The organism is Kroppenstedtia guangzhouensis (genome assembly GCF_014637345.1).
In the GTDB taxonomy this organism is placed as follows: domain Bacteria; phylum Bacillota; class Bacilli; order Thermoactinomycetales; family DSM-45169; genus Kroppenstedtia; species Kroppenstedtia guangzhouensis.
Genome location: NZ_BMEX01000002.1, coordinates 229,466 through 425,291 on the forward strand (window position 1 = coordinate 229,466; position 195,826 = coordinate 425,291).

152 protein-coding genes, 1 other RNA gene, 4 pseudogenes and 1 riboswitch are annotated in these 195,826 nt (G+C 52.0%); of the genes and pseudogenes, 44 read left to right on the forward strand and 113 right to left on the reverse strand.

The window, feature by feature from the left end; all coding sequences use genetic code 11:
• Positions 1-217: 217 nt before the first annotated feature.
• The 4 genes from odhB to IEV46_RS18310 all read right to left on the reverse strand — a co-directional run bounded on the left by odhB (position 218) and on the right by IEV46_RS18310 (position 6,352).
• Positions 218-1,480 carry a 2-oxoglutarate dehydrogenase complex dihydrolipoyllysine-residue succinyltransferase gene (odhB, locus tag IEV46_RS03685; RefSeq protein ID WP_188430024.1) on the reverse strand — a complete coding sequence of 421 codons (1,263 nt, stop codon included), beginning with the start codon at positions 1,478-1,480 and terminating at the stop codon, positions 218-220.
• A gap of 2 nt (positions 1,481-1,482) precedes the next feature.
• A complete protein-coding gene (locus IEV46_RS03690) occupies positions 1,483-4,359 on the reverse strand; it encodes a 2-oxoglutarate dehydrogenase E1 component (protein ID WP_188430026.1) in 2,877 nt (958 codons plus the stop codon).
• Between the two features lie 520 nt (positions 4,360-4,879).
• Positions 4,880-5,803 (reverse strand): S66 peptidase family protein, encoded by a 924-nt coding sequence (locus tag IEV46_RS03695; RefSeq protein WP_188430028.1) that lies wholly within the window; start codon positions 5,801-5,803, stop codon positions 4,880-4,882.
• Between the two features lie 228 nt (positions 5,804-6,031).
• Complete coding sequence (locus IEV46_RS18310; RefSeq protein WP_188430030.1) at positions 6,032-6,352, reverse strand: OmpA family protein; 321 nt, start codon at positions 6,350-6,352, stop codon at positions 6,032-6,034.
• Positions 6,353-6,465: 113 nt separating this feature from the next.
• Here IEV46_RS18310 and IEV46_RS03705 point away from each other — a divergent pair, with 113 nt between their 5' ends.
• The 6 genes from IEV46_RS03705 to IEV46_RS03730 all read left to right on the forward strand — a co-directional run bounded on the left by IEV46_RS03705 (position 6,466) and on the right by IEV46_RS03730 (position 11,265).
• On the forward strand, positions 6,466-7,080 hold the full coding sequence (locus IEV46_RS03705; RefSeq protein ID WP_229735883.1) for a CDP-alcohol phosphatidyltransferase family protein: 615 nt from the start codon (positions 6,466-6,468) through the stop codon (positions 7,078-7,080).
• Positions 7,081-7,083: 3 nt separating this feature from the next.
• Complete coding sequence (locus IEV46_RS03710; RefSeq protein ID WP_188430034.1) at positions 7,084-8,022, forward strand: phosphatidate cytidylyltransferase; 939 nt, start codon at positions 7,084-7,086, stop codon at positions 8,020-8,022.
• A gap of 15 nt (positions 8,023-8,037) precedes the next feature.
• Positions 8,038-8,676, forward strand: a complete 639-nt coding sequence (locus IEV46_RS03715) for a lysophospholipid acyltransferase family protein (RefSeq protein ID WP_188430036.1) — start codon at positions 8,038-8,040, stop codon at positions 8,674-8,676.
• Positions 8,677-9,380: 704 nt separating this feature from the next.
• Complete coding sequence (locus IEV46_RS03720) at positions 9,381-10,187, forward strand: squalene/phytoene synthase family protein (RefSeq protein WP_188430038.1); 807 nt, start codon at positions 9,381-9,383, stop codon at positions 10,185-10,187.
• Positions 10,188-10,370: 183 nt separating this feature from the next.
• Positions 10,371-10,829: a thiol-disulfide oxidoreductase DCC family protein gene (locus IEV46_RS03725; protein WP_188430039.1), complete on the forward strand. Its 459-nt coding sequence runs from the start codon at positions 10,371-10,373 to the stop codon at positions 10,827-10,829.
• Complete coding sequence (locus tag IEV46_RS03730; RefSeq protein WP_188430041.1) at positions 10,816-11,265, forward strand: hypothetical protein; 450 nt, start codon at positions 10,816-10,818, stop codon at positions 11,263-11,265. Before IEV46_RS03725 ends, IEV46_RS03730 begins: the two co-directional genes overlap by 14 nt.
• A 169-nt stretch (positions 11,266-11,434) precedes the next feature.
• Here IEV46_RS03730 and IEV46_RS03735 read toward each other — a convergent pair whose 3' ends face one another.
• From IEV46_RS03735 to IEV46_RS03785, 11 genes and pseudogenes are all read right to left on the reverse strand, one after another.
• Positions 11,435-12,928 carry a Na+/H+ antiporter NhaC family protein gene (locus tag IEV46_RS03735; RefSeq protein WP_188430043.1) on the reverse strand — a complete coding sequence of 498 codons (1,494 nt, stop codon included), beginning with the start codon at positions 12,926-12,928 and terminating at the stop codon, positions 11,435-11,437.
• Positions 12,929-13,395: 467 nt separating this feature from the next.
• Positions 13,396-13,692 carry a hypothetical protein gene (locus tag IEV46_RS03740; RefSeq protein WP_188430045.1) on the reverse strand — a complete coding sequence of 99 codons (297 nt, stop codon included), beginning with the start codon at positions 13,690-13,692 and terminating at the stop codon, positions 13,396-13,398.
• A complete protein-coding gene (locus IEV46_RS03745) occupies positions 13,689-14,591 on the reverse strand; it encodes a PqqD family protein (RefSeq protein WP_188430047.1) in 903 nt (300 codons plus the stop codon). Before IEV46_RS03745 ends, IEV46_RS03740 begins: the two co-directional genes overlap by 4 nt.
• Positions 14,588-16,096 carry a hypothetical protein gene (locus IEV46_RS03750; RefSeq protein WP_188430049.1) on the reverse strand — a complete coding sequence of 503 codons (1,509 nt, stop codon included), beginning with the start codon at positions 16,094-16,096 and terminating at the stop codon, positions 14,588-14,590. The genes IEV46_RS03745 and IEV46_RS03750 overlap by 4 nt, the downstream gene beginning before the upstream one ends.
• Entirely contained in the window at positions 16,074-16,847 is a 774-nt protein-coding gene (locus IEV46_RS03755; RefSeq protein ID WP_188430051.1) for an ABC transporter ATP-binding protein, read from the reverse strand. Before IEV46_RS03755 ends, IEV46_RS03750 begins: the two co-directional genes overlap by 23 nt.
• 113 nt (positions 16,848-16,960) lie before the next feature.
• The gene (locus tag IEV46_RS03760) at positions 16,961-17,155 is read right to left on the reverse strand and encodes a hypothetical protein (protein WP_188430053.1); all 195 of its coding nucleotides are present in this window, start codon (positions 17,153-17,155) and stop codon (positions 16,961-16,963) included.
• 722 nt (positions 17,156-17,877) lie between these two features.
• Positions 17,878-18,033 carry a hypothetical protein gene (locus IEV46_RS03765; RefSeq protein WP_188430055.1) on the reverse strand — a complete coding sequence of 52 codons (156 nt, stop codon included), beginning with the start codon at positions 18,031-18,033 and terminating at the stop codon, positions 17,878-17,880.
• Between the two features lie 245 nt (positions 18,034-18,278).
• Positions 18,279-18,917, reverse strand: coding sequence for an SDR family oxidoreductase (locus IEV46_RS03770; RefSeq protein ID WP_188430057.1), 639 nt, complete (start codon positions 18,915-18,917; stop codon positions 18,279-18,281).
• A gap of 210 nt (positions 18,918-19,127) precedes the next feature.
• Positions 19,128-19,860 (reverse strand): annotated as a pseudogene (locus IEV46_RS03775) (fumarylacetoacetate hydrolase family protein).
• Positions 19,860-20,531 carry a fumarylacetoacetate hydrolase family protein gene (locus IEV46_RS03780; RefSeq protein ID WP_308420262.1) on the reverse strand — a complete coding sequence of 224 codons (672 nt, stop codon included), beginning with the start codon at positions 20,529-20,531 and terminating at the stop codon, positions 19,860-19,862. Before IEV46_RS03780 ends, IEV46_RS03775 begins: the two are co-directional and overlap by 1 nt.
• A gap of 140 nt (positions 20,532-20,671) precedes the next feature.
• A complete protein-coding gene (locus IEV46_RS03785; RefSeq protein ID WP_268235868.1) occupies positions 20,672-21,085 on the reverse strand; it encodes a flavin reductase family protein in 414 nt (137 codons plus the stop codon).
• A 302-nt stretch (positions 21,086-21,387) separates the two neighbouring features.
• On the opposite strand from IEV46_RS03785, the pseudogene IEV46_RS03790 reads away from it, so the two are divergent.
• Positions 21,388-21,528, forward strand: a pseudogene (locus IEV46_RS03790) (LysR family transcriptional regulator); the annotation flags it as partial.
• A gap of 90 nt (positions 21,529-21,618) precedes the next feature.
• On the opposite strand, the gene IEV46_RS03795 reads toward IEV46_RS03790, so the two are convergent.
• The 4 genes from IEV46_RS03795 to IEV46_RS17985 all read right to left on the reverse strand — a co-directional run bounded on the left by IEV46_RS03795 (position 21,619) and on the right by IEV46_RS17985 (position 23,874).
• Positions 21,619-21,870: a hypothetical protein gene (locus tag IEV46_RS03795; RefSeq protein WP_188430061.1), complete on the reverse strand. Its 252-nt coding sequence runs from the start codon at positions 21,868-21,870 to the stop codon at positions 21,619-21,621.
• 763 nt (positions 21,871-22,633) lie between these two features.
• Positions 22,634-23,506 (reverse strand): hypothetical protein, encoded by an 873-nt coding sequence (locus IEV46_RS03800; RefSeq protein ID WP_188430063.1) that lies wholly within the window; start codon positions 23,504-23,506, stop codon positions 22,634-22,636.
• Positions 23,499-23,675 (reverse strand): hypothetical protein, encoded by a 177-nt coding sequence (locus tag IEV46_RS03805; RefSeq protein WP_188430065.1) that lies wholly within the window; start codon positions 23,673-23,675, stop codon positions 23,499-23,501. The genes IEV46_RS03800 and IEV46_RS03805 overlap by 8 nt, the downstream gene beginning before the upstream one ends.
• Positions 23,676-23,757: 82 nt before the next feature.
• On the reverse strand, positions 23,758-23,874 hold the full coding sequence (locus IEV46_RS17985; protein WP_229735884.1) for a BREX-1 system adenine-specific DNA-methyltransferase PglX: 117 nt from the start codon (positions 23,872-23,874) through the stop codon (positions 23,758-23,760).
• Positions 23,875-23,899: 25 nt separating this feature from the next.
• Between IEV46_RS17985 and IEV46_RS03810 the strand changes: the two genes are divergently transcribed.
• A complete protein-coding gene (locus IEV46_RS03810) occupies positions 23,900-24,112 on the forward strand; it encodes a hypothetical protein (RefSeq protein ID WP_188430067.1) in 213 nt (70 codons plus the stop codon).
• A 214-nt stretch (positions 24,113-24,326) separates the two neighbouring features.
• Here the strand turns inward: IEV46_RS03810 and IEV46_RS03815 are convergent, their stop codons facing one another.
• The 5 genes from IEV46_RS03815 to IEV46_RS03835 form a co-directional block, all read right to left on the reverse strand.
• A complete protein-coding gene (locus IEV46_RS03815) occupies positions 24,327-24,821 on the reverse strand; it encodes a hypothetical protein (protein ID WP_188430070.1) in 495 nt (164 codons plus the stop codon).
• 114 nt (positions 24,822-24,935) lie between these two features.
• The gene (locus IEV46_RS03820; protein ID WP_188430340.1) at positions 24,936-25,928 is read right to left on the reverse strand and encodes an LLM class flavin-dependent oxidoreductase; all 993 of its coding nucleotides are present in this window, start codon (positions 25,926-25,928) and stop codon (positions 24,936-24,938) included.
• A 435-nt stretch (positions 25,929-26,363) separates the two neighbouring features.
• On the reverse strand, positions 26,364-26,597 hold the full coding sequence (locus IEV46_RS03825; protein ID WP_229735886.1) for a sigma-70 family RNA polymerase sigma factor: 234 nt from the start codon (positions 26,595-26,597) through the stop codon (positions 26,364-26,366).
• Between the two features lie 46 nt (positions 26,598-26,643).
• Positions 26,644-27,012: a hypothetical protein gene (locus IEV46_RS03830; RefSeq protein WP_188430071.1), complete on the reverse strand. Its 369-nt coding sequence runs from the start codon at positions 27,010-27,012 to the stop codon at positions 26,644-26,646.
• 125 nt (positions 27,013-27,137) lie between these two features.
• Positions 27,138-27,572, reverse strand: a complete 435-nt coding sequence (locus tag IEV46_RS03835) for a hypothetical protein (RefSeq protein ID WP_188430073.1) — start codon at positions 27,570-27,572, stop codon at positions 27,138-27,140.
• 490 nt (positions 27,573-28,062) lie between these two features.
• Here IEV46_RS03835 and IEV46_RS03840 point away from each other — a divergent pair, with 490 nt between their 5' ends.
• The 3 genes from IEV46_RS03840 to IEV46_RS03850 all read left to right on the forward strand — a co-directional run bounded on the left by IEV46_RS03840 (position 28,063) and on the right by IEV46_RS03850 (position 28,808).
• Positions 28,063-28,188 (forward strand): helix-turn-helix domain-containing protein, encoded by a 126-nt coding sequence (locus IEV46_RS03840; RefSeq protein WP_229735888.1) that lies wholly within the window; start codon positions 28,063-28,065, stop codon positions 28,186-28,188.
• Between the two features lie 87 nt (positions 28,189-28,275).
• On the forward strand, positions 28,276-28,416 hold the full coding sequence (locus IEV46_RS03845) for a hypothetical protein (protein WP_188430075.1): 141 nt from the start codon (positions 28,276-28,278) through the stop codon (positions 28,414-28,416).
• Positions 28,413-28,808, forward strand: a complete 396-nt coding sequence (locus IEV46_RS03850) for a hypothetical protein (protein WP_188430077.1) — start codon at positions 28,413-28,415, stop codon at positions 28,806-28,808. Before IEV46_RS03845 ends, IEV46_RS03850 begins: the two co-directional genes overlap by 4 nt.
• 266 nt (positions 28,809-29,074) lie before the next feature.
• On the opposite strand, the gene IEV46_RS03855 is transcribed toward IEV46_RS03850, so the two are convergent.
• On the reverse strand, positions 29,075-29,230 hold the full coding sequence (locus tag IEV46_RS03855; RefSeq protein WP_188430079.1) for a hypothetical protein: 156 nt from the start codon (positions 29,228-29,230) through the stop codon (positions 29,075-29,077).
• Between the two features lie 73 nt (positions 29,231-29,303).
• Here IEV46_RS03855 and IEV46_RS03860 point away from each other — a divergent pair, with 73 nt between their 5' ends.
• Complete coding sequence (locus tag IEV46_RS03860; protein WP_188430081.1) at positions 29,304-30,848, forward strand: recombinase family protein; 1,545 nt, start codon at positions 29,304-29,306, stop codon at positions 30,846-30,848.
• 45 nt (positions 30,849-30,893) lie between these two features.
• Here the strand turns inward: IEV46_RS03860 and IEV46_RS03865 are convergent.
• The 29 genes and pseudogenes from IEV46_RS03865 to IEV46_RS04005 all read right to left on the reverse strand — a co-directional run.
• Positions 30,894-31,226, reverse strand: a pseudogene (locus IEV46_RS03865) (sigma-70 family RNA polymerase sigma factor); the annotation flags it as partial.
• A gap of 434 nt (positions 31,227-31,660) precedes the next feature.
• Positions 31,661-36,142 (reverse strand): non-ribosomal peptide synthetase, encoded by a 4,482-nt coding sequence (locus IEV46_RS03870; RefSeq protein WP_188430085.1) that lies wholly within the window; start codon positions 36,140-36,142, stop codon positions 31,661-31,663.
• 19 nt (positions 36,143-36,161) lie between these two features.
• Positions 36,162-37,211 carry an HAD-IIIC family phosphatase gene (locus IEV46_RS03875; protein WP_188430087.1) on the reverse strand — a complete coding sequence of 350 codons (1,050 nt, stop codon included), beginning with the start codon at positions 37,209-37,211 and terminating at the stop codon, positions 36,162-36,164.
• Complete coding sequence (locus tag IEV46_RS03880; RefSeq protein WP_188430089.1) at positions 37,208-40,288, reverse strand: cyclic peptide export ABC transporter; 3,081 nt, start codon at positions 40,286-40,288, stop codon at positions 37,208-37,210. Before IEV46_RS03880 ends, IEV46_RS03875 begins: the two co-directional genes overlap by 4 nt.
• A gap of 544 nt (positions 40,289-40,832) precedes the next feature.
• The gene (locus tag IEV46_RS03885) at positions 40,833-41,870 is read right to left on the reverse strand and encodes an LLM class flavin-dependent oxidoreductase (protein ID WP_188430091.1); all 1,038 of its coding nucleotides are present in this window, start codon (positions 41,868-41,870) and stop codon (positions 40,833-40,835) included.
• Positions 41,870-47,563: a non-ribosomal peptide synthetase gene (locus IEV46_RS03890; protein ID WP_188430093.1), complete on the reverse strand. Its 5,694-nt coding sequence runs from the start codon at positions 47,561-47,563 to the stop codon at positions 41,870-41,872. The genes IEV46_RS03885 and IEV46_RS03890 overlap by 1 nt, the downstream gene beginning before the upstream one ends.
• A 27-nt stretch (positions 47,564-47,590) precedes the next feature.
• Positions 47,591-57,718, reverse strand: a complete 10,128-nt coding sequence (locus IEV46_RS03895; RefSeq protein ID WP_188430095.1) for a type I polyketide synthase — start codon at positions 57,716-57,718, stop codon at positions 47,591-47,593.
• 145 nt (positions 57,719-57,863) lie between these two features.
• Positions 57,864-65,570 carry a non-ribosomal peptide synthetase/type I polyketide synthase gene (locus IEV46_RS03900; protein WP_188430097.1) on the reverse strand — a complete coding sequence of 2,569 codons (7,707 nt, stop codon included), beginning with the start codon at positions 65,568-65,570 and terminating at the stop codon, positions 57,864-57,866.
• Positions 65,570-67,114, reverse strand: coding sequence for a non-ribosomal peptide synthetase (locus IEV46_RS03905; RefSeq protein ID WP_188430099.1), 1,545 nt, complete (start codon positions 67,112-67,114; stop codon positions 65,570-65,572). Before IEV46_RS03905 ends, IEV46_RS03900 begins: the two co-directional genes overlap by 1 nt.
• Positions 67,111-68,304 (reverse strand): acyl-CoA dehydrogenase family protein, encoded by a 1,194-nt coding sequence (locus IEV46_RS03910; protein ID WP_188430345.1) that lies wholly within the window; start codon positions 68,302-68,304, stop codon positions 67,111-67,113. Before IEV46_RS03910 ends, IEV46_RS03905 begins: the two co-directional genes overlap by 4 nt.
• Positions 68,301-68,546, reverse strand: coding sequence for an acyl carrier protein (locus IEV46_RS03915; protein WP_188430101.1), 246 nt, complete (start codon positions 68,544-68,546; stop codon positions 68,301-68,303). The genes IEV46_RS03910 and IEV46_RS03915 overlap by 4 nt, the downstream gene beginning before the upstream one ends.
• 229 nt (positions 68,547-68,775) lie before the next feature.
• The gene (locus IEV46_RS03920; protein WP_188430104.1) at positions 68,776-69,630 is read right to left on the reverse strand and encodes a 3-hydroxyacyl-CoA dehydrogenase family protein; all 855 of its coding nucleotides are present in this window, start codon (positions 69,628-69,630) and stop codon (positions 68,776-68,778) included.
• A 23-nt stretch (positions 69,631-69,653) separates the two neighbouring features.
• Positions 69,654-70,886: an ACP S-malonyltransferase gene (locus tag IEV46_RS03925; RefSeq protein ID WP_188430106.1), complete on the reverse strand. Its 1,233-nt coding sequence runs from the start codon at positions 70,884-70,886 to the stop codon at positions 69,654-69,656.
• 17 nt (positions 70,887-70,903) lie between these two features.
• The gene (locus IEV46_RS03930) at positions 70,904-72,022 is read right to left on the reverse strand and encodes a GNAT family N-acetyltransferase (protein ID WP_188430107.1); all 1,119 of its coding nucleotides are present in this window, start codon (positions 72,020-72,022) and stop codon (positions 70,904-70,906) included.
• Positions 72,019-73,167: an acyl-CoA dehydrogenase family protein gene (locus IEV46_RS03935; RefSeq protein WP_188430109.1), complete on the reverse strand. Its 1,149-nt coding sequence runs from the start codon at positions 73,165-73,167 to the stop codon at positions 72,019-72,021. The genes IEV46_RS03930 and IEV46_RS03935 overlap by 4 nt, the downstream gene beginning before the upstream one ends.
• A complete protein-coding gene (locus tag IEV46_RS03940) occupies positions 73,164-73,427 on the reverse strand; it encodes an acyl carrier protein (RefSeq protein WP_188430112.1) in 264 nt (87 codons plus the stop codon). The genes IEV46_RS03935 and IEV46_RS03940 overlap by 4 nt, the downstream gene beginning before the upstream one ends.
• A gap of 26 nt (positions 73,428-73,453) precedes the next feature.
• A complete protein-coding gene (locus tag IEV46_RS03945; RefSeq protein ID WP_188430114.1) occupies positions 73,454-84,844 on the reverse strand; it encodes a non-ribosomal peptide synthetase in 11,391 nt (3,796 codons plus the stop codon).
• A gap of 114 nt (positions 84,845-84,958) precedes the next feature.
• Positions 84,959-85,159 (reverse strand): hypothetical protein, encoded by a 201-nt coding sequence (locus tag IEV46_RS03950; RefSeq protein WP_188430116.1) that lies wholly within the window; start codon positions 85,157-85,159, stop codon positions 84,959-84,961.
• 16 nt (positions 85,160-85,175) lie between these two features.
• Positions 85,176-86,141 (reverse strand): ornithine carbamoyltransferase, encoded by a 966-nt coding sequence (gene argF, locus IEV46_RS03955; RefSeq protein ID WP_188430118.1) that lies wholly within the window; start codon positions 86,139-86,141, stop codon positions 85,176-85,178.
• 512 nt (positions 86,142-86,653) lie between these two features.
• Positions 86,654-87,850 (reverse strand): ABC transporter permease, encoded by a 1,197-nt coding sequence (locus IEV46_RS03960; RefSeq protein ID WP_188430120.1) that lies wholly within the window; start codon positions 87,848-87,850, stop codon positions 86,654-86,656.
• On the reverse strand, positions 87,847-88,545 hold the full coding sequence (locus IEV46_RS03965; protein ID WP_188430122.1) for an ABC transporter ATP-binding protein: 699 nt from the start codon (positions 88,543-88,545) through the stop codon (positions 87,847-87,849). The genes IEV46_RS03960 and IEV46_RS03965 overlap by 4 nt, the downstream gene beginning before the upstream one ends.
• Positions 88,542-89,408, reverse strand: coding sequence for an efflux RND transporter periplasmic adaptor subunit (locus IEV46_RS03970; RefSeq protein ID WP_188430124.1), 867 nt, complete (start codon positions 89,406-89,408; stop codon positions 88,542-88,544). Before IEV46_RS03970 ends, IEV46_RS03965 begins: the two co-directional genes overlap by 4 nt.
• Positions 89,409-89,432: 24 nt before the next feature.
• The gene (yknW, locus tag IEV46_RS03975; RefSeq protein ID WP_188430126.1) at positions 89,433-90,140 is read right to left on the reverse strand and encodes a YknW family membrane protein; all 708 of its coding nucleotides are present in this window, start codon (positions 90,138-90,140) and stop codon (positions 89,433-89,435) included.
• A gap of 263 nt (positions 90,141-90,403) precedes the next feature.
• Positions 90,404-92,365 (reverse strand): ATP-binding protein, encoded by a 1,962-nt coding sequence (locus IEV46_RS03980; protein ID WP_188430128.1) that lies wholly within the window; start codon positions 92,363-92,365, stop codon positions 90,404-90,406.
• Positions 92,362-93,072: a response regulator transcription factor gene (locus IEV46_RS03985; RefSeq protein WP_268235870.1), complete on the reverse strand. Its 711-nt coding sequence runs from the start codon at positions 93,070-93,072 to the stop codon at positions 92,362-92,364. Before IEV46_RS03985 ends, IEV46_RS03980 begins: the two co-directional genes overlap by 4 nt.
• 170 nt (positions 93,073-93,242) lie before the next feature.
• The gene (locus IEV46_RS03990) at positions 93,243-94,262 is read right to left on the reverse strand and encodes a FecCD family ABC transporter permease (protein ID WP_188430133.1); all 1,020 of its coding nucleotides are present in this window, start codon (positions 94,260-94,262) and stop codon (positions 93,243-93,245) included.
• Positions 94,259-95,260 (reverse strand): FecCD family ABC transporter permease, encoded by a 1,002-nt coding sequence (locus tag IEV46_RS03995; protein ID WP_188430135.1) that lies wholly within the window; start codon positions 95,258-95,260, stop codon positions 94,259-94,261. The genes IEV46_RS03990 and IEV46_RS03995 overlap by 4 nt, the downstream gene beginning before the upstream one ends.
• A 62-nt stretch (positions 95,261-95,322) precedes the next feature.
• Positions 95,323-96,246 (reverse strand): iron-hydroxamate ABC transporter substrate-binding protein, encoded by a 924-nt coding sequence (locus IEV46_RS04000; protein ID WP_188430137.1) that lies wholly within the window; start codon positions 96,244-96,246, stop codon positions 95,323-95,325.
• Positions 96,176-97,045 carry an ABC transporter ATP-binding protein gene (locus IEV46_RS04005; RefSeq protein WP_188430139.1) on the reverse strand — a complete coding sequence of 290 codons (870 nt, stop codon included), beginning with the start codon at positions 97,043-97,045 and terminating at the stop codon, positions 96,176-96,178. Before IEV46_RS04005 ends, IEV46_RS04000 begins: the two co-directional genes overlap by 71 nt.
• Positions 97,046-97,377: 332 nt before the next feature.
• Between IEV46_RS04005 and IEV46_RS04010 the strand changes: the two genes are divergently transcribed.
• Positions 97,378-98,433: an NAD(P)/FAD-dependent oxidoreductase gene (locus IEV46_RS04010; protein WP_188430141.1), complete on the forward strand. Its 1,056-nt coding sequence runs from the start codon at positions 97,378-97,380 to the stop codon at positions 98,431-98,433.
• 170 nt (positions 98,434-98,603) lie between these two features.
• Positions 98,604-99,503, forward strand: a complete 900-nt coding sequence (locus tag IEV46_RS04015; protein WP_188430143.1) for a DUF1002 domain-containing protein — start codon at positions 98,604-98,606, stop codon at positions 99,501-99,503.
• Positions 99,504-99,950: 447 nt separating this feature from the next.
• Here IEV46_RS04015 and IEV46_RS04020 read toward each other — a convergent pair whose 3' ends face one another.
• The 5 genes from IEV46_RS04020 to ehuB form a co-directional block, all read right to left on the reverse strand.
• On the reverse strand, positions 99,951-100,124 hold the full coding sequence (locus IEV46_RS04020; RefSeq protein WP_188430146.1) for a hypothetical protein: 174 nt from the start codon (positions 100,122-100,124) through the stop codon (positions 99,951-99,953).
• 142 nt (positions 100,125-100,266) lie between these two features.
• Entirely contained in the window at positions 100,267-101,103 is an 837-nt protein-coding gene (gene ehuA / locus IEV46_RS04025) for an ectoine/hydroxyectoine ABC transporter ATP-binding protein EhuA (RefSeq protein ID WP_308420263.1), read from the reverse strand.
• A 12-nt stretch (positions 101,104-101,115) separates the two neighbouring features.
• Positions 101,116-101,781 (reverse strand): ectoine/hydroxyectoine ABC transporter permease subunit EhuD, encoded by a 666-nt coding sequence (gene ehuD, locus IEV46_RS04030; protein WP_188430148.1) that lies wholly within the window; start codon positions 101,779-101,781, stop codon positions 101,116-101,118.
• Positions 101,782-101,784: 3 nt separating this feature from the next.
• Positions 101,785-102,441 carry an ectoine/hydroxyectoine ABC transporter permease subunit EhuC gene (gene ehuC / locus IEV46_RS04035; protein ID WP_308420264.1) on the reverse strand — a complete coding sequence of 219 codons (657 nt, stop codon included), beginning with the start codon at positions 102,439-102,441 and terminating at the stop codon, positions 101,785-101,787.
• Positions 102,442-102,489: 48 nt separating this feature from the next.
• Complete coding sequence (ehuB, locus tag IEV46_RS04040; protein ID WP_188430150.1) at positions 102,490-103,359, reverse strand: ectoine/hydroxyectoine ABC transporter substrate-binding protein EhuB; 870 nt, start codon at positions 103,357-103,359, stop codon at positions 102,490-102,492.
• Positions 103,360-105,031: 1,672 nt separating this feature from the next.
• Between ehuB and ectA the strand changes: the two genes are divergently transcribed.
• The 3 genes from ectA to IEV46_RS04055 are packed head-to-tail and all read left to right on the forward strand — an operon-like array spanning position 105,032 to position 107,256.
• Positions 105,032-105,559, forward strand: a complete 528-nt coding sequence (gene ectA, locus IEV46_RS04045) for a diaminobutyrate acetyltransferase (RefSeq protein ID WP_308420265.1) — start codon at positions 105,032-105,034, stop codon at positions 105,557-105,559.
• 4 nt (positions 105,560-105,563) lie between these two features.
• On the forward strand, positions 105,564-106,847 hold the full coding sequence (ectB, locus tag IEV46_RS04050; protein ID WP_188430151.1) for a diaminobutyrate--2-oxoglutarate transaminase: 1,284 nt from the start codon (positions 105,564-105,566) through the stop codon (positions 106,845-106,847).
• A 25-nt stretch (positions 106,848-106,872) separates the two neighbouring features.
• Positions 106,873-107,256 (forward strand): ectoine synthase, encoded by a 384-nt coding sequence (locus IEV46_RS04055; protein WP_188430153.1) that lies wholly within the window; start codon positions 106,873-106,875, stop codon positions 107,254-107,256.
• Between the two features lie 111 nt (positions 107,257-107,367).
• Here IEV46_RS04055 and IEV46_RS04060 read toward each other — a convergent pair whose 3' ends face one another.
• The gene (locus tag IEV46_RS04060) at positions 107,368-108,543 is read right to left on the reverse strand and encodes a M20 family metallopeptidase (RefSeq protein ID WP_188430155.1); all 1,176 of its coding nucleotides are present in this window, start codon (positions 108,541-108,543) and stop codon (positions 107,368-107,370) included.
• 224 nt (positions 108,544-108,767) lie between these two features.
• Between IEV46_RS04060 and IEV46_RS04065 the strand changes: the two genes are divergently transcribed.
• Together IEV46_RS04065 and IEV46_RS04070 are read left to right on the forward strand one after the other, a co-directional pair.
• Entirely contained in the window at positions 108,768-109,562 is a 795-nt protein-coding gene (locus tag IEV46_RS04065) for a thymidylate synthase (RefSeq protein ID WP_188430158.1), read from the forward strand.
• Positions 109,559-110,041, forward strand: a complete 483-nt coding sequence (locus tag IEV46_RS04070) for a dihydrofolate reductase (protein WP_188430159.1) — start codon at positions 109,559-109,561, stop codon at positions 110,039-110,041. The genes IEV46_RS04065 and IEV46_RS04070 overlap by 4 nt, the downstream gene beginning before the upstream one ends.
• A gap of 49 nt (positions 110,042-110,090) precedes the next feature.
• Here the strand turns inward: IEV46_RS04070 and IEV46_RS04075 are convergent, their stop codons facing one another.
• The 16 genes from IEV46_RS04075 to recD2 form a co-directional block, all read right to left on the reverse strand.
• On the reverse strand, positions 110,091-110,282 hold the full coding sequence (locus IEV46_RS04075) for a hypothetical protein (RefSeq protein ID WP_188430162.1): 192 nt from the start codon (positions 110,280-110,282) through the stop codon (positions 110,091-110,093).
• Positions 110,283-110,477: 195 nt separating this feature from the next.
• Entirely contained in the window at positions 110,478-111,053 is a 576-nt protein-coding gene (locus tag IEV46_RS04080; protein WP_188430169.1) for an ECF transporter S component, read from the reverse strand.
• A gap of 157 nt (positions 111,054-111,210) precedes the next feature.
• A riboswitch (FMN riboswitch) is annotated at positions 111,211-111,345 on the reverse strand.
• Between the two features lie 51 nt (positions 111,346-111,396).
• A complete protein-coding gene (locus tag IEV46_RS04085; RefSeq protein ID WP_188430171.1) occupies positions 111,397-113,202 on the reverse strand; it encodes a peptidoglycan D,D-transpeptidase FtsI family protein in 1,806 nt (601 codons plus the stop codon).
• Positions 113,203-113,366: 164 nt separating this feature from the next.
• On the reverse strand, positions 113,367-114,413 hold the full coding sequence (mltG, locus tag IEV46_RS04090) for an endolytic transglycosylase MltG (protein WP_188430173.1): 1,047 nt from the start codon (positions 114,411-114,413) through the stop codon (positions 113,367-113,369).
• A gap of 223 nt (positions 114,414-114,636) precedes the next feature.
• A complete protein-coding gene (gene mltG / locus IEV46_RS04095; protein ID WP_188430175.1) occupies positions 114,637-115,680 on the reverse strand; it encodes an endolytic transglycosylase MltG in 1,044 nt (347 codons plus the stop codon).
• Positions 115,681-115,767: 87 nt separating this feature from the next.
• Positions 115,768-116,073 (reverse strand): DUF1292 domain-containing protein, encoded by a 306-nt coding sequence (locus IEV46_RS04100; RefSeq protein WP_188430177.1) that lies wholly within the window; start codon positions 116,071-116,073, stop codon positions 115,768-115,770.
• Between the two features lie 12 nt (positions 116,074-116,085).
• Positions 116,086-116,397 carry a DUF1292 domain-containing protein gene (locus tag IEV46_RS04105; RefSeq protein ID WP_188430180.1) on the reverse strand — a complete coding sequence of 104 codons (312 nt, stop codon included), beginning with the start codon at positions 116,395-116,397 and terminating at the stop codon, positions 116,086-116,088.
• Positions 116,390-116,803 carry a Holliday junction resolvase RuvX gene (gene ruvX / locus IEV46_RS04110; RefSeq protein ID WP_188430353.1) on the reverse strand — a complete coding sequence of 138 codons (414 nt, stop codon included), beginning with the start codon at positions 116,801-116,803 and terminating at the stop codon, positions 116,390-116,392. Before ruvX ends, IEV46_RS04105 begins: the two co-directional genes overlap by 8 nt.
• 48 nt (positions 116,804-116,851) lie before the next feature.
• A complete protein-coding gene (locus IEV46_RS04115; protein ID WP_009709661.1) occupies positions 116,852-117,112 on the reverse strand; it encodes an IreB family regulatory phosphoprotein in 261 nt (86 codons plus the stop codon).
• 120 nt (positions 117,113-117,232) lie between these two features.
• Positions 117,233-119,866, reverse strand: coding sequence for an alanine--tRNA ligase (gene alaS, locus IEV46_RS04120; protein WP_188430182.1), 2,634 nt, complete (start codon positions 119,864-119,866; stop codon positions 117,233-117,235).
• The gene (locus tag IEV46_RS04125) at positions 119,844-120,101 is read right to left on the reverse strand and encodes a hypothetical protein (RefSeq protein ID WP_188430184.1); all 258 of its coding nucleotides are present in this window, start codon (positions 120,099-120,101) and stop codon (positions 119,844-119,846) included. The genes alaS and IEV46_RS04125 overlap by 23 nt, the downstream gene beginning before the upstream one ends.
• Positions 120,102-120,341: 240 nt before the next feature.
• Positions 120,342-121,412 (reverse strand): AI-2E family transporter, encoded by a 1,071-nt coding sequence (locus IEV46_RS04130; protein WP_188430186.1) that lies wholly within the window; start codon positions 121,410-121,412, stop codon positions 120,342-120,344.
• Positions 121,413-121,600: 188 nt separating this feature from the next.
• Positions 121,601-121,816: a hypothetical protein gene (locus IEV46_RS04135; RefSeq protein WP_188430188.1), complete on the reverse strand. Its 216-nt coding sequence runs from the start codon at positions 121,814-121,816 to the stop codon at positions 121,601-121,603.
• Between the two features lie 17 nt (positions 121,817-121,833).
• On the reverse strand, positions 121,834-122,031 hold the full coding sequence (locus tag IEV46_RS04140) for a YrzR-like zinc ribbon domain (protein WP_188430190.1): 198 nt from the start codon (positions 122,029-122,031) through the stop codon (positions 121,834-121,836).
• Positions 122,032-122,048: 17 nt separating this feature from the next.
• A complete protein-coding gene (locus tag IEV46_RS04145) occupies positions 122,049-122,549 on the reverse strand; it encodes a PRC-barrel domain-containing protein (RefSeq protein ID WP_188430197.1) in 501 nt (166 codons plus the stop codon).
• Between the two features lie 229 nt (positions 122,550-122,778).
• On the reverse strand, positions 122,779-125,040 hold the full coding sequence (gene recD2, locus IEV46_RS04150) for an SF1B family DNA helicase RecD2 (RefSeq protein WP_188430200.1): 2,262 nt from the start codon (positions 125,038-125,040) through the stop codon (positions 122,779-122,781).
• A gap of 175 nt (positions 125,041-125,215) precedes the next feature.
• On the opposite strand from recD2, the gene IEV46_RS04155 reads away from it, so the two are divergent.
• Together IEV46_RS04155 and IEV46_RS04160 are read left to right on the forward strand one after the other, a co-directional pair.
• Positions 125,216-125,815, forward strand: coding sequence for a winged helix-turn-helix domain-containing protein (locus tag IEV46_RS04155; protein WP_188430201.1), 600 nt, complete (start codon positions 125,216-125,218; stop codon positions 125,813-125,815).
• 298 nt (positions 125,816-126,113) lie between these two features.
• Entirely contained in the window at positions 126,114-127,124 is a 1,011-nt protein-coding gene (locus IEV46_RS04160; protein ID WP_229735892.1) for an NAD-dependent epimerase/dehydratase family protein, read from the forward strand.
• Positions 127,125-127,417: 293 nt separating this feature from the next.
• Here the strand turns inward: IEV46_RS04160 and def are convergent, their stop codons facing one another.
• The 5 genes from def to IEV46_RS17990 form a co-directional block, all read right to left on the reverse strand.
• Complete coding sequence (def, locus tag IEV46_RS04165) at positions 127,418-127,939, reverse strand: peptide deformylase (protein WP_188430203.1); 522 nt, start codon at positions 127,937-127,939, stop codon at positions 127,418-127,420.
• Positions 127,932-128,189 carry a helix-turn-helix domain-containing protein gene (locus tag IEV46_RS04170; protein ID WP_009709674.1) on the reverse strand — a complete coding sequence of 86 codons (258 nt, stop codon included), beginning with the start codon at positions 128,187-128,189 and terminating at the stop codon, positions 127,932-127,934. Before IEV46_RS04170 ends, def begins: the two co-directional genes overlap by 8 nt.
• A 199-nt stretch (positions 128,190-128,388) precedes the next feature.
• On the reverse strand, positions 128,389-129,531 hold the full coding sequence (locus IEV46_RS04175) for a cysteine desulfurase family protein (protein ID WP_188430205.1): 1,143 nt from the start codon (positions 129,529-129,531) through the stop codon (positions 128,389-128,391).
• A 19-nt stretch (positions 129,532-129,550) separates the two neighbouring features.
• The gene (gene cymR, locus IEV46_RS04180; protein ID WP_229735906.1) at positions 129,551-129,922 is read right to left on the reverse strand and encodes a cysteine metabolism transcriptional regulator CymR; all 372 of its coding nucleotides are present in this window, start codon (positions 129,920-129,922) and stop codon (positions 129,551-129,553) included.
• On the reverse strand, positions 129,804-130,643 hold the full coding sequence (locus IEV46_RS17990; protein WP_229735893.1) for a YczE/YyaS/YitT family protein: 840 nt from the start codon (positions 130,641-130,643) through the stop codon (positions 129,804-129,806). The genes cymR and IEV46_RS17990 overlap by 119 nt, the downstream gene beginning before the upstream one ends.
• A gap of 241 nt (positions 130,644-130,884) precedes the next feature.
• On the opposite strand from IEV46_RS17990, the gene IEV46_RS04185 reads away from it, so the two are divergent.
• A complete protein-coding gene (locus IEV46_RS04185) occupies positions 130,885-132,219 on the forward strand; it encodes an AAA family ATPase (protein WP_188430209.1) in 1,335 nt (444 codons plus the stop codon).
• 24 nt (positions 132,220-132,243) lie between these two features.
• Here the strand turns inward: IEV46_RS04185 and IEV46_RS04190 are convergent.
• The 5 genes and pseudogenes from IEV46_RS04190 to hisS form a co-directional block, all read right to left on the reverse strand.
• A pseudogene (locus IEV46_RS04190) lies at positions 132,244-132,846 on the reverse strand (M28 family peptidase); the annotation flags it as partial.
• A gap of 584 nt (positions 132,847-133,430) precedes the next feature.
• Positions 133,431-134,015 (reverse strand): 5' nucleotidase, NT5C type, encoded by a 585-nt coding sequence (locus IEV46_RS04195; protein WP_188430211.1) that lies wholly within the window; start codon positions 134,013-134,015, stop codon positions 133,431-133,433.
• An 85-nt stretch (positions 134,016-134,100) separates the two neighbouring features.
• A non-coding RNA gene (gene ssrS / locus IEV46_RS04200) (6S RNA) lies at positions 134,101-134,276 on the reverse strand.
• 73 nt (positions 134,277-134,349) lie between these two features.
• Positions 134,350-136,134 (reverse strand): aspartate--tRNA ligase, encoded by a 1,785-nt coding sequence (gene aspS / locus IEV46_RS04205; protein WP_188430213.1) that lies wholly within the window; start codon positions 136,132-136,134, stop codon positions 134,350-134,352.
• Positions 136,135-136,155: 21 nt separating this feature from the next.
• The gene (gene hisS / locus IEV46_RS04210; protein WP_188430215.1) at positions 136,156-137,418 is read right to left on the reverse strand and encodes a histidine--tRNA ligase; all 1,263 of its coding nucleotides are present in this window, start codon (positions 137,416-137,418) and stop codon (positions 136,156-136,158) included.
• 1,117 nt (positions 137,419-138,535) lie between these two features.
• Between hisS and IEV46_RS04215 the strand changes: the two genes are divergently transcribed.
• From IEV46_RS04215 to IEV46_RS04255, 9 genes are all read left to right on the forward strand, one after another.
• A complete protein-coding gene (locus IEV46_RS04215; protein ID WP_188430217.1) occupies positions 138,536-139,669 on the forward strand; it encodes a KamA family radical SAM protein in 1,134 nt (377 codons plus the stop codon).
• Positions 139,666-141,027 (forward strand): ATP-grasp domain-containing protein, encoded by a 1,362-nt coding sequence (locus IEV46_RS04220; RefSeq protein ID WP_188430219.1) that lies wholly within the window; start codon positions 139,666-139,668, stop codon positions 141,025-141,027. Before IEV46_RS04215 ends, IEV46_RS04220 begins: the two co-directional genes overlap by 4 nt.
• A gap of 44 nt (positions 141,028-141,071) precedes the next feature.
• Positions 141,072-142,343, forward strand: a complete 1,272-nt coding sequence (locus IEV46_RS04225) for an MFS transporter (RefSeq protein ID WP_188430221.1) — start codon at positions 141,072-141,074, stop codon at positions 142,341-142,343.
• Positions 142,344-142,698: 355 nt separating this feature from the next.
• Positions 142,699-143,019 carry a DUF485 domain-containing protein gene (locus IEV46_RS04230; RefSeq protein WP_188430224.1) on the forward strand — a complete coding sequence of 107 codons (321 nt, stop codon included), beginning with the start codon at positions 142,699-142,701 and terminating at the stop codon, positions 143,017-143,019.
• Positions 143,016-144,569 (forward strand): solute symporter family protein, encoded by a 1,554-nt coding sequence (locus IEV46_RS04235; RefSeq protein WP_188430226.1) that lies wholly within the window; start codon positions 143,016-143,018, stop codon positions 144,567-144,569. The genes IEV46_RS04230 and IEV46_RS04235 overlap by 4 nt, the downstream gene beginning before the upstream one ends.
• Entirely contained in the window at positions 144,566-146,326 is a 1,761-nt protein-coding gene (locus IEV46_RS04240; protein WP_188430228.1) for a LytS/YhcK type 5TM receptor domain-containing protein, read from the forward strand. Before IEV46_RS04235 ends, IEV46_RS04240 begins: the two co-directional genes overlap by 4 nt.
• Positions 146,323-147,078 carry a LytR/AlgR family response regulator transcription factor gene (locus IEV46_RS04245; protein ID WP_188430230.1) on the forward strand — a complete coding sequence of 252 codons (756 nt, stop codon included), beginning with the start codon at positions 146,323-146,325 and terminating at the stop codon, positions 147,076-147,078. The genes IEV46_RS04240 and IEV46_RS04245 overlap by 4 nt, the downstream gene beginning before the upstream one ends.
• 227 nt (positions 147,079-147,305) lie before the next feature.
• Positions 147,306-147,614 (forward strand): DUF485 domain-containing protein, encoded by a 309-nt coding sequence (locus IEV46_RS04250; RefSeq protein ID WP_188430232.1) that lies wholly within the window; start codon positions 147,306-147,308, stop codon positions 147,612-147,614.
• Between the two features lie 2 nt (positions 147,615-147,616).
• Complete coding sequence (locus IEV46_RS04255) at positions 147,617-149,149, forward strand: solute symporter family protein (protein ID WP_188430234.1); 1,533 nt, start codon at positions 147,617-147,619, stop codon at positions 149,147-149,149.
• A gap of 89 nt (positions 149,150-149,238) precedes the next feature.
• Here IEV46_RS04255 and IEV46_RS04260 read toward each other — a convergent pair whose 3' ends face one another.
• Together IEV46_RS04260 and IEV46_RS04265 are read right to left on the reverse strand one after the other, a co-directional pair.
• Complete coding sequence (locus IEV46_RS04260) at positions 149,239-150,516, reverse strand: threonine synthase (RefSeq protein ID WP_188430236.1); 1,278 nt, start codon at positions 150,514-150,516, stop codon at positions 149,239-149,241.
• A 50-nt stretch (positions 150,517-150,566) separates the two neighbouring features.
• Positions 150,567-151,313 (reverse strand): YheC/YheD family protein, encoded by a 747-nt coding sequence (locus IEV46_RS04265; protein WP_188430238.1) that lies wholly within the window; start codon positions 151,311-151,313, stop codon positions 150,567-150,569.
• A gap of 494 nt (positions 151,314-151,807) precedes the next feature.
• On the opposite strand from IEV46_RS04265, the gene IEV46_RS04270 reads away from it, so the two are divergent.
• The 5 genes from IEV46_RS04270 to IEV46_RS04285 all read left to right on the forward strand — a co-directional run bounded on the left by IEV46_RS04270 (position 151,808) and on the right by IEV46_RS04285 (position 153,990).
• The gene (locus tag IEV46_RS04270) at positions 151,808-152,689 is read left to right on the forward strand and encodes a glycerophosphodiester phosphodiesterase (RefSeq protein WP_229735894.1); all 882 of its coding nucleotides are present in this window, start codon (positions 151,808-151,810) and stop codon (positions 152,687-152,689) included.
• A 152-nt stretch (positions 152,690-152,841) separates the two neighbouring features.
• On the forward strand, positions 152,842-153,036 hold the full coding sequence (locus IEV46_RS04275) for a hypothetical protein (protein ID WP_188430240.1): 195 nt from the start codon (positions 152,842-152,844) through the stop codon (positions 153,034-153,036).
• A 43-nt stretch (positions 153,037-153,079) separates the two neighbouring features.
• Positions 153,080-153,442 (forward strand): class I SAM-dependent methyltransferase, encoded by a 363-nt coding sequence (locus IEV46_RS04280; RefSeq protein ID WP_188430242.1) that lies wholly within the window; start codon positions 153,080-153,082, stop codon positions 153,440-153,442.
• On the forward strand, positions 153,427-153,558 hold the full coding sequence (locus IEV46_RS18575; RefSeq protein WP_229735907.1) for a cation diffusion facilitator family transporter: 132 nt from the start codon (positions 153,427-153,429) through the stop codon (positions 153,556-153,558). The genes IEV46_RS04280 and IEV46_RS18575 overlap by 16 nt, the downstream gene beginning before the upstream one ends.
• Before the next feature lie 114 nt (positions 153,559-153,672).
• Positions 153,673-153,990 carry a hypothetical protein gene (locus IEV46_RS04285; protein WP_188430244.1) on the forward strand — a complete coding sequence of 106 codons (318 nt, stop codon included), beginning with the start codon at positions 153,673-153,675 and terminating at the stop codon, positions 153,988-153,990.
• A 479-nt stretch (positions 153,991-154,469) separates the two neighbouring features.
• On the opposite strand, the gene IEV46_RS04290 is transcribed toward IEV46_RS04285, so the two are convergent.
• The 3 genes from IEV46_RS04290 to IEV46_RS04300 all read right to left on the reverse strand — a co-directional run bounded on the left by IEV46_RS04290 (position 154,470) and on the right by IEV46_RS04300 (position 157,522).
• A complete protein-coding gene (locus tag IEV46_RS04290) occupies positions 154,470-155,411 on the reverse strand; it encodes a hypothetical protein (RefSeq protein ID WP_188430246.1) in 942 nt (313 codons plus the stop codon).
• A gap of 254 nt (positions 155,412-155,665) precedes the next feature.
• Complete coding sequence (locus IEV46_RS04295; protein WP_188430359.1) at positions 155,666-157,171, reverse strand: coproporphyrinogen III oxidase; 1,506 nt, start codon at positions 157,169-157,171, stop codon at positions 155,666-155,668.
• A gap of 189 nt (positions 157,172-157,360) precedes the next feature.
• Positions 157,361-157,522 (reverse strand): hypothetical protein, encoded by a 162-nt coding sequence (locus IEV46_RS04300; protein WP_188430248.1) that lies wholly within the window; start codon positions 157,520-157,522, stop codon positions 157,361-157,363.
• Between the two features lie 120 nt (positions 157,523-157,642).
• Here IEV46_RS04300 and IEV46_RS18315 point away from each other — a divergent pair, with 120 nt between their 5' ends.
• Positions 157,643-157,768: a hypothetical protein gene (locus IEV46_RS18315; protein WP_268235871.1), complete on the forward strand. Its 126-nt coding sequence runs from the start codon at positions 157,643-157,645 to the stop codon at positions 157,766-157,768.
• Between the two features lie 331 nt (positions 157,769-158,099).
• Positions 158,100-159,452 carry a YjiH family protein gene (locus tag IEV46_RS04305; RefSeq protein WP_188430250.1) on the forward strand — a complete coding sequence of 451 codons (1,353 nt, stop codon included), beginning with the start codon at positions 158,100-158,102 and terminating at the stop codon, positions 159,450-159,452.
• Positions 159,453-159,501: 49 nt separating this feature from the next.
• Here the strand turns inward: IEV46_RS04305 and tkt are convergent, their stop codons facing one another.
• From tkt to IEV46_RS04340, 7 genes are all read right to left on the reverse strand, one after another.
• Positions 159,502-161,517 carry a transketolase gene (tkt, locus tag IEV46_RS04310; RefSeq protein ID WP_188430252.1) on the reverse strand — a complete coding sequence of 672 codons (2,016 nt, stop codon included), beginning with the start codon at positions 161,515-161,517 and terminating at the stop codon, positions 159,502-159,504.
• Positions 161,518-161,630: 113 nt separating this feature from the next.
• A complete protein-coding gene (gene dtd, locus IEV46_RS04315) occupies positions 161,631-162,080 on the reverse strand; it encodes a D-aminoacyl-tRNA deacylase (RefSeq protein ID WP_188430254.1) in 450 nt (149 codons plus the stop codon).
• Positions 162,081-162,101: 21 nt separating this feature from the next.
• Positions 162,102-164,255, reverse strand: a complete 2,154-nt coding sequence (locus tag IEV46_RS04320) for a RelA/SpoT family protein (protein WP_188430257.1) — start codon at positions 164,253-164,255, stop codon at positions 162,102-162,104.
• A 148-nt stretch (positions 164,256-164,403) separates the two neighbouring features.
• The gene (locus tag IEV46_RS04325; RefSeq protein ID WP_188430259.1) at positions 164,404-164,757 is read right to left on the reverse strand and encodes a hypothetical protein; all 354 of its coding nucleotides are present in this window, start codon (positions 164,755-164,757) and stop codon (positions 164,404-164,406) included.
• A gap of 123 nt (positions 164,758-164,880) precedes the next feature.
• Entirely contained in the window at positions 164,881-166,977 is a 2,097-nt protein-coding gene (locus tag IEV46_RS04330) for a transglycosylase domain-containing protein (RefSeq protein WP_188430261.1), read from the reverse strand.
• A 113-nt stretch (positions 166,978-167,090) separates the two neighbouring features.
• Entirely contained in the window at positions 167,091-170,615 is a 3,525-nt protein-coding gene (locus tag IEV46_RS04335; protein ID WP_188430263.1) for a UvrD-helicase domain-containing protein, read from the reverse strand.
• A complete protein-coding gene (locus IEV46_RS04340; protein WP_188430265.1) occupies positions 170,612-173,854 on the reverse strand; it encodes a PD-(D/E)XK nuclease family protein in 3,243 nt (1,080 codons plus the stop codon). The genes IEV46_RS04335 and IEV46_RS04340 overlap by 4 nt, the downstream gene beginning before the upstream one ends.
• A gap of 369 nt (positions 173,855-174,223) precedes the next feature.
• Here IEV46_RS04340 and mnmH point away from each other — a divergent pair, with 369 nt between their 5' ends.
• The gene (mnmH, locus tag IEV46_RS04345) at positions 174,224-175,288 is read left to right on the forward strand and encodes a tRNA 2-selenouridine(34) synthase MnmH (RefSeq protein ID WP_188430267.1); all 1,065 of its coding nucleotides are present in this window, start codon (positions 174,224-174,226) and stop codon (positions 175,286-175,288) included.
• Between the two features lie 65 nt (positions 175,289-175,353).
• Here mnmH and IEV46_RS04350 read toward each other — a convergent pair whose 3' ends face one another.
• Complete coding sequence (locus tag IEV46_RS04350) at positions 175,354-178,266, reverse strand: AAA family ATPase (protein ID WP_188430270.1); 2,913 nt, start codon at positions 178,264-178,266, stop codon at positions 175,354-175,356.
• Positions 178,263-179,402, reverse strand: coding sequence for a metallophosphoesterase family protein (locus IEV46_RS04355; protein WP_188430272.1), 1,140 nt, complete (start codon positions 179,400-179,402; stop codon positions 178,263-178,265). Before IEV46_RS04355 ends, IEV46_RS04350 begins: the two co-directional genes overlap by 4 nt.
• 109 nt (positions 179,403-179,511) lie before the next feature.
• Between IEV46_RS04355 and IEV46_RS04360 the strand changes: the two genes are divergently transcribed.
• Positions 179,512-179,982, forward strand: a complete 471-nt coding sequence (locus IEV46_RS04360) for a hypothetical protein (RefSeq protein ID WP_188430274.1) — start codon at positions 179,512-179,514, stop codon at positions 179,980-179,982.
• A gap of 53 nt (positions 179,983-180,035) precedes the next feature.
• Here IEV46_RS04360 and IEV46_RS04365 read toward each other — a convergent pair whose 3' ends face one another.
• The 6 genes from IEV46_RS04365 to asd form a co-directional block, all read right to left on the reverse strand.
• Complete coding sequence (locus tag IEV46_RS04365; RefSeq protein ID WP_188430275.1) at positions 180,036-180,419, reverse strand: hypothetical protein; 384 nt, start codon at positions 180,417-180,419, stop codon at positions 180,036-180,038.
• A gap of 125 nt (positions 180,420-180,544) precedes the next feature.
• A complete protein-coding gene (greA, locus tag IEV46_RS04370) occupies positions 180,545-181,021 on the reverse strand; it encodes a transcription elongation factor GreA (protein WP_188430277.1) in 477 nt (158 codons plus the stop codon).
• A 535-nt stretch (positions 181,022-181,556) separates the two neighbouring features.
• Entirely contained in the window at positions 181,557-182,540 is a 984-nt protein-coding gene (locus IEV46_RS04375; protein ID WP_188430279.1) for a 2-hydroxyacid dehydrogenase, read from the reverse strand.
• A 62-nt stretch (positions 182,541-182,602) separates the two neighbouring features.
• Positions 182,603-183,820 (reverse strand): MFS transporter, encoded by a 1,218-nt coding sequence (locus IEV46_RS04380; RefSeq protein WP_188430281.1) that lies wholly within the window; start codon positions 183,818-183,820, stop codon positions 182,603-182,605.
• A gap of 73 nt (positions 183,821-183,893) precedes the next feature.
• The gene (locus IEV46_RS04385) at positions 183,894-184,490 is read right to left on the reverse strand and encodes a rhomboid family intramembrane serine protease (protein ID WP_188430283.1); all 597 of its coding nucleotides are present in this window, start codon (positions 184,488-184,490) and stop codon (positions 183,894-183,896) included.
• 27 nt (positions 184,491-184,517) lie between these two features.
• Positions 184,518-185,366, reverse strand: a complete 849-nt coding sequence (gene asd / locus IEV46_RS04390) for an archaetidylserine decarboxylase (protein ID WP_188430285.1) — start codon at positions 185,364-185,366, stop codon at positions 184,518-184,520.
• Positions 185,367-185,453: 87 nt separating this feature from the next.
• Between asd and IEV46_RS04395 the strand changes: the two genes are divergently transcribed.
• The gene (locus tag IEV46_RS04395; RefSeq protein WP_188430287.1) at positions 185,454-185,729 is read left to right on the forward strand and encodes a gamma-type small acid-soluble spore protein; all 276 of its coding nucleotides are present in this window, start codon (positions 185,454-185,456) and stop codon (positions 185,727-185,729) included.
• Between the two features lie 249 nt (positions 185,730-185,978).
• On the opposite strand, the gene IEV46_RS04400 is transcribed toward IEV46_RS04395, so the two are convergent.
• Entirely contained in the window at positions 185,979-187,952 is a 1,974-nt protein-coding gene (locus IEV46_RS04400) for a peptidoglycan D,D-transpeptidase FtsI family protein (protein WP_188430289.1), read from the reverse strand.
• Positions 187,953-188,355: 403 nt separating this feature from the next.
• Here IEV46_RS04400 and IEV46_RS04405 point away from each other — a divergent pair, with 403 nt between their 5' ends.
• Positions 188,356-189,651 carry a S8 family peptidase gene (locus tag IEV46_RS04405; RefSeq protein WP_188430291.1) on the forward strand — a complete coding sequence of 432 codons (1,296 nt, stop codon included), beginning with the start codon at positions 188,356-188,358 and terminating at the stop codon, positions 189,649-189,651.
• On the opposite strand, the gene IEV46_RS04410 is transcribed toward IEV46_RS04405, so the two are convergent.
• Positions 189,641-190,642: a S8 family peptidase gene (locus tag IEV46_RS04410; protein WP_188430292.1), complete on the reverse strand. Its 1,002-nt coding sequence runs from the start codon at positions 190,640-190,642 to the stop codon at positions 189,641-189,643. The genes IEV46_RS04405 and IEV46_RS04410 overlap by 11 nt on opposite strands.
• Before the next feature lie 223 nt (positions 190,643-190,865).
• On the opposite strand from IEV46_RS04410, the gene IEV46_RS04415 reads away from it, so the two are divergent.
• Entirely contained in the window at positions 190,866-191,390 is a 525-nt protein-coding gene (locus tag IEV46_RS04415) for a hypothetical protein (RefSeq protein ID WP_188430294.1), read from the forward strand.
• A gap of 34 nt (positions 191,391-191,424) precedes the next feature.
• On the opposite strand, the gene IEV46_RS04420 is transcribed toward IEV46_RS04415, so the two are convergent.
• The 4 genes from IEV46_RS04420 to IEV46_RS04435 form a co-directional block, all read right to left on the reverse strand.
• Positions 191,425-191,793, reverse strand: a complete 369-nt coding sequence (locus IEV46_RS04420; protein WP_188430296.1) for a hypothetical protein — start codon at positions 191,791-191,793, stop codon at positions 191,425-191,427.
• Between the two features lie 364 nt (positions 191,794-192,157).
• Positions 192,158-192,709, reverse strand: coding sequence for a hypothetical protein (locus IEV46_RS04425; RefSeq protein ID WP_188430298.1), 552 nt, complete (start codon positions 192,707-192,709; stop codon positions 192,158-192,160).
• 54 nt (positions 192,710-192,763) lie between these two features.
• On the reverse strand, positions 192,764-194,341 hold the full coding sequence (locus tag IEV46_RS04430) for an acetate--CoA ligase (protein ID WP_188430300.1): 1,578 nt from the start codon (positions 194,339-194,341) through the stop codon (positions 192,764-192,766).
• 130 nt (positions 194,342-194,471) lie between these two features.
• Positions 194,472-194,690, reverse strand: a complete 219-nt coding sequence (locus IEV46_RS04435) for an alpha/beta-type small acid-soluble spore protein (RefSeq protein WP_188430302.1) — start codon at positions 194,688-194,690, stop codon at positions 194,472-194,474.
• 195 nt (positions 194,691-194,885) lie between these two features.
• Between IEV46_RS04435 and IEV46_RS04440 the strand changes: the two genes are divergently transcribed.
• Positions 194,886-195,101 (forward strand): spore coat protein CotJB, encoded by a 216-nt coding sequence (locus tag IEV46_RS04440; RefSeq protein ID WP_188430304.1) that lies wholly within the window; start codon positions 194,886-194,888, stop codon positions 195,099-195,101.
• An 85-nt stretch (positions 195,102-195,186) separates the two neighbouring features.
• Here IEV46_RS04440 and IEV46_RS04445 read toward each other — a convergent pair whose 3' ends face one another.
• Positions 195,187-195,618, reverse strand: a complete 432-nt coding sequence (locus tag IEV46_RS04445) for a hypothetical protein (protein ID WP_188430306.1) — start codon at positions 195,616-195,618, stop codon at positions 195,187-195,189.
• Positions 195,619-195,826: the final 208 nt, after the last annotated feature.

Consider the following 195,826-nt stretch of genomic DNA (forward strand, 5'->3'; position numbering starts at 1 on the left):
TGGGATTTTCCCATATTCGTTTTCTCATCAGGCCAGTTTTTGACACAATTGGGACAGAAGTTTGCCTCGTTGTTTTTTCTCCGCAGTTGGGACAAATATTGGGCCTCTGCCTGGCAACAGGTCCATATACGAATCACCAGTCAATTGCTTCCATCCGGAAAAAATGTCCAACCGCCAAAAAACAGCCGGTCCCCCATGGGACCGGCTGAATACCCGGTTATCCTTCCAACATCAGCAGTTCCGGATCTTCCAACAGTTTCTTGATGGTGACCAGGAAGCCGACGGCTTCTTTTCCATCGACGAGACGGTGATCGTAGGAGAGGGCGATGTACATCATCGGACGATGTTCCAAGCGATCTCCATCCACAGTGACCGGCCGCTTCTGAATGGTGTGCATCCCCAGAATTCCCACCTGAGGCGCGTTCAGGATCGGGGTGGAGAGCAATGACCCGAAGACACCACCGTTGGTGATGGTGAAAGTGCCACCCTGCAGATCGGAGAGGGCCAGCTTGTTGTTGCGGGCTTTTTGGGCCAAGTTGGCAATTTCCCGCTCAATCTCGGCAAAGGAGCGGCGATCGGCATCCCGGACCACAGGCACGACCAGCCCGTTGTCCGTGGCAACAGCGATTCCGATATCGTAAAACTTCTTGTACAAAACATCGGTGCCATCAATTTCAGCATTCAGAACCGGATACGCCTTCAGAGCGCCGACCACGGCCTTGGTGAAGAAGGACATGAAACCGAGGTTGACATCATGTTGCTCTTTAAAGGCTTCCTTGCGCCGCTTTCGGATCTCTATCACTGCGCTCATATCCACTTCATTAAAGGTGGTCAGCATGGCGGCGGTCTGTTGCGCCTCAACCAGGCGTTTGGCGATGGTCTGCCGGCGACGGGTCATGGGGACCCGCTCCACAGGTTTGGAGAGGTCCTCCCCGGGGGCTGGTGTGGTGGGGGCTGCCGGTTGTTTTTTCTCCACCGGTGCCGCTTTGGCGGGAGGTTGTTCTGTATGAGCCTTCACATCGTCCACGGTGACCCGGCCCATGGGATCCGACGGACGCACCCGACGCAGATCAATCCCTTTTTCACGGGCCAGCTTGCGGGCGGCGGGAGAGGCGGTGATGTCCCCATCTCCGTCGGCGGCCTCCTCCACACTTTCAGCGGCAGGGGTCTCTTGCTTGAGCGGAGCCGCTTCTTTTTGCTCCGGCTGCGGGGCAGGGGCTTGCGGGGCTTGGGGAGCCTTTGCCCCCCCTTCCCCGATCTGGGCGATCACTTCACCTACCTCCACGGTGTCCCCGGCCTTTTTCCGGATGTTTTGCAACATGCCGCTGTGCTCCGCGTGAATCTCCACATTCACCTTATCCGTTTCCAGCTCGAGGAGAACATCCCCCTCGTTGACCTGATCCCCCTCGCTCACCAGCCAGTCGGAGATAGTTCCTTCCGTGATCGATTCGGCCAGCTCGGGAACTTTAACTTCATGCATCTTCAATTACCTCCCGACTTCGTTTCGGTATCCAAGGTTTCCGGATTCAGTGCTTCATTCAATATTTGCTCCTGTTCCTCATCATGGACATCCGGTTGACCGACTGCGGTGCTGGATCGTTCCGGACGCCCGATATAGCGGAGCTCCACCTGTTGGGAAAGGATATCCCGAATCCGAGGTTCCATATAGTTCCAGGAGCCCATGTTTTTCGGTTCTTCTTGCACCCACACCACTTCTTGTAGGTTTTTCATACGGTTAAGGACCGAACGAATCTCATCTTTGGGGAAGGGATAGAGTTGTTCCACCCGCAGGACATGAACCCACTCCGGTTTTTTCTCCATCTCTTCCAGCTGAGTCTCCAGGTCGACGGCCACTTTTCCGCTGGTGAGAATCAGACGCTTCACGGTCTGCGAACGCTTGCCGGTGAGCCGCTCTTCCAACACCGGGCGGAAGCGGCCTTTTTCAAACACAGTCCCGGGGGAGACCGTTCGCTTGTTGCGAAGCAGGCTCTTCGGCGTCATCAGGATCAACGGTCGTGCCTCATCGGTTCCGGTGATGGCCGCCTGGCGGCGAAGGAGGTGGAAATACTGGGCCGCACTGGTCACGTTGGCCACCACCCAGTTGTTTTCCGCCGCCATCTGGAGGAATCGTTCCAGACGGGCGCTGGAGTGTTCCGGTCCTTGGCCTTCATAGGCATGAGGCAGCAACATCACCAGACTGGATCGCTGAGCCCATTTGGCCCGGCCGGCGGACAGAAACTGGTCGATAATCACCTGGGCCGTGTTTGCAAAGTCTCCGAACTGGGCTTCCCAGATCACTAGGGCATCGGGATTGAAAACGTTGTATCCGTATTCAAAACCCAACACCGATGCTTCCGAAAGCGGGCTGTTGTAGATCCCGAAGGCGGCACGGGCCTGCGGGATGGTGTGCAGGGGACAATGAGTCTCCCCCGTCTTGGAGTCGTGTAAGACCAGGTGACGGTGTGCAAAGGTACCTCGTTCCGTATCCTGTCCGGTAAACCGGATTCCTGTCCCATCCTTCAGGATCGTGGCAAAAGCAAGCGTCTCCGCCAAGGACCAGTCCATCTTGTTGTCCTCTTCCAGGATGGCGGCCCGCCGTTGCAACACCTTTTCCAGTTTGGGATAGACCGTAAATCCTTTTGGCCACTTCAGAAGATCCCGGTTGATCTCGCGAAGGGTTTCCACAGAAACTCCGGTGTCCACGTCCGGCAAGGGACCGGGGATTTTTTCGTACTGGGAATCATCCTGTTCTTTTTCCCGAACATCCTTCACTTTTTGGTAAGCTTTGGACAACTCTTCCTGGATCTCTTTTTCCTTGCTCTTGATCTTATCATCCGTGATCACGCCTTCTGCTTTCAGCTGCTCGGCATAGCGGACGCGGAGAGTGGGATGTTGATGGATCTTGTCGTACATCCGGGGTTGGGTGGCCACCGGATCGTCCATCTCATTGTGCCCGAAACGGCGATATCCGATGAGATCGATCAGGAAATCCTTCCCAAACCGGGTCCGATATTCAAAAGCCAGACGAACCGCTGCCAGACAAGCCTCCGGATCATCGGCATTCACATGAACCACCGGGATCTCGAATCCTTTGGCCAAGTCGCTGGCATAGGTGGTGGAGCGGGAATCCGTCGACCTGGTGGTGAAGCCCAACTGGTTGTTGGCAATGATATGGATCGTCCCCCCGGTGTTATACCCGCGCAGACGGCTCAGGTTGAGGGTCTCAGCCACAATCCCTTCCCCCGGGAAGGCAGCATCCCCGTGGATCAGAATCGCCAGAGCTTTGCTCACATCCTGCACCGGGTAACCGGCATGACGGCGGTCATCCTGGGCGGCACGGGCGTATCCTTCGACCACGGGATTGACGAATTCCAGATGGCTCGGGTTGTTGGCCAAGGTCAGACGGGTGGGTTGGGGATCCTCCGGGTCCACTTCCCGATTGCCACCCAGATGGTACTTCACATCCCCGGTCCATCCATAATTCAAACCCATGGACCCTTCTGAGGGAACCAGCTCTTTGTTGGGAGCATGATGGAACTCGGAGAAAATGGCCTCATAGGGTTTGCCCAGCACGTGAGCCAGCACGTTGAGCCGTCCCCGGTGTGCCATTCCGATCATCACGTCTTTTACACCGCCGTGAACGCTGTAATGGATGATTTGATCCAACATCGGCACCATCATGTCCACGCCCTCGATGGAGAAGCGTTTCTGACCGACAAAAGTGCGATGGAGGAATTTTTCAAAGGTGTCCACTTGAATCAGGCGGCCGAGAACTTCCTGTTTCTTTTCTTTGGACAGTTTCGGGAACAACTTTTCGGATTCCACCATATGAAACAGCCACCGTCGCTCTTCGGGGCTGTGGACATGAGTGAATTCAAAGGCGAGGGACTGGGTGTAGAGCTTACGCAACCGGTTGAAGACATCCAGCCCCGTGCGAACTTCCTCCGACTCCTCTGCCCACATCAGATGGGCGGGAATCGATCTTAAATCCTCTTCGGTCAACCCGAACTCAGCCGGATCCAGGTGCGGAGTTTTATCCTTTTCGCGCATCCCGAGGGGATCCAGCTTGGCATCCAGGTGACCGGAGATGCGGATATGCTGTGCAAATCTTTCCGCAGCCACCACTTTTTTCAGATCCAGCCCAAAGACCGGGTCGGTATCAGGAGGTTGCACCCCTGTCGGCCCGGCTCCAGGATCCATGAACGGAGGAGCCCCCCATTGTTCAAACAGCTCTCGGATGGAGGGGTCCACGGACTCCGGATCTTCGCGATAAAGGTCGTATTGATCCAGAAAATAGGCCAGGTTGAGGCTGTGGACTCCCTGCCATGGCGTTTCCCTTCCGGATTTCCCTGTTGACATCCACTATACCTCCAACTGCTTTTATGATTAGTTTCCACCGGCGGCGTCCCAAATAACATCAATTGCCCAAGATGTTTGCTTCAATGCTTCCGTAATCACGCTCAAAAGGCAAGAACCCACCGGTCGTTTCTTGCGGATCCTCGCCTTTATTATATCTCGGTGTAACCATACGGTAAAACCTGCACGGGAGCGCTTTTTGGCCCCCATCATCCCTGTTGTTGCCCGAAACCGGACGAATCCGTTTCCTTTGCGATATTACTCCAGGTTCCGACATTGCCTGTCCCCTCAAAGAATCCTCTGGTTTTGACCCTCTCCCTGTCCCTCCCTTAGCAGACACACTTTGGCTTTTCCGTTGTTACAAGGAACAACCCAAAAGCATCCTTTACCTGTTCAAGCATACTCCTTTGACCCGACCGGGACAAGCCCGTAGATAAAAGAAAATGATTTTGTGTCAAAAAGGTGTGGATGTCGACACCCCAACCTCCCACTGTTGATTACGGCGGGTAATGATTTCTCTGCTTTAACCACTCACCGTCGGCTCCAGCACGGTCAAGGTGTTGTTATAGGTGTTCAGATTGACCCTGGCACCGATGGGAAGGGCGGCTTTGTATGTTCCGTGTGCGGTGGCGAAGTTGGTCATCAATGGCTTTCCGAGGGGAACCAGGAATTCGCTGATCAGATCCTCGTATGATTTCCCGTAAGCCACCTGACAACCTGCACACTCTCCCATAACCACACCGATACAATCATCAAACTTACCGGCCAGCTTCAGATGATTCAGGTACCGATACACCTTGTTGATCGGTTCATGGGCCTCTTCCAGGAACAGAATTTTGTCCCGCACATCGATCTCATAAGGGGTTCCCAGGGTATCGATAAAGGAGGTCAAGTTTCCCCCGACGATGGGCCCGGTCACATTTCCGGGAACCCGGCTCACCAGAGGAACTCCAGGGGGATTTTGTATGGCTCTGGGGGAGATGAGCGTGGACACCGCCGCAAAAAATTGGTCGAAGTTGTATGCCGGTGTCGCCAACTGGAAGTCGATGAGAAGAAGACTATGAAAGGTGATCAGATCCGCAGATTGATAGAGGACATTCAACAGGCTGGTGATGTCACTGTAGCCGGTGACAATTTTGGGGTGGCGCCGGATCGTATCGTAATCCAGATGCGGAAGGATCCCGGCAACGCCCACACCACCCCTGGAGGGTAAAATCATTTTCACCTGTTCATTTTGAAACATGTTCATCAAATCGGAGGCTCGTTCCTGATCCGTGCCCGCCAGAAACCCGTTTTGAGCATAGACGTGTTCACCCAACAGGACTTGAAACCCCATGCTTTGCAAAGTTTGGACCCGCGCATCGATGACACTCGCATCTAACGGACTTCCCAAGGTCACGATTCCAATGGTATCCCCCGGTTGCAAAATGGGCGGTCTGACAGCCATAAGTTCCTCCCCCTTCCTCTCCAGACACTTCTCTTTGCCTAATCATATTGGGAAAGGGTGACACCCATGACTCGGAAAAGAGAGTCCATCAGCCCGGCTCCCGCAGAGGTAAGATCCAAAAGTTCACCGGAAACTAAAAAAGCCCGACCCCGCGGCAAGGGAGTCGGACTTTAGACCTTTGTTCTTTCCCCAATCTGATTCACTCCGGTTCATCACCGAGCCCTTTTATCAGCTACTTACTGTCCACAATGATTTCCACCCGCCGGTTTTTTTGACGGTTGTGATCACTGTTGTTGGGGACCACCGGGTGTTTCTTGCCAAGCCCTTGGTCTTCAAATGTATGCCGGGAATCCCGCACTCTTTCACCAAGTAATCTTTCACCGCTTCAGCCCGTTCCTCGGACAACTTTTGATTGTATGCGGCGCTTCCCCGGTCATCGGTATGGCCGTAGATTCGAACCGTTCCCTTGTAACCTTCCAAACTTTTCCCCAGTTTGTCCAACTCGGGACGGGCTTTGGAGCGAATCTTGCTCTGATCCGTGTCAAACAAGACCAACTAAAGGATAAACGGATACTCTCCGGGAAAATAGACTGAAAGGCCTATCCCATTCCACCCAGAAAACATTATGCTATTCTTAAATATGAAGATGACAGGAATGGGAGGTGAAGGAATTGATCAGTATTTACCAATTGAAGCCCAGGTTTCAAAAGTTGCTGCGGCCCGGGGTGCGACGCCTGGCTGAAGCCGGGGTGACAGCCAATCAGGTGACAACGGCAGCTGCCCTGTTGTCGGTGGCCACCGGAGCGGTGATTGCCTTGAATCCCTTCGTCTCCTCTTTTTTGTTTTTGCTTCCTCCTGTTTTGTTTCTTCGCATGGCGCTAAATGCCGTGGACGGGATGCTGGCCCGGGAACACGGTCTGAAAAGCCCTCTCGGTCAAATACTGAATGAGTTGGGGGATGTGATTTCCGATGCGGCACTTTATCTCCCCTTTGCCCTGATTCCGGGAATCTCTCCGGTTCCTGTCGTGTTGATCACTGTGTTGGCCATCGTCAGCGAGATGGCGGGGGTACTGGGAACCGTGATCGGTGGGAGCCGCCGTTATGACGGTCCGATGGGAAAAAGCGACCGTGCCTTTGTTTTCGGCCTGCTGGCGTTGATCCTCGCATTCGGCATTGAAGCCCATCTCTGGGTCGATGTCATCCTGTCTGTGACGGCACTTTTGATTGCAGTAAATGTGGTGATTCGTGTACGACGAGGGGTGAAGGAGGCGGAGTAATCGATGTATCTAAGCGAGATTCCCCGGGAAATTCTGATGGTCATGGCTGGAATCTTCGGTCTTTTGGTGACGGCCAGCCTGGTCAATCTGTTGTTGGTTCGCCTGAAGCCCGATTCGGATTTTCGGGAGTTGACGTTACGCATCAAGTCCTGGTGGATCATGGCCACGCTGTTCACCCTGGCAATCGTGATCAGCCGGAATATCTCGATCGCCTTTTTCGCATTTTTGAGCTTTTTGGCCTTAAAGGAATATTTCACATTGATCCCGACTCAAAGAGCCCATCGGCATGTCTTGTTTTGGGCATATCTGTCGATTCCCGTCCAGTTTTTTTGGATTTATGTCGGTTGGTACGGTATGTTTATTATTTTTATCCCGGTCTACATGTTTCTTCTCATCCCCTTTGTGATGATCCTGATCGGTGAGAATAAAGGCTTCCTCCGGACAGTGGGCACAGTTCACTGGGGAATGATGATGATGGTGTTCGGTCTGAGCCATATCGCTTACCTGTTGGCATTGCCGGGAGAAAGTCATCAGGCGGGGGGCGCCGGGTTGATTCTCTACCTGGTGATTCTGACCCAGTGCAATGATGTGGCCCAGTATATCTGGGGCAAATCATTCGGCCGGCACCAGGTGGTGCCCAAGGTCAGTCCCAATAAAACAGTGGAAGGATTGCTGGGAGGTGCTCTGAGCACGGTGGCGCTGGCCTTCCTGCTCGCTCCTTTGCTGACCCCCCTTGATACATGGCACACGCTGACCTCCGGTCTGCTGATCGGTTTGGGCGGATTTATCGGAGATGTCAATATCTCAGCCCTGAAACGGGATCTCGGCGTCAAGGACAGTGGCAGCATGATTCCGGGACACGGTGGAATCCTGGATCGTGTGGACAGCCTCACCTACACCGCTCCTTTGTTTTTCCATTTCATCCACTATTATTATTATTGAGCAGAGGGGAGAACGATGGGACTCCTGCGCTGGTTATTTTCACTGTTGATTGTCCGTCCCCTGACCCTGATCGTACTGGGAATCAATATCCGGCATCGGGAGCGATTGCCAAAAAAAGGGCCGGCAATCTTGGTGGCGAACCACAATTCCCACTTGGACACTCTGGTGATGATGACCCTGTTTCCACTTCGGATGCAGAACCGGATCCGCCCGGTGGCGGCAGCGGATTATTTTCTCAAAAACCGATGGATGGCCTGGTTTTCCCTGAATATCATGCACATCATCCCCCTCCAAAGAAAAGGGGGCAAAAAGAACCGGGATCTGTTCCAGGGTATATACACTGCGTTGGATCAAGGGGACCTGGTGATTCTGTACCCGGAAGGCTCCCGAGGAGAGCCGGAACGATTGCAAAGGTACAAATCAGGAATTTATCATCTGGCCCGGAAGCGTCCCGATGTGCCGATTCATCCGATTTTTATGCATGGTCTGGGAAAAGCTTTGCCCAAGGGGGACCCGATCCTGGTGCCATTCTTCTGCGATGTCTTCGTTGGAGAACCCTTCCGGTGGCAAGAGGATAAACAAGCCTTTATGGAGGAATTGAACCTCCGCATGGCTGAACTGGCCGGGGAAGGGGATTTCGCTCCGTGGGAATAATTGTTTACGATGTAGTGGGGAGCGGCAGAGGTAACGTTATTCGTTACCGTCCGGGACGTACTGTAGACCCTCATCAGATGCGCGCTCTTTGTGGGCACATGGCCAAGCACTCCTCGGTGCAGCCTGATGTTCCTTGAGGGACTATATTATCTTTCCGGTCATCCGCTTTGCCGGGGCATCTGTTGACAGGCTGGATCAGTCATTTTCTGTTGAAAACCTGGTCACTGAAGATCAAAAATACACTCTTTGGATGAGGGCGCGATTCCTCTTTTTCGGGATCCATTTCACTTATCATCCATGGTAGGGAGACCTGGCTCAGGTCTCCCCCTTACTTAAAAAAGCAAATTCCACTTTGCAAAACGGGTGATGAATCCCCGGAGAAATGATAAAGTGAAGCATGAATAGGAAGCGATCACAGGAGCAGGGAAAAAACTCTCTGATATCCAAGAGCTTTCACAGGAGTGAACCATCCCTGGAAAGGAGCTTGCCTCAATATATCATGGGACAACCCTGTTTTAAGCTCCTCTGTTGCCGGACCATCGGAGCTTCCCTTGCTCCGGCAATAAGCTTCAGCTCATGGATGACTGTCGGGCTTTTTCCGGGAATTTTGTCATCCTTGTGTGATACTTCCGTAACACGGCTTGTGTAGAATAATGTGGTGTGAGGTCCTGAATAATAAAGATAAATGGAGGTGTCCCCCCATCGTGGACTTACATAAAGATGCAATCGAAGTTCTGCGCAAAACGAGTCGAACCTTCTTCATCCCCATCAGTCGCCTGCCATCTGAATTGAAAGAGGCGGTTGCTGCCTCCTATCTCTGCATGAGAGCGATTGACGAAATTGAAGATCATCCCCGACTTCCTTCCGAACCCAAGGTGAGCCTGTTGCGGTCCATCGGCAGAATCCTTAGAAAACCCTTCAACGACAATGAAATAACGACAATACTTCAACCCTACAAAACTTTCCTTCCGGAAGTCACTCTGCGAATGACGGATTGGATAAAATTGATTCCTTCCACCATCCAACAAAATATCCTTCGTTCCACTGCAACGATGGCTGAAGGCATGGCTGAATGGGTATCTAAAAAATGGAATGTCCGTACAAAGGAAGAATTGGATCAATACACCTATTATGTTGCAGGTCTGGTCGGTGTCCTGCTCAACGACCTTTGGAAATGGTACGACGGCACCGATGCCGATCAGGATCTGGCTGTCGCCTACGGCCGGGGGTTACAAGCGGTCAACATTATCCGCAATCGGGAAGAAGATCTTTCTCGCGGGGTTGATTTCTTTCCCGATGGCTGGGGCTTTGATGAGATGTTTGCCTACGCCCGTCATCACCTGGCCCAGGCGGATATTTATACGGACAGCATCCAATCCCCCCCGGTTCTCGACTTTTGCAAGATCCCGCTGATCCTCGCCCATGGGACCCTTCAGGCCATGGAAGAGGGGGCAGAAAAACTGAGCCGGGCCGAAGTGACTCAATTGGTGAAGAAGGCAACCGGTGAGTAAACCGATCGCAAAAAGAAACCGTACCCAACCGGACGGTTTCTTTTTGGTTTCCGCCAGGGTTCAACCCTTTGGCTCAACACCTGCCGCTTCTTTTAATCACAGTTCAGGAGCTGTTCATGAACTGTTAAGTTTTTAGTACTAGTATTTGAAAAGACACCTGTTAAAAAAGGAGTATCCAGAGAAGTGAGTAAACCCTTCATCCCCACCCAAAAACATTCCATCATCCTATTTGACGGGGTGTGCAATTTCTGCAATGGTTGGGTGAAATTTGTCATCCGGCGTGACAGAAAAGCTCAATTCCGCTTTTCCTCATACCAATCGGAGGTTGCAAAACGTCTCTTTCAAGCCCATCACATCGATCCCACTGGGGTGGATTCCATCATTTTGATGGAGAATGGCCACTGTTATACGGAATCCACGGCAGTGCTCCATATTCTCAGAAAGATGGATGGAATCTGGCCTGGATTGTATGTGTTGATATGGATCCCGAGACCCCTGCGGGATGGAGTCTATCGCTGGTTCGCCAAAAACCGTTACAGATTTTTTGGAAAACAGTCTGCCTGTATGATACCCACCCCGGAAATCCGAGAGCGATTTCTGGATCTACCTGGAAAGGATGAAGCTTCTCATGAAACACAGTAGATTCATTCGGGTGTTGAAACAATCCGTTCCCACCACCTTCCGTCTTTTTCTGGGCATCGTTTTCCTGATTTACGGACTGGTTAAATTGTATCCCGGCCAATTCGGCGTCCCCGGTCCCGATGCCGTTACCACCAACGGAGAAGGGTTTGTGATGGCTTGGACCTTTTTCGGCTATTCCCGTATCTATGAAATCATGATCGGTTTGGGTGAGATCATCTCCGCTCTCTTGATTATGATTCCCAGGACAGCGACATTGGGCGCCATCTGCTATTTTCCCATCGTGATCAATGTCACCATGGTCAACTATGTCTTTGAAATCGGAGTGCAGGATTTAAGCACCGTCATGACGATCATGTGCATGATTTTGTTATGGCTGGACCGGGATCGCTTGTTGCTCTTGTTGGAGAAAAGAGAAAAGGAGGAGACCAGTCTGTGACAAGCTTTATGATCTTACTCCTGGTTGTCATTTTTGCTCTCAGCACAGGTTATTATTGGATTCGGGATCTCCAAAGAAATCCCAAACAGGACAGTCGCTCCCCATCCGACCTCAAACATTGAACGGGTACAAACGGATACAGGGCCGAAAGGAGAATTCCGCAACGCTGTCAAGCTGTTGCGGTTCTCTTTTTTATGAACAGGAGAATAGCCACGATACAAATTGTGGAAGCCGCCAATCCCAGCCACACTTGGTGTGAGAAACCGTAGACTAAATACCCGATCCCGGCACTTCCCGCCGCCAACAAAGCATAAGGCAGCTGTGTACGCACGTGATCGATGTGATCACACTGCGCACCGGCGGAGGAGAGGATCGTCGTGTCGGAAATCGGTGAGCAATGATCGCCAAAGACCGCCCCGGCCAGGACAGCACCGATGAAGGGAAGCACCCAGTCCGGCGAAAATTGACCGGCGACGGCGGCGCCGATGGGAATCATAATGGCAAAGGTACCCCAGGAGGTCCCCGTCGCAAAAGCCATGATCCCGGCGATTACGAACAGCGCCACTGGCATCACTTCCAGCGGCAGACTCGCCGATTTCACCAATCCGGCCAAATACTCACCGGTCCCCAGTTTCTTCACAATATCGCCGATCGACCAAGCAAGAACCAGAATCACCACCGCACCGAGCATACTTTCCATCCCCTTGGAAAAAGTGGGGAGAAAATCTTTTGCCCGAACCCGTTTACGGGGAATGTAAAGAACAGCGGCGAAAATAACGGAGATCACACCGGCATAAAGCAGTGAGATCATCACATTGGCATCTCCCAAGGCCTGGACGACATCTTTATTTTTGCTGAAATAGCCCCCCGTCTGCAATATGAAAAATAGGGTGGCTCCGATCAGTACTGCCAGGGGAAGCACCAGGTCCACGGCACGGTTGCCCGGATCCTCTGTGTCCACCCGATCTTTGCGGACATTATTCATCGCTTGTTGCTCATGCTTTTTCATCGGTCCGAGATCAATCCGGAGCCAAATCGTCAGCAACAGCAACAAAAGCGCCAGGATGGCATAGTAATTGGCAGGAACCAATGCGATAAAAGCAGTTATCGGAGTCAATCCCACATCGTATTGTTCGATGGGTTTTGCGATCTGTGACAGCAAATAGGCACCCCAGCTGGACAGCGGGACCAGAATGCAGATGGGAGCCGCCGTCGAATCCAGGATATAGGCCAGTTTGGCCCGGGACACCCCTTGCCGGTCCGTGATGGGGCGTGCAATTTGCCCCACAGCCAAACAGTTGAAATAATCGTCAATAAAGACGGCACATCCCGAAGCGAAAGGCACCATCTGGGCACCCGAGCGCGACTTCACCTTGGACATGGCCCAGCGACCGAACCCTTCCGCTCCCCCCGATGCGCTCACGAGGGCGGTCAATCCTCCCAATACCAGCAGAAAGATGATGTTGGGGACAGCCCATTCCGGATCGGCAACTTGTGCAAAAACGACTTGAAAAGAATCAGTCAATCCTTGGGTGACCGAAAAGTCAGCCAAGATCAAACTACCGCTGACAATACCGAGAAATAGAGAAAGAATCACTTCTCGGGTCAACAACGCCGCCCCGATGGCAATCAACGGCGGAAGTAAGGATAACCAAGTCTCCACAAACAGCTTCTCTCCTTTCCCTCGACGAAAGATGATGTGTTTTCAATCATACCATTGTCGGGTATACGATCAAATAGAATAAACCTAATGTTATAAATCACCATAAATCATGAATGTAAAGTCCATTCCCGAAAACGGTGATATTGGTTGATAATGAACAACAATCCGACAACATATGGTGCTTTTAAGTATGACCGGGAACATTAATCAGGGATTTCGATGATTGGGATAAAACATTGGGGGCCTCAGTAAAAGCGAAAAAACTGAACATAATTACCTTCTATAAAGAAGGCTCTGACATTGATGACATCAGAGAAGAATGCTACCTATTTCCCAATCTCACTTTTATTTCTACTATAAAAACGACCATTGACAACTTGAGGCCAGCAGTCGTTTTTATAGTAGTGTCGCCACTCACATTTTCGTTTTCAGAGGAAAGAAATTTCATTAATTTCTATGTAGCCTAATTAAACGGAATGACTTTCTTTTCGATTTAATAGCCAAGCCAATCCCATGTTGGTCAGTCCACCTAGTAATCCTATAAAGAGGACACCGGGACCAAAGGTCATCTGATGGGATCCATCCGCCTGTACCTGATAATTAAAGATGAGACCCCCAAATAACGAATGCCGAAAGGAAGACCAACCATTCATATCCGATAATATACCAAAGATGAGATAGCCTAAGGCGGTCAAGAGACTAAATAAAACAAATCCAAACAAAAAGGGACGAAAGAGAGAGATTATCTTAGTTCTTGTCTTCATGATTTTTCCCCCTGTTTGACTAATAATTTACGCGCTCGGATCACTTCCACTAATCGCTTACCATCTTCCGCCGGTGGAATCAGGGATAATGGGTGAATTCCTAATACAATCACTACTGCCCATCCAAATAAATGGGAGCCAGGCCAATAGTCCATCCATACCATCACGGCGATCACCAAAGCCATTGTAAAAGGTAACAAGGGACCTGCTAAGGTTATCTTCCATTCATTCCTTGGGGTAGTGTGGCGACGCACGATCTGCAGCACTAGCCGTTTAACCGCCAAAAAAGAGGGACGCCTACCGTGTTTGCCTTTTTGATAACTCACATGGTGACCCCATTCATGTAATAAGTTGCCTAGCAGATAAAAAAAGCCGACTCCGGTACCCTGCCATAACCATCCATTAATATCTAGCGCAAAGAGCAAAAAGCTTGTTATCGCTACCAAAAGAAATCCCAGTAATCCATGGGCTTTCAAAACAGCGATTCCAATTCGCCATATCGCCGTTTTCCCGATTCCCTCATCCGCCCCCAAATCAATACGGTGCCGCGTTTGCCAATCTGTTCCCTGCAATACTCGCATAAACACCAACACCGTTATCCAGCGCTCCTGTAACCACACTTTTAGTGAAGGCGGTTGACGAACATTTATTAAATAGCGTTCATTTAACTGAAGCACAAGCTGTCTAATATCTGGCAACACTTGTTCGGGTGGCCAACTATGCTGTTCGCATAAGCGATTGCAGATTTCATTGATCGAACGGTGTCCGTCTACTTCTTTTAAGATTTCATAGGTAACTTCATTAATTCCGTGACGGATATCCAATACATGATCTTGAATTGCTTCTTTCGTCAATTCAACATGCTCAGGCCAGACGGGTATCGTGGTGTCACGAATCATGCATGCTCCCTCCCTCGTTCCAACAAAAACGCCACCAGATAGGCGATTAGCACATATGCCAGCACCGCAGCCGCGTATACTCCGGTAGACCAACGGGCTTGCAGCACACCGGTTCCGTAAAACAGTGGTAAACAAACGCTGACAAACACCAAATTAACCATCCATTTCCCCGTGAATTTACTCTCATCGCTAGGCAGTGCTGTACCGACTACAAATGCGGTGGCTAGAAACAACAAAGCATGCATGAGAAAGGAAAGAGATTTGGTTAAACTAGGCAACGGAAGGCCGACTAAGATTTGCAACGCTATAAGCAACAGCCATGCCATCAAAGGTAATGCAGTGAGATAGGGCAGCATTTTTCCGCCTATATAGATGTGAGTTGGTAGGGGTAACAAGCGAAATCCGTCCCTTGCGCTAACATCTCTTCCTCGGGCCATTAGCGGGTAGATGGATAACAAAAACGGCAGTCCAAAAAATAGAATCATCTCATATAGGGGCAGGTACAAGTTCCAATCTCCCAGACGAATTATCCCACCGACCAATGCGAGAAAAAAGAGAGAAACAGTAGTATGGAAATGGGTCTCTGCATCCCGAAATCCTCTTCTCCACTCCAGAGCGGCAACGCTAAACAGTTGTAACCGGGGAAAAGACAGCGAGCTCAACCACACCCGTTCGCTGGCATCATCGGCACGCTGCTTCGAGTCGAAATGAAACAGCAGCCCCACCCACACAAGTAGCCCCGACAACCACCCCAACAACAGCCCCACATCTGCCAACCAGGTCCCCGACTCCGTCGCCCAACTCAAAACCGTTTTTGAAAAGAGGGTACCTGGAAGCGGAGCGGACCAGATATCCCACCCCCGTTGGAGGATCCATCCCCCCCATGATAACCCTACAAATACCGATGACAGAAAGAGTGCACCATGAAAAAGCCGTTGCACCGAAGCTGTACGCCCCTTTGCTGCCCAACTTGCCAACAGGTGAATTGCTTGTTGCCAGACCATTCCGACAAGTATTGCACAACTCAACACCACGGCATACAACAGCGTCGCTCCAAACTGTTGATGGAGCGGTAGGGATAAGCCATTCAATAAAACCAATAACACCGGCAAAAAGACGGCCAGGATGAGCAGCAACATCAAAAATGCAACCGGCAACAATTGCCCTCCGATCCACGCTGATCTGTGAACAGGAAGGGTTTCCAGAAAACGATTCTTCAAACCACTACGAATCCCCCACTGCCAAAACAGCCCCATAGCCATGGCGATCAAAAGAAACGTAACCAGGCTAAGGCGCTGTAAAAGGAGTGTTGCCATCGCCTCATCTGGTTCATTGGCTCCAAAAAAGGTTTCATGGGTAGAGTGATAGACATACCAAGCGGATGCAATTACACCCGGCACTAACAATAGCGGTACAATACCGACCAATGGTGAACGTTTGGTCATCTGCCACCATCGATTTTTCCAAGTGGTAAGAATCATCTTACCAATGATCCAAGATTGCATGAATCTGTCCCCGCTTATCCTGAGATTGGGTCAGTTGAATGTAACTCTCCTCCAAGGAAGTAGCTTGGCACTGTTTTAGCACCCACTTCACCTCTCCTTGGATCAGCTCCATCCCGTTTTGGATCAGACAGACCCGATCACACACTTGCTGTGCAAAAAAAAGATCATGAGTGGACAACAACACTGCTATCTGTTTTTGCTTGATTTCCCGCAATACCTGCTTCAGCAAATAGATCATTTCTGGATCCAGGCCAGTTGTCGGTTCGTCCAAGATGATCAAGCGTGGTTGATGCAGCAAAGTTGCCACTAGTTGGACTTTTTTCCGCATTCCATGAGAAAAGGAGTGGAGCAGGCGCTTTCGGTCTTCCCAAATGCCGAGGAGTCGTAGCCATTCTTCGATTTGTTTATCAGTGTTAGTAGTAGGTAATTGTCGGATAGCTGCAATAAAACGGAGAAACTCCCAGGCTGTCAAATCCTCCATCAACTCATCTACATCTGGCATTACACCGATCATGTGCTTTATCTTCATGGCATGCGCGGCGACATCTAGGCCGTCAATAGTGATTATACCAGCATCCGGTGTCAAGAGACCGGTCATGCTTTTAATCGTAGTGGTTTTTCCAGAGCCGTTGGGACCTAAGAGTCCAAACACTTCCCCTTCAAATAAGGTAACCGAAAGGTTATTCACTACAACATGATCACCATACGCTTTTGTCACACTTTCCATTTCAAGGACTTTTTGCTTTCTCATCAGCATTTCCTCACATAATTGAAATGCCCCGGTCTGGGGTTTTATGTTACAATGCAAGTGACACTGCCTCTGTAACGGGAGTCACAGTGTTACAAAGTTCAGGGGACAAGCGGTTACATTTTGCAACCTACTTCTACAGTTTTATCGTCTATGTCGATTTTTGAATAGAAGTCTCCACCTTTGGAGGCGCAGTACGCGGCATAACCACCAATCGCAATGATGGCTGCAATGGCGACAACGGTCCAATCAATCGCTTCGTTCACCTGGACTTCTTTATTAAATCGAACTTGTGGTTGTACGTAGTTCATTTACATCCACTCCCCATTTTCAGAATTGTCTCCAGACCAGGGCAAGTCCCATGATACAGAATATTGTTACTATTGGTCAAATGCGCTAGGATGCCAAAAACTTTCATATTAATCGCTACCGACGGTATATGAGAGCATAAGCTTCCGAATACTCGTTAAACTCTAAAATATAATATACATTACAAATAATAGGCGTTATTTAAAGCATCTTTATCTCTTATGTGGGAAAGGAAAATAGCTTGTTATCAAAGGAAACTTCAATACACGGCTTGCTTTAAGAAATGGTGAGGTGAGGAAGTGAAGAGCTCTCATGCATGTATAATTTTCTACTATATATTATTGCGGTCGACCCCAACTGTTCCAGACGAAGTATGACCTGGTATTGGACATGCTCAAGGAACTTGAAGCCCGGTTGCTGGCAGCCGAGGTCACGGTCACCCTGGACTCCTGGTATGGGGCCTGTTTGCCGTTTTTGATGCAACTGAGTGAACAGGGATTTCGTTGAGTGACTCAAGGTCGACCGGTGACCCCTGTATCTCCTGATAAAAACACCTGTTTAAAAACCATTCAGGCCCTCTGGCCGAAACAGGTTCGACTGTCGATGTGGGTTAAATCTGTCTAATACAACAAGAAATATTATCCTCGCAATGAGAAAGGCCTGTACATTTCGGTTACTTTTAACAATTCCCAGTTGGTGATGGGCGGCTGTCACCAATTCCAGCTCAGTGATCCCCTCGGGTCAGCTGATCATATAAGTCCTGGGCGGATACGATATCTTTGGTCAAGATGGCGACCGTCTGATGACCGGCTTGCAGAAAGTCCCGGAGCACCTCTTCCATTCGGTCACAGAGATCCCCGTAATTTTCCACCTGCTCCAACAGCGGCGATGCTCGGCGAAGGCCGGTCGCTCAAAGGAGCTGCAATGCCCATCAAGCGCTTGGGCCGTTAACCTTACGCTTAGACCGGGGGTGTACCTTTTCTTCCGGAAATCCTTGAATCACTGGATTTCAAACGGCACTTTTGTAGCGTGGAAACAAGAAGTCGCCCATCTGACGGACGACTTCTTGTTTATTGCATCTGGCTTCCTTTACAGGAGTTGTTTTCGTCTATACTCCCCTTCCAATCAGATGGAGTTCAACGCTTCGGCAATCGGAGTGTTTCCGGTCAGCAGATCGAAGGAGCGCCGATAGGTATGCTCCCTCTGCAGTGATTCCACAATTACAGCAGCTACGTCGGCGCGGGGAATCTCCCCGGATGCTTTCTGATCATCCGGGATCCAAATGGTTCCTTTCCCCGGCTCGTCAGTCAATCTTCCCGGGCGGATGATGGTGTAATTGAGACCGCTTTCCCGCAACCGTTCATCGGCACGGCCCTTGGCAACGAAATAGTGTCTCATTGTATCCGGGCCTTGCTCCGGCCGGTCAGCCATCATCGAGCTGACCATGATAAAGCGGTCCACACCGTGGGTCACGGCGGCATCGATGGTTTTGAAGGCCCCGTCCAGATCGACCAGAAGAGTTTTATCCGCCCCGGTATGGCTGCCAGAACCCGCCGTGAAGACGATCGCCTCACATCCTGCCACAGCCTCGTCAATGGTTTGCTCCAGATCGGCCACCACCACCTCATCGGCCCCCAGCTTTTCCATCTCCGGCCGTTGCTGTTCATTACGGATCACGGCACGTACCCGGTAACCGCTTGTTCCCAACAGATGAACGAGATGTCTTCCAATTTTTCCGTTGGCACCGATCACGGCCACTTTCAAATCAAACAACCCCTTTGAAATCGGATAGGATCAACGGTTTCCCTGAAAGATTTCAGACACGAGTTCGAATGAGCGCAGACGGGCTTGGTGGTCGAAAATCGCGGCATGGATCATAAATTCATCCGCCTGAGTTTCATCTAACAATCGCTGTAATCCTTCTTTGACCGTATCGGGATCTCCGATCACGAAGGAACCATATTAGCGGGGCAATCAATTTATCTTGGTGTTATATCCCCGGTTGCCATCGATCTCGGTCACAACTTCATCCCCGACTGCCGTATCGACGGACCCTTTAGAGTTCCGGTCAAAATCATATCCCCCGGATTCAGCGTCATGAAACTGCTCAGGTATTCAATCAATACGGGAATACTGAATATCATGTCTCCCGTTGTCCCTTCCTGTGTTAATCCCCATTAACATATGTGCGCAAGCTGAGATTCATCGGATCGGCCACATCTTTCGTATCGACCAGCCACGGACTGATCGGCGTACAGGTGTCACGATTTTTCACTCTCAAGTTGGGCCGGTAATAGTTTTCAAGATAATCCCGAATCGCATAATCATTGGCCACCGTATATCCGGCTAAATACTCATAGGCATCTTCTCGTTTCACCTTCCTTGCGGTCCGACCGATGATGGCAACCAATTCACACTCATAGTGCATATAAGTTACATCGACCGGACGGCGGGTCTGGGCACGATGCCCTACCAAAGTGTTGGGCCCCTTCAGAAAGACCAGAGGCTCTTTGGGAGGGTTGAATGAAAGCTCCTCGGCGTGATCCTCATAGTTTAAACCGAGAGCGAATACGGTTTGCGGCTGTACCGGGGGCAACCACACCACATCTTTTTCATCCAGCAGACGGCCATTATTCAATTGAACAAGGCCTTCTGCTTCCACAGCATCATGAATGGCCCCGCCAAATGCCACACGTGCTCTTTTCATCATCTCTCCCCCACCACCCATTCATCCTCGCTGACAACCGTATTTTCCAAGCGACCCACTTGGTCAATCTCGATCCGGAGGCGATCGCCGGCTTCAACCCTTGGAGCTCCTTCCGGCACGCCCACCAACAACACATCACCCCTATTTAAAGTCATAAATTCCGTAACATCTGCAATGAGATGGGCCACAGAACGAATCAGGTTTTCGGTTGTGTTCTCCTGGCGAAGTTGCCCGTTAACGAACACCCGTACACCCAATCCATCGGGATTCGTCACCGCCGGACGGTCGATCACCCATGGGCCGATCGGACAGAAACCGTCACGCGCCTTCTCACGGATGGCGGGCCGATGGAGACTGTCATGTGGAATACTTACATCATTAACCACTGTATACCCTGCCACATGATCCCATGCATCTGACTCATTTACACGCGTGGACCTTCGGCCGATCACAACCCCGAGAGAGGCACCCACCTCCAATTCAGAAACATCATCAGGCAAAGGGATGAGCTGCCCGAATCCTGTAAATGTATTCTGCGGCTTGATATAGAGAACAGGGGCTTTCGGTGGCTCCCGATAAGGGGGCTCATGAACCGCTTCCCCAAGTTCTGCAAGCGTACCCTTATAATTGAGCAGTGTATCGTAAACCGTCCCGGAGATGGGGACATCCAAGGTCAGCCTGTTGATGTCATAGCTTGTGCCCGTCCATCGGGTTCACCTCCACTTCCTTGACTGACGGCATCCCGTGAAGCTTGATTTCCGCTTTACTCATGCAATCCCACCCCTCCTTCATATTTACGGGGAGTATGCTTTTAATTTGTCTGCTTCGCCAGGGTTCCATATTTCCCCTTAAAAAATGTTAACGGGTTACCCTCATTCAAACCGATATCGACCACTTCCCCCACGTATAAGGTATGATCGCCGACATGATGGGAGCTGTGCATGTTGCAGACCATGGTCGTTAATGCATGTTGAATGACAGATACATCCTGAATGAAGTCAAAGTCGATCCCTCTGCCTTCTTTTTTTTGACCGGCAAAATGCATGGAAATGTTCTGTTGTTCTTCCGCCAAGATACTGACAGCAAATTTTCCGGATTCGCCCAATTCACCATACATTTGCGCCTTTTTGTCAACTGAAACTGTGATCAATTTTGGATTCAAGGAGACAGACATAAAAGCATTCGCAGTCATACCGTGAAAGGTGTCGTCTCCGATCTCTTGCAAAAAGCGTAAAGGAGAACCAAAGTCCCACCACCCTCCCCCTTTAGGATTTCCCAGACAAAGTTCGCTGATGGGGCACTCCCTTACCCCGGATTTTGTACCCTCTGATCAAGTGACAAAATCGGGTTTTCTTTGGGCAAGGGTCGCATCTTTCCTCCCGATATTCAGTCATTTCCGAAATCAAGCGCCCCTTTAATTACAAATTTACGTCTTTTTCGTTGCTAATTCGAAGTCTACCATGTGTTATAATGTCTGAAAAATATCTATTATGTCATTTTTCCATGCCCAAATGATATAGAGTGTCTATGAACGAGGGAAGAGCATTGGACTTAAAGCAATTGCGCTACTTTGTGACCATTGCCCAGGAAGGACAGGTTACTCGCGCAGCTAAAAAGCTTCATATGGCTCAACCACCACTCAGTCAATCTCCAAAAATACTTGAAAAGGTAAAATTCCTGGACCACTGTGTCACAACGTAAGTCCCGATTCCAAGGGTGAAGCCGTATCGTTTCCATCCCATCCCCGCCCGGATCAGTTCAATTGTTTCCACGATCACGAACCAGAGCAGGACCCAAACCCAGATGATTACGCTCCAGTCCCGAGGGCGAAACTTTGAATCGGATGCTCCAAATGGCGTGAATAAAAACTCCTTGACTATACGATCGGAGAAAGGATGCCGTGATGAAGACCCACACCAGCAACAAAAACAGAGTCAGATCTTTGCCGAAGCCTTGATCGACGGTAGGAAAACTGTGAATCGCACTGTTGATAAAAATTCCAATCGCCATGACCGTAGCTCCAGATGCAGTAGCCGCTTCCCTAAAGAACGTGTTTACTGATCGTAACCAAGCCCACCAGCACAGACAGCCGCAGCCATTCACAGGCCTTCCCGGAAGGCCCACAGGCTCACCCACACCCCGAAAAGAATAACCATCCACACCCATGACCACCAAGGCAAACGTGTTTGACTCATAGTACCATCCTCCACACAAGGCCTATCTTACTCAAAACAGCAGAAGGAATCCATAATATGGGTCGGGAGGAGGATATCCCACCTTATATGCTTATAAAAAGGGAGAACCCAAAAAAAGCCGCCCCTTGATGGACGACTTCATTTGGGTCACTTCCGCCTCCACAATCCCGGAGCCGGACTGATGTATATGACAAAAAATCCGACGACCTTTCCCAATGCTTTGGAAATATAGACGTTCTTTTTCCATTTTTTGCGAAAATAAGGGTGCTTGTGCTTTTAAGTATGACCGGGAACATTGGTCAGAGCTTCTTCTGATGATTGGGATAAAACATTGGGGGTCTCAGTAAAAGCGAAAAAGCTGAACATAATTACCAAGGCCAGAGAACACCTAATCCATCTCGTCAAAAAAATCACCATCCTTGTCCTTTAGTAGCCTTTTCACTTGATACATATTCAGCATACATTTCTGAAATTCCTTCTCGTCTAACGAATGCCAGCATTCGGCAAGTTTAAACAGAAGCTTGTATTCTCTTCGCTGTAGTGTATGCTTTTGTGCAAAATCGCCTTGTTGCGGTATATCACAAATCGAACATACTGCCGATCCCCGTTATCCTTAAATGCTCCCCATGCGCTGTTAGTGAACTGTATCGCGCCCTCCAGGTCATTTTGCATGTATGCACAAATGCCCAACTCACAAAGGCTGGCGGCTTCAATGTTTTTATCATTGTTGAAAGAGTGCTGATTTGCAAGTTTGATCGCATTGTAATAAGCCCGCTCAGCCCTGTTGCACCAGGGGTTTGAGCACCTTGCGGCCCCGCTCTTCCCGCAACCAATCTTCCAGAAACACATAACAAGTGTTGGACAGCCGCGTCTTCATACCGGGACAGGATCGTTTCCGTCTCCAGTGCGCAGGTGACAACGTGACACCAGACCATGGTGGCGAAAACCTCCTTCAGGGAGGGAGACTTGGTCTCACTCAACCCGAAGTGGGTGTAGATCCATAAATAAAAATCTTCGAGAGGAGCAAATTTCCCGATGCGGATTAAGGCCTGATTGCTCTCTTCCTTCAGCCCTTCCCCGATAATAGCGCGAAACACATCCGTCGGCTGGGCACTGTTGGCCTGGGCCAACACTACAAAGACTGCCGCCTTCCAATCCCCTTCCTTCTCCTGCAGGGGAAACAGCCGTCGGAACTTTTCCTTCCGCCGTTTTTCCCGGAAAAACAGCTTGTACCACTGCAGAAACGAACGGGCCCGGTTGAGGTCCAATCCCAACTCCTCCGCCAGCAGGGCGGTTTCATCGGTTTTAAATTCCGCGGAATACAAAAGGATGTCCAACAACATGTTCCGCTCCGGTTCCGGTCTGGCAAAGGGAGCGTAAAGGAGAAAGGATATCCTCCGTTGCTCCACCTCCAGAAGGTATTTGATTTGAAAAGCGTTGTCTTCACTCAATTCCCTGTCCCTCCAGAGTGTCCCGGATCTCCCCCAGGTCCCGCCCCTCGGCATCTTCGTCATACCAGAACACGATCCCCCGCTTCAGGGGGGAGCGTTGTTTTTCCCGTTCAAACAACTTCAGCAGTTTGTTGACCAGCTCCACACTTCCACCCGCTTTCCCCGTCACTGAACCTTGATCCGATCGAAACTTCCTCGACTGAAAGTATAACAAAAAAGGATGAGCAGCGGCGGCTGCTCATCGGTTGATGTTATTTAATCTTGGCTAGGACCTTCTGCAGCTTTTTATAGTTTTGGACAACGCCATCGTCGAGATCCAGCTCCACTTGGCGGTTGGCCACTTCGGCCAGTTGTTGGTCGTACTTCATCAGCTCTTCCTGGCGGTCCCGGAGGGTGATCAGCTTTTTCTCCAGTGCCCGTTTCTCCCCCTACTGGGAGGGAGGGGTCGGCCAGACACTGGTCGGTGTATTTCTCCTCCTGACGCAACTTCACCTGCAGCTCCTGCACATAGCGGAAGCGGAAGGTGCCCATGGTGTGGGGGTTGTAGCGGTGGAGATAGATGAGGGCGCGCATCCCTTTTTGGGGCCGAAGTCGGCCAGCCAGTAGATGGGCCGCTTCTGATAGATGCGGCAGTGATCCTTATAAAACTCATCGAGGAAGTAGCGGCGGATCCGCTCCTCGGCGCTCTCCCCGGAGCGGATCTTGCCCAGGGACTCCGCCAGCCACTGCAGGTTCCCCGCCAGCTCCCCCTTCCCGTACAGGGTGGTCAGGATCCGGTTGAGCCAGGTGATGATATCATCCTCAAAATAGGCCGCCTCGGTCAGAGGGACGATCCCGTCCTTGTCCGATTGGAGAGTCTGATATTTGGAAGCCTCCCACTCGCCCCGGCATAGGCCAGCCCCTCCGCATCGAGGGAGTAGCGGCCCATGATCAAGCCGAGACAGTAAGAGAGGAAGGACTTGGCATCCCGCTCCCGCTCCGCCCGGCGAACGGTCACTTCCTCCTCCGGAACCTCCGGGGTCAGCTCCTCCTGCAGGTCGTAGAGGTCGATAAAGATCAGCTCCTCCTCATAGGCCTTCAGCTGGTTGAGCTGATCTTCCGCATGCTCTGCCCAGTTGGCATAGGATTGGGCCAGATTTTGCGCCTCTCCCCGGTAGGTGAGGAAGGGGTGCTTTTGGAAGCCCCAAGAGGTTTCGAAGGAATCCCAGTCGGTTTTGGAGACGTCAATACTTGATTTTACAAGATCCGGAATTACCTCTGGCCTATTATTTGAAAGTTGTTCTGACGAGCCAAATTCACTCCATGTAAAACCCAACCCTCCCTCCGATATTTTCACAACGCTACCGGAGCATGTCTTGATTTGGGGCAGACCGGGTGTAACCGACTTTCTCTTTAGATACTTGAATTACCAGACACGCTCCAGTTAGGATCAACGGTTTCCCTGAAAGATTTCAGATACCAGCTCGAAGGAGCGCAGGCGGGCTTGGTGGTCGAAAATCGAGGCATGGATCATAAATTCATCCGCCTGAGTTTCATCTAACAGTCGCTGCAATCCTTCTTTGACCGTCTCGGGATCTCCGATCACAGAGGTGGACAGCTGTCTCATGACAGCCGCTTTCTCGTACTCGTTCCAGAGTTCATCCATATCGTCTACCGGCGGTTGCAATGGAGCCGGCCGATTCCGGACGAGACTGATAAACTGCTGTTGCATCGAAGTACTCAACCGGCGGGCCTCCTCTTCCTCATCCGCTGCGATGACGTTGACCCCGATCATCGTGTAGGGCTGATCCAACACCTCCGACGGACGGAAGTATTCACGGTAGAGGTTGAGAGCCGGCACAGTATATTCAGGTGAAAAGTGACTGGCAAAGGCGAAAGGCAATCCCAATTCAGCGGCAAGTCGGGCGCTGAAATCGCTGGAACCCAACAGCCAGATGGGGATGTTCAACCCCTCGCCGGGAATGGCCCGCACACGGTTTTCTCCAGCAAAGTAACCTCGCAGTTCCGCCAACAGCTCGGGGAAAAATTGACCACTGCTTTTGCCGTCCCGGCGTAAAGCCCGTGCCGTCAGTTGATCCGTTCCCGGCGCCCGGCCGAGGCCGAGATCGATCCGACCGGGAAACAGTGATTCCAAGGTTCCAAACTGTTCGGCAATGATCAAGGGGGCATGATTGGGCAACATGATTCCACCGGAACCGACCCGGATTTTTTTCGTTTCCGCCGCCACCCGCCCGATCACGACAGACGTCGCTGCACTGGCGACCCCCGGCATGTTGTGGTGTTCAGCCAGCCAGTAACGGGTATATCCCCAAGCTTCCGCATAGCGGGCCAGCTCCAGGGTATTCTGTAAAGATTGAGCCGGTGTGCCTCCCTGGATGATCGGAGAAAGGTCGAGTACTGAATAGGGGAGCTCCCTGATCATCTTTCGCTCTTGGGTCAATCGTTTCAACTTCTTTCTGCTGATAATGAAATGGTCCCACAAGTCTTATTATGAATCAATGGACTCTGAAATAAAAGGTGAGATATGAAACCACCTTTTCTCCAAACCTGGAAGCGTTGTGAGAAAGCCAATCGGAGGGTTAGGGTTTCCGCTTTGACTCGTCAGAACATCGAGCGGAAAACCCAATCCTGACCGTCTTAAAACCACTAAAACACAAAACTTCCAGAATATCCTCCAGCATAAGAGAAGCCGGGAATCCCGGCCGGTGACTTCAAAACTTTATTTACATGGATTCTCTTCCCTCAAACACTTGGGCTCTGTCCAGTGGTAGTACACCCCCGACTACCATCCTTTGTTTTGGAACCCGACGATTTCCCAAGGAACCATCCGTCTTTTTTGAATACGCAGATCCATTCCTCACTGGGAACCGACCCGATAAAACTCGTGGAACAACTTGATCAAAGCTCTTTTTTCTATGCGGGAGACATAGGAGCGGGAGATGCCCAGTTCTTTTGCAATTTCCCGCTGGGTCTTCTCCTTGCCTCCGGACAGGCCGAACCGGTTTCGGATCACATCCTGTTCCCGTTCGTCCAGAATGTGCAGATAACTGTAGATTTTACTCTTTTCGATCTTCAGCTGGACCGTCTCCACAATTTCATCCCGATCCGTCCCCAATACATCGATCAGGGTGATTTCATTAACATTTACTCTTTATCTGTGAAGGTGTTTCGAAAATGGCGAGTCTATCAGGGTGGATTGAAACAAGAAATGCAAACAGGCCACCTGCCAATCCATGGCCGAATCTCCCTGACCGTCTTTTTTGTAACTTGTATCGAAAAATGGCGGAGTATTCTTTTTTACTTCCAACAATACAAAGGGAAAATCCCAAAAGGAGAAACTTCCATATGGATTTATTCGACATTGTAACCCCACTTTTGTGGATCTCTCTTTTTATCAGTATTCTCGCTGCAGTATGGGGAGTTCGGAAAAGATCTATTTTTATCTTGGTAATCTGGGCACTCATTTCAGGGATCATATCCCTCTTAGCCATGTTTTCCACAGGCATGCTTCTACTCACTATTCCATTGGCTCCATTGATCATTGCCGGATGGGTTGGATTTAAAAAGTGGTGTTTGCACTGAAAAAGCCGGCAGGGATTCCCTCTCACCCGGATTTTTCTATATAACCCAACTACTGAAATGGTGAAAAGTCGACAAAGTTAAACGTTTCTCTGTATACTCTGTGGTAGAGTTCGTAATATACTTTCACTTTTTTATCAATATCAGGTAGTTGATAAATTCGATAATCGGAATACATATAGTCATCATTCCATACAATTTCACGCTCCACAATATTTTGATTACCGAGAACAAAGGTTGGAGGGTTATCCTCAGTTCCTGTACACGTATGAGAAGGTTCAGGCGTGTATTCGTAATAGCCGCTTCGATACTTTCTCACTCCTTCTTCACAAAACGCCTTCAACTCTTTCGAGGATCCTTCACCATAAAGGAACCGGTATGTCGCTTCATGATTTGCCTCGGTTGCCCCAACCTCCTTGCCATGCAAGGTTACTGTTGCCAATAATACAACACATGTCAATACTACTTTTTTCAATGGAAATTTCAAAGAAATCACCCTTTCTAAGTGCATCAATCTCCTTATATTTTTCTACCAAAATAGGTTGATATCCTTCTTTTAAGGAAAAATAAAACAAAAAGTCGGACAGGGATCACTCCCCCACCTGGATTTTGCTGAGCCTATCGCTTGCGATCCCCCGCCTGGATCGCCTCTTTGAACCAGCCAACCGCGTGGCTTGTGCCTGATATCCCCATCGGAGATCAAAAGGTTGGTGTTTGCATGAGAGATGATGGAGACGAGAAGGATTCACCATACACAGCAGATTTTGAACTGGAGAGAGTAATCTATGGTGTGAGTGTCTGCAAGTTTTTCAACCCCTTTTTGTCCGATTTGTCCAATTCGGTATAATCACTTGGACACAACATGCTAGAATGATATTGGACCATATGTGCACAAATAAATGAACGAGTGGTTTAAAAATAAATGTTGGTAGAGGTAAAAGGGCTGAGGAAAAAGGAAAATCTATTACGTAAAGCATTTGTCTATATCAAAATACGAGACAGGAAACCGCGAACCTGACATTGACACCCTCCAAAAAATCGCTGACTTCTTCGGCGTCACCTTGGACTACCTTACCGGCCGTAATGACGACCCGCTATTCTAAGTCGTGACGACAGCTCGAGAGACTTGCCCGGGAAGAAAGAATCACAGCAGACGTCCAGGCGATCCCACTTCCCCACTCCCGGAGGGGATGAACCGATACATCCTCAAGGGAATTAAGGTTGCCAAGAGGCTACCGGGAGGAACAGGAGAAGGGAAAGAAGAAAAAAGAGGAAAGAGGAAGGAGACAATGAGTGACCCCCGAAAACTGAGGAGGAGAGATATCATATGAGTGATAAATTGGATGTCATCCTCGAGAAATTGAGCGATATGGACAGGCGTTTTGATCAGATCGATAAACGTCTGGACGGAATGGATAAACGCTTGGACAGAGTAGATCAACGCCTCGACGGGATGGACAAACGCCTTGACGACATGGACCAACGCCTCGACGGGATGGACAAACGCCTTGACGACATGGACCAACGTCTTGACGGGATGGACAAACGCCTCTCATCCCTTGAAAGTGAAGTGACGGAAGGATTTAAAACCCTCAACAAAGATGTGAAAGTGATCCGGGATCAAACTGCCCACACCGCTGAATTGCAATCACCGGTGAACTCTTTGCAAAAACAAGTTGATGATCTTCAGATGGACGTTAAGCTTTTGAAAAAGGTTTTGTGAAGCGGACACTAACGTTCGAATGACATGGATAGCCGATAAAACCTGCTTCCAATGTATGGAGCAGGTTTTATCGGCTATCCATGTCAGGGGGAGCTCAGGGAAGGAGGCATCATATGCCTTCTGATCTAGCGAATCGATTAGGGGTCCCGGTTCAACTGGGATCATTCCACGTTATGCGATGAGTGCGGAGTGAAAGTCAATACTCCTACCCTGACTCATTCTATAGAAAATGAGGAAGCTAAAAAATCAACTCACATTGCATAGGATTATTCTTGATGAAGCTCCATCCAAATCCTCCGGATTATACGTTTAATCTCTTCCAGTCTTTTCTCCCGTTCCTCCTCGGTAATGTCAGGGGCCACGATATGGACCGTGGTCTCTCCAATCTGATATGTCGCCGTATATTTGGTTTCTCTTTGCATGGATCCCACCTCGCCCTAACCTATGTAGGTGGGACACGGGGACAACATATCTAATTTGTCAGGAGAGATAGCCATGGAAAGAGTCGCCATTTACCTGCGAAAGAGCCGTGCCGATATGGAAGCCGAGGCCAGGGGTGAAGGTGAGACCCTTGCCAAGCACAAAAAGACCCTGCTGTCTGTAGCCAAACAACAAAACCTCAATATTGTTCGTATCCATCAGGAGATCGCCTCCGGTGAAAGCCTCATTCACCGACCGGAAATGATGGAGCTGCTAAAGGAAGTGGAATCCGGTTTATATGATGCGGTCCTCGTCATGGATATGGACCGATTGGGTCGGGGGAACATGCGGGAACAAGGGATAATTTTAGAAACCTTCCAGAAAAGCGGAACAAAGATCATCACACCCCGGAAAACTTACGACCTGCAGGATGAATGGGATGAGGAATACAGTGAGTTTGAAGCATTTATGGCCCGCAAGGAGTTAAAAGTGATCACCCGACGGTTACAGGGTGGACGGATTCGATCCGTCGAGGAAGGAAACTATATCGGGACCCGGCCTCCTTACGGTTACCAGATCAAAGAGGATGGACAGGGCCGTTACTTGATTCCTGATCCCGACCAAGCTCCCGTCGTCAAAATGATCTTTGAATGGTATGCCAACGACGACTCGAAGGAGCGAATGGGCTCAAACAAGATCGCCAATGAACTGAACCGAATGGGATATCCCACTTATAATGGAGGGAAATGGAAAGGCTCCGCCATCCTGAACATTATCAAAAATGCGGTCTACGCCGGTCGGATTCAGTGGAAGAAAAAAGAGTACAAGAAGCCGTCAGACCCAACGAAACTGCGGGAAGCCAAAACCCGGCCTCAAGACGAATGGATTGATGTAGAGGGAAAGCACAAACCACTTGTCACTATGGAGATCTATCAGAAAGCCCAGGATATTCGCAAGCGCCGGTATCATGTCCCCTATCAATTGGTCAACGGGATCACCAATCCCCTCGCCGGTTTGATCAAATGTGATCTTTGTGGTTCATCGATGATCTACCGTCCCTACACTAAACAGCGGCCACATCTCATGTGCTACAATTCGTTATGTAATAATCGCAGCACCCGGTTTTCCTATGTCGAAGAACGATTGTTGAGGATCCTCCGGGAATGGCTGCATGATTATCAATTAAAATGGGATCAAAACCAACAGCCGCCGGATGACTCCGGACAAATAATCGAAGTCAAAAAAATCGCCATCCAGAATTTAAAGCAAAAACTGGAGAACCTGAAGTCACAAAAAAGCCGTTTGCACGACCTGTTGGAACGCGGGATCTATGATGGAGAAACATACGTTGAACGCTCCAAAAACCTGACCAAACGGATGGAAGAATGCCGAAAATCCTTGGAGGAAACGATTGTTGACTTGGAGAAAGAAGAAGAGAGACAGCGGGCCCGGGTCAATGTCATTCCCAGGGTGAAGCATGTCCTTGAGATCTATCCCAAGTTAGAAAACCCGGAACAAAAAAACCTTCTCCTGAAAAATATCCTGGAGAAGGCCACTTATCGGAAAGAACGATATCAAAAAGGCGATCAATTCACCATGGTTATTTACCCCAAATTGTGAATCTCTCTGTTTTTGAACAGATAAAGAGTTGAGGTTAATTCATTNTTCAATGCAGCGGGCGGCATAGGTGGCTAGCTTGGTTCCTTTGTTGGGTTGGTAGGACTCGATGGCTTTGATTAAGCCGATCGTGCCGATGGAGATCAGATCTTCGTTGTCTTCACTGGTGTTTTCAAACTTTTTCACGATGTGGGCCACTAAGCGAAGGTTATGTTCGATCAGGACATTGCGGGCTTCCTTGTCACCCCCGGCCATCTGTTTGAGATACTTTTCCTCCTCTTTTTCGTTCAGAGGCTGGGGAAAAGCATTGTTCTTGATGTACGCCACTAAGAGGGTCACTTCACGGAACAATAAAGCAAGGGTCGTGAACAAACCGGGCACGCCGCCGTCACCTCCGCTCTTGCGATCACGAAAAACAGGGTGATATCAGCATATGAACAGAGTGGAAAGCAAGTGCCTGTACGGGAGGAAATCATATCAAGGGGAAGAAGAGGTTCTCCCTGAACGGAAGTCCCCGATCTCTGTCAAGCTGTGAAGAGGGAGGAGTTCGATTCAGATCGGATCTGGATAAATCCATTGCTGGGGGACCGGGTATAGCCGGCTCTCCCTGTATCTTACGAAAACTCGGATTGCAGTATCCCTTCAGGCAACTTTGATCTTGTTCAACAAGGTGGGGCGGCTCCAACCTCCGGCAAAGAGCACAAAGGCAAATCAAATCCCTACCTTCCCAGCCCTTCTGTGATTTTCCACACAATGTTTGTTGCGGGAGCATCGTTGTCACGATTCACTTTCAAGCACAGTAAATCACAACGCTTCTAATCCAATAAGAAATCAAGCTCACTGTTGCTGAGGTTGACGGTTTCGAAGTCCGAAGCGGTAAACTCCCGCTCCTCCATTTGACAGCAGTGGCGAATAAAGATCCGCAACCGCTCCAAATAATCGGCAAACAGCCTTTCGATGGAGTTCCGGTCAAACTGATGAGTGCTGAAGGTTACTGCGATTTCCAACTGTTTCGCTTTCACCATCACAACGATATCCAGCAATGTTGTTGCATGGTTGACAGTGGACTGCTCTCTGCCGGTTTCTGCATATTCGATCGCCAGCCATCCCCCCTCCGGATCATTCCCCAGTTCACCTAAATAATTGAAACGAATCGGCTTTCGGCGTGTGTTCCCGACAGGGTTTATCAATTCTTGGAGCAGACCGTAGCCGATCCCCTTATTTGGCACCCTGCGAAAGTCATCCTTGACGGCCTTGATCTGGGAGGAAATATCAGGCATCACGGGCAACACAAGCGGGTACATCGTCGTAAACCATCCGACTGTACGTGAAATATCCAGATCCTCAAACAGCCCTTCGCGGCCATGCCCTTCCAACTCCAACCGGATTCGGTCCCGCCCGGACCAGTCGCCCAAACTTGCTGTCAAAGCAGCTAGGAGCAGTTCGACAGTCTGCGTGTTGTAGGGGGTATTGGCTTCGGTGAGCAATTGTGCCGTCTCTTCCTGATTCAAAGTAAAGGAAAGCGTTTCACAACTGCTCAGATCATGGTCTACCTCCCCGTCGAGAGAAAGATTGTTTGCCACTTCCTCCATTGAACGCCAATAGGCCATTTCATCCTGCACCTGTTTTGCACCGGACTGATTCAACGCTTCCGCCCATGCCTGGAAGGAATGGGACTTCAAAGGCAACGACGGCGTCTGTCCCTGGTGCAGTTGTTCGAGGCAACGGTTGGCATCCTCAATCAGAATCCGCCACGAGACCGCATCCACCACCAGATGGTGAGCTGTCAGCAACAGCCACTGTTTCCCGTCGGCAAGTTGAAACAGCGCCGCCTTGAACAACGGGCCTTCCGCCAAGTTCAAGCTCGCCTTGAGCGCCTCTCCGAGCTTTCGAACCTTGCTTAAAACCGTCTGAGCCGGTTCCTGGGAAAGATCATGCACTTCTGCTTGTATACCATTGACGAACAGGTCTTTGTTGTGATATAAGAGGTTCCTTTTCACGTCGTATTGCAGACGTAACAGATCGTGATGTTGCACCAGGGCGGTCAGCATCCGGTTGACATGTTCCTCTTTGAGAGGTTGACGTGCAGAGAGAAGAACTGACTGATTCCAATGATGAGGATTCTTAAACCGCTGGTTGAAAAACCAACGCATGATCGGAGTGGGTTGAACCACCCCCTCCACCGGAGTTTGCTCCACAGCCACTTGATCCTGCTTCTCCACCACAGCCGCCAGCTCGCGAACCACAGGGTGATTCAGCACGTCTTTGACTCGCAGTTTCCATCCGAACGCTTGCAGGCGGGAAACAACCTGGATCGCTTTGATCGAATCTCCGCCCAGACGGTAAAAGTTGTCCTCCGGTTCAACGTGATCCGTCTGCAAGACTTCCTGCAGAATCTGCCGCACTGTCTGCTCCGCCTCATCATCCACTTTCGGCCATTCGGTATCCGCCGGGCTGTGCGCCCGGGGATCCGGCAATGCACGGCGGTCCACTTTTCCGTTTGGAGTGAGGGGAAGTTGCGATAGACTCACAAAAAAGGCAGGGATCATATAGCTTGGCAATCCCTTGGCCAAGTAGGTGCGCAACTCGAACTCCCGAAAATCCCCCTTCGCAACCACATAGGCAACCAAGTGCTTCGATCCTTCCTCAGTCTGCCAATCGACAACCACTGCATCCTGAACTAAGTCATGCTGCAACAACGCACTTTCGATCTCGCCCGGTTCAATACGATACCCCTTGATCTTCACTTGGGAGTCGATACGGCCCAAGTATTCGATCGTCCCGTCCGATGACATGACCGCCAAATCTCCGCTGCGGTACATCCGCTTCCCGGGAATGAAGGGGTTCTCCAGGAAACGTTCCGCCGTCAATGCCGGACGATTCAAATATCCCTTGGCTACTCCGTCCCCCGAAATGAAGATTTCACCGGGAACCCCTACAGGGACCGGCTGCAGGTACGCATCCAGCAAATAGATTTGAACGTTGTCGACGGGCCGACCGATCGGCACAGAAGCGTGGCAGTCGGCAACCGGATTGTACCGGTGAATCATACAGCCCACCACCGTCTCCGTCGGTCCGTATTCATTCATGATCTTTGCCCGCCCGCCAAAACAGTCGTACACTTCTTGCGCCAACTGAGTCTTCAAATTTTCCCCGCCGACGATCAAGCAGCGAACCCTGGAGTGACGGATGTCACAATTCTTCAGCAGCCCAAGATGCGAAGGAGTCACTTTGAGCACCGTAACTTGTTGATCCTGCAAAATTTTGCAGAGGATGAACTCGTCATCGCTTTCAGGATAGATTACCAACTTCAATCCGCTGATCAAGGGTGTGAAGATCGAGGTCACCGTCAGATCGAAGGAGATTGAGGAGTACAGAGCAAAGACATCGTCATCTCCGCTGATATAGGTTTTTTGGGCCCAACAGGTGTAATTGACCAGCCCCTGTTGCTGGATCACGACACCTTTTGGCTGACCCGTGGATCCGGATGTGTAGATCAGGTACACTGGATCATTTGGCGTATTGACAATGGCCGGATTGGATGCATCGCCTTCGTAATTGTGCTCATCCCGCAGATCAACCGTCTCACCCGCGAAATCCAATTCCGCCGGATCCGGAAGATCTGTCAACAGAAGCGACGTACCGCTGTCTTTTAAAATATAGCGGATGCGGTCGGAGGGATAAGCGGGGTCGATTGGCAAATAAGCTCCGCCCGCCTTGAGCACGCCCCATATGGCGACAATCACTTCGGGGGAATGCGTTGCCAGGATTCCCACCACCTGCCCGGGAGCCACTCCCTTGGCTTGCAGCAAACGGGCCAATTGATTCGAGCGTGCCTCCAATTCGCGATAAGTCATGGAGCGGTCACCACATCGGAGAGCCTCACGTTCAGGGGTTCGTGCCACCTGCTCGGCAAACAATTCTTGAATCGTGCGCCCTTTCGGATACTCCGCTTCGGTTCGGTTTTGTTCCTCCAGTACAAACTTCCGTTCCGCTGCTGTCAGCAAATTCAGGGACTGAATCGGCTGCTCCGGATCAGTCCGTACTTGCTCCAACAATGTCATCAATATCTCGTGCATCCTGTCGATCTGTTCATCGGAAAAATCAGCCGTTTTGTAGTCATACATCAGCTCCAAACGCTCTTGTCTCCACTCCTTGATGACCAATTGCAGCGAATATGCTTGATACCCACTGTAAAATTCTACATTTTCAGTCGGCACTCCGCCCAGATCATTGTTCAGTTTTGTGTTGTAATAGTTTACACAGTATTGGAACAGACCGTCATATCCCTTGGTGGTCAATTCCAGATCTTTGACCAACAGGTTGTATGGGTAGCGCTGGTGAAGGAGACACTTTTTGATCTCACTGTTGACTCGCTTGAACAAAGCAGAGATACTTTCATTTTCCTCTATGTTCAACCGTAGCGGCATCGTACTCGTAAACATGCCCACCATCTTTTTTTCCGCAATGCCGGATCGGTTTAACACCGGCAATCCGATGGTGATATCCGATTGATGATGGACTTTGTGCATGTACACAGCCATCAAGGTCGTAAAAAGTGTGTTCAGAGAGATTTTCCACTGTTTGAGAAAGGACTGAACTGCGATCAATGTCTCTTTTTCCAAAAAAAACCGCTTGCGTTTTCCTTTAAGGGATTCGGATGATGGCAAAAAGGAATCGGGAAGCACCTGATACTTTTCGTTCCAAAATGCTTTGTTTTTCTCAAAGCGCGGAGAGTTCAAATATTTTCGCTCGGATTCCAGATAATTAATATACGAGTATTCCACCGCATCATTTATCGGCTCTTTGGCTTTAAGCCTTTGATAAAATCCGCTGATCTGATCGGTCATGAGCAGAATGGTCCAGCCGTCTGCCACTATGTGATGCAGTTTCACAAAGTAGGCACTCTCATCCTCCTTGATTTTCAGCAATACAAACTTGTACAACGGTCTCTTTTCAAGGGGGGTCGGCTTTTGAAATTCCGCCTCCGCCCACTTATCCGCTTCATCCACGGGATCTTGGGATTCGGAAAAATCCAGAAACTGCAAAGGTGTTGGATCGAAAGGATGCACATATTGCAAGGGCTCTCCTTGCTGTTGAATGATCCGCAAGCGCAGCCCCTCGTTTTTCTTAATGAATAACTGAATCGCTTGTTCAAGGAGCCCATAATCGATTTTTCCCTTGATACGAACCATTCCGCCAATGTTGTAAAGCGAGGTGTTCGGGTGGATCTGTTCGTTATACCAGATCCGTTTTTGCGGATGGGACAGAGAGTAATATCCACGTGTGTCTCCCATGGTCTCCCTCCTGTTCTCATCACTCGGTCTGCTTATGGACTTCATCCGGTGTCTGTACCTCTATATAGGGCGGATACGAATTGAGCTTTTCCAGGTGATGTTCGAGAATTGAGATGTCACCTCTCTGGCCGACCTCCTTCAATCCTGCCAAACGGTAGGTAACAAACATCATGCGATTGCGTTGTGTTTGGCGAAACTCGGCCCGAAAACGTTTTCCGGCCTCCTTCGTTCTTTGCATCAGATACGTCAGAAGCACTGTACCGACACCGCGCGACATGACACGGCAGGACATGAGTAACAGTTTCAGACAGTTCACTTCCTTCTCCATTTGAAGCAGAGCGAGTCCGATCTTTCCGTAGGAACCATATTTATCGGTCAGTTCGCAGACGAGCAGAAGATGATTCGGGTCGGTGCGGTAACAGTTCAGTTCATCGTAATCGTAGGTGATGCCGGTGGAGTTAAGTTGATTGGTGCGCAACGTCAACTCCTCCGCACGCTTCAGATCCTCTTCCCGTGCTTCCGTGATCACAAATTTCATACCCAGGGAAGCCAAAAACTCCTCTTTCGGCCCTTCATAGCCCTCCTCATCCTGCTTGCGTTGCATATCTTCCATATACATCAGCCGTCGACGGCGGGAATCTTCCGTGATCATTTTGGGTTGGAAGCGAGGCATATCAAGCAACCTCTGATACTCCTCCGCATGCAAGCAGAGTACTTGTTCGTGCACGCTCTTCACCTCTTGCAGTTCAAAAGGCTGATCGTCAATGAACGCAAGGGTATCGATCCCGATATTCAGGTTTTTACAAATATTTTCGATAGAGCTTGACTTGGCATTCCAATGAATTTCCGGATATAAGAAATATTCTTCCAGGTTGAATTCCCGTAGCTTGGCCAACGCGTCCTCCCGATTGTTTTTGCTCGCGATGGACTGCAGAATGCCCCGGCTATCCAATTCCCGGATAATTTCAGGAAGGCCCGGTTTCAGGGTGACGTCGGGAGACTCCAGCAACACACCGTCCCAGATCGTGTTGTCAAGGTCCCATACTACACATTTGATCTCTTTGTTCACGATCTTGCCTCCTCAGTTTGTATAAGTTGAATTTGTCCCATGTCCATCTTGATCCGTTTGTCCGCGAGATGAAAATAGTGATCATCGTGGGTGATGGCGATGATACATTTGCCTTTCTCACGCATTTGCGGCAACAGTTCTTGATAGAAAAAGCTGCGGTAGTCAGGGTCCTGATCCGCCGCCCATTCATCAAACAGAAAGATGGGACGGTTCTCCAAAAAGGTAACCAACAGCGCCAGGCGCTTTTTTTGCCCGGTTGAAAGTTGGGTGGTGGTGAAGTAGCCATTCTCGACCCCAACTTTATCACGGAGCCGAAGCAGGTCGAGATATTGGTCAATCTCCGCTTCGTGGCCCTTTGTCTCAATCCCGTAAAGTCGGTCAAAGAGGTGGAAGTCACTGAGGATCGCCGAATAACACTGGTTTAATTCCTCCAGCGTCACTTTGCGACCGTTCAACAAAATCTCTCCGACATCCGGTTTGTATAACCCGGTGATCAGTTTGGCCAATGTGGACTTTCCGCTGCCGTTGCCGCCGGTGATGAACACGATCTCACCTGCGTTAAACTCAAAATCGATCGGCCCGACGCCAAACCCGGTGCTGTCCCCTGCACTGTTTTTATACTCGTAGCCCACACCCTTCAGTTGCAGTCGAACCGGCTCTTCCAAGATTGGGGACATGGCAGCCGTCTCTTCGTCGGTTTCCAAGTCTGCCACACTCCTGATCATCTCCTGAATGCGTTTCCATGAAATCCGGACGAGCACCAGTTGCGGAATGCCGTTCAGAAGTTCATTGACCGGACCGGTCATATACAAGAAGACCAGCACATAATTATGAATCGTCTCTTTGGGGATATTTTTGAAGATCTCCGGGAACACGAAAGCAACCACACCGATGACGATGACAAACAGCAGTTCGCCGACGACGAAGACATTGGCAAACTTCAGATCACCTTCCGTGCGTTTCCCGCGATAGTTGTCACAACTCTCGTTCATGACCTCGCGGAACTCCTGACGCTTGCCCCGATGGAGACGCAGTTCTTTGAATCCATGCCGTAAGTCTTGGATCAACCGGAAATACACGTTCTGAATGTCCCGGGTTTCATTCCACACCTTGTCCGCCTGTCGTCCTATCACCCAATAAAGGCCGACGGTGACCAGAATGATGACCAATGAGATCAAAAAGGCGTACAGGTTCATCACGCCGAGATACAAAAAGCAAAACAACAATGTGAGCAAGCTTGTCCCGGCAGTGACCAGCAAGTTGAGTGAGCGGGAAATCACCTCGGTGTCGTTGTTCAGGGTCGCCTCGATCCGTCCTTGTTCCAGCGATTCCAACTTGTGGTATGGAGTATGAAGCAATTTGTCGGTCAGGTCCATCCGTTTTTCATAAACCAATTCATTGGCATAGGTGACGATGCGGACCCGGATAAATCGTTGCGAGAAAACGTACATCACGATGCCAAGCCCAAAATAGAACAGAAGGCCGTTTTCCAGGTTGTTTGTTCGCACAAAGGTTTCATTGATGACGAAAATCAAAAATGCGTTGCCAAATCCGGATATCAGACCGAGCACAATCAGTGTCAGGTAGGATTTGTCCCGCGGTTTTGGAAACAGCAAGTTCACGAGGGTCCAGAGGGTGTAGATCCCTCCGGCTCCACCGAGCATAAACGCCGCCAGCAAGACGGTCCCGGGAGCCCAAACTTGCAGGAAAGACCAAGGCAGTCCGCCGAACAGGAGATCCGGCAGGCGAACCAGTGCATAAACCATCAGCCCGAACATGGATATCGTCAAAAACATCTGCATCCATGTCTTGCCGGTCGGCACCCGGAACACCCGCTTGCGGCGGAAGATCTGCCAGAGCAGATGACAAAAGAATCCGCATAAGGAAAGGACGAGGATCAAAACGGCACTCACCAGTACAGTGGCGATTTGGTCCACTTTTTTATAGGTGTCAAAGAGAATCGGTTGGATCTCCTTGTCAAGCATCATGTTGAGGAGACTCTCACCAATGTGGAAAGTATAATCGCTGTTGATATTGGCCATCACAGCCACGCCGAGCTGTTCTTCATTGCGAAATCCGATGTAAGAGGAAAAGTTGGGGTTACTGCCCTCGTGCGAGAGCTGACCTCCGCCACTTTGATAAACTTCCCAACCCGATGCGTAGGAAGAGCCCGTCGCACTTGGAGCCACCCTGCGATCCGGTTGATGCGAACGATGGATCAGATCCGCCGGAAACTCCTTCGGCTGCTCAACTCCCAGTTGCAATTTCAACCATTTTTCCATGTCGTTGGAGTTGGTGATAAAATAGCCGGCAGGTGTGTTGCCTTTGAAATCCGGCGCATCATAGGGAGAAGGCTGCAGAAAGTGACGCTTGTAGCCCGTCGCCATATCCGCTTGCGGAGCAAAAGCCCGTCCTGGATACGTATCGAACAACCCCAGTTGCTCAAGTACTTGCTCTTGGACATATGTTTCGAAAGGCTGGCCGCTCACTTTCTCAATCACAAGCCCGAGCAAATCATAGTTGACCGTCGCATATTCATATCTGCTGCCCGGTTCCCGGTTGAGGCCCAGAGGCATCACAGCTTTCACCGTTTTTTCCAGCGCATCCCGACCGGAGGTGACTGGCAGATATCCGATGGATTTTTCCGGTATTCCGCTGGTATGGTGCAACAATTGGTAAAGTGTGATCGAGGCTGATTTCCCCTCGTACTCCATCTCAAACCATGGTATGTATTTTGTTACCGGATCACTCAGCTCGATCTTGCCCTCCTGCTCCAATCGCAACAAAGCAAGGGCTGTAAATGCCTTTGAAGTGGAACCGAGTTCGAAAAGCGTCTTGTCCGTAACCGGATGCCCGGCCTCATCCGCGTGTCCGAAATGGTGTTTATAGATCGTGTTGTTGCCTTGAACAATCACGACAGAGAGACCCGGAATGTCGGCCTGCTCGATCTGTTCTTGGATGAACTCCTGCACTTTCGATCGATCAAAATGAATCTCTTCCTGTGCCGCCGCCTTCTGCATAGGGGACAACATCAACATAAGAACGATTGCCACACAGACCCATGAAGCAAGTCTCATTCTTTCGCTCCTTCATCTGCGATTTGTTTCCGCGATGGATTAATTTTTCTCGTGTAAAGATTCCGAATGATTTCGTTCATCCATCACTGCGACAGTTGGAGGTGATAAACCGGAAGCACCTGTTTGGTAAACTTCTTTCATTGGGCGGCCAATGGGTGGGGGATCCACGCCTGCTTGGATCTGTTCAACACACTAGTCCCTTTTAAATGGCATCCACCTCGTGAACACGCGGTTCACGAGGTGGTGCGGTTTCCCCGTGTTTTATCCTTTTCACTTCATTTCTGTCAACCAACCCGGTTCGTTCGCTTATGAGTGTTGTGAAAAAGTTTTTGGACAACGATAAGTCCCGGTTTGGACAAGTCCCTTCAAATTCTTCTTGTTCATCAAATGATTGGCAAAGTTTCCCCTTTTCATATTAACACACAAAGACCATGGTAGCAACGGAATACACATAATTTCCTTGATTCCGTCAGGCTTTCATCGGATATACGCTCCCTCGGATCATCGAACTTAAAACAAAGCGTAAGCAACTTTTGCGTGGAATCTAAACAGTGCTCAATGTTTTCTCTTTCAGTGGGCGCAGAATATTTTGGCCGATCCGTTCGATTTCGGAGCTGCCCATCTGAGAGGTGATCAGAATATAACTGGCCCCCGCCTCCCGAAAATCCAGCAGCGTCGAGATGACATCCTGATAATTACCGACAATGGAGACTGAATTGGAGGGGTTGATCGTGCTCAGACCTCCCCAGAGATGTTCATCCACCCAGTAACCGTCTTCGGCTCGCAGGTCCTTGTAACGGCGGAGGCCCACCGAATCGGCATTGTTAAGAAATAACTTGGTCATCCTTTTCAGAGCGGCAGGTGTCTTCTCCAGCAATTCGTACGCCGCTTCAAATGCTTCTTCCGTCGTCTCCCGTGCAATGATGTCGACCAACACCGCACATTGGATCTGCTCACGGCCATATTCCTTGGCGTAGTCCCTGACCTTTGAGAAGTGTTCCCTAAGTGTTTGACGATCCATCGCATAGAGTATATAGGCATCGCCGTACTGCGCCGCCACCCGCATCGCCGCCTCGGAGGAGCCTGCAACAAAGTAGCGGGCCCGACGCTCCGGATTCTCCTTGGGGTAGATATCGCTGTTTTCCACCTGATAGAAATCACCTTTGAAAGTAGTCACACCCCGGCGCAACTGCTGGAGTAAGTCAACATATTCTTTGGTTCGTGCGTAACGTACTTCATGGGATTCCGGCTTTCCATCGCGGCTGAGTACCATCGAAGCACTGCCGCTGACAATATTGATATCGACACGGTCTCCAACCAACTTATTCAAGGTGTTCAATGCTTTCGCGGTAACGGTAGGGAGCATCTGGTTGGTGTTTTGTGCAACCAGTACCCGCACGCCCTTTACCCGGATCCCGATCAGGGTCGCCGCCACCATCGGGTCCACCGAGGTCGGTGCGACGGAAACCAGCACCGAGTCAAAGTGGTTCGCCTCGGCCTGCCTGGATTGATCCACGTACTCCTCCAACAAGTCCTTAGTTTGAGGTGTCGGAATAACAGGCAATCCCCAGCAGAATTCCATTATGGATCCACTCCTTCTTTTTCCGTTTCCTGGCGGCTTTCAATATGTTTCAACAATGAGCGAATCGTTCTGTGCTCGTAAACCACCAGATCGTCCGTTCTCACTCCCTCCGCTTCCAAGGCGAGATCCAATTCCACAGCCAGCAGCGAGTTGCCCCCCAATTCAAAGAAGTCATCATCGATACCCACTTGCTCCACGTTTAGCAACTCCCTCCAAAGTTCGACCAGTTTCCGCTCCGATTCTGTGAGGGACTTGCCGGCCAAGATCTCTATTGCCTGTTCTTCCCCTTTTACCTCCGGCAATGATTGGCGATCTATTTTGCCGCTTGAAGTTCGGGGAATTTCAGTGAGGGGCTGGAACCGCGCCGGCACCATGAAACTGGGCAGGAAACGGCTCAAATATGTTTTCAACTCCCCGGTCTCCACAGTTGCACCCGGGACATAATAAGCAATCAATTGTTTGTTGCCCAGCGAATCATCTTGGTCGATCACGACAGCCTCTGTGACGGCATCATGTTGGGTCAACAGACTCTCGACCTCCCCCAACTCAATACGGAAGCCGCGAATCTTCACCTGCCGATCAATACGACCGAAGAACTCGATATGACCATCCGGCAGCCAGCGAGCAAGATCGCCGGTGCGATACATGCGCCCGGCTGTGACAAAGGGATCGGGACGGAATTTCTCATCGGTCAGCACCTTGTTGTTCAGGTACCCCCGGGCGAGACTGGCTCCGGCGATATACAGTTCACCGACGACACCGATTGGAACCGGCTGTTCCTGCGGATCGAGAATATAGATGCGTACATTGGCGATCGGACGACCGATCGGGACATTCACATATCTTTCATGTTCTGAAAGCGGAAAACTCGTTGCAATGACGGTGGCCTCAGTGGGACCGTACAAATTGTGAAGTTGGGCGGTGGAACCGATGTTGCAGAACTGTTGGACAAGATCCTTCGACAATACTTCACCTGCGATCAACAAGTATTTCAATTCATGGAGTGCTTGGACATCGTCTCCCAATGCATTCAGAAAGACTTTGAACATGGACGGAACGAAGTTGAGCAGACGCACCCGGTGCTCCGTTACGGCGCGGATAATCGCTTTCGGGTTGCGGTGATCTCCCTCCTCAAGAACAACGAGGCGGGCTCCCGTCAGGGTCCAGCCGAACAGTTCGATGACGGAGACGTCAAAGGTGTAGGGCGTTTTCAGAAGAAATGCATCTTCCGACGTCATCGGGTACTGCTCTTGCATCGCGTACAAATAGTTGACGATACTTCTGTGCTCGACCATGACCCCTTTAGGCTGACCGGTGGAACCGGAAGTGTACAGGATATAGGCCAGTTGGTCCGGTGTGGCAACCGTTGTCAGGTTGCTGCCGTCGCCTTCATACAACTCCTGCCGTTTCAGATCCAGGACAGGGCCGGCAAAATGGACTTTGTCCTTGTATTTCGTCTCGGTCAGCAGGATGCTGACTCCACTGTCCTCCAGCAGATATCGGATGCGATCTGCCGGATCCTCAGGGTCAATCGGCAAATAGGCACCTCCCGCCTTCATTACAGCGTAGACAGCAATAACCATTTCCGCCGAACGGTTCAACATCAGTCCGATTCTCTCCTCCGGACCCACCTGGAGTTCGCGCAGACGGCGAGCCAATCGGTTGGCCCGGGCGTTCAGCTCCCCGTAGGTTACCATGACTCCATCGGCAATAAGGGCCGTTTTCCCGGGATGTTCAGCTGCTCGTCTCTCCAGGAGTTGATGAACCAGTCCCTTGTGTTGCACCTCCCTGGCCGTCTCATTGAATTTTTCCAGCACCATTTGAGTCTCTGCATCATCGAGCCAGGCGATTTCCTGCAAGCGCTGATGCGGATTTTGCAACAGGTCGTCCACTATGGTCAAAAAGTGACGTGCAAACCGCTCCATCGTGTCCCGTTTGTAAAGCCGGGTGGCATATTCCACCGCCATCAGCAATCCGTTGTCTTCCTCGTAAAACTCCAGTGTGATGTCCACCTTCGAAGCCTGGTGGGAAAAAGGATGCGGTGTGAACTTCAGACCCTCGGCCCTGCCCGGTCGACGGGTGATGTTTTGCAGGACCAGCATCGTATCGAATAACGGATTGCGGCTCAAATCACGTTCGGGATTCAACCGGTCCACCAATTCTTCAAAGGGATATTCCTGGTGCTGATAGGCTTCGATGGCGTTTTCTTTCACATCCCGCAGTAAATCGGTAAACTTTTTATCCGCGGACGGATAGTTGCGCATGGCCAACGTGTTGACAAACACGCCGACCATGGATTCCTGATCGCTATGCAAACGACCCGCAATCGGCGTACCCACAATGATGTCCTCCTGTTGCGTATACCGATGGAGGAGCACATTGTAAGCAGCGAGGAGAAACATGTACAGGGTCACACCGTATTGTTCGGCAAATTTCTGCATACGCCTCCATAGTTCGGAGGGAAGAGACAATTGAATTCGGTCGCCTTCGAAGCTTTGATTCAAGGGGCGGGGAAAGTCGGTCGGCAGTTGCAGAACCGGAATTTCGCCGCTGAATCGGTTCAGCCAAAATTGCTGATGCTTCTTCATCTCTTCACTGTGAAGCCGTTCACGTTGCCAAAGAGCATAGTCTTTGTATTGCAAGTTCAGCGGTTCCAGTGTTTCACCTTTGTACAGACGGAAAAACTCCTGTTCCAGCAAGGTGAGGGATACACCGTCCGCAATGATGTGGTGCAGGTCAAACAGCAAATAGTGGATGCTCTCCTGTCCCCGGATCGAGATCAAGCCGACCCGCATGAGCGGCGCTTTCGTCAGATCGAAGGGGCGGATGAAAGCCCGGATCAGCGATGGAACTTCCCGGGGATCCCCCGCCTCGAACCGTTCCACATCCAGGGTCACGTGATCCTGGATGACCTGAACGGGTTGACCGTCTTGGAAACGGAACCAGGTGCGCAACGATTCATGGCGCCGGACCAGAGATTGGACAGTCGCTTCCAAACGTTCCATGTCGAGAGATCCTTCGACCAGCAGAACACCTGGGATGTTATAGGCCGTGTCAAAACCTTGAAATCGATTCAGGACGTACAATCGCTTTTGTGCGGAGGAGACTGGGTAGGACTCTTGCTCCCTTTGGCGCCTGATCCCTTGAAAATCTTTCTGTTCCGCCCTCTGAACGCAAGTGGCCAAATCGAGGAGGGTCGGCTTGATAAACAGTTCACGAAAGGGAATATCGACCCCGAGGTCCTGTTTAATGCGGGATACGACAGCCGTGACCTGCAGAGAATTGCCACCCAGTTCAAAGAAACTGTCATGGATGCCCACTTTTTCGACACCGAGCACTTGACACCAAATCTCTGCCAGCATCTTTTCCGTTTCATTTCTCGGCGCCTCAAATCTGCTGGTCGACTGTTTCCGGACAGGTGCGGGTAATGCTTTGCGGTCGAGCTTACCGTTGGCTGTGACCGGAAGTTTTTCGAGTGTGATCAAATAGGAGGGAACCATATAGTAGGGCAAGTCTTCCGCCAAAAAACGACGGATCTTCGCCGTATCCACCGGCGTCTCCAGGACCAGATAGGCGCAGAGGTAGGGATCATCGCCCTGCTCCTCTTTACGGGCAATCACCACCGCTTCACGCACAGCCGGATGTGTCAGCAGTCGGTTTTCGATTTCGCCGGGTTCGATCCGCATCCCGTGAATCTTCACTTGGTCGTCGAGACGCCCCAGGTAGTCCAAGTTTCCATCCGGCAACCAGCGGACAAGATCACCCGTACGATACATTCGGCTCTCCTCCCTTTCCCCCTCCGACGTGACCCAGGGGGGAGTCGGGAATTTCTTTTGATTCAATTCCGGTCGGTTCAGATAACCGCGGGCCAAGCCGTGACCCGTGATGCACAGCTCACCCGGAACACCGATGGGTTGCAGTTGGTTACGCGGCCCGAGGATGTGTGCCTTCAGATTGATCAACGGAGTGCCGATGGGAACCCGTTGCAAGGTATCAAGCTCCTCAAAAGAGACATGAAAGCAACTCGTGTTGACTGTTACCTCTGTCGGCCCGTATGCGTTGGTCAACCGCGGCTTTTTGTCCCCAAATCGCTCCAAGAAAGACTTGGCGAGCTTTGGCGGCAATGCTTCCCCTGCGATGATCAGATGGAGGAGATCAAGTCCCTCCCCGTCCTGAAGGTGTTCCATCATGTATCGAAGATGAGTCGGTGTACCATCTGTGATCTGCACCTGGTGGCGGCGGAAATAGTCGAGCAACAACGCACCGTTCAGGCGGGCTTCCTCCGGCACGATATACAGGGTGTGTCCAAACAGGAGCGTTCCGAAAATCAACTGAATCGACGCATCGAACTCAAATGGCGACACGAGTGCAGCACGGAACGGAGCTTCATAGAGGGAAAAAACTTCCTTGTACATCCCCCATACGAAATTGACGACGCTCTTGTGCTCAATCATCGTTCCTTTTGGTTTCCCGGTCGACCCGGAGGTGAAGATCACATAAGCGAGTTCCTGCGGATTGTCGACCGGCGGCAGCTCCTCTGCTTCCACGGCTTGTAATTGTTTCAGAACTTCCGGCGTGATCAACAACGGAGAAGCGCAGTCCTCCAGCATTTCCTGCACACGGTTGGTCGGCAATTTTGAGGAGATGGGCAGGTAAGCTGCCCCGGCCTTCAGCACGCCGAGTAACGCGATGATCATGTCCGGCGAACGATCGAGCAACAGACCCACGATGTGACCGGAACCGATTCCTTTTTGCCGAAGTGAGGTTGCGACGCGGTTCGCCTTCCGTTTCAACTCCGCATAAGTCAGGCGTTCCTCCTCACCGACGACAGCCCATGTGTCCGGAGTGGCCTTTGCCTGATTGTCAAACATTTCGACCAGGGTGTTCTGATGGGGATCATCTTCCGATGTATCATTGAAACTCGCCAGTTCAACCCGCTCTTCGTCAGTGATCCAATCCAGCTCAACATGTGCGGCATCCGGGTTTCTCAGTGCCTGGGCAAGCAGTACCGCGTAATGATTTCCGAGTCGTTCGACTGTCGATGGATGAAACAGTCCCGTGCGGTAGTGGATATCCCCCTCCAGCCGACCGTTTTTTTGGCGGAAAGAGAAAACCAGTTCCGGGTCGGCCGGTTCAAGGTAACTCAGATCCTGCAGTTCCTCGAGAACGATCGCGATGCGGAAAGGGAATGAGCGACCCTCGGGAAGCTCTGTGTCCAACCGGTCCCGCAAGGTGATCAACGGAAAGTTTTGATGTTGAATCGCTTTGGAAGTGTTGTCCCGTACTTGCATGAGCAATTGCTTGAAACTCATGTTTTCCTGCAATCGTTGGCGTAGGATGATCATGGTGTTGATCAAATCAGTCTCTTCTTCCTGGCGATGGACCGGTGCCCCCACCAGAATGTCTTCCAGCCCGGTGTATTTGTTCAACAGCAAGGTCAACCCGGCCGTCAGCACCATAAACAGGCGCAGGTCGGAATGGTTGGAGAGTTTTTTCAGACGGTCCGACAGTGTGGCGTCGAGAAAAAAGGGGACAGAGGCAAGCTTTCCTTCTTCCCCCGACTCCGGCCAATAATCGGAGGGAAAGCGGCCGTCGGCCAACTCCCCCGCCAGTTGTTCCAACCAGTAACGACGTTCTGCAGTTTTTTGATGGGCTACGATGATGAGATCTTCTGTGACGATTCCCCTGGCCATTCCATAGCCACTCCTTTGCTTCGTCGTTTAAAATTCAAAGTCATCAAAATCACTTGCCAGCTCCACAGTCTGCAATTCCTTGAATTCGTGTTTCACTTGGAGATCACCGATGAGAATATCCACATGGGATGTTACCTGTTCCAATACTTCGACAAAACGGTGACATAATTTCTCCATCGATTCACGCTTGAACAGAGTATTTGCGTACTCCAAGGTCATCCCGATGGTTTCTTCACCTTCCACGGCCCGCAAAAGCAGGTCGAACTGGGCACGTTGGTGATCATAGTCATAGGAGGAGACACGCAGCCCATTGACCTCCATCTCTTCCGTATCCATGTTCTGAAGCAGGAACACTGTGTCAAAAAGCGGATTGCGGTTCAGGTTGCCTTGCAAACCCAGCTCCGCCACAAGATCTTCGTACTGATATTTCTGGTGTTCAAAGGCTTCCAGGGCATGGGCGCGCACTTCCCTGAGAAATTCATGAAAAGTCTTGTCATGTTGCGGACGGTTGCGCATGGCCAACATATTGACAAACACACCGATAATATTTTGCAAATCGGCATGGGGGCGTCCCGTAACCGGCGTTCCGATGACAATATCATCTTGGCCGCTGTATTTTCCGAGCAGGACGTTATAGGCTGCAAGCAAGACGGTAAAGAGAGTCGTCTCTTCCCGGGCAGCCAGGTCGCGGATCTTTTGGGTCAATTCCTTTCCGATGGCAAAGCTCACGGTGCTACCGGTAAAGTTCCACGTTTTCGGACGCGGGAAGTCGAGAGGCAATTGAAGCAATGGAATCCCGTCCCGGAAACAATTGAGCCAGTACTCTTTGTGACGGTTGATTTCGTTTTTCTCTTGTTCGCTGTTTTGCCATTCTGCGTAGTCTTTGTATTGGATCCGCAAGGGGGCCAAGTCACCGCCGGCATACAGTGTCAGGAAATCACGGACAAATATGTCATAGGACACTCCGTCAGTCACAATATGATGCAAATCGATGACCAGGATATGCCGTTGTTCTTCCAGACGAATCAGGGCGATTCGCAGGTACGGGGGCCGGTTGAAGTCAAAAGGTCTTACAAACCTCCGGATGATCCCCTGCAATTCCGACTCCGCCGCCTCGAAATACTCCACTTCCAAGTCCGCTTGGGGATGAATCTTTTGCTTCGGCACATCCCCAACCATTTCGATGGTGGTCCGGAAGATTTCATGATGCTGAACAAGCTTTTGGAATCCACGCTCCAAACGTTTCTTGTCAACCTTCCCTTCGAGCAAAATCACAGATGTATCATTGTAGGCGGTGCTTTCCGGATGGAGGCGGTGCAGAATATAGAATCGCTTCTGTGCGGATGAAAGTTCGTAAAACTCTTTTTCAGGCGCCGGCTCAATCGCGTTGTACCGGCTTTTTTCCGCAGATTCGATATGCGCCGCCAACCCTTCGATATTGGAGAAGTTGAACAACTCCGCCACTGTCACTTCGACATTGAATTCTTTGTGAATGCGGGATACGACAGTGATGGCTTTCAGCGAGTCACCGCCCAGTTCGAGGAAGTCATCCTGCACCCCAATCCGTTCCATACGGAAAGACCGTTCCCAAATACGGCAGAGCTTCTCTTCCGTCGGTGTACGGGGAGCCAAGTATTCATTTATCAGATTCGGACGTGCATGATAGGAGTCAGGGTCTGCCTCCGTCCCCTCTCCGTCTTCCCGCAGTGATTTCAACTTGACCCACTGATCGATACGGTTTTGTAGATCACCGGGGCTGTGCACGAGTAAACCACCTGGATGCCAAGTCAGCGCACGATTAAACATGTCGATGCCCTCTTCCGGCGTCATTGACAATTCATGAACGGAAGCGCCGATTTGCATCTCTTTATCTTCCTCCTGCCAATACTTCCAGTCGGACCAATTCACACTGATCCATGGCCGTTCAGCCTCCCGGTTGCGGTCGATGACAAATGCGTCCATATACAGGTTGGATGCCGCATAGGCCGAATAGCCGAGACCGCCGAGGACGGCGGAGATCGAAGACATCAGCAGGCAGAAGTCGAGGGACTTTCCTCTCAGCACCTCTTCCAGCACTAGAAGCCCGTACATCTTCGGTTTAAAGTGTGCCTCACAGTCTTCCTTCGTCAATTCCTTGATCAGGTTGAACGTGTCACCGCCGATGATGCCCGCAGCATGAATCACACCATTCAGCGGTCCGAATCGGTCTTCTATATAGGCAACCAATCCCTCCATGCAATGGCGATCGCTTACATCCACCCTTTGCACATCAACTTCGGCACCCATCTCTTCCAATTCCATCACCCTGCGAATCCTCGTCGCGAACTGTGTTTCCTCACTCAGGTGGCGTGTCCATTCCCTGCGATCCGGCAGACCGGTACGTGAAGTGAGGATAATTTTCCCTTTCGTTTGCCGAGCCAGATGACGAGCGAGAATCAAGCCGATGCCGCCTAGTCCCCCTGTGACCAGATAGACTCCCCCCGGCTTCAACGGGAGGTTATTTTCGTCCGCCTGTTTTAGTTCCAACGGTGTGTAGCTTTGCACAAAGCGAGTCATACCGCGGTAAGCAATCACTTTATCCTCCGTGTCCGTCATCGCTTCCGCGACCAATTGTCCCGCCAGACGGCGTACCTGATAACGTCCCCCTTGCGGCAGCGACACGTCGATGGCGGAACAACTCAGGTAGGAATACTCTTGCGGAAGAACGAGGGATACACCCAGCAAAGTCGCCTTTTCCGGAACGAGATCTTCTTCTCCGGTGACGCATTGTACACCGTTGGTAATCACCCGCATATGGATCGGGTCGATCACCTGTTGGTTTCCCAATGTCTGAGCGAGGTGGAACAGAGTGTAGAAGCCGATTTCCTGCATCTGAGTCGCATACTCGGGTGTCGCTTCGCGCTTACCTTCCGTCACACCCCAAAGGTGCAGAATGCGGGTGGGAAGACCGGCTTCCTTCAATAAGCTGGAATAGTCTTCCGGTTGCCGGGGGTTGATCAGATAGTGGTTCCCATCTTGTTTGGCATATTGAGAGCCTTGGTGAACAACCGTGACATCCGCCGCTTCCGCTTTCAGAACCTCGGCGATGCTATCACCCAGTCCGCTGTTGTCTGCAAAGATCAGCCAACGTTCTCCGGCAACCGGTGCAGGTGCGGGCGATACAGATGTTTTCCATTGCGGAACGTAGAACCACTCGTCGAGATTGGTTTTCTTCCCCCCCTGCTTCGAAACGGATGCAAGCCGGTCGAACTCAAAGGGATTGCCCTCGGGTTTGAAGGAAACAGACTCAAAGGAGTATGTGGGCAACGGGATGCGGCGACGTTTTTCGTTTTCATAGAACCCTTGCCAATCCATTGAGACGCCGTGTGTCCAAAGGCGTGCCATCTGATTGAGCAGGTACTGTTGATCTGTCAGCGTTGTGTGCTGTGGACGGGTCGTGTTCAAAATCCGGGCTACGTCCACCGGGTTGAGAGAACGTTGCACGATCACGCTGAGATCGCGACCGGGGCCGATCTCGACAAACAATCCGGTCCCTTCCTTTTTCAATGTTTCAATACCGTCGGCAAAACGCACTGTTTCCCGCATATGCCGCACCCAGTAGTCCGGATCGGACGCCTGTTCGGCAGTCACCCATGTTCCGGTGACACAGGAAATATACGGACAGGAGGGCGGCTGTAACTTTATTCGGCGCACATGCTTAGCAAACTCCTCCAGGATCGGATCGAGGAGGTGCGAATGAGCGGCCCCTTCGATCGGAACACGCATACACATCAGACGCTTGTCACGGAGCCATTTTTCAAAACCGGCGATTACTTCAGCCGAGCCTGCAATGATACAGGAGAGGCCGTTGACGATGGACAGAGACAGGGAGCCGCCACTGTTTTGTTGGAACTCTTCCATCATCGGCAACAGTTCCGCTTCCGGCAACGGAACGGAGAGCATCGCACTTTCCGGCAGCGAACTCATCAGACGGCCCCGGATGACGATGAGACGAAGCGCCTCCTCCAGTGTGAACACACCTGCAAGACTAGCGGCGACGTACTCGCCAAAGGAGTAGCCGATCAGGGACGACGGTTGGACACCCCAATGTTTCAACAGTGTAGCCAGCGCATATTCAAATGAAAGAAGGATCGGCTGGCAAGTTTCCATTTTCATAAGTTTTTGTTTGGCTTCTTCAATGTCTGCCTCGGCCGGATAGATCACTTCTTTCAAGTCTTTTCCAGTCAAGTCGCGCAGGATGGAAAAACATTCGTCCATCACCCCGCGGAAGACCGGTTCACTGTCGTAGAGATCACGACCCATGTTTACATACTGCGATCCGTTGCCTGCAAAGAGAAAGGTGACTTTCGGACTTCCATCTTTGACATGTCCGTTGTGAATCTTACTGGATTCGTTGTCAAGGAGCAGCTCAGCCGCTTCAAGGGTCGTGGAGGCGAGAAGAGCGCGACGGTGCTTGAACTCCTTTCGCCCCACCTGCAAGGTGTAAGCGGCGTCAGCCAGGTTGGTTTCAGGATGTGCGGCTAAATAGTTCCCCAAATTGGCCGTCATCCGATCGAGGGCATCCTCCGTCTTGGCTGACAGCATCACCATCAAATAAGGACGACCCGCTGAAGTCGGAGACGGTTTCGGCGCTTCCTCGAGTACCACGTGTGCATTGGTTCCGCCGATTCCGAAAGAGCTGACCCCGGCACGGAGTACGCCGTCTTTCTGCCAGTCATACAGTTCGGTATTGACGAAAAAGGGGCTGTTCGCAAAATCGATAGACTTATTCGGCTCATCAAAATTGACGGTGGGCGGAATCCGTCGATGTTGCAATGCGAGTACCGTCTTGATCAGACCCGCCACTCCGGAAGCCGCATTCAGATGGCCCACGTTTGATTTGACAGAACCGATCGGCAGGCTTTGTGTTTCCTTTCGGTGGAATACTTGACGCAGGGCTTTGACCTCGATGGTGTCGCCCAGTTTGGTCGCCGTGCCGTGTGTTTCGATGTAGGAAACGCTGTCGGGATCAATGCCTGCCGCCGAATGTGCCGCTTTGATCACTTCCATCTGCCCCTCCACACTCGGCGCCGTGTAACCGATTTTTCGGTTACCGTCGTTGTTTATGGCACTGCCTTTCATCACCCCGTGAATCGTGTCCCCATCAGCAATCGCATCCTCCAGGCGTTTCAGCACGACGATGCCGACTCCGTCGCCGAAGAGCATGCCGTTTGCTTTTTCATCAAAGGGTTTGCAATGGCCGTCGGCCGAAAAGAGCATCCCCTCTTGGTAGATGTAACCCGCTTTATCCGGTAAGGCCAGTGTGATTCCGCCGGCCAAAGCCAGATCGCAGTGACCGTTCAGAAGTGCTTGCGCGGCGGTATGAATCGCCACTAATGAGGTGGAGCAACCGGTAAAAATGTTGACACTCGGACCTTTCAGGTTCAATTTGTACGAAATCTGCGTTGTCAGCGAATCTTTATCGTTAAGCAGTGAGGTCAGGAACTGACCGGCGGGTTCGCCCGATTCGGAAAGAGTTGAAAGCACCTGCCAATAAAGGTTGGGCGAGGCCCCGGCGTATACGCCGACCAGACCGGGGCGAGCTCCTCCATATCCCGCATGTTCCAAGGCGTGCCATGCCACTTCGTGAAAGACGCGCAATTGCGGGTCCATCAAGGCTGCATCCCGTGGCGTGTAGTCAAAGAAAGCGGCATCAAAGCAATCAGTTCCCTCCAGGTAACCTTTGGCTTTGACATAGTTCGGGTTTTGAATATCGGCTTTTGGAATTCCCGATTCCATCAGCTCTTCATCAGTGAAGAATCGGATCGATTCGATGCCGGAGGCCAAGTTGTTCCAATATTCCTCGATGTTCTGTGCACCGGGGAATCGGCCCGCCATGCCGATAATCGCAATATCCCCCGTGACCGAATCCCTGTTGCACGGGGGATTCCTTTCCGATAGCAGCAGCTCTTCTTCTTCCCCGCCGTTTAAGAAATTGGCAAGGGAGCGAATGGTCGGATGTTCAAACATCGCTTCTATAGGAATGTGCCGTTCCAGACACTTAACCAGTTTGGCATGAATTTGAATGATATCGAGGGATGTGGCTCCCAAATCAAAAAAGTTATCGTTTACATTCACCTCTTGAGTGCGATAAAACTCTTTCCAAATTCCGATGATCACCGCTTCCATCTCTGCCTGTTGCGAACCGTCCCTTGTGACGTGATTCCGTCGGTTCAAGTCCTGCCTGACGTCAGAGGGAGGAGACAATCGACTCTGCCCGTCTCGGGAGCCCAAGGTGATCCACTGGTCGTAACGGGCATACATGTCCCCCGAAGAGATAATCACGCGGTGGAGGCCCGAGGTGGCAAGGACGCATTGAAAGGTCTTGATTCCCTCTTCCGGAGTCATCTCCAGAAGCTCAAGGGTTTCGCCGAACATCGGTTTTTCATAGGCTTTGCCGGTATATTGCCAATCACCCCAGTTGACACTGGTCCAACGATTGTTTGCCCGTCGGCTCAACCGATCGGCCACACCGTCCATATACAGATTGGCTCCTGCATAAGCCACAAATCCAAGCCCTCCCAGGATCGGTGAAAGCGAGGAGACAAACAGACAAAAGTCAAGATCACGGTCGCCGAGAAGTTTTTCCAATACGAGCAATCCATGAAGTTTCGGACGAAACTGTTCTTCGCACTCTTCCCGCGAGATCGCCGCCATCACACATTGAGCGGAGCGTACGCGCAGGATGCCGGCAGCGTGGATCACCCCTTGTACCGGGCCGAAAGTCTCCTCGGCTGTGGTGAGCGCGGCGCGCATCTGTGCGATGTCTGCAACGTCCGATGCCAGCACGAGCACTTCCGCTCCAAGTTGCTCCAGCTTTTGCACGGAACGGATGCGCATGGCCAGCTCATCGTCTTTGTCATGGGTGGTGATATAGGACTCCCATTCGCTTCGTTCCGGTAAACCCCGACGCCCGATCAGAACCAGTTTGGCCTTGGCGGAACGAGCCAGATATTCGGCCAATTTCAAGCCAACACCGCCGAGCCCTCCCGTGATCAGGTAAACGCCTCCTTTGCGCAGGCGGGGTGCAATATCCTCGGGCCCGAGATGAAGTGCCTCTTGGAATTCCTCTTTTGGAAGCGGGGTGAAAGTGCTGATGAAGCGGTTGTTGTTGCGATACGCAATCACCGTATCGGTAATCTCTTGTTGCAACTCAGCAAGTAATGAAGACACAGTCCCCTCGATCTCTGCCAGTTCAATATCAATGCTCCGGCAGCGCACGTTGGGATATTCCTGCGGCATCACTTTCACCGTTGCGAGCAGAGGTTTCTTCTCAGCACAAACCTTTTCTTCTCCGTCGACCTTTTGCATATCGTTGGTCACGACAGTCACGTCGATATCATGAACCAAGTTTTGGGCGCTGAGCGCCTTTGCCAGATGAATCATACTGTAGAAACCGGTATCAAGGAACGCGAGTCCCCGGTCTTCACGGGAGAGATTCCAGAGATGCACGATTCGGTCCGGCAACAGTCCCCGCTCACGCAGGGTGCGAAACAGCGAATGGTAGTCGCCTTCCTTTGTTGCATTCACTGCATACTGCCCGTCTCCCTGCACGGTAAAAGCCGATTCATTGACAACGGTGGCAACTCGATGCCCCAGCCTCTGCAAGCTGTCGGCCAGTTTTTGACCCACCCCTTCCCCGTCCATGAAAAGCAACCAGTTAACGGGGGTGACTGGATTCGCCTCCGCCGCAGCGGTCAAGGGTTTGTTTTCCCAAAGGGGACGGTAAAACCAATCGGCGATGTCCGGCCGTTTCTCCACCGCGCCGGAACGCGGTTTCTCCACAGCCCCGGTTTTCGGTTCAAGCCAGAAGCGCTGCTTCTCAAAGGGATAGGTCGGCAACGGAATGCGCAATCGGCGCTCCCCTTTGTAAAAGGCTTCCCATTTCACCACCGCTCCCTTTTCCCAAAGTCGTCCCATTGTCAAAAGCAAGTCGGCGCAGAGTTGAACCGTTGATTCCGTATCGGCGACAGATGAATTTTCCTGCATCGAAAGACAGATCTGATCGGATCGCTTCAGGTCACCCAGAATTTCTTCCCTGTGAGGGTCGACCGTCGCTTGTTTTACCCAGTACGCCGGGTCTGTGGCCAGATCGGCGGTAATCCAAGCTCCTGTCACACTGGACAGAAAGGGCACCTTTGGATGGACGAATCGGATGCGGTGTACATGGCGCTCCAGGTCCCTGCGATGACGTGCCGCCGCAAGAAGGATTGCATCTTCCGGTGCCAAAACACCTGCTGCCGCTGCCGCCGCCAGTTCGGCTGCTCCGAATCCGATGAGAGCTGCCGGTGGCAGACCTTTTGCAAACCGGTTACTCATTGTGAGGCCAATGGCAACCACCAGAACATCCTCGGCGGTCACTGGCCATTCCTCTTTCAGCATCACTTCGGTGGGATCCAGGTCCACATGGGATGCAGCCTGTTCCAGTACGCGCTCCAGTTCGTGACGGAAATCAGCATCACGGCTGGCAATCTCAAGCGCCAGTTGGACCGCTCCCTGTGCATCCTCCGGAAGGAGAAAGACGGTATTGGGCGCATCCGTGACAACCTGTGTCGGAAAGTGTTCTTCCCGTAGTTGCTCAATGGCGTCGGCTACGTCGCGAACGACCAACGAGCGGCGTACCGGAAAACCGCGCCGGCCCACTTGCAGTGTATATGCCACATCTGCCATTTGAAGCCCCGGGTGTTTTTCCAGGTGGTCGGCGAGATTCTCTGCCGCCTGCGCCAACGCTGTTTCACTCCGTGCGGAGAGTACCAACAAATGCCTGTCATTCGACGGTGTGTCGCTGAAAGGTTCGGGGGATTCTTCCAGAACGACGTGAACATTGGTGCCGCCAAACCCAAAGGCGCTCACCCCTGCCCGACGGGGATGTGTTCCGTCTGTCTCCCAATCCGACAGTTCCCGGTTCAAGTAGAAAGGGCTGTCCACAAAGTCGATTTTCGGGTTTGGACGATGGATATGGAGAGTCGGAGGCAACTGTTTGTGTTTCAGCGACAGGATCGTTTTAATCAATCCGGTAATCCCCGCGGCCGTATCCAGATGACCGACATTGCTTTTGACTGAACCGATTCCGCAAAATGCTTTGCGCTTTGTATCAGAGAAAGCACGTTTCAACGCTTCAAATTCGATCGTGTCTCCCAGCGCCGTCGCCGTGCCGTGTGTTTCGATGTACGAAATGGTTTCCGGTGCGACTTCGGCAAAACTTTGCGCTGCCCGGATGACTTCTGACTGTCCCTCGACGCTGGGTGCCGTATACCCCACCTTGCGTTCCCCATCATTATTGGCCGCCGACCCCTTGATGACAGCGTGGATGGTATCTCCGTCAGCCAAGGCGTCTTCCAGCCGTTTGAGTACAACGATGCCTGCACCATCACTGAACACGGCCCCTTGGGCTGATGCATCAAAAGCCCGGACTTTTCCGTCTGGGGAGGATGTCATTCCCTCTTCATAGAGATAACCGTCTTTGGTAGGATAGGAAACCCGCACACCGCCTGCGACGGAAATCGAACATTCTCCAGTCAACAAAGCACGGCTGGCCAAATGGACACTGAGCAGGGAGGTGGAGCAGGCAGTGTACAGGGTGAAGGAAGGACCACTCAGTCCGAGTTTGTATGAAGTCAGTGTGGAAATCGCATCTTTATAACACAAAGTTCCCGCTTCTGAGAATTCGGCGGCACTGCTGCTGCTCAAGAGCGGGCTTCGCTCCATCCAATTGAAGTTGGTTGCGGCACCGACGTAAAGGCCGATCAGACCGGGATACGACTTGGGGTCGTATCCCGCCATCTCCAGCCCCTCCCAGACGATTTCCTGCAAAATTCGGATCTGGGGATCGGTGATCTCCGCTTCCCGTGGGGAATAGGAGAAGAACGAAGCATCAAACTCTTCGACACCTTCGATATAACCCTTCGCTTTGACATAGTTGGAGCGCCGGATCAACTCGGGATCGGCCCCGGCAGCGATCAGTTCTTCCTCACTGAAATGTGAAATGGATTCAACTCCTCGTTTAAGATTTTCCCAAAATTCATCAATGTTATTAGCTCCCGGAAATCGGCCGCTCATGCCGATGACGGCGATTTCCAACCCTGTTTTGTGATGATCATCTTGATTGTGGGCCAAAGGGCTCCCTCCTTTTTCGGCAATTATGATCAAAAAAGGTGACAGCAGCAAATGCCCCTCAGATCCTGTCCTGCAGAAATATTCTGGGCCATCAGTTCGGAATCCTTATATTTCATAGACATCCCCCCGGGAACCCACCATCCCGCTACTGTCGTTTGCCCAGTCTGGACAATGTGTTTTTCATAACCGATTTGGCTTTGTTCAATTCTTCATGGGCTCTTGGTTCTTCGATGGGCTCCCGATAACCCAAATATTTGGCAAGGGCATGAATCGTCGAATGCTCGTACAATGTGACGACGGGCAAGTCGCGCTTGAACAGATCTTTGAGCTTGGCGTTGACACGAAGGAGGTCGAGTGAGCTCATCCCGAGATCAAAGAAGTTGTCATGGATCCCGATCTGCTCCAAACCGAACATATCCTGCAATAATTCACACAGTTTTTGTTCAATTTCATTGGTCGGAGCCGTATAAGCCGACAGCATGCCGGAACGCTGCTGTTTCGGTTTGCTTCTGCTTCGCTGCTCCAGCATTTGGGTATAGTGCTTGACGCCGTGTTTCAATTTCCAATGCAAGTCCACCGGTGACACCACCACTTGGTGATGGTTACGGCACAAAATCCGGCGAAACACTTCCACCCCTTCTTTCGCAGTCACCCCGTCGTGCAACATGCTCTCAACGTCGGTGTTAAACTGTTTGGCCCACACTTTTGCCGATTGCAACGACATCCCGACTTCCTGCCAGTCCGGCCAATTGATCGCCACGGTAAACACCCCGTCACGGGCACTTTTATAAAACGCAAATGCGTCCAGAAATTCGTTGGCTGCATTGTAACCGCTCTGCCCGAATTTCATATGGTAAGCAATGTTGCCGATGGAGGAACAAAGGACGAAGAACTCGAGGGGCTCCTCTTTCAATAAGGAATCGAGCAATAATGTCCCTGCGATTTTCGGGGCGAGGATCGCGTCGTTCCCTTCTTTGTCACGGTTCATCATGACCCCCAGGTAGTCGGCAACACCGGCTGCGTGGACCACACCGTCAATATGGCCGAAACGTGTCTTGACTTCCTCAAGCACTCGGCACATGTCCTCTTTCTCGGCCACATCGCCCTGCAATACCAGGCTCTCGGCGCCTTGTGCTTCCATTTTGCGCAGGGAGCGGATGAGGTCGCTTATACGCGGGTCCATTTCCGGAGCGTCCAGCCAACGATCCCATTCACTGCGAGGCGGAAACTCTGAACGGCCCACCAGTGCCAGCTTGACACCGGGTACACTCCGGGCCAGGTCTTTCGCGATCGCAAACCCAATCCCTCCAAGACCGCCGGTGATCAGGTAGACGCCACCTTCCCGCAGCCTGCCGCTTCCCACAGATTCTTTTTCAAAACGGGATTGGACGACTGTCTGTATCCAGCGATGCCGACCGCGATAGGCGACCACCGGATCGGAAGCATCAGTCAAACATTCGTCCAGGACTGCCTCGGTAAAGTCTTGTTGCGAGGGCAGATCCAGATCAATCGTTCGGCAGGAGAAGTTCGGAAATTCGAGACCGCAGATCTTGGTGAATCCCAAAACGGTGGCTTGTTCCGGGGACAGATTCTCTTCTGTTCCCGTCACCTCAAGCATCCTCTCGGTCAGCACATACAATTGTAACTGTCCTTCCCGCCTCCCGATCGATTGCGCCGTATAAAGCAACGAGTAATATCCTTCATCCATCACCTGTTCCACAAGCTCCCGCGAGAGGGAATCATTTGCCCCGTTTAAACTCCAGGCGTGAACGATTTTGTGCGGGAGCAACCCCCGGCGTTCCAGATCGGTAAAGAGCGCTTCGTAATCAGCCTTTTCCCGGGGATGGATGGTATATGAAACTTCCTCTGTCCGCGAGAACCATTCGTCCTTCTTCACTGTGATCACCCGTTGCCCTTCTTTTTGCAAACGGGCCACAAGCGGTTCAGTGCGGCCGTGGCGATCCAAGAAGATCAGCCAGACCTCGTCTTCCCGCCATCGTCTCCCATCCCGACCCCCGGGCAACGGGTTGCGCTCCCATGAAGGCAGGTAGAACCACTCATCCACGTCGGAGCGCTTGCCCCCTGTTGTCGTCCCCGAAAACAAACTTGTAGCTTGCGGTTCCGATGGAAAGCGTCGTTTTTCAAAGGGATAAGTGGGCAAGGGCACCAGGCGGCGCTGCTCACCGGCGTAAAAAGCTTTCCAGTCCACTGTCCCTCCCAGCATCCACAGTCGTCCGAGCTGCCTTAGCAGATGAGCACTGTCCGCCGTTGGATCCAACGGATGGCGAAGCAGATGCAGTGCCGTCTGGCCATTCTTCCGTTCCGGATGAGCCTGCACAAGTGTGGACAACATACGACCCGGTCCGATTTCAAGAAAAACCGCCTGCTCTGTGCGAAACAGTTCGGACAAGCCTTGTGAAAATTGAACGGTGTTCCTGAGATGCCGGGCCCAGTACTCAGGAGAAGTCGCTTGCTCGACAGTAATCCGTCTGCCCGTCACGTTGGAGAGGTAGGGGATTTTCGGAGCAGAAAGTGGCATCTTGGCCACTTCTTGCTCAAACTGTCGGAGAATCGGGTCCATCATGCGGGAATGGAATGCGTGAGACGTGTGCAGACGTGTTGTCTTCACCCCACCCGCAGACAGTTTCCGCTCCAACTGATCCACTGACAGTGTCGGGCCAGAGACGACAACGTGCTGCGGCGAATTCACCGCCGCCAGATCGAGCTCATCTGTCAGAAGCGGCCGCACCTCCGCTTCCGAAAGGTTTACACCAAGCATCGATCCCACAGGAAGCTTTTGCATCAATTCACCACGTAGCGCCACCAAACGCAGGGCATCTTCAAAGGACAACACCTCCGCCAAACAGGCAGCGACATATTCACCAATACTGTGTCCCATCATCAGCTGGGGACGAACACCCCATCGGATCAACAGCTTGGCCAATGCGTATTCGATGAGAAACAGCAACGGTTGGGCAAGCCCTGTCTGCATCAGCCGTTGTGTGGCTGCCTTCTCCGAGCCCCGGGGCGGATACAAGACTTCCCCCACATTAAAGCCCAGTTGTTTTGTCAGTGCAGTCAGGCCGCGATCGATCTGTTCCCGGAACACCGGTTCGCTCTCGTAGAGGCCCCTGCCCATGTTGACATACTGTGACCCCTGCCCGGAGAAGAGGAATATGACCGGTCGGCGTTCCGACGCTTCCGACGTTTCCACCTCCGTGCCGCGCAGTTGGGTCACTGCATCTGATACGTCCGCTGCCACAACCATCCGACGATGTGGAAAGTCCCGGCGTCCAACGTGCAACGTATAAGCCATATCGGAAAGCAATGCCTGAGGCTCCGCTTCCAGATGACGGGCCAGATTCTCTGCCGCTTTGTCCAGGGCTTGCGTCGATTTGGCGGAAAGGGTCAGCATTTTCCACTCACGGCTTTCAGCTCCAGTGACGGTATCCGGTGCGGATTCAAGTACCACGTGGGCATTGGTGCCTCCCATACCAAAGGAGCTGACACCGGCACGACGGATCCCCTCTTCCCACGAAGTCAATGTCGAATTGACACGGAACGGATTTTTGCCAAAATCGATCTTGGGATTTGGACGCTGATAATGCAAACTGGGTGGGATTTTTCGGTGATACAGGGCCAAAACGGTTTTGACAAATCCCGCCACACCCGCCGCCGCATCCAAATGGCCGATGTTCGTCTTTACCGAACCGATCATCACTTGACCAGGCTTCTGCTCGCCAAATGCCAGTTTTAACGCTTCAATCTCGATCGGATCACCCAGCGGTGTACCTGTACCGTGGGTCTCCACATAGGAGACCTCCTCCGGCTTGATACCGGCCGCTTGATGGGCCGCCCGGATGACGGATGCCTGTCCTTCCACACCGGGTGCTGTGAATCCGGCTTTGTGCCCACCATCATTGTTGATTGCCGTACTTTTGATTACCGCATAAACCGTGTTGCCATCACGAAGGGCATCCTCCAACCGCTTCATCACAACCACACCGACACCGTTTCCACTGACTGTGCCTTGGGCGTCCCGGTCAAATGCCCGACAATGACCATCCGGAGAGTGAATCATTCCCTCTTCATACAAGTAACCGGATTTGATCGGATAGGTCACACTTACGCCGCCTGCCAGTGCCAGATCACAACGTCCCTGCACAAGGTCGGCCCAGGCATTCCCGATGGCGACCAAAGAGGTGGAGCAAGCCGTTTGCACCGTAACCGCGGGACCTGTCAGGTTCAGTTTGTGAGAAAGGCGGGTCGCAAAGAAATCTTTTTCATTGAGGAGCATCGCCTGGAACTCGTCTAGCGCGTTGAGGTCCTTACCTGCCAACGAGCGCAACCAATGAAAATTCGGGGAACCGCCGACATAAACACCCACCGCCTTACCATTCTCCGCAGCCTCTCCCGCGTGTTCCAATGCTTCCCAGCTGCACTCATGAAGGATGCGCAGTTGCGGATCCATCATTTCCGCTTCTTTGACACCATATTCGAAAAACCGATTGTCAAAAGCGTCCGTGTCTTCCAAGTAACCTTTCGCTTTGACGTAATTCGGTTTTTGGAGCTGTTCCTCCGGAATGCCCGCTTCCCGCAGTTCTTCATCCGTGAATACGCGAATCGACTCGACACCCTTCTGTAAATTGTTCCAGAATTGCCCCACGTCCGCCGCCCCCGGCATACGCACCGCCATCCCCACAACCGCTACATCGCTCCCGATTGCGGAGGTTGCCTTCTGTATGGGCTCCTGAACAGCGATCTCCCCGCTCTTTACCTCGTCCCGGTAGTATCGAGCTTGATCGTGGACGGTCGTATGGCGGAACAAAGTCGGTATGTTGATTTCTTTCGAAAATGTGCTGTTTAGACGCGACAAGAGACGAATCATTTTCAGGGAATTTCCGCCGATATCGAAGAAATGATCGTGCAAACCGACCTTCTCCAGCCCGAGCACTTCTTTCCAAACCTCAGCCACCGCCGCTTCCACCTCATCTTGTAACCCGACATGTCCGTTATTGCCGACATGTTGGACCGGATCAGGTTTCGGAAGGGAGCGGCGGTCCACCTTGCCGTTGGATGTCAGAGGCATCTGCGTCATGGGAACAAAATAAGCCGGGATCATATAGGATGGAATTTTGTCACCCAAATAGTGACGCAATTCTTTTGGGGAAACTTTCTGCTTGATCAACACATAGGCGCACAGCTCCTCCATGCCTTCCTGATCGGCAATCGCCAAGACGACCGCTTCCTTTACGGCCTCATGTTGCTGCAGGTGATGCTCGATCTCACCTGTTTCAATGCGATAACCGCGGATCTTTACCTGATGATCGATGCGGCCGATGTATTCCATTTCACCATTTTCGAGCAAACGGACCCAGTCCCCTGACTTGTACAGCCGTTCTCCCGGACGGTACGGATTCTCGATAAAACGCTCGGCGTTCAGTTCCGGTCGATTCAGATACCCGCGGGCCACACCTCCGCCGCCAACGTACAATTCCCCCTGCATGCCCTTCGGTGTCAGACACTTGTGTGCATCAAGCACATAACAGGAGTACGTCGGCAAAGATACTCCAATCGCACTGAGATTGCTTTGGATTTCCTCGTCCCCGATCTCCTTGTACGTAACGTGAACGGTGGTTTCCGTAATTCCGTACATGTTGACCATGACCGTTTTCGGTGAACGCTTCCGCCAGCTCTTGAGCAAGCCCGGCTTGAGTTTTTCGCCCCCGAAGGTGATCAGACGAAGGGTAAATGACAGATCGGAACGTTCTTCTGCCGCTTGTTGAAACATATAGAAGGCAGAAGGTGTCTGGTTCAACACGGTTACCCGTTCCCGGGTGACCAGTTCGACAAGGGCATAAGAATCGCGAGTGGTCTCCTTCGGCACGATGACCAGGCGACCACCGTGCAACAGGGCCCCGTACATTTCCCAGACCGACATATCGAAACTGAACGAGTGAAACAGCAACCAGACATCTTGATCGGAGAAATGAAACCGGTTCGGCTCATGCATGACCAGTTGCACCACATTGCGATGCTCGATCATCACACCTTTGGGACGACCCGTTGTCCCCGATGTGTAGATCACATAGGCCAAGTTGTCGGGACGTACTTCCGGCAACTCGACAGCCTCTGCCTCTGCCATCCGGGGGAAGTCCCCGACAAGGAGCACCTCGCCGGCCAGTTCCGCCTTGTCCTGAAAGGGTTCTGAAGTGATCAGCCATTTCGCCCCACTGTCCTCCAGGGTGAACGAGATGCGTTCCTGCGGGTAGTCGGGGTCAATCGGCACGTAAGCACCGCCTGCCTTGAGCACTCCAAGCAAAACAGCAATCATGTCAAAAGAAGGTTCCAACATCACCGCAACCAGCGAGTCCGGATCAACTCCTTTTCGCCGGAGCACATACGCCACCTGATCGGCGTATCGGTTCAATTGGCCATAGGTCATCTGCCTGTCGCCCAAGGTGAGCGCAATCCGCTCAGGGTGCTTTTGTGCTTGCAATTCAAACAATTGGTGAAGGCTGGAATGCGGATAGGTGACATCCGACTGTAAACCGCCTTGCCGTAATTGTGATTGCTCCTCATCTGTCAGCATCTGCAACGTTTCAACCGGTTGTGTGACGTCCGCCGTCATCTCATCCAGAATCTGCAAGAAATGAGCGGTCATGCGGACAATCATTTGCTCCTGAAAAAGATTTTCAGGCCACATCATGACCAGTTTGATGGCATCAAAACATTCGATGGAGAGCGTCAGGTCGTAGTGGGTCAGCTCCCGCATTTCATAGTCGGTTATCCGAAACGTTTCATCGCGGCCAGTGAGTTGATCCACATCAAGAGGATAATTCTCCACGACCACGATCGTGTCAAAGGAAGCATTCAAATCCACCAACGGAGTACTTTCGTGTCCGGACCGCTCCTGCAAATCTCTCTGCACCTGACGGAGCAAGTCCAACACCGTCTGTCCCTGCCGATGCGTCACACGCAGAGGCGGGGTGTTGATAAAAAGGCCGACCATCTCCTCCGCCCCAGGAAGGACGCCTTCACGTCCCGAAACGGTTGTGCCGAACAGCACGTCCCTCGAGTTCTTATACCGTTGCAACAGCAGCCCCCAGGCTGTATAGAACAACGCTGCCAATGTGACGCCTTGCTCTCGGACAAACTTGCGCAATTTTGCACTGCGATCCTCACCGATTTCCTTGGTATAGGTACATGCCGCCGTCCTGTCAACGGAATCTTTGCTTTTCGCCGACAGCGGCAATGATTCATCCAGGCCGGCCAAGTACTCTTGCCAAAAGACCTGTTGGCCGGACTTGTCCTGTTTTTGCTGCCAGAGAATATATTCTTTGAAGCCCGGCTTTTTGAGGCGAATCGGGGTCTTGCCCTGCACCAGTTCCCGATAGGCTTTGACAAACTCGAGCAGAACAATACCGTTGCTCCAACCGTCGAACAAAATATGGTGATGGCGCAGAATCATTTCGTATTCCATCTCACCCAGACGGCACAGCTCCACGGAGAAAGGAACCCTGCGCAAATCGTACGCCTCTTCATCCTCTGTGGCTTGCCCTTCACTGAAGAGCAGGCGCAAGGGATATTCCTTCAGGACAATTTGCACAGGTTGTTTGACACCTTCCCAGCGGAACACGGTACGAAGCATTTCATTGGTCTGAACGACATGTTGCCAAGCAGCTTTGAACAGAGGAAGGGAGATCTCTCCTGACAATCGAAGACGAAATTCTTCCCGATACAGTCTGCTGTGGGGTTCTTTTAAATAATGAAAAAGAATCCCTTCTTGTGTCGGAGTGAGCGCCAAAATATCTTCGATATCTTGTTTCCGGATCTTTGCCACGTCCTCCATCAAAAGGCCCCTCCTCCCAGCGTCTTTTGTTCGTCCTCCCATGAGGACAATGCTTTCCGATCCACCTTGCCATTGTCGGTAAGCGGCAGCGCATCCATCCGAACGTAAGTTCCAGGAACCATATAGTCGGGAAGGTGCGAGCGAAGGTGCCCTTTCAGACGCTTCAGTTCAAAGTCTTCCGAAGCCTCGTAGAAGGCAACCAATTTTACCACCGTATCTGATTTCTCGCGCACAATCACCGCACATTGATCAACTCCCTTACAAGCCATCGCACAACTTTCGATTTCACCGAGCTCAATGCGTATTCCACGGATTTTGACCTGATGGTCAATCCGGCCGTGGTACTCAATGTTCCCGTCCGGCCGCACAAGGGCCAAGTCTCCTGTTTTATACATGCGGATTCCCGGCTCAACCTCGACAAACCGCTCCGCAGTCAATGAGGGATTGTTCACGTACCCGCGTGCCAGGCCAATTCCGGTAATGCACAGTTCCCCTACTTGACCCTCCGGCAGTCGCCGTCCGTCTTCGTCAATCACAAACAGGTCGATATTCCGAATCGCCCGCCCGATGGGCACGTTCCCCTCCGGGACTTCCGCTGTCGGACAGTCGAAAGCAGATACGTCGATCGTCGCTTCAGTTGGGCCGTAAAGGTTGGTCAGATATGTGCCGTTCACGGAGTAAAGTAGATGATTAAATTTTTCCACATGCCGGGACATCAACGCTTCCCCACTGACAAATACCCGCCGCAAGGAAGCCATGCGATGCATCTCGTCAGCTCCTTCGAGATAATTCAAAAAAACATTCATCATCGAAGGAACAAAATGCATCACCGTCACTTGATGGGTCTCGGTGGCTTCAATTATGGCCTGGGGGAATTTTTCCATACCGGGAGCCAGCATACAGACTTTCGCCCCGACCATGGACCACCAGAACATCTCCCAGACCGAGACATCAAACGTATACGGCGTTTTTTGCAGAATGGTATCCTCCGGACCGATCGGATAAGCTTTTTGCATCCATTCCATTCGGTTGACCAAAGCCCGGTGCTCGATCATGACCCCCTTCGGTTTGCCAGTGGAACCCGAGGTATAGATCACATAGACGAGATCGGAGGGTTGGTTCAAACATGACAGATTTCCCGCCGGTCCCTTGTAAAGCTGGGGATCATCGAGGGCCCACATCTCCTTTTGCAAGGTTTCCTGAAAACGGAGATATAAATGGCTTTGGGTCAGCACCAGCTCTGTGCCACTGTCCTCCAAGATATACTTCAAACGTTGAGGTGGGTGAGCAGGTGAAAGGGGGAGATAAGCACCGCCTGCTTTCAGAATCCCAAAGATTCCGATGATCATCTCCAGGGAACGTTCAAGCATCAAGCCGACAACCGTTTCCGGTCCGACACCGTGCTCCCGCAAGCGGCGGGCCAATTGGTTGCTTTTTTCGTTTAATTCTCTGTAGGTTAATGATTCCCTTTGAAAGACAACGGCCACAGCATCGGGGTTTTTCTCAGCCCGCGCTTCAAATGACAGATGCATGATCCGGTTCATACTGGTTGCTGCACTCCCTTTTTTTTCTGTGCCGCCTGCCGGGTGCGTTTTGCTTTTTTGGCAAAATCCTTGCCGAGCAAGAGTTGGTGAATCTGGTTACTGCCTTCGACAATCTCCATCGTTTTGGAGTCACGGTAGTAGCGGGAGACAGAGTGGTTGTCGTTGCACCCCAGGGCCCCCATGATCTGCACAGCATTTGAGGAATGGCGCACTCCCGCACGGGATGCGAAGTACTTGGCGATCATGATCTTTTCCGTCGCATCAGCACGGTGCTCATCTTTCGCCTTGCAAGCTTGGAGACCGAGCAGTGTGGCTGCTTCCAGATCGACCCCCATATCGGTGATCATGTGAGAAATCATTCCGTGTTCGATTAGGTGAGCGCCAAAGGACTGCCGCTCCATCACGTGCACTCCGCATGTCTCCAAGCAGGCACGAAGCAAGCCGAGGGAGGCAAAAGCAATGGAGATGCGCCCGAATTCAAGGGCATAGGGCGCAAGGAGGGAGAGCCCAAACCCGGAACGTCCGATCATATTTGCAACCGGCACTTCAACATTGTCAAATTCCAACTTGGCAAGGTACGATGCTTTGAATCCGAGCATGTCCCGGATATGTGTGATGGTCAGCCCCCGGCTGTCTTTTGGAACCAAACATGCAATCGGCTGCTCTCCATCCAGTCTTCCGAAAACCAGCAGTACGTCGGCTGCTGCGCCGAAGGTGATCCATTTCTTTACACCGTTCAGGAGGAACCTGTCTCCTCGGCGCCGATACTCCGTCTGAATCATCTTGAGGTCGGAACCTGCACCGGGTTCAGTCAGCGCCAATGCCGCCACTTGCTCTCCTGAAGCCAATAAAGGCAACCAATGGGACTTCTGTTCCTCAGTGCCCCATTTGAGCACTGTCTCAGCCACCATCGTGTGGACATTGAACAAGCCCGACAAAGAGATACTGCCGCGTCCGACAGCTTCGGTAAAAATCCCGTAGGTCACATAATCCCAACCCTTCCCGTGAAATTCCCGTGGAAGGGTTCCACCGAGATATCCTTGTTCGGCACAGAGACGGATCATATCCCGAGGGATCTCCTGCCTGATGTCCCAATCGTTGGCATAAGGCTCCACATATTCATCCACAAAATCCAAAAACTGTTGATACGACTTTTGTTGAGAAAGGGTCAAATGCCGTTTCACGTTTATCCCGCCAATTTCTTGTTACGTATGAATTTTCCGATCGCATTCACCGACTTGTAATTCTCCATATCCAAATCCTCCATTGTGACTTTAATCGCAAACTCTTTCTCTAGAAAGGTCATCAGTTGGATCGCAAACAACGAATTGACCAGCCCTTCTTCAAAAATTTCCGTGTCATAGTTAAACTTCTCATCCACATGCTCACCGATGAAGGCGTACACTGTTTGTTCCAAATTTTTCTCAGTCATCTCTTTCTCACTCCCTGAAATGAGGATGGAAAAATCAGCTGCAGCATTTTTCCCGATCTCTCTCCGTCTTGATGCCCGGGCATGGTGAAACAACTATCGGGGCGGCATATGGGCTGTCCGCCTGCCCGCCGAATCCTTCCCTGCCATTCGGGTGGGAATAGATCTGCGGATGTAAACCATCGGACGAGGACAGCAAAGGCGATTTCCAATCACAACGTTTCCTAAACCTTTATTTGGAATAAGTGTAGAATCCCTTGCCACTCTTTTGACCGCACTCTCCTGCGTCGACCATCTTCTTCAACAGCGGACAACAACGGAACTTCGGATCTTGATATTCTTCGTAAAGCACTTTAAGCGAGTCCAAAACGGTATCGAGACCGATCAAATCAGCTGTTTCCAAGGGGCCCATTTTGTGACTGAAACATTTTTTAAAGATATCATCCACCTGCTTCGGAGTGGCCACTCCATCCATCACAACCCAAGCGGCTTCGTTCATAAACAGGTGCGAGATGCGGTTGGAGACAAAGCCGGTTTGGTCGTTTACAATGATGGCCTCTTTGTCCAGTTGGGCGAGAAACGCCTCTGCCTTCGCCACCGTATCCTCAGAAGTGATGTGACCGCGTATCACTTCAACCGACGGCTTCATATACACAGGATTCATAAAATGCATGCCGATTACTTTGTCGGGACGTTTCGTCGCACTTCCTACCTTGGTGATCGAGATACAGGATGTGTTCACACCAAACACGGTCTCCTCTTTGCAAACCTCATCTAAACGAAGATAGATCGGCTCCTTGATCAGCCAGTTCTCCGGCACATTCTCCACGATATAGTCACAATCGGCCAAATCCTCGAGGTGGGTGGTTTTGTGGAGAAGGGCCTGCACTTTTTCCATCGACATCTTTGGATATTTTTTGTTGAGCAACGGAGCAAAGCGCACTGTTTGCAAAATCTCCGCTTCCGCCTTCTGCAATTGTTCCTCCGTTACGTCCACCAACACCGTTTCCAAACCGTGCAACACCAGATCGACCGCCATGCCGGTTCCCATCGTGCCTGCTCCGACAATCCCGATTTTTTGAAACATTCCTGACCGCTCCTCCCTAAAGATTATCCATGTTCCCGTAACACTTTGTGGTTGAGTATTTCACATAAAAAGCGCTCACGTTCTTCCGCCCGGATTCGCTTTGCTTCCAGTGCTGTTTGCACCATCTGAATCGCCGCCCGCACATCACTGAATTTCGGCAAGGTTTCAGAAGCGATCCATTCTTCACAGCGGTTCTGAATTTGACGAAATGGAATCACAACGCGTCTCTCGTAATCAATCGGATCCGTGTTGTGGTTCTTGGTGCCGGCGACCACCGTCAGACAGCGGGAAATAATCTCCCCATACTCTGACTCTTGGACAATCAGGGCCTGCTTTGTCTTGCGGATATCCTTTTCCTTTTCGTAGGTGCAAACTGACAAATTCGGATCTATGGCATGCATCAGGTACTTCAATACATCTTTCGGCCCGACTTCCACCGCAGTCGTCATCCCTTCACGAATTAGATATCGAAGTGAATCGAGCCAGCGTACCGGCCGTACCAATTGCCAATAAAGATTGTCCAACACGCTTTTCGCATCATCGTAAAGAAGCCCGTTTTGATTGGCGACCACCGGCACCGCGGGTGGTTGCATCTTCACATCCAGCAACCGTTTCCGGTATCGGTCCGCAGCTGGCTGCATCAGCGGCGAATGAAACGGGCCGCTCATCTGGAGCGGAATGGCGATGCCGCCGTGCTCCACCACCTTCTCACCGGCCAGGCGAATCGCGGCCTTCGATCCGGAGATCGAGGTTTTTTGCGGGGTGTCATAGGCGGAGACGTACACCTTTTCGCCGGTTGCCATCACTTCCATACAAATCTGCTCCACGACTTCCGGCGCAAGGTTGGTCACCCATGCCATCGTACCGTCAATGGACGATGCATGTTCGCTGACAATCACACCTCGCTCATGCACGAGCTTCAACACATCTGCCAGCCCGATCGCACCGGCGGCACAAAGAGCCGAGTACTCGCCGAGTGAGTAGCCCAGCATCGCATCAGGCTGTAATCCGATCTCCTGCTCAAACACCCGAAAAGCCGCCACACTGACGGTCACCAATGCCGTCTGTGAATTTTCCAGTTTATCAAGATCTGCCTTGCGCGACTTGTTCATGCATAGTGCGGCCATATCCGTACCCAGTGTATCGCTTGCTTCTTCAAAGGTTTCACGGGCAATTGAAAAGTGATCGTAAAAATACTTGCCCATCCCCGGATAGTGGGATCCCACCCCGGGAAACATGAACACCAGGCTCGACATCTTCTCCCCCCTGTTTCTCAGCCCAATCCTTTTTCAAACTCCTCCAACAAAGCCCGTCCCCTCTCCGTTTTTCGAAGGTGGATCAAGTCCATATCATAGCGGAGATCCGAAACATGATCCCACCCGAGCTCCAACGCCCGCTCCATATGCTTCAAGGACGATTCCGTTTCCCCGGCCAACGAATAGCCGCAAGCGAGAAGAAAATGATGCCAATTCTTTAAATCGCCATAAGCACAGGCCCGATCCAGAAAACGTTTTGCTTCCGCCAAATCTTTGAAATAACGCAAACGGTGATAAGCGGTGAACACGAGATTATCCAGTTCGTTGTATAAAAACATATAAGCTTTGTACAGGCGGCGGTTTGTAAATCCAACTTTCTCCGCCAGCTTAATCGACGGCAAGCGAAAATCCTCTGTTTTCCAATGGGGAGTCCGGTTTTGGTGCAGACACTCGTCAAGGAAGGAACGGGCGGCCAACTGCGCATAGCCCTTCCCTCTGTGGGTACGGCTGTACGTGTTAATCCCGATCTCGACATCCGTCTCGTTCCCAAAAGCGGTCAGGCAACTGCATACAACCTCATCACCTACCAACACAGCATAGCCAAACCCATTTTCGATAAAGATCTCCGGCGATATCCAAAAGTCAGCAATATGGTCACGCACCTCTGCGAAGGAATCTTCCGCCAACATTTCCCGTGTGATGCGTTCCACACGGACATCCGCCGGCACCGATACCGGCGGCAGTTTGCGATACCTCTTCGGATCAAAAGTAAAGGTCACCCGATCATAGGGTTTCGGAATAAACTCTTGCAGTCCCCGCTCGACAATTGGCCGCCATTTGACCTCAGGCATCAACTCGACTTGAAAGAACGGATCGGCGATGCGTTCCGCCTCCGGTGCGATCACTTCACGGATCCAGGCAGGTAGAGCGAAGACAAAAGTTTCCTTCGGCTCCCCCATCAGATAAAAGATCTCCTGCTCTGCCCAAACCAATGCACAGGCAGGACGGTCCGGGGAATCCACAAAAATGCGGCCTTTGTTGTTACCGGCCAAAATCCCGTTCAAAACGGGCTGTCGACTGTGTTCATAAAACAGCGGACGAATTCGTTCCCACCCTTCCGTCAGTTGATGGATCATTTTGTAATCACACCTTCATCTCGGTAACCAGTGCGCAACGTATGTTGAGCAATGAGCGGCTGAAGAACTTGCGATGTGCCTTCGATGATCTCCAACACTTTAGCCTCACGGAAGAGGCGCTCGACCGGATATTTGCGGGAAAAACCGTTTGCTCCAAACACCTGTACTGCATCCGTGGCCACTTTCATCGCCATTTTGGAAGAGAAATACTTGGCCATCATGGTCTCCGCCATGGCTTCCGGGTGTTTGTCCCTGCGCTTGCGACCGGCAGTCAGACAAAGCGAGCGGGCTGCACGCAGATTGACGCTGGATTCGGCAATCATCCTCTGAACCCCGTCGTATTCACAGATATATTTGCCGCCCTGTTTGCGGGTTCGCGAGTAAGTCACCATCGCTTCCAGGGCCTCCTGTGCAATCGCCACCCCCGCCCACGCGATACTGTAACGCCCGTGATCCAAGGCAGTATTGACCACATAGGCAAACCCACCGCCAACCCGTCCGAGCACGTTTTCATCCGGCACCTCCACATCTTTCATATGGATTTCGGCCAGATGGGAGGAATTGCTCGCCAGCAGGCCACTCATCTTGGTGATGGACACACCCGGCATCGAAGGTTCAATCAGAAAGGCGGTCAGCTCGCTCCCCTTGGCGGCGATCACCAGAATCAAGTCAGCAATGTTGGCAAAAGAGATCCATTTTTTACGGCCATTGAGAATAAAGCGGTTCCCCTTCTGTTTATAAGAGGTGTGAACAGCTTTGGCATCCGAACCGACTTCCGGCTCAGTCAGTGCGAACGCCGCCAGTGTCTCACCGGTTGCCATTTTCGGCAACCAGCGCCGCTTCTGTTCCTCTGTTCCCCAACGCTTGATGGATTCCCCGACCAAAGAGACATGCACCGTGAGTAACTCCCGAACGGAGTTGCAGGCCTTGCCGATGATTTCGGTCAGATGTCCATAGTCCACGGGATCAAGGGCGAGCCCGCCGTATTCGGCGGGAAACGTCGCACCCCAAACACCTTGCTCCCCAAGGCGTTGCAGAAAGGAACGGGGAATTTCCTCTTTCACTTCAAACTCACCCGCTCTCGGTCTGAGCTCTGCCTCCGCAAATCTTTTCACCGTATCGAGTCTCTCCTGAAAGGCTTTCATGCGGTTGTATTCTCCTTTTTCTTTTTTTCAACGAGACGGACCATATTGTTGACGGTGGAAAAGTTCACGATGTCAAGATCATCGTTATCAACGGTTATATTGAACTCCGTTTCGATAAAAGTCAGCAGTTGCATGGCGAACAACGAGTTCACGAACCCTTTTTCAAAGATGTTGTCATCGTCAGTGAACTCGGTTCCCATCGCATCGAAGGTCACAAGGTTACTACGGATGTATTGACGGATTTTCCCGTGAACGGACATGAGTCTTTCCTCCTTTGGGCTCATGATCAACATGAATGCATCCATGTCCCTGCGATCTGCCGCACCCGTTTTGCATTGTGAGCCAGCGCCTCCCCTTGGAGCATGGTGAAGTGACTGCCGGCTCCAGGAGATTCCTCAAACGTCCCTTTTGTCAGTTCCGGCCATATTGGGCTACCTGGTGTCCCATCGAGCGATCGGATCAGGTGGATGTCTGCCTGAATAGGCCTCTGATAGTTCGTATTTGCATAGCTGTCCAAGTAGCGCTTCATCTCTTTCAGCACTTTTTGACGCAGGGACGGCTGCCGGACCCAGTCGGCCACGCCTTCCAGATGATGCTCTGCAAGACGAAGCAGTTGATTTTCATCCCACTCGCGATCGATTGTGCCTCCATCGGGTACCGAGTCCATCAAGATTAGGCCCGCCACTTTCAGGCCTGCCGCTTCAAGTGCGACAGCTGTCTCGTAGGCGAGGCTGCCACCCGCTGAATAGCCGAGGAGTGTGTAAGCACCTTCCGGTTGAACGCTGGTAATATAACGCACGTACTGAGCAATGCGGTCATCTTCCTGGATAAAATCAAACCCGTAAAGATGAATGTCCGTAAGATAAGCCGCCATCGCTTTGAAGGTATAAGCATCGCCGCCAAGGGGCGGAAAGGCGAAGAGTGTTCGACCCGCTTGCAACCTTTCACTCGTGCCGTTCAAACAGACCAGAGGTTGCCGCTTCTTTTCTCCAAACTCCAGTCGGGTTGCCAACCGGCGTATAGTCGGCTGTTCATACAGGTCCCGCAATGATATCTCCCAGCCCAGCCGTTCATAGACCAGTGCCGTCATCTTCACTGCACGGAGAGAGTGGCCACCGATCAGGAAGAAGTCATCTTCGACCCCGACCCGCTCCAAATGAAGCACTTCCTTCCAGATGGCCGCCAACTGTTCTTCCAAGGTGTTGGCCGGTGCTTCGTAAGAAGCCTTCCGGAGCGACGAAGGGTCCGGCTGGGGCAAAGCGCGACGGTCGACTTTGCCATTGACAGTCAACGGCATCCGCTCCAGCAGAATATAGTGAGTCGGAATCATATACCCGGGCAAATGTTCCGATACATATACCCGGAGTTCGGGGATTGACAATTCGGGAGACGCCACCAGATACGCGCACAGCTCCGCCATGCCGGATTGGTCCTCTGTCGCCAGCACCACCGCCTCCCGTACATTTTCATGCATTTGCAGGCAACGTTCGATCTCTCCCGGTTCAATCCGATGACCGCGAACTTTCACTTGATGGTCGATGCGGCCAAGATACTCCATTTCACCATTGGGTAGCAACCGCACCAAATCCCCTGACTTGTACAGCCGCTCTTTCGTACAGTATGGGTTTGCGATAAATCGTTCCGCTGTCAGTTTCGGAAGATTGATATAGCCTCTCGCCACTCCCGGACCGCCGATATACAGTTCACCACTTACTCCCGGGAGCACCGGTCGCATATGTTGATCAAACACATAACAAGTGTAATCAGGGTATGGATGACCGATTGAGCTGATGTTATGTTCGATCTCGTTCCAGTCGATTTCTTTGTCGGCTCCGACAATGGTCGTCTCCGTGATGCCGTAGGCATTGAAAAGACGGCAATCGGAGTAACGGGTTTTCCAGCTCCTGAGTAACGATGGTTTCAGCCTCTCGCCGCCGAAAATCATCACACGCACGTTCAGATCCGGAGCTCCCTTTTGTTCCCACTCTGACAATGCATAGAAAGCGGATGGGGTCTGACCGAGCACGGTGATTCCCTCTTCACGCACCAAGCGAAGGAAGCCCGGTGTATCACGGGTTATCTCTTTGGGCACAATGACCAGGGTACCGCCAGTCAGCAGGGCTCCATAGATCTCGAAAACGGAAAAGTCAAACCCAATGGAGTGAAACTGCGTCCAGATATCTCCGGGTCGGAAACCGAACTCTCCCGATAAACGGTCCATCACAGAAAGCAAATTCCGGTGTTCAATCATAACGCCTTTAGGATGCCCGGTGGTTCCTGAAGTGTAAATGACATAACAGAGGTGGTCTTCCCGCACATCCACCTCCGGAGCTTCATCGGCAGGAACCACTTTCTCGATAAACAGCTTTTCCCCAGAAAAAGAAACATGTTCTGCCAAGGACTCCTGCATCACCAACCAACCGGCCCCACTGTCTCGGAGCGTAAATTCGATCCGCTCCTGTGGATAGTCCGGATCAATCGGAACGTATGCTCCACCCGCTTTCAATACCCCGAGCATAGCGGCAATCATCTCCACAGAGCGATCCATGACCACTGCCACCCTCTGATCAGCCGCAACGCCTTTAGCCCGCAGCTCATGAGCCAATCCATTTGCCAAACGATCCAGTTCCCGATAGGTCAGGCTCACTTCACCGCATTTCACGGCCACCCGGTCCGGCGTGCTCCATAGCTGGGCTTCAAATCGCCGATGGATTGTCGTTACCGCCGGTTCCGTCTCCCCGAAGTCCCAGTCAAAATCAGCCTCTGTTTCCTCCGGTTCCTTAAGCTGCATCCCTGTCATCAGGAACTTCTCTTCTTCCGGTGTCAGCAACTGAATGTCAGCCAGCCGCACATGTGGATCACGAGTCACTTCCTCCAGCAACCGCAGGAAACGGCTTCCCAAGCTGTCCACAGTCGCTTCCTCAAACAGAGCCGTTGCATACTCGAAACCGAACATCAGCTTGTCATCCTGCTCTTCCACCGTCAGTGACAGATCGAATTTACTTGTCGTATGTTCGAATTTCACCGACGAGATCGTCAAACCGTCCAGCACTTCTCCGACCTCTGGCATATCCAGGTTTTGCAACACGAACAGGACATCAAACAGGGCTTGGCGGCTCATGTCGCGGTTGAGTGGCAAGCGACTCACCAACAGATCAAAAGGATAATCTTGATGTTCTTGTGCCGCCAGCACTCCCTCCTTGACCTCTTGCAAGAAATGAGAGAAAGGCTTCTCTCCTTTTGGACGTTGACGGATCGCCAGCGTATTGACAAACATCCCAAGAATCGGAGCCAGATCCCCGTGAGCACGACCGGCTACAGGCGATCCGATTACCATATCCTCCTGCCCGCTGTGCTTGTGCAGCAGGGCATAAAAGGCAGCAAGCAATACCATATACAGCGTGGTGCCAGTCTCCTGCGCCAGTTGCTTCACCTTTGCGGTCAATTCCGTGTCGGCCTCGCATTCCCACCAGCGGCCCTCAAAAGATTTGGTTGCGGGGCGGGGATGGTCGGTGGCCAGTTCCAGCACGGGAACACCCTCCGCAAACTGGTCCAACCAAAACTGTTCCTGCTCGACCATCCCCTGCGTTGTGAGTTGTTCCTGTTGCCAGACCGCATAGTCTTTGTACTGCAAACGAAGGGGAGGCAATTTTTTTCCGGCATACAACGCCGCAAAGTCGCGGATCAGAATGTTCATCGACAAGCCGTCCGATATAATGTGGTGCATATCCAGCAACAGCAAGTGACGCTCATCGTCCAGTGGCATCAATCCCGCCCGGAACAGGGGGGCTTGCGACAGATCGAAGGAGCGCACCCAGCCCTTCACAGCTTCGTTTACTTCCTGTGCCGGAATTTCCTCCAAAGAAAATTGGATCTCCTCGGAGATGATCTGTACAGGCTCTCCTTCTCTCCAAACGAGAGAGGTCCGCAAGCTCTCATGCCGCTCGATTAATCCGCGAAATGCCGTTTCCACCCGCTCCCGGTTCAGAGGACCCTCCAGCAGATAGACAGCAGGCATGTTATAGGACGTGTCTGCCCCTTCCAGCTCATGCAGCAGAAGCAACCGCTTCTGTGCTGACGATACCGGATATGTTTCCGCCTTTGGCGCTTGGCCGATGCTTGCAAACCGATGCGGTTCCGCCCGGCGAATGTACTGGGCGATCCCTCGTACCGTCGGGGTCAGAAACAGTTGACGTAGCGGCACTTTCACGTCAAACCGTTCATGTATCTGAGCGATCAACATCGTTGCCTTCAACGAGTGTCCGCCGATGGCAAAGAAGTCATCCTCAACCCCCATTCGTTCCAGATCAAGCGCATCCTGCCAAAGCTTGACCAACTCTTTTTCCAGATGATCAGCCGGAGCGACAAAGAAAGTTTCCAGCCGCTTGGACGGATCCGGTTTTGGCAACGCACGGCGATCCACTTTTCCATTTGGGGTCAATGGGATTTTTTCCAACTGAACAAAATAGGCCGGAATCATATACATCGGCAACCGTTGCGCCAGATATTCACGCCACTCGGACAGAGAAACCTGACTCTCCATTACTACATAAGCACACAGTTCCATTTCCCCGCTGTCATTGACAAAGGGCTGGACAATCGCTTCCAACGCCTGGTCATGGGCTTGTAAATGATGCTCGATTTCGCTGATTTCAATGCGATATCCCCGGATCTTCACCTGCTGATCCACCCGACCCAAATATTCCAAATCCCCATTTTGCCGAACCCGCACCAAGTCGCCGGTTCTGTACACTCTTTCAGCGGGGTTGTACGGATGAGGAATAAAGCGTTCCGCCGTCAATTCCGGCCGATTGACATAACCTCTGGCCACCGCACGACCGCCTATGTACAATTCGCCAGGCGTACCTGGGGGGACGAGGCGCTTATTCTCATCCAACACATAACAGGTGTAGGGAGGGAACGGTTGACCGATCGCCGATTCATTGTTCTCGATCTCGCGACTGCCTATGTTCTTGTAAGTGCCGACAATGGTCGTTTCCGTGATTCCATACATATTGATCAGGCGGCAGTCCGCATATCTTTTTTTCCAAACCGCCAGCGAAGAACTCTTCAAGGCTTCTCCGCCCAGCAGAACGGTATGAACGCACAGGGTCGGATCACCGCATGCCTCCAGGCTGGAAAGCGCATAAAAGGCAGAAGGAGTCTGGGAGAGTACCGTCACCCTTTCGGAGCGCAACAGTTCGAGAAATGCAGAGGTGTCTCGTGCGGTGTCCCGATGGACAACCACAAGTTTTCCCCCTGTCAGCAAACACCCGAAGATTTCCCAAACTGAGAAGTCAAATCCGACGGAATGGAAAGCCGTCCATACGTCCCCTGGACCAAAACGGAAATCCTCCTTCGGCAGACTGAGAATCACTTCCAGAAGATGACGGTGTTCCACCGCCACCCCTTTGGGTTGTCCTGTGGTTCCCGATGTATAGATCACATAAGCGAGATGATGGGGTTCGGATACAGGCGGTTGCGTCTCTGCTTCTCCTGCGGCACGTACCGCTTCCTCCACAAACACCACTTGGCCGTCATATTCCAATGCCCCCTGCATTTCCTGATACAACTCCTGTTGGATCACAAGACATTTGGCTTCACTGTCTTTCAGGATATACCCAATGCGCTCGGGGGGATATTCCGGATCAACTGGTACATATGCGGCGCCCGCTTTCAATACGCCCAGCAAGGCTGCCACCAAATCCGTCGACCGCTTTGTCATCACACCGACAGTTTGATCCGGTTGTACACCTTTTTGTCTCAGCACCGTCGCCACTTTGTTCGCTTTAGCATTCAGTTGGGCATAAGTGAGTTGTTCCGAACCGCAGACCAAAGCTTTTGCATCCGGCTGCTTTCGAACCATCTCTTCAAATTTGGCATGAACGGTCATTCCCTCCGATTCGCGGGAGGGGTGTGGAGCAAAACTCGGAGCGAGGATCGCCCGCTTCTCTTCTTCCGCCAGGATCTCCAGGTCTTGCAGAGGAACATCGCGATTTTGCGTCACCTGCTCAAGCAACCGGAGCAATCGACGCGACCACTTTTCCATCGTCTCCCGATCAAACAACGCTGTCGCATATTCAAAAGTGAAGGCGAATCCATCAGGGCGCTCTTCTGCTGCCAGCGTCAGATCAAACTTGCTCGTTCGTGTGTCAGCCGGTTGCGGATGGATTGTGATTCCCTCTCCCTGCAGCTCAGGCTCCTCCATATTTTGCAGGACGAACATCACATCAAACAGTGCACTGCGGCTCATATCACGAGGCAGATCCAACTCTTCCACCAATTGATCAAATGGGTAAATTTGATGCTCAAACGCCGCCAGTGTCCACTCTTTCACATCCTGCAAATAGGCAGCAAATGTCTGTTCCGGTTCCATGTGATAACGTAAGGCAAGTGTGTTAACAAACATGCCGATCAGTGGAAAGAGATCCGCATGGGGACGGCCGGCAACCGGCGATCCGACAACAACTTCTCTCTGTCCTCCATGCTTGTACAAGAGAACCGTAAAAGCTCCCATGAGCACCATAAATGGGGTCGTATCCGTCTCCAGAGCCAACTGTTTGACCCTTTCCGAAAGGCTCGCATCAGCCCGGAACTCAAGCAGTCCGCCTGCAAAGCTTTTCACCGGCGGACGCGGCCGATCATAAGGCAACTCCAAAACGGGGACGCCCTTTGCAAACTGCTCTTTCCAGAACTTCTCATGGCGACGTATCGCCTCCGAATTGAGCAGTTTCTGCTCCCAGACAGCGTAGTCCCTATACTGCAATCGCATCTCTGGCAAGGATTCACCGGAATAAAGCTTCACCAGGTCGCTTACCAGAGTGGCCATCGATACACCATCCGTAATGATATGATGCATGTCAACAACCATCAGGTGCCGATCCGCATCCAGCTTCTGCAGGCCCGCCCGCACCAGCGGGGCCTGTGACAGATCAAAAGGCCTCATCCAAGATTCCAGCGATCCCTGCATCTGTTCCAGTTCAAAGGGCACTTCCTCCAGCACCCGCTGCATCACCTGATCCCCTTGCCATTCGAACTGCGTGCGCAGAATTTCATGGCGTTTGATCAATGCCCGAAATGCCGACTCGATTCGCGTGGTGTCAACCGGCCCCTCCAGGATGAAACAACTCGGGAGGTGATAGGTCAGTTGCACCCCGTCCATGTCCTGTAACAGAATCATGCGCTTCTGTGAGGAAGACACCGGGTAGAGCTCCGCCTTGGGTGCAGGAGAAATCTCCTCTGACATCCTTTTGTCCGCGTGACGGATCACCTTGGCCAAGGCGCGAATCGTCGGTGTTTGAAAAAATTGGCGCAACGGCACCTGCACACCCAACCGTTTGGAAATTTCAGCCGTGAGTACCGCTGCATTTAACGAGTGCCCGCCAAGAGTGAAAAAATCGTCCTCTACACCAATACGCTCCGCACGCAACACCTCTTGCCACAACGCGACAAGCTCTTCTTCCACCTGATCCGCAGGCGGTATATAGGCTGTTCCGGACTGCATATTGACATCCGGTTTCGGCAACGCGCGATGGTCCATTTTTCCGTTTGGAGTAAGCGGGATCTTCTCCAATCTCACAAAAGCGGACGGAATCATGTAGGAAGGCAGCTCATGTGCCAGATGTCCCCTCAGATCAGCGAGATTCACTTCCTCATCGGCCACCACATAGGCACACAATTCCTGCACACCCATATCATCGGCAATCGCCACCACCGCCGCCTCCTGCACCTGCTCATGTTGCATCAGGAGGACCTCAATCTCACTGGTCTCGATCCGATAGCCGCGGATCTTGACCTGTTGGTCGATACGCCCGCAGTACTCCAGTTCTCCATCCGGTTGAAGGCGAACCAAGTCACCGGACTTGTACAGCCTCTCTCCCGGAAAATCGGGATGTTCCACAAAACGTTCCTCAGTCAGCTCCGGACGGTTTAAATATCCCCGTGCAATCCCGGCTCCGCCAATATACAGTTCCCCCGGCACCCCCTTGGGCACCGGTCGTCCCCACTCATCACAAACAATGCACTTATAAGTAGGAAGCGGCGTTCCTATGTTGCTCAGGTTGTTGCGGATCTCTCTTTCCCCGATTTCCTTGAACGTCACATAAACGGTGGTCTCCGTGATCCCGTACATGTTAATCAGACGCACTTGCGGAAAACGTTTTTTCCAGCCTTTCAACAGTCCCGGTTTCAATGCTTCCCCGGCGAATATCACAAAACGCAGGGAGAAATCAAGATGGCTTCTCTCCACCGCCTGTTCGAAGGAATAAAACGCCGACGGCGTCTGGTTCAATACAGTCACCCGCTCACGGGACACCAGTTCGGCAAATGCCTGAGGGTCGCGGGCCACATCCTTCGGAACAATCACCAGCGAACCACCGTGCAACAAAGCGCTGTACATCTCCCAGACTGACACATCAAAGCAGAAGGAGTGGAACATCATCCACACATCCGCTTCCGTAAATTTAAACTTTCCAGGGGTTTGAACCAACAATTGAACCACATGGCGATGTTCGATCATCACACCTTTGGGTCGTCCCGTCGTTCCCGAGGTGTACGTCACGTAAGCCAGGTTCTCAGGCCGAACCTTTGTCGGAGCGGGAATAATTCCTTCCGACGGCTCCTTCCCCGCAAACAATTCTTCCGCATAAAACACCTCACCAGGGAAGTCCACTTTTTGCCCATGCAGCCGCTGTGTCACCAACCACTTCGTTTGACTGTCCTCAAGCATAAACGAAACACGTTCTTCCGGGTAATCCGGATCGATGGGCAAATAAGCGCCACCCGCTTTCAGAACGCCGAGCAAAACAGCGATCATCTCCACGGATCGCTCCATCATCACGGCCACCAAGCATTCCGCTCCAACCCCGCTCATCCGCAAAACATGGGCCACTCGGTCCGCTTTGGCATTCAACTCCCGATAGGTCAGGCGTTCGTCTCCGCAGACCACGGCTTCCGCATCAGGAAAACGGCGCACCTGCTCTTGGAATAATTCATGCAAAGTGGCATTTTCCGGCCACTGGACATCCTTCACGCGCGCCCGTTCGGTCTGCAGCAGTTGCTTTTTCTCAGCTTCGGACATGAGTGCCAAATCCGCAATCTTCGCGTGCGGATTTGTCGTCGCGCTTCTCAACAACTCCTGGAAATGCTGGATGAACAGTTCCATGGACGACTGCAAAAACAGATCCCTGCGGTAGTCCAGACAGCCGTGCAACTCCCCGTTACGCTCTGTCAACTCCATCGAAAGATCAAACTTGGAGACACCGTGATCAAATTCATAGGGGGTAAATGGAATCCCCTCTACCGCCGGATCCAAAGCTTCCATGTTCTGCATCACAAACATCGTATCAAACACCGGATTACGGCTGAGATCCCGCTCTATATTTAGCTTCTCCACCAAAAGATCGAAGGGGAAATCTTGATTCTCATACGCCTCCAATGCGGTCTTTTTCACTTGACGCAAAAATTGGGTAAATGTCTGCTCAGGCTCGACACGGTTACGCATGACCAGCGTGTTGACAAACATTCCAATGACGGATTCCACATCTGCATGGGAACGACCTGTGATCGGTGATCCGACCACCACGTCCCGTTCACGTGTGTACGCTGCGATCAGCACCGAGTAGAGTGCGAGCAACACCATGTACGGAGTGCTTCCCGTCTTTACAGCCAGACGATTGATCCCGACTGTCACATCCGCCGGTACCGTGAAGGTCAAACGCCGTCCGGCAAAGGTTTGTTTTGCCGGACGCGGAAAGTCAGTCGGAAAATTCAAGCCCGGCGGGATCCCCTGCAAAGCTTGAAGCCAATAGCTCTCCTGTTCGCACATCGCCTCCGTCTGAAGCTGTTTTTCTTGCCACACGGCGTACTCTTTGTACTGCCAGGGAAGCAAAGGCAGTGACTCTTCCCTATATAACGCCATGCACTCACGGTTGAGAATCTCCAGGGACACACCATCGGCGATGATATGATGTAAATCAGCCAGGAACAAGTACCGTTCCTCTCCCATTCGCATCAAGGCAAACCGGGCCAAAGGCCCTTGATCCAAAACAAACGGCCGGACAAAATCCGCCACTGCCGCTTGGATGCGCTCCTGTTCCGTATCACCGGTGAAATCACTGATATCCATCCGCTGCAGGCGGATCTCCACTTGATTCTCAATCCGCTGTTTCGGCTCACCATCAATTAGGTGAAAGGTTGTTCGAAGTGCCTCATGTCTTGCCGCCAGTTGTTGCAACGCTGTTTCCAACCGATCGGCGTCGACGGCGAAACGAATAACCATCGCGCTTGGAATGTTATAGCCCGTATCCGCCCCCGAGAACTGCTGCAACAGATAAATCCGTTTCTGTTGCGAAGTTACCGGATAGTACTCCCTCACGCCCACAGGCTCAAGTCCTTGAAAGGGCCGCATGGACTTTTCCTCCAGAACGGCAGCCAGTTCCCGAATGGTCGGATATTGGAAGATCAAACTGACCGGTACCTCCAACCCGTACTCCTTTTTCAACAGCGACACACTGGCCAAAGCTTGCAAGGATTGGCCGCCGAGCTCGAAAAAATGGTCCAAGGCTCCGACGCGTTCCTTGCCAAGCACCTGTTTCCAAAGACGAGCCAGCCGGGTCTCCATCTCACCGGCCGGTTCCACATAGGCGGAAACTGCTTCCGCCGCAGATGTCGTCCACACGGTCTTCTCCCCGTCTCCTCCCCGGAGAGACGAAATAAATTCCAAAAACCTCCCGGCCAACTGTTCTTCCGCATCCGCTGCCAGTTTGATCCGCTCGACGGTTTTCCCCAGCGTTTCGGCAGTGACAACTCCGGTCAAATGCATCTTTATCAATGTGCCGCGGATCACGCCCCAATTTGCCGCCGACTTTTTCATGGACTCCGAAACATCTTGAAAGCCGGGATGAACGTGTTTACCCAGAAAGGAGAGCATCTGCGCAAACTTGACCCGTCCATCAGCCACATGTCCAAGCTCTGAAAATAACGGTACTTCCGTAAAATGAGGGAAGCCCTCCGTCTCCCGTCGCATATCGAAAGAAGTCGCCAGTTGCTCGGCAAAGAGACGCATCTGTGAGAAGATCTGCCTGTCCACCAGCAACTTTTCCACCCATCCATACAGATCACTCACCACTTGCTTCCAGTCAGTCACTTCTTCCTTCACAAGCTCCAGCGTACTCGCCGTCAAATATCCTTTGTGAAAGAGATCCAGCGGAAGCTTTTCCCCTTTGACCATAAAATAGGGATCGGTTGCAAAGAGACAATTCTGTTCCGGATCGTATCCAGTCACCACAAATGAATGAATAATATCCTTTTTTTGGTAATTCTCGTCCCAAGGGACCCAGAAAGAATTCATGGTCGCTACGGCGGGATAGCCGGAGAACAACTGGTTCAAAATGATGGATAATCCTTCATCGGATGTATCTGTCTGATGGGTGTTACTTTTCATCCCGTGGTATTTTTCGAGATCGATGAAAAAACCGTTCGGATCAATCCTTATACGATCACCCAACCGCCCGCCTCCGTCTGGAGAAAAGCGGAAATCCCACATCCTCGCATACATCAATTCATGCTTTCGATCGAGGTAATTGGCCAGTGTGGCGATCACATCATCGATGCAATTATGTTCAAAATGCTTGCAAGGTTCCATGTCATACAGTAAGTAAGAATACTTTTGTCCCATTTATTCACCCCCGTGAACTCGTCGGAAATCAAAATGAAGCGCAACCCGCTGTACGACACCCCTGACGGATCACTTTGTCATTGTCCCGGTGGGTTGTTATGGGGTGTGCAATCCTTACTCAGCAAGAGTCATCCCGATCCCTTTCTTTACAGCTTGGGTATAATAGTAAGCTACGATGGCAATATCAAAGGAGGCCATCCCTATCGGATTGAAAAATAAGGTTTGATCAGGAGGAATTTTTTTGAACAGATCTCCGCGCACAACATCGGTGATTGCAAAAGTCTCTTCCTTTTGTAACCCCCGTTCTCGGTGCATCCTTTCGACATCCGGCTTACAGCAAGGAGGTCAGGATCGCCTTTTGAATATGCAGTCGGTTTTCCGACTCTTCGTAGATCAGCGATTGTTTGCTGTCGATCACGTCGGCTGTGGCTTCATCACCCCGGATGATCGGGAGACAGTTCATAAAGTAAGCTCCTTCGTTGGCCAGTTTGAAACGTTCTTTCGTCACACACCATTCATCACGGATATCCAACTTGAGACGATTTTCTTCTTCGACCGGCAGGGTCAGGCTGCCCCACGTTTTCGCATAGACCACGTCGGCACCTTCCAAAGCCTCCTCCAAGTCATGACAGTATTCGATGGTGCCGCCTGAACTCTTGACCGCTTGGCTTGCAAAAGACGTATATTCTTCATCCAGCTCAAATCCCTTCGGATGAGCGATGCGAAGATTCATGCCGAGTTGAGCCGCCGCCGTCAGCAGGGAGTGGGTAACACCCGGTGATTTTTTGCGTTCCGCATATCCCCAAGTGAAGACGATTTTTTTCTCTTTGTAGGATTCGCCGTAAACTTCTTTCAAGGTCATCAGATCAGCCAAAACCTGACAGGGATGATCTTTATCATCCAATGCATTGATCACCGGACAATCCGCATACTCGGCCAATTTCTCCAAAGTTCGCCGGCCCATGCCGTAGTCTCTCATGTCATACCAGCGCACGATAATCGCGTCAAGATAGCGGCTCATTACCGAAGCCGTGTCGCGGATGCTCTCCTTATTTGCCAGTTGCAAAGAGGTGTTGCTGAAATATTCCGCATGAGCACCCAGTTGGCGGGCGGCCACTTGAAAGGAGATGCGAGTGCGGGTGGACGGTACACTGAACAAAAGACCCAGCGTTTTTTTGCTGAGATACTCTTTGTGATCGAGTCCTCTCTTCATCTCCAGCCCCAGCTCCAGCAAGGTTTCCAATTCTTCTTTTTTAAAATCCTTCAAACTCAGAAAATCCCGATTTCTCAAATTCACCAATCAGCACTCCTTTATTGGGTCAAGATAAGCATGTTAAGGAACAAGATCGTGTCTACCACGTTACACCCGGAGGGCACCAGTTGCGCCTGGCCCCTTTCGCTCCCGGTCTCCCTATGACAGTACACGACTCCCTTTTCTACGTCCATTTTTTGGTTATTAAATAGTCTTTTTTACAAGGATAATTAAGGGAATTACGCCCCCCATAAAGTCCCGGAAGCGTTGGTGCTTCACGGCCAATGAATGAGGGGAAACCGCAAATTGGCTTGTCCGGCCAGCATTCTCTTGGATTACATCTGCACAACACTTCATCAACAGCCTATACTTATATATTCCACAAAAGAATCTATTCTCCTTTAGAATAAACTAAAAGTTAGTAAATAAAAGTGAATATAATAAACAGACCAACTTCACCCCAGCAAGTGATCTCCCACTGAAAATGACAAATACAAAAAACCCCCTTGCGATCGCCAGCTATGCTTCGGCAAGGGGGTTGGGTAAACGGGAGGTGACTATTCGTAGCGAAGGCATTCGATCGGGTTCATGCGAGAAGCTTTATTGGCGGGCAATAAGCCGAAAATGACACCGAACAGAGCGGAAAACAGGACTGCACCCAAGGTCACCCACGGGGAAATCACTGCCGGTAAAGGAGACAGTAATGCGATCAGGCCAATCGCTCCATACCCCAGCAAGATTCCGATCAATCCACCGATGATGGACAGTGTGACCGATTCGATCAAAAATTGGGTTAATATTTGATTCCGTGTCGCTCCCAAGGACATACGGATTCCGATTTCCCGTGTGCGTTCCGTCACGGATACCAGCATGATATTCATCACACCGATTCCACCGACCAGCAGGGAGATTCCCCCGATACTACCGATGACCATGGTCATGATCCCAGCCACTTGATTAATTCCTTTGACCAGTTGATCCAGGTTCATCACTTCATAATCCCCTTTTGTCTGGTGGTTACTTTCCAGCAACTGGATCGCGGAATCCCCTACATCTTTGATCCGATCCGCACTTTCCGCCTGAAGGGTTAATTGGTTGATCTGGCTTTTACCCAGAACTCCTCGCCAGGTCTGGTAGGGTAAATAGATGATGGCTTGCTCAAAAGAGCCCATCAATCCCTGCGGCTCTTCCAAGACACCGATCACCTGAATCGGTTGCGTTCCGATCCGGATGATTTTCCCTACGGGATCCTCATTGGGAAAGAGATCCTCTTTTATTTTGTGACTGATCACGGCACCGGAATTTCCACTGAGAAAATCAGCGGTTTGAAAAGAACGGCCTTGGGTCACCTGTTGACCGTCCATTTCCATAAAGGCGTTGTTGTTCACTCCGAGCACCATCGCCCCTTCACTTTCCTTTTTTCGGTACCGGATATCCAGTATCTCGTAACTGGATGCAGCTACTTGTTTCACGCCGGGGAGATCTTCCAGATCCCGAATATCCTGTTCTGTGAAGAAACCGGGAGGCACTTGTCCATTGTTGTTGATCAGGGTTTCTTCATTGGGCATCACATTTATGGTATTCCCCGCACCGGCAAATGCTTGGGTCAGCTCCTCCGTCCCTCCCTGACCGATGGCCACAATGATCAAGACGGATGCCACTCCGATCACGATTCCCAGCATGGTTAAAACCGCTCTCATCTTGTGGGCGCGAATGGAATCCAAGGCCATCTTGAGATTCTCAAGCAGTTTCACCGGATCTCCTCCTTCCCTCTGCTCTGGATGGAGTCCCCGATGATGCGGCCGTCACGGATTACGACCTGTCTTTGTGCTCTCTCTGCCACTTCCGGATCGTGAGTGATCACAACCAACGTCCGTCCTTCCCGGTGCAGATCATCAAAGAGATCCAGCACCCGGGCTCCTGAGGCGGTATCCAGTGCACCGGTAGGTTCATCCGCCAATAACAGGTGGGGTTCATTCACCAGCGCACGAGCAATCGCCACCCGCTGTTGCTGTCCCCCGGACAGCTCCGAAGGTCGGTGGTGCTCCCGGTCATCCAAGCCCACTTTGGCCAGCGCCTCCCGGGCCCGTCTCTCCCGTTCCGTCTTGGTAAATCCCGCATAGATCAAAGGCAGTGCCACATTCTGTCGGGCACTCATCCGGGGTAACAGATGAAAATGCTGAAACACAAACCCAATCCATTGATTTCGGATCTGGGCAAGCACGGTTTCATCCGCTTGGCTGACCTCTTTTCCATTCAAATAGTAACTTCCTGCCGTCGGTTGATCCAAACAACCGATCAGATTCATCAGAGTGGATTTCCCTGAACCGGAGGGCCCCATGATGGAGACATACTCCCCCTCCTCAATCGTCAGCGAAATATCCTTCAAGACGGGGACGGCGATTTCTCCTGTTTGATAGGTTTTTTCAATTCCCTCCAACCGAATCATGGAACCGTCACTTCCGCTCCGGTTTTCAAATCATGCGGTGGATTGATGATAATCTCATCTTTCCCGGCCAAACCGGACCGGATTTCCACCCGGTTGCCATCGGAAATCCCCGGGTCCACCTCTTTCCAGATTGCCCGGTTGTTCTCCACTACAAAGACTCCGTCCTTGTCATCCTTTCGAACCAATGCCTTCTGAGTAACGGACTTTACCGTTTGTTCATCCGTCCGGATCGATGCCATCAGCCGGGAACCCAGCTTCAGAGGAATTTTTTGATCCAAACGGATTTCCACTTCATATTTGATCTGATCCGACTCTTTTCCCGCTCCCTCCACCCCGGAGTTCTTGGGCAGTTGGGCAACACGGCTGATTTTCCCGGTCCATTCCCGGCTGGGATCCGCATCCCATTTCAAGGTGACCCGTTGTCCTCTTTTCACTTTTAAGGCATCATATTCTGTCACATCCGCCTGGACTACCAATTGGTTCATATCAGCGACCACCACCGCCGGTTGACGGTCGTCACCGGTCGATCCCGGTGGGTTCACCTGAATCACGGTGCCGCGGAGATTGCTTTTTACCCGCTGGGAAGGGTTTTTGTACTGTAAAATCCCTTTCCCTTTGTTCACTTTGTCCCCCTCGTCCACCAGAATTTTATCAAACTCCCCCATTTCCGGCCGGTAATAGATGGTCTGCATCTCTTTTGGCATCAAACTGCCAGAAGTGGTAATCTCTTCATGAATCGCGGTTTTCTTCAATTTTTCCGTTTTGACTTCCACTTTTTGTGCCTGATTTTTAAGGGCGGCGGCACCCACCGCCAGTCCGATCAGGAGAACAACCCCCAAGCCGATCAATGTTTTTTTATTCATTTTCTTCCCCCATCAAGGTTCGTTTTATGGTGCCATCGAGTCGGCCATTTCCCCCAAAGCGGTAAACCCGGCCATCATCAAGAGAGTCACACCAAAGATGATCAGAGCGATAGCCCAGCCTTTGCCTTTGGATAACCGACCAACGATGGACAAACCACTCGCAGTTAAGATCAATTCCCAAATGGCAAAAATTTCAATCCCACCCAACAATCCCTTGAGAAAACCCTCAGCGGAAACAAAAGCACTCAGACTGGTGGGAAGTGTTTCCGGGTCGGTTCCACCGCCACCTGTCACCCACAGATAAACCATGTAGATCAAGCTGCTGAGAACTGGCAGCAAATACAGATGAGTATTCAATGAAAAGAGCTGTTTAAATGAGGCTTCTCCCCGAAACAACATCATAAACAGCCAATGAAACAAACTTCGTAACAAGAGAAGAACCGGGGTGCCGATCACCCCCCCAAACAGCATGCTTCCAATAGTGATGGCTGTAAAAGCTTCAGGTGGAAGTCCAGCCTCCTCCACCCCCGCCTTTTCCATATAGATGGGATTCTCAACCAAGGCCAAACCTGTAAGTGAAAGAATAATGACACTCAGTACCATCAAGATGGTAAGCGCCATTCCAAACCGGGGTTTTTCCCGGATCCGCTCAAACTGTTCAGTCGGCGAAAACAAAACCCCAAGCAATGAAGGCTTTCTCACCTCGGATGAAGAAGTCTGTACATCGGACAAGCGGCAAACCTCCTTTTTTCATCATCCTCGCTTTATTCCATTCCGTTCACAAACATCGTAACACAGGACCTTTGCAACCATATCAAAAAAGTTTTGCAAAAATGTACCTCCTATCCAAACATGATGATCAGCCATATTTCAGGTGGTAAGATCGTGTTCTACCACACGACTGTTGCACCTATCGTGCACCAATCTCGCCTTTTCTCTCCCGGCCTCGCTGCGACAGTTCACGCTCCCTTTTCATTGTCCATTTTCAGTTCCGCTCAATCACTTCCCTCCCCATCCGTCACGGCAAAAGAGAGGATCACTTGTGTTCCTTCCCCTTCCTCGCTTTGCACAGATACCTCGGCCCCCATTCGCTCACTCCATTCCTTGACAAGAGCCAGACCGATCCCCGCTCCCTCATAGACCCCGCTGGTGACACGTCCTCGGTAATAACGTTGGAACACATGAGCCACCTCTTCTTCGCACATTCCGGATCCGGTATCAGCCACGATCAACAGCACACGGTCTTGATCCTCTTCTGCTGACAGACTGACCAGCCCCCCTTCCGGAGTATGCCGCAGAGCATTCCGGAGCAGATTGTGCAAGATCTGCCGCAGACGGACAGGATCCGCAATGATCTGCCGGTCACTCTCCAGCAGGGACAATTCCAAAGAAATCTTCTTCTCCCGCCAAGCGATGGGCTGAAAGGTTTCGAACACTTCCTGTAACAAGCCGTCCGGATGAAGCAACTCCCGTAAAAACGGCTCATTCTCATCCTGCTCATCTTTTGTGGCCAGCATAAACAATTCATCAATCATCTGTTGCAACCGATCCAACTCCCTGCGGAACAGATCCTGGTTTCCCAGCTCTCCCTTCATCTCCCCGACTTCCAGACATCCTTTCAATATCGCTACAGGTGTTCGTAATTCATGGGAGACATCCGCCATAAACTTCTTTTTTTGACGCAGTAGCGTCTCCACCTGTTCTTTCTCTTTTTCCAACTTCCAGGTCGCCTCTTGCAACGAAGCAGCTACTTGATTCAGCTGATCACTCATCGTCCCCAACTCGTCCGGCCAATCGGTCGCGATCCGGTGATTCAGTCTGCCCTTGGACCACTCCGACGACGCAACCCTCACTTTTTCAAATCGTCGGGTCAAGACCCGGGCACGAAGGTAGGCAAAAAAGGAAGCGATCAGCATGGCCACGATCAAAAAGAGAAAAACACCGCCAAAAGAAACAGCCAAAAACAGAATAAAGATCATAATCATGGAGGAAATTTGCAACACCGGTTCGATCTGTTTCTCCAGCACCACAACCCCGACCACCCGGTACTGATCGTCCCAAACCGGAGCCACTGCCAGATGGGTGGAAGCATTCAGATTTTCTGAACGGGCAACCCCTCCCTGCAGGGATTTTCGAACCAGCTTCTCTTCCCTTCCGGCAGCTCGGGGAGGATCCCCGACCACCCGGTCGCCCTTCCGATCATAAAGCCTCCAGTGACGCTCCTTGGTCACATTGTCAAAATACCAAAAAGGAAAGGGACCCTGGGCCTCCTTCAGCTGATTCACCCATCGTTGTAAATCCTTTTCCGAGGTCCCCGACTGCAAAAGAGGTGAGGTCCAAGTCGCCGCTTCCTTTGCTTGATTCACCCCGCTCAGGTTTTTCGGCATTCCCCAGGTCACCTGATACACCATCCAAACGACCGCACAGAGCCAAAAAAGCAGAACCAACATCATAATGTGGGACAGAGTGAATTGTCGAACCAGCTTCCTCCGTGTCCACTGCAAAAACCGAAACCAACTCCAAAAGACCAAACGATTGCCGGCAATCAACAGAAATAAAATGAAAAAGCTGATCAGGTAGGCGAAGACTTTACTCATCCCCCCCTGATCCTCCATGAAGTACTCATACAATTCCGGATAACTGTTTCCCATCATCTCTTGGAAAAACAACCATTCCAACACTTCATTCAATATGATTTGAGACAGGGATAACAATGATAGAAACCAAAACCAATAACGAATCCGCACCCAGATGGTGCCTGCTTTGCGCCGAAGCCGGTAAGCCGGCCAGATTACCTGCCAAATGAAGATCGCCAGGAAGAAAACAAAATACCATCCGATCTGGACGACGGCCTGCGGCGGCCAAATCATCACCAAGACGATCGAAAAGACCATGGGAAGATTGGTTTCCACAGAAGTGCGCCAAATCCCCGCTCCCCACATCCCTTTGGGGTTCATGCTTCAGAACCTTTCCCCGGGTTGAATTTATAGCCGGTTCCCCAGACCGTTTCAATCGTTTTTCCGTAGATCCCCATTTTTTTGCGCAACCGGGAAATTTGGGTATCCACGGTGCGATCATTCTCCAGATAATCTGCCCGCCAGATCCGATCCATCAAATAAGCCCGGCTGAACACCCGACCGGGATAAGAAAGAAACAGCTCCAACAGCTCATACTCTTTGGGAGTCAAAACCAAGAGCTGTTCTTCCAACTTCACTTCCCGCCTTTCCCGGTCCAACTGCATAAACGGAAAGGAGAGCACCCCATCTTCACAAGTGGACTCCGACCGTTCCTTCCCGAAGGCTGCCCGACGCAACAATGCCCGGACACGGGCTTTCAGCTCCCGGGTACTGAAGGGCTTGGTCATATAATCATCCGCCCCCACTTCCAGCCCCCATACCTTTTCCATTTCATCTCCTCTGGCCGTCAACATCATCACGGGAACAATCGAGGTCTCCCGGATTTTTCGGCAGACTTCCACCCCGTCCATCCGGGGCAACATCCAGTCCAGGATCACCAGATCCGGTTGTTCCTGCATCCACATCCGGTACCCTTCTTCACCATCAGAAGCCACTGAGACCCGATGTCCCTCCAGATGGAGCTGTTCCGAAATAAGTTGGCCCAATCTTTCTTCATCCTCAACCAGTAAAATATGAGACAAGTCCATTCACTCTCTTTTCAAGAAGATATTTCTTCTATCAGTATAACGGAATATGACAAGGGAGAGATACAGCCCCGAAACAGGATCGAACATGGAGCATTTACGATCCCAGCCCATCGACAACAAATCCTCTTCTAAAAAAGAAAAAGCCATCTCCAGAAGGAGTGACTTTCACATTAGTATCCCAGGCGATTTTTGAATAACAGATAGATAAAGTAAGGAGCACCAATAAGTGACACAATCACCCCAGCCGGTACTCCTTCCGGGTCGACAAGGTTGCGTCCAATGGTATCTGCCACCAGCAATAGCCAGCCACCGAGCAACAGACAGATCGGCAGATATAACTGCGTCCGGTGTCCGATGACAGCTTTGGCCAAATGGGGAGCCATCAGTCCAACAAAGGCAATCCCTCCCGTCACCGAAGTCGCCGCGGCTGCCAAGGCGACAGCCGCAAGCAGAAGCAGGAGGCGCTCCCGGTTCAGCTGCAGCCCGACTCCAATCGCCACCGCTTCATCCATGGAGAGAAGGTTCATCTGATTCGATTTGATCCAGACAAATGGAACCAAGATCAAAAGCCATGGAAAAACCGCCCACACAAAGGGCCAATCCACTCCCCAAACAGATCCGGCCAGCCATTTCGCGATGAAATCAACTTTTTGTCGTTCCGCTGAAGAAATGAGAATGATCATCATCCCGGAAAGAGCGGCGGAGAATCCCACCCCGATCAATATCAGACGCATCGGCTGCAATCCTGTGCGTCTTCCATAAGCCAACACATAAATGACTGAGGCAGTCACAAGGGCTCCCACAAAGGCGACAAAGGGAATCGCATAGGCAAAGTTCCCCACCTCCAGCGGGGCAAACAAGAAGAAGACGGTGATCGCCACACCGGCGCCAGAGTTAATGCCGATCGTTCCCGGATCTGCCAAATCATTGCGAGTCACCGATTGCAGGATCCCACCGGACAAAGCGAGGGCCATCCCTGCCAAGCATGTGATCAAGAGTCGGGGGAGGCGAACAGAAAAGAGAATGAACTCTTCTTTAAAAGTTCCCAGACCGATCAAGGTTGGAATCAGACGATCATAGGATAAAGATGCGGGTCCCCACCCCATGCCGATCACCATGGTGAAAAGAATCAAAGCAAAGAGCATATAAATCCAACGTTTTTGCTTGCGCCGGAGGGAAGTCGGGATCACGGGAACGCTTGACCTCCTTTACGGACAATGATGAGAAAGAAGGGCAATCCGACCATGGCCAAAATCGCCACCACCGGGGTTTCATATGGAGCTTGGATCGTCCGTCCAAGTGTGTCCGCAAGCAACATCAAGGTGGCGCCGATGATCGCAGCAGACGGGATGATCAGACGATAATCCACTCCCACGATGGATCGAACAATATGGGGGACCACCAGGCCGACAAATACCAGATTTCCAGCCAATGAAACAGCTGCTCCTGCCAATAAAATGGTAATGACAAAGAGAATCGATTTGATATGTTGCGTCTTTTGCCCCAGTCCTACTGCGATCTCTTCGTTTAAACTGAGTATGGTCAGCTGACGCGAAAAGTAAATCGCCCCAAGGATCCCGACAAAGATGACCGGCATCACCCAATATAGCTGATTCCACGTCGTTCCGATCAATCCACCAGCTGTCCACATCGATACATCCTTTGAAATTTTGAAAATAAGGGCGACTCCCTCTGCCACCGCAAAAAAAAATGTAGAAACGGCCGCTCCCGCCAATACGAGGTGAAAAGGTGAAGCCCCCCCTTTTCGCATGGCACTCAATCCCCAAACGATCAACGAACCTGTCCCGGCTCCGATGAAACAAGCGATCATATTGCCAAAATAGTCGAGGTTCGGAAGAAGTGCGATTGCAATCGCCAAAGCAGCATTTGCCCCCGCTGTGATACCGAGCAGTCCCGGATCGGCGAGGGGGTTGCGCGTCATGCCCTGCATGATGGCCCCCGATACGGATAAAGCAGCACCGACTCCGATGGCAGCAACTTCCCGTGGGAAGCGAATCTCGCGCAAAATATCAATTTTTTGGTTCCTTTCAGAAGAAGTGAGCGCCAGCCAAACATCCCGGACTGTCGTATCTGCTGCCCCCCACACCATTGCTCCGAGGAACATGAGAACAAACAACAGGAGAAAGCCAAAAAATAAAACAGGTAAAGCCCGTGCTCGACGGTTCATGAACCCCTTGTTCCCCCTTCACTCAACCCTTCAGAAAAAACGGGAGATGGCAGATCACAGGATTACCCGTCTTCTCCTTCTGATTCACCGAGAAACTTCTCTTTGAAGACTTCCAACTGATAATCCAGTGTGAGTGGATCATTGAAATAGAACTCCTTCGCGTTCACCACGAAAGCACGACCTTTTTTCACTGCTGGAATGCTTTTATACGTTTTGGTTTTCATATATGAGTTGTCAGTGTCGTCATATTTACTGACGATGAGATAATCTCCGGCAAACTGAGGAAGAACCTCCGGAGACAATGCATGATATCCGGATTTCAATGCTTTTTCCTTCACCTTTTTCGGCAGATTCAGTTCCATCGCCTGGTACAGAACTTCTGTGCCCCGTCCCCAGTTGGTACCGAAAACATAGAGTTGCTTATCAAAATTTTCGATGACGGAAACCGTTGCATCCTCACCGATCCGGGCTTTGATCTCTTGACCGGTTTTTTTGGCCCGTTTCTTGAAATCTTCCACCCAGGCAGTCGCTTCTTTTTCTTTATTGAGCAATTTGCCGATTTCGATATGTTGCTGGAGATAGTCCAGCTTACCATATGTGAATGTCACAGTGGGTGCAATTTTTTCCAATTTATCCCGGTTTTTGATGTTTGAGAGACCGATAATCAAATCCGGGTTGAGTTCGATGATCTTTTCAAGGTTTTCATCCGATACTTCGGGTACGTTTTTCAGTTGTTTTTCCCAACGTGGGTTCATCCGGGACCACGAGTCGACACCGACCAGGTTGACATCCAGTGCCATGACATTACCGGCGAATGATGAGAGCACAACCACCCGTTTCGGGTCAGCGGGCACCTCGACGGGGCCATTTTCAGATGGATAGATGATGGTTTTTTTTGATCCCTTTGCTTCCTCTTTACCTTGGGGACTGCACGCGCCGGCAAGCATCAAGGAGACCAGCAAAATCGGAATGAGCCATTTCTTCATCTTGTTGATCTTCTCCTTTGATCAAGTTGTAAGTGAGACAGATGGGTCTGTCTGTGCGTGGATCCCGATCGATGACCGCGTCGATCTGGAAGACTTCACGCAGCACATCGGGGACAATCACTTCTTCACAAGATCCCGCCCGGACGATTTGACCCTGTTTCATCGCAATGATGTAATCAGCAAAGCGCGCTGCTTGATTGAGGTCATGAAGGACCATGATGATGGTTCGACCCTGTTCGCGATTCAGCTTCTGCAACAGCTCCAGCACTTCCAATTGATGAGCCAAATCAAGATAGGTCGTCGGTTCATCCAAGAAAATAATATCTGTCTCTTGGGCCAAAGCCATCGCAATCCAAACGCGTTGTCGCTGACCCCCTGACAATGCGTCCACCGGGCGATGTTTAAATTCCGTCGTACCGGTCACCTCCAGCGCCCAGTCGATCACTTCCCGATCCCGCCGGGTCCACCGCCCCCATCCTTTTTGATAAGGAAAGCGACCGTAAGAGACGAGCTCCACAACGGTTAGCCCTCTTGCTCCTTCCGGTGTTTGTGGTAAAATCGCCAGGTTTTGCGCGATGGTTTTTGTATTTTCACGGGCGATATCCACACCGTCCAGCAAGACCGCCCCGGAGTGCGGGGAGATGATGCGTGTCATCGCTTTCAGCAACGTTGACTTACCGCAGCCGTTTGCTCCGATGATGGTGGTAATGTTTCCATCGGGAATGACCACACTCAAATCCTGGACAATCAGATGATCGCCATATCCGATGTGTAAACCTTCGGTATGTAGTCGAAACATCTCTGTCCCAACACCTCAACATTCGTTTGATAATGATTATCAATTTCGTCATCACTATAACAAGGAGTTAATGATCCTGTCAACTCACAAATCAGAACAAAAATCGCCCTTCCATCCGTCAATCTTTCTTAACGGACATTCATCGTACCGTTCATACATTTTTCCCGGCTTTCGGAAGTTGCTTTTGATCATGAATCCATCCAAACCATCCCTGGCGAAAAACATCTCATCTCTCTTCTCTGCCTCCATCCCTTTTGCAAAAAGCATAGAAACACTGTATAGTCAATTCATCAAATGAGAATGAGAATCAGTCATGATCGGAGGAAATGTGGATGGAACAACAGGAATTGTTTGATGTAACCGTGATCGGCGGTGGCCCTGCCGGGTTGTACGCCTCCTTTTACAGTGGGTTACGGGAAATGAAGACCAAGATAATCGAGTACCGGCCTCAGTTGGGTGGAAAAGTTCACATCTATCCTGAGAAGATGATTTGGGATGTCGGCGCTTTGACTCCCGTAACCGGAGCCCAATTGATTGAGCAAATGGTACAACAAGGTTTAACCTTTCATCCCACAGTGGTTTTAGGAGAAAAGGTGGAACGGATCTCCAAACAAAAAACCGGTCACTTTGTTTTGGAAACAGATTCCGGGGAACGTCATCTTTCCAAAACAGTCATTGTTGCAACAGGAAGCGGAATCCTTCAACCTCAGAGACTTCACATCGAAGGAGCCGAAAAATTTGAGGTTACCAATTTGCATTACACTGTGAGATCGCTGAAGACTTTTAAAGACAAAACCGTCATCATTTCCGGAGGAGGAAATACCGCCATCGATTGGGCCAACGAGTTGGAACCCGTAGCGAAAAAAATCTATTTGACGTATCGAAAGGGAACGCTGAAAGGTCACGAATCTCAAGTGACAAAATTGATGAACAGCTCCATTGAGTGTTTATTCCATACAACCATTACCAAACTGATTGCCGACCAGGCACAGGATCGCATCGAGATGGTTGAGTTGACAAACCGAAAAACGGGGGCCATCCTGCGTCTTGCCGTGGATGACGTCATTATTAACCATGGGTACGAACAGGACACCAGTCTACTGAAAAACAGTGAACTGCCCATCGCACTGGTGGATGACTTTTACATCAAAGGGAATGTCAACGGCGAATCATCCGTTCCAGGACTCTATGCTGCGGGAGATATATTGCATCATGAAGGAAAACTTCAACTGATTGCGGGGGCGTTCCAGGATGCGGCCAACGCTGTCAATCGAGCCAAAGTGTATATCCAACCGGATGCTTCCCAAACTGCGACGGTCTCTTCCCACCATGAAATATTTCAATCACGAAATCGGGAAATGGCTCGACAGATCCTGAAAAAAAGTTAAAATCGGAGGGAAAGCCGGTTTTCACGACACTTTTTTGGTATTTGTGCGGTTAAGCCGCTAAGGAGTAAGATTTTACGCTACAATGAGATGAGGGGGGACGGTATTTACCTGGAAACTTCCGAAGAGCCGACCTCGTTATTGAATGGTGAGGAAAAAGGAGGTTTTTCCACTTGAATCTGAAAAAATGGAGCCGGTTTGCACTGATTGGCCTCTTCCTGTTTGCCGTCACTTTGCCTCAGACCGTATCCGCCGACGCGGTGGCCGGTGACTCCGTGGTTACCCTGGGAGCGGATCTCACCCAGGAACAGCGCCAGTCGCTCTTGCAGGAGATGAACGTCGACCCCGATGTGGAAACCATCGATGTCAGTATCGATGACATCCGCACATACCTTCAAGGCGGAACCGGTGGAACCGGAAGCAGCGGAGGCGGGGACAACAAAGCCTACTCTTCCGCCAAGATCACCCTGGCGGAAAAAGGAACCGGAATTCGGGTGAAAGCGCACAATGTGACCCGCGTCAGTGAGCAAATGTACGCCAACGCCCTGCTCACCGCCGGTGTGACTGACGCCGAAGTGTATGTCACCTCCCCGAAGCCCGTCACCGGAACCGCGGCTCTCACCGGGATCATGATGGCCTTTGAAAAGGTTTCCAACAAGGAGATCAGCCAGGAGCAACGGCAAGTGGCCAACGAAGAGATGCTCCGGACCTCCGAGCTGGGCCAAAAAATCGGTGACAAGGATAGAGCCGCTCAGTTCATGACCGAGGTCAAGGAGCAAATCGCTGAGAAAAAGCCGGAAAGCAAGGAAGAGGTCCGCGATATTATCATCAATGTCGCCGGTGACCTGAACATCAATCTGAACAACCAGGATATCACCAATATCACCAATGTCATGTACAATTTCTCCCAATTGGATATCGACTGGAATTCCTTCGGGGATCAGCTCAACAAACTGAAAGGTCAGCTGGAGAATTTGGTCAACTCCGAGGAAGCCCAAGGCTGGTTCGATCAATTCATGGCTTGGCTGAGCGACTTGTTCGATAGCATCGCCAATGCTTTCTCCGGTAAATAAATGACAAGATCCCGCAGAGCGGTTGCTTTGCGGGATCTTTGATGAAATTGAAATCCGGCCCTGCCGATTTCTCTATACCTCGGAGATCCAACTGACCAGCGTCAAGATTCCACCCGGGGACAGATGGATCCCACCGGTGATCCGGCAGTTTTTACGAGGGTTCGTGTATGATATTCCGGATTTTGATCCGGAGATCCCGGGCCGTCATCTTCTCCAATACCCTCACAGTCTCCCAACCATTGAAATCCACCCGGGAATCTCTCGTCCTTTCCCGAATCTCTCTCTTATCAAAGGAATATATTAACTAAAAGACAGAGACTCCACCCACAAATATGGACTCAAAGTAAAAACCCGGTCCTCATCCGGGTTTTCGGTGATCTTTTAAAGCAACGTTATTCTTTGGATATCCACAGGTTCCGAGATTTTTCTCGACTTTTTCATCGCGGATCATTTCGGATCGGAAGTGATCAGGGAATGGGCGATCTTTTCGATGGTCTCTTTCATCTTTTCCAAAGGTTTCGGTTTGGAAAAGGCGTGGGCTGTTCCCGTGTCATGATTCTGGATCACAAACAGCGCCAGTGCGATCATCAATGAAATCAATTGGATCCTTCTCTTATTCACAGTGGCCTAACCTCTCCGTTCCCGCTGCAAATCACTCTGTCATATTATTCGTATCGAAAGATGATTTTCAGTCCGCTTGGTTGGCCATCCGGACAAAATTCAAAACAGATGAAGCCGCCGGTCTGACGCCGGCGGCTTCTGATCACTGCACCTCTTGGAAACCGTTCCCATTCAGGTGAAACCGTTTCAGGAACTCCTGGAGACGCTCTGTCTTCGGTTGGGTGAAAATCTGTGACGGGGGACCTTGCTCCAGAATCTTCCCATCATCGAAGAAGCAGATTCGGTCCGCCACTTCCCGGGCAAAGCTCATCTCGTGGGTGATCAACAACATCGCCATATCCCCCTGCCTGGCGAGATCCTTGATCACATTGAGCACTTCTCCCACCGTCTCTGGATCCAAAGCGGAGGTGGGCTCGTCAAAGAGCATCACTTTGGGGCGCATTACCAGGGCCCGGGCGATGGCCACACGCTGTTGCTGGCCCCCGGAGAGATTGGCCGGATACTGATCCACCTTGTCCAGCATCCCCACTTTATCCAACATCTCCTTAGCCCTTTCCACCGCTTCTTTTTTCGGAAGCCCCAAAACCTTGACAGGAGCTTCCGTGCAGTTTCGCAGGATCGTCATGTGTGGGAACAGATTGAAATGCTGAAACACCATTCCGATATCCCCCCGCACCTCATGAAGATGCCGTTCATTGGCGGGAACCAGTTTTCCTTTCACTTCCCTGTGCCACAGATGACGGCCATCCACCTGGATCGTACCGGCCGACGGTTTTTCCAAAGTCATGAGCAGTCGAGCCAGAGTGGTTTTTCCGGAACCGCTGGGCCCGATGATCGCCACCCGTTCACCGGGATAAAGGTCAAAATCAATCTCCTTCAGAACCTGGTGATCCCCGAAGGATTTGCTGATATTCCTATATTTGATGATCGGCTCCTTACCATCGGTCTGCTGAGTCTCATCGGTTTCAGTCACGTCCATTCACTTCCTTCCTCACTTGCGATTCAAGTCCAGCCGCAACTCCAGACGTTTAACCAAAAGGGAGGCCAGATAGCTGAGGATCAGGAAGAAGATCCCCACCAGGGTGATCGGCTCCAGATAGCGAAAAGTGTTGGAACCGATACTCTGGGCGGTCCCCAGGAGCTCTCCCACACTGATCGCCGCCAACAGAGGCGTCTCCTTGAATAGAACGATGAGGTAGTTTCCCATCACGGGAACCACCGGCCGGATCGCCTGGGGCAGAATAATCGATCTCCATTTCTGCCAAGCGGAAAAATTGAGTGCGGTGGCCGCCTCCCACTGACCTCGAGGCACCGACTCGATTCCTGCCCGGTACACTTCGGACAGATAGGTGCTGTAGTGAATTCCGAGCCCCAAAATTCCCGCTGCCAAAGGTGGCAAAGTCAATCCAAACAGGTCAGGAAAGACGAAGAATATGAAATAGAGTTGAACCAGCAGGGGCGTCGTCCGGAAAAATTCCACAAAACCATAGGTGGGCCAAGAAATCCATCGGTGACGGGAACGACGTCCCAGGGCGAGGATCAGACCGAAAACCATGGCGAAGGCAAATGCCCCGATGGTGGCTTCGAGGGTGACATGGAGGACGGATAACAGTTCCGGCAGCACTTCATTCCATGTGAAATCCCAATTCCAATCCATCGGTCACACCCTCCCCGCGCTGAACCTTCGTTCCAGCCACCGAAAGCCCAGTGTCATGGCATAGCCGATGATAAAGTAGGCCACCAAGAGCAGGCTCAGAATCTGGGTGTCATGCCCGACCGTGTTCCGCATCTGCATGATGTTCAAAGTCATATCGGAAATGGTCACCAAGGAGACCAGTGCCGTCCCTTTCAACAACTCTATCATTAGGTTGCCGAAGGAAGGCAACATGATCCGGAAGGCCTGAGGCAGAATAATGCTCCGCATCCGTTGAGCCGGAGTCATATTGAGGGCGATGCCCGCTTCCGTCTGCCCCTTTGGGATAGCCAGGATGGAACTGCGAACAATCTCGGAACCGTAAGAACCGTAGTTCAGCGCCAACCCGACGATCCCGACCAGCCCGGAGGGGAGACTTACGCCCAACAGCGGCAACGCGTAATACAACCAAAAGAGCTGAACCAGTAAGGATGTGCCGCGGAAAAACTCAATGATCCCCCCGGAAACCCAACGGACCAAGGCAAATCGGGATAAGCGGGCAAATCCGCCGATAAAGGACATCACAAAGGAAAGAATCCCGGCGATGACCAGCAATTGGACGGTGACCACGGCCCCCTCCAGCAGCAGCGGCATCACTTGGGAAAAAACATCGATGGGTATCACTTCCTTTCAAAAAGCAAGGGGGGAGCGGCTCCCCCTTGTCTCCAAACTTCACCCTTTGCAAAGCTCTTCCTGGGTTTTGTCTCCGGGAAGATTCTCTTCTGCAAAGTTAAATTTTTCCAGAATCTCAAGCAACTTGCCGTTTTCTTTCATCTTCTCCAGTTCTTCATTGAACTTCTGTTGGAATTCCTGATCATCCTTGCGAAAAGCAGCGGCACCGTAGCCGACGACACTTTCCCCGTTGATCACCGGTTGTTTGAAATCTTCCACAATCTCAATCCCGTCGGTCCCCTGGGCTTGGAGCACATCACGCAAAGAGGGGCCTGTCATGGTGATCGCATCCACCCGACCCGACTTGAGGGCCTGAACCACGGAGGGTTGATCGGAATAAAGCTTGATCTGACTCTCCTTCGCTTTTAGGTCCTTCAGATAGTTGACTTCAATGCCTCCGCGCATCACTCCCACTTTGACATCCTTGTTGTTCACGATGTCTTCATAACTGTGGAGGTTTTTCGGATTTCCCTTCTTCACTGCCAATCCTTCCCCGATTTGATACTCGGGATTGGCGAAGGTCACCTCTTCGCACCTTTCCGGAGTGATGTACATCCCGGCGGTGATCACATCAAACCGGCCCGCCTTCAAACCGGGAATCAGCTGACTGAAATCCGTCAACACCGGATCGATCTCTTTGATCCCCAACTGTTTGAAGATCTCCCGGGAAATCTCCACGGCCTCACCAGTCACCTTTCCGTTTTTATCTCGATATGCATAAGGCTTCTCGTTGGCAAAACCAACCTTGATCGTCCCTTCCTGTTTCACTTTTTCCAGGGTGGACCCTGACGCCCCTCCCAGATCCAACCCACAACCTGCCAAAGAAAACACGAGAACAAAAGCGAGTGCAACTTTAGAAAACCAATTCAAGGCGTCTCCTCCTTTAAATTTCGGCTCACCAACCGGAACAGACCATCATGGCCTCCACCACCTCCCGGATGGCGAAGCGGACGCCTTCCTGACGATTCCCGATTATTTCATCCCATTGAAAGAATGATATTTACAGGGAATCGTTGCCAACGGCGGACCGGATAAAAACAGCCGATCCCAATCTTCAAAATCATCCGGTTGCCCGTTCCACCGCTTCTTCAGCATTGCGGACGGGACGGAGTGAGATATTGGAAGGAATATTTCCCCACTGAAGGAGGGCCTCCCGGAACACTCCCGTTTAGACCGTTGGAGAATGGAAGCGCCCTCCCGCTCCCCGCCACTGCCGAGGGTCCCTTCTGAATCACTCTCCGAAGGTCCACCTTCCATCTCCTCCGCAAACTGTTCTCCCATCCGCTATGGAAGGGTCCGGGAGATGAAGAGTTCCACAAAATAGACCCGGATGGAATTCTTCCATTACAAACCGACAGTACCTTGAGACCATTCCGCCGGAAATGCCCCGGAAACACAGGATATCCCGACGAAAAAAAGAGTCCGCGTCATTCCCGTTGATCACCAAAGCGTCAGACTCCGGCTCCATTTACTGAATCTCCCGATCCCGGCCTGACAGATGATGGGTTTCAACCATCAGCCGGAGACAACATCACTTCAAGAGAGCAGACAGACGAAAGTTCCACCTCGAAGGAGAATCCCACTTTCTGCATGACCTCCCACAACTTGAGGGCACCCAAGGGGATGGCGCTGGCGGATTTGGACACAATGGATCCCCAGTGCCACAGCGAGGCCCACCCTGTGTGCCACCAGGTTGAGGGGGTCGTCGAAGGAAGTGGTGATACCGACGAGGCCGGTCGGGAATCGATCACAGCCTCCATCCGGTATCCACTTTTGAGCATTTGGCCAAATGAAGGGGTTGTTTCGGTATGCACCGATCTTGCGAATGGAAAGGGGCAGTTTCTCTCCAGCCCATCCGAAAATCTGTGCTTCGATTCAAAATGGAAGCCTCACTCGCAGGCAGGGACGGAGTCATCCCGGAGATCGCGAACCTCTATCCTGTGTTTACATTTCACAGAATGTCCGGGGTTAAACCTCATTTTGTCATGAATCATTCTCAATTTCAAATCGACCCTCCCTATTTTAAAAGCCAAACCCTTGATCTCACGGGGGATGGAGTGAATTTGAATTCCATCGAAAAATGGGACAAAGCCCCTTTTAAAAAACGATGTTCCCCACCACACCGGGAACAGAATAAGCCGCTTTAGCGGCTTGTTTTCAGACACTTCTTAACAATTGTTCACGGCTTTATAACATTCATCAATTCCTGAGAAAAGCGGACCGGTCTATCGATTCCGAGATCCGGAAAAGGATCAGATCAATCTCCATCTCTCTTTAAAGATAATCCCTCCTTCCCCTCCGACGAAGAGGAAGCATATGGCACCATCCGGCCGCATTTTTATAAGATCGGCCTCTCAGTTCCCCTTGGAAGGACTCAGACTGTTTAATCTATCTCAAAACGGATAGACTGCTTTGGACGCCGGAAGTCAGTCACGTTAGCATATAGAAGTGATCCTTTTAATCCAAATTTTCTTTTAAGGCGGGTGATGTCCCCATTAACGGCAGTCAGACCCAACAAGCAAAGTCACAACCTCCGATCCGTGTGAACCGGTCCATCCGAGGGATTGTCCGGTTCCGTAAGCCAAAGGTGGAAGATGGAGCCGAAGTATGGAAGTTGATTAAAGAAGCCGGCGTGTTGGATCTCAATTCTCCTTACAGTTACCTCATGTTGTGCAAGTTTTTCCCCGAGACCTGCGTCATTGCAGAGAGCCAAGGAAAAATCGTCGGCTTTGTCTCCGCATTTCTGCCTCAAACAGGCAAAGATACTGTCTTTGTATGGCAAGTGGCCGTCGACCCATCCCAGCGAGGAAAAGGGCTGGGTAAAGCACTTTTGAAAGAACTCCTGTCCCGGAATGCCTGCTCTGATGTCCGATATCTCGAAGCGACGGTCTCCCCTTCCAATCTCCCGTCCCAATCGTTGTTCAAAGGTTTGGCAAAGGAACTGGAAACGGATTGCAAAATTTTCGAATGTTTTTCGGAACACCTGTTTCCCAACCCCGGGCACGAATCGGAATGGACTTACCGAATCGGTCCTTGTCTGCCGAAGGAAAAAACCGAGGGGGTTCAATAAAACCTTGATAACCACATCTGAAAAGACGGAAGCCGATCTGAGCGTTTTTGAGTCTGTTGAGTCGGAAGTACGCAGCTATTGCCGAAGTTTCCCAACCGTGTTTGAAAAGGCGAAGGGATATAAACTTTGGGACACCCGGGGAGTTGAGTTCATCGATTTTTTCTCCGGTGCGGGAGCATTGAACTACGGTCACAACGATCCCGTCATGAAGAAAAAACTGATCGAATATCTTTCCGATGACGGAATCGTCCACAGCCTGGACATGGCCACCACAGCCAAGGAACAGTTTTTGAAACGCTTTAAGGAAGTGATCCTCGATCCACGGAACCTGGACTACAAGGTGATGTTTCCCGGACCCACCGGCACCAATACCGTGGAAAGCGCCCTGAAACTGGCGCGCAAAGTGACGGGACGCAACACGGTGATCAGCTTTACCCGCGCTTTTCACGGAATGACATTGGGATCTCTTTCCGTCACCGGCAACGCCTTTAAGCGAAAAGGTGCCGGAATTCCCTTGACCCACACTGTCTCCATGCCCTATGACAACTACGACGATCACGTGGATTCGCTGACCCTGCTTGAACGTTACCTGGAAGATAAGGGAAGCGGCGTCGACCTTCCCGCTGCAATCATCCTGGAGACCGTCCAGGGAGAGGGAGGAATTAACGTCGCCAGTTCCGAGTGGTTGAAGCAGGTTGAGCAAATCTGCCGTCGTTGGGACATTCTCCTGATCGTGGACGATGTACAGGCGGGTTGCGGCCGCACCGGTACCTTTTTCAGCTTTGAACCTGCCGGCATCCGACCGGATCTTGTCTGCCTCTCCAAATCCCTGAGCGGATTCGGTGTTCCTTTTGCTGTCACCCTGCTCCGCCCCGATTTGGACCAGTGGGCTCCCGGTGAACACAATGGCACCTTCCGCGGACATAACCTGGCCTTTCTCGCTGCGACAGAAGCCCTTCGGTTCTGGGAGACGGACACCTTCGAACAAGAAGTTCAGCGTAAAGGGAAAGAGACCCGTTCCTCTCTGGAACAAATGGTCGAGAATCATCCCGATCTGAACGGGGAAGTCCGGGGGCGCGGTCTGATGCTGGGGATCGCCTTTTCCGGAAAAGGATTCGCAGACAAAGTTTGCGCCGAAGCCTTCCAACGCGGCCTGATCATGGAAACCTCCGGCCCTGACGGTGAAGTGGCCAAACTGCTACCCCCCCTGATCATCGATGATGAGGGGCTGGAAAAAGGGTTGGCCATTTTGGAAGAAAGTATTACAGAAACGAAAAAAACCTTGTAACTTCCCAGGGAAAGGATGAAATCCGATGATCGTGAAGCACTTGGAAGACTTGATCGGCACAGAGGATGAAGTCAAAGGGGAAACCTGGATCAGCCGCCGTCTGTTGCTGAAAAAAGATGGAGTCGGCTTCTCCCTCCACGATACCCTCATCCGGGCAGGTACCGTCTCCCAATTTTGGTATAAACATCATATCGAAGCGGTCTACTGCATCGAGGGAGAAGGGCAGCTCACCAACCTGGAAAACGGAGACGTTCATCCCCTCAAGCCCGGCACCCTCTACACCCTGAACGGTCATGAGAAGCATCGGGTGCGGGCCGTGACCGACCTGCGCATGGTTTGTGTCTTCAATCCGCCATGCACCGGCCAGGAAACCCATGACGAAGAGGGAGCCTATCCCCTGCTCGATTGATGGATCGACCCGCTTTATGAAGCAAGGGCGTGTCCGCAGTGACCCCCCCCCCTGCAAAAATTTTTCATACCCCAAAGAGCGTTCCGGCGAGGGAACGCTCTTTGGGGTATTTCAGGAGCACATCTTTAAGGCGCTGTGTACAAACAGCCGAACTCCGATTTCAAGAGCATCCTCATCGATGGTAAATCGAGGATGGTGATGAGGATAGGTGCTGTTTTTCTCCGGATTGCCGGCACCGATGAAGAAAAAGTTGCCGGGTGCCTTCTGCTGGTAAGCCGAAAAATCTTCTCCTCCCATAGTGGGCTTCAGATGAGCCACCGCCTCCTCGCCGAACAGTTCCTGCACTGATTTTTCCATCAGACGGGTTATCTCACGATCGTTAATGACGGGACGGTAGCCATACTTATATTCCAGCTCATAGCTGGCTCCATGCGCCTCGGTGATTCCCTTGACGACCCGTTCGATTTGTCCGGGGACCCTTTCCCTCAGTCCAGTGTCGAGAGTGCGCACGGTTCCCTCGATCTCCACGGATCCGGGAAGCACATTATGGCTGTTTCCACCGACAAACCGGGTCACAGACAAAACCAAGGGTTCCAGGGGGTCGGTACAGCGGGATGCGATGTGCTGGAGATTGGTCACCACTTGGGCACCGACGGCGATACTGTCCACCGTCTGATGGGGCAAAGCCGCGTGACCTCCCTTTCCGTGAATGATTATCTTGAAAATATCCGGAGACGCCATCATCGGCCCGTATACGATCCCCACTTTTCCGATGGCCAAGGGAGACCACAGGTGGGCACCGATCACCGCATCCACTCCTTCCATCACACCGGCTCGTACCAATTCCTCCCCACCTCCGGGGGGTAATTCCTCGGCATGCTGAAAGATAAACCGCACCTCCCCCCCGATTTTTTCCTTCATTTGAGACAAGACCCGGGCGGCTCCCAGCAACATCGATGTATGACCATCATGGCCGCAGGCGTGCATCACACCGGGATTTTTTGAAACAAAATCGAAAGAGTTTTCCTCCCGAATCGGCAATGCATCCATATCTGCCCGGATCGCCAGCACCTTGCCGAACTTCCCGCCAACCAATCGAGCCACCACACTGGTGGGTGTCGGCCGGGACAGTTCCAAGTTCCCGAAGGATCGCAACGTTTCATATACAAACTGCGCTGTCTGTTCCTCCTGGTAGGAAAGTTCGGGATACTGATGCAGATACCGTCGCCACTGTATCACCTGAGACTTGACTTTCTCCATCAACTGTTCGGTTGACCCCACCGTCATCCCACTCAACCCCTCTCCTGCACCGTCAACCTATACAACGGCATCCACCCATTTAAATATTCCGAAACATCTGTCCCCATTATATTCACCCTTTTCTCCCTGGTCAATTCACCATCCAAAATCAGGGTCGCAACCCGGCGGAGGCTGACAAGCAGACATCCTTTCGTTAGAATGAAACCAGCAAACGATGCAATCCGGAATCAGCCTGGAAAGGATGGTCCAAAATGAAAGCCTATCTCGACTTGTGTCAGCGGCTCCTGAGGGAAGGAACACGGAAAGAAGATCGGACCGGAACAGGAACCCTCAGTCTCTTCGGTCATCAAATGCGTTTTGATCTGCAGCAGGGATTTCCACTGTTGACCACCAAAAAACTGCATACCCGATCCATCATCCATGAATTGCTCTGGTTTTTGCAGGGAAGCACAAACATCCGATACCTGCAGGAGCATCACGTCCGGATCTGGAATGAATGGGCCGACGAAAAAGGAGAACTGGGCCCCATTTACGGAAAGCAGTGGCGCTCCTTCAGCGGAGCCGACGGAAAAACGGTGGATCAAATCCAATGGGTGGTGGATGAAATCAAGAGAAACCCCGACTCCCGCCGCCTGATCGTCAGCGCCTGGAATCCAACGGAATTGGAAGAGATGGCTCTGCCCCCTTGCCACTGTCTGTTTCAATTTTATGTAAACCAGGGGGTCCTCTCTTGTCAACTGTATCAGCGAAGCGGGGACACCTTTTTGGGAGTTCCCTTCAATATCGCCAGCTATGCACTGTTGACTCACATGGTTGCTCATGTCACCGGCTTGAAGCCCGGGGAGTTTATCCATACTTTAGGAGATGCCCATCTCTATCTGAATCATCTGGAACAAGTAAAAGAGCAACTCACCCGTCAACCGCTGCCCCTGCCAAGGCTGAAGCTGAACCCGGATGTCACTTCCATTTTTGATTTCACTTATGACGATATCCGGATCGAGGGATACCAGTCCCATCCCCATATCAAAGGAGAGGTGTCCGTGTGATCTGCCTCATCGCCGCATATGCCAAACATCGCGTCATCGGCCTGAATGGTCAAATGCCCTGGCATCTGCCCAATGAACTGAAGTATTTTAAAGAGACGACCACCGGGCATACCGTCGTCATGGGGCGCAAAACCTATGAATCTATCGGAAAGCCTTTACCCCGCCGGAGAAATGTGATCTTGACGAAAAACCGTCACTTCCAAGCCCCCGAAGGAGTAAAAGTAGTCCACAGCCTCCGGGAGGTCCAACAGTTGGGAGATGTATTCATCATCGGCGGCGCACAACTCTATGAGCAGTTCCTCCCCCTGGCGGATCGTCTCTATATCACTAAGATCGACCTGGAGACGGAGGGGGACACCTTTTTCCCCGACTGGAATCCGGAGGATTTCAGGATTATCGCGGAAAGGGAAGGTGTCACCGATCCGCAAAATCCCCACCCCCACACCTTTTACATCTTGGAACGAAAATACGGCAACTAGGATATTCAACCACAGAAACCACCGCGCATCCGGGCGCGGTGGTTTCGGTTCAAAGCATCGCCTTCTTCAGGTGGTGAAGGTAGCGGGAGCGGATCAGAGAGAAATAGCAGAGTTGAATGAGGAAGAAAGCCCCGATGCTGTTCGACACCAGATAGGCGGTAAAATACCTTTTGGAAGCCGCCAGACAGCTTCCGAAACACATCACACCTTGACTTAAGTCCTGACGTAAGGGCGATTTCACCTCTTTCGCCACTATGTTCCCAGAAAAGCTATTCTGTCGTAGCAGAAAAAGAACAAACCTTCCCGCTGCAATAAGAGCTCACCCATTTGACCACCCCCATGATCCCACCAAAAGTGTAAAACCACCTTCCCAAACCGGACGATGTCCGTGTTTGAAAGGGTGGTTTTTCTCTTTACAGCCCGTTTGGATAAGAGTTCAGCCCGCCAAAGTACGTCCCTTCAATCTCGGTTGAAGCCGTCGGTACAAGGGCAGGAACACCAGCGCCACGAGCAGGCCCTTCAACAAATTGAAGGGGCCGATTCCGTAGAGAACCAGCGCCGTCTTCTCCGGGCCTTCCACGGTCCAGTGGATCAGAAAGGCGTAGGCCGGCAGGATCACCCAGTAGTTGGCAATACTCATCAGGATGGCCGTCACCAGAGCGGCGATGGCCAGACCAGCGATCAAGCCCTTGGTGCCGGGGATTTTCCGGGCCGTCCACACTGTGGTCAGGACAAAAGCACTTCCAGCCAAGAAATTGGCCATCTGGCCGATGGGCACCCCGGATTCGCTCCCGGTGAAAACAAAATGGAGGAGATTTTTTACAAATTCCACTGTCACTCCGGCCAAGGGACCGAACATCAGACCCGCCACCAAGGCCGGAAGTTCACTGAAGTCCACTTTTAGAAAAACGGGAAAGGGCGGGATTGGAAAATTGAGGTATTGAATAAAAAAGCCTAATCCGGACAACAAAGAGACCAGAGTCAACTTTCTTGTCGACAGTTTTTCCGTCATCAGACCGACACTCCTTTTTTGTGTATCTGATGACGACGGTACAACAACCAAAAAAAACCAAAGAGCGCAGTTACACCACGTTCTCCGGGCAGGAAAAATCAGGCAGTCCAAAAAAAGGATGTTCTCCTTTTCGTACCACCGGATCCATGTACACGTCATCATCCTTCTCCCATCCAGACTGTACTGTCGGTCCCGGAGTTACACCGGATCCACCGCTTGCGCGGGTCACGGACTGAGGCAGATCAGTGCCATCACCGCCGGTCGGGAATTTCACCCTGCCCCGAAGGATCAAAACCTGATTCAGTTTATATCTATTCTAAACCGGCCACAGCTGAAATTCAATTCACTCCTTCTGTTTCCCTCCCAATTCTTCAGCCAAACCTTCCATCACCTGACGAAACACCTGATGCGCCCGCAGATCATTCCCGTTTTTGACAGAACGGATCACCACGGCCACGGCATAGCGGGGGCTTTCATAGGGGCTGTATCCCACCATCCATTTGTTGTACCGATCCTTATTCAAGCCCAACTGAGCAGTTCCTGTCTTCGCTCCCATGGTCACCTCCGCCCCCTTCAAATCGGAGGCCGTTCCCCGAAGGACAGTTCCCCGCATCATCTCCCGTACCGCACGGAGTGCTCCGGGAGAGATTTTTCGATCTGTTTTGAGGGCGTGGAGGGAAAAACGAAAATAGGGTTTTCCGTCATGATACTGAATCTCACGAACCACCCGGGGATTCATCGTTTTCCCCTCATGAAAAAGAGTGGTCACCATATTGGCCGCTTGAAGCGGGGTCATCCGCACATCCCGCTGCCCAATGGCTGTCTGCACCACTGCCCCGGCATCTTTACGGGAGGTCTCCTCAGAAAAAATCATCCCTGTCTGCTCTCCGGGCAACTGACGAAAGCCATCTTCCTTGAATACTTGGCCGGACCAGAGGATCCGTTGCCCCAACCCCATGCGACGGGCTGTATCCTCAATGGTTTTACCACCCAGCCGTTCCGCCACCTTGGAGAAAACGACATTACAGGAATTGGCATAGGCCTGGGAAAGAGTTTGACGCCCGTGTCCCCCCTCTTTGGAATCCTTCATCCCGTAGCGACCCAGATGTCCATTGCAGGTGAATGTTTCCGTTGGTTTTACCTTGCCGCTGTCCAAAGCCGCCACCGCGACCACAGTCTTGAAGATGGAGCCCGGAGTCGTCTCCATCAGAGCCCGGTTGTCCCAGGGATTCTCCCCTTTGTGGGCGGTGTCGGTGTCCGGCCGGCCGGCCATGGCCAGGACATCTCCAGTGGCGATCTCCTGCACAACCACAGCCCCATCCGTCACCCCCGCCTCATCCAACGCCTTTTCCGCCACCTGCTGGGCCCTGAGATCCACGGTGGATTGTATGCGGTAGGGTATCGCTCCGCCGTTTTTCTCCGTCGTCATATTGAGTCCGTTCAAGGGTTGCCCTCTGCCGTCGGTGGTGTAGGTGAGCAACTGTTGAGCCCCTCCTTGCAGAAAAGGTTCAAAAGCCGCCTCCAAGCCAGTCACCCCGATTCGGGAATGGGATGGGTCTTGTCCATCCGCCCACTCATCCGGATACTTCTCCCGCACCAGAAAGGGATTCCGTTCCACCCGTCCGATCAGCTGTTGCGCCACCCGTCGTCCATCATACCGATTGTCCCCCTGCAGAGCGTAAACCCCCGGGATGTTCAGCCTCTGGATGGATCGGGCTTGTTCCTCGGTAAGGGCCGGCCCCTCTCCTTTCTTGTCGGGAAGCGCACGGGGTCGATCTAGATCTTCCACCTTTTCCCGAAACTCGCCGAAGGAATATCCGGCGATCTCAGCCACCTGCTTCAACTGGTCTGTATAGGCAGTCCATTGGCTGTCTGACAAAGGAAAAAGAATCAGTCTCCAATCTTTCTCCCCGGTCAAAGATTTTCCATTGCGGTCCAGGATCGCCCCCCGGCCGCTGTCCACCACATACACCCGGCTTTGTTGGGCTTCGGCCCGGGCAATCAAGTCCGCCTCTTCCCCCGAAAAGGAATGCATCGCCACCATCTGGATCCAATAGAGTCGCAACAGGATTCCGGAAAAGGCCATCGTCAGCACTGATGTAATTAGTAAGGTTCTCCGCCGCTTCGATTCTCCTGTTCCGCTTCGCATCTCCATCGCCCCTTCCAGCATCCAGCTTGGGCATTTCATCTGTCCTGTATACGGGTCGGAGTATAAATCGAATACGGATTTTATGGGAGGCAACCGCATATGAGGACAGCCCCCCGGTCCGCAACATCGGGGGGCTGTCGTCCTATCGGTTTTTTGACAACTCTTCACTGGGAGCCATCCTCTTTGACGGCTTCTTTTTTGCTTCGCTCGATGTTCTTCAAATGTTCCTTTTCCGTTCGGGCGAAATAATGGAGTCCGGAGCCGTCCTTGCGTGTCACATAAAAGAAATAAGGATGTTCTTCCGGTTCCAGTGCGGCACGGAGCGCCTTGGGGCCCGGGTTGGAGATGGGTCCCGGCGGCAATCCTCTGATCCGATATGTGTTATACGGGCTTTTGATCTCCAGGTCCTTGTACAGCAACCGGGCCTTCTGCTCGCCCAAGGCATATTGCACTGTAGCATCCACTTGCAATTTTTTGTCCGCTTTCAGACGATTGTAAATCACTCCGGCGATCCGTGGGAATTCTTCCTCCACTTTTCCTTCTCTTTCAATGATAGAAGCAATGGTCACCCACTCGTCCACCGTCAGATTGCGCTCTTTCAACTTCGACCGAATCCCTTCCCGCTCCATATTTCGCTCAAACTGTTGCAGCATTTTCTCCACCAGTTTCCTGGAATCGGTTCCTTTGGGCAAGTTGTAAGTGATGGGATACAGATACCCCTCCAATTGATAACGCCGCTTCCGATCCGTGGGAATTTCCTTCACAAAAGAGTCGGGATAATCCTCTTTACGGTTTACCGCCTTGAGAAATTCATCCCCGTCCAACCCTTTTTTATCCAATTCAGCGGCGATCTTCTCCACCGTAAATCCTTCCGGGACGGTCAATCGCATCACATTTTGTGAACCGTCAGTGAAAATATTCAGGATTTCAGGAGTACCCGAACTCGCAGGCACTTCATACACCCCGGCCTTCAGGTCCTTCGCTCTTCCTTTCAGATAGGCGTATGCAACAAAGAGGAAATCATTTTTGACTAGCTCTTTTTTTTCCAATTCCCGGCCCACATCCAGAATCGAGTCACCGGGTTTCACTTCCACCTCCACCGGACGTTTCACTGTGGAGGGAGACAGGCTGTGTTCCACATACCAATATCCCAAGGCGGAAAATAACCCCACCATCAGGAAGGTAAAGAATAGACGGAGTAACCATTTCATGGTGGTTGCTTCCTCTCCTGATGTTTTTCGTCCCTTACGTTACCATACCCCTGCTGTCGGGACAATCCGCCCTATGAACGAAAACAGAGGAAAACTGCTGGAAGCTTTATGATTTAGTGCGTGGCGGCGGGATGGGGTTTCACATGCCCTTTTCGCTGTTCTGAACTGCCAAAATCACAAGTGAAACCCACCCCTCCCTGTGATGTGGTTTTTCACAACGCTGCTAGTTCGCGCTGTTTTGCATCTGCGTCTTTTTGCTCTGTTTGATGTAAAGCCGATGCTGTTCAAAGGTTTCGGCGAAGTAATGTTCTCCTGTGCCGTCCTTTTTGGTCACATAATAAAGGTAGGAGTGTTTATCCGGTTTCAGAGCGGCGAGGAGCGCTCTTTCTCCGGGGTTGGAGATGGCTCCCGGAGGGAGACCGTCGATCTTGTACGTATTATAGACACTGTCCAGTTTCAGATCATCGTAGGAGAGACGGGCCTTTTGGGCACCACGGGCATATTGGATCGTGGCGTCCACCTGCAGCCGCATATTTTTATTCAGACGATTGTAGATCACACCTGCAATTTTTGGAAACTCCTGTTTCGCCTGACCTTCCCGTTCCACAATCGAGGCAATGGTCACCCATTTGTCCAGGGTCAGGTTTTTACTCTCCAGTTGCTCCATCACCTGGTGTTCCTCCATCTTATTGTGGAATTGGCCCAGCATCATATTGATCACATCCTTGGGCTTGGCGGTTTTGGGGATGTTATAGGTGCTGGGAAAGAGATAACCTTCCAAACGGTAGCGCCGTTGCGCATCAGTGGGAACTTCCCGAAGGAAGTCCTGCTCGAATTCCTCTTCTTCCGCTGCCCGAATAAAATCTTCTTTGGAAAATTGAGTTTTTTGTTCCAACTTTTCACCGATCTGTTCAAGGGTGTAACCTTCGGGAATGGTCACCGTGACTGTATTTTGGCGTCCCTTGGTGATGATGTCAAGAATTTCGTTGACGTTCACATCCGGAGGGATCTCATATACTCCCGCCTGCAACCCTTTGGATTTACCCGTCAGCCACGCATATGTACTGAAAAACCAATCATTGCGGATCAAACCTTGTTCCTTCAGCATGTGGCCGATTTCTGCCGTGGATGTCCCGGATTTGATCTCCATTTGGACAGACCGGGAGCGCTTGGGAGAACCGAGGGAATGATCAACATACAGATAAGCCAGAAAAGACCATGCAGAAAAAAGAACCAAAGTATAAATGATACGCATCAGCCATTTCATTCATGGGTGCTCCTTCTTCTGTTTTGCCCTCCTTATGTTATCACATGTCCCACAAAAAAAAACGGGGGTGACCCCCGTCATTCGACATCAATCGCCCAAATAGAGCATATCGTCTAGTGCATCCGTCACATGATCCCATTCATCCTCATCATCCACATGCTCCAGACGAGGTCCTCCATCTTTTTGACTGACCCGAAAGATAAAGGCATCCGGGTCTCGCTCTTCGGAAGCGCTCAACACTGCGTAATGGCGTCCATCCACTTCCAATTCCCTCAAAATCCGATAACGGGAATCGGGGTAGACCCCCTCTTCATCCACCAGAGTCAGTTCCTCTCCCCATTCGTTTTCGAGGGTATTCAGTTTTCTGGCCATTCTTTCACGCTGTGTCTCCAAAAAAATCACCCATCATCCGTCTTCATGATTCAGTTCCGTCTCCAATGTGTGTAAGACTTCTTCGATCATGTCCCATTCACTCTCGTCTTCAATCGGGATCAGGTTGATATTCTCCCCGTCCTCTTCATAACGGAAAGGATAAACCTCCTGTTCCACCGTCTCGTCATCTTCCCCCTCTGCCTCGTCAGCAGGGGTGAGCAGAATGTATTTATGACCATTATCCTGCTCAAACCGGAAGAGTACCTCAAAGGTTTCCTCCTGACCCTCCTCATTGCTGATGACGACCATTTCCTGTTCATCTTCATGATTTCCATTCTTACTCATCTCTATTCCTCCTTTGGGCTTCCAGATACCCTTGCAGAATCCAGGAGGCTGCCATCCGATCAACCACCTTTCGCCGCTTGCGACGGCTCAGATCGGCATCGATCAAGGTCCTTTCCACTGCAACGGTGGACAATCGTTCATCCCAGAGTTTGACCGGAATTTGAAAACGTTCTTCCAACTCCCGCCCCCATTGCTTGCAGGCTTCCCCTTTCGTTCCGATGGAACCGTCCATATTGCGGGGAAGGCCCACGACAAGGGCTTCCACTTCATAATCCTCAATCAGTTGGGCGAGGCGGTCCATCCAACCGGGGTGATCGCGATGGAGGACATCCACCCCCTGAGCGGTCCACCCCATCGGATCGCTGACCGCGACTCCCACCCGTTTTTCTCCCAGATCCAATCCCATAATTCTGGTCAATCGATTCGCCCCTGACCATCCATATTCTTTCTCCCCTCAATCTTGCTGCTGATTGGATTCCAGAAAAGTTTTCACCAGCTCTTCCAACAGTTCATCCCGTTCCAGCTTGCGGATCAAGGCACGGGCGTTATTGTGCCGAGGGATATATGCTGGATCTCCGGAGAGGAGATATCCCACCAATTGGTTGATCGGATTGTAACCCTTCTCTTTGAGAGCGGAGTATACCATCAACAACACTTCACGGGGATTCGCTTCCTGATCCTCTCCACGGAAGTCAAATTTCATTGTTTTATCCATGGACAGTCTTAACACCTCTTTCTATCTAATGGCCGTCTTTCTGTTAACCATTCGCTCTGTTGGATTCATTCCCTCTTTTTCATGAAATTGGTTTCTCGAAATGGGGGAGAAGGGAATTTGTTATCCCTGCTGTTTAATATATTCCATTGCGGCAGCCAAAGCTTCATCCAATTTTTCCGGTTGCTTTCCCCCGGCTTGAGCCATGTCCGGTCGTCCTCCACCTCCTCCACCGCAGTGGGAGGCCGCTTCCTTGACCAATTTTCCGGCATGGAATCCCGCCTTTACATAATCGGAAGAGACAGTGGCCACCAACTGCACTTTTCCTTCACCCGCCGCTCCGAGGAGAATGATTCCCCGGGAAATCCGGTGTTTCAAATCATCCATCATCTGTCGCAATCCTTCCATGTCCGGAACATCCACTTTGGCCATCAATACCGGAACCCCGTTTACTTCCTCCACATGTCGGGCAAGGCTCTCCCCTTCCAACCGATTCAGTTTAGATCGAAGGGATTCATTCTCCCTGGCCAATTCCTTCATTCGACTCTGAAATGTATCCAATCGCTCCACCACTTCAGTGGGATGGGTTTTGAGACGGCGGGCAGCCTCTTCCAGGATATCCAGCCTGTTTTCAAGGTGGCGATAAGCTTGACGTCCGGTCACCGCTTCTACACGACGGATGCCGGACCCGATCCCCCCTTCGCTCACCAGTTTGAAGAGTCCGATCTCTCCCGTCTGGCGGACATGGGTGCCACCGCAAAGCTCCAGACTGTAGTCCCCCACCCGGACCACACGCACCCGGTCTCCGTATTTTTCGCCAAACAGAGCCATCGCTCCCATCGCTTTGGCCTCTTCCAGTTCCTTTTCAAAGGTTTCCACCGGGATGTTGGCCCAAATCTGTTGATTGACCTGTTCTTCCACATCCCGTCTCTGCCCCTCGGTCAAAGGCTCCATATGGGTGAAATCAAAGCGGAGCCGGTCGGGTGCCACCAGGGAACCCGCTTGATTCACATGGTCGCCCACCACTTCTTTTAAAGCTTTGTGCAACAAATGGGTGGCCGTGTGGTTCTTCACCACATCTTCCCTGAATCCATGGTCTATCCGAGCACGTGCCGGGTCTCCCTGATGCAGAGTTCCTTCTTCCACCCGAACCTGGTGGATATGCTCCCCTCTGGGCCCTTTTTTTACATCCTCCACGACCAGCCGAGCCCCAGGTGTGAGGATCTCCCCACGATCTCCCACCTGTCCCCCGCTTTCAGCATAGAAGGGGGTCTCCTTCAACAAGACGAAACAGCTTTTTCTTTCATCCACCTCCTCCACCAAACGATGATTATGGATGATAGCGACCACTTGGGTCTCGGCACTGCGGGAGGTGTACCCGATAAAGCGGGTGTCCACATCCAACTCAGCCAGGACGCCACCTTGGACCTGCATGCTCCCTTCATCCTGACGGGCTTTTCGGGCGCGTTCCCGCTGGCGGGCCATCGCTTGCTCAAACCCTTTCGTATCCACTGTCAATCCCTTTTCACGGGCAAAGTCTTCTGTCAGGTCCAACGGAAACCCATAAGTGTCATAAAGAGTAAACGCATCTGAACCGCTGATTTCCCTTTTTCCCTCTACCCGTAGTTTTGCCGCCTTCATTTCCAGAAGATGCAATCCCTCGGACAAAGTCTCCAAAAACCGTTCCTCTTCCTTTTTGATCACCCGGCGTATCAAGTCTTTCTTTTGGGCCGGCTCCGGATAAAACTCCTCCATCATCCCGGCCACCACATCAGTCAAAGCATAAAGTGAAGCCTGTTGAATTCCCAAGGTGCGTGCATATCGGACCGCCCGGCGCAAAAGCCGTCTCAGTACATACCCCCGCCCTTCATTGGAAGGAGTTACCCCGTCACCGATGGCAAACACCAGCGTGCGAATATGATCAGCGATCACTTTGAGTGCAGTGTCCTTTTTCGGGTCGGTCCCGTATTTGACGCCGGCCCTTTCACATATAGCTTGGATAATGGGCTGAAAAAGATCCGTGTCAAAATTGGTCGGGACATCCTGCATGACTGATGCCATTCGCTCCAGGCCCATCCCGGTATCGATATTCTTCTTGGGCAAAGGGGTGTAGCTACCGTCGGGATTGTGATTGTATTGGGAGAAGACCAAGTTCCAAACCTCCAGATAGCGTTCATTTTCCCCCCCGGGATAGCATTCCGGATCATCAGGAGCCCCATAGGATTCCCCCCGATCGTAGAAAATCTCCGTGTTGGGTCCGCTGGGTCCTTCCCCGATATCCCAGAAATTCTCTTTCAGTTTGATGATTCGTTCTTTGGGAATCCCCACTTGTTCATGCCAGATCCGATAAGCTTCATCATCCTCGGGATGAATGGTGACTGAAAGTCGTTGGGGATCCATCCCCATCCAGGCAGGATCTGTCAAAAACTCCCAGGCCCAATGAATGGCCTCTTCCTTGAAATAATCACCGATGGAGAAGTTGCCCAGCATTTCAAAAAAGGTCTGGTGACGGGCCGTGTACCCTACATTTTCGATATCGTTGGTCCGGATCGATTTTTGAGCGTTGACTATCCGGGGATTTTCTGGCTTCACCCGGCCGTCGAAGTATTTCTTCAACGTGGCCACCCCGCTGTTGATCCACAGGAGAGACGGGTCGTCCACCGGCACCAAGGAAGCGCTGGGTTCCACCCGATGTCCTTTCTCCTTGAAGAAGTCAAGAAATTTTTGCCGAATTTCATTCCCCTTCATCGGTTTCATCCCCTTCAACCAAAATAAAAAAACCTTTCATCCCCTCAGGGACGAGAAAGGTTCCCGCGGTACCACCCCGATTACCCCGCATTCCAGGCGGAGGTCTCTCGAAAAAGATAACGGCGCAGGCGTGTCCGGTAAACCCCTTGCCGGGGCCGGGCAGGGTGAGGGCCGTCTCCGATCCCTTGGACAAAGCGCAAGGCGAGACTTGTACTGATGAGTACAAAAAATCTGCGCGGCTCACACCGGCCTCTCCCTGTACATCGCGGACTTGAAATTAGATACACTTTGGCGTCGCCGGCGGGCTCCACCCGCACTCCGGAACTGGCTTTCAACCGTTGCTTCCGCAAAAGGCCTTTCAGCCGGGGACCTTTCTCTCTGGACGGGCATCCGGTTTACTTCGGTTCCATCAACGCATTTACGAGTTATGAAAACAGTTTGTCTTGCCTATTATACTACGAATGACCCTCACTTCATACCTACTTCAGGACTGTTTTTTCGTGTAGTGATCCACCACATGTTCCACAATCACTTTGACCACGGCAAAGAAGGGAACCGCCAAAATCAGGCCGATGATTCCACCCGCTTCCCCTCCCACCAAGAGGGCAAATATAATAAACAAAGGGTGCATATGCAGAGTCTTGCCCACGATCTGGGGGGAGAGAATATTTCCCTCCACCGTCTGAACTAGCAGATTGACAATGATGACTGCAATCATCTTCTCAGGAGAGATGGTCATCGCCACCAACAATGCAGGGAGCGCTCCGAAAAAGGGACCCAGATACGGAATTACATTGAAGACAGCCACCAGCATGGCGAGAATCAGGGCATAGGGCAAGTGAATAATCAGATACCCGATATAAGCCAATATACCCACACCGGCACAGACGAGCAACTGTCCCCGGATGTAATTGCCCAAAGCTTCATCCACATCCCGAAACAAGTGGAGCACTTCCTTCCGACGACGGACGGGAAGCAATGTAATCACTGACTTTTCGATCACGTCCACATCTTTCAACATGTAAAAGGCAAGGAAGGGAATGATCACCACCAGGAACAGTTGATTAAGGGTGGATCCCAGGGAATCCATCAGATTTCCCACCCCGTCAGTGACAGCCCCTTCCAGTCGATCGAGGGACTTCTCAATTCCCAGCCGGACGCTCTCCGGAAGGGAATCTTTGCTGTGGTTGTATTGATCGATCCAGGACTGAACCCGGGCGTTCCATTCCGGCAGGTGTTCGGAAAGCTCGGCCAATTGTGTATTGAACAGTGGAACCAGATTGGTCAAAACGATGGCGATTGCACCGATGAACAAAGAGTAGATCAGCAGAACAGCCAGGGAGCGGGGAAGGGAACGGTTGGCCAACAGATTGACCACCGGATTCAGAAGATAGGAGATGATTACTGCGACCAGAAAAGGACCCAACACCGCTTTGACAAAGAGAAATACCGCCCGGATCAGCGGTTCAATCTGAACCAGCAAAAAAAGAATGCCTAAAATCACTAGAATCAGCAAAGCCGTTCCCAGCCAACGGCTTTGCGTCAACCGATCCATAGGTTCACCTCCCCGGACTTCTTGATTCAGTATATGTCCAACCCCCGGCGTTTACCCAACCAATCGTAAAACCCCCGGAAGCTGACGCTTCCGGGGGTGCAGTCATCCAGCCTTTTTCAAAGACTGCCTTCGCTTATAACTGTCTCAGAAGGGGTATCAGGTATCCAATGAACGGGACAAAGGATGGGTCAGCGGCTGAAACGGCGGATCATTTTCCTTCCCATGGTTCGAGAAATAATCCCGGTGATCGCCGCACTCAGTTTCATGTTTCGCATCCATCCGGGAGCACGTCTCTGGATGTTTTCCATCATTTGATCCATGATGGAGTGGTTTTGACGGGAGCGACGGAACAACAGGACTGCGGCAGAACTGATGAACAGGGCGGACAGGATCGAGCGTTTCATAACAATCCCCCTCCTGATTACATGGAAATGGAATCCTGGTTCCGATCAAAAAACAAATCGTTCAACGAACTCAGTGTGCCGTCTTCCTCCACTTGATGGATGGAAGTGATCTTCCCGTCGGCCACCGACAATTCAATAAAACACCCCCAGCAATAAAACTGGTTGGTTCCGATTTTTCCCAAATCATGGGTTCGGCAATTGGGACAGCGGAGCATCGGAAATCCCTACTTTCTCATACGTCCTGGGAAAGTTGTCCCTCCATGGATGCGATCAGCACATCCTCTCCCCAGGTTAGGGGGGAGTTTGGGCGAAACACTTTCCGCCCTTCACGAAGATCGCTGATAAATCCATCGGACAACTCGTACCCCATCAGGATTCCCATATCCTCCATAAAATAGACATCTTCCACCATTCCCAGCTCACGCCCGTTGGACATCATTACCGAGCGCCCTTTTAGCTTACGCTGGCCGGTGAGCAGGCCGAACCAGCCCCTCTCCCCTTCTTCCAGCGGGCGGATGTCCGCACCGCTGTCCACAATCACTGCGTCGGCACCCAACGAGGAGATTCCTGTGAAAGGGAGATAGCGCCCCTTTCGGATCCATCCCCCGTTTTCCAACAACAGCCCAACCATCCGCTGATTCTCGTCAAACAGCAGATCCCGAACTGTACCCAATCGTTTGCCCGTTCCCACATGGATGACCGGAAGACCGATGACGTCCTGAGATTTGCGCAAGGAACCTCACTCCTTCCGCTTCTCTTAGTATGGAGCCCTTCCCGATCACCATGCTGGGGGATCCTTACCATTCAGAGCTGTTGATTCGCCATCTTTTGTTTGAGGAGATCGTGTGTTACCACGCGACCGATGCACCCATGGGGCACAAGTCTCACCAGGATTGTTTCGCTCCAGTTCTCGCGATGGCAATACACGCCCCCTTCTCCGCCCATTTTCCGGTTATTACGCCCTACCATTCCAGTTGGATCAGATCGGCCAGCTGGCTGTTCCGCTCCTCCCGTTCCCCTTGCCTCACTCCTTCATCCAAGGCTTCTTTCTCTCCACATAAAATCAGGTAAGATTTGCTGCGCGTGATCCCGGTGTAAATCAGATTTCGTTTCAACATGCGTCGGTACGCCTTCAAGACGGGAAAGATGACAATGGCAAACTCCGACCCCTGTGCCTTGTGAACCGAACAAGCGTAAGCCAGGGAGAGTTGATTCAATTGACTTCGCTTATAAGGGACTTCTTGCCGGTCAAACTGCACCCAAAGCACCGGTTCATCCTTTCCCGCCTCCTCGTCCATCGCCGTGATCAGACCCATATCCCCGTTGTAGACTGGATGCTCGGGGTGATTCATCAACTGGAGAACTTTATCTCCATGACGAAAGACCGACTCACCCCAGCGGATCTCTTTGCGGCCGGGCTTGGCCGGATTCACTGCTTGGCGGATCTCTTCGTTGATCCGGTTCACCCCTGCCGCCCCTTTGTACATGGGAGCCAGCACCTGTACATCAAACAGGGTATACCCTTTGTAAAGCGCCTGTTGGTACGTCTGTAGGATCACATCCACTGCTTGATCCCGGTTACAGGGAAAAAAACGGCGATCCGGCATGGGATCCGTCAAATCGTCAGGCACTTCCCCTTTTTTCAGGGCGTGGGCCAACCCGATAATGGAGGAACCCTCCTCCTGACGATAAATCTCCGTCAATTCCACCCTGGGGATCGCCTCCACCTGAAGCAAGTCCTGAAGTACCCGTCCCGGTCCAACGGAGGGAAGCTGGTCATCATCCCCCACCAGAACCACCTGCATCCCCCGGGGCACGGCCCGAAACAGCTGATTGGCCAGCCAAATATCCAACATGGACACCTCATCCACAATCAACAGAGACCCCTCGATCGGATGATCCGCATCCCGTTCAAAAAAATCTCCCTTCCAGCCAAGCAGCCGATGAATGGTCATCGCCGGCAGACCCGTCGCTTCCGACATCCGCTTGGCCGCCCGACCTGTGGGAGCTGCCAAACGAATGGGATAAGGCTTACCCGACGTCTCATAGTGAGCCGGATCCAAAGAGCACTCGTTCAGTTTGGCAAAAAGATGACAGATACCGCGGATCACTGTTGTTTTCCCCGTTCCGGGACCCCCGGTCAAGATCATCACCGGGGAGTCGACGGCCATAGTCATGGCTTCCCGTTGCCGATCCGCATAAGAAACTTTCAGCTCTTCCTCCACTACTCCCACCGCCTCAAACAACTCCCGAGCGGGGGTGGGCTCCAACTTTTGTTCCAGCCAATCCCGCACCCGAATCGCCGCTCCGTGTTCCGCGTAGAAGAGGGAAGGCAGATAATATTTCCCGTGGTCTTCGACGATTCGCTCTTCTTGCGCCATCCGCTCCAGGTACTTCTTTCGCTCCGACGAAGAAAACAAATCCTTCCCCTGGGGGGTCAACAACACATTGATCTCACGGGTCAACTGCTCTTCAGTCACATAGACATGCCCCCGGGAGAGTGAAGCTTCCCGAAGGGCAAACAGGGTCGCCGCCTGGAACCGTTCCGGCGAGTCCGGCGCCAACCCTCTCTTCCGTGCAATTTCATCAGCCCGGCGAAAACCGATCCCCTCCACCTCTTCGATGAGGCGATATGGATTTTGGCGAATGATATCCAAAGTGGCTTCCTTGTATGTTTGCACTACTTTGAGAGCGATGGCCGGCCCCAACCCTAACTGATACAACTGAACCAACGCCTGCTCCAGGGCTTGATGCTCCCTGAGTCCGTCGGCGATCGTGTTGGCCCGTGACTCTGTGATCCCCGGCACTCTTTTCAGAATTTCGGGATCCACAGCTGCTTTTTCCAGTACGTCGGGTCCCAGAAAATCCACAATCTTCTCCGCTGTCTTCTTTCCGACACCGGGAAACAGACCGCTGGAGAGATATTTGGCGACAGCTTCCCGGGTCTGGGGGAGCACTTTTTTCATATGACGGATCCGGTATTGGCGACCGTACTTTGGATGCTCCTTCCAATCTCCGTAGACCACCACCGTTTCATCGGGATGGGGTAGCACCATATTGCCCACCACCACGACTTCTTCCTTGTCCAGGGGTTCGGAGGATTCTGTCACCCGCAACGTAAACACACCGTATTGATTTTCTTCATTGTAAAAGATCTCCTGTACCAGGGAGCCCTTGAGATATCCTTCCCCCGCAAAGAGATCCAGGCCCGGTTGTTGTTCCATGACAAGCACCTCTGCCGATCGGATGTTCTCTCTACCTCAGTATAGAGGGAAATCAGCGCCGATTCCATGTATTCAGGGACAAAGGGGGAAAGAAGTGGAGAAAAATGATTGACAACAAACCCATTACGCAATAATATATTTTTACGAAAAAACATATTCGAAGGATGCTGCCCTGATGAACCACGGATACATTGAAGAGACCTACCGGGTGGAAGATCCAGAACAAGCCGCCGCCCTACTTCATCCTTTACGGGGGGAGATCCTCACCCGTTTGTCGGAACCCGCATCCGCCGCAGAGGTGGGCCGGGCCTTGGGAGAATCTCCCCAGCGGGTGAACTACCACCTGAAGGCCCTGGAAAAAGTGGGTTTGGTTCGCCGGGTGGGAAGCCGGCAGGTGAAAAATCTGGTGGAAGTCCTATACCAATCCATCGCTCGCTCCTTCCTGCTGGCAGACACCTTGGGGCTGAGTCCACAGGCACTGGAAGGATTAAAGGACCGCACCACCCTTGCCCATCTCATCCACATGACCGAAAAGGTCCGGGGTGACGCCATTCGCCTGATCGAACAGTCGGAAGAGGAGGAACCGGTGCCCAGCGCCTCTTTGGACACGGAAATCCGGTTGGCTGATGAACAGGAGCGGGAAGCCTTTGTCCGGGATTATGTCCGACTGGTGGAAGAACTGGCCTCCCGGTACCAATCCGGTGCCGGCGGCCGGTCCTACCGCATGGTGATGACCGTTTACCCCCAACCGAAAAAGGAGGAGAACGATGAGTAAAAAAGGAAGATCTTCTCTCTTGGGAAAGAGTTGGAAGCTCCCCAAACAGGGGGAGTAACCCAGTAATTTCCCTCCCGACCTCGGAGAAATTCATAGAGCCCACCATCTCCACCTGGACCGTTACCGGGAATGAACCGGGCACGCCCCCTGTCACGATCCGGCAGGTTTCCTCCGGTTTCGGCACCCATAAACCACGAGCAGTCCTTTCCTCCCAAGGAAAGGCTGCCTGAAATGGCAATGGAAGATACCAAATCCCACGGATGAATTGCCGGATCATCTTCTAAAGGAGGAAGATCATGTGAAACTGCTGATCCTGGGCGGAACCTCCTTTTTGGGACGCCATATGACCGAAACCGCTCTCTCCAGAGGAGTGGAAGTCACTCTGTTCAACCGGGGGATCACCGCCCCCGGGCTGTTCCCGGAGGTGGAAACCATCCACGGAGACCGGGACGGGGAACTCTCTCCCTTGCGGGACCGGTATTGGGACGCCGTCATCGATACCAGTGGTTATCTTCCCCGTCTGGTCCGGGACTCGGCCCGGCTGCTGGCGGATCACATCGGTCATTACACTTTTGTCTCCAGTATTTCCGCCTATGCTGCCTTTGCCCAAAGCGGTCAGGATGAGACCGCCCCCTTGGCTGACCTGGGATCCCTGTCCCCGGAGGAAGTCACCCCGGATACTTACGGCCCCCTGAAAGCCATGTGTGAAAAAGAAGTGGAACAGGCTCTCCCCAGGAGATCCCTCGTTCTCCGTCCCGGCTTGATCGTCGGTCCCTTTGATCCCACCGACCGCTTCACCTACTGGCCTGCCCGGCTGGCAGAAGGGGGAGGAATCCTAGCTCCCGGGCATCCAAAACGACAGGTGCAATGGATCGATGTCCGCGACTTGGCAGACTGGATGCTGTCCCTCACAGAAAAGAGGAAAACCGGCATCTATAACGCTGTCGGCCCCGCCTCTCCCATAACCATGGAAGAGTTTCTGCTGACCGGCATCCAGGCCTTGAACAGCCGCGCTTCCCTCATTTGGATGAAGGATGCACTGCTGTATCGACATGGAGTCGAACCCTGGATGGAACTTCCTCTCTGGCTCCCCCAAACCGGTCCCTGGGTGGAGAAGAACGGTCCGATTCAAGGAATGCTGGAGATCGGGAACCAAAAAGCTCTCAGTGAAGGGCTTTCACTCCGAACCCTGGCGGAAACGATGCAGGACACCCTGATCTGGGACCAAACCCGTCCCCGTTCCCTCAAACGGAAGGCGGGAATCTCCCGGGAACGGGAACAACAGTTGCTGGCAACCCTGAAATCCTGAACCACCATGCCAATAAGCCGGCCACCGCTGAAGCGGAGACCGGCTTGTTGGCATAGGCAGGTGTGTTGATCATCCATACCGGGATGGTGTCGAAACAAAAATCCCACAATCGAAAGAGACAAAAACCGACTTGTCAGAATCGGGATTCGATGCTGTCCCATGCTGCAGGGGAGCCAACCAATATGGCTCCCACTCTTTGGAACGGAGACTGAATTCAGATACAAAAACAGCCGATTTCGCTGGCTGGAAAACGGCTTTTCTCAGGTCAAGCAAACAAGGATACAAAACTCCTGTCACTGTGGCTTTCGCCCCGCCAAACGAAGTGCATCGAGGAGATGGACAGGCTGTTTGGTTTGATCATGGTAGAGATGATTTCCTCGAATATGATCGATGAAAAGGACTCCGTTCAAGTGATCGATTTCGTGTTGAATACATCTTGCCAAGTGATTTTCTCCTTCGAGGAACCATGTCTCCCCATGTCTGTTCAGGGTTTTCACTTTCACATACTTCGCCCGTTTCACAATTCCGGTATATCCGGGATACGATAAGCAGGCTTCCGGACCGACCTGTTCGCCGTGACTCTCTTGGATCTCGGGATTGATCAGCTCGATTAATCCTTCGGCACCGTCAATCACAATCACTCTCCACAGCATCCCCACCTGCGGGGCGGCCAATGCGGCTCTCCCCGGCTTGGCATACAGCGTATCAGCCAGATCATCCAGCAGTTTTTCTATTTTAGGGGTGATCTGATGGACCGGTCTGGCCCTCTTTCGGAGGATGGGATCTCCAAACAGCAAGATATTTCTCTCAGCCATACTTTTTCTCCTCTCCGGTTGAATCTTTTATTGGAGTATGAACCCACAAATCATTGGGTGTACACTCCAACGCCGTGCATAGGGCATCCAAGGTTTCAGCCTTCATCTGTTTGGGTGATCCGTTCATCAATGCGCTGATCGATGGTGCGGATAAACGGTATCCTGCTTTTTCTTCCAACAGACGGGCCAATTCCGTTCCTTTCCAAATGCCTCTTTCTGCCATGACTTTTCGCAACATCCATATGAGCACCCGCTCACCCCCTATGTAAGCTACAGCCTAAATAAATTAGTCAATAGCTAAATATACCATGAATTCTCCAAAACGTGAAGTGGTTGTCATGATTACAGGACGGCTTCTATACCATCTTGGGGAAAATGCAATTGAACGCAAAAAAGCCAACGAATGCTCGCCGGCTGATGGAGTTCATTCTCTATATTGCCCGGTGTCTCTATTTGTCGGTGAGCCGCCGGACCACATTGGCCACCTTTTGGGCCGCGATCCGCACTTCTTCCTCGGTGTTCCCCATCCCGAAGCTAAACCGGATGGCGGAGCGCATGCGGTCCTCCGACAGTCCCATCGCTTCCAACACGTGGGAGATCTCCAACGTGCCGGAGGTGCAGGCGGAGCCGCTGGCACAGGCCACTCCCTCCAGATCCAGGTTCATCAGCATCACTTCCGTATCAACTCCCGGAAAGCTGAGGTTGAGAATATGAGGCAAATGATGCTCGGGATGACCGTTCACATAATACTGGATATCTGCGGCGTCCAGTTCCTCCAACATCGCTTTGCGGCAACAATGTGTCTGTTGCCGGTGTTCTTCCCGGTGAAGAGTGGCCAACTCCGCGGCCTCACCAAAACCGACGATACCGGGGATGTTCTCCGTCCCCGCTCGATGCCGCTTCTCTTGCATCCCTCCGTGTTGAAGGGGTTGGAGGGGAACATTCCTTCCGATCCAGAGGGCGCCCACTCCTTTGGGTCCGTTGATCTTGTGGCCGGAGACCGTCAAGAGATCCACGGGAAGACTTTTCAGATCGATCTTCTCTGTACCGAAGGCCTGGACGGCATCGGTATGGAAGAAGACCCCGTTCTCCCTGGCAATCTCCCCGATCTCCGCCACCGGTTGCAAGGTGCCCACTTCATTGTTTCCATACATCACACTGAGGATCGCCGTCTCTTCATCCAAAGCTTCCCGCACCCTTTCCGGAGATACCCGGCCAGTATCATCCACCGTAAGCCAAGTGACACGGAAGCCGATTCGTTCCAAAAATTTACACGTGTCCAAGACGGCAAGATGCTCGATTCGGGAGGTGATCACATGATCTTTCCCTTGTTCTCGAAGAGCGAGGGCGACACCGGTCAATGCCAGATTGTCTGCCTCGGTGCCTCCACTGGTGAAGATCAACTGCCCGGAATCGGCGTTCAGCCCTCGGGCCACCTGGTCCCGGGCCCGATCGACAGCATTGCGGATCTCCCGTCCAAAACCGTGAATACTGGAGGGGTTTCCGTATTTCTCACCCAGAAAGGGCAGCATCGCTTCTTTCACCCGAGGATGCACCGGGGTGGTTGCCGCATGATCCAGATATATCGCCATCCTTCTTCACCTTCATCCTTCAGATGTAAAACATATAGGAATCCTGATCCCCGTCGGAGGAATGGCTGTTCAGGTCCGCCAAGGTGGTGTTGTCCATCACCTCTGCGATCGCGTCCCGGATTTTACGCCAGAGCTCCCGCCGACCGGGATCTTCTTCCTCTGTAAATTCCACCGGACTGATCGGCCCTTCCAGGACACGGATCACATCCCCTGCAGTAATTTCCTCCGGTGAACGGGAAAGTTTATACCCTCCGTATGCTCCCCGTACACTTTTAACCAATCCTGCGTTTCTCAGGGGTGCCACCAACTGTTCCAGGTAGTGCTCGGACAGGTTGTGCCGCTCGGCTACGCTTTTCAGCGAAACCGGCTTCTCCCCGAACCGGGCCGCCAAATCCATCATGATCGTCAATCCGTACCTTCCTTTGGTGGATACTTTCAATCGCGTCACCTCTTCCCAACCACTGTTTCATCATTTTATCCCAAAATTGTATGGAAAGTTGCATCATCGGCCCAATCGACACCGAAAAAAGCAACGTCCCCGCTCCGACGGGACCACCCAACAACCAACCCGCAATCAACACCCCCACCTCCAACAGGAGGCGGACCCGGCTGAGAGGAGAGCCTGTCTTTTCCGACAGAACCAGCACCAGCGCATCCCTGGGACCGGCTCCTAAGCGCGGTGCGATGTAGAGACCGTTGCCCAGACCGATCAAAGCCAGTCCCGTCAGCAACATGATAGATTGGCCCCAAAGAGAATCCGGGGTTTCCAGCCAACCAGTCCACAACCAACCGTCCACAAACCATCCCATCAACATCATATTGATGATTGCTCCCCACCCCGGCAACTTCCAGGCAATGACCGCAGCAAGAGTCACCACCGCCACCCCGACCAGTTGTAACCACATTCCCACAGTCAACGGGGTGACAGAAGCCAGTCCCATATGGAAAACATCCCAGGGAGCCAGTCCCATTTCGGCTCGGATCATCACCGCGATTCCCAAAGACATCACCCAGAGCCCCGCCATAAAGGCACTCCACCGGATCAGAAAAGGCCGCCCCTTCGGGCGGATGCTTCGTACGCTTCGCTTCTCTTCACCTGTTGCCAATTTCAAATCATCAACCCTTCTATTCGCGTTGATCAAACCCTCCGAACAGGACATCACAGCTAGTGTAACACAAGTTGGCATAAAGGAAAGGGCAAAGGGGAGGGCACCGCCCACTCCCTTCAAAAGCCGGTCCATTCTATTGTACAATATCTTCAAACAGCACCCGGCTTTAAAAGCATAACAGAAAGGAGGAAGACGCCACCGCTGACCGCAGGATCCTGTGGTGACGGCAAGCGTCTGATCTTCCATGAATCTTTTCGATTACGGACAAGAACAGGAAAAAGAAAATACAGCTCCTCTGGCGGCACGAATGCGCCCCCGCACCTTGGACGAAATCGTGGGTCAATCCCACATCCTGGGACACGGCAAATTGTTGCGCCGATCCATCGAAGCGGACCAACTTTCATCTATACTTCTTTACGGCCCTCCGGGAACGGGAAAAACCACTTTGGCCAAAGTGATTGCCAATACGACCCAAGCCCGTTTTGAACAGTTGAACGCTGTAATCGCCGGGGTGGCCGAGATCCGCCGTATCACCCGGGACGCAAAAGAACAGCTGGGAATGTATAACTTGCGCACCTTGCTGTTTATCGACGAAATCCACCGTTTCAACAAGTCCCAGCAAGATGCCCTTCTCCCCTTCGTGGAAGATGGAACAATCATCCTGATCGGGGCAACCACGGAGAATCCCTCTTTTGAAGTGAACTCCGCCCTTCTCTCCCGCTCCCGCCTTTTTCAGTTGTATCCCCTGACTGAGGAAAACCTGAAATCCTTGGCCCGCCGCGCCCTCACAGATGAAGAGCGTGGTCTTGGGAACTTCCGGACTCAGGTGGAAGAGGAGGCTCTGGATCACATCGTCCGGGCCGCCGGCGGAGACGCCCGCAACATGCTCAATGCTCTGGAGTTGGCTGTCACCACCACTTCTCCGGAAGAAAACGGCATTCGTCGGATCACCCCGGAGGTGGCGGAGGAATCCATCCAGCGTAAAATCGTCCGTTATGACAAAGGCGGAGACAACCACTATGACACGATCTCAGCTTTTATCAAAAGCATGCGGGGGTCCGATCCCGATGCCGCCCTGTATTATCTGGCCAAGATGATTCATGCCGGAGAGGACCCCCGCTTCATCGCCCGGCGGGTGTTTATCCACGCCGCCGAAGACGTAGGCATGGCCGATCCCCGGGCTCTCCTGATCGCCTCCGCCGCAGCCCAAGCGGTGGAGCATATTGGCCTTCCCGAAGCCCAGATTCCCTTGGCGGAAGCGGTGATCTACATTGCCACTGCTCCCAAAAGCAATGCCGTCTATCAGGGGATCGCCCAAGCGATGGATGCAGTGAAACAGGAAGTCCGGGGAGAAGTTCCCCCCCATCTGCGGGACACCCATTTCAAGGGGGCCAAAGCCCAAGGGCGGGGAGTCGGCTATCTGTATCCCCACAGCTTCCCCAGAGGATATGTAGACCAGCAATACCTGCCCGATGAACACACGGGCAAAACCTTCTACCACCCCACCGACATCGGGTATGAAAAAAAATTGAAGGATTTCATCCAATGGGTGAAACAATCTCCACCAGATGAAAAATAAAAACCCGCCACCTATAAGAGGTGGCGGGTTATTTTTCCGGTAGAGGGCGGAGCCGACGATATAGGCCACATCTTGCAATTTCTCCTTGCTGATCTTGTCGATGGTGTCATCCGGGGAGTGGTACCAGGGCTCCAGAGGTGTATGGATAAAAAGCGCGGCTGGTATGCCCAACTCGTAAAACGGTACATGGTCACTCCGTCCCAGCATGCTGAAAGGGGGAATCTTCTGTGACACCCGCACGCCGGCAGAGGCAGCCAAGTCGGTCACAGTATTCTTCTGCCCATCCACAGTAAACATCGTCAAATTCCCGGCGTCTCGACTACCGATCATATCCATCTGGAACATGGCTGCCGTCCGTTCCACTTCGTCCTTGGTCAATGTGGATGCATAATGGCGGGAACCGACAAGACCCCGCTCTTCGGCACCAAAGGCGATAAAACGAATCTCCGTATCCGTCGGCATGTTTTTCAGGACACGGGCCATTTCCAACAGTACACCTGTGCCGGAGGCATCATCGTTGGCTCCCGGCGCATTGCGCACCGAGTCATGATGGGCACCGACAACGATGATCTGACCCGTGTCATGATTGGGGTGGGACCGCTTGGTGGCAATCACGTTGTAAGAAGTGGTTCCACCGGCAAAGGTGAAAGGTTGCACCTGCACATCATCATAACCGTATCGCTCAAATTCCTCCGCCAAATATTCAACCGTCTGCAGTTCAGCATCCGTTCCGGCCACTCTCGGACCGATCACCTCGGACAGATGGTGAATGTGACGGTAGATATTATCCACCTGGATCCTTTGATGATCTTATTGTCAAAGGCATGTTTGGAGGGATTGTCAGGTGCAGCCGCCTGTACTGGCGCCTGCACCAAGGTCAGAATCAAGGCGATACAGAGCGCCCATGCCGTAAATTTTTTCATGATGAAGCCTCCTTCAGTTTTTTGGGTAACTGAATGAACCTCCCGCGGATAAAGTATGCTTCCTTGATCCGATGCTTGTACTCCCCCCTTTTTCACACTTCACGCGGATTCCCCCGCCCGCCATTTCCAATCTTTAGGCAATTCAATTCACTATCATTGATAATAACGACATCACTGATTTTGGACAAGCAGGAATCTTCCGGTTGCAGGGAGAAATGTTGTATATCATATAAAAACCGCCTGTGAAAAGGCGGAATCAAAACAGGGACTAACCTTTCTCCATCAACATCAACTGTTCCTTCTGATTTTCTCCTCCATCTGCTCAATCAACGGTTCTGCTTCGTCCCAACCGGTGATCCGGGGCAGTTCATTCCGGTAATTCCGATTATAGGGCGCATCCATCACCACTGTAGGGATTCCCGCCGCTACCAGTCGGTCCAAATGTTGTGGTGCGTCTTCAAAAAAGAGTTCCACACCGAGCTTTTGGGCCACCTTCGCTTTGTCCTGTGACCCCATAAACAAGTTTTCGCCATCGTAAGGAAACCCGTGTTTACGAAGCCAATCCTCCGTCACCCGGGTGATCTCCGGAATCCCAGGACGGGCGGTGATGAAAAAGACTTCATGACCTTTTTCCTTCAGATCGCGGAGAACAGGAGCGGCATTTTCCAGGGGAACCCCAAGAGTGTAGATTTTGGCCTCCAATTTTCGCCACAGTCTTCTGCCCTCTTTCCGGTTCAGACCGTAGGCCCGATCCAGATGAAAATCCCGAACCTCCTCGCAACGGACAGAGCGGTTGAGTTCTTCGTTGAAGCAGCGGACAGCCGCTTCTTGCGTCCTTTTGATCGTTCCGTCAATATCCACACCAAGTTTCATGATCAACATCCTTCAAAAGTTTGTCCACAGACCGCTTCCCTTTAGTATCCAAGAAAGAGTGGGATTTTAAAACGAATAAAAAAAGAAGAGCCCCATTATGCCGTGGCTCCCTAAGTTTTGAACCTGCTCGTGGCAGGTGGGTGCCCTGCACCCGTGTTAACAAGTCCCGGAAAGGGCATTTGCGCTCACAGATGACACAGGCTCCCGTTTAGAAGGTGTTGGCTCAAAACTGTCGGTGGTTCACGAACATCTCAGGGCTCTTTTTGTGATTTTATATTACCACATGCGTCGGATCTTTATCAAGCGGAAGTTTGTGTCTGATTCGACCCATTTCTCACTGACGGGAAGTCTCCCGCTCCCTGTGGGTGATATGGAGCTCATCCAACTGATGTTTCGAGACCGGTGATGGAGCTCCCGTCATGAGACAGGTGGCGCTGGCAGTCTTGGGGAATGCGATCGTGTCCCGCAGGTTACTGCGGCCGGCCAACAGCATCACCAGACGATCGAAACCAAAGGCGATTCCCCCGTGGGGCGGTGCCCCGTATTCAAAAGCCTCCAACAGATAGCCAAACTGCGCCTTCGCCTCTTCCATCGTGAAACCCAAAGCTTCAAACATCATTTCCTGGATCTCGCGACGATGGATGCGCCGGCTTCCCCCGCCGATTTCATACCCATTCAACACCATATCGTAAGCTTTCGCCCGGACTTGGGAAGGGTCGGTCTTCAACAACGGAATATCCTCATCCACCGGACTGGTGAAGGGATGGTGTTCCGCATGATAGCGGCCCTCTTCCTCATCATATGAGAGCAGGGGGAAATGGGTCACCCAAGCGAATTGGTAAACTCCTGCCGGGATCAGATCCAGCTCCTTGGCCAGGCGGACCCGCAGTTCTCCCAACACCTCATTCACCACCCGGGGACGGTCGGCAACGAAAAGGAGAAGATCACCGGTCTCCGCTTCCGTCGCCTTCATGATGTCATGCCATTCGCGTTCGGAAAGAAACTTGGCCACCGGCCCCTTGGTTCCCGCTTCCCGGACAGCGAGCCAGGCCAATCCTTTGGCCCCTAATTGCTGAGCCACTTCTCCCCAGGAATCGATCACCTTGCGGCTCCAGTCGGCCTTTCCCTTCACATTGATCGCCTTGACCCGTCCCCCATCGGCCACAGTGGAGGCGAACACCTTGAAGGCGCTCTCTTTCACCATCTCGGACAGGTCCACCAGTTCCATGCCAAAGCGAAGGTCGGGACGGTCACTGCCAAACCGATCCATCGCCTCTTGATACGGAATCCGACGGAAAGGGCGTTCCACTTCGACACCGATGGTTTCCCGGAACAATTCCGCCACCATTTCCTCCATCATCGCCATCAGAGTTTCCGTCTCCAGAAAGGAGGCCTCGATATCGATCTGGGTAAATTCCGGCTGACGATCCGCCCGCAGATCCTCATCCCGGAAACAGCGGACGATTTGGAAATAACGTTCCAAACCTGAGACCATCAACAGTTGTTTGAAGATCTGAGGGGATTGAGGCAGGGCGTAAAATTCCCCTTCATGTACCCGGCTCGGTACCAGGTAGTCTCGGGCCCCCTCCGGGCTGCTCTTGGTCAACATCGGGGTTTCCACTTCGATAAATCCGTGTGCATCGAGAAAGCGACGCACAATCTGCATCGCCCGGTGTCTGAGGAGTAGCGTCTCTTGCATCATCGGGCGGCGCAGATCGAGATAGCGATACTTCAGGCGGGTGGTCTCCTCCACATCAATCTCATCGGACACTGTAAAAGGAGGGGTTTTGGAAGCATTCAGGACTTCCACTTCCCGTGCCAGCACCTCAATCTCCCCCGTCTCCATCTTGGGGTTGACCGTCTCTTCCGATCGAGCCACCACTTCCCCCTGAACCGCCAGCACATATTCGCTCCGCACCTTGTCGGCGATTTCCGCCGCTTTTGGGGATACCTCCGGGTTGATCACCACCTGAACCGTACCGGAACGATCCCGCAGATCCAGGAAGATCAAGCCGCCCAAGTTCCTCCACTTCCGGACCCAGCCGTTAAGTATGACCGTCGAGCCCACATATTCCTTGGTCAACAAACCGCAGTCATGGTTCTTAAAACTCGACTCCATGGAAATCCCTCTTTTCTCAGCCTATCTTGTACATGCATTACGAATATAATCCGTCAGTTGGTCCAGCTGGATCGTCTCCTGTTCACCGGTGGCCAAGTTTTTGACCACAATCCGGTTTTCCTCCAGTTCATTCTCACCCAGAATGGCCACATGCGTCGCTCCGGACCGGTCAGCGGCCTTCAGTTGGGCTTTGAGTTTTCGATCAAGATAATCCCGTTCGGCGGAGAGACCCGCCTCCCGGAGTTGTTTCAAAAGGGAGATCCCCCGTTTTTTGGTCGCGGCACCCAAGGTGATCAGGAAACAGTCCACTCCCCGGCGGATCGGCAGATTCACCTCCTGTTGCTCCAGAGCCAGGATCACCCGCTCCAAGCCGAGACCGAAGCCGATTCCCGGCAGATCCGGGCCTCCCACTTCTTCCACCAGACCGTTGTAACGGCCGCCCCCACCCAACGAACCACTCCCCGCCTCTTCCAAAACGTATTCAAAAGCGGTCTGGGTGTAATAATCCAATCCTCGCACCAGCCGGGGTTGGATCTGATAGGGAACTTCCAGGAGATCCAGAATCTCTTTCACGCTATCAAAGTGAGGTGCGCATTCATCACAAAGAAATTGGATCATTTTCGGAGCATCCTCAATCAACCTGCTGCAGGTCTCGTTTTTGCAGTCCAACACGCGCATCGGATTCCGTTCCAGCCTGGACTGGCAATCCTTGCAAAGCTCCTCCCGGTGGGGGCTTAGAAACTCCACCAGTGCCTCCCGATGAACCGGCCGGCAGCGGGGACAGCCGACACTGTTTACTTCCACCCGGACCTTCCTCAGTCCGACAGCGGTGTAAAACCGGTAACCCAGGTCAATAATCTCCGCATCCGCTTCGGGTTCCCGCGTCCCGAACACTTCCACGCCAAACTGATGAAATTGCCGTTGCCGTCCAGCCTGGGGACGTTCATACCGGAACATGGGCCCCATATAATACAGCTTGGTCGGTTGCGGCCCGGCATACAACTTGTTTTCCACAAAGGAACGGACGACAGAGGCTGTCCCTTCCGGTCGCAAGGTCAGACTGCGTCCGCCCCGGTCTTCAAATGTGTACATCTCTTTCTCCACGATATCCGTGGTCTCCCCCACCCCACGCCGAAACAGCTCTGTCTGTTCAAACATCGGGGTGCGGATTTCGGAAAAGTGATAGAGACGGCAGAGTTCCCGGGCCTTCTCCTCCATGTACTGCCACTTTTCCACTTCACCGGGTAACAGATCCGACGTACCACGGGGGATCCGATAGTTCACTTACTCCCGCCTCCTCAAAAGCAATATAAAAAATCTCCCGCCACTGACCTGCTTGTCAGGGACGAGAGATTGGTTCACATTTTCCCGCGGTGCCACCCTTTTTGGAAACGGATTTTGCCTCCGCTTCCCGCTCAGGCCAGGTATCGTCCGGCTGACGTCCGAATCTACCAACCCCATCGGGTGTTCGGTCCGGAACCTCCAGGTGTCTTTCCCCGGGGCGGGACAGAGAAGCGCTTGCAGCCCATGGACGCTTCCTCTCTGGCTGCCCGGTTCCCGGGTACTTTTCCCATCATCGGTGAATCCTGCTCAAGTTGTTGTTAAGACAGGATTGTACGGGATGGATGGACAAAAGTCAAGGTGTTTGTGAAAAAAGATACAAATTCATCCCCATCATCATCTGGATCTGTCAGAAAAAATCAGAATGGACTCGGATTGTCGCCCCCCAGATGTGTATCTGTCGAGCTTCCGTGATAAAACGTGAAGAGACCGTTTTGTTATGGAACAAATCCGAAAACAGCTTCGCCTAAATTTAAATTTTGTTGTATCACAGATGTTTACTTTTCATAATCTGTTATAGTATAATAAGATCAACCTGATCGGGAGGGATTCCAATGCACACCAACCCTCAAACGCAGGACGTGTGCCCAGTTTGTGGGAGCGCCATTGAGGATAGCCGTGAAGTGGCATTGAACGAATGCTGCTCCAACCATTGGGTGAAGCAGCAGATCGACAACTGCTACTGCTGAGGGGTACTTTCCGACACTCACTCCTTTTCCTGTGATCCACCTTTTGAGCCTCCCTTGTGAGGCTCTTTTTGTTTTATAACAGAGTTAAAATCCTCTTATTTCACTATTGGGACTCTCCGCTATTAAAAACACTGTTCCTCTCGACTCCCCAAATGCGAAATGGTAGAATATACATCGGAAGGATATACAATTTAGGTGAACCAGGCTGCCACTTGACAGAATCCTTCAAAAAATAAATATAGTGCTACCCGTCGCGCAGATGTACACACCACAGAATTCACAGTAAATTTTAGCTCGATTCTTTTCTTGGAGTGGAGTAACTGCTCACCTGTCTCGGTCCTTCCTTACACCTATTATGGGGAGGGTAAACAATGAGCAACGTTACGAATGAAAAGGGCCATCGTACAGAGAGAGAAATGGTGTTGGATGTAATCGGCAAATTCCGAACCAAAATGAGTCCGGCTCTTTCCCGACTCGCCAAACAATCCGATCCCGTCGCCAAACAGTTTATTCCCAGTCCCTATGAAGCTTTGGATTTTGGTACGGAAAAACCTTTTGAAGAAGGAAAAAACAATCACGGGATCTACGGATTGGAGCGTGTATATGAAGACCGGGCAGTACTCACCCCGTACTTTGAATGCTCTGCTTATTGTCGGTATTGCTTTAAAAAATCGCGCACTCTGGCAGGTTCCGCCAAACGAATGAGCGATGAGGACATTGACAAGGCTATCCGTTTTATAGAGTCGGACAGTCGTATTCGCACCGTTTTGATCACCGGAGGAGACCCCTTGATGGATCCCCGATTACTGGAGAAGGTGTTGGATAAAGTTTTTCCGATTCCTCATGTCAGAAACATACGTATCGGAACCCGAAACATTCTGTTCGCCCCTGACAAGGTCACACCAGACTTGGCGAAAATGATTGCCCGCTATCAACAGATAGACTATGACGAACCACGTATGTCGAAAAATATTTCCATCGGTTTATCGCTGAACCATGTGGATGAATTGACACCTGAAGTAGTCCGTGCATATCAACGATTGATCCGTGAAGGAATTACAGTCCGGGGACAAGTCGTCTTGCTGAAGGGAATCAATGATTCTGTCAAGGCGATGCGCGAGTTATTGGAGGCCTTTCTCTGTACGGGTATTGTTCCATATTACCTGTTTCACTGCATGCCCGTGGTCGGTGCCAAACACTTCCGCACTTCGGTTCAAAAGGGACTCGATATATTGCAGGAACTCTCTCCATATTCCGGAACCACTACTTTTCAGTATGTATATGTTACCCCCATTGGAAAGCACCGCATCGCACCCGGACATCAGCTTGAATATGTGAAGATCGACGGTTCCCGTTACATTCGTTCCACAACTCCCTATAAGGCAGCCGATTTTCTCGAATTCTCGGACAACAAGGAGCTACCTCCTCTCCATGATATCGACGAAAAGGGATATATCACCTCCCATTACCTGGACGGTTATGATGAGGAGGAGATCCTGACATGAAAAAAGCCTTTCTCTTTATTGAAAACCAAGCCTTCAACACATTGCTGGAACTGGCGGTACGAACCAAAGAACGGGGGTACACAAACCTCCTCATATTCCGAAAGATGCAGCCTCATGAAAAGGAAAAGTTGAATGAATACGAACGGCGACACCAGCATCCCCTGTTTGAACAAATTTGTGAGGTGGAATGTTGGGACTTCAACAGTCTTCGGGATCTGGTCGAGGATATGGCAGGAAAGCAGCCTTTGGCCGGAATTTTGACCATCAGCGGCTTATTTACTCCCGACGGTTTACTCGGAGCCTCCGTCGCCCAAATCGCATCGGAAAAGGGACTCCCTTCCCAATCCGTTGACGGGTTGTACCGTTCCAACAATAAGTATCTGACACGAGACGCCTTGCGCCACGCGGGTCTGCAAACCGTCGATTTTGGATTGGCCACAGAGGAAACATCTCTGATCGAACATGCCCGACGCATTGGCTATCCCGTGATACTGAAACCGGTCAACGGCTGTGCTTCTCAGCTGGTGATCAAGTGTGAGAACGAGCAGGATCTCCTTCAGGGGTATCGGACAGCCCTCAAGAAACTCCCCCAATCCATTTACCGGAACCTGTATTCTTGCACTCACCAATTCACCGACAAAAAGGGAAATCTGATCACCTTTGATCCCCTGCGGACCATGCTGGTTGAAAAATATATTGATGGCCCTGAGGCCAGCATTGAAATTGTGGCCACAGAATCAGAGGTTATTCCGTTGTTGGTTCACGATAAGGTCTTGGTCAGCGAAGGGGATCGAGTGGTGTACGAGCATTTACTGGTGGTTCCGCCGGTGAGGTTTACCCCGGAAGAATTGGAAAACATGAAGCAGTATGCCATTGAAGTGGCCAAAGCAACCGGTATTAAAAACTCGCTTTGCCATGTTGAAATTCGATACGATAAACAATCAGGACCTCAACTTTTGGAGATTAACCCCAGAGTGGGCGGAATGCTGGTTACAAAAAGCTTGGAAACGATGATCGGATTTCATGCGTTGGACGCAATGGTCGATCTTGCGCTGGGATCATTTCAGCCCCGCCCATACCCTTGCGCTTCTGATCAGTACGGGATGTTTACCCTGTATCCGCCGCATGCGGGATATTTTGAGCGTGTGGAAGGGCTGGACAAGCTGAATCGCATCCCCGGAATTTTGTCCTCAACGCTTCTATTTCCGGAAGGAACCCATATTCACGGGGATGATGAAGAAGTATTTCTTCTCATGTGCTGGGTAAAAGCTGAAACTTATGAAGAAATACAAGACATATACGAGCAGGCAAAAAGGGAAGTCCGGTTTCATGTGAAAAAGGAAGCACCCGCCCTATAGCAGGGCGGTTTGCTTCCCCCATCCAAAGGAGTGGAGCAATCGGAATGGGCATGATCCTCAAACAGCGTTCGCCGAAATTCAACCTTTATGTGCTCGCCGCAGGTAAAGGGATCTCCGATATCGGCAATTTCTTAAATATGGTGGCTTTTAACCTCTATATCTTGTTTTTGACAGACAGCGCCTTGATTATGGGTCTTTTTATGGCCATTCGATTATTTGGAGGCTTTTTCTGCGGGTTTTTCTCCGGGATGTTGGCTGATCGTATGGACCGAAAGACCTTGATGATATCTTCCGATCTGATTCGATGTCTCGCTTTGATCCTGTTGGTGTTGGCCCCAGACACTTGGCAGTTGGCTCTTCTGATGATCACATCTTTTTTGTTGGGTGCTTTCGGACAAGTTTTTAATATCTCTCTACAATCCAGCATCCCTGTGATCTTCGGCCAAGAGCATCGGGTAAAAGCGAATGCGGTCCTTAATGCCCTGCAATCCATCGGAATGGTCATTGGAACACTCACAGCCAGTCTCATCATTGCTCTTTGGGGGTACAAAACCGTTTTTCTGATCGATGCCCTCACATTTTTGATTTCCGGCCTGGTTCTGGCGATCCTTCCGATTCAAACGAAAGCAGAAACGAAATCTCCTCAGGAAACGACCGCTAAGGATACGGGGTTTTTCATGGAAATAAAAATCCTCTCCCGATACTTGGGGGCTTTACCCATTCTGTCGAGTTTGATGATGATTCGTCTCATCGATACCTTTGGTTCCGCTTCACATAATGTGGGTATACCCGTTTTCTCCGACCAGCTGTCACCTGAAAACCCGTCCTTCTACGTTGGACTTATTTGGGCAACCTGGGCTGTCGGTAATCTGATCGGATCACGCGGAACGATCAAATGGTTTAAAACCAACAAAACTATAATCAGTGAAATCGCCTTCATCATTTCCACCTTCTTGATGTCTGCTTTTTTTATTCTTCTTTTCTGGGGTGAACACTGGCTAACCATTTTACCCTTTGCATTGCTGGCAGGCGTTGCGGACGGTGTATCCGCCATCTGTTTCAATTCACGCCTGCAACATGAGCCGGATCACATCCGTGGACGGGTATTCGGCATTGCTTCTTCCTTTCAGACCGTTGGTTTTGGTGTGGGAATGATTATTTGCTCCCCGTTGTTGGAAGTGATTTCCCCCTTTAATGTCGCAGCCATCATGCATGGCATTCCGATACTCTTATGCGGATGGTTCATCATGCGTCACATGAGCCGATGGAAATATACACTTCAGTCCGCTGATCAAAAACAGGTGGAACACGGATAATCATCGGAGGGTCATTTGAAGTATGGTAAATGCCACAGGGAGGGTTGGGTTTCACATGAAGCGTCTTGGGATCATCAGAACTTTGGCGCCGCAATGTGAAACCCAATCCCTACCGTTCAAGAACGATTTAAATCATCAAGCTTCTTTTAGAGGGGCCGATGTATCCACAGAAAAACTTCCTTCGCACGTCCAGATCCACACCGGCCCCGTCCTTTTCCTCGGCTCCATGCCCCGATAATAAAAGTGCACGGGGCATTACCACAGCATAAAGAAGTCCCGATACGCGGCTGTCTGTAACCATTTCAGTTAAACTCCGGCAATAAAAGGACTGAATCATCTGAAGGGGGGTGAACAGATGGATCCGGAAAAACCGGAGACAAATGAATCTCTGTCCCGCCTTCAATCAGAATTGTTGCGACAACTCATCCGTCGCAAAAAGCGGCTTCTCATCCCGATGATTCTCTTATTCGCTGTATTTTCCTTTGGTCTGCCCTTGTTCGTCAGTCTGTACCCCCGCCAGATGAGCCGTCCTGCCCCTTGGATCCAGGTCCCCTGGGGATGGCTTTACGCCTTTGCACAGATTTTTTTAACATGGTTGTGGGGATGGATGTATTGGAACTCCGCCAAAACCTTTGATCGGTTGGCGGAAGAGATCCGACAGAGAGGGAAGATATGAATTTCACCTATTTTCTATTATTTCTGTGTATTGTGGGAAGCACTTTGATTATTACCCACTGGGCCGCCCGGAGGAAACAGACAACCCGCCTGTTTTTTATTGCAGACAGCAGTTTGAGCGGTTTTCAGAACGGGATGGCCATCGCCGGTGACTATATCAGCGCAGCCTCCTTTTTGGGCATCACCGGCGCCATCGCTCTCGGAGGTTATGACGGTTTCTTGTATTCCATCGGCTTTCTCGTCTCTTATCTGCTCGTGCTGCTGGTCATCGCGGAGCCGGTGCGCCATCTTGGAAAGTACTCCCTTGCTGATGTGATCTGTGCTCGTTTCCCGGGCCATCGCATTCGGCTGGCAGTGGCTTGCGTCACTTTCACCATCTCGATTTTTTACATGATTCCACAACTGGTGGCCACCGGATTATTGGTTCGTTTGCTGCTGGGAATCGACTACTCGGTCTCGGTGCTGGTGATTGGCAGTCTGATGACCGTCTATGTGGTCTTCGGGGGGATGGTAGCCACCTCCTGGGTCCAGATTGTCAAGACCGTTCTCCTGATGTCGGGGATCTTTTTACTTTCCTTGATATTGCTGTCCCGTTTTGATTGGCAAATTCCCCTGTTATTGCAACAAGTGAAGGAAGGAACCCCCCTTGGAGACCGTTTTTTTGCCCCGGGACACCTCTTTTCCACCCCTCTGGAAGCCCTTTCCCTCCACCTGACATTGTTCCTCGGGACTGCCGGTCTTCCCCATATCTTGATTCGTTTCTTTACAGTGAAAAATGCCTTAGCGGTTCGGAAGTCGGTGATTACGGCCAGTTGGATCATCGGTCTCTTTTATGTGATGACCCTGGCCCTCGGTTTGGGAACGGTGGCGCTGGTGGGGTGGTGGAAATTGGTGAGAACAGACCCCACGGGGAATCTGGCGGCACCTTTGTTGGCCGAGGAATTGGGCGGAGATTTCCTGATGGCTTTTATCGCCGCCATCGCCTTTGCCACCATTGTGGCAGTGGTCACCGGACTAGTTATTTCCGCCACCACTTCCCTCTCCCACGATGTCTACAATCAAGTCTTGAGGAAAGGCAACGCCTCGGAGAAGGAGCAATTGCGAATCGCAAAGTGGACGGCGGGGGTGGTCGGCTTGATTTCCATCTTGTTTTCCTTGGGATTGGAAAACATCAATGTGGCCTTTCTCGTCTCTCTTACCTTCGTGATTGGTGCCAGTGCCAATCTGCCGGTGATCTTGTTCACACTGTATTGGAGGCGATTCAATGAAACCGGGGTGTTGATCGGGATGGCCAGCGGCTTCTTGGCTTCTTTGGTTTCTGTGGTCACCGGTCCCCACATTATGCACCCCGAACACGGCTGGATCGCTATGGAACCCCTCTTCCCCCTGTTAAACCCCGGTGTGATCGCAGTCCCCGTCGGCTTTGCAGGCGCTTTTCTGGGGACGGTTCTGTCCCGCCGGCCGGTGGATGAGGAACGCTTTTTCCGTGTGCTGGTACGGGCCCAAACCGGAATGGCTCCGGGGAATCCGACCGGGAGGAGGCAATCGTGAAAGTTTTGACGATGACTTTGTTTGAACGGTTGGGCCTTTTATTGGTCCTGGCCTTCCTGGTGACGCGGATCCCTGGTTTCCGTTCACTGTTGGACCGGGAACTGGATTTGAAGACCACCGGGATGCACGCGCTGATCTTCGGTCTGTTCGGAATCGCAGGGGCGCAAGCTGGTGTCGTTATGGAAGGAGAGACCTTCTTCTCTTCTTTTTGGGTGTTTCAATTGGAAGATCACCAGATGCTGGTCGGCTCCAGTCTCGTTGCCATGGTGATCGCCGGACTGCTGGGGGGCCCGGTTGTCGGATGGGGCGCCGGATGCATCCTCAGCCTCTACATGTTTCAGTTGGGAGGAATGGGAACTTTTGCGAACATTTTGGTGCATCCCCTGACCGGTTTTCTCGCCGGATGGACGGCCCGCTTTTTTTCGCAGGAACGGGTGATTGCCCCATTGAAAGCCCTGTTTATCGGAATTTTTCCACCGATCTTGCAGGGAGCTCTGTTGCTCGTGTTCAGTTCCCAACCGGAGGTGATGATTCCCTTGGTCGATCGGATCGGTCTGCCCCTGGTTGTCTCCAACAGCGTGGCGATCGCCATCTTCACCGCGATGATCCGGGTGGCTCTGCACGAGCAGGAACAGGAAGCCGCATATGCGACCCGACGGGCGCTGGCGATTGCCGAAGAAGCCCTTCCCTATTTGAAGAAAGAGTCCCAGGTGGAGATGGCCGACGATATCGCCGAACTATTGTTCAAGGAACTTCAAGTGGCTGCCGTTTCCGTGACCAATCGGCTAGAGGTGCTGGCCCATCGGGGATTGGGAAATGACCATCATCATCGGGGGGACCCCCTGACTTCCCCCCTGTTACAACAAGCCATTCAAAAGGGCGAGGTGACAATCGCCTCCATGCGGGAAGAGATCCGATGTCCATACCCCGGCTGTCCCCTAGAAGCGGCGATCATCGTTCCAATTGTACAATCCGGTGAAACTTCCGGACTGATCCAACTCTATTTCAGAAGATCCCAACAGTTAGGGGAAGTGGAAGTTGCCCTGGCACAGGGATTATGCAAGCTGATCTCCAATCAGTTGAATGCTGTCTCCGCGGAGAAACTGCGGCTCCTGATCCGGGATGCGGAGCTTCGCAATCTTCAGGCCCAGATCAATCCCCATTTTCTGTTTAACACTCTTCACCTGATCTCCACCTTGATCCGCGTTCATCCGGATCTGGCGCGGAAAACCACTGTTCAATTGGGAAATTACATGCGTTACAATCTCCGCCTGGCAGCCGCCTCACTGGTTCCTCTCGAGGAGGAGCGGAAACATCTTGACGCCTATCTGGAAATTCTGCGGACACGTTTTGCCGACCGCCTGACCCTGGTTTGCCATATGGAAGATGGAGTGGGTCGAGCGATGTTGCCTCCCTCCACCATCCAGCCCCTGGTGGAAAACAGTATTCAACATGGACTGAAGAATGCGGTCTCCGGAGGCAAAGTGGAAGTTGAGATCAGAAAAGTGAAAAGGGGAATCCGGATCATCGTACGGGATAATGGGTGCGGATTTCCCGCCGACATTTTGGAACAAGCAGGGAAGTCTCCCGTCACTAGTGAAAAGGGGAGCGGAATCGGCCTGTATAATGTGAATCAACGGTTGATCGGTCTGTTGGGGGCAGAATCACAGCTTGAAGTATGCAACCGGCGATCCGGCGGCAGTGAAATCTCATTCTTGATTCCGGATCAGGAGCCGGCGGAGGAGGGAATCAAATGAACATACGGGCCTTGATTGCAGAAGATGAATGGCCGGCGCGGGCGGAATTGGCCTGGCTTCTGCAGAGGGAAAAAGATGTCACCCTCTGTCCAGCCGCTGAGACGGGAGATCAATTGTTCACCTTATATGATCAACATCGGCCCGATGTGATCTTTCTCGATATCCAAATGCCGGGCCTCTCCGGCATAGAAGCGGCCCGGCATTTGTTGAATGGAGATCGGGGAAATGAAAGATCGCCATTACTGGTCTTCACCACCGCCTATGAGGATCACGCGGTGGAGGCCTTTGCCCTGGAGGCGGTGGATTACTTGTTAAAGCCCTATGACGAAAAACGCTTTAAACAAGCGATGGACAGAATCCGAAAACGGTTGTCCGATCGATCTCCAACCAGGGTTCAACCTCTTCGCCCTCCCCTTTCCCTTCACAGAGATCGGTTGTTGGTGAATCATGGAGAAAAGATGGTCGTTCTTTCTCCGACCTCCATCAGTTATGCAGTTCGGGTGGAACGATTCCTGGAGATTCACACGGAAAAAGAGATCCTCCGGAGTAAAATGACCTTGCAGGAACTGGAATATAAGCTGCGGGAGTTCCCTTTTTTCCGCACCCACAGAAGCTATCTGGTCAACCTCGATTACATCCAGGAGATCACCCCCTGGTTTAACGGTGCCTATAATCTGATGTTGAAAGACGAAAGCCGAGTCCCGGTCAGCCGCTCAGCTGCCAAACGGTTGTTTCAACTTTTGGGACGTTGATCCGATAATAAGGACGGTGGAATACTGTCCTTCTGTTTTTAACTCTGACAAACACCTTGACTCCACCTGCTCCTGTTTAAGTTATTCACCCCCGTTTTTCGACATTTCGGACACATAATTATGCGGTTAACGCCCATTTTTCAGAAGAGTGCACCAGAATCATCTATACTGTTTGCTGGAAGCGCTTACAACCAAAAGGGTATGCAAGAAAACCTGGAGGTGGGTGGATGGAAAAGTATACAGCGATCGCCCGTTCAAAGGAATTCAAGAAGCTTAAGCGGGCAAAGTTGGTTTTTATTTGGCCGATTGTGATCCTGTTTCTTCTCTATTATCTGACGTTACCACTGATGGCCGGTTATGCCCGTCCCTTGATGAGTTCTTTTGTCACAGGTCACATCACATTCGGCTATCTGTACGGGGTTTTCTTCTATTTGGTTGCCTGGGCTCTGGCCTATCTGTATGTCAGGAAAGCCCGGAAATTCGATGAACGGGCCCGGGCCATCATCGACCCATACACCCGGAAGAAGGGGGCCTGATCATGGATGTACATCTGTTTGGCATTTTTCTGTTTGTGGCAATCGTCGGTCTGACGATGTATCTCACCTACCGGGCCTCCAAACGAAACAAGAGCACCACGGATTTTTATGCAGCCGGACGCTCTTTGACCGGTTGGCAAAACGGACTGGCCATTGCGGGGGATTACTTGAGTGCGGCCTCCTTTTTGGGGATTGCGGGATTGGTCGCTCTCAATGGCTACGATGGATTCATGTATGCCGTCGGGTGGTTGATGGGTTATATCGTGGTGCTTTATATCGTGGCTGAACCCTTGCGCAACTCGGGAAAATACACCATGGCTGATGTGCTGGCATATCGGTTGAAGCCCATTCCGGTACGTACGACAGCGGCGATTGTCACCATCGTGATCTCCCTTTTTTATATGGTGGCCCAGATGGTGGGAGCCGGGGTGATCATACAACTTTTGGTAGGCATTCCCTATGAAGTGTCCGTTCTGATCATCGGGGTCCTGATGATTATCTATGTACTCTTTGGCGGAATGTTGGCCACCAGTTGGGTACAAATCATCAAAGCGGTGCTCTTGATGTTCGCCACCATCACGGTGATTCTCTTTTTGGCTTTTCTCTACGATTTCAACCCGTCGCAACTCTTTGGTGCTGTGGCTGAAACCAATGGTGTGAAATTTCTGCAGCCGGGATTGTTGTACAACAACCCGATTGACCTGGTCTCTCTCGGAATCGCTCTCGTACTCGGGACAGCCGGTCTGCCTCATATCCTGATTCGCTTCTATACCGTGCCGTCGGCCCAAGAGGCAAGAAAATCTGTGATCTGGGCGATGGTGTTGATCGGCGCCTTTTATGTCATGATCACCTTCGTCGGTTTTGGTGCTGCCGTTCATGTCGGTCCTGAAGTGATTCGAGCCGCAGACTCCGGCGGTAACATGGCTGCTCCGTTGCTGGCCCAATACTTGGGCGGCGGAGCCGGAACCGTGGGCGGTGAGTTTTTCATGGCCACCATCGCCGCCGTCTCCTTCGCAACCATCGTGGCCGTCGTGGCCGGATTGGTGATCACCGCATCCGGCGCCTTTGCCCATGATATTTACACCAACGTCATCAAACGGGGCCAAGCTGACGAGAAAAAGCAATTTCGTGTCGCCCGCAATACCGCATTGGTGGTGGGTGCTGCTTCCATCCTGATCGGGGTGCTGGCGAAAGGGCAAAATGTGGCGTATCTGGTGGCTCTCGCCTTCGCCGTGGCTGCCAGTGCCAACTTGCCGGTAATCATCTTCTCCATTTATTGGAGACGATTCAACACCACCGGAGCGGTGGCAGGAATGCTGGTCGGTTTGATCAGCGCTGTCACCCTTGTGATGCTGGGTCCCAGCGTCATGCAGGAGAATGCCATTTTTCCCTTGGCAAACCCCGGGATCATCAGTGTCCCCCTCGGCTTTGTCACATCTGTTCTCTTTACGTTGTTGAGCAAGCCGGATCCCCTGGATGACAAGTATGACGAACTTTCCGTCAAGGCCAACACCGGGCTGGGAACCGAGACATAAGATATATCTGTGGGCAGAGTACATTGATTTAAAGAAATCCCCTCGCCATTTTTGGAGGGGATCATTCTTTGTGATGATCACAACCCTTGTCACCCTTCAAAGGATGATTCTTTGGTCCGGAACTCTCCCATCGGCTGTTGCGTCGCAACCGCGTTTTTCAGGAGTCTCCGATAGTGATCGAAGGAGGTGATGACCGGAGGGGGAGTCGGGGATTGCCATGGCAGATACTTGAGAGCATGGGCAGTGTTGAACAGAACAACGCGTTCTCCTTTGTGTACATGTCCCCGGTCCAGGAGACGGAGGAGGCCGGCCCAGACCGCCGCCCCTTCCGGTGAAACGGAGATCCCTTCCCCACGCAGCGTGTTGCCGGCGGCGCTGATCTCTTCAGCTGTAACCGCCACTGCTGTTCCACCGGTTTTCCGGAGAATGGACAGAATCAGCTTGCCTGCCGGCGGTTGGGGAACACGAATACCAGTGGGATTGGCACAGGTGACATCCTCACTGGGAGTTACCTCCTCAGCACCCGCTTCCATCGCATCCACAATCGGGGTGCATCCCCTTTCCTGCACGCTGATCAAACGCGGAAGCTCTCCATGGACCCATCCCAGTTCTTTCAGTTCACATAAAGCTTTCCAAATCCCGATCAGTCCGGAGCCACCACCTGTGGGATAAATCACCGCGTCAGGCAATTGCCACCCCAATTGTTCAGCCAGTTCGAGCCCCATCGTCTTTTTTCCCTCCACCCTGCCGGGCTCCTTGGCTGTTCCTGTTGAGACCCACCCCATCTCCTCAGCCCCGTCCTGAATGATCCGACCGGCATCATGGATCAATCCATCAACCAAGCAAGTTCGGGCTCCGTATTGCATCGCCTCCTCCACCATCACTCCCGGACAGTCCCGGGGAATGAAGACGAATCCTTCCATCCCTGCCCGGGCGGCATAGGCAGCCAAGGCGGAGGCGGCATTCCCGTTGGAGTTCACCGCCACCCGGGCAGTCCCCTGCTCCTGCTGAAGGGAGATCGCCGCGGAGAAGCCCCGGGCTTTAAAACTGCCTGTCGGATTCTGTTCTTCCCGCTTCACCCAGATCCCGCCCAAATTCAACTTCTGCTCCCAGCGTTCCAGCCGAACCAGGGGTGTCCACCCCTCTCCCAAGGAGACGATGGAATCCTCATGTTTCAACGGGAGCAATTCATGGTAGCGCCACATGGTGGCCGCTCGTTCTTTCAACCTCTCCCGGCTCAGATTGTGCTTCACTTCCTCCAGATCGTAGCGGACCAGTAAAGCACCTCCACAGTCACAGATTCCCCCGTCATAGCGGAAGGGAACCCTACGGGAACACCCGGTGCAGACCATCCAACGTTTCTTCACTGATTCCACTCCTCCTCCCAGCCTCTCCCCACCGCCGGTCATATTTTGGGTCAAATGGCCCATTTGCGTTGTCTCTGTCTATTTTTCAGAATCCTCCGGTAGTCCCTTCGATCGGGAAGATTGGCGAAAGAGTGAATTCCGGGGGAGAGATTCACTTCAAATATCCACAGTCGGCCCATTTTGTCCATTCCGATGTCAACACCGTATTCCCGCCAGCCCGGGTATGCCTGATCCATCTCCGTTGCCGCAGCGATGGAGATCCGTTTCAATTCTCTTTTAATCTGATCCGCTTTTCCGGAATGCAACTTCAGATGTCGTCTCAGAAGAGACTTAATGGAAACCGGGCGACTGCCACTGCACACATTGGTCACAATCTTCTTTCGCTTCCCGATCTTGGCAAAGATCCCCCCGACTACCCATTGCTTTCCCAAACGTTGGACATGAACACGAAAATCAAAGGGATGGCCGTCAGCAGTCTCACTTTGGATCCCCTGTTGCAGGATATGTTTCCGGGGTTGTACGAAGTGCTTCAAAGCCCTGTATACCCCCTCGAGAGACCTTACTCGCTTCAATGTTCGGGATCTTCCCCTGATCATATAACCACTTTGGATCCGATCCACCCGAAAAATCCCGATTCCTCGCATTCCTCCATCCGGCTTGATGTAGACGCTGGAATAACGTCTCAGAAAATCTCTCAGATGATCCTTGTTGTAAGGGGCCGTCTCGGGAATGCAACGCGCTGTGACGGGATTTCCCCTCAACAACCGACTCTGTAACCATTTGCTTCGATATGCCAATCATCCCACCCCATCCACAATGAATGGATAGATTACTATACGCTGCACTTCCCTTTGAAAGTGCTGGATTTATAACCCAAAAGAGAAATGGACTTCTTCCCTGATCCATATCTCGCGAGGCAAGGCCGTCGAATTCCCCCAGAAAATAGTGATCCCGTGTAGAAAATCACAAGGGAGAGGAAGGGTGGACTTTGTTTTGACTTTTCACTCAGGGGGGTAAAAATCTCGTCGAGGTCGCTTCCACTCCGGTCACACGATGCGCTCCTTTCAAGAGCCCGGAGCGGCCCCACCCAGTTGAATAACAGACCAAAGTTGCCTGAAGGAGCAATAGGTTGGAAAGGCAGAGGCGTGTTGTCGCAGAGATTCTTGGACGACACGCCTAATTTGAGAGGAGTCCTCTTCAATTCCTTAACGAAATTTTACCAATAGGTTAAAATTGTATATACAAAAATGTCCCATAATTCAATTAAAAAGGTGGGAAGGGGAGAGTGCAGTTGAAGGTGAGGAAGGGCAGAGGATCTTTTTCGGTCCAACTGGGAGTCCTGTTGCTGGCAGTCGTTCTGACGTTGAGTTTGCATCCCGGTCAAGCAGCCGCCGATCCCCAGAATCCCCAGAGGCACACACCCTCCAAATTTATCAATGTAGCCCATCGGGGTGCCTCCGGGCATGCACCGGAAAACACCATCGCCGCTTATGATCTGGCCGTAAAGATGAAGGCAGATTACTTTGAGGTGGATGTACAGCGGAGCAAGGACGGCCATCTGGTGATCATACATGATACCACGGTGGACCGGACTACCGACGGGTCCGGATCCGTAAAAGACCTGACCCTGGCCCAATTGAAACAACTGGATGCCGGCAGCTGGTTCAGTTCTGCCTTTGCTGGGGAAAAAATCCCCACACTGGAAGAAGTGCTGGACCGATACCGCGGAAAAGGAATCAAGATTTTGATAGAGCTGAAAAACCCTTCTCTCTATCCCGGCATCGAACAGCAGGTAGTGGAGGCACTGACAAAGCGAAACCTGGACAAACGGAAGGACAAAGTGATTGTCCAATCCTTTGATCTGGAATCGGTCCAACGTTTTCACCAATTGTTGCCCACAGTCCCAATTGGCGTTCTTGCCAGCTACGGCGATTACAAGGAGACCGGGGTGACTGATGAACACCTGCGCTCCTTCGCCGCTTACGCCGATTATGTCAATCCAAACAAAGATTTGGTGGATGCCGATCTGGTCCAACGGGTGCACCGGCACGGGATGAAGATCCTCCCCTATACAGTCCGTGATCGGACGGCGGCAGATCTGCTGTTTGCAGCCGGTGTCGATGGGTTTATCACGGACTTTCCGGAACTGGGATACCCCCATCATCATCAATAAATCTGTTTACCTGTCGGGCACGGAATCCGTGCTCCATTTTTTTTGCACTCATCACTTTTCCCAACCATTTCATTTTCAGAAAAATGTGCTATAATAATTTTGAAAAATGAAAATTGGTTTCATTAGATAAAACGAAAGGAGCGATCAAATGGATGCTAGGCTGGGAGACTCCGGCACAGTGGCGGGAATGGATGGACCGGGCCCGGACACCGACTTCTTCCCGGGAACAGGCATGGAAACTGTTGCAGACTGCACCGGAGTCTGTGCAACAAAACCTTGGATTTGATCCAACCGCTGACGATCCGACCCTAATCCTCCGCAAAGGCATGTGGATCTGCCAAAAATAAAAAGCCTCTGAAAAGGGGCTTCACAGGGGGGGAGGTAAAAACCATGCCCATCGATTTTTTCCATCCAAAGAACAAAAACTCTTACGCTACCCGCACCGCTTCACCGGAGTGGAAACAATGGGTGCGGGCGATACTGGATCCCCGGGGGGTGAATGTGGCTGACATCGGATGTGGAGGGGGAATCTACTCCCGGGCGCTGGCGGAGGTGGGGGCCCAGGTGACAGGGGTGGATTCTTCTCCAGTGATGTTGGAAGCCGCCCGGGAGCAAAGCCAATCTTTTCCACGGACCCGCTGGGTTCAGGGGAGTGCGGAACAGTCGGGACTTTCCGACGGGAGCTTCCACTTTCTCCTGATCCGAGCGGTGACCCATCACCTGCGGGATCTCTCACCCTGCTTCGGACGGTAAGTGTTTTTAAAAAGCTGCCCCAGGGAGGGTTGGGTTTCACATGGAGCGTCTTTGGATCGCTAGAACAACGGAAGCGGAAGGTGAAACCCAATCCCGACCGCCCAGGAATGATTTAGATCACAACGCTTCGAGTCGGATCGGATCCTGCAACCCGGCTCGTCCAGGACCGTATCCCAGCAGACTGCCTTCTCCCCGCCTCTCCCGACCACCTGCGGGGATTCATCTTTGAGATGTTTCCCGGATTAAAAGAAAAGGAAATCGAGCGGCACCATCCCGCCCTCAAGGTCCGTCGGGCCCTGAGGGCGACGGGCTTCTCCCTTTCAGTGGAACAGTATCTGTGGGAGACCCGCTTGATCCACCGCAATTTGAAGGATATGGAGCAGGACATTCTGCGGCGGCGGGGACGCTCCATCCTCCACGAGCTGAATGATGAGGAGCTGCACCGATTGACTCGGCATATCAGCTACCGACTGACCACAGCAGGTGTCACCGGACCGGGATCGCTGAACCCTGTGGTTGGATGTAATAAGGATAACAAGGACATGTAAATGATCCATATTTCAGGAGAGAAGGGGTGGGATGCTAGAGCTTCGGTTCGCTGCACATGTCTTGCCAGGGTCGCTCCGTTCCCAGGTCTCACGATGCTCTCTGCAAGAAATCGGAAGCATCCCACCATCCTCGCTATATTTACAAGTGGCACAATGACCCGTTTCATTTTTGGCAATCTCAGTAAAGCCTGCAATCCCGATCCAGGCACCCAATATCAAACAAACCCGGCCGATCGGCCGAGTTTGGCGCTTCTGGCAGAGGTCTGTGAAATTGCTTCTTTGTTTTCTCCAAGATTACCTTAAATACTCGACCAATTGGTGGCTTTTTGAAGTTGTAGTAGGCAGAAACGAAGCGTCCTCTTCTCTGTTTGCATTTCTTCTGTATATACAATGTCAATCAGGACGATGGTGGGACGGCTCCGATAAAGCGCATAGAATGAAAAGGCGAACGAAGTCCCCCACTATCCCGCCCCTTCTCATCACCGACCTATGACATCCTCCGACTGTGAAAAACCCCCAGATTCAAGCTCCGGCAGACCTTTGGGGCGAATCCGCTCATATCGATACAGAATGAGCAAGTATGCAACAGCGATGGAAAGAGGAAGCACGATCACAGCGTAAGCCAAACCCAAGGGAATCCCCGCCACGATCGTCAACACGACAAATCCCTCATGAACCAAAAATTGCAACAGGATACAGAAGCCGATGATCAAGCCGGCGACGATCAGAAAAACCATATTGACCAGCAGAGCGGCAACACCGGCCAACAGGGTGGACAGACAGATCGAGCCCAAGGAAGAGGAAAAAAACAGGCGAAAGATCCGTTTCATCGATTCCAGCACCCGAAGATCGCCGCGGACCAAAATGGCAGGTGCATGTGAAAACAGCACCATCGTCAAAAAGAGAAACACCAGTAAAAAAGGAAGCAGGATCAGCAGACTCCAATCCCCGATCAGCTCAGCCGCGATCACCATGGGAACCACCAAGAGAAGATAAAGTGGCATCCAACACAGGCAGATCAGCAGGTATTGGCCCGTGAGGCGCCACATGTAACGGAAGCCTTGGGTGAAGAAAGTTCCGATATCCGATCTGTTTTCGAGAAGGATCTCCTTGCCCATGCCGAAGATACCGCCATTGATAAAGGCTTGCACCAGACAGGAAAGGGCCAAGATCACCAGGTACAGCAGGATGATCAGAATCACCCCGATCACCCCGAATCCGACCATCGCCTCGGGAGTGAGGGAGTCCTCAACAGAAGCCACCCCGCCGATCAACATCATGGGGCCGATCAACATCATGGGGAACAGGAACAGGATCAAAGCCCCCACATAAAATGCGGCATATGAAGCCACATAACCGAGAAAAGTGGCCAAACCCAGTTTCAACCCATGTTTACGTATCAATGAAAAAAAAGAAGCCAACGAAACTCTTCCTCCCTGATCCAGTTCTTCAATGTATAAAACAACTCTATTGTACAATAAAACACGGGAAAAGAAGGGGGATTTCACTTAAAAAAGCAACCGAATGATCGGTTGCCTGTTTCACATCCTCCATGATTTTCAATGACTTCCCCCTGCTTACTACTCACGGTCAGGATAGGGTTTCACAATCCGCGCAAAAGTTCTGACGAGCCAAAGACGCTCCATGTGAAAAAACCTCCCTGTGACGGAGTCTTTTACAACGCATCTACATCATAAGCACGATCCAAGGCTTCCAACTTTTCACGGATGTGTTCCCGGCAAATATCGATATAAGCTTGGGGCTCTTTCGGGTTGGGGAAGCGATGGATCCGATCCGTTCCCGGGGGAATGATTTTGCTGACCGCACCACAACCCAGGCCGATGATGGTCTGCCGTTCCTCCATGATGATAATGTTGTACAAGCTCTCTTCACCGGGAAAAGCATAACCCACATTCTCCTGATTTCCCAGGATATTTTTTTGACGGTACAAGTAGTAAGGAACATAACCCATCCTGTGGGTCCAGGCCCGGGCGTCGTTGACCATCTCTGTGATTTCGTCCCGGTCGGCAGTCTTGTATTTTTCCGGATTGCGGGTCATATGGGAGCCTCGTTTGAAGGAAAGGGTGTGGACGGTGAGAGACTCCGGTTTCAGTTCCTCCATCATCCGGAGAGATTGGCGGAAAGTGTCCGGCCCTTCCCCGGGCAACCCGATGATCAGATCCATGTTGATATTGTGCAACCCCATGGACCGGGCCAGTTCATATTTCTCCAGGGTTTCTTGAACGGTGTGGTGGCGGCCGATCAGTTTCAGGGTGTTTTCCTCAAAACTCTGGGGGTTGATGCTGATCCGGTCCACCTTCCACCGGCGAAGGAGATCCAGCTTCTCCCCATCCAGGGTGTCGGGGCGCCCCGCCTCCACGGTCAGCTCTCGGACTCCTTCATAACCGGGGATGGCTGTTTTCATCTTCACAAACAGGTCATCCATCTGACGGACGGTGATCGATGTGGGCGTTCCCCCGCCGAGATAGATCGTGGTCACCGGCAATCCCCGGCTTTTCAACCAAGCACCGACGGCCTCCATTTCCTCATGGAGGCCGGCCAAAAACTCCTCCACAGAACCGTTGCGCCCTCGGATCGCATAGGCCGGGAAGGTGCAATAAGCACATTTCGTGGGACAGAAAGGGATTCCGACATACAGACTCACCTCCCGATCCAACTCATACAGATCGGGCAACACCTGGGTCTGCCTGTCCACGATCTCTTGCAAAAGTTCAATTTTAAAGGGCATCAACCGGTAATCCCGTTCCAGGAGAGCGGCCGCCGCATCCGGGGTGAATCCGTCCAACCGCATGCGATGGAGCAATTTGGTGGGGCGGACACCGGTCAAAATCCCCCAGGGTTGACGGATTCCCGTCGCCTCTTCCAACACCTGCAACAGGGCGTAGTTGGCCACATGTTTAATCCGCTTGCGTCCTTCTTTCTCCGATGCAGAATCGACAGCGGGACGTTCATGAGTGCCATGCCAAGCCTGATCCCGGTTGGGGTCGGTCAGCGTCACGACCGCCCGGATCCGTTCTCCCCGCCCGATCTCGAAGTGGATGAGTGTATCCGCCACCTCCCATTCCCCCACCACTTTTGCCTTGGGAGAGAACAAACCGACGATCAGCTCAATATCACGGTAAAATTCCGGGGACACCCCCGAGACATGGAGCTTTTTCATAAAAAAACCGTGCAGGCGGTGCCGCACGTACCTCCCTTTGATCCACCTGATTTTCTTTCCCCAGTCTAACCGACTCCCCTTCCGATTTCAATGGAAATAATGGTTCAGGTCCGGTTTTTCACAACGCCTCCGACCAAGCTTCCGGGCCGTTAAAAAAACCTCCCCAAAACGATCGGGAAGAAGGGCCTGTCAGGGGTCAACAGATTCCTTTTGTATTCCTTTTCTTCTCAGAAAATCCTCCCCCCCTGCTCTGCCGAAAGGGGCATCCCCGTCCCGCCGGTCCCACAGATCAGTGAATCCGTACCCCGCCGACTGCATCATTACCCGCTGTTCCTTTTCAGTTCTACGCATCAAATCTTCCTCCCGCGAATTATTCTTTTTGTATTGTGTCCCACAGAAGGAGACGGAAAGCGGGAACCAGAATATTTTATTTATGTGAAATGGAGAAAAACCAAGGTGAGGTGATTTCAGATGGATCGAGACCACGATGCTGATTATGATCCCTTTGCCAATGTCTACGCCCGTCATTGGAACGATTTCTCAGATGGATCTGGCCGGTATTGGAATTGGAGGTGCTGGCCCAGTGAAGCCTGGTGACCGGATTCTGGATCTGTGTTGCGGCACCGGCGATTTGGCCAGGCAACTCAACCTGTGATAAACCGAGAGCATAAAAGGTTGCGGTTTTTAGATTCATCCACAGATTGACAGTTCATATTCCTGAATGAGTGTGGTATTTTTTAATAAGTTATATGTTTTATTTATTCGTCGCGAGGATTATCTATTCATTTGTGAGAAATTCCCTTATTATTCTATGGAAAATCAATTGAATCAATCTACAGTTCACTCTAAAATATGAAACGGGTGAATCCGCTTTCATCCTCTGGGTGATCGGATCCCGCCCTCAATTTTTGGATAAGGTGGCAAGCGAATGAACTCCCGTAAAATCTTTCTTTTATCATCTGACTATCTGAAGTTTCTCATTCCCTCACTGATCGGAATTTTCCTGTTTATGATCCCGATTCCCACCGAGGAAGGAGTCACGATTCCGGTGGCATGGTTGGCCGATCTGGTACAAAACCTGTTGGCCGATATGCTGCCTCACATCGTGACAGGAATCCTTCTCGTCGCAGTCATCGGCTCCCTGATCACCAAATGGGCCAAACCTGCCTGGGTTTTGGATCACTCCTTTCTGAAGGGTCTGCTGGATGTGAAGCCCCTGTGGCTGATCGCGCGGATTCTGGGCCTCGTCTTTGCTGTCGTCACACTGTACCAGGTGGGACCCGAAGGGATCTGGTCGGAGACTACAGGCGGTACGCTCCTGTTTGACTTGTTGCCGGTACTGTTTTCCGTATTCCTGTTTGCCGGCTTCTTTCTGCCCTTGTTGATGGATTTCGGTCTGTTGGAGCTGTTCGGTGCTCTGCTCACCCCGTTGATGCGCCCTGTGTTCAAACTGCCGGGCCGCTCTTCCATCGATTGCTTCGCCTCATGGTTGGGGGACGGCACGATCGGAGTATTGCTCACCAATAAACAGTACGAAGATGGATTTTACACCCAGAGGGAGGCGGCAGTGATTGGAACCACCTTCTCTGTGGTCTCCATCACCTTCTCTATTGTGGTCTTGGCCCAGATGAAGCTGGAAAACTTGTTCGTTCCCTACTACCTGACCATCGTTCTCGCCGGGCTGGTGGCGGCGATTGTGATGCCCCGCATCCCTCCCCTGTCCCGCAAACCGGATACCTACTATAACGGATCCACCAACCGATTGGATGAATCGATCCCCGCCGGCCACTCTCCCCTCCGCTGGGGTTTTCAACAGGCCGCTGTACGGGCTCGGAAGCAACAGTTCAGTGACGTCCTCAAGGGAGGCACTCAAAATGTCCTCGACATGTGGATCGGAGTAATCCCCATCGTCATGTCCCTGGGAACGATCGCTCTGATCATCGCGGAATACACACCCGTCTTCGCATGGCTGGGAAAACCCTTCGTTCCTCTGTTGACTCTGCTCCAAGTTCCGGAGGCCGGGGCTGCAGCTCAAACCATGGTGATCGGTTTTGCCGATATGTTCCTTCCTTCTGTAATCGGCAGTGGGATTGAAAATGAAATGACCCGCTTCATCATCGCTTGTGTCTCTGTAACCCAGCTCATCTATATGTCGGAAGTCGGCGGACTTTTGCTCGGTTCCAAAGTTCCGGTCAACTTCAAGGATTTGGTTGTCATCTTTCTGCTGCGCACCTTGATCACCCTCCCGGTGATCGTCTTGATGGCGCATCTCATCTTTTGAGCGACGAAAAACCCGCCTCTGTCAGGAGACGGGTTTTTCGTCATGGATATCAAGCCTGCAGTACTTTTTTCGCATGTTTGACCACATTTTCCACGGTGAACCCGTACTGTTCCATCACCACAGGCCCCGGGGCGGAGGCACCAAAGGTATCGATCCCGATCACAGCTCCCCGGTCACCGGTGTATTTCTCCCAACCGGAGGGATGTGCCGCCTCCACCACCACCCGTGCCCTCACTGCCGAGGGAAGCACCGCTTCACGGTAGGATTCCGCTTGTTCATCAAAGAGTTCGCGACAGGGCATGCTGACCACCCGGGCCTGGACCCCCTCTCGGCCCAGCTCTTTCCGGGCTTCCACAGCAAGATGAACCTCTGATCCCGTGGCGATCAGGATCACATCAGGCTGGCCGTTTTCCGCATCGACCAGGACATATCCCCCATGGAGAACCCCATCCCGCCCCCGGTCCGCCGTTCCTTCCAGTACCGGAAGCCCTTGCCGACTGAGTGCCATCGCCACGGGTCCGTCGGTTTTCATCATGGCATAGCGGTAGGCGGCCACCGTTTCATTGGCATCACCGGGCCGGAATACTTTCAGGTTGGGAATCAGGCGCAGGGAAGGAATCTGCTCCACCGGCTCATGAGTCGGACCGTCCTCCCCGACAGAAATACTGTCATGGGTAAGCACATACAGCACCGGCAGACACGACAGAGCCGACAGACGCATCGCCCCCCGCATATAATCGGAGAAGACCAGAAAGGTCCCTCCGTAAGGACGCAGTCCGCCATGATAGGCCATTCCGTTCAGTACAGCCCCCATGGCATGTTCCCGCACACCAAACCAGATATTGCGACCGGTGTAATCACCTGCCTGAAAGTCCCGCTCCTCTTTCAGCATGGTTTGATTGGATGAAGCGAGATCGGCAGAACCCCCCACCAAGTGAGGAACCTTTCGGGCCAGGGCGTTCAAGGCGGCGCCGGAGGCGGCACGTGTGGCGATTTTTTTGCTTCCGGCTTCATAAACCGGCAAATTCTCCTCCCAACCGGCGGGAAGCTCGCCGCGAATGGCTTTCTCCAGCCGCTCCCCCAGTTCCGGATGGGCTTGTTTATAGTTTTCGAAGAGTCTCTTCCACTCCGCTTCAGCCTGTTTCCCCTTCTCTTTCAATGTCCGGAAATGCTCCTTCACTTCCCCAGGCACATAAAAGGGCTCATCCCATGGCCATCCGTAGGCTTTGCGCACCTGAGCCGCTTCCTCCGCTCCGATGGCTTTCCCGTGAACTTCGGAAGTGCCGGCCAGGTTGGGGCTGCCGTAGCCGATCGTGGTTTTCACCTCGATCAGGGTCGGCCGGTAGGTTTCTCTCCGGGCTTCTTCAATAGCGGAAGCGATCGCATCGAGATTGTTTTCCTCTTCCACCCGGAGCACCTGCCAGCCGTAGGCCTCAAAGCGTTGTTGCACATTCTCCGTGAAAGAAAGATTCGTCTCCCCGTCCAGGGAAATATCGTTGGAATCGTACAGGGCGATCAGTTTGCCCAAGCGGAGATGACCGGCCAAGGATGCTGCTTCTGCCGATACCCCTTCCATCAGATCCCCGTCACCGCAAATGGTATAAGTATAATGATCGATCACCGGAAATCCGTCCCGATTGAAAACGGCGGCCATGTGAGCCTCCGCCATCGCCATTCCGACGGCGTTGGAGATCCCCTGTCCCAAGGGACCCGTGGTCGCTTCCACACCGGGAGTGTGACCGTATTCCGGGTGGCCTGGGGTTTTGCTGCCCCATTGCCGAAAGTTTTTCAGCTCTTTCATGGACAGATCGTAACCAAAGAGATGCAACAGGCTGTATAAAAGCATCGATCCGTGGCCTGCAGACAGGATGAAACGATCCCTGTCGAACCAATCCGGGTGATCCGGATTGTGCTTCATGAAGCGGGACCAAAGTGTATAAGCCATGGGCGCTGCTCCCATGGGCATCCCTGGGTGGCCGGATTTAGCCTGTTCCACCCCGTCGATGGACAGCATTCGAATCGTGTTGACAGCCAAAGTTTCAAGCGACTGGCCGGTGTTGGGCATAAACAGAAAGTCCTCCTTGTCCTCTGCTTTCTCATTCAAGCGTATTATAGCACAGCCGAATAAAAAACCCCTCACGAATCCGCCGGATTCCAAGGGGTGGATTGCATATCAGTTCAATGGTCCGATGTCCTCTCCAGGATCAGGGTCACGGGACCATCATTAGTCAGCTCCACCTGCATCATAGCACCGAAGATCCCTGTTTCCACCCGGACCCCGTGTGACTCCAACTGCCGATTAAACTGTTGGTAGAGGGCCTCGGCCACCTCCGGCCGCGCGGCAGCCATAAAGCTGGGTCGTCTTCCCCTTCGACAGTCTCCGTACAGAGTAAACTGGGAAACAGACAGAATTGCCCCCCCCACATCCAACAAAGAGCGGTTCATCTTTCCCTCATCATCTTCAAAAATCCGCAGATGCACCAACTTTTCGGCAAGGTGACGGATCTCTTCCTCCCCGTCCCCCTCAGTAAATCCCACCAGGCAAACGAGGCCGTGATCGATGGCCCCGGTTTGCTCCCCTTTCACCGTGACACTGGCATTTTTGGCACGTTGCACCACAACCCGCACGTTTTCCCCTCCCAGACTGATTTACTGCATGATGCGCCGTACACTGTAGATATCGGGCACCCGTTTGATTTTGTCCACCACAGACTGCAGGTGATTGATGTTGCGGATGGAGATAGACATACTGATCCGGGCCATGCCCCCCCTGTCCGCCTTGCCGCTGACCGCAGACAGGGTGACCCTCATTTCGGCCACGGCTTGCAGAACTTCATTCAACAAGCCGTTTCGATCCAGCCCCGACACCTCTATATCCACCTGGTAGGACTGATCCTGTCCCCCTTCCCACTCCACAGGGATCATTCGGGCCTCTTCCACCCCTTCCAGGTTGGGACAGTCCGCCCGGTGCACCGACACCCCCCTTCCCTGAGTGACAAAACCTTTGATCTCATCTCCGGGAACCGGATGACAACACCGGGACAGACGCACCAGGAGATTGTCCACCCCTTTGACCCGAACCCCGCGATCCAGTTGTTTTCTTCGGGTGGGCATCGCTTTCACATCGGGAAGAACCGGAGGCATCTCCTCTTCGGGACGCATCCCTTCCGTCAACTTGTTCACCACCTGATGGGTGGAGATCCCTCCGTATCCGACGGCGGCATACATGTCGGTTTCATCGGGAAAATTGAAGTTATTGGCCACTTCCCGAACCCGATCGCCTCCCATGACAACAGAGGGATCATAATCCTGCTTTTTCAGCGCGGTCTCAATCATTTCCTGTCCTTTGACCACGCTCTCCTCTCTCCGCTCCTTCTTGAACCAGTTGCGGATTTTATTTCGTGCCTGGGAGGATTTGACCAGCTTCAACCAGTCCCGACTCGGACCGTAACTGTGTTTGGAAGTGAGAATCTCCACAATATCCCCTGTCTTCAAGCGATGATCCAAGGGAACAATTTTGTTGTTCACCTTGGCACCGATACAGCGGTTGCCCACCTCTGTATGGATTCGGTAAGCGAAGTCCAGGGGGACCGATCCCGAAGGCAACTCCAAAACATCCCCTTTGGGTGTGAAGACAAACACCGAATCGGAAAACCAGTCCACCTTCAGGTTTTCCACAAACTCCCGGGCATCATGGGTCTCTTGTTGCATCTCCAGAATTTCCCGGAAAAATTTCAACTTTTCATTGAAGGATCCTTCACTGACCTGGGCCCCTTCTTTGTACGCCCAGTGTGCGGCAATTCCGTATTCGGCAATCCGGTGCATCTCCCGGGTGCGGATCTGCACCTCGATCGGTTCACCTTTAGGGCCGATCACGGTAGTGTGAAGAGATTGGTACATATTGGCCTTGGGCATAGCGATGTAGTCTTTGAACCGCCCGGGCATCGGTTTCCAGATGGTGTGAATGATCCCCAGGACGGCATAGCAATCCCGGATCGAGTCCACGATTACTCGTACGGCCAACAGATCATAAATTTCATTGAACTGTTTGTGATCTTTCAACATCTTGCGGTAGATGCTGTAAATATGTTTCGGCCTCCCGAAGATGTCTGCAGACAGATTCATCCCATCCAAACGCTCACGGATCGTAGCAATCACTTCATCCAGAAACTTTTCCCGTTCCGCCCGTTTCTGCTTCATTAGATTGACAATCCGGTAATATTGCTGAGGGTTGAGATTCCTCAGGGAACTGTCTTCCAACTCCCATTTGATCGTTGAAATCCCCAGACGATGGGCTAACGGAGCAAATATTTCCAGGGTTTCTTTTGAAATTCGGCGCCGTTTTGCCTCAGGAAGATATTTTAAGGTTCGCATGTTGTGGAGGCGATCCGCCAATTTGATCAGGATCACCCGGATATCCTGGGCCATGGCCACAAACATTTTGCGGTGATTTTCCGCCTGGTGCTCAGCCGTGGATTTATATTTCATCCGTTGTTTCAACTTGGTCAGACCATCCACGATTTGAGCCACCGTCTCGCCGAATTCGGCCTCTATCGTTTCCAAAGTGGCCCCGGTGTCCTCCACTACATCATGGAGGATGGCGGAGATCAAAGTGGTAGCATCCATCTGAAGTTCCGCCAGGATCCCAGCAACTGCCACCGGGTGATGAATATATTCCTCACCAGATTTGCGGGTCTGACCCTTATGGGCTTCCGCGGCAAAGAGATAGGCTTTTTCCACCTGTTCCAAGTCTTCTTTTTTCAAATAATGACCCGCTCGATCCAGCAATTCCTCAATCGGCATATCCCACTCACCTAAAATCATGTAGTCAAATAATTTTTCCTTATATTATCTCCAATCCCCCTCGTGAAGTAAAGGAAAAAGGAAATATGAAAAAGCCCGGCGAAGCCGGGTAGCCTTGTTCCTCCTCGGAACCGAGACCGCAACGGGATCAACCGCGGCGACGGCGACGAAAACCGAAACCGCCTGTCTGATAACGAATATAAAGAAAGAGTGCTGAAAACAGGATGGCCAGAATCATGATTATGGTATATCGGGTCACTTCATCTTCTTCCGCCTTGTTCATCAAATACGGCGCCACAACCACTCCTCCATATGCCGTGATCTCAAAAGAGAACAGAAACATCTTCCAGACCCGGTAGAGATAAGCCCTCACTTGAATATCGCCAGGAGTGAACAACTCCTTAAAAAAGAGAATTACAACAAAGGCCATCCAAATCAAAAAGCCAACTACAACCAACGTGGCAAATGCGGCAACCAATTCGGTGAAAAAATCGCCGAACAAGAGGATTTCCCCCTTTTCTCGATGTCTTTTCCCAGATTAGCAAAAACAATTCCTGATCCAAAGGGGGACTCCAGCGAAAGAAAGGTCTTCAGCAACCGTCGCCCCCCTTCCCCTCACAGAAACTCAGTTCTTCCATTCATTCCATTTCTCTTCCCATTCTTTTCGCTTTTTCTTTAATTCATTTTCTATTTTTTCCTTTCTCTTTTCCCATTCCTTTTTCAGCTGATCCCCCAGCTTTCCTCTCTCTCGATCTTCCTCCTTCCCTTCATCCTTCTCTTTGCGCTCCTCTTCCGGCGGTGTCCGGTCAATTTTGGGAGGTGTCTTCCATTTGACCGAGGAAAGATCGAATTCCTTCACCGGACGGCCCCGAAGGGCACCGGTCATCAGCTCCCGAAAGACAGGGGCAGCAGTGCTCCCACTGGAGGTGGTCAGATAATGATTGGCATCGGTTTTGTCATAGCCGATCCAGACCGCTCCCACCAGTTCCGGGGTATAGCCGACAAACCAGTTATCCTTGGCTCCGTCCCGTCCGTCAGGTAGCTGGGTGGTACCTGTCTTCCCGGCAGTGGGACGACCCGGAATCTGTGCCTTCCGACCGGTTCCCTCTTGCACCACCCCCCGCAACATATAGGTGATCTGCTGAGCGACGACAGGTTGGGAGACGCGAACGGATTTCTTATACCATTTACCCAACACCTCTCCGTCCACCGTCTCCACCCGCCGAATCGCATGGGCATCCACCACAATGCCGTTGTTGGCAAAGGCGGAATACGCCTGAGCCATCTGAAGCGGGGAAACACCTTCCTGCAAACCTCCCAATGCCAGAGCCAACTGACGGTCATCGTCGGTCAAGGCGATCCCCGAGGTTTTGGCGTATCGGTATCCCTTGTCCACCCCGATTTGATCCAGCAACCAGACCGCCGGCACGTTGAGGGAATCGATCACCGCTTCATACATGGTGACCTCTCCCAAGTACTGTTGACTCTGATTTTTAGGCGCGTAATTACCAAAAGAGATCGGTCGGTCCACCAGTCGGGCATTAAGATCATATCCCTGGATGAGAGCGGGAGCATAAACCGAGATCGGTTTCATCGTCGATCCAGGCTGTCTCTTCAGCTGAGTGGCCCGGTTGAATCCCCGGAAAACATGTTCTCCACGTCCGCCCACCAAAGCCCGGATCCCTCCCGTCCTGGGATCCACCAGCACACTCCCGCTTTGTACCAAGGTATCTCCCTTCCCCTGGGGAAACAGATCATCCCGGGCGTACACCTTCTCTGCAGCCTGTTGCATCCGGGGGTCCAACTCTGTATAGATGCGCAAGCCCCCGGAGAGAACCTCTTTCTCCGTCAGGCCATAGCGATCGATCGCCTCCTGGATGATGGCATCCACATAAGAAGGATACCGTCCTTTGTAGTCATCAGATTCTTGTCCCTCTAAGACGATGTCTGTCTCTTTTGCTTTTTGAGCTGTCTTTTCATCGATAAACCCTTCCGTCACCATCTTGGAGAGGACGACATCCCGGCGAGTCATCGCCTTGTTAAAGTTTTTGAAAGGGGACAAGGCGGAGGGGGCTTGAATCATCCCGGCCAACAGGGCTGATTCCCCGACGGTCAGATCCTCAGGCTCCTTTCCAAAATAGGTCCGGGCCGCCTTTTTCAGTCCCCAGGCCCCTTCCCCGAAGTAAATGGTGTTGAGATACATTTCCATGATTTCATCTTTGGTATAACTGCGTTCAATCTTCTTGGCCAAGAGAACCTCTTTGATTTTCCGTTTGTAAGTGCGCTCATGGGTGAGGAATACATTTTTGGCCAATTGTTGAGTCAGAGTGCTCCCCCCCTGCACCGTATGTCCGGCCTTCAGGTTGGTGACAGCAGCTCGGAGGGAACCCCAATAGTCCACACCGGAATGGCTGTAAAACCGGTGATCCTCGATCGCCACCACAGCCTGAACCATATGGGTGGGGATCTCTTTCATCCCCACCGCCTCGGTTTTGGAGGCGGAGATTCTGCTGGCCACTTCCCCGTTTTGATCGATGATCACCGTCGGTTGGGGGGCTGCACGATCCAAGGCGCTCACATCCCGGGTTCCAACAAGAATGTTGAAAGTGATAATGAAGAGTAAGATCAGTGCAGTCAGGGTCCAGACCGTTTTTCGGACCCATGCTCTTCGCCACCAGGCGGCAACCACATCTTTTAAGGAATTTTTCCTTTTTGCCTTCATCTCAGACGACTCCTTCAAAAAAGGCCCCTCTCGGGCCGCTGTCGATCCGTATGAAATTTGCCGGTGAAGATGTTCCTATCATACCACAGAAGCCGCAGGGGAAGAGGAAAAGTTTACAACCCGGCTCCTCCCTCACAAATGTTGCGGAAATTGCAATAGTTGCATCGTCTTCCCGGGCGGAGCGGGAAATCCTCCATCTGTTCTCCCTGTTGCAATAAACGGGCGGAATCCCGGAGAGTCTCCTCCGCTCGTTTTATCCATTCACGATCCATCCGGTATTCCACACACCGGCCCGGTTTTAGGAAAAAGAGAATCGCTCGTCCAGCTTCGATTCCCCACTCTTCCCGAACAGCCAGGGCATAAAGCTGAAGTTGGGGCAGATACTCTTGAGCCACCTCTTCCACTCTTTCTTCCGAAATATCGTTGGTTTTATAGTCAACCAGCTCCCACACTCCATCCCGGGTGCAATGGATTCGATCCAGCACTCCTTCCACTTCCAGCCCGTTGGAACAGCGGATAAAGCGCCACTCGTTTTCCTTTCCGGCCAAACGCTCTTGCTCCAGATAGAAGCGGCTGTTCAGGTAGGATTCCATCAGCGGACGAATCTCTTCCAGGGCCCGAGGTTGCAATTTCGACGGTATCCGCCACTCCTCCAACAATTCCCGGCACCGGGCGATCCAACTTTTTTCCGCGGGAAACGGATGGACTTCCATCAGCCGATGTACAATCTGGCCTTTGATGCGGGGCTCCAGAACAGGAACTTCCGCCTCCCCCGGATTTTCCGGAAAAACGGGGTCCCCGTCCTCCATGGATGGCATCCCCACCACATGTTCAAAGTAGTACCGACGCGGACAATTGGTCAAAGTGACCAGGTCGGTCACACTCACTTCCAGCCGATCCCTGTCTGTAAATCCCCGGGGAATGAGCATCTCCTCCCCAATAAAGGATGTCCCCTTCGTCGGCGGCGGAGTCTGCCCCCCAGGGAGACCACCGGGGAGTGTGGAAGGTTTGATCCTCCCATCCAAGTCGCTGTCCCGGCATCTTTGAACAGCCACCTCGGAATTCCCGTCGGCAAAGTTCCAGATCCCCCGCTCCCAATCGATACGGCTGAAGCCCAGCACACCATCCATCCATTTCGACCAGGTGTTCGCCGACAGAATCTCCTCTCCTTTTTGAAGACCCTTGTGTTCCTCTGGAATCCCGCTCAAGATCAAACGCTGTTCCGCCCGGGTCGTCGCCACATAGAAAAGTCGAACCGATTCCTCCCGGGACAGTTCCCGCTCTCTGTCCATCACCAGCTGCCAGCGAAAGGGCTCCCTTTTTTCTCCGGTCTCATCCACCAGGCGGACCACCACTCCCGCCTCCCGGTCCAACTTGATGTCTGGGACATCGATGAGAGGTTTCCGCGCCAGATCTGGTACAAAGACGACCGGAAACTCCAGTCCTTTGGACTGATGAATACTCATCAGTCTGACACTGTTTTCTTCCTCGGCTTCCACCGGTGCTTCCGTTTCCCGGTCCTCCAATTCTGTCAGTCGATCCACCTTGTCCAGGATCGACTTCAATGAATTGGCATCCACATCCTTCCACTGTCGCAGAAGTTGCAAAAACTTCTCCAGGTTGGCCCGGGCCTGTTTCCCCCGGGGAGTCGACCAGATCACATGAATGTATCCACTTTGTTCCAGAAGGTCGGACAACAGATCAGCCACCGGAACCCGCCCTTTGAACTGCCGGAAACGCTCAAACTGATGCAGGAACTGCTTAAGTTTACGACTTTCCTCCGGGGAACAACCCTTCTCCACCCAATGTCCCCGGTTCTGGACCCACCCCTCCTCCCGGGCGAGGTGGAGGAGAGTCTCATCAGACACCCCGCAAAAGGGGGAACGAAGAACGCCCACCATAGCCAATGTGTCTTCCGGATCTTCCAAGATTCGCATGAAATTGAGAAGATCAAAGATCTCCTGTTGTGCGTAAAAACCGCTCCCTCCCACCACATGGCAAGGAACCCCTTCCCGAATCAGAACCTTCTCCATCTGTTTCACATGGGTCATGGCCTGAAACAGGATCGCCATCCCCCCGTAGGGAATCCCCTCTTCCGCCAATTCACTGATCCGTCGCGCGATCGCAGCAGCCTCCACAGCCCGCGGGTCCGCCTCGGCAGCATCCACCGCCAAGAACTCCACCCGGGGACCGTCACCACTGAGGCGGCCGGCCCGGGCAGGCTGATAGTGATTCGCTTCCCCCGGCACTCCCCGCATCAGCTTGCTGAAAAGCCCGTTGATAAATCCCACCAGAGCACCGTCAGACCGGAAATTGTCCACCAGGGCGACTTCCTTCCCCCCGGATTGGAGGATCTCATCCCGGGTTTGGCCGAATACTGTCACTTCGGCACCGCGAAAACGATAGATCGATTGTTTCGGGTCTCCGACAACGAAAAGTTTTCCCGGAATTCTCCCCCCGTCCGGTCCAGGACAGAGAAGATCGATCAGCTGTTTCTGCGCCTCATTGGTATCTTGAAATTCATCCACCATCAAATAGCGGATCTGAGAGCGCACCTCCCGACAAATCCGGGAATGTTTCCGCAGCAGGGTAACCGCCCGGAATTGCAGTTCGTCAAAATCCAGGCAATTCCGCTCTTCCTTTTTTCTCTTATACTTGGCATCCACCTGCTCCATCACCCGGATCACCCAGCGGAGAACCTCTTCTTCTTCCGGAGAGAAAGCGAGACTGCCGGCGGTTTGCAAGGCTTGTGACACCGCTTCTTTCATATGGTCCCGAGGGAGGATCACTTCCTCCTTCCGTCCCCAATTGCCTCCGAGCAAGCCCATGATTTCCTCCAAAAGGGAGAGCAATTCCGCCGGCGTCGTCTCTTCCGCCAGCCTCGCAGAGAGGTGGGGCCACTCCCTTTGGAAAGCTGTCGCCTTCTTCCCTCCCTTCACCCGCCGGAGAACATCTCCCGACTTCCGCACTGCCTCCAATATCCCTGGAAGTCCTCTCCGCAATTGATCCATCGTGTCGGAGAAATGATGAAGTGTCCGTTGAGACAAGGAGGCCGGATCCCAACCATTGCCCGCCATCTCCTGATAAGCGGAAGTAAAACGGGTTCGCAGTCCGTCAAGACCCCACAGAGCTGCCAGGGATCCGGGTGCATTCTTCTCCATCCCCTCCACAGCGGGAACGAGGATTTCTTCCACCGCATCCCGGAGCAAAAGCCCCGCCTCCTGTTCATTCAACACCCGGAAGGTGGGATCCACGTCGGCCTCCACCGGATGCTCACGCAACAAAGTCGTACAGAAAGAATGGATGGTGGAGACGCGGATGCGTTCCGCTGAAATCAGTAACCGATACCAGCAGCCCGCTCCTTCATCGTCACCCTGGGCACGGGCCGTCTCCATCCTCTCCCGGATCCCCTGGCGGATTCGCTTCTTCATCTCCGTCGCTGCCTTTTCGGTGAAGGTGATGGCGACAATCCGATCCACACACTCCGGCTCTGATCGATGGTGGTCGAGAATGGTGAGATACCGTTCCACCAAGACCCTCGTTTTCCCGGAACCGGCCCCGGCGGAAACGATACAATCCGTATCCAGGGAATGGACCGCTCGATATTGATCCGGTGTCAATGAAAGGGAGGTGCTCATGTCAGTTCCCTCCCCGCTTCACTTTTCCACACCAGCCGTTGTTCATCCACCCGGCAGACGGATCGGTGGGGACAATGGTCCGGACATGTTCCGCCAGCGGGATCTACGGCAAAATCCCCCTGTTCCAAAAGCTCCAGGCGTTTTGCCAACCCTGCGCGAATCCTCCCCAACACCTCTTCCCAGGCGCCTTCCTCCAGTACTCCTTTGACCCGGGACCCGATCCCTGCCCGGCGGGCCTCCTCTTTTCGCCAGATTCCCCGGTTGCGGTGATCCCCCGGTGACTTCCCCTTTCGGGTTCCAGGTGTGAAATATGCGGCTCCCACTGCCTTTGCGGGATCCATTCCGAAGGCTTCCTGAAGTACCCACAGATAGAGAGGAAGCTGGAGATGGATTCCCTGCAACACTTCCTTCAAACCGGGGGCAGAACCGGATTTGTAATCGTACACCATATAATATCCTTCCTCGTCCTGGTCCACCCGGTCCACCTTTCCCCGCAGGCGAAGGAACCGACCATTCCCCAGGGACAACTCCGCCGTCTCTTCCCTGCTGGAAGGGTCCATTTCCCGCCGATCGACCAAAGTCGAATTTTTGTCCATGCCGAAAGACAACTCCAGAAAACGGGGACGAATCTCCCCGTCGACATTCTTCCGCCACTCCAGATCATGGTCGAGGATCGATAGGAGCAACCGTTCCAGCCGTTTTCGCTCCACCCCCAACAATGCAGGTGGGCGGGTCTTCCCTTTTTCCCGGACAAATTCGGAGAAAACCGATTCCGTCACCGCGATCAGATGCTCCCGGGCACTCTCCGCACTGGATGACATCGGCGGCTGTTCACGATATCGGTCCCAAAACCGGCAAAGAATTCGGTGCATCAGGTTGCCCCTTTCCAGCGGCGACAAGGCTTCATCCTGCACATCCGGGGATTGTGCTCCCAAGATTCGCCCGGCAAAGTAATGAAAGCGGCAACGGGCCACCTCATTGAGCACCGAGGCACTCCAAACCCCATCCCGCAGTTTCACACCCAAGTCGGCGGGAAGGGAGGAAGAGGGAATCACTCCATCAAAGACGGTGAAACCTTCGCTCCCCCGTTTTCCTTCTGCCCGGACCCTTGCCGAGAAAGTGTCAAACCATGAGGGAGAATCCTCGCGTAGGCGATGTAAAACCCTCTCTGCCAAAACATCAGATTTCGACCCGCCGGCGGCCAAGGAAGCGACGGCTCTTTCCGCCCCCTGCAGGAGAAAAGTGCAATCTTCCCAAAGCAAGGGCAGACGATCTCCGATGCTCCTCTTCCGCTTCTGAACCCCCTCTTTTCCAAAAACCTGCAACAACTCTTGCAAATAGGGGGAGGCGAGTTGCCCCTTTCCCTCCGGTGAAGCCGATGAATAGGAGAAGACCAGCTTTTCCGTCGCCGCCACTGCACAGAAGAAGAAAGGAAGAAGTTGATGTTCTCTCAATTCCTCCGCCAAGGGAAGAGATAGTCCCTCTTCCCTCAGACGGAGCCGCTCCTGATCAGGAATGAGCCAATCCTCCCGGAAAAAGCGGGGCCATTTTCCTTCTGTGCACCCCAACACAAAAACTGCCCGATAACGGTCTCCCCGGATCCGGTTGGGTTCCAGCAGACGGATCCCCCCCCGGCGGGCAGGACGCTTTACCACCTTCTTCCCTCTGGCCGCCTGTTCCAGAACTGCGGCAAAGGTGGCCAGATTGCAACCTTCTTCCCCCAGACCGCCGCTCCTTGCAAACACGGCCGCCCACTCGTCTGCGATGGAACACAGGCTTTTCCACGCTTTCACCTCAACAGCCCAGAGCTCCATCCCTTCCGGATTCCCTATGACTTGCCTGGCCCGGGGTCGGGGATCCAAGGGGCGGATCCAATCGGTCATCCACTCCACCCATCCTCTCCAAGTCTGCTCTGTGGGGATCTCCTCCAACCATTGATAAAAACTTTGCAGACGGGCCAGGGATTCTTCCGTGCATCCGAAGTGTTCAGGATGGATTCCAGTGAGCCCTTGTCGGAGATCGACCCGATTTTGTGGGCGGCCTATCTGCCGCAAGATTTCCCGCCAAATCCGTCCCTCCCCTTCAACTCTGATCCAAGGCAGGCAGGGATGGTCCACCAGTTCAAGACGAAGCTCCTCTTTCCCCATTCGCAGAGCCAAAGCCGACCGGACCAGTCCCAAAAGAGGGTGTTGGCTCAAGGGAATCTCTTCCGGTCGGTCAAAGGGGATTCCCGCTTTTTTCAAGGAAGTAAACAGGAGCGGATGATATTCCTCCGGTCGGTTGGTTACCAGAGCTACATCGGAGAGGGCTGCCCCTGATTGGAGGAGCCACTGTTTCACTGCTGCCACCACCACTTCCACTTCGTGAGCCTCCCCCGGTGCGGACAACACTTCCACTGCTCCCTCTCCCTTCACCGTCTCGGGGGAAGGATGAAAGGCTTCCTCCTCCAGCTGGAGGAGCGCTCCTGTTTTACCTGTGTCCGGGGCGGGGGAAAATACTTTTCGGATGTGAAAGCCCCGTTGGGACAGACGATCGACCAAACGCCGCGTTTCAGAAAAAAGCCGGGAACGGCGGGCATCCCACCCCAGATGAAGGGAGACCGGAACTCCCGCACTGACCAATTGCACCAGGAGCTGCTCCTGGAGGTGGGAAAGATCTACAAAGTGTTCTGCCACCACCCGCTCCGGCAATTGGCACTCTCCTTTGCGCACCCGTTCCATGGCGATCAGGAAGGGCTCTTCATGATCCAGAAGACCGAATTCACGGAGCAATTCCTGATAGACTTCGTAGACCCGGGTCATCTCCCTGTACTTTTCCTCTGAAGCATCCCCCCATAACCGGCGAAGCCGGGGCGGGCGAACCCCCGCCCGTTTCAGCTCGCCGATGCTCACCTCCATCAGCTTCAGCCAGCCCGGACGTTCCGCCATCCGCCGGAAATAGCTGAACCCTCCCTCCTCAATGACACGGGATACTGCCTGTTGCACCAACAACTCCTGTTCCACCGGTGTCATGAGCCGGGCCGACTTCCCCGGCATCAATCCCATGACAAAGGAATCAAAGCTTTGCACAGTCACCTGCTTTTCCGGAATTTGATGCTTGTAGAACAGCCTCCGATAATCCCGTACCGTTGCGGAACCGGGTACCAAACAGACTGTCCCGCCCCGACCCAGAGGAAGATGGGTCAACCCCACTCCCCGGATCGCTCGGGAAACAGAATGCAAAACCACTTCACCGGCCATCTGTGTCACCTCCCCGTTCGCTAAACCTGATACATGGACTCGGGGTGTTGATTAGCCATATTTTGATTGGAGAGATCGTGTATGACCACGCTCCGATTGCACCCACAGGGCACCAGTCTCGCCGGGGTCGCTTCGCTCCTTTTCTCGCCATGGCAGCACACAACTTCCTTTCCACTTCCTATTTTCCGGTTAACCAACAGCCCTGACATGGATTTTCACTCCACCCGGATCCCCGCCGGTTCTGTTTGTGCCGCCGTTTTTTTGTGCCTTTCCATCACTGTGGTACAATAGGGATCATCCTGAGTGAGAGATATAAGGAATTTCCTGATCTCACTTCCACCTCTCAATTCCAGTATGGAGTGAAATGGCATGAAAGACATCGAAATCGATGCTGCTACCAAAGAACAAGGAATCCGTTGGATCGATGTCCGGTCCCCCGGGGAATTTGAGACCGCCACCATTCCCGGGGCGGTCAATGTGCCTTTGTTTGATAACGAAGAACGTGCCCGGATCGGGACCGTATATAAACAACAAGGAAAGAAAGAAGCCCTTCGGCTTGGAATGGAGATAGTCTCTCCAAAAATCCCCCGCCTGGTGGAATCGGTGCAGGAGCAGTCCCGGGGACGAACCCCTCTCTTATTTTGCTGGCGCGGAGGGATGCGCAGCCGGTCTATGGCTGTCTTTCTCGATTTGGTGGAGGTGCCTGCCCTTCGCCTGAAGGGCGGATATCGGGCTTACCGGGAATACGTGGTGCAACGCTTGTCCAACTATACCCTGAAGCCCCGCTTGATCGTTCTGCACGGGCTCACTGGTGTCGGAAAAACCGCCATCCTCCACCGTTTGCGGGAGTCGGGCCTGCCTGTGCTGGATTTGGAAGAATTGGCGGGGCACCGCGGCTCCGCCTTCGGTAGCCTGGGTGAAATTCGTCCACGTAATCAACGGATGTTTGACTCCCTTCTCCTCGAAGTGTTGGAAGCGCATCAGGAAGCGCCTTACCTCTTCATGGAGGCGGAAAGCAAGCGAATCGGCCGGGTTCATATGCCTGATTTTCTGGAAAGGGCAAAGGAAGTAGGAATCCCCGTTCTGGTGGAAGCTTCTATGGATACCCGGGTGCATCACATTCTGGACAGTTATTTGACTGATAGAGAGGATACGGAATCCTTCCGGCAAAACGTTTTGGGAGCTCTAGCCCGTATTGAAAGGCGGTTTTCTCCCGATATCCGCACACAGCTTTACGAGTGGGCGCGGCGGGAGGAGTACTCTCCCATGGTTCGAACCTTGCTCCGGGAACACTATGACCCCCGCTATCGGCACACCCAGGATCAATACGAGAAAAGCTTTGCCCTTCGCATCTGTTCCGACGATCTCGTCCGAGCGACTGAGAATCTAAAACTCTTTTATCAGCACCTACAACCGGCACAGACCCACAGTTAAGGGCTGGCCGGTTTCCCTTTTGGAAGGGTCTCCGACCGCCTCCTGTTCCTTTCGGGGATCGTCACTCAAGAAAGAGACTGAAGCACAAAGGGAATTTTCTCCTCCTCCAACAGTCTGCGTTCACGAATTTGACAGGTACACAGAATCACCTGGTGCTCTTCAGCCATCTCCCCGAGAATGCGAAGCGCTTCCCGGATCCGCTCCCCGTCAAAATGAACCAGGCTGTCATCGAGAATCACCGGAAGCGAGAGACTTCCATGTTCTGAAAAAAACCGAATCAAGGCCAGACGCATGGCAAAATACATCTGATCAACAGTACCACGGCTCAACCTCTCCATCGGTTGTCGTTCACCGGTTTCCGGAACAAAGACACTGAGACCGATCCCTTCGGCGGGGTCAATCAAAAGATCCCGGTAGCGACCTCCCGTCACCTTGCTGATCCAACGGGAAGCATGGGGGGCCAATCGGGGAGACAGATCTTCCCGGATCTCCCGGGTCGCTTCTTCCAACACTTCCTTCGCGGTCTCCAACACGGTTCGCTTCCGTTCCAACCGTTCCTTTTCCGCCCGGAACTCCGCCAGCTGTGTCTCTCGTTCTGCCAGGGAAGGAACTCCGGAGAGCAGGGTTTGGAGGCGCTCCTCCAAGCGAAGGACCTCAGCCTCTTTTTCCCGGTGCTTTCCACTGATCAACTCCAATTCCCGTTTTGACTCCTGAAGATCGTCGGCGAGCTTTGCCACACTCTCTTGCCCCTCGTTCCCCTTTTCCTCCAGTCGTTTCCGGACTTTTTCCAACTCCAGATCCCAGGCTTCCGCTTCTTTGCGTTCCGTTTCCTTTTTCAGAGCAGAACGGGCTGCCTCCAATCGATCATCCAGGCGACGAACATGCTCACTGGCTAACATCCATTCCGTCCACAGATTTGGATCGTCGCTTCCCAGCTTTTCTTTCCAACGGGCACGCTGTTGACTTCGGTATTCCATTTCCGGAATCAGACGGTGCAACTCCTTCTCCAGAGTGGTCGATTCCAATTTCAAGCTGTTCAAGTGATCCCGGGCTTTTTGTGCTTCTTCCCCGATCGCGATCCACCCATTCAGCCAGGATTGGAAATCAAAGGCTCCGAGGCGGTCACGGAAAACCGTCGCTCCTTCCTCCGCTTCCCGGCGAATCTCTTCGAGACGCTCCCGGTTTTCCCGGTCCTGTTGCCGTGCCTCTTCCCGTTCGCGGATCTTCTGGAACTGCTGATCCACCAACTGTCCCAACTTCACAGTGGAGTCTGCTCTCCAACGGTTCAGGAGAGCTTCCTGTTCCTGAATCACCATCGCCAGAGAGTGATGGACTTTATTGAGCTTTTCTTCTACTTTCGTCAAGCCCTCTCGCAGATGATCGGGATCGGAGAGGGATTCCCCTCCTGATTCCAGCTCCCGGCGCTCCCGACGAACCCTCTCCCGGTCGCGCTTGAGCTTCTCGTGGCGTTCTTCCCATTCTTGCCGAACTTGGCGATCCACCTGTCGCAGGCGCCAATACCGAACATAGGCAAAGATCGAAAAAAGCAGCCCTACAACGGAAAGTCCCGGGATCAAAAAGAGCATCAACAGGAAGAAAGCCAGTCCTGCCCCTGTCAGCCAAAGCCAACGAAAACTGGACCGGGCGGGTGGCACCTGGGCATCCACCACTTGGGTGAGAAATTTTTCCCGTTCAATCAGATCCAGTCTCATCCGCCAATTGCGACGATGATCCTCCAAAGCTTCCCGCTCTTTACGCAGCTTCTCTTCCCGTTCTTGGAGTTCAGTCAGCTTTTTGAAGTCCTTCTCCATCTGGATTCCCTTGACCCGGTCATCGATAGTTCCCTGGAAGTCCGGGGTCTTAAGATTCTCTTTCAATCGACAACCCTCTTCCAGATCGGAAAGTTGCTTTTGAAGCCATCGTTCATCGATACTGAGGAGTGAGGAATTCTTCTCCTCCCAGTCCTGAATCTCCTCCGCCAGGGACCGAAGGCGTTCTTCAATCCGGTCTGCCCGGTCTTCCGGTCGGTTATTTCCGTCGATCAAGCCTCGAATCTCTTCCACCTCTTCATCAGACAACAGATAAGGCGGTTTAACTCCTTCCCGCTCCCTTTCCAGCCGGGTCACTTGATCCGCCAATTCCGTCCAGCGCTCCTGAATATACTCCAGATGTTTCTTTTTTTCCAACAAAGCCTCCCGTTCTTTAGCCTGGTTGAGGGCTTCTTGCAAAGTTTTTACTCGGCGGGAAAGGTGTTCCTTTTTTTCGGACAGCTCCGCTCGCTCCGCTTTCATTCCGGCCAATCGGGCTTGGTCTTCCCTCACGCTTCGATAAGTCGCTCTCAATGCAGCCACTTCGGCTTCCAGTTCTGCACATTTGGCCAATATCATCCCATAGGGCTTGTTTTTGGCTGCAGTGGTTTTTCCGATCCCTTGAATCTCCTTTTCCAAGTGTTCCAGGGCGGGGCGGACATTCATTTCCTCTCCCTGATGGATCAGCTGTCGGATTTTGTCTACCACTTGATGATCCCCCGACAGAGGAACCGACCGGATCCAAGCCATCTGCTGAAACAAATTCCGGGACAGTCCCGTCAACCCTTCTATAAAATTCCGGTCTTTTCGTCTGTCCATGGAAAAATCACTGGAGAGATCCCTGCCGGTCCAAAGATCCACCAGCTGTTCCCGGTCCTCTTCCCATTGCAGAGTACGGATCAAGCGATACTCCCGCCCCCTGACGGAAAAATCCACTTCCCCTCCATAATCCTTTCCGTTCCAGGGCTGGTATGCTTCCAGCCAGTCTTCCCGGATCCGCCGGCCCACACCGTCCTTCTTGCCGCCGTACATAAGAGCCGTCAATCCCCGGATCAGAGTCGATTTACCTGATTCATTGGGTGCTTCAATCAGATTGAGGCCATCTTGAAACCGGAATTCTCGGTCCACCCAGCGACCAAATCCTCGGAAATATACACGTTTTAACTTCATGACCGACTCCCCTTCACCATGAGCGCATCCAGTCCTTTATACAGAGATTGACGCAGGAGATCGGCTTCCTCGGGATTCGCCCCATCGATCCGCTCTTCCATCTTGCGCACGAACAGACCTGCCAAACCATCCCTTTTCCGAATCTGATCCAAATCATAATCAGGGAAAGTTTCATCCTCAACCTCCACATAATGGAACCCCTCTTCCTCCAACCGGCTCAAAATCCACTCTCCCTGCAGAGAGAGATCGGCAGGCCGGCGCCCGCAAAGATAAATCCGGCGACATGCCTGCCGCTCCTCTCCCGGAGGGATTTTGTCAAGAATATGCCGGATCAACTGATCTTCCGTATCACATCCTTGCACATCCACCTGATCCACTTCATAGCGACGGGTTTGCACTGCAATGCGTTCCAGACTGAGCCCGTCCATTCCAAAGCTTCCCACTGTCACCGTCCGCTCTCCGGTCTCTTTCCAGCGCAGACTTTCCGGGGATCCGGGATAACAGATCCAGGTACCCCGATGATTGTCCAATCGATGAAGGGAGGGCTGATGTATATGGCCCAGGGCCACATAATCCAACTCCAGGGGGAGAAGGTCTTGATCGCACAAAGGGAAGTAGGGCGAATCTGCACGATAGGGCGAGTAGGTCCCGTGAACCAGCATGATCCTTCTCTCTCCCTTCTCCGGGAGAGGGGCGGCGGGAAAACGGCTCTCGGGTTCTTCATAATCCGCAAAGCCTTTCCCAAAAACCCGGAGGGAAAACTCATCGTATCCGAGCACTTCCCAATCCGAACCAAAGATGTGGACGTGGGAGGGCCAATCGAGGGTTTTGTAAAAGGAGTCCTCCCGCAATGGATCGTGGTTCCCTGGAGTGATCAATACACAGGTCTTTGGGATTTGACGAATTTGCTCAATCACCCACTGTGCTGTGGACCGGCTGGCGGTCTCATGTTCCAACAAATCACCGGCGATCAGTAAAAAATCGGCATTTCTCTTCTTCACCAATCCAATGATGGTCTCAAAAGTCCGTCTTTGTTCCTGCCGCCGCACCCATCCTTGGCCTTCTTTTCCCTTCCATCCTTGAAAGGGGAGGTCCAGATGGAGATCAGCGGTATGTACAAATGTGAATGATTTCATCTGAATCACCTTGACCCACTTGCCCACGGTGAGGCGTAGTATGTTCTGACATCGTTTTTCCCAAACTATCGTGGAATGAAAAAATACGAAATCAAAGGGGAAAGAACACATGATGCCATTTACACGATGGATAATCGCAGCTTGTTTCATCCCTTTTTTCCTTTGGCACCCTCTTCAAATGACTGAGGCCCATTTCCCCCTTCGTCCACCGGCAAAAATCTCCCAAGTGGAAGGCTACCGTGTCATTCATCAAAAGCAGATCCCTTTCCGGGTGAACCGGGGGATGCAGGAAGAGTTGGAACAAGTGCTGGCCGGAATCCATCAGATGGCCGGGATGCGGTCCTTCAACCTTCCGGACCAGTATGTATTATTTCGGTTTCCGAACCCTGTCGTTCTCACTTCCTCACCTCCCGGTCATCCAATCCGGGAGATGATTGTCACTCCCCCGACCCACCACTGGGATCAGCCGAGGTTATTATTGAAAAACCCGCAAAACCAGTGGGTGGAGTACAAAAGCGATCGAACGCTTCTGCCGTTGGCAAATCAATTTAAGGTACGGATCAAGCAGCGCAGTCATTGAAAAAAGGGCGGCCCCCTACGGGGCCGTCTGTTTGTCGGGAGACTGTCACAACATCAATTCCTTGCTTCTTCCGAAATTTGCACCGCTTCCCCAGGTAGGGGAGAGAGTGTTTCCGGCCGAACTGTCCCGCCGACGGAAACGGCAAACAAAACGGCTTCCCCTTGCCGTAAATATTCCATAAAGATGCGCCACATCTCGTCCCTCCACACTTCTCCCTCACACACGATTTCTGACCCGGTGGCTATCGACACTCGAAGATCCCCCTCCGGGGTCGATCTCATCTGCAAAATGAGCCTCTCTTCTCCCGACAACCATTGACTCGCCTCCCAAGCTTCCGCTTCATTGGCAAAGTCCATGGCCACCAAAGGATGAGGTTGCCTTTCTTCATGTTCATAACCGCCGATAAAAAGACTGGCGGATGGATAACGTGCAGACACGAACATCCCTCCCGATCCATTCCCTTTCCAGAATACCACAATTTCCGCAACCTGTGGTTTTCCCTGTCACATTCTCTCGTCGATGGACAGAGAAAGCTGCCACATCGGAAATGGCAGCTTTCAGCTCAATGGATGGATATGATTTTGAATTCCAAGGTTCCCGAAGGAGCGGGAACCTTCACGGTCTCACCTTCCCGTTTACCGATCAGTTCAGCACCGATCGGGGATTCATTGGAGATTTTGCCGGAGATGGGATCAGACTCGGCGCTTCCCACGATGGTATACGTCTCTTCATCACCATCAGGCAGCTCCTGAATGGTCACCTTGGCACCGACACTGACAAAATGTTTGTTTTGCGTATCCTGGTCAATAATTTTGGCGTTGCGGACCATATTTTCAAGGGTCATAATCCGGGATTCCACAAAGGCTTGTTCCTCTTTAGCCGCATCGTATTCCGCATTTTCACTCAGGTCTCCCTGAGCGATGGCCTCCTTCAACCGGTTGGCCACATCTTGACGGCGCTTCGTCCTGTAAAGCTCCAGTTCATCTTTTACCTTTGCCAGACCCTCTTCGGTCAGAAGGACTTCTTTTTTCTGTGCCATACCGATTCCTCCTTGGAAGACAAACGGTTTTTATGACTTCACCGTTTTTTGTAAGCCCTTTCACTCCAATACTTGCGTAAAAGAGGCAAATTTCATCTGAATAGGATTGTATGCCGCTCGATGTTTGGTCAGCACAGCATATGTGTAACAGCGGCCGATCTCCACATCCGGAGAGGACTGAGAGATATATTATCACAAATCCTTCCACCTTAAAAGGGACTCCCGAAGCAGCTCTCTTCGAGGGACATTTATATGTAAGCCAGTCAGAGCAAATGTGTCGATTAGACATATTTTAGATATTCGTGTATGACCAAGCGGCAGTTGCACCTTCGGAGCGCTGTTCTCACCCCAGCTCGCTTCGCTCCCGGTCTCGCTGCGACAGTACACGACTCTCTGGTCAATCAACAGCCCTGTAAACCGGTATCTCCCCACACTTCAGTTTGTTTTGGCCGATGAAGATGGGATCTGCCTTTCTCCCGATGAATTTTTCGATGCAAAAACCTTTCATTACAGAGCGGGTTTCTCCATAACGGGATTATAGGGAATTGACGCGTTTGGACACCCCGATGCCACATAATTCCGCAACTACATTTTGGGCTGCCGTCACAGCCATCCGGCCCCGGGTTTCCCGGGTGGCACTTCCCAGATGAGGAGCCAGCACCACTGAATTCAAATGGGCCAGTCCGGAAGCGAGCCGGGGTTCATCTTCATATACATCCAAGCCGGCACCGGCAATTTCCCCCTGTTGCAGGGCTTTCACCAACGCGGGTTCATCCACCAATGCTCCCCGGGAGGTATTGATGAGATAGGCACTCTCTTTCATCAGAGAAAACTCCTCCCGGCCGATCAGATGATGGGTGTTGTCATTGTAGGGGGCGTGGAGGGAAACAAAGTCTGATTGTCGCAGCAGATCCCGAAATGGAAGATAACTTACACCCAGTTTTTTTTCTTCCTCCAGCGGGAGACGGGTTCTGGAATGGTAAAACACCTTCATGTCAAAGCCTCGGGCTCGTTTGGCCACAGCCCGTCCAATCCGGCCCATCCCGATAATGCCGAGGGTGGATCCCGATACATCCTTTCCCAGATGAAACAGAGGAGCCCACTCTTTCCACCTCCCCGCCCGGGTGAGCCGATCCCCCTCGGTTACTCGGCGGGCCACATCCAGCAGCAAAGTGAAGGCAAGATCTGCCGTCGCATCGGTCAACACTTCCGGCGTGTGGGTCACGGCAATCCCCCGACGGGTCGCTTCCTCCACATCGATATTGTCAAAACCGACAGCAAAGTTGCTGACCACTTTCAGACTCGGTGCGGTCTCCATCAATACCCTATCCACCTGATCCGTCAACATGGACAACAAAGCATCTTTTTCTTTTACTAAACCGAGGAGTTCTTCCCGACTCAACATCCGATCCCGGGCACCCACTGTCACTTCGCAATGTTTGTTCAACAAATCGAGACCTTCCGCTGGAATCTCCCGGGTCACAAGGACCTTGGGCTTTTTATTTTTCAATTCGTTCACTCTCCCTGACCACAGAGTCAAAATAACCGGACTTGTTTTCACCCGCGAGAAAAATTTTTTCTTCAGAATTCCTGTTCCAACAATGGAACCTGGCGAATGGCCAGCCAGGCAAACAACTGGACAAAGCCCACGGGCAAAACCAACCATCGTAATTCAGACGGCTCGGAAATCCCCTGCACCCACCATAGAAAAGCGGTGACGCTCAAAATCCGGCCCACATTGAGAGCCAATTCCCTGGCCACCACATATTCGACACGGAGGCGTGCAGTTTCCTGGTTTTCTCCGATGACATCAAACACTGCTGATGTCAAGGGGACCATGTAAACCGGATAAAAAAGGGCCACTCCCATCCCCAACACCACCAACGTCCAGGTATTTACATCCCAGATGAGGGGAAGGACTGCAATCCCCAGCATGACCGCTCCGATCAAGATACTTTCATCCCTCCAGTTGACCCTCATAAACCGGCCCACGACAAAATACGCGATCAAGGCCACCACGGAGGAAGCAGTCAGATACCCGCCCAAAGACAATTCATTCCCTGTGGCCACATAGATCAAGAGACTGATCAGAAAAGCGAACAGTCCTTCCCGGGTTCCCTGGGCAATCATCGCCAGATTCACCCAATACCAGTGGTTTCCCCGATCCAAAGCCAACCGCAGAATTTCCTTCAGCCGGTAGACTCCGTTGGCACTTCTCCGTTTGAGCATAAAACTGACAGCAACCGCAGCCAGAAAAACCGCCAAGGACAAAGCGAATATCAACCGGTAACCGGTAAAATGATCAATCCGGGTGATGATCCAGCCGGAGATCACCGGTGCCAGAATCCCCGCCCCCGATGTGATCAGTCCGTTGAATCCATTATAGATATCCCGGTTGTGCCGTTCAGTGATCTCAAAATAGAGAACATTGTAGGACAGCCAGAAAAACCCGGAACCCACTCCCAGAAACAACCCAAGCAGAAAGACCAGCTCCACCGAACGGCCTCCCAACAGAAGCACAGCCAAATAAAAAAGGGCCTGCAACGCCACCCCGATTCGGATCGCAATCACCCGGTCCACTTGTTTGGCCAGACGACCGGCCAACACAAATGTAACAGCCATCGCCAGATAGTTGGCCAGGTTGTAATAACCGATGACCGCGAAATCCTCCTTCAGTTTCCACAGATAAACATTGACAAAAGTATTGGACAGCGCGGTGGATACAGCATATAATCCGCTGATAACCAAAAGAAGCCATGCCGGGCGGTCCAAGCGATCGATATCCCCCAATAAGCGCATAAGACCTCACCAAGCATAGCTTAACCAAACCCACTCTTAATTTTACTCCGGCAACCGAGGTAAAAAATGTCCCTTACATTTTTCTACGAATCAGCGGTCCCGCCAGTAAAAAACCTGCAACCAGCCCTCCCAGATGAGCCATGAGATTGATTGTGGGCGTAAGCAAGCTGATCACCAAGTTAATCGCCACCAATGCCAGCAATCCTTTTCCCGTCTCCGGATCCATCGACCCCCTGCGAAACCAAAACAGATAAACATAAACCCCCAACAAGCCGTAAATGGCACCGGAAGCTCCGGCACTGATTCCCACCTCACCCAGATAGACAGTGGCCAAATTCCCCATGATTCCGGTCAACAAATAAAGAATGATGAACCGCAACCGTCCGAATAACCATTCCAATTGGGGACCCAACAGGTAGAGGGAAAAACTGTTGAAAAGGAAATGAGTGATTCCAATATGCAAAAACACGGGTGTAGCCAGCCTCCACCATTCCCCCTGGGCCAACAATGTGTTTTCCAAGGCTCCAAAACGCAACAAAACCACTGGATTGGTCGACCCTCCGCTGATGGTCATCAGTAAAAAGAGGAGGGTTTGGATCGCCAAGATCCCGGTCACCACCGGGAAATAGGATTTAAAGCGCCTGAAAGGAAGTTGCGTATGTTGAAACACCGGGACTCCCCCTTTTTTTCAACCTGTCTAACCCCTCCGGATACATGCAATCGGCTGTCCCATTCGGATCATGGTTCCCGGGGAAAGATCCCCGATCCAATCGATGCGATTGGCTTCAAATAGGAGAATCACGGTGGAGCCAAATTCAAAACGGCCCAGTTCCTCTCCCTTTTCCAAAACTTCCATACACGGATAATTCCGGCTGAAGATCTGTTTTCTCCCACGGCAGTTGGTCATGATTTCCCGATCGTATACCACCCGGATGCTCCCTACGTTGGTCGCCCCCACTTTAACCAAGGCAACCTCTCCTGCAGGACTGTCTAAAAAAGTGATCAAACGTTCATTTCTTGCAAAGAGTCCACGTACCCATTGGACTCCCAGGGGATTGACCGGAAAGAGAGATCCCGGGATATAAGTCAGTCCGGTCACCCGCCCCTGAATCGGTGTATGAATCCGATGGTAATCCCGCGGACTGAGATAGAGGGTGATAAACCTTCCTCCCTCGAACTTCCTGATTTTTTCCCCTTTTCCTCCAAGAAGAGCCTCCAGAGTATAGGTTACACCCTTCGCTTGGAGGATGGTACCCTCATGGATTTCCCCCATCTGGGAAACAGTGCCGTCCACCGGACTGACGATCCGTTCGGGATCAGGATCTATCGGTCTTGCTCCTTCCTTGAGCCCTCTCACAAAAAAATCGAGTAAGGATTGATATTGGGATACCGGCTTTTCCACCGGACTCAAATCCACATCAAATCGACGGATAAAATATGGAATCAGCCTCCGGCTGTGAGGGGACCGGGCCAGACGCCCCATCCAACGGGATACTGACTTTTTGGGCATGCAATTGAGCATTGCTATCAGGATACGTTCTTTCATGATACCTCCTCAGGCAATAAATAGTACATTTCTCGGGGAGTGAATCACCTGTTTCCGGACACACTACATATCACGGAGGTGATATAAATGGCTTTCCAACCCAAAGGCCCTGCCAAAACCAATGCCCAACGAATTCGACAGCAAAACCAGCAAGCTGCCCGGGGCGCTCAAGGTCAACAATTCGGAACTGAATTTGCTTCCGAGACGAACGCTCAGCGAGTTCGGCAGCAAAACCGGCAAGCTGCCCGAGGCGCTCAAGGCCAACAGCAGTTTGGAACCGAATTTGCTTCCGAAACCAACGCCCAGCAAGTTCGGCAACAAAACCAAAAGGCCGAAGCCCAGAAACAACAAAACCAAAAATAATTTCCAGCATAACGGATCCCATCCTGTTGAGCAGGATGGGATCTTTTTAGGGCTGACGTTTCCACAACGCTTCTTCCCCGCCACCTGCGGTCCATTATATCGGGGGTTCATCGCCTCTCAGTTCCCGGCAAAAATCATTTCGTAACCGAAATGATTGCAGGAAACCGCCATTCACACATTTTTACTCATAAATGGCGGTTTAATAACCAAGCTCTCTTTCATCCTTTCCAAAACTGCCTTTCCCGGTTGTTATTCCATAAATTCCCTTTGATATAACTCCACCATCTTCTCCGCGATCGGTCCGGCCGCAACACCCCCGTAACCGCCTTCAGGCACGATCACCGCCACGGCAATCTCGGGATCGTCAGCAGGGGCATAGGCGACAAAAACCGAATTCTCCACCCGCCCCCGTCCCGGGATATCCTGTTCAGACGTCCCTGTCTTGGCTGCCACCTGAAACGGAAGTTTTTTAAACAGATGAGACGCAGTTCCCCCGGGTTGGGTGACTGAGATCATTCCCCGCTTCACTGTTTGAAAATGCTGGGGAGCGATTTTGCTGCGATTCAGCACTTCCGGTTTAAACTCTTTGATGACTTTTCCGTTTTGATCCTGGATCGCCTCTGTCAACAAGGGCTTCATCCGTCTCCCGTCATTGGCCAGTGTCGCGGTGTACTGAGCCAATTGCATAGCCGAGTAACGTTGGGCTTGACCATAGGAGCCCAGAACCATCGCTCCCAGTCCGGAAAAGTTGCCCGACATGGAAAGATAATCTTCCGTCCCATCCTGTTCCCCTTTTAGCGGAACCCCTGTTGGAACCCCCAGGCCGAACTGATGGGTATACTCTCTATACCGCTTGACACTCTTTTCTCCTTCCTGCCGATACCAACGGTTGGCTGTCCAAGCGAAAAACGTGTTGGCCGACTTTTGCAGGGCCCGATTCAGATTTAACCGACCATAGTGATGATTGCCCGAATTCCTTACCGGTGGGGTTGCCCGCGCATAATAATAACTTCCGGGATCCTGAAAACCGGTGTATGGATGGATGATCCCTTCATTTAATGCCATCAAGGCCATCATCGGCTTAAATGTGGAACCCGGCGGCAAAACTGAAAAGGGATGCCGTTGGGATTCTTTTTCAGGGTCTTGCGAATGGCGGGCATCATAAGGGGCTTCCATGATCGTTCCATTTCGGATGGTATAAATCAATTGTTGGTAATCTTTGGAGGTGACAGTCCCATTCCAAATGTTTGGATCGTAATCGGGGTAACTGACCATGGTGCGGATTTTTCCCGTTTTTACTTCCATCGCCACAGCGTATGCGTTTCGCGCATTGGGGGCCCGATCATTGCCTGCTTGGTTTCTCAGTCGCCGTAGGTGCTTTTCCACAAAATCCTCTGTTTCGAGCTGCATTTTTTCATCCAGGCTCAGAACCAAATTGTCCCCCGGCCGGGGTTTCACATCCTTGATCACTTCCACAGGTTTACCGGTGGAATTGACACGGACCAATTTATATCCGTGCCGCCCCCGGAGGTGATCCTGGAAACTGTATTCAATCCCATCCATGCCCACTTGTTCCCAGTCAAGATATCCCCCGTCTCCGGTTTTTGCAGCAGCCTTTTTATATTTTTCAAGGGATGTTTTGGCTCCGGCAAAGGGACGAACATAACCGATGGTTTGAACCGCAAAGGAATCTTCCCGGTACTTTCGGAGCGGTTCCAGAAATACGTTCATTCCTTTATAATCTGAGGGATGCTCTGAAAGCTGCACCACTTCTTTTTCACTCAGACGATCCTTTATTTTCTTGGGATAATAGGGAGGCTGCTTCCGGGGAACGGGTTCTCCCTTTTTATTCAGTCCTACATCCATTTTTTCCAGAACTTCCTCCACTGGAATGTCCAGCAGCTTGGAAAGTTTCTTCGCAGTGGCCAATTTTTCCTCATCGGTTTCGTCCGTCTCCAGGTATACCGCCGTAAACAGGGATTCATTTCCCACCAGAAGCTTGCCCTTGGTATCAAAGATCTCTCCACGGGGAGCCACTACGGGAATCTGTTTGAAATTATTTTCCTCGGCCAGTCTCCGATATTTTTCTCCTCCTCCCAATTGCACCCAAGATAGGCGGAGGATCAGTGCCACAAATAACAAAAAAACGATCAGCCACAAGACATACAAGCGCTGAAAGGTAAGTTCTCCATGTCTGACATTCCGTTTCCGGGGTTTGATCATCGCTTTTATTCCAACCTTTCACCCGATCCCTATGAGTGATTTGCCCTCCTCACGTCCACGGCGGAATTGGCTTTTCCCCTGCGGTGTCAATTGATTCCAGGCAGGCACTCCGCGAAAAAAACTGTTTTCCATTCCAATCAAGCAGCCCCCGTTCATACTTTAAGATACCAAAAACTTGTCATAGTTGCGAGAGGGTTGCCCTCACTGGTATGCAGGATGATTCGTTCATTTTCAAAGGGTTGAGAGGACCTGCTTTACCCACGATGACTGTGACACAAAAGCAACTTTTTGATCCCGGAAAAAATGTCAAAATGGTTTTCAAGAGTTGGGCCACTGTGGTGACCTCTTGTTTCTATGAATCATATTTTACAACAAACTCGATTTCATAGAGGAGAGTTCAACCATGTCCCAAACCCCATACCGTTGGATTCGGGAATATGGACGTCGAATGGATTCCAGCCTCAGAAGTTCGCTGATCCAACGTCTGCAAGTGCTTCGATATGTCCCCTGTCTATTCCATCGGACCACATTGTCCCTGATCCATCGCTTGACACGGGTGCCTGTCTTGGTACAGCTCGACCGAAATCTTCAGACCGACAGTCTCTTGGGAAACACCCTGTTCGCCATGCAATCCCCCAGGGATTATTTCAGTAGTATCCACGCTTTTCGTATGAATCTCACCTTATCCCAACTAGAAAAAATGATTTCTTTTCCCGAGGTGAAGCGGATCTACCTCGACCGAAAAGTTTATGCGCTTTTGAATACAGCCGTTCCCGCCGTCGGCGCCCCTTTGGCATGGTCAGCGGGAAACCGTGGGGAAAATGCCACCATTGCCATCATTGACACCGGCATCCATACCCATCCTGATTTGGTGAATCCTCAATCCCGAATCCTCGCCTTCAAAGATTTTGTCAAAGGAAAAGCCAAACCTTATGATGATAACGGACATGGAACCCATTGTGCAGGTGATGCAGCCGGCAACGGCCACTCCTCCGGCGGAAAATATAAAGGCCCCGCTCCAGAGGCAAAACTGGTCGGGGTAAAGGTTCTCAACAAAATAGGGGCTGGAAATCTTTCGGATGTGATTGCCGGAATTGAATGGTGCATTACCAACCGGAATAAATACAACATTCGGGTCATCTCCCTCTCTCTGGGCAGCCGGACTCCAACCTCCTATCGGGACGACCCTGTCGCCCAAGCCGCCGAGCAAGCTTGGAAACAAGGCATCACCGTAATCGCAGCTGCGGGAAACGACGGATCTGAAGCAGGAACCATTTCAAGTCCCGGTATCCATCCCTGTGTGATTACCGTGGGAGCTTCCGATGACAAAGGGACAATCACAATCTCTGATGATGATGCCGCTTCTTTTTCCAGTCGCGGGCCCACCATCGACCATATCAACAAGCCGGATATACTCGCTCCCGGCACCGGGATCACCTCTCTGCGCGTTCCCGGTTCTTATATAGATAAGACAGCTCCTGACAGCCGGGTCAACCGGTATTACACCACCCTTTCCGGTACTTCGATGGCTACCCCGATCGTCGCTGGTATGGCGGCTGTACTTTTGACCCGTCATCCGGAATGGACGCCGGATCAGATAAAAGAGGAGTTGATCAAATCCGCCAAAAGCCTGGGACTGCCGCTCAACGTGCAGGGAAAAGGTATTGTTCAAACCAGTTCCCGTTTGTTTAAGGAATAAATCGTCCCATCTGGCGGGCAAGAAATTGAACCGACTGAAAAGAGCTCACCTTCCCATAGTTTCGGTTTTCCTGAATGGGAATCGTTGACTCCACCATGATTCGCCTCATGTGATCCGGCTTGAGATCCCGCCGAAGATAAAGAAGAAGGGCCGCCGTCCCGCTGACATGAGGTACAGCCATGGAAGTTCCGCTCATCTCCCGGATGGTTCCATTCAACCAGGCCGATGTGATTTTGTCCCCAGGAGCAGCCAAATCCACCCCATCCCCCACATTGCTGAAGGCAGCCAACCGTCCATCCTTTGATACTGCAGTTACTCCAATGGTCTCATCAAATCGTGCCGGGTAATCCACGTTCCCGGAGTTACCCTGATTTCCTGCTGCCGCCACCATCGTGATGCCTCGTCGATGAGCGACCCGGATGGCTTCATGGAGTGTGTCACTCACTTTGGGCATTCCAAAACTCATATTGACCACGTCCATCTTGTTCTCGATGCACCAATTGATCGCACTCAGTAAATCTGACAGGTTGGCACTCCCTTTCCGGTTAAATGCCTTGACACCGTAAATGTGCACTCGTGGAGCCACTCCCACGATATTTAAATCAGTGGCCCGACCGGCGATCGTGGCCGCAACATGGGTCCCATGGCCGTTATAATCATAGGGGGTGAACATGGGTGAGAGGATGTTGACACCACCGCTGTAGTTCTTCTGAATGGCCGGATGATCGTCTGCAATTCCTGTATCGATCACCGCCACTTTAATCCCTCTTCCCTTGGTATAGGGCCAAACCCTGGAGGCCTCCACATCCTGGATCCCCCAGGGAATCCCTTCCATTGTCCCCTCAGTGATTTCCCCAGCGATCGGATCTGTGATCTTCACTTGGGAATCATACTCCCAATGAGCTACATCGGGATGTCCTTCCAGACTGTATGGACCTTCTTTTCTCACAAATTCACCAACGATAATCCCCAGATGGGGCAAAAACCGCACGGGTCGTCCTCCGCACCGGTTGATCTCACGGATGCAACTCCTGGGATTGCCGTGGTTTCCTAAATACATAATCTTACGGATATATTTCATCCTTCGGCTCACCATTGGCAGTGGTCCTGGAAACCATTCCGGTCTAGACATAATTGTCCCAACTCCTTCTCTCACTGACCAACCCCGGCCTGAATATATTGAGCAAGACTTCAACCCCAAGGAGCGAGTAAATTTGAAACCACCCAGGTATGATCGCCGACATAACAGACGAAATGCTACCCGTCCGCCTCAGTCGACCCCTTCTTTCCACCCCCGACAAATAGAAGAAATCCGCAATCTTTCCAGGGAGATCACTGCCGCCACTTCCAAGATGGAGCGGTGGATGGAGGCAATGACCAAATTGAGCCATGCCATGGAAGATAAAAAAGCCTTGCAGGAGGTGATTGGGCTCATAGCCAACATGAAATCAAAAGCAGATTCCAACTCCACAAACTTCACCGGAAAAATCGCTGCGGAAAAAAAAGAGAACCAGCCCGATAAAGGTGAAACACTCCATCCTAACAACAGAGGTTCCGAGTCCTCCAAATCCTCCGGAAAGGGGAAAGAGGGAGGCGCTTCCGACGGACATAAGCCCTTTTCCCAGGACGGTGATAGCCTTTATGATTTGATCAATGCACCGGGGATGACAAAAATCGTGGACAATGTGATGAAAGTGAGGCAAGCTAGACAACAGAGCAGAAGAAGAAACCGGAACTGAATACTCCGAACCGGGCTGCCCCTGCAGCCCGTTTCTATCGTGAACGCTTTTTCCTCCTCCCTTTCCCCTGGGCTCTTTTCTCCGGCGATGTCCCCAATCCTTGGCCGATCAAGCGTGCCTGCTCTTTCGAGATCCACTCCCGGTCGATCAATCCGGTTAAAGCTTTCTCCGGACGACCGGCACCGATAATCGTATCCAACAGCTCTTTCATTTCTTTGTTTCCCAGAGGGATACCGGTCAACCGGCGAATATATTCAAAAAAGCCATCCAACCCTTGACGGTGATAACTTTCTTTCGCATCTTCCAAAATTCCGTCCAGTATTTTGTCATTCACCACTCGATGACCGACCAAGCCGTTGATCAGGTCGGCGAAATCTTTCTTTGAAGGACCCGTGGCTGTCAAAGATGCACACCTCCTCTGATTGATGCAATCCGTGTGCCGGCCTCCCATATATCATAGTTGTATGTGGAGATGCGGGCTTTGCACATGACAAACACCCAGCGCCCGGTAAAAGGGGCAGATGCCTAATAACAAATTTCGCTAATGAAAATTTTCAATGTTGAGCCAAAGAGGATGCAGACGGTAACGATTACATCTGGAAGCGTTCTGCGCAAAAGTTCCGACAAGCCAAAGACACTCCCTGTGACAAGTTTTTCACAACGCTTTTCGTGCGTTCTTTGAACAAAAGATCTTTCTCCCCTCATGTCGACACCCAGTCCAATATAAAAAAGCCGTCGGCATCCAATAGATGCCAACGGCTTTTTTATCACTCGGATCTGTCGGGATTGAGCTTCTCTTTGAAATGGGGGGGAATGCTGCAACCTCCCCCGGTAAATTCAACATCCCGCCCCACATCACCCGCCTGCTCCCAGAATTCCACCACACACTCCAATGGGGTGGGCACCTTTTGCGATGGAGCTAAAAACAGAGTGACCTCCGGGGATTGCTCCTCTTCTTCCTCAAAGGTGGCATAATAAACAGGGTAACGAACCACTTTGTCTTCTTCCTGCCCATCCACCTCGATATCAAAGCGCATCTCATGGCTGATTACCATCCTGGAGAAAGGTCTGGCAAAGGATTGCAGTTTTCCATCCTCGGAACGGGCAATCACCTCCACCTGGTCCCTTTCCTCATTCACCCTGACAGAGTCTGCTGTTCCGTAAATATACACCGCTTCCTGGAACGTATCCAAAATCCCCGCCATCATCGGGGCTTCATCCGTCATCATCTTTTTCAATAGACGTTCCAGTTCGGGAGCGGTCATCTCCCGTATGGAAGCCTGAAAATTGACTACGTTTGCATGGGGAAAAATACGCATGGGTCTACTCCTCTCTGCGATTCCCCCAGATTATACCGCAGCCGGACATCCCGTTCAAGATTGCCTGCGTTTCCGCTCATATTCCCGATTGCGGAGTTCCACCCGCCGAATCTTGCCACTGGTCGTTTTGGGAAGATCAGTGACAAAGTCGATTGCCCGCGGGTATTTATAAGGGGCTGTCACTTTTTTTACATGTTCCTGCAACTGGTTCACCAGTTCATCGGAAGCCTCCCTCCCCTCTTTCAAAACGACGAAGGCTTTCACAATGGAGCCCCGGACCGGGTCCGGACTGGCCACCACGGCGCATTCCCGGACGGCGGGGTGCTTGACAAGGGCATCCTCCACCTCAAAGGGACCGATGGTGTAACCGGAACTGATAATGATATCATCGGAACGCCCTTCAAACCAAAAATATCCGTCCTCGTCTTGTCGGGCTTGATCTCCGGTCAGGTACCATTCACCGCGGAAAGCCTTGGCTGTTCGTTCAGGGTCCTGATAATACCCTTTGAACAAGGCGGGGGAATCCCTGTGAACGGCAATATCCCCCACTTCCCCCACCGGAACCGGACAACCTTCCTCATCGATCAGGGCAACCCGGTTTCCGGGGGTGGGTTTGCCCATCGAACCCGGCTTGATTTTCATACCTTCCAAGGTGGCCACGAGAAGTGTGTTTTCCGTCTGTCCATATCCATCCCGGACGTTAACGTTGAAGTAGCGCCGAAAGGTGTCGATCACCTCCCGGTTCAGGGGTTCCCCCGCACTGACGGCACTTCGCAGACTGGTCAAGCGATACCGCTCCAAGTGATCCGCCTTGGCCATCATCCGATATTCCGTCGGAGTGCAGCAAAGTACATTGACTTGATATTCCTCCATCAGAGACAGATACTTGGAAGCATCAAATCTCCCTTGATACACCAGCCCGGTGGCACCACTTCCCAAGGTGGAAATAAAAGGGCTCCACACCCACTTGGCCCACCCTGGACCCGCCGTGGCCCAAACCGTGTCTTTCGGCCGGACACCCAGCCACTGCCGGGCGGCGGCCGCCTGATGGGCAATAGCCCAGCTGTGATGGTGAATCACTCCCTTTGGCCCCCCCGTGGTGCCCGAGGTGTAGGAGATAAAAGCCACATCATCACTTCGGGTTTTGGGCAACTCCACATCGGTCACTCCAACACCCAACTGCTCAAAAGCATTCCAATCTCCCCGGTCTTCTCCATGAACCCATCCGTACCGGAGGCTGGTGCAATTCTCCCTCGCCATCTCCACCCGTCCCCGCAGAGACGAATCAAAAATGACCGCTTGGGCTTGAGCATGGCGAATGCGGTAGGATATATCTGATGGCTGAAGCATTTCCGATCCTGGCAACACGGTCAAACCCGCCTTCAAAGCACCCAGATATGCTGTATAAGCCTCGGGAATCCGCGGGAGCAGAATCATGATCCGATCTCCCTTTTGCAGGCCAGAAGCCAATAAGCCCCGAGCGATCCGATCCGACTCTTTCTTCAATTCCGAATAGGATACGTCCCGTTTCTCACCCCTGTCATTCTCCCAACGGATAGCCACCCGGCCGGTCTCCGCGTGACGGTCCACGTCCATTGCCATGTTGTAATATTCAGGAATAATTAGTTGCATATCTGTTCCCTCCCAGAAGCGGTTTGTCCATTTTTTCGACATCCACTCCCGTTATCCTTTTTATATATATTGGAAAAGGCAGCGGTTTTACCGCTGCCTTGAACCTCATACCAGTTATTCAGTTCAAAGATTACTTTACACCGCCACCCAGTTGTTGTTCAGCCAGGGCAACCAGTCGTTTGGTGATTTCACCACCAACGGAACCGTTGGCACGGGAGGTCGTATCGGCACCCAGTTGAACGCCGAATTCAGAAGCGATCTCAAACTTCATTTGGTCAAGGGCCTGAGCGGCACCGGCAACCAACAGTTGGTTGTTGTTACGCTCGCGGTTGTTTTGTTGTTGTTGCATCCTCGGTTTCACCTCCTTATGGATGGTACTCTTATATTGCTTAGAATCGGAATTTGAAATGCGTGTGAAAATCTGGAATGATAGGCGGCGATCCAAGGATCAATACGGGAATTTTTCGCATAGGATATCCTAAAACTTTTTGGAATCCGGGTCTTATAACCCCTCTCTTTACCAATCCCAGCGAGGTGTTGTCCGTTGACACATGATTATTATCGGTTACTCGGAGAACTTCAAACCATCGATTTTTTTCTGGCGGAAATCAATATGTACCTTGACAGCCATCCTCAGGATGCCACTGCCCTTGAACGTCAACAACAATACCAGCGGATCCGGCAGGAACTCGATAGGGAATACCAGGGATGTATCCGCCTCTTACATTCTGCACAACAACAATTGGCCGCCAAAAAATGAATATGGCGCCACTTGGCGCCTTGCAATAGTTTTTTGATGCACTGATTAAAACAGGCAGTCCACCTATGGACAGCCTGTTTTTTCTTTATTTTTCTTCATCCTGAAAATGACTTCTCCTCAGCTCGCGAACCAGGACCGAAGAGCGGAAGATCCGGTACATCTGACCCGCATCCACCGCAGTCCACAACCTTGTACCAGCAAGAATTAAGCTTTTATTCTCAGCAAAACGAATGTAATCGTATGTCTCCAGACGGTACAGCACTTGTTTCCATTGAGACACGTTTCCCAAATGTTCATTGAAGAGACGGTAAACCTCATCCAATTTCACCGTCCCGGAGTGCTCCATACTGGGATCCAACCGGGGATAAACAAGCAACCCCCACAAAATGACGAGAGTGGCTCTGGAAATTTCATCCCAGTCTTTATGAATGGCTGATCGGGAAAGCGGGTTCGGCCCCGGACCGGCAGACCGGGAGATCAACAAAGAACTGAATTCCTTTGCGGATGATTGGGACATTCCCTTTTACACCTTCTTTCGATCCCGACAGTTCTTTATGCTCATATTCTCTTTATGACCATCGATAAGTATGTTTATACTAAAAATGGTTAAAATAAGTCAAATATAGCTAGTGCCCCATCCGGAAATTTAGTTTGGTAATGGAGGAAGGATTTACACTTGGTTTTCTGGAAGGTAGAGAATCTACCACGGAAACAGCAGGTGAAAG

Bases quoted from the DNA above. Each gene is read 5' to 3' on its own strand.
- IEV46_RS03760 (WP_188430053.1), bottom strand. From the start codon at position 17,155: ATGAACTACGTACAACCACAAGTTCGATTTAATAAAGAAGTCCAGGTG.
- IEV46_RS04425 (WP_188430298.1), bottom strand. From the start codon at position 192,709: ATGCGTATTTTTCCCCATGCAAACGTAGTCAATTTTCAGGCTTCCATA.
- recD2 (WP_188430200.1), bottom strand. From the start codon at position 125,040: ATGGAACAACAACCGGGCCTGGATCTCTTTGCGGGGGAAGGATATCTC.
- IEV46_RS03880 (WP_188430089.1), bottom strand. From the start codon at position 40,288: ATGAGACTTGCTTCATGGGTCTGTGTGGCAATCGTTCTTATGTTGATG.
- IEV46_RS03745 (WP_188430047.1), bottom strand. From the start codon at position 14,591: ATGATTCGTGACACCACGATACCCGTCTGGCCTGAGCATGTTGAATTG.
- IEV46_RS04335 (WP_188430263.1), bottom strand. From the start codon at position 170,615: ATGAGCACCTCCCTTTCATTGACACCGGATCAATATCGAGCGGTCCAT.
- IEV46_RS04250 (WP_188430232.1), top strand. From the start codon at position 147,306: ATGGAAAAGTATACAGCGATCGCCCGTTCAAAGGAATTCAAGAAGCTT.
- IEV46_RS03830 (WP_188430071.1), bottom strand. From the start codon at position 27,012: ATGCCTGTGGAAAACATGGCTAAGAGGGATATGATCCCTGAAATGAGT.
- IEV46_RS03970 (WP_188430124.1), bottom strand. From the start codon at position 89,408: ATGAATAAAAAAACATTGATCGGCTTGGGGGTTGTTCTCCTGATCGGA.
- IEV46_RS03950 (WP_188430116.1), bottom strand. From the start codon at position 85,159: ATGCACCGAGAACGGGGGTTACAAAAGGAAGAGACTTTTGCAATCACC.
- def (WP_188430203.1), bottom strand. From the start codon at position 127,939: ATGGCTGAGAGAAATATCTTGCTGTTTGGAGATCCCATCCTCCGAAAG.
- IEV46_RS03925 (WP_188430106.1), bottom strand. From the start codon at position 70,886: ATGTCGAGCCTGGTGTTCATGTTTCCCGGGGTGGGATCCCACTATCCG.
- IEV46_RS04155 (WP_188430201.1), top strand. From the start codon at position 125,216: ATGAACCACGGATACATTGAAGAGACCTACCGGGTGGAAGATCCAGAA.
- IEV46_RS04085 (WP_188430171.1), bottom strand. From the start codon at position 113,202: ATGCGAAGCGGAACAGGAGAATCGAAGCGGCGGAGAACCTTACTAATT.
- IEV46_RS03890 (WP_188430093.1), bottom strand. From the start codon at position 47,563: ATGGCCAGGGGAATCGTCACAGAAGATCTCATCATCGTAGCCCATCAA.
- IEV46_RS04320 (WP_188430257.1), bottom strand. From the start codon at position 164,255: ATGCCGATTGAGGAATTGCTGGATCGAGCGGGTCATTATTTGAAAAAA.
- IEV46_RS18315 (WP_268235871.1), top strand. From the start codon at position 157,643: ATGGATCGAGACCACGATGCTGATTATGATCCCTTTGCCAATGTCTAC.
- IEV46_RS03820 (WP_188430340.1), bottom strand. From the start codon at position 25,928: ATGATCAGGGAGCTCCCCTATTCAGTACTCGACCTTTCTCCGATCATC.
- tkt (WP_188430252.1), bottom strand. From the start codon at position 161,517: ATGCCCAACACCGGCCAGTCGCTTGAAACTTTGGCTGTCAACACGATT.
- IEV46_RS03980 (WP_188430128.1), bottom strand. From the start codon at position 92,365: ATGAACCCCAAAGGGATGTGGGGAGCGGGGATTTGGCGCACTTCTGTG.
- IEV46_RS04400 (WP_188430289.1), bottom strand. From the start codon at position 187,952: ATGATCAAACCCCGGAAACGGAATGTCAGACATGGAGAACTTACCTTT.
- IEV46_RS04060 (WP_188430155.1), bottom strand. From the start codon at position 108,543: ATGACGGTGGGGTCAACCGAACAGTTGATGGAGAAAGTCAAGTCTCAG.
- IEV46_RS04005 (WP_188430139.1), bottom strand. From the start codon at position 97,045: ATGTTTCGACTACATACCGAAGGTTTACACATCGGATATGGCGATCAT.
- IEV46_RS03715 (WP_188430036.1), top strand. From the start codon at position 8,038: ATGGGACTCCTGCGCTGGTTATTTTCACTGTTGATTGTCCGTCCCCTG.
- IEV46_RS03730 (WP_188430041.1), top strand. From the start codon at position 10,816: ATGAAACACAGTAGATTCATTCGGGTGTTGAAACAATCCGTTCCCACC.
- IEV46_RS03855 (WP_188430079.1), bottom strand. From the start codon at position 29,230: ATGCAAAGAGAAACCAAATATACGGCGACATATCAGATTGGAGAGACC.
- IEV46_RS04405 (WP_188430291.1), top strand. From the start codon at position 188,356: ATGTCCCAAACCCCATACCGTTGGATTCGGGAATATGGACGTCGAATG.
- IEV46_RS04295 (WP_188430359.1), bottom strand. From the start codon at position 157,171: ATGAAAAAGCTCCATGTCTCGGGGGTGTCCCCGGAATTTTACCGTGAT.
- IEV46_RS04000 (WP_188430137.1), bottom strand. From the start codon at position 96,246: ATGAAGAAATGGCTCATTCCGATTTTGCTGGTCTCCTTGATGCTTGCC.
- odhB (WP_188430024.1), bottom strand. From the start codon at position 1,480: ATGCATGAAGTTAAAGTTCCCGAGCTGGCCGAATCGATCACGGAAGGA.
- IEV46_RS04080 (WP_188430169.1), bottom strand. From the start codon at position 111,053: ATGACGGAAAAACTGTCGACAAGAAAGTTGACTCTGGTCTCTTTGTTG.
- IEV46_RS04300 (WP_188430248.1), bottom strand. From the start codon at position 157,522: ATGCGTAGAACTGAAAAGGAACAGCGGGTAATGATGCAGTCGGCGGGG.
- IEV46_RS04220 (WP_188430219.1), top strand. From the start codon at position 139,666: ATGAAAAAAGCCTTTCTCTTTATTGAAAACCAAGCCTTCAACACATTG.
- IEV46_RS03930 (WP_188430107.1), bottom strand. From the start codon at position 72,022: ATGATCCATCAACTGACGGAAGGGTGGGAACGAATTCGTCCGCTGTTT.
- asd (WP_188430285.1), bottom strand. From the start codon at position 185,366: ATGAAAGAACGTATCCTGATAGCAATGCTCAATTGCATGCCCAAAAAG.
- IEV46_RS03690 (WP_188430026.1), bottom strand. From the start codon at position 4,359: ATGTCAACAGGGAAATCCGGAAGGGAAACGCCATGGCAGGGAGTCCAC.
- IEV46_RS04355 (WP_188430272.1), bottom strand. From the start codon at position 179,402: ATGAAATCATTCACATTTGTACATACCGCTGATCTCCATCTGGACCTC.
- IEV46_RS17985 (WP_229735884.1), bottom strand. From the start codon at position 23,874: ATGAAGTACGACCAACAACTGGCCGAAGTGGCCAACCGCCAAGTGGAG.
- IEV46_RS04235 (WP_188430226.1), top strand. From the start codon at position 143,016: ATGAATTTCACCTATTTTCTATTATTTCTGTGTATTGTGGGAAGCACT.
- IEV46_RS04055 (WP_188430153.1), top strand. From the start codon at position 106,873: ATGATCGTGAAGCACTTGGAAGACTTGATCGGCACAGAGGATGAAGTC.
- IEV46_RS04280 (WP_188430242.1), top strand. From the start codon at position 153,080: ATGCCCATCGATTTTTTCCATCCAAAGAACAAAAACTCTTACGCTACC.
- IEV46_RS04430 (WP_188430300.1), bottom strand. From the start codon at position 194,341: ATGCAACTAATTATTCCTGAATATTACAACATGGCAATGGACGTGGAC.
- IEV46_RS04255 (WP_188430234.1), top strand. From the start codon at position 147,617: ATGGATGTACATCTGTTTGGCATTTTTCTGTTTGTGGCAATCGTCGGT.
- IEV46_RS04445 (WP_188430306.1), bottom strand. From the start codon at position 195,618: ATGTCCCAATCATCCGCAAAGGAATTCAGTTCTTTGTTGATCTCCCGG.
- IEV46_RS04275 (WP_188430240.1), top strand. From the start codon at position 152,842: ATGCTAGGCTGGGAGACTCCGGCACAGTGGCGGGAATGGATGGACCGG.
- greA (WP_188430277.1), bottom strand. From the start codon at position 181,021: ATGGCACAGAAAAAAGAAGTCCTTCTGACCGAAGAGGGTCTGGCAAAG.
- IEV46_RS03710 (WP_188430034.1), top strand. From the start codon at position 7,084: ATGTATCTAAGCGAGATTCCCCGGGAAATTCTGATGGTCATGGCTGGA.
- IEV46_RS03740 (WP_188430045.1), bottom strand. From the start codon at position 13,692: ATGAAGACAAGAACTAAGATAATCTCTCTCTTTCGTCCCTTTTTGTTT.
- IEV46_RS04065 (WP_188430158.1), top strand. From the start codon at position 108,768: ATGAAAGCCTATCTCGACTTGTGTCAGCGGCTCCTGAGGGAAGGAACA.
- IEV46_RS03920 (WP_188430104.1), bottom strand. From the start codon at position 69,630: ATGTTTCAAAAAATCGGGATTGTCGGAGCAGGCACGATGGGAACCGGC.
- aspS (WP_188430213.1), bottom strand. From the start codon at position 136,134: ATGGAGTCGAGTTTTAAGAACCATGACTGCGGTTTGTTGACCAAGGAA.
- IEV46_RS03870 (WP_188430085.1), bottom strand. From the start codon at position 36,142: ATGGGAGACACACGTGGATATTACTCTCTGTCCCATCCGCAAAAACGG.
- IEV46_RS03915 (WP_188430101.1), bottom strand. From the start codon at position 68,546: ATGACTGAGAAAAATTTGGAACAAACAGTGTACGCCTTCATCGGTGAG.
- IEV46_RS03965 (WP_188430122.1), bottom strand. From the start codon at position 88,545: ATGATTCGGTTGGAGGGAATTGAAAAAACCTATCAAACAGGAGAAATC.
- IEV46_RS04215 (WP_188430217.1), top strand. From the start codon at position 138,536: ATGAGCAACGTTACGAATGAAAAGGGCCATCGTACAGAGAGAGAAATG.
- IEV46_RS03885 (WP_188430091.1), bottom strand. From the start codon at position 41,870: ATGGAATTCTGCTGGGGATTGCCTGTTATTCCGACACCTCAAACTAAG.
- ruvX (WP_188430353.1), bottom strand. From the start codon at position 116,803: ATGGGATTGGATCTGGGAGAAAAACGGGTGGGAGTCGCGGTCAGCGAT.
- IEV46_RS03940 (WP_188430112.1), bottom strand. From the start codon at position 73,427: ATGTCCGTTCACGGGAAAATCCGTCAATACATCCGTAGTAACCTTGTG.
- IEV46_RS03850 (WP_188430077.1), top strand. From the start codon at position 28,413: ATGAGTGATAAATTGGATGTCATCCTCGAGAAATTGAGCGATATGGAC.
- IEV46_RS04380 (WP_188430281.1), bottom strand. From the start codon at position 183,820: ATGCGCTTATTGGGGGATATCGATCGCTTGGACCGCCCGGCATGGCTT.
- IEV46_RS04350 (WP_188430270.1), bottom strand. From the start codon at position 178,266: ATGAAGTTAAAACGTGTATATTTCCGAGGATTTGGTCGCTGGGTGGAC.
- IEV46_RS04360 (WP_188430274.1), top strand. From the start codon at position 179,512: ATGATGCCATTTACACGATGGATAATCGCAGCTTGTTTCATCCCTTTT.
- IEV46_RS03845 (WP_188430075.1), top strand. From the start codon at position 28,276: ATGAACCGATACATCCTCAAGGGAATTAAGGTTGCCAAGAGGCTACCG.
- IEV46_RS04195 (WP_188430211.1), bottom strand. From the start codon at position 134,015: ATGAAACTTGGTGTGGATATTGACGGAACGATCAAAAGGACGCAAGAA.
- alaS (WP_188430182.1), bottom strand. From the start codon at position 119,866: ATGAAACCGATGAAGGGGAATGAAATTCGGCAAAAATTTCTTGACTTC.
- IEV46_RS04330 (WP_188430261.1), bottom strand. From the start codon at position 166,977: ATGAAGGCAAAAAGGAAAAATTCCTTAAAAGATGTGGTTGCCGCCTGG.
- IEV46_RS04130 (WP_188430186.1), bottom strand. From the start codon at position 121,412: ATGGATCGGTTGACGCAAAGCCGTTGGCTGGGAACGGCTTTGCTGATT.
- IEV46_RS03860 (WP_188430081.1), top strand. From the start codon at position 29,304: ATGGAAAGAGTCGCCATTTACCTGCGAAAGAGCCGTGCCGATATGGAA.
- IEV46_RS03995 (WP_188430135.1), bottom strand. From the start codon at position 95,260: ATGAACCGTCGAGCACGGGCTTTACCTGTTTTATTTTTTGGCTTTCTC.
- IEV46_RS04245 (WP_188430230.1), top strand. From the start codon at position 146,323: ATGAACATACGGGCCTTGATTGCAGAAGATGAATGGCCGGCGCGGGCG.
- IEV46_RS04115 (WP_009709661.1), bottom strand. From the start codon at position 117,112: ATGGATAAAACAATGAAATTTGACTTCCGTGGAGAGGATCAGGAAGCG.
- IEV46_RS04185 (WP_188430209.1), top strand. From the start codon at position 130,885: ATGAATCTTTTCGATTACGGACAAGAACAGGAAAAAGAAAATACAGCT.
- ehuD (WP_188430148.1), bottom strand. From the start codon at position 101,781: ATGGATTGGAATTGGGATTTCACATGGAATGAAGTGCTGCCGGAACTG.
- IEV46_RS04395 (WP_188430287.1), top strand. From the start codon at position 185,454: ATGGCTTTCCAACCCAAAGGCCCTGCCAAAACCAATGCCCAACGAATT.
- IEV46_RS04225 (WP_188430221.1), top strand. From the start codon at position 141,072: ATGGGCATGATCCTCAAACAGCGTTCGCCGAAATTCAACCTTTATGTG.
- IEV46_RS04230 (WP_188430224.1), top strand. From the start codon at position 142,699: ATGGATCCGGAAAAACCGGAGACAAATGAATCTCTGTCCCGCCTTCAA.
- mltG (WP_188430173.1), bottom strand. From the start codon at position 114,413: ATGAAATGGTTACTCCGTCTATTCTTTACCTTCCTGATGGTGGGGTTA.
- IEV46_RS04175 (WP_188430205.1), bottom strand. From the start codon at position 129,531: ATGGCGATATATCTGGATCATGCGGCAACCACCCCGGTGCATCCTCGG.
- IEV46_RS04105 (WP_188430180.1), bottom strand. From the start codon at position 116,397: ATGAGTAAGAATGGAAATCATGAAGATGAACAGGAAATGGTCGTCATC.
- IEV46_RS03755 (WP_188430051.1), bottom strand. From the start codon at position 16,847: ATGAGAAAGCAAAAAGTCCTTGAAATGGAAAGTGTGACAAAAGCGTAT.
- IEV46_RS03695 (WP_188430028.1), bottom strand. From the start codon at position 5,803: ATGGCTGTCAGACCGCCCATTTTGCAACCGGGGGATACCATTGGAATC.
- IEV46_RS03935 (WP_188430109.1), bottom strand. From the start codon at position 73,167: ATGAAAGCCTTTCAGGAGAGACTCGATACGGTGAAAAGATTTGCGGAG.
- IEV46_RS04140 (WP_188430190.1), bottom strand. From the start codon at position 122,031: ATGCTCCGCTGTCCCAATTGCCGAACCCATGATTTGGGAAAAATCGGA.
- IEV46_RS04340 (WP_188430265.1), bottom strand. From the start codon at position 173,854: ATGGCCGGTGAAGTGGTTTTGCATTCTGTTTCCCGAGCGATCCGGGGA.
- IEV46_RS04010 (WP_188430141.1), top strand. From the start codon at position 97,378: ATGGAACAACAGGAATTGTTTGATGTAACCGTGATCGGCGGTGGCCCT.
- IEV46_RS03905 (WP_188430099.1), bottom strand. From the start codon at position 67,114: ATGAACCGGATCATGCATCTGTCATTTGAAGCGCGGGCTGAGAAAAAC.
- ehuA (WP_308420263.1), bottom strand. From the start codon at position 101,103: ATGGACGTGACTGAAACCGATGAGACTCAGCAGACCGATGGTAAGGAG.
- IEV46_RS03750 (WP_188430049.1), bottom strand. From the start codon at position 16,096: ATGCAATCTTGGATCATTGGTAAGATGATTCTTACCACTTGGAAAAAT.
- mltG (WP_188430175.1), bottom strand. From the start codon at position 115,680: ATGAAATGGCTGATGCGTATCATTTATACTTTGGTTCTTTTTTCTGCA.
- IEV46_RS04305 (WP_188430250.1), top strand. From the start codon at position 158,100: ATGAACTCCCGTAAAATCTTTCTTTTATCATCTGACTATCTGAAGTTT.
- IEV46_RS03900 (WP_188430097.1), bottom strand. From the start codon at position 65,570: ATGGAGGACGTGGCAAAGATCCGGAAACAAGATATCGAAGATATTTTG.
- IEV46_RS03945 (WP_188430114.1), bottom strand. From the start codon at position 84,844: ATGGGACAAAAGTATTCTTACTTACTGTATGACATGGAACCTTGCAAG.
- IEV46_RS04285 (WP_188430244.1), top strand. From the start codon at position 153,673: ATGTTTCCCGGATTAAAAGAAAAGGAAATCGAGCGGCACCATCCCGCC.
- IEV46_RS03985 (WP_268235870.1), bottom strand. From the start codon at position 93,072: ATGGACTTGTCTCATATTTTACTGGTTGAGGATGAAGAAAGATTGGGC.
- IEV46_RS03795 (WP_188430061.1), bottom strand. From the start codon at position 21,870: ATGGCGATTGGAATTTTTATCAACAGTGCGATTCACAGTTTTCCTACC.
- IEV46_RS04435 (WP_188430302.1), bottom strand. From the start codon at position 194,690: ATGCAACAACAACAAAACAACCGCGAGCGTAACAACAACCAACTGTTG.
- mnmH (WP_188430267.1), top strand. From the start codon at position 174,224: ATGAAAGACATCGAAATCGATGCTGCTACCAAAGAACAAGGAATCCGT.
- IEV46_RS04135 (WP_188430188.1), bottom strand. From the start codon at position 121,816: ATGAAACGCTCGATCCTGTCCGCCCTGTTCATCAGTTCTGCCGCAGTC.